Below are 230,686 nucleotides of genomic sequence, written 5' to 3'. Positions count from 1 at the left end.
CATAGAATGTCTTAAAGAAATCAGGGCTAACGAGCGCCTGAAAAAAATATCGGTAGCAATATACTCTACATCTTCATCTGAACAGGATATCGAGGATACTTTTGTATCAGGAGCTAATGTATATATCAAAAAGCCAAATGACTTTAATATGCTTAAAAAGATATTGAGTGATGTGGTTCATATCAACTGGCAATATATTACAGATGGGCTGAATAAAGACAGTTTTATATTGAGTCTTTAAGTTTATCTGGTTAATAAAACAAAAAAAGGTACCTGCCCCCCAGCTTGGTACCTTTTTTTTAAAAATCAAAAAATAGAATACTATCATTTGATACTACAAATTTAATAAACGCATTGAAACAGATTTTTACATAATTATACAAATCACGTTATAGTTTAAAACTAAAACTTATCAACTTAAAACAAATACATAAATATTGCAATAATTTTCATAAATTCATTAATATTGGTTTTTTAAATACCTATATTTGTTTATCACCTTCACTCATTTTTTAATTTAAAAACTGAATTATGAAAAGCGATTTCACCATATTTTATACAGATGATGATGAAGATGATTTGGAATTTTTTACTGAAATCGTAGATTCCATTAATATTAACTATACTGTTGTAACACAAAAAAACGGCCAACAGCTTTTGGATGCACTTAACAATCCACCTCCTACCCCATATATGATTTTTCTTGATATAAATATGCCCGGCCTTAATGGTTTGGAAACACTTAAGAAAATCAGGGAATCTAATAATGATATTCCGGTAATAATGCTTTCAACATCCGGTGACAGCGAGATAATAGAACAAAGCAGGGAATTAGGAGCAAATTTTTATGTTGCAAAATCTGGTATGTTTAGTGAGTTAAAAAAATCCATAGAAGATACCATAAAAATAAACTGGAGTAATTTTAAGCCCTCCCCAAATAATTTTGTCTATTCTTTCTTTTAAAATTTATGAATACCCTCGAAAATTCAACTATTTTTCTTGAGAATTTGCGAAAAGCAACCTCACAATCACACACAAACCTTGAAGCTTTACCTATATCTTCATCCATAATGAACCCAAAGGTAACAAATGCTGAATATGCATTATACCTTGATTTGATGCATGATGTTGTAAAAGATGCTGAGGAAAATATATTCCCCGCTCTTAAAGATATTGTTACCGATTTAGATGAAAGGAATAAAACACATTTACTCGAAGAGGATCTAAAAACGCTTGGGTTAACTAAAAAAGATGTAGCAAATCCTCTAAGCGATTCGCTTACAAACCCTTCTAAAGCTTTTGCAATGGGTGTTTTTTATGTAATTGAAGGCTCATCACTAGGCGGAAGGGTTATCCTTAAAAATATTAGTGCTGCTCTTGGACACGATATAGAAAATGGGGCTGCATACTTTGGTGGATATGGAGGACAAACCGGCAGCTATTGGAAAAACTTTTTAGCGCAACTAACCCAATATGAATCACAGAGCAATTCCTCCGAAGAAATTATCGCCGGAGCGGATTATGCCTTTAATGCTATAAGCAATCACTTTAATAAAAGTGTTTAGTTATAATTTATGAAGATAAAGGATATTGTAAACCGTGATATCGTAAACCTTACCAATTGTGAACAGGAACCTATCCATATTCCGGGTAGCATCCAGCCTCACGGCTTTTTAATTGGTCTTAAGGAAGATACTTTCACCATTGACTTTTGCAGCGCCAATTGTGAAGAATATATAGGCATACCCTATAAAGAACTATTGGATAAAAAGTTTGAGGACTTTTTTGGTACAGATTCTTTAAACAGCCTAAAAGATTATATTAGTAAGGACCAGATGCTTTCATCTACTTTGCATAGGCTTACTATAGAACACAAGACTTTTCAGTGTACAGTACATAAAAGCGGAAGTATATATATTATAGAAGCAGAACCGGTAAATACTCAGGATCGTAATATTAGTGAGGTATATGACCAGACATCCCAGTTCCTGCTTTACATGCACGATACCCATACGCTTAAAGAACTTTGCCAGCTAGTAGCTAACGGTACCCGTGAAATTACCGGCTATGACAGGGTAATGATATATCGCTTTGATAAAGATTATAATGGAGAAGTATTTGCCGAAAGCGTAAGAGATGATCTTGAACCCTTTTTAGGATTGCATTATCCTCATACGGATATTCCGCCTCAGGCAAGGGAACTGTATATGAAGAACCTATTAAGACTCATCGCAGACATCAACTATACTCCTGTACCGATATATACAATTGATGATACTCGGGATAAGAATCTCGACCTTAGTCTTTCAATCCTTCGAAGCACTTCACCCATACATGTTCAGTACCTACACAATATGGGGGTTGGCGCAACATTAACAATATCTCTTATATATAAAAAGAAATTATGGGGCCTGATTGCCTGCCATCATTACTCTCCCAAGAACCTCACTCCTGAGATTAGACTGGCAGCACAGTTGCAAGGCCATTTTATTACTTCTCAGATTGACCTTAGACAGTCTAATGAAGAATATGAGGTATCACGGAAGACTAACGAAGAGCTAAAGAAAATAAACACCTTTTCCCTTACAGGTAAAGATGAGGGTAAATTTAATGATCTTGTAAAAAAAGATGGCATACTTCAGCTTTGCAATGCAGCTGGTGTAGCTATTGTATTTAATGGTGGTATTTATAAAAATGGAATTACACCAACCGATGATGAAATACAGGATATGGCCAATTGGCTTGCCACATACACTAATAACGGTTCATTTTATACCGATAAACTTGTAGATTACCTGCCAAACAAGCTTGATATGTGTGGACAGACATCCGGACTTATTTACCATTCACTGGATATGGACAGCAATAACTGCATTCTATGGTTCAGACCTGAAACTAAAACAGAAGTAAACTGGGCCGGAGATCCAAACAAAGCTATTGTAAAAGATAAAAACGGACTTTCACCTCGTAACTCCTTTAAGCTCTGGAAAGAAACCGTAAGCTGTACAAGCAAACCCTGGTTACAACCCGAAATCGTGACGGCCGCTACCTATGCTAACAGTCTTCAGCGACAAATTAATCTACTTATAATTAGTCAGGAAGAAGAAAAATACCGTAAACTGAGCGAGCTTCTGAAAGAAACGAATTCGGAGTTGGAAAACATTAACTGGATTAGCACACACGATCTTCAGGAACCGTTAAGAAAAATACAGATCATTTCTTCCAGAATACTAAGCAAAGAAACTGAAATACCGGAAAATGTTCATGACGCTATATTAAGAATGAATGCTTCTGCAGGAAGAATGCAAACGCTACTTATAGACATCCTGAAATATACGAGACTAAAACATTCTGATGATGCTTTTGAAGAAGTTGATCTCAACAGGATTGTTAAGGAGCTTAAAGAAGAAATGAGTGAAACGATAAACGAAAAGTCTACAGTTATTAATTATGAAGAGCTTCCTGTAGTTAAAGGAATACCTTTCCTTATAAAACAGCTGTTTTCGAATCTCATAAGTAATTCCGTAAAATATACTGCAGAAGACAGAAATCCTGAGATAAACATTACTGCAAGTCCTGTTCCAATGACATATAACGGTAAAGACACAGGATTTTACAATGTAATTCACTTTAGTGATAATGGTATTGGCTTTGAGCCCCAGTTTTCAGAGTCTATCTTTAATATTTTTACCAAGCTGCATGCTGCATCAGAATATAAGGGTTCCGGAGTTGGGCTTGCTCTTTGCAAAAAGATAATGCAGAACCACCATGGATACATAACAGCTGTGAGTACCTTAGGAGAAGGAACTACCATAAGCATGTATTTCCCTGCAAATAATTAGAAAACATAGCTCAAATAAAAACGCCCTGATTATATAATCAGGGCGTTTTTATATTGGAAAAAAATAAGGATTACTCTTTATCTTTTTTCTGAGCATTTCTTTCTTTAACAAGTTCAATAGCACCACCTGTTACCCAGTAAAGTACAAAAGGAACAAGGAACATCATTAACCAAAAACCGATTGAGATGATAGTAAGAAAAGCTAAGAAACCTAAATATTGTGTAAATTCCATTTTTCTGATTGTTTGAATTCAGCCCCAAATATAGGGCGAATATTTATTTTAACCAACAACTGTAAGCTAAAATCAATATAAATTATTTGGAAAATCATTTTTTAAACCTGCTTATAATGCTTATTTTTGGCAGGCTTTATAATTGCCATTCACATATACACACAATTAGAAGGCTTTTACCTAACAACGAACAAATACAACAATAAAACATTCTGAAAATGGAATACAGGATTGAAAAAGACACCATGGGTGAAGTAAAGGTACCTGCAGATAAATACTGGGGTGCTCAAACTGAACGTTCAAGAAACAATTTTAAAATAGGACCTTCAGGTTCTATGCCAAAAGAAATTATACAAGGTTTTGCTTACCTTAAAAAAGCGGCTGCTTATGCTAACCACGACCTTGGCGTACTTTCCGCTGAAAAGCGTGATGCTATCGGACAGGTTTGCGACGAGATTCTTGCCGGTAAACTAGACAGTGAGTTTCCTCTTGTAATATGGCAAACAGGTTCAGGAACGCAAAGTAACATGAATCTTAACGAAGTTATCGCTAACAGAGCTCAGGTTCTTGCCGGAGGTAAAATTGGTGAAGGCGAGCCTGTACTAAAAGCTAACGACGATGTGAACAAATCGCAGTCTTCTAACGATACCTACCCAACAGGTATGCACATTGCGGCTTACAAAGCTGTTGTAGAAGTTACTATCCCGGGAGTTGAAAAACTACGTGATACACTTAAGGCTAAATCACAGGAATATATGAATGTGGTAAAAATTGGCCGTACACACTTAATGGATGCTACTCCCCTAACTCTTGGGCAGGAACTTTCAGGTTATGTGGCACAACTTAACTACGGACTTAAATCTGTTAAAAATACCCTTGCTCACCTTGCCGAAGTTGCTCTTGGTGGTACTGCTGTAGGCACAGGACTTAACACTCCTGATGGATATGATGTAAAAGTAGCTGAGTACATCGCTAAATTTACAGGGCATCCATTTGTAACAGCTGAAAACAAATTTGAGGCACTTGCAGCTCACGATGCTATTGTTGAAACTCACGGAGCACTTAAGCAACTTGCTGTTTCCCTAAATAAAATTGCTAACGATATCCGTATGCTGGCTTCAGGTCCGCGTTCAGGAATTGGAGAGATCCTTATCCCTGAAAATGAGCCGGGATCGTCTATCATGCCAGGTAAAGTGAACCCTACACAGTGTGAAGCACTTACAATGGTATGTGCTCAGGTAATGGGTAACGACGTGGCTATTACTATCGGTGGTACGCAAGGTCACTATGAGCTAAACGTATTTAAACCGTTAATGGCAGCTAACTTCCTTCAGTCGGCTACACTTCTTGGTGATGCATGTGTATCTTTCGACGAGCACTGCGCACAAGGTATCGAGCCAAATTACAAACGTATCAAAGAATTGGTTGACAACTCTTTGATGCTTGTTACTGCACTTAATACTAAGATTGGTTACTACAAAGCTGCTGAGATCGCTCAGACAGCGCACAAAAACGGAACTACCCTGAAAGATGAGGCGGTACGTTTAGGTTATGTAACCCCTGAAGATTTTGATGCCTGGGTTAAACCGGAAGACATGGTAGGGTCACTGAAATAAGATCCTTCACTATTATACAAAGGCCGTTCGCTAAAAGTGAATGGCCTTTTTTATTTGATGTCATTTCAACCGAAGTGCAACGGAGTGGAGAAATCCCCAAAAAGCATATAATAAATCTTTATATTTGAAAATGAAAACAATTACCCGCCCTGCCGAAACAAAAGACCTTCCTGCCATACTGGAAATCGTAAACCATAACATACTGCATAGTACTGCGGTATATGATTACGAACCTAAATCAATGGATGATATGCAGGTTTGGTTTACTGAAAGACAACAGGACGGGTTTAAAGTAATTGTCGCTGAGTATGACGATAAAGTTGCCGGCTATGCCGCTTACGGAATCTTTAAGCCTAAAAAAGGTTATCAGTTTACTGTAGAACATTCCGTATATGTTTCCGATAATTTTCAGGGAAAGGGTATCGGTAAAATCTTAATGGCCGATTTAATTGCTATTGCAAAAACAGAAGGCATTCACTCCATGATAGGAGTTATTGATGCCGATAATAAATCGAGTATCGAATTTCATAAGCAATTCGGGTTTAAGGAAACAGGATTCCTTAAGGAAGCAGGATTCAAATTTGGCCGCTGGCTTGATGTTACTTTTATGCAGCTGATACTGGAGTAAACTACTTCTTCTCTACCCTCGCTAAAATATCATTCATCATATCGATTTGTATTTGCTGTATCTCAATAAGCGACTGCTCCTGATGCATTATCAGGTGGTCTATTTTTTCGTGCAACATACGTATCTCAAGCTCCGACTTCAGGTTTACCATATAATCATTCTGTGCTTTTTCGCGGTCTTTTTCGTTTTGGCGGTTCTGGCTCATCATAATAACAGGAGCCTGTAATGCAGCTACACACGAAAGAATAAGATTAAGCAAAATGAACGGATAAGGATCAAAGCCTTTATTAAGCAGTATAAAAACATTCAGGCCTATCCACCCCAACAGGAAACCAACAAACAGCATAATAAAAGTCCAGCTTCCTCCAAAGGAAGCTACTTTATCGGCAACATGCTGACCAAAAGTAATATTACTATCACTATCATCCGGATTATCAGACAATAACTTATCATTTTTAAGCGAGTCTATCACCCTTGTTTCCATTTCTGAGAGCTCGCCTACTTCTTTCCTGAGAAAATCGGCTATATATCTGGACCGGTACTGATTAAGCTCTCCTATTGACAGACTGCAGCTATCATCAAAGTTTGGCGCATCTTTTTTTATTTCATCAAGTATAGGCTGACGTACAAGTTTTGCAGGTACTTTTTCTTTGTTAGGAAATTCTTTTCCGGATATATCGCTTATAAATTTCATATTAAAACCAGTCTTTCCTTTTAAAATAAATAACCATGCAAATAGTAGTAAATACCATTATACCCCATACCCAAAAATATCCGTTTTCCGTACGTAATTCAGGCATATTGTCAAAGTTCATACCATATACCCCAACTATAAAGGTGAGAGGCATAAAGATAACCGAGAATATGGTAAGCGTCTTCATGATCTGGTTCATTCGTTGGCTTTGTGCCGAAAAATGAAAGTTTGAGGCACTATCAAGAGAAGTTAGGTCATAATCGATTTGATCCAGCATCTCAAGGCATTTTTGATGCAGACGTGCAAAAAACACATGTGTAGACTTCCTTATGGTTTCATACTCATCATCTTCGTCTTTAGCGCTTTTGAGGTTATACAAAGCGTCACGTAAAGGATTGATAGATCTTTTAATATAATTGAGTTCATCTCGGCTTTTTTCAATCCCAGTAATAAAATTTTCTCCTCCGCTTATCTTTCCGTCATGTAGTGCCTCTACCTTATCTTCAAAACGCTCGATTGTCACGAAGAAATTTTCCATAATCGCATCCAGCATGAGATATAATAAGTAATCATTCTTCTTTTTCCTGACTAATCCGCTTCCAGTCCTTATACGCTCTCTGATATGAGAGAAATAATCATTTTTCTTTTCCTGGAATGAAACGATTACATTGTCTTTCAGCAAAAAGCTTATCTGTTCGGTTTTTATTGCTCCGTTATCTTCTTCAGGTAAAACCGATTTAACGCTAAAGAACAGAACATCGCCAAATTCTTCAATACGGGTACGTCGTGATGTATTGATGATATCTCCCACAACATAGGGCTCTACATTAAAAAAACTCGTAATTTTCTGAATAAGCTCTACATCATGTAAACCATGTACATTAAGCCACTTTGTATCATTTATCTGAAGTTCATCCTTACATTCTGAAAAAACCCGTTCCAGCCCTACATTTTTATATTCTTCATATCCTTCTTCATCAAAAACAAAAAGCTGCATCTCTACCGGGTCGGTAGTATGCTCGCCAGTGTATTCAAAATTATAGGGTTGCACCCTGCGTACTTTACTATATTTTATTCTCTTCACAATATTGCATTTCTTATTATAAATATAGGAGTTTTTTAAAATCCATTCTATTTTTACAAAAAGTTTAATTGATGAAGACCCTTATTACAAATATCAAAGAATTACTTCAGGTTCGTGAGGCAGGAATAGCAAAAATATCAGGAAAAGAAATGGCTGGCCTACCGTTACTTAACAATGCCTGGCTTGCTATTGAAAACAATCTGATAACAGGTTACGGGACAATGGAAAACTGTCCGGATATTTCAGGTTATAATGTGATAGATGCCGAAGGAAAAGCAGTTTTGCCAGCCTGGTGCGACAGCCATACCCATATAGTGTATGCAGGGAACCGTGTTCTAGAGTTTGTAGACCGTATTAATGGTCTTAGCTATGAAGAAATTTTCAATCGTGGCGGAGGAATATTAAACTCAGCAAAAAAACTGAACGAAACCAGCGAAGATGATATTTATGAGCAGTCGAAACACCGTCTGGAGGAAGTAATAAAACAGGGAACCGGTGCTGTTGAGATAAAATCAGGTTACGGACTTACCGTTGAAGGTGAACTGAAAATGCTTCGCGTTATAAAACGACTAAAGAAAGAATATCCTGTAGCCATAAAAGCTACTTTTTTAGGGGCGCATGCTTTCCCTGCCGAATATAAAGAAAACCATAGTGGCTATATTGATCTTATAGTAAATGAAATGCTACCAAGAATAGCAGAGGAAAAACTTGCAGATTATATTGACGCTTTTCTTGAAACAGGATATTTCTCAATAGAAGAAACTGAACACATTATGGAAGCAGGTAAAAAATATGGTATGCCTGCCAAGATTCATGTAAACCAGTTTACAGCCATAAACGGAATTAAAGCCTGTGTAAAGCATGATGCACTAAGTGTAGATCATCTTGAAATTGTTACTGACGAAGATATTGAAGTCCTGAAAAATAGTAATACCATGCCGGTAGCGCTGCCTACCTGTTCATTCTTCATCAGTATTCCATACACTCCTGCCCGTAAAATGCTTGAAGCAGGATTACCATTGGCACTGGCGACAGATTTTAATCCGGGCACTACGCCATCAGGTAATATGAACCTTGTTGTAGCTACAGCTTGTATTAAAATGAAAATGACTCCTGAAGAAGCTATTAATGCCGCTACAATCAATGGAGCCTACGCAATGGGATTAAGCGATACACATGGTAGTATTACCATTGGTAAAAGAGCTAATCTTATCATTACAAAACCGGTAACTTCTTATTATCAGTTACCGTATGCCTTTGGGAGTAACCTTATTGAAACCGTAATCATAGAAGGTAAAACAATATAATCCCTATAATCCTTAACAATCCTGTTAAGGCAAATAAACGAAGGGCTTACTCAAAATGAGTAAGCCCTTGTTCTTTATAAAAGTGTGTAGTTTATGTAATACTTTTTTCCTGCACCAATTCTCTTGTAAGCCATCCACTTCGTCCCATAGTAGCAATGGCATAAGGTGTTATCCAAAACAAACAAAACGTGTAAAGTATACTATAAGAATATGCCCAAAAAGCGCCTTTAACAGTGTGTTTTTTGGAATAAAAAAGTACCGAAAAGCTTGAGAACACCAAAATACCTACTAAAGTAGAACTCAAGAAAAGTAAAGGATGTGTAGCAACAAATAAGAGCATTAGCAATATCAGCGGATAGGCCATTATGATTCTTATAAGTTGATTGATGAATAAAAGTCTTGCTCCAATCCTGCTTCCCTCGCGAAACTTAGCAAATATGAATTTTGACATCATTATGTTCTCCCTAATGTTACTCCTTCCCCATCGTATAAACATTTTAGATAATCCGTTAAGTTTTTCAGGAACATTCGTAAATACAACAGCATTTTTCTGGAATACTACATGATGTCCCTGTTTAAGTATCATATTGGTCATTGCGCGATCTTCACCTATGTTTGATGGTTGTCCCATAAAACTCTGATCTATCCATTCTTCAAGACAGTTAAACACAGCATCTCTTCTGTAGGCGGCCAGTGCGCCCGGCGTACACATTACTGATCCCAAAGCACTTTCGGCAGATCGCATAAACTCAAAGCTCATAGCAAAACTAACATTAAGCATTTTAGGGATAATGGCTTTCTTATTATTCAGTACACGAACGTTTCCTGCAACTGCGCCACAATTCTTATTAGCAACAAAAGGACTCACCAAATTGCGCAGGGTGTCGTGCATTACTACAGAATCGCTATCTACCGTCACAAAAACATCACCCCTTCCCGATTGAAAACCACGGTACAATGCGTGACGTTTACCTCTATTTTCCGGTTGTTGACAAATCGATATCCTGTCTCCCAGTTCCGCTTTGGCACGTTGCATCCATTGCCAAGTATCATCTTTACTGCCATCATCTATAGCCATTATTTCAAGCTTAGCCTCAGGGTAATTGCTTTTGGCAAGGCTAACCAAAGTATCGAAAACCAATCTGCCCTCATTATAAGCTGGCACAATTACAGTACATACCGGCAACAGGTCGTCAGAAACCGATTTAATGAGCTTATATCTAAAATAGAGTATTATATTATAAATGAAAAAGCAAGCTTGAAACAGGAATAATACACCGGTAAGTAATAATAAGGCTAAACCCCAATTTGTTGATAATCTGTCCAGATTTAATTGTTCGAATTCATCTTTCAGAAAAAAGACAGCTATAATAGCTCCTGTCAGTAGGAAAAATGTTCCGGACATTACAAATCTTTGTTTACGGCGTTGTGCCTTCAACTGTTTTATGATATTTATTTTCTGCGATTTTCCAGCAGGTTCTTTTTTCTTCATTTCCGTTTGAGGAAGTGAAGCAGTAGTTTGTGTGTAGTTTAACATTATAGGCATTTTTGGGGATGAATATACGGGTAAGTATACCCTGCTATCACAATTTTTAATAATCCAATACCAAAGATTATACCCTACAAAAAAAACACCTGTAAATCAACATATTAATAAAAAAAATACTTATTAATTTGTTCGTTTTTTCTACACTTTCCACACTTTTCTACACTTTTCGAACTGGGATTCAACAACACATCTAAACTGGGCATAAAAAAAGAGCCGCCCTTTTGAGGCAGCTCTTTCAATGCGTATTTTTTACCCTATTATCTAAGGTTGAATGTCGTGTTACCAACCAACTGGCCTTTATCGAATACATTTACAGTATAAAGTCCTTTAGCAAAGTCTTTTCCTGAAATTGTTTCTTTAACTTCCATAGTTTTGTTTTCATAAACAGCATTAGTAATAAAGCTGTAAGTAAGTGACTGGTCACCAAAAGCTTCAGTAGCTTTTTCACCAATTACATTGTTTTTAGGATCGATTACCTGTACATAGTATACTTTGTTACCTGCCTGAGCCACTTCGTTTGCAGCAATTGTAAAGCTAACCCTTATTACATCAACTCTACTTGCTTTATCCGTCTGAACCAGTTTACCTGAGCTTCTTTCTTTGTAAGGCTGAATGTGCAGGTTAAGAAGCTGAAGCTTCGCTGCTTTTTCAACCGTTCTAGAAAGTTTTTCGTTTTGTCCTACAAGTGTATCATTGTACCTTTTAGACTCTCCAAGCGCAGTTGCAGTACTATCACGCTGAGTAGTTAATGTAGCATTCTGATCTTTTAATGAATTGTTTTCAGCAATCAGAGCATCATAATCACGTTTAAGTTTGATGTACTGATTTTTGTAACGTGCTAAAGAAGCAGCATCTCCTTTAGACTTTTTAACTTCAGCAAGAAGTTCTTCAATTTTGGCACGTTCTGCCTCAAGATCTCCTTTTAATGAAGAGTTTTCTGCGATAGCAGCATCATAACTTGCCTTCTTTTCTTCAAGGTCATGAATAAGCTGTTCTTTTTCAGATAATAATGTTTTTTCTGTAGTCTCGCTGTCCGTACTCATTTTGTACATGTAAGCAAGACTTCCCACTAGTAATATTGCCAATATTACTATAATTGCCTTTAAGCTTGAATTACTTTTTTGATTTTCCATTGTTAAAATATTTTTTCCAAATTTATATTAATTTTAATTTGCCACTATGATTTTAACGAAAAATTAGCGGAATATAGTATTTTTGAATCCAACAAAAACATCATGGAAAACATAATAAGATTCACTGTTAACGACCTTACAAAATACACAGCACACCGAAGCGGAGAGATTAAATTCGGCGAAAGGATAATTACTGTTCCTAACGGAATAAGCATAACTGAATTTCTTAAATCGATTGAAGCTGAGTATGTTATGATAGGTATTCCTGAAGATGTAGGGGTACGTGCTAACTTTGGGCGTCCGGGTACTGCTTCAGCTTGGGAATCGGCTATCAAAAGTATTGTAAACCTTCAGCATAATAAATATGCCAAAGGAAGTAATCTTATCATATTAGGAAAAATTGATGTTTCCGCAATTATGGAAGAAGCAGCATCAATAGATGCTACCAGTGCAGAGGGGCGTAAAAAGCTATCTGAACTGGTAGATAAAATTGATAAGGATGTTGCCCATATAGTTTGCCAGATCATAGCAGCAGGTAAGATTCCGATTATAATTGGTGGAGGTCACAACAATGCCTATGGTAATATTAAAGGAACAGCTCTGGCCAAAGGTAAACCCGTAAGTGCCATTAACTTTGATGCCCACACCGATTTCAGACAACTTGAAGGACGCCATAGCGGTAATGGTTTTTCCTATGCTTTTGAAGAAGGTTTCCTTAAAAAATATTTCATTTTCGGGTTACATGAGAACTACACCTCTAAAGCTGTAATGGAAAACATAAAGAAACATTACGACCGTATTAAATTCAATACCTATGAGCAAATAAGCGTGCGAAAAGAAAAAAGCTTTTCAGAGGAAATGGCCCATGCACTTGGCTTTATAGAAGATGATCCGTATGGTATTGAGATCGACCTGGATTCGTTACCAAACATTGCCAGCAGCGCTATTACCCCGAGCGGATTCAGCGTAGAAAAAGTACGCCAGTTTATTCATTATTTCGGACAGCATAAAAATGCAACCTACCTGCATTTGTGCGAAGGCGCACCCGATCTTGACAACGAAAAGAATAACCACCTTACCGGAAAGCTTATCGCCTATTTGGTAACTGATTTTATGAAAGCGAAAAACGATTTTTAGATTGTTGGAATGTTGGATGATTCGACTGTTAGATTCTTAGATATTTCGATAATTATAAAAAATAAATAATTGACACTAAATGCATCGGTTTAAAGATTTAGAGATTTGGAAGTATAGCAGGGAATTTTGTACCCAAATATATTCAGTTACTTCATCTTTTGCTGAGTCAGAAAAATTCGGGTTGACAAATCAATTAAGAAGAGCATCAGTTTCTATAGCTGCTAATATAGCTGAAGGTTGTTCCAGAAGTTCTAATAAAGACTTTTCAAGATTTCTTGAAATAGCAATTGGTTCAGCCTATGAAGTTGAAACACATCTGCTAATATCTTCTGATTTAAATTTTTTAAATCAAGAAGATACTCACATACTCATCACTAAATTAGACAGAATCGTTAAAATGACATCTAAATTTCGCTCAACACTTAAATAAGTTGCTAAGCAGATTAGAATCCAAATCATCCAAAATCGAACTATCCAATCATCCAAAAATCAAGCTATCTAAAAATCAATCATGATGCCCATCAGGTTCAATATGAATCATGATTTCTATGAATTGTGGCAGAGTATGTTGTATATGATCTTTAACAGCATGCGAAATAGTATGTCCTTCAGTTACTGATAGTTCTCCATCAACCCATATATGTAAATCGGCGTGGTTAAGTACGCCCATCTTACGGGTATGGCATTTTTGTACATGGGTAACACCTTCAACTTCTGAAGCCAGCTCCCTAACTCTTTCATTCAAAGAAGGATCTAAATCTTCGTCGAGCAACTCTCCTATTGCCGGCCTTGCTATCTGATAGACATTGATAAGAATTATTACCCCAGCAAACAAAGCTGCATAATCATCTGCCGCTTCGTAGCCTTTACCTCCAATCAGCGAAATACTGATCCCTATAAAAGCAGCAAGTGAGGTAATAGCATCACTTCTGTGGTGAAAAGCATCTGCCTTAACAGCCTCACTGTTTATACCAATACCTACTTTTTTTACATAACGGTAAAGAATCTCCTTTGTGGCAATAACAATCAGTAAAATAATAAGTGTATAGGCTTTAGGTGATTTATGAGGTGTCATTATATTATGTACACTCTCCTTCCCTATTACAAAAGCTGCTATAGTAAGTGCTAAAGCTATACCAATAGCGATAAGAGCTTCTGCCTTACCGTGACCGTAAGGATGATCTTCATCGGCAGGTTTTGAGGCCCATTTAAGTCCGAGCCACAGCATTGTAGAAGTAAATATATCAGCGGTAGATTCTATAGCGTCTGCAATAAGAGCATAGGAATTACCGAAAATACCGCCCAAAGCTTTTAAAATTGCCAGTATTCCACTGACTATTATCCCAATAAATGTAGATTTGAGTGCTTTATTTTCAGTTTTTGCCATAACTGCGGTATATGATAGAGGGTAAATTTGAGATTGTAAAATTACGGCTTTATATGCCGCTATACCCTAAACATACGCTAATTTTTTTTAACCTATCTTTGCAACGTCTTCGCAGTTTCTGCAAAGAACTAAACATCATATACATGACATTCGACGAACTAAATTTAATTCGAAATATACAACAGGCCCTGGCAGAAGAAGGTTATAAAAATCCTACTCCTATCCAGGAACAAGCCATTCCTATTATTCTTGAAGGCACTGACCTTGTAGGCTGTGCACAAACTGGTACCGGAAAAACAGCGGCTTTTGCTATACCTATCATCAATGCAATACACCCTATTGTAGGTTCGATTAAGAAGGTAAAACATATCCGTGCCCTGATAATTACGCCTACCCGTGAGCTTGCAATACAAATAGGTGAAAGCTTTGATACCTACGGAAAATATACAAACATCCGCCAGCTTACCATTTTTGGAGGCGTTAACCAGATATCGCAAACTGATCAGCTTAAAAAAGGGGTTGATGTTCTTATAGCTACTCCTGGAAGATTGTTAGATCTTCATAAACAAGGGTTTGTAAATCTTGACCACCTACACACATTGGTGCTTGACGAAGCAGATCAGATGCTGGACATGGGCTTTATCAATGATGTGAAGAAAATTATCAAGCTTACGCCTGATAACAGACAGACATTATTATTCTCGGCAACCATGCCATTGGCAATTCGTGAGCTGGCAGACAGTTTCCTGACAAATCCCAAATATGTTTCGGTAACTCCGGTGTCATCTACAGCCGAGAGGGTTAAACAGCAAATATATTTTGTAGATAAAGGTGACAAACGTAAGTTGCTTTACCACCTTATCCGTAATGAGAACCTAAGCAACGTATTGGTATTTACCCGTACCAAGCACGGTGCTGACAATGTGGTGAAAGCCCTGAAAAAGAACGGAGTTGAAGGAGGTGCCATTCACGGGGATAAATCACAAAGTGCAAGACAACGAATACTGGATGCTTTTAAAAACAAGGAAATTCCGGTTCTTGTCGCTACCGATATTGCTGCCCGTGGTATTGATATTGAGAGTCTTCCGTATGTAATTAACTTTGATCTTCCTAATATTCCTGAAACCTATGTACACCGTATAGGACGTACGGGCAGAGCCGGAAATGAAGGCCTTGCCATATCTTTCTGCGGTAAAGACGAGCTTCCTTATCTCAAGGATATCGAAAAGCTTATCCGAATCAAGCTTAAAGTAATTGAAGGACATCCTTATCCTTATGCGGAGGAAACCAAATCGGACACTCCTAAAAAGCCTGATCTGCGAAACAAAAACAAGCAACAGGGAGGACAAAATAAATCAAGGAAGTCTGAGGCTTCTAAAAAAAATAAAAGACGCTGGTATTAATTCCAGCGTTTTTGCGTTATTAGTTTAGTTATATTCGCAGCAGAAAAAAGATAACCATGAAATACCTTATCATAGCTTTTATACTTATTGCGAGCCCTGGCTTTGCTCAGAAAAAAAAGCCCGTAGCAAAACCGGCTGCAACAAAATCTGCACCTGTCAAAAAAACAACTGAATGGGATGAGCTTGATAAAACCTTTGTAGCTTTTATAAAAGCATTGGAGAACAAAGATAAAATGACTTTTGATAGTATAGCGCTGGTAAAGTTAGACTGTGCTGAATGTCCGGGTAGTGACGAACAGGGAGATATTACGCATTATGTTCCTTCAGATGTATTTTATATTACTGTTGCCGAAGATTTTAAACTATCACCGGTTTATAAGGCACTAACCAGCAGAGGATATGCTTTCAATAGTATGATTTTAAAAGGATTCAAACCATCCTTTATTAAAGACGGTTCTGACTCTAAAGACCTTAAGGTATATGAAGTATGGGTTCCAACATATAAACCAAACGAATTATCAAAGGGCCATCCGGGATCAAGCCACGCTTTCCAGTTCGTAAAAGTTCACGGAGAGTTCAGGTTCTTCGGACTCACCTCACAAACTCTATAATTAACATGCCGGTTAGTCCGGCATTTTTTATACCTCATAATTTTACAGGTAAAACTTACGTTTATTAAGAATGTAATTGTACATTGGTAAAATGAAACACCCGAACACAAAGGCTTTTTGGCTCTATTACCGCATCACATCAATAACAAATCTTGCTTTCAGCGCCATATTTGCTGCCATTAAATTAGATTTTATCTGGCTGTTTTTGATTTATGGTACTTTCGGAACAGGTGTTGGTATACTCTTCTTTAATTATTATTATAAGAACCAATATTACTTTTACCACAACCTGGGTTACACACGAAGAAAATTGGCACAAAATACTTTTTTGGTCAACATCCCTATACTTATTATTGGTTTAACACTATTTCTAATTGGCTAATTATGCACACACTAATCATTAGCGAATTAGCAAAGAATTTTAAAAGCAAATCAGTTCTAGACTATATTGCTTTTGAATGCAAAACCGGAGATATAATTGGTATTCTTGGCCGTAATGGCACAGGAAAATCAACTTTGTTAAAAATACTGTTCGGTACATTGAAAGCTGATAAGATACGAGTATCAATAGATGGCAAAAATATATCACCGGAAGAAATTATCCCTCAACAGAAAATCGCTTACCTCCCTCAGGAATCATTTCTTCCAAAAAGTCTTAACGTAAGGGAGATTGTTCCTTTATATTTTAAAGAAGGTGACATGCAGGATAAAATATTGTATGATCCTCTTATAGCCCACATAGCCAATACTAAAGCCGGTAATCTATCAATGGGTGAACTGCGTTATTTTGAACTGATGCTTGTCAGTACACTCCCCAATCCTTTCCTTATCCTTGATGAACCCTTCTCCATGGTTGAAACATTATATAGGGAAAAAATCAAAGAGAAATTAATAAACCTGAAAACTACTAAAGGCATTATAATGACCGATCATTATTATCATGATATCCTTGAAACTGCGAACAGTTGTCTTTTACTGCGAAACGGACGTCTAATTACTGTTAATTCTATTGATGACCTTATCGGAAATGGTTATCTTCCCGCTTCAAATTATTAAGCCATGAAAAAACTTTTCATACTCTCTTTAATCTTGTTAACTTTTACCAATATAAATGCTCAGGATATCACGGTCATGTCCTATAACATCCGTCTTGATGTTGCCAGTGATGGCGAAAACCGCTGGGATAACCGTAAAGAAATGCTCGCCAGTCAGGTGCTGCAAAAGAATCCCGACTTTATGGGGGTTCAGGAGGCTTTACCGCAACAGATGGATTATCTTAATAAAAACCTTAAAAACTATAAATATATTGGTGTAGGCAGGGATGATGGCAAACGTGAAGGTGAATTTTCAGCGATATTTTATAATATCTCAAAGTACAAGGTTATTGAACAATCTACCATTTGGTTATCTCCCACACCTGATAGAGTCTCAATAGGTTGGGATGCTGCTTATAAGAGAGTATGTACTTATGGATTGTTTGAAAACCTGAAAACAAAACAGAAAATATGGATATTCAACACTCATTTTGATCATATAGGGAATATTGCTCGCCAAAAGAGTGCTGAGCTTATTCTCGATAAGATTAAAGCCGTGAATACAAATAACTTTCCATTTGTACTTACAGGAGATTTTAACCTCGAACCCGACAGTGAGCCCATTAAGCTAATAACAACACAATTGAATGACAGCAGGATTGTAGCAGAAGAAACCTCGGGTTCGGTAGCTACATTTAATGGCTTTAATATAAAAGAAAAACCTAAAGTCCGAATTGACTATGTATTCATTCCTAAAACCATTACTGTCAATAAATATGAGACTTTAGTAGACGTTAAGTACAACCGCTATCCTTCAGATCATTTTCCTGTGTATGTGGAACTGACAGTAAAATAAATATAAAAGCCCTTAATCAGATGATTAAGGGCTTTGTTTTTTATTGAGTTTAAATTTTATTACTCTACCACTACCTTATCAGTCTTAGCGACTACTACTATACAATATGGTGCTGTAAGCGCCATAGTAGCCATACCTTCCGGTTTGGTCTCTATAGTATTTATAATTGCGGTATTATCTTCAATCGTTACTTTACGTACACTAACACTGTATCCTCCTGTATTCTTTTGCCCCATGAAGATAGCTACCACATTGTTTTGGGAGAAATCCACAGTTGGCACATTAGACCAGCCCAGTTCTTTATAAAGTGCCGCAAGCTGCTCGCGCGATTTTACAACCACATTCGATTTGGCATCACGACCGCCATAAGCATCCTGCTTAAGTATTTCGAAAGCAACAGCCGCGTCGACCTGAATATTATTTACAATTTTAAAACTGCAGCTTGAAAGCAGCATAAGCATTAGGCAAAACGTAATTACTTTTTTCATAAGATTTGATTTAATGATTTATTACACCATTACATTTTTTATGCCATTTTTAATAATGTGAGTTTTTCTTACTTGGCATGCATCTTCAAAGCTTTGCGGTAAACTTTTTCATACATTGGTACAATCTGCTGTACATCAAACTCCTGTGAAACTTTAAGCGCGTTCGATTTGAACTCAAATAATTTTGCATCATCAGAAAGTATCTCGATGGCTTTTTCGGCCATATAGTCAACGTCGCCAACATTCCCAAGATAACCGGAAACCCCCTCTTTATTAACTTCAGGAAGACCTCCTGTATTACTTGATATTACAGGAACCCCACTAGCCATTGCTTCAAGTGCGGCAAGTCCAAAACTCTCTGTTTCTGATGGTAACAGGAATAAATCCGAAAAGCACAATATCTTGCTAATCTCGTGGCTGTTCCCAAAGAAAATAACCTTGTCGCTTATACCTAATTCTTCACAAAGCGCTTCAGCAGGAGCCTTTTCAGGACCATCACCTACCATCATTAGTTTGGCCGGCATTTTTTTTTGTATCTCATTAAATATTTTAATTACATCCGGAATGCGCTTTACCTTTCTGAAGTTACTGATATGTGTAACGATCTTCTGGGTTTCTGTAGCCATAAGCGAACGATGGCATTCTGACGTAGTATCTATACGATTCTTATCTATTTCAATAAAGTTAGGAATAACTTCTATTTCCCTTTTAATATCAAATAGTCTGTAAGTATCATCTTTAAGATCCTGCGATACTGAAGTTACTATGTCCGAATGGTTGATACTGAAGCTTACAGCAGGCTTATAAAATGGGTGATTTCCAACAAGCGTAATATCCGTACCGTGAAGCGTTGTTACCATTGGAATTTTAATTCCTTGTTCTTTCAGCATCTTTTTAGCCATATAGCCTGCATAGGCATGAGGAATGGCATAATGCACATGCAAAAGTTCTATACCATACAATTTAACCATATCTACCAGCTTACTGGACAATGCTAGTTCATAAGGCTGATAATGGAAAAGAGGATATTCAGGAACGTGTACTTCGTGGTAATGGATATTAGGATTTAAAAGTGCCAGCCTTACGGGTTGACTATACGTTATAAAGTGTATTTCGTGTCCCCTGCGGGCGAGTTCCAGGCCAAGCTCAGTGGCTACAACACCGCTACCGCCAAACGTGGGATAACATACTATTGCGATTTTCATAAAGTGTCTAATAAAGAGACGAATTTAAACAAAAAAACAGGGCAAAGCCCCGTTTTCTATGGAAATTAACGTAATCGTTATCTGTCAAAAAATTAACGCTTTAAATTCTTTTCATAAAGCTCAATCCATTGCTGTGGTGTCATTTTACCAACCAATTCAGCAATTAATTCAAAAGGGATTGCATCTGGCTTTTTAAAGCGAATACAACTTTTGCCCATATCCAGCTTGTATTTACTGTGTTTGGGAAATTCAGCCACAAACCAGTCATGTAGTTCTTTATCAGCATAAATTCCCATATGATAAAAAGCAATAAAACTCTTTTGAGATGCTATTGCCAAAAAAGGAAGTGCCTGTTTAGGATCGCAATGGTAACCCGCGGGATATAAAGAATGAGGAACAGCCCATCCTAACATACCATAAGAAACGCCTTCACTAAATCCCTGTGGCAGATTATCAGTAATAGCCTTGCGAAGCTTCATCATTGGTGCTTTCCTGTCTTCAGGTATAGCGTCCATGTATTGGTCAGCGGTATCAACAAAGTATTGCATAACTTATATTTTTGTTTGTTTGATAAACTTACTCAATAATTGCATCCTGAATAGCTTTCTGTATATCCTCCCTAATGTTCTCTTTAGAAAGCCTGTTTTCACCTGCGTCCGGATAGGTGCGATTAGAAAGGAAAACATAAACGATCTCAGTCTCAGGATCGGCCCATGTCATAGTACCTGTAAATCCGGTATGCCCAAAGCTTGCTTTAGAAACACATCCGCATGTAGGCCCTGATTTCTCTAGCTGTGGCTTATCAAAGCCAAGCCCTCTCCTGTTACCTTCCTTACAGTTATAACATGTATTAAAGGTATCAAAAGTATGAGCAGAAAAATACTGTTTACCTCCATAATTTCCTTTCTGAAGATACATCTGCATAATCTTGGCAACATCCATCGAATTAGAAAATAATCCTGCATGTCCAGCAACTCCGTCTTCCATCGCCGCTGCCATATCATGAACATACCCCTGAATCTCTGTGTAACGGAAGTAGTTGTCAATTTCAGTTGGCGGAATATTACACATATCCCATCTACGCAATGGATTGTATGAAGTTGAAGCAGCTCCAAGCGGCTTATAAAAGTTTTTATACGCTAAATCATCCAAAGACTTACCTGTTTTACGCTCCAGATATTCTTTTAAAAGAATGAATGAAAAATCACTGTACTTATATTCCTTTTTCTTCAATAGCTTACTATCGGCAATTCGCTTAACAATAGTATCCTGATAACCTTTTATCAGGAACAGGTTTTCTGTAACCTGATTGGGAAATTCGGGGCTGTAAAAGTTTCTGTAAAGCAACGAATCGGGTTTCTTATTACTATCAAGTGTCTGCTGATAAAATGGCATCCATGGCTGAAAACGTGCCTGATGCAACAGCATGTCTTTTAATGTGATATGCTTTTTATCCGTATCCGCAAAAACAGGCAGCATATCACCTAACTGGGTATCAAGTTTGACCTTTCCTGTATCATACAACTGCATGACGTTAGGTAGTGTTGCCAATATTTTGGTTAATGAAGCAACGTCATAAATGTCAGAGTTTTTTACTTTTATATCATTTGCATAGGTATGATAACCAAAAGATTTCTGATAGATAACCTTACCCTTTCGGGCAACCAGAACCTGAAGGCCCGGCGTCATTTTCTCATTGATGGCACGTTGTGCTATCATATCAATTTTACTCAGTTTAGCCGAACTCATCGCTACGTTTTCAGGTGTGGTAAAACCAAGTCTGTTGGTAGTTTTGGTAAACACACCATCATTTAGCTTAAATGTTGAAGCTATGCTTACAGGGATTTTCCCTTTAGAACCTAATGCGCCAAACACAATTTCTGCAGCAACAGTCTGTGCAATGGCATTGTTTTGATAAGCCAGTATAACTGTTTTAATATTCTTAAAGCTCTTAATTGGGGTTAGTGAATAGGGTTTGGCAAAATGGGTAAATATTACACGCTTGTTCTTTGCAATGGTATCAAGCCAGGTAAGTTCTTTGGCTGAAAGATCGTGTTTTTTCCAGGCACCATCAGCTTTATGATAGCCAACAATAACTGTAGTAAAATCTTTTAGTTTAGCGCTAAGCAAATGGAGACTATCTTCCTGAACTTCGGTAACTTCAGCATATTTCTGAAGTGTTGTCAGATAATTCGAACCGTCGTCATCACCTAACTTAACATAAGCAATTTTCTCATTCTCAAGAGCCATTACCGGCACTGTCTCTTCTTCATTCTTTAGAACTGTAACCGCATTTTCGTACAGTTGATAGTTCAGATCATCGTATTCGTGCCCATTCAGGTCATTATACAAATTCGTCAGATCGATTGGCTTATAATGATTAAGACCTCCTCTGTATTTATATGCCAATATTTTTTTTACCGATAATTGTAGGCGCTCCTCTGATAGTACGCTATCAGCATAAGCCTGACGGAACTTTTCAATCGCAACAGGAACATTTTCGGCAAAAAGCAAAACATCATTCCCTGCCAAAAATGCTTCAAGATCAATATCACCCGGTTGCATATAACTACTGGCTCCTTTCATATTAAGCGCATCTGTAAAAATCAGTCCTTTAAAGCCAAGTTCACCCTGAACAATGTTAGTAACCACGTTATAGGATAACGAAGTAGGATAATTAGGCATAGGTTCAATACTAGGCACATTCAGGTGAGCAACCATTATACTCGAAAGACCTTCACTAAATAAACGTTTGTACGGGTAAAATTCTACATCATCCAAACGTTCTTTAGTAAAATTAAGAAAAGGCAAAGCGTGATGTGAGTCGGTAGCCGTGTCACCATGCCCCGGAAAGTGTTTTCCCGTAGCAAATACACCTTCACTTTGAATACCTTTCATAAGAGCTGATGCTCTCTCCGTAACCATAAACTTATCTTCACCAAAAGAACGGTTACCAATTATGGGGTTTGATGGATTTGTATTAATATCCAGAACAGGAGCAAAATTAAAATGGATACCCATTCTTTTTGCCTGTTTTGCCATTTGCTGCCCCATTTTTTCAATCAGTTTCATATCCTGAACACCGCCAAGAGTCATGTTCCATGGATAGCGATAGGTTGAATCAAGTCTCATACTCAATCCCCATTCTCCATCTATACCTATGAACAATGGTACTTTGGATTTTTCCTGATAGCGGTTTGTTAGCCTTGCCTGTCTTACAGGACCTCCCTGAAAAAAGATTAGTCCACCAATTTTGTAATCAGTAATCAGCTTTTCTACACCTCTTTCATGAGATGCGTCTTTATTAGAATAAGCAGCAACCATGAAAAGCTGTCCAACCCTTTCTTCAAAAGACATACGTGTATAAATGCTGTCCACCCATTTTCTTTCAGCATCAGAGCTGTAATCACTAAAAACTTTCGAGTTCTGTGCAGATACCAATTGAATGGCAAACAAGAAAACTATTACAAAAAGCCTCATTAAATAATTGTGTTTTTTAAAATAACAAATCATCATTACCAATAGTTAATGATGATTTATATATAGTATTATGGTGTATTTGATCTTAAAAAAAGCGGCTATGCCAACTCTCTCCCGCAGGAACCTCCCAAAAATCCTGCCATTCTCCAACAGTATTTACAAGATTATTGAAAACTATTGTGTTAGCAGATACTGCTTTTTCTTTAGCCATTTTCTTAAAATCGATAAGTGGCTTATAAGCAATATGTTCGCCTAGCTTAAATGTTACATTCATCTTATCTAACAGGTCAACGCCATACTTCTGTTCTAAAGCCTGGATAAATTGTACCGAAGCATCGATAGAACAACCTGTAGCAGCTTGTGTACTCTGATTTATGGCAATAATAATAAACCTGTTGTATTTAACTTGATAAGAAGCCTCAAGACCTGCACCATGTGCAGTCCAGCTTTCAAGGAATTCCTTGAGTGATACTTCTATTTCAGCAATTTCCTCATCAGAGAATTTTCTGTTAGACTGATATATCCATATTCTTGATTCTTCAGGCAGGGTTTCAAACGGAACGTACATAATCTCTTATCTTATAAATCTTTTGCATTGGCAATCAATTCTGCCACATCCATCACTTTAATATCATGCTCCCTGTTCTTAGCTTTTACACCATCGGTAAGCATCGTGTTACAAAACGGGCAACCTGCTGCAATAATATCCGGCTGTGTTTCAAGAGCATCTTCTGTTCTCTCAACGTTTACGTCTTTATTACCTTTTTCTGGCTCTTTAAACATCTGTGCACCACCGGCACCACAGCAAAGACCGTTAAGCTTAGAACGTTTCATCTCTACTAATTCAGCATCCAGCTTTTCCATAAGGTCACGGGGTGCTTCATAAATATTATTGGCACGTCCCAGATAACAAGGATCGTGAAACGTAATCTTTTTACCTTTAAACTGGCCACCTTCAATGGTAAGCCTGCCATCATCCAATAATGATTTCAGGAATTCTGTATGGTGAACCACTTCATAAGTACCCCCAAGTTCAGGATACTCATTTTTTATGGTATTAAAGCAGTGCGGACAAGCAGTAACAATCTTCTTAACATCATAAGCATTAAGAACCTCGATATTTGCCATTGCCTGCATCTGGAATAAAAACTCGTTTCCTGCTCTTTTAGCAGGATCTCCCGTACAGCTTTCTTCAGTTCCTAAAACAGCAAAAGGTACTTTGGCACTGTTAAGAATCTTAACAAATGCTTTAGTTATTTTTTTTGCCCTGTCGTCAAAGCTTCCCGAACAACCTACCCAAAATAAAACTTCAGGTTGCTGGCCGCTGGCCATCATGTCGGCCATAGTCGGTACTGTAAAATTATCCTCAGTCATACTATTATTTATTCGTCTTTGCCATCGTCAAAGACCTGAATTGTAACTTCTTTATCTATAAGGTCGGTAAACTTACCTCTGTAACGTGTCGCTTTTACAAGATGATTGTCTATCCAGTGGTAGTTTCCTCCTCTTGGTTTACCCATTACCATACCATGGTATTTAAAACCATGTTCTTTAAGCCATGTTTCGGTTACTTCCCTGTGAGCTTCAGTACGCGATGTAAAGAAAAAGATTATATGACCTTCATCATACCATCTGTTAAGGGTTTCAAGCGCATCCGGATATACCTGAGCTGTAACCATTCTTTCAGGCTCCTCATTAGGTATATCATCACAAATAGTACCATCGATATCAATAAGGTAATTTTTGATATCCGGAGGAAGAACAGGGCTAAGATGTTCCCCGTTTTCAGTAATCTGCTGTAAATTTTTGTCGATGTCTTCTGCTTTCATTACGCTTCGTCTTTCCAGTTTAACCTATCCATCTGGCTATACTGCCATGGAGCTCCATTGTTCTCAATATTGGTCATCATCCCGTTAAGTTCTACCGGAGCAGCACTTTGTTCCATAACCAGATACCTTCTCATATCCATAATAATAGATAGCGGATCGATGTTTACAGGACAGGCTTCAACACAACCATTGCAAGTTGTACATGCCCATAGCTCTTCAGGGGTAATATAGTCATTAAGCAACGATTTGCCATCATCAACAAACGTTCCTTTATTTTTATCAATGTTCTTTCCTACTTCCTCTAGCCTATCACGCGTTTTCATCATGATATTACGAGGTGAAAGTTTTTTACCTGTAATATTCGCAGGACAAGATTCTGTACAACGACCACATTCAGTACATGTGTAAGCATTCATTAACTGAACCCAGTTTAGATCCTGAACATCACTTGCTCCAAATTTCTCGGGAACAGCCCCCTCTTCAGCAGGAGGTGCCGCTGCAAACGGATCAGCATTCGGATCCATCATCAATTTAACTTCTGCCGTAACAGATTCCAGGTTTACAAACTTACCTTTAGGCTTAAGGTTAGCAAAATAAGTATTAGGGAAAGCCAGTAATATATGCAGGTGTTTAGAATAATACAAGTAGTTCATGAAAACTAAAATTCCAACTATATGCATCCACCATGCCGCTCTTTCAATAAGAATCACTGTTCCTTCAGACATTCCTTCAAACAAAGGCGAAATGAAACCTGATATAGGGAAAGATCCTGCCTGAACATAATGATGCGCGCCCGCCGCCTGAAGGTGTCCATCGGCAGCATTCATAGTAAGGAACAATATCATCAGAACAGTTTCGAAATACAGAATATAGTTAGCATCGTTTTTAGGCCAGCCTTTAAGATCGCTATGGATGAATCTTTTTAACTTAATGATATTCCTTCTGATCCAAAATATGGCTACAGATACAATAACACCAAAAGCCAAAAGCTCAAACGTACCGATAAGAAAACTGTAAAAGCCTCCCATAAAAGAGAAAACTCTGTGAGTACCCGCAATACCATCAACAATTATTTCAAGCAGTTCAATATTGATAAGTATAAAACCAACATATACTATAATATGTAATATACCCATTACAGGCTTCCTTACCATTTTAGACTGCCCAAGAGCAATCATTGCCATATTATTCCAACGTTCTCCCGGATTATCAAAGCGATCTACGTTTCGACCAAGCTTAATATTGCGGATTAGTTTTTTTACATTAATAGCAAAGTAACCAAATCCTGCTGCAAGGATTAAAACAAATAGTATATTATCTAAGTAACTCATATAGTAAAGTGATTGCTATAAAATCAATACGCTTATTTTTTTTCTTCCTTAACTAGCGTTTCGGTATAAGGAGTTCCTTTTTTACCAAAAACAGAGAAGTGAACATAACGTTTAGGATTCTGTTTGAAATCTGCTAAAAGCTCCTTTAGTTCTTTAGATGCCCCATTAAGATTATTATACATTGCATCATCTTTCATAAGCTTACCTAAAGTCCCTTTTCCTGAATTCACATCATTCATAAGGTTATCCACCTTAGCAAGCGAACCTTCAAGATTTCTCACAGTTTGTGCCAGATTAGCTGCATCGATTGAATCTGATAATTTTGAGAAATTAGCAGTTGTATGATTCAGGTTTTTCAACGTAGCATCTATGTTATTTTTATTACCTGCTAACATCGCATTAAGAGTACGTGCAGAACCACTGAACTCCTTCATTGTAGCACTCATTTCAGCAATAGCTATGCGAAGATTCTCCTGAGTCTTAACATCCATCACATTTTTAAAACCATGTAAAAGACTGTCAGCTGTTACAATTGTTGACTCAACTTTTGCCTGTAGCGGAGACAACCTATCGCCAACCTCAGATAGCATATCGGGTTTTTCACCGCTTTTAAGTTCGGCTCCATCCTCTGCAAGAGTAGTGTTTTTCATATCAGGAATGATAGCAATCTGCTTACCTCCTATAATACTTGGTTTATAAAGAACTGCCTGGCTGGTTGTAGAAATAGGAAAATTAGTCTTTACCTGCATTTCTATCCTTAGCTTTCCGCTGGTTTGATCGATAAAAGATATATCATTAATCTTACCAACTACCAATCCGTTTAGCGTTACCGGAGCCGACGGAGACAACTCCTCTACGTTATCATATATAACGTAATATGTTTTGTATGAATTAAATAAATCGGTACCTCTTAAAAAATAAAATCCCCATATAAACAATAATACGGATGATATAACTAATACCGCGGTCTTAACTTCTCTTGATACTTTCAAAATGGAATAATTTTTTAACAAATGTAGGACAATAATTTTATAAAAATGTGAATAATACTCTAAAGGTTTATTACTAATTTTTCTTTAGAGCTTCCTCAATTTTTATTCTCTTTCCGTCCTTAAAAGGAACTATAAATGCCGACGTATACCCTTTAGCCTTAGCTTCAGCTAATAGTGTTTTCGCCTCATTATAACTTGTAGTCTCGCCATAGTAATATTTAATTACTGATGAAGAAGCATCTTTCGATAAATTTTTAAGCCCGTTAAAGTTAGACGGAATTAGCTCAAGTGTTTTTCCACTCGCAGCAATTTGTACCTTAAATATAGGTTCGTTTGAAGATTCTGCAGCTACCGGAGTATTCTTAACCGGCTTATCTTCAGTCTTAGGTTTAGGCTCATTTTTTTCAGGTTTTTCAGCAGGTTCTTTGTAGTTATTATCCGCTACACTTCCACCAAAGTATTCTCGCTTGTAACTAATAATAGCCTTAGCGATAGCCTCGGCAAGTTCATCCTGTCCCGCATCAGAATTCAGATACTCACCCTCCGGCTTGTATGATAAAAACCCTAACTCAATAAGTATACTTGGCATTGCTGTTTTGTGAAGCACCCAAAACGGAGCCCTTTTTACTCCTCTCTTCTTTCTTTTAAGATCATCAGTAAAATTCTCTTCAATTCGGCTGGCGAGATCTATACTCTGATCCCTGTATGCTTCCTGCTGAATTGTAATACCTACAATAGATTCAGGAGAATCAGGATTAAAACCGGCATATTTTACTTTGTGATCTTTTTCAAGATTAATTACCTCATTCTCTTTTTTAGCAACCTCTAAGTTGGAAGCACTTTTTGTACTATCGAAAATGAATGTTTCTGTACCAAAAGCCACTTTTTTTGCTTCACCATTACAGTGAATCGACACAAACACATTGGCTTTTGCTTTATTGGCTATTTCCGGCCTTTCAGCAAGTTCGATAAAAACATCGGTTTTACGGGTAAAAACAACATCCACAGACTGGTCTTTTTCTAATATCTTACCCACTTTTAACGCTACGTTCAGCGCAATGTTCTTTTCGATAAAATCATGATATATAGCACCAAAATCCTTACCGCCGTGCCCCGGATCAAGAACTACCTTAAATTTAGAGCCGTTTTGTGCTAAAGCTAAGCTGCAAAAAGCAATAAATGTAAAAAAAGTAAGTTTTAATTTCGCGTCCCCTCTCATTGTCATATAGATATTATGCTAGTATTGTTATAATTATATTTAGTGGTTAATTTTGCTAAATTTATCGTAAGTTTGACACTTCAAAAATAAGCCACATTTTTACAAAAATAGTATTAAAAGCGTTGCGTACAAACTTATTTCATATCGTTTTATTATCAATTTTCCTAACAATAGGAAGCTTGAAACTATCAGCACAGGAAACCGGCACAAAAAGTATTCCGGTACCTGCTGAAAAACAGAAGACTACCCTTCCTCCTGCTAAAAAAGAGCTGGATACCGTAGTTCGAATTGATGAAGTTAAAGTTACTGTTAACGACACCAATAAAAAAAAGAAAAGCGGCCTTGATGCTATAATCAAACGATATGCCGAAGACTACGAAAAGGTAGACCAGGTAAAAAAAGAACTCGAACTTTATAACAAAGCTGAACTTCATTATAAAGATATTGAACTCAAATCGGGCAAAATTATTATGAAATATGATACCGATGAAATTTTTGCCGGAAGAATAAAAGACTCTTTGGGAAATTACAGCCAGTATCCTTATTTTAAACAGGGGAACAATATTGTTGAAGCTGACTCAATTCATTTTAACACTAAAACCAAAAAAGCCAGAATATGGAACTCCCGTTCCGATCAGGGCGAATTCAGGATAAAAGGAGAAATCACAAAAAGGGAAAACGATTCGGTTTACTATATTAAAGGTGCGCGATTTACCACTTCTAAAAACATAGAAGATCCAGAATACTACTTTTATACGAACAAGATCAAATTTGTTCCGGGCAAAAAAGTCGTTGTTGGTTTTACGAATATGTATATTGCAGACGTTCCTACACCACTGGCACTTCCGTTTGCTTTTTTTCCAATGAGCGACAAGGCAACATCAGGTCTTTTAATCCCAACATTTGGTAATAACAATAATCAGGGATATTTCCTTCAGAATGGTGGATATTACTTTGCACTCAGTGATTATTACGATTTAGCGGTTACAGGTGATTATTACACCAACGGCAGTTATGGCCTTCGTTTTCAGTCCAGTTATTCCAACAGGTACAAGTACAGCGGTAATGTATATATTCGTTATGAAAACATCATAAACGGAGAAAGAGGCCTACCTAATTACCAACGTGCTAAAAACTACAACATCCAGTGGTCGCACACCCAGGATGCAAAAGCAAACCCTAATTCAAGATTCGCAGCAAGTGTAAATTTAGGCTCGAGTAAGTATTACCAAAACTCCCTGAGTATGGACAATATAGGCTCACGACTAAACAACACCCTGAGTTCATCTGTCTCTTACTCCAAAACATTCCAAACTGTACCACAGGTCAATTTTGCCCTAATGGCTACACATAACCAGAACACCAACACTCAGGTAATCAATATGACATTACCTACGCTTCAGGCGAGCGTAGACAGGATATACCCTTTTGCTCCCGGAGACGGACCAAAGAAAGGAATCATTAAAAACATCAACATTCAGTATAATGTAAAAGGAGAAAACAGAATTGCAACTACCGATACGCTTTTCTTTAAAAAAGAAATGTTTGAAAATGCTAAACTGGGAATGCAACACAATATACCTATCAGTACCAACTTTAAGGTATTCAAGCATTTCAGTGTTTCCGCCAGCACTAACTACCAGGAAACATGGGTAGGAAACACCATCAGAAAAGAATATAATTCAGATATTAAAAAAGACACCATCATTAACCTTAAAGGTTTTGATTCATTCAGAACATACAACTTTGCTTCAAGCATAGGTACAACCATTTATGGTACCTACAGTTTTGGTGAAAATAAAAAAATACAGGCCATTCGCCATGTAATGCGTCCAAATATCTCTTACACCTACACTCCAAGTTTTGAGAAATATTATGACACTTATGATAGTGATGCGACAGGTAAGATGCAAAAAGAGTATTCAAGGTTTGAAAGCGGTATGTACAGCGCTCCTGGCAGGAACTACTCCAATCTTATAGGCATTGGTGTTAACAACACCATCGAAGCCAAGGTAAGAAATGATGACGAAAACGATCCTGATGCTGAACCTAAAAAAGTGATGCTGCTAAACAACCTTAGCTTTAATACAAGCTACGATATGGCAGCCGATTCATTAAAATGGGCACCTATGAGAGTCTCTACCGGAACCACTCTTTTAAAAGAGAAAATGAATATCAATGTTGCTGCTACCTTTGACCCCTATGCAATAAATAACGAAGGACGGAGAATTGACGTGTTCAACATTGATAACGGCGGTAGTCTTTTCAGAATGACAAGCGCCAACGTTACACTAAACTATGCGATTACCAGCGAGGATAATAAAGCGGGAAACAAAAACAAAGACAGCCAGACATCACGTAACGGAGGCCGCGAAGACGACCTTTTTGGGCGTGCCACAAATCTTAACGACAGTCGTACCAGTTTATTCGACGAAGATGAGGAAGATCTATCTAAAGAAGATGATAAAACCAAAGGAGGCTTTTTTAACGCAAAACTCCCTTGGGATCTAAGGATTGCCTACTCATTGACCTATCAGAACAATAACAGGGAAAACAAAATATCCGGTAATTCCATAATGCTATCTGGTAATTTTGATATCACCCCAAGATGGAAAATGGGATTCTCTTCCGGTTATGACTTCGTACAAAAAGGTGTAACCTTTACGCAGCTTCGCTTTGAAAGAGACCTTTTAAGCTGGAGAATGGACTTTAACTGGGTACCTACCGGAACAAATACCTATTGGGGCTTTTTCATAGGCATCAAGTCATCAGTACTTAGCGACATTAAGTGGGATAAACGCCAGTTACCAGACAGACAGTTACAGTAAAAACAATTCAATATATCATGAAAAAAATAATCTTTACCGATAAAGCTCCGGCCCCTATCGGTCCATACAGCCAGGCTGTAGTTGCAGGCAACATGCTTTATACTTCAGGGCAAATCGCACTTCACCCGGAAACAGGTGAACTTGTAACAGGTGATATCGAAACCGAAACAAAGCAGGTAATGGAAAACATGAAAGCGGTACTTGATGCTGCGGGTACAACATTTGAAAATGTAATCAAGACTACTATCTTCATCAGCAACATGGATGATTTCACGAAAATAAACGGTGTATACGGCGCTTATTTTAACGAAAAAACCGCTCCTGCAAGAGAAACGGTTCAGGTGGCAAAACTGCCTAAAAACGTTAATGTGGAAATTTCTATGATTGTTGCATTATAGCAATCAAAAATAACTCAGCTGAGGCAGGGTTTGTGGCGATAGGCACACTGTGCACATCACAAACCCTGATCAGCATATTAATATCTGCTTCATGAGCATGGCTTGATAATGGGTCTTTAAAAAAAAACACCATTTTAGTCTTTCCTTCTGCTACTCTTGCAGCAATCTGCGCATCACCTCCCAATGGTCCCGAAAGCATTTTCTTTACTTTAAAACCGGCCTTTTCAGCTTTACTTCCGGTTGTTCCAGTAGCTATAAGCTTAATATTCTCGCTTACAAGTATATCCTTATGCTTGTTCAGGAACTGAACCATCTCGGCTTTCATGCCGTCATGGGCGATAATAGCAATCTCCATTATATATTATTTATTTTGTTCGTGGTATTCAATAAGACCATCAATAGGCCTTCTTAATACGTTACCAAGTTTAAGTCCGTTTTTTGATAATACTTCGTTTAGTTCTGCTTTCAGATAAAAGGCTATAGAACCTATAAAGTGCACAGGCACTTCTTTAGCATCATCAAACTGAAGAATATAGTTATCTACAAATACCTGCATAGCATCTACAATAAGTGCTTTTATAAAAACATCATCTTTATGCTGTATAAGGAACTTTGCAAATGTAGCCAGATATGCATTTGGGTTTGGTTCTTTATAAAGGTTATGCTTAATTACATCCGGATCAAGGTTATATTCTGATTCGAATTGTTTTGCCAGGTTTGCCGGCATCTTATTAAAATAATAAGCACGTATAAGATCGCGTCCAAAACGGTTACCGCTACAGTCATCCATAGCAATATAACCTAGTGACTGAACTTTTTGAATAAGCTCTTCACCATCAAAATAACTACAGTTAGAACCTGTTCCAAGAATACATACGATAGCTTTTTCGTTTTTAGGATTTGTTGCATACGCAGCAGCATAAGTATCTTCTTTTACCGTGATGTCCGCATTAGGAAAAAACTCCTGAAAGATATCTTTCATAAAAACCTTCATTCTGTCAGTACCACAGCCGGCTCCATAAAAATAAAGAGCTGTTACTTCATTCCTGTTATTATAAATATCAAAACGGGCTTCTAGACGCTCTAAAGCCTCTTCCCTATTTATGACTTCAGGGCTAAGGCCAAGTGTTTGGGTGTTAAAAAGCTTATTCCCCTCTTCATCAAGTGCAATCCAATCTGCTTTTGTAGCACCACTGTCTACTAATAATTTCATTTCTTTTGGGTAAGTTTGAGTTAAGTTTTTGTCTTGTTTGTTTAGCAAACAACCCGTCAGTGTTATATTTGGGTTAATTTGACCATAAGTTGTTGCCTATAAAAAACAAAGCCCCGCTTTACTTAAAAAGCGGGACAAAGTTATAAAATATTATAGAGATGCAATATGCACCGCTAAATCGATAAGCTTGCTTGAATAGCCATACTCATTATCATACCAGGAAACAATCTTAAAGAAAGTAGAGTTAAGTCCTATACCGGCTTTAGCATCAATAATACTTGTTCTTGAGTCTGAAACGAAATCCTGAGAAACTACATCGTCTTCAGTAAATCCAAGGATACCTTTAAGGCTACCTTCAGACTCTCTCTTAAGAACAGCCATGATCTCTTCATAAGACGTTTCTTTAGCCACTTTTACTGTAAGATCAACTACCGATACGTCAACCGTAGGAACACGGAACGACATACCTGTAAGTTTTCCATTAAGAGCAGGAATTACTTTTCCTACTGCTTTTGCAGCCCCTGTTGATGATGGGATAATATTTACGCTTGCAGCACGTCCGCCTCTCCAGTCTTTTCTTGAAGGACCATCAGCAGTCATCTGTGTAGATGTTGTAGCGTGAACTGTAGTCATTAATCCTTCTACGATACCAAAGTTATCATTGATTACTTTAGCAAGCGGTGCAAGACAGTTAGTAGTACAAGATGCATTAGAAACCACATTGTCAGCAGCTGTAGCTGTTTCATGGTTAACTCCCATTACAAACATAGGAGCATCTGCTGATGGTGCAGAAATGATTACTTTTTTAGCACCACCTGTAATATGCTGCTGAGCTGTTTCAACTGTAGTAAATATACCTGTACACTCTGCAACTACATCAACACCAACCTCATCCCATTTAAGGGTTTTAGGATCTTTTTCAGCAGTTACCCTGATGTGTTTTCCGTTTACATAAAGCTGATTGTCTTTAACCTCAACAGTTCCTGCAAAACGTCCGTGTACTGAATCATATTTTAAAAGGTAGGCTAGGTGGTCTACATCAAGAAGGTCATTGATTGCAACTACTTCAACATTGTCCCTGTTGAAGGTTTCACGGAATACGATACGACCTATACGACCGAAACCGTTAATTCCTAATTTAACTTTTGTCATTTGTGAATAGATGTTTTTTGTTGTGAATAGTTTTTTGTTGTTGTGAATTATATAGATACGATGTCAGACACACGTATTAATTCTTTGTCAATTTGAGACTTGCCCTTTACAGCCTGCTCAAGCGGCGTAAGAGTAACCTCATCTTTAATAAGTCCTACCATGTAGTTAGACTGGCCTTCAAGCAATGTTTCTACCGCTTTAACACCAAGTCTGCTGGCAAGAACCCTGTCAAAACATGAAGGCGAACCTCCACGTTGCATATGGCCTAATATAGATACACGCACGTCATATTCAGGCATGTTCTCATCTACATATTCTTTAAGCTCAAATGCATTTTTACCAATCCTGTCCCCTTCAGCGATAACTACAATACTTGATGATTTACCTGAAGCTTTACTCTTACGTAACGAATCGATAAGTCTGTCAAGTCCCATATCCTCTTCAGGAATAAGTATCTCTTCAGCACCGGCACCTATACCTGCATTAAGAGCAATATGGCCGGCATCACGTCCCATAACCTCGATGAAGAAAAGACGGTTATGCGAACTCGCAGTATCCCTGATCTTATCGATAACTTCTACCACTGTATTAAGAGCAGTATCATAACCTAACGTATGGCTAGTACCATAAATATCATTATCGATAGTTCCCGGGATTCCTATTACAGGAAAATTGAATTCACTATTGAATAAAAGTGCTCCGGTAAAACTACCGTTACCACCTATTACAACAAGTGCATCAATTCCGTTATTCTTTAAGTTTTCGTGAGCTTTTTTACGGCCTTCCGGAGTCATAAACTCCATTGATCTTGCCGATTTAAGGATAGTTCCTCCTTTGTTGATTATATTATTAACACTACGGGCACCCATTTCTTTGAAGTCTCCTTCAATCATTCCCTGATAACCTCTGTAAATACCTGCACATTCTATATTATGAAAGGCACATGTACGAACCACAGCCCTGATGGCGGCATTCATTCCCGGAGAATCTCCTCCAGATGTTAGCACACCTATTTTTTTTATATTAACTGACATTTTTTAGTATTTGATTGTAAAATTAATAATTTTATATGGATAATTTATTTGAATTTACATTCCATTATTAAATCTGCAAGATTTCAAACGTTTTCGTTAATAAGTTTTTCTTAAATATCTCTTAAATAAACTTAAAAAGCAGGTGATTTCTCGTTGAAATACCTGCTTTTTTTTATAAAGTAAAATTTTATACCGTTAAAATTATCAATTATTCGGTTTCCGGAATCCTTTCGGGCTCTTTTTCATCGGTATTCTTTTTTTTCTTATTTCTGGTTTCCATAAATTTCAGATATTCAGGAGATAAATCGGAATCAGGAAGCTGATCGCTATTTACATTCTGATCTTTATCCTGTTCGCCCGCAAAAATCTTTCTCCATAGCTCCTGCAATGTATCAAAATCAAGCTCATAAGTAAGTCCGATACCCTGAGTATAGTTAATACCCTCTCCAAGGAAGTTTATATCGTTCTCACGATTAAATACCCTTCCTTTAAATGTATTGTCATCATTAAGCCTTATCTGCGCCTCAACGTTACCAACAATCTGCGATTCATTTACTCCCCCGATAGGTACCCCCACCTGACCGTTTACACTAATCCTGTCATTGATCTGTGATGAAAGCGTTAATCCAACCTGTGAGTTAGTCTCTACATACGGATTCTTTCCTCCATTGGTATAGTTAAAGCCTATCTTAAGTTTATCATCGGCTCCATCTTCAGAGAAAACATCAGTCAAAAGACTACTTGCGCGTTCAAATAAGTTTCCTGCTACTGCCGAACCGGCATCCATGCTGTTTGGGCTCACAAAACTTCCTGTAGAAAGTAATGACAAGGCCTGGTTTTGCCTTGCGGTCATATCACTTAGCTTATACTCCAAATCTGATTTAAGCACCGAACTAACACCCGGGAAATTGATTAAGAAATCAGGCTCCGGATTTGTAAGGTTACCGGTAAGTATAATTACAACCTCAACAGGAATATTCCTGTTGAAAGACGAAGACTCCAACAACACCGCAGGATTTGCACGGGTGGCGTATACCGCTTCAAGGTTCAGGCGGGCACGCATAGGATCTCCTTCCCAGTTGATGGTTCCCCCACGTTTAACGTCAAACTTCTTATCTAATACGCCGCCGTATTTAAAATTATAGGTTCCTTTACGTACAATATAGTCACCTGTCATATTAAACTTACCAAGTGTATTAATCTCCAACAGTAAACTACCATCACCTGTCGAGGTGAGACTGTGTCCCGTATTTTTATCAATAATAACTTCCAGTTTTGCCTCTGGAGTGATATCCAGATCAAATTTCATCTCCAGCCCCTTAAAGGTTTTAGTTTTATCTTCTACAACTATACCCTTTTTGCGGTTTTGCTCCTCCTTAGGACTGAGGAAATCAATAAATGCTGCGCTATTGCCTGTAGCTCCCGCATTATTTATTGGAATCTTGATATCTGTCCCTTCTTCCGATTTTGCATCAACTTTAATATATAGAGCATTTATAGGACCATCAATACTTGCTTTTCCTTTAATGAATGCTGTACCATAATATAAGGCATCGTCAGAATCCTGAGTATCCAACACCAGTATCCTTTGAGATTCTACACTGATGTCATCTAACTCCCAGTCTTTAAACATCTTATGCTTAATATCACCTCTCAGGATACCTTTAGTACCGTATTTAGTATCGGTAAGTTCGATATTTGCAAGAGATATTTTCTTCTCGGAAAGTGTTACCATCGCACCATCAGCAAAGTTGTAATCGGTATTTAGGTAACCTACATTAAGTCCTGCCTTTTTAAGGTAAAGTATTCCGTTTATCTCGGGATTTTTTACATTACCAACTATAGCAGCCCTACCCGATGCCTTACCTCTAATCTCTTTAAATACCGACTTAAGGAAAACCTGTAACGGACTTATATCAAAATCAACGAAATTAGCATCGAGCGACAACAGGGTTTGCTTGTCTACTATCTCAACAGCACCATGTACATTAAAGTTTTCGTCTCCGTTCCTGCTTATGTTAGAGTTGACATTAAACTTCCTGAACGATTTATCACCTGTTACCTGAAGCTTCATATCTCCTAGATCAAACTTATTAACTTTAAGTGTATCAATAGTAACCGATGCCGCAGGCTGGAATTCCTGTTTGTTTTGTTTCAGGCTAACCTCACCGTTAAGCCTCCCTCCAAAACTAAGGCTATCCAGCGAAGGGGTTATCTTATTAAGATCTACATCATTAAAAACAAGCTTAAGATCCTTATAGTCTTTCCCTTTCAGCATACCTTCCAGTTCAACTTTTTGGTCGTTATGAGATAGCGTCAATTTGTCTATGGTAAAATCAGTAAGCTTTTTATTGAAAACAATTTTATTCTGTTCAGTGTCATTTTCATTTATATACCATACATAATCCTTAACCCCAATCTCTGATTTTTTAAATCCAACAACTGATTTATTGTCCTTATCAATAGTGTGGTACAGGTTAAGGTTGAAATAATCTTTGGCTTTGCTTCCTCCCTTAAACTCAGAGCGCAGGTAAAGAGTATCGTTCTTGGTTACGTTAACCGCTTTAAAATCGGATATTTTATAATTCTTCATCCGTACCGTATCCATACTCACATAAGCATTATACAACGGATTTCTGTTGTTTACATCTATCTCTATTTTTTCAAACTGGTTATTAAAGGCCGTAATTATCGGAGAATCGAAAGACATTATAAATTCTCCTTTATCAGCATTAATACGTCCCTTCAGCACCGTATTATCACCTACTATTATATCAGGATTAATAACTTCAACAATCTTATTATAAATCGTGAAATTAAAATCCAGGTACTGCCCTTTCTTGACTTTATAAGGAGAATAATTAGTATAAAGGCTTCCTAAAGCATTTTCAACCAGTTTGGGTACTTCTTTAATATCATAAAGCCCCGAAACCCTTCCTTCAATAATATCTTTTGAATCAAGGGTAACTGTTCTCACATTATTCTCATCATAAGAAGCATCAACGGTAAAATCTTCAAAGAAATAGCTGTCCTTGCTATTTTGGTAGGAAAGATTGTTAACATGAAGCCTACCCGCAAGTGTGTTAAGGCTATTACCACTGGCATTAGCCACAACATTACCTTTAAAGATAGATAATGTGTCTTTTTTCATGAAGTTCAGCAAGTGAAGATCGGCATAGTCCACCTGCATATCAAAATCGTAATTGTTACGATTTTTACTCATATCTACCAAGCCGTCAAAAGACATCCTCAGGTTAGGATCATTACTATTTACAGTTCCATTAAAATACGGCCACTTAAATTTACCATCAATATCAATATCCCTGTAATTGTATTTATTGATAACAAACTGGGTAATATCGCCCTTAACAGCAGTATTTAATGATTGTTTATTGAATCCCTGACCATCTACATCCAAATGAAGTGTTGCCAGGCCAAACATTTTATTATCAATAACACCTCCTACATTAAAACCTTCAAGATCTATAGTCCCCAGGTAAGTGGCTATATCGGGCTTATTATAATCTTTAACCGAAACATTTGCTGTGGCCTCTCCAAGTTCCGACATAACATACATATTTGTCGAAAGATCTTTTTTAGTAAGAACAACATCACCTACCAAATCAATTCGTCCAAATTTTTCAAGAATAACAGGTAAGCTTTTACCCAGTATCCTCGGCATTATGTTTTTAAGGTTATTATAATTAGAAGAAACCCTGTCAAAATTACCATTCATGTAAAATCCGGGACCTTCCTTATCAAAAAGATGCCTGAAATTTACCGAACCGATAATTTCTGAATTATTTTTATCTAATAATTTAAGATCATGAAGTACAAAATTGTTTAATGGTCCCTTAAGTCTTGTTGAAAGATAAAATTTTTGATTCTTGCCAAACTCATTATAAAAATAATTCAGCTCATTGGAAGACACTGTAGCCCTGTCAATCAAAAAATCAAAATCGACACGATTGATAAAATCTTTCATGTCTTCTCTGGTATAAGTAAGCTTAACCGCCCCCTTTAGCGCTGACTCTGATGTAGCCAGTTCCAGGTCATCAAGTTTTATATTTGTTTTGGTATAGCTGAATTTTGCCTTAAGATTTTCAACAAAAAGCTTTCTGTGGTCAAGCAGTGATAGTTTTTTTATATCTGCAGACACATCGCTCCCTTTAATATAGAAATCGCCAAGTTCACCGTTAAGCTTTTTAAAATCAAGCACACGGGGTGTAACAGCATTTTCATTAGTCAGCCTGAACCTTCCGTTAGTCACATAAAGTTCATCTGTCCTCAGCCTGAATTTACCGCTACCCGGCTTACCATTATCAAAGGATTTTACAAATACATCAAGGTTTGATACCTTTTCACCTTTGTAGGTCTTCATGTGGAAGTTTAACCTGTCCGATCGGATAACACCAAATCGCAGCTTACTGTCCAGAACCCCTCTTACATTTAATATATTCGTCTGGATCCTGTTAGCTGAAACAAGTGTATCTTTGTGATGATCAAGAATAAGTACGCCTTTTAACTTAACGCCACCAAAAACAGAGATGGCAATCTTTTCGACACTTATGTTTGTACCAAAGTCTTTGTTTAGCTTATCGGTAGCATAATGACCGATAGCTGTTTGTACAAATGGCAAAGACAGCATGATACCCAACAGCAGTATAAATACGATAATCCCGATTATCGTTCTGATAAGTATTTTTTTAAATTTTTTGATACTGCTATTTGTTTTAAATTTGTACGCTGGCTACCATGGCTAATAAGCAACAAAAATAGAAATTTTTAACGTTGTTAAATTCGCTTTAAGCCTTTTTTATAATACCAAATTTTGTGCCTCAAATTATGCCGCAAAAACCTACATATATTTTATCGATAGAAAGCTCGTGTGACGACACGGCTGCTGCTGTTCTTGAAAACGCAAAAGTACTCTCTAATGTTGTTGCACGTCAGGCAATTCATGAGGAATACGGAGGTGTTGTTCCGGAGCTTGCCTCACGTGCCCACCAGCAAAATATTGTACCTGTAATTGATGTTGCCCTGAAAAAAGCTAACATTAGCCGCGATCAACTTAGTGCTGTAGCCTTTACACAAGGTCCCGGACTTATGGGGTCACTACTTGTAGGCACATCGTTTGCAAAATCTATGGCACTGGCACTTGACATTCCGCTTATTGCTGTAAACCATATGCAGGCGCATATACTGGCGCATTTTATTGATGAAGAAGGCTTTGATAAACCCGACTTCCCATTTTTGGCCATGACCATTAGCGGTGGGCATACACAAATTGTAAAGGTAAACAGCTTTTTCGACATGGAAGTCATTGGCGAAACTACCGATGATGCCGTAGGCGAAGCTTACGACAAAAGTGCTAAAATATTAGGACTCCCTTATCCTGGCGGGCCATTGGTTGACAAATATGCACAACAGGGTAATCCAAAAGCGTATGCATTTACAAAACCAAAAGTACCGGGACTCGATTTTAGTTTTAGCGGACTAAAAACCCAGATACTTTACTTTGTTCAAAAAAATGTAGCTGAAAATTCTGATTTCATAAAGGATAATATGAACGACATCTGTGCCTCAATCCAGTATACCATAATCAATATACTAATGGATAAGCTAAAACTGGCTGTTAATGAAACAGGTATAAAACAGGTTGCTATTGGCGGAGGGGTTTCGGCTAACAGTGGTATTCGTGCCACACTTAAGGAAGCCGAGAAAAAATACGGATGGAAAACCTTTATCCCTAAGTTTGAATACACTACCGACAATGCCGCAATGATAGGCATTGTGGGATATCATAAATACCTGGAACATCAGTTCAATGATGCTTCGGTCACCTCTAAAGCAAGAATTGAATTATAATATGCAGCTATTCTTCAATCCCGACATACAACCCGGAACCGCAAGCTTTACTTTTGATAAGGAAGAAAGCAGGCATATTGTAAAAGTGCTTCGTAAAAAAGAAGGCGATAAAATCCACATCTCAAATGGTAAAGGTTATCTTTTCACTTCTGAGGTTGTTTTTGCCAATGAGAAAAAATGTGAGGTAAAGATCATTGCTGAAGAATTCCATGAACCTGCACCCTACTCGTTACATCTGGCTGTTGCGCCAACCAAAATGAACGATCGTTATGAATGGTTTCTGGAAAAAGCAACCGAAATAGGTATTACCAAAATAACTCCTATCATTTGCGAACATAGTGAGAGAACGGTGTTTAAAGGCGACCGTTTTGAGAAGATAATTCAGAGTGCTATGAAACAATCGTTACAGTATTATATGCCGATACTTAATGAACCTGTCGCTTTTAATGCATTTGTTAACACCCATCAGAAAGGACAACTATTCATCGCACATTGCGAGGAAACCGAAAAACGCCTTTTGAAAAATGCGCTTGAGCCTAAAAAAGAAGTAACAATACTCATAGGTCCTGAAGGTGATTTCTCAACTAAAGAGATCAATCTTGCGCTACAAAGTAATTATATTCCCGTATCTTTAGGCAACACTCGCTTACGCACCGAAACCGCTGCTGTTGTATCAGCACACAGTGTAGCTTTTGTGAACGAGGAATAGTTTCCAGTCACAGTTGTCGACATGCTAAATGACACCTGAGTGAAGTTTTGGCATTAGACTCCGTGGCGTTAAGAAAATTATGAATGAGGCGTTAAGAACCATCCGCTGTTTGAGCCGAAGGTGAGTTCGGATGGTTTAGCTGAATGAAATAATTTTTAGCCTAAGGAGTCAGAGCCTTGAATTTTTGTTTCTTTTGTTTCAAGACAAAAGAAAAATAAACTGATAAATTATGACCGACAAAAATTACGAAAAAATCCTAAAAATGTCCTTTGCTAGTGTATACCCGCATTACATTACCAAAGCAGAGAAAAAAGGACGCACCAAAGCCGAAGTAGACGAAATTATTTTTTGGCTGACAGGCTATGACGCAAAGGCATTACAGGAAATTCTTAACAATAAAACCAATTTTGAGGATTTCTACACTAATGCCCCAAAAATAAACCCCAATGCCTCAAAAATTACCGGGGTAATTTGCGGCTACCGCGTTGAAGATATTGAAGACCCTCTGATGCAGCAAATTCGTTATTTAGATAAATTGATTGATGAACTTGCGAATGGAAAAGCCATGGAGAAGATTTTAAGGGAGTAAATCAGTGTTCAATCTCAGTTTTCAGTTACTATTACTTCCGAGTGAAGCTAAGGCATTAGGCTCCGTGGCGTTAAGAAAATTATGAGTGAGGCGTTAAGAAGCATCCGCTGTTTGAGCCAAAGGCGAGTTCGGATGGTTTAGCCAAATGAAATAATTTTTAGCCTAAGGAGTCAGAGCCTTGAATTTTTGTTTCTTTTGTTTCAAGACAAAAGAAAAACTATATTTACACCACAATCATTATTCATGAAAAAATTGCTTTATACATTACTGCTCGCTCCTGCCCTGCTTAGTGCACAGGAAATCGCAGTACTTAAATACTCCGGTGGTGGTGACTGGTATGGCAATCCTACTTCATTGCCTAACCTTGCTAAATTCTGCAACCAGAACATCCGTACCAAAATAAACCCAAAGACCGCAACGGTAGACCCTTCGAGTGCCGATATATTCTCTTATCCTTTCATCCACATGACGGGGCACGGAAACGTGGTTTTTAGTGACAGTGATGTAATCAATCTAAGGAACTATCTTACTTCGGGCGGTTTCCTGCATATTGACGACAACTACGGTATGGATAAGTATATCCGAAAGGAACTGGTAAAGGTATTTCCAGACAAAGAACTGGTAGCTGTACCCGCCAGCCACGAAATCTTCAAGGGTCCTTTCTCTTTTCCGCAGGGTATACCCAAGATACATGAGCACGACAATAAGCCACCACAAGCCTGGGGAATTTTTGTTGAAGGGAGACTTGTAGTACTCTATACCGTTGAAACCGATCTTGGTGATGGTTGGGAAGACCCGGAAGTACATAACGACCCAAAAGATGTACGCGAAAAAGCCCTTAGAATGGGTGCTAACATAGTAAACTATGCCTTTAATAACTAAAGGCATTTTTTATGCAGTAAACTCTTAATTAAACTATCTTGCTTTGTTTTTTTTCTTAAATTCGATAGCACAAAACAAACCAACATGCTGACATCTAAAACTATCGCTAACGGAATACTTCGCGCACTCGCTGTTATTGTAGGCTGTTGCCTTTTATTGTATTTCCTATACCAGGTACAAACAGTAATTTTATACCTTTTTATAGCATTAATTGTTAGCACAGTTGCTACTCCTATCGTCGATTTTCTTAAAAAAAGATGCAAATTCAGCCATACACCTGCAGTTATAACCACATTGATTTTCATGATAGCGCTACTTATAGGCTTTATTATGTTGTTTGTTCCGCTTATCATAGCTCAGGGACAGAATTTATCTTTACTTGATACTCATAAATTGGAGCAGGATTTCAGTGACATGGTGCTTCATATAAAAAACTACCTTGCCGGCTTTAATATAGACACAGATAAATTAATTAAACACACGGATTTAACATCAAAACTTAATCTTAATTTCATTCCTAATTTTATCAATATCCTGATTAATATCGTTAGTGGATTTGGAATTGGGCTTGCTTCGGTAACTTTTATCACTTTCTTTTTCCTTAAGGATAAAGAACTGTTCAAGAAATCAGTAAAAAAATTACTGCCTGATGCACACGAGGAGAAAATCATTAATTCTTTCAGAAAAACCAACGAAATGTTGAGTCGTTACTTTATTGGATTAATGGTCCAGATGTCATGCCTGTTTATATGTTACCTGATAGTGTTGCTTATTTTTGGCGTAGAAAATGCATTCATTATTGCTTTTATTACTGCATTACTTAACATTATCCCATACATTGGGCCGCTTATTTCATCAATTCTAGTTATTATACTTACCTTATTAGGAAACATCGGACCAGAATCTCAAGGCGAAATGCTTTCAACAACATTATATGTTTTCATTGGTTATTGCGTTGCTCAGTTTATAGATAACAACATTACGTCACCCCTTATATTTTCGAACAGTGTAAATTCGCATCCGCTTGAAATATTTATAGTAATTTTGGCCAGCGGATTTCTGTTTGGCATACTCGGAATGATAATAGCTATTCCTGCATACACTACTATTAAAGTCGTTGCCAAAGAGTTTTTCCCCGAGAATCAGGTTGTCAGAATACTTACCAAAGACTTATAGTTTTGCTTTTACACAAATTATTACAACAAGACATTCAGCAGTTTATAAAAGACAATACCGGCAAACCTGTTACTGCACTTGCCCTGCAAAAAAATCCGTTTCCGGATACAGACTGGACCGAAATAATTGGGCAGGTTGCTGCCCGTGAAAAAGCAAAAGACAAACTTCCTACCTGGTTTGAAGCTGGCAACATTATTTATCCTTCAAAAATATCGGTAGAACAAACCTCATCAGAAGCTACTGCCAGATACAAGTCGGGACTTGTTTCGGGTGAAAGCCTCATTGATCTGACCGGTGGTTTTGGTGTAGACGATTACTACTTTTCTAAAAGAGTAAAACAAGTTATGCACTGCGAACTGGACATCCATCTTTCGTCAATTGCAAAACATAATTTTGAAATCCTTAAGGCTGATAATATCGAATGTATGCCGGGCAACAGTACCCAAACATTAGATATAGAACACAAACACTGGGACTGGATATACATTGACCCTTCCCGACGTAATGATGCCAAAGGCAAAGTTTTTATGCTGAAAGACTGCCTGCCTAATGTGCCTGATCTGCTCGAAAAATACCTTAAATACACTCACAACATACTTATCAAAACTGCACCAATATTAGATATAAGTGCGGGTTTAAGTGAATTGCATTCGGTAAAGGAAATACACATTGTCGCAGTAAACAACGAAGTAAAAGAACTGTTGTGGGTTCTTGAAAAAGGATTCAGAAGCACTCCGACACTAATAGCCGTCAATCTGGTAAAAGATGGCGAAGATATTTTCAGGACATCATACGAGCCTGCTGATGAAGCTCCATACTCGGTACCTAAAAAATACCTTTACGAGCCTAATGCTGCCATAATGAAATCCGGGGCGTTTGATGCAGTGGCACATCATTATAACATTACCAAATTGCACAGGCACACCCAACTATATACCTCCGACCAACTCATTAGCTTTGAAGGCAGACGATTTGTTATTGACGAGATCATTCCTTACCAAAAAGCAGAAATGAAACCTTTAGAAGGCAAAAAAATGAATATTACCACACGTAATTTCCCTCTTTCGGTTGAAGATATTCGTAAAAAATGGAAAATCAAAGACGGCGGTGACACTTATGCTTTCTTCACCACAAACAATCAGAACGAGAAATTGGTTTTAGTGTGTTCTAAAGCTTAATTTACAGGCACCAACCTGAACACTGAACCCTTTTTATCTTCGACAGCTACATAAATATAACCATCGGGCCCCATGCGGACATCACGAAGGCGCCCAATGTTTTTAAGTAGTTTTTCCTGTCCTGTGATTTTGTATCCATCAAGATAACAAAGGTTAAGGTATTTAAAACGTAACGATCCTACCAGTAAGGCTCCTTTCCATGGTTTATAACGGTCTCCAGTAACAAAAGCTGTACCTGAAGGCGCTATAGAAGGCAGCCAGTATAACAATGGTTCTTCTATACCCGGTGCGGTAATCTTATCGGTAATTGTAGTTCCGTTATAATTTATACCATAACTTGTAACCGGCCAGCCATAATTAGCAGACGGTTTTATTATGTTTATCTCATCTCCTCCTCTCGGACCGTGTTCTGTTTCCCATAATTCGCCTGTAGACGGATTTAGCGTCATTCCCTGCGGATTACGGTTACCATAACAATACAACGACGTAGGTTTGCCTGACTTATCCTTAAAAGGATTATCTGCAGGAATTGAACCGTCAGCCTTTATTCTGTGAATCTTGCCAAGTGAATTTTCAAGACTTTGAGGATTTTCCTTTTCATTTCCTCTTTCCCCTACTGATATGAACAGGTAGCCTTTACTATCAAAAACCAGACGGCTTCCATAATGATGATGCGTAGAGGCATAAGGCAGTGCTTCAAAAATCACCTTTTGACCAGTAAGCCTGTTCCCTTCAAGCTTCGCCTGCATTACGGCAGTAGTTGCAAGATTACCTTTTGGTTTTGAATATGAAAAATATATCAATCGGTTTTTTACAAACTCAGGATCGAGTACAATATCGAGTAATCCTCCCTGCCCCTTGGCAAGAACTTCGGGAACACCTTTGATTTCTAAATTCTTTCTGTCTTTTACCTGATAAAGTTTACCCCCTCTTTCAGTAACCAGCAGGCTTCCTTCGGGCAGGAAAGCCATCCCCCACGGAACAGCAAGTCCTGTAGCCACCGTATCAAGTTTAACCGTTAGTTTTTCGCTTTCAAAAATTCCTGTTTTAGGAACTGTTTCAAAATCGTAAGCAGCCCTGTTTTTAATACCGTTCAGTATATAATCGGCAAGCTCTTCTATCTCTGTCTTGCTGAATGTTTTTTCAAAAGCAGGCATACCCTCATCTTCATAGCCTTTTGTAATCGCCTTTACAAGATCATTAAGTGTATTACCATGTTTCCATCCACGGTCTACAAAAGCATCCATTTTTTCGCCATGGCAACCGCTGCAATAGTTCTGGTAATTTTCCTGAGGTGTTCTTTCAGTAGTAATTGCAGTAACAGGAGTATATTCTTTTTTCTCTTTGGTACAGAAATAAAGCGCTCCCGAAAGAAGCAATACCGGAAACACAAATAATGTTTTGGTCATAAGGCAATTTTTAGATTTAGATGATGGAATATCAAAGCTATTACATTTTTAAATGAGATGACAATCCTTTAAGCAAAAAGTAACAACCACTCTCATTTTGATTATATTTGGCCTCCAATTACATTCAAATCAAAATGAAGAAACTCTTATTAATGGCTTTATTGGGTTTTGGCCTAGCTGCAACGGCACAAAACAAAGACTGCGAATTTACCATTATTAGTAACGGCGATGGTAAAGAACTAAAATCAACAAAAGATTACCTTATGTATGAAAAAGTATTTGCAGGTACATCTCAGTTTATGTTCTTTTCAATGTCAAACAATGAAGGCGTACCGGTACTAAACTTTCAGTTACTGGCAAAAAGTAAGGAATTCCCAAAAGTATTTTGCATAGACAAGACATCTAAAATATATATCCAGCTTACCAACGGAAAGATAATAACACTTATCAGTGCCACAGAGGAGCAGTGCTCGGGCCTTATTTATGACAATAACGAAAAGAATAATATAAGAGTACTGACAGGAAGTTTCCTTTTTACAAAAGGTTCTCTTGAAGAACTTGAAAAAAATTCGATCTCATTTATCAGGGTAAAATATGCAACTGAAACCGTAGACTACCCGGTAAAATCAGAATTGAACAGTGAAAACATGAAAGAAAAATATAGCCCGGACACCTATTTCATCAACAACCTGAAGTGTATCCGATAATTTTTTCAAAAAAAATACTTTCACTATAGTCCTGACTGTTAAAGACTTTAAGTAAACGTTACAAAAAAATCAAAAAAACCTTTAAAAATAGTTGCAGATAATAGAATCATCTACTACATTTGCAACCGCAAAAAGGGTAAAACTTTTGAGCTTTTTTGAAAGAGGAGAGGTGCCGGAGTGGTAACGGAGCAGATTGCTAATCTGTCGGCGTGCAAACGTCGCCAGGGTTCGAATCCCTGTCTCTCCGCTTCTTTCGGGGTGTAGCGTAGCCCGGTCATCGCGCCTGGTTTGGGACCAGGAGGTCGCAGGTTCGAATCCTGCCACCCCGACAAAAAAACAATGAGAATTCAGAAGGATTCGGGTTGCGTAGCTCAGCTGGATAGAGCACCTGCCTTCTAAGCAGGCGGTCACAGGTTCGAATCCTGTCGCAATCACAAACAGAAAACCACTCAATCGAGTGGTTTTTTTTTATACCCTTAACCATTATCAAAACTAAATAGAGCATCGCGCTAAAGCGGGACGGTCACAATCCCGAATCCTGTTGCAATCGCATATCACAACTAAATAGAGCACCGCGCCAAAGCGGACGGTCACAGGTTCGAATCCTGTCGCAATCGCATACAGAAAACCACTCAATCGAGTGTTTTTTTTTGTTTCACAGCCATGCCGTTCAAATATTTTCTTTTACTTTTACCTAAGGGGGATTTGACTTATATTATTTCTTCGGATTGTTATGACCACAAACAGTAGTTCAAAATTCACCAAAAGACTTTTAAGATTTATTGCCATTATTTTCATTTTAATGAATGTAATTGCGTTCTTCCACTCTTATAAGCTCACTCATTTCTCTGATAAAGTCACCAAAAAGACAGATGCAAACTCACTTACTGCTGCACAAAAGGCAAGAGTCTTATTTTTAGGGATAGATAATCCACGCCCGGTTAATAGGGCTAAACCAACACAACCCTACAAAACCATAAGAATAAAAAGCAACAAGGAAATAGAATGCTGGAGCATAACTAAGCCAAATACTAAAGGAACCGTAATACTTTTTCATGGCTATGGTGGCGACAAATCGCAACTGATCGATAAATCTGATAAATTTATCGCCATGGGCTACAACACACTTCTTGTAGACTTTATGGGATCAGGGGGATCTGAAGGAAATACCACCACCATTGGCTATTTTGAAGCACAGCAGGTAAAATCATGTTATGACTATATACTTAAAACAGGTGAAAAGAACATTCACCTCTTTGGCACTTCAATGGGAGCTGCCGCTATTTTAAAAGCATTAAATGACTATACTATTTCTCCTGCATCAATACTTATTGAATGTCCTTTTGGCTCGATGTATAAAACGGTGTGCGCCCGTTTTAAAGCTATGAAAGCACCTACATTCCCAATGGCAGGGATGTTGGTATTTTGGGGAGGAGTCCAAAATGGTTTCTGGGCTTTTAATCTCAATCCCGAAGAGTATGCTAAAAAGGTCTATTGCCCTGTATTACTGATGTATGGTGAAAAAGATAATCGCGTTAGCCGTGAAGAAACAGATATCATTTTCGGAAACATAAAAGGTAAAAAACAATTAGTTACTTTCCCTTTAGCCGGACATGAAAATTATCTTACCCGCTACAACCAGCAGTGGACAACAGCTGTAAGCAGCTTTTTGGAAAAATTATAAAAACCCTGCTGTTTTATTGATAAAATAAGGAGAGTCATTCCAGCGTATTTTCCTGTAAACATGATTTTCTTTTATTGATTCAGGCAGACAATCCCAAATAGCATGACTCATTTTTTCAAGCAATAACTTACGTGAAAAAATATCAGAAGTCACAAGGCTAATTTCCCTTGCCGGCACAGGCTCTTTAAATGGTTTAAACAAAGTATTCTCTCTCTCGTTCACAACAGAGAGCTGCGGTATAATTGCAAAACCCAGTTCAGCGCGCACAAGATTCTTAAGGGTTTCAATAGAATTTATATCATAATTAAACTGACCGTCTATTTTCCTCTTATCATCGGTCATGTCACAAATATCGAGCATCTGGGCATTGTAACAATATTCATGTTCCAGCAAAAGAAGATTTGGCTTATCCGTCATATTCAGCTCATAGTATTCCTCCCCTGCTAATGGATGCCCTGCATTTAAAAAAGCTATAAAAGGTTCATCAAAAACCGGATACTCTTTTAAACCCGGCATTCCGGTAGGTGTAGCCATCAAAGCAATATCGATCTCACCATTCTGAAGTCCATGAATTAACTGCCCGGTTCCCGCCTCTTTTATATTAAAATGCATATCAGGCACTATCTCTTTCATTGCTTTAATAAACTGCGGAATAAGATAAGGCGATAGCGTACTGATCACTCCAAGTGTTACTGCCCCTTCCAGATCATTTTTTTGGTTCACTACAAAATTCCGGATTGCATCAGCCTCATTCAGCACACGCTTAGCCCTGTTTATAATCTCATTACCAAGCAATGTTGGTTTTAGAGGTACCTTAGTCCTGTCAAAGATTTTTATACCTATCTCCTCTTCCAGATTCTTTAGCTGTATTGTAAGTCCGGGTTGTGTCACCATACATTCCTCTGCTGCTTTGGCAAAATGACGATGCTCATCAAGGGCAATAATGTAACGTAGTTGTTGTATAGTCATAATTATAAATTTATTTTATAAAAGTAAAAAATTATTAATTTGTTTTATATACCATACCTGAAATATCTTTGTCCTATCAAAATGAAACAATAACCCCAAATTATTATACAATGAAAAATTTAATCGTATCAGCAATAGCATTACTTGGATTAACTGCCGCCACAGCACAAACAGATCCATCTATAGCAGGAAGCTATAGCATCGAAAAAAACACAAGAGAATTTCTTAAAGCAGTTCATAGCAGTACAGGTCCGCAACTATATGAACTTTCTATTCAGGACGCAAGAAACGTACTTGTCAATGCACAAACCGGAAACTATGAAAAACTACCCGCAGATATTGAAGACCACACAATTACTCAGGATGGCAGAGCAGTTTCAATTCGAATCATAAAACCAAAAGGAGTAAAAGAAAAATTACCTGCTCTTGTGTACTTTCACGGTGGCGGATGGATACTTGGAGATTCTTTTACCCATGACAGATTAGTAAGAGAACTTGCAATACGAGCTAAAATAGCAGTAGTATTCGTTAACTACACCCCTACTCCCGAAGCCCGTTATCCTCAGGCTAACGAAGAAGCTTATGCAGCAACCAAATGGATAAAAGAAAATGGTGCATCAATAGGCCTGAACACAAATAAACTTGCCGTAAGTGGTGACAGCGTAGGTGGAAACATGGCAATTGCAGTAACCCTGATGGCAAAAGAGCGCAAAGGCCCTCAAATTGACTTCCAATTACTATTCTACCCCGTTACTGATGCAGGATTCGATACAGCATCTTACCAGCAATTTGCCAACGGACACTTTTTAACCCTTAATGCTATGGTCTGGTTCTGGAACCAGTATGCTCCAAACAAAGCAGACCGCGCTCAAATAACAGCATCTCCTCTGCGTGCCGACATCGAACAACTGAAAGGACTTCCTGAAGCTTTGATAATCACTGCCGAAAATGATGTACTTCGTGATGAGGGCGAAGCATATGCAAAAAAACTAAATGCAGCAGGCGTTAAAGTTACCGCTACACGATACATAGGAACAATACACGATTTTGTAATGCTTAACCCTATTACAAATACTCCGGCACCAAGAGCTGCAATTAAACAGGCTACTGATGCTTTAACCGAAAAATTGAAATAACTTTATCACAATTCAAAAAATAATTTAAAAAACTTTTAAAAACTAATATCATGAAATTTACAAGAAAAGCAAACGCAAACTGGAAAGGTACAGGAATGGAAGGTACAGGTAAAATCTCTACCGAAAGCACAACTCTTAATAACGCACAATTATCATTCAAAACCCGCTTTGCAGACGGTGTAGGTACAAACCCTGAAGAACTTATTGCTGCAGCGCATTCAGGCTGCTACACCATGCAATTAAGCTTCCTTTTAAACGAAGCAGGTTTTACAGCCGACAACCTTGATACTGAAGCTCAGGTTACTTTTGAAGACGGAACTATCACTAAAATACACCTGAAACTGGAAGCAAGTGTTCCCGGTATAACAGAACAGGATTTTCAGACAGCAGCTCAAAAAGCAAAAGAAATTTGTCCTGTATCTAAATTATTAAAAGCTGAAATTACATTATCAGCTGCCTTAGTAGGCTAATTAAAAATAAATACAACTTAAACAAGTCCTGCCTTTCGCAGGACTTATTCATTTATAACAATCACAAAATCAACCAATAAAAATCTATTGGCACACCATTTGTATTATAGTTAATAACAAAAAGCCATAATAATGATATAAAAGATACGATTATAGTACTGCATAGTATTTTATTTATATATTTACACCGGTTGTTAAAAAATTAACATTTTAGAATATGTTTTTTTAAACAATCTTCAAACAAACAATTATATCTATACATTATGAAATCGTATTCTGTTAAAGAAATTAGCGAATTGCTGAATGGAGAATTAGTGGGCTCTACCAGCAATCAGATTTTATCACCAGAGCAGCTTGAGCTTGCACAAGAGCATCAGATTTCCTTCATTGGAAACAAAAAATATGAAAAACTATGGACCGATTCTAAAGCATCGGTTGCCGTAGTAAACTCAGATATAGCTATAGAACCCGGAGACAACAGGGCTTTTATAAAAGTTAATAACGCCGACTTAGCGATGTCTAAAGTTTTAGAACTTTTTGCACCTCCACATCCAGCTTTTGAAGTAGAGATACATCCTACCGCTGTAATACACAAAACAGCGGTTATAGGAGAAGGAACAAAAATTGGTGCCGGATGTTATGTAGGTCCAAATGTAAAAATCGGAAACCATACTATACTTTACCCTAATGTTACGGTACTGGATGAATGTACCATTGGCAACAAAACCGTATTGTGGTCGGGGGCTGTTGTAAGAGAGCGTTGCCACATAGGTTCACACACCATAATTCACCCCAATGCAACGATTGGTGCCGATGGTTTCGGTTTCAGGCCGTGCCCACAGCAAGGATTGGCAAAAATTCCTCAGATAGGCAATGTAATTATTGGTAACGCCGTAGAGATTGGCGCCAATGCTTGTGTTGACCGTGGTAAATTCAGCTCTACTATTGTAGGTGATGGTTGCAAAATTGATAATCTTGTACAAATAGGGCACAACAGCGTACTTGGAAAATTCTGTATTATGGCCGGAAACAGCGGCCTTGCCGGATCTGTAACGCTTGGTGATGGTGTAATCATTGGCGGAAGCGCATCTATTAAAGACCATTCAACAATTGGCAGCGGAGCAACCATTGGAGCCGGATCTGGTGTAACCGGCGATGTGGATCCTGGAAAAGTAATGCTCGGTTACCCCGCAGTTGAAGCAAGGACAGCCTTAAAACAATGGGCAATACTAAAACGAATGGCTGAAGCAAAATAAAAATTTTAAATAACAAAACCCTGCCAAGTGCAGGGTTTTATTATTGAATCAACTATATTCAACAAACACCTCTTTTTTACAACAATTTTTAAACACTTTGTTTTTATCTGAGCAATAATTCATTAAATTCGCAACTTCAACAAACAAAAGAGTATACATCATGAATAAAAAAGTAGTAATCGTTTCGGCTGTACGTACACCAATAGGTAGCTTCATGGGAGCATTATCAACCGTTACGGCTTCTCAGCTTGGAGCTGCTGCCATTAAAGGAGCTCTTGATAAGATTAATTTAGACCCTAAACACGTAGACGAAGTAATAATGGGTAACGTGGTTCAGGCAGGTGTCGGACAGGCTCCGGCAAGACAAGCCTCACGTTTTGCAGGTCTTCCTGATTCAGTTATCGCTACTACAGTAAATAAAGTTTGTGCATCAGGTATGAAAGCTGTTATGCAGGCTGCTCAGGCAATCCAGCTTGGGGATGCAGATGTAATTGTCGCAGGTGGTATGGAAAACATGAGTCTTATACCTCATTATGTTCAAATGAGAACAGGCGCTAAATTTGGTCCTGCTACTATGATTGACGGAATGCAGAAAGACGGTCTTACTGATGTTTACGACAATGTTGCAATGGGTGTTTGCGCCGATGCTACTGCTACTGAATATAAAATTACACGTGAAGAGCAGGATGCTTTCGCTATTGAATCATATACACGTTCTGCTAATGCTTGGAACGAAGGTAAATTTGACAACGAAGTTGTTCCTGTAGCTGTACCTCAACGTAAAGGTGACCCTATCATGGTTACTAAAGATGAGGAGTATTCTAACGTGAAACTTGACAGAATCCCTACACTTAACGCTGCTTTCACTAAAGAAGGTACTGTTACAGCTGCTAACGCTTCTACAATCAACGACGGTGCTGCTGCACTTGTTATTATGAGTGAAGACAAAGCTAACGAGCTTGGACTTAAACCTCTTGCCTACATTAAAGGTTATGCTGATGCTGAACAGGAACCAAAATGGTTTACTACTGCTCCGGCGAAAGCTCTTCCTAAAGCACTTGACAAAGCAGGTATATCTAAAGATGATGTTGATTTCTTTGAATTCAACGAGGCATTCTCTGTAGTAGGTATCGCAAACTCAAAAATACTTGGTCTTGATGCTGATAAAGTAAACGTAAATGGTGGTGCTGTATCGCTTGGTCATCCTCTTGGATGTTCAGGTGCGAGAATTATCGTTACACTTATAAATGTACTAGAGCAAAACAACGCTAAAACAGGAGCTGCTGCTATCTGTAATGGTGGTGGTGGTGCTTCAGCTATTGTTATCGAAAGAGTATAATCATTTATTGATTTTATATAGTAAAGGCAGCTTAGGCTGCCTTTTTTTTGTTCTGTTGTCTTAAAACCAAAGAAATATACACCTATAAAGAGAATGTTCAAAACTCTGTAAAAAAGCTTCAGAATTAACTACTATATTTGTAAACTCAAGTGAGACCCCGATTAGCAATAATCAATAATAATTAAAAAACAGTCAAATAAGAAGGATGTTCGGTATATGTAATCTTGCCATTGTGCCCCTACGTTTAGAACCAAGCGACAGAAGCGAATTAACAACACAAGTGTTGTTTGGCGAGCATTTTAAAATACTGGAACAGACTGAAAAATGGTCACGCATTGAACTTGCATACGACGGCTATAATGGCTGGATTGATAATAAGCAGTACCGTCTTATAAGCCAGGCCGATTATGATGCCCTGAGCAATAGCCCGGCAGTACTAAACGGTGACCTGATTGAATACCTTACTACTCCCAACAATCAACTGCTATCGATACCTATGGGTGCGTCGCTGACTTTTCTTGAACACCCATCTATAAATACCGAAAACTATATGTTTGAAGGGCTTAAAGTATCGGGAGTGACAAGCAAACAACATTTGTTGCAAACCGCATTTATGTACCTAAATGCTCCGTATTTATGGGGTGGAAAGACACCTTTTGGCTTAGATTGTTCTGGTTTTACGCAGATGGTATACAAACTGAATGGATACTCATTATTACGTGATGCCTCTCAACAGGCGACTCAGGGAGAAGCTTTAAGTTTTATAGAAGAAAGTGAACCGGGCGACCTGGCATTTTTTGACAATGAGGAAGGAAGAATCATTCACGTAGGTATCATTATGGAAGACAACCACATAATACACGCACACGGAAAAGTACGTATTGACCGTTTGGATCACTTAGGTATATACAATACTGATACTAAAAGGCATTCACATAAGCTTAGGGTAATAAAAAAGATTATTTAACAGGCATTAAAGCCTGTTTTTATTTACATTAATCTTAAAGGAGAAAAAAAGCTTTACCATATCTATAAACTTGAGTTTGTTAGGCAAAATACCTAAAGGTATGGCCTCCTTTATTTCTTCATAATTACTGTATCGTAATCCTACAATTTTAAAAGTTACTCTCCCCTTGTTATTCACGAAATGAATTACCTTATAAGATCTAGATTTTACTTGTCCATATGCTATCACTATACCTTTAAAATTTTTAAAGTATAACCTTTTGCCAAAAGGACAAAGCAAAGAAAAACAAATAAGACGGTCTGACTTTACGATAATATATTTGATTTGTCTTATGATAAGTAGAAGTATTACAATTAACATAAATAGTAAAAGACCTATAATACTATTTACTATAGGGTAAAACACAAACGCTTCTATACATTTAACGAACATAGCTATATTCAAAGCAAGATTTAATAACATAATAAATCCAACAAAAAAAGTATCTTCGCTAAACTTACTCCTAACCCTAGTCATATAATTTTATTTATTACCTGCAAAAATAAAGTAAATGAAGTAATAAGAGGTAAAACTTATCTTACCTGAATGCTAATAAGGAAATTAAAAGCTTTTATTTATATTTACTCAATGCCTAAAACAATCCAAATATCGATACCTACCCCATGCCATGAAAATTGGGATGCCATGACTACTGCCGATAAAGATCGTTTTTGTACTTCGTGCCAAAAGACAGTATTTGACTTCACGAATTCATCGGACAGGGAAATTGCTTCTGTATTGAAAAACACCGATAATGCCTGTGGAAGGTTCAGGGTAACACAACTGAACAGGGATTTGGTAGTACCAAAAGAAAAATCATCGTTATGGATGGCAGCCAGTGCTGCTGTTGTGAGTTTCCTGACGATTGGAAACCATACTATTTCTGCTCAAACACCTGTAAATACTGAGCAACATATTTCTGAAACTGATGAGATAGTTGGAAAGGTTGCTCCAACTTCCGCCCCAGAAAGAAACTTAATTTCAGGAGTTGTTTCCGAAAAAAATGAAGGAGTACTTCCCGGAGCAAATATTCAAAATGCCAATACTCTGTCAGAAACGCAAACCGATATAAATGGAAACTTTTCAATAAAGGCCGCTATAGGTGATAGACTAATCGTTACCTATGTTGGAATTACAAGTAAAGAAATAATTGTTACTTCAGGCAGTCCTAAAATTATTGTAGAAATGGAATTCATGGGATTAATATATACTAAACGCAGTTTCTTTGGTCGCGTCTTTCATTCCATAGGTAATATATTCAGATAAGCCCTTCCCTACTTTTTGTTATCTTTAGCGTTCCAAAACAACAAACATTCAAAATTCAAACGCTAATGAGAAACAAACTCACTTCTCTCCTGCTGGTGTTAACATTATGCATGGCAGGAACAAATGCATTCGCCCAGAAAAAAGGTAAAATCGTAAAGACCCAGGGTAAAGAAATCTTAGACTCTAACGGTAAACCAATCCTCCTTAAAGGAACTAATCTTGGCAACTGGCTGGTTCCCGAGGGCTATATGTTCAAGACCGGTAAAGTCGCAGCTCCAAAGCAAATCGACCAGCTATTCCAGGAAATGATCGGTCCAGACAGCACCGCTGCATTCTGGGACAAATATCTTGACAGCTACATCACACAAGACGATATCAAATACCTGAAACGCACCGGATCAAACCACGTTCGCCTACCGTTTCATTATAAATTATTTACCAATGACCTGTACATGGGTAAACGTAATGCCGGCTTTGAGTATTTTGACCGTGTGATTGAGTGGTGTCGAAAAGAGAATCTGTATGTACTTCTTGATATGCATTGCGCTCCGGGCGGACAAATCGGCGACAATATCGATGATAGTAATGGTTACCCGTGGCTATATTTTAGCAAAACAGCTCAGGACGAAATGAGTGCTATCTGGATGAAGATAGCCAAACGCTACAAAGACGACCCGATCATCTTAGGCTATGACGTAATTAACGAACCTTTTGCGCATTATTTTGCTAAAGAGATACCTGATTATAACGACAGGCTTTTTATGGTTTATGAGCGTATGGTAAAAGATATCCGTTCAGTTGACAAAAAACACTCCATTTACCTGAATGGTTCTATGTGGGCGGGAGATTTTGGCGTATTCGAACGCATACTGGATGATAACGTGGTATATGAATTCCACAAATACTGGTTTGACATCAATCAGGAATCGGTTCAGAAATACCTTGATTTTAGTACTAAACACAATGTTCCTATCTACATTGGCGAAACCGGAGAGAACACCGACGAATGGGTTATGGAATTTCGCAAGCTTCTTGATGCTAACAAAATCAACTGGGCATTTTGGCCATACAAAAAAATGGATAACACCAAAGGTATCATGAACTTTGAACAGCCGGAAGATTACGCTCTTATCACTAAATATGCTGAAAGTGACCGTAGTTCGTTTGAAAAGATCAGAGAAAACATGCCGGACAGGGTTAAAGTTCAGAAAGCACTTAACAATTACCTGAAAAACTGTCTTTACAAAAACAATTTCCAGAATAAAGGGTATATACAGGGATTAGGGTTTACGGTTGAATAATTCCTTTTCTTTTGTCTTGAAACAAAAGAAACAAAAATTCAAGGCTATATCTTTTTAAGCTACAAATTATCTCGCTCGGCTAAACCATCCGAACTCGCCTTCGGCTCAAACAGCGGATGTTTTTTAACGCCTCTCTCCATAATTTGCTTTACGCAAAAAAGATGAGGCCGCCCTAAACTTCACTCAAAATCATATATATAAAACAAAAAACGCCGCAGAATGTGCGGCGTTTTCTATTATCAATACTCAAATACTGAAACTCAGTACTAAATAATTATTTCACTTCTTCGAAGTCTACATCCTGAACGTTGTCGCCTTCAGCTTGTGCAGCTTCCGGTTGTCCTTGTGCAGCACCACCTTCCTGAGCTTTGTACATTTCTTCAGAAGCATTTTTCCATGCTTCGTTGATTTTGTCAAGAGCCGGCTGAATAGTATCAACATCTTTGCTTTCGTAAGCTACCTTAAGTTCGTTAAGAGCGCCTTCGATGTTTTGTTTGTTACCATCAGAAAGTTTATCACCAAACTCAGTAAGTTGCTTCTCAGTCTGGAAGATCATAGCGTCAGCCTCGTTCAGTTTCTCAACACGCTCTTTTGCGATTTTGTCAGCATCAGCATTAGCTTCAGCTTCTTTACGCATTCTGTCGATTTCTTCCTGAGTTAATCCTGAAGAAGCTTCGATACGGATATCATGTGATTTACCTGTTCCTTTATCAGTAGCAGATACTTTAATGATACCATTCGCATCAATATCGAAAGTAACTTCGATTTGAGGTACACCTCTTTGTGCTGGTGGGATACCATCTAAGTGGAAACGACCGATAGTTTTATTATCTGTAGCCATTGGTCTCTCACCCTGAAGTACGTGAATCTCAACAGATGGCTGGTTGTCAGCAGCAGTAGAGAACACCTGAGATTTTTTAGTAGGGATAGTAGTGTTGGCGTCGATAAGTTTAGTCATTACACCACCCATAGTCTCAATACCAAGTGAAAGCGGAGTTACGTCAAGAAGTAGTACGTCTTTAACGTCTCCTGTAAGTACACCTCCCTGGATAGCTGCTCCGATAGCAACAACCTCATCCGGGTTAACACCTTTTGAAGGTTTTTTACCGAAGAATTTCTCAACTTCTTCCTGGATACGTGGTATACGAGTAGAACCACCTACAAGGATAACCTCATCGATATCAGATGTAGAAAGACCTGCATCTTTAAGCGCTTTAGCTACCGGTTGCATAGAACGTTGTACAAGACTGTCAGCAAGTTGCTCAAATTTAGCTCTTGTAAGCGTTTTTACTAAGTGTTTAGGTCCTGAAGCCGTTGCAGTAACGTATGGCAGGTTTATTTCAGTTTGTGCAGAAGCAGAAAGCTCAATTTTAGCTTTTTCAGCAGCTTCTTTAAGACGCTGAAGTGCCATTGGGTCTTTACGTAAATCTACTCCTTCTTCGCTGTTGAATTCATTTGCTAACCAATCGATGATTACCTGATCGAAGTCATCACCACCAAGGTGAGTATCACCATTAGTAGAAAGTACTTCAAATACACCGTCACCTAACTCAAGGATAGAGATATCAAATGTACCACCACCAAGGTCATATACAGCAATCTTTTGATCTTTACCTGCTTTGTCAAGCCCGTAAGCAAGAGCAGCCGCAGTAGGCTCGTTGATGATCCTTCTAACTTTAAGACCGGCAATTTCACCAGCCTCTTTAGTAGCCTGACGCTGAGCGTCGTTAAAGTATGCAGGAACAGTAATAACCGCTTCGGTTACTGTTTGACCAAGATAGTCTTCAGCAGTTTTTTTCATTTTTTGTAGTGTCATAGCAGACAACTCCTGTGGAGTGTAAAGACGACCGTCGATATCTACACGTGGTGTATCGTTGTCTCCTTTTACTACGCTGTATGGTACATTGCTTGCTTCTTTTGAACTTTCAGAGTATTTATTACCCATGAAACGTTTGATAGAAGCGATGGTTTTTGTGGGATTGGTCACTGCCTGTCTTTTAGCAGGATCTCCAACCTTGATCTCTCCGCCTTCAACAAATGCAATTACTGACGGGGTTGTTCTTTTTCCTTCAGCATTAGGAATAACTACCGGTTCGTTACCTTCCATTACGGAAACACATGAGTTGGTTGTTCCTAAGTCAATTCCGATTATTTTACTCATCTTCTTTTCGTTTTATTATTTTGTTTTTGATTCTTATTATTTAAGTGGACGCTTTCATATAGTCAATCTTTGTGCCAATAAAATATTATGCATTCCTATATGACAAGTTGACACCAGAACCAAAATTAAAATTCTGCTCCTAAAGAATATATGACAGTTTTATGCCAACTTTTAACTGACATCACTATCGCTCAAAATATTCAAAAGCATCGATAATATCTAAATATGCTCCATCAAATCCTGCTAATATTATTTTATTGAGATAAGAATCGTTATTCCTGTAAATGATTCCCTGCCAGTCGGCATTCCAGTATTTTACTTTATAGTTACCTGGCCAGTCCGGGTTTTCGGCAGCAATCCAGTCATGCTTATTGCTATTCCATGAAGCCTGCCAGTAGTATCTGTAATCCTCAGCCTCTCCTATTGACATGTAACAAATAACCAAACGTTTGCCTCCGTTAGCTTTGTTTCTCAGCTGGCTTATCTCTGCAGCAGTAAAAGCTTCATCGTTAAGGAATAAATCCATTATAACAGCATCATAATTGGTGGAAGTCACTGCATTGATAAAAGCTGTCTTAGAATTGAAGTTCTCAGGATTGATAAGGTACAGGAAATTTTTTGCCTGTGAGAGTGCTGTAATGTTATCGGCATTTACATTAACAGGCGCTGATGCAGGAATTACATTAAGACTACGTTCAGGCGCTGCAAAAGGCAAATAACCAAAAGCATTGTTGGCATCGTATGAATGAGATACTTTTGAAGGTGTAAAGCAGTAGTCTATTGCTAATATAGCATTCCCGGCATTTTTAGATATATCAAGGAAACTTTTAAGATATGAGGTCACGCTTGCAGGCGTGGTTTCATCATCATTATCATAACCATACAGAAAATCTTCCTGACCGTTACCATCTATAGCGTCGAGATATTCTGTTGCAGGACTGCCCGAAGCATCTCCTGTTGCAGTAACCAACTCAATACCATTTTGCGGAATGACTACAAACCCGGGACTAAAACTCTTGGCTTTCTGGCTAATTCCTATAACCAGATCACGCATATCCTGTTTGTAATCTCGGTTTTCATTATTATTACTTTCCGAATCAGAATCGTTGCTGTCACAACCTGTGAACAGTGCCATCATAGCCAAAAAAAATAATGCTCTCATAAAAATGCCTTTTAATTATAAACCCTAAATAAGCACTTTTATTTTACATTAACTCTATGAATGTGTAAATGGATCTTTAATGATAATATCCATTGCTATGTAGCTTGCATCAACCGTGTCATGACCGTTACCTATCAGGTCGTTCATATAACCGACATCAAAAGTAACCGGCATACTTTCGGGCGAGTAAGAATAATAAACACAAAAACGCGCTTCCTTATATTCAGGGCTGTCCCATCCTTCATTATGGTCATTGGCAACTGCAAACAAGGCCTCTGCACTCCCAATAAGGCCATTATGAGAATCATGATCTAACGGAACAAATAACTGTGTTTTAAGACGGGCACGCAGTTGCAGGCTATTTTCTACCTGAGCAAAATCATCAGAATAGAATTTACGAATCTCCTGCCTTACCGTTGTCGACCATTTCAGACTACCTGTATGAGTTGTATAGCTAAATCTGCCATACGCCCTGAATTCCTGCCTAACGTCTACTTCCTCCGGCTTATCAAATTGTTCATCATATTCATGTTGCCTGCGATAGCTTAATGCATAACTATACTGCCATTTCGAATTTAGCTTATGATAAAATTCCTGGTTTAGCACCATTATAGAAGGTGCATTAAATGGATCTTCTGACTCTGTCCCGCTTATGTAGCCAGTACCAAAATAAGTTTTGGAACTATTCTTTTCATTCAGCTTTTGCGACACTCCAATTGCCGACCAAAAGGCGGTATTAGTCTCACCAAGTCCGGGAGGAGTAAGCTGGGCAAAAGCCGTTATAGTAAATAGAAAACAAAATATCAGGGCTAAAAATCGGGTGTTCATCATCATCACATTTATGTTTTGCACTACAAATATGAAATATGAATCTGGAAAGAATTGGGAAATTTCCGGTTTTAAACTTAATCTACTAAAAACAATGCATTGCTAAACAACAGATTCCCGTTTTCCCAGAAACCACGGAACAAGGGATTATCAACCATATAAATTACACTTCCTCTGCCCTTTTGCTCTACGGCAAATGTTACAGTATTTTCAAGTTTTTTTTTCAGGCTCCTGCCAATAAAACCAAAGTTTTTATATCCGGCAGGAACATAAGCAACATTCCATGCATTCTTAAGCAATTGATAACGGCTATCGCTTGTTTTTAAGCTGAAATACTTATCACCAAGACCAAATGAAAGCGGATGGCTTTTATCTATTACGTTTTCAACAATAGCACCAGGAACAGATGCAGATAATGCACGCCTTTCTGCATTTTGATAATCATTATAACGGGCTTTAAGTATCTCTTCGTCGTGTTCGGTAGTTTCCTGTTCTTTTGCAGCAGCAGAAGCAAATTTGGTCAGGCTGTAACCCGGCCTGTCTTCAAAAATATTCAGTGCACCTGCAATGGCTATTACCTTACCGCCATCAATAATAAAATCGTCTATTTTGTTTTTGTGGTTATCCGAAAGATCATACCAGCCATCAGTCAATACCAGCGTATTGAATTCATTCATGTTTACACGCCCAAAATTCTGGACATCAATAATACTTACAGGATAATTGATAATCTCGTCCATATAAAACCAGGCCTGCCCAAAATCGGTAGCACTCACTCCGTTACCCGACAACAGCAACACTCTTGGTGTCTCAAGAAGCGGATAATTCTCTCCTCCAAGATCACCGCCGTTAAGTGAATATCCACTCTCAATCACTTCATAATCCGCCTTTTTGTCTACAAAAGCATCCATCATGTTCTTGAAATCGACAAGTTGCGGATTATCCCCTTTCAGGATTACCAAATCGCCGGGGCTTACTTTTATTCCCCTGAATGCCGATGCCTTTCTTGACGAACGCACCTTTACGCCACTATTTAGCAATAAACCTAAAACTTTAGCAGATTCCCTTCCGTTCCACGGCACATAATACGCATAAACGCCTTCATATTCAAACTTTCCTTTGCGTGTAATTTCGGCTTTGGTATCTATGGAAAGATTACCCTTAAGTGCGTAACTGTCTACACCATACGCATGCGGCAGCGCCCATGCTGTAATATCATACGAAAGGCTGTCTGTAAGTCGTTGTGACGGCTCAAACAATACCTGGGTAAGCACGGCTTTAGGCTGATCTGCCTTTACGATAAGATCGTTAGGCTCAATAGTAAAATCTTTATCCTTATCACTTTGATAATGATAACCCGACGTCTTTTTAGACTCAGCGGCATACGAATACTGAATGTTATTGCGCTTCAGCAATTTTGCCAACTGTTCTGTCTTACCTGAGTTCTTAACTACATATGTTTTATATTTCCCTTTAAGGTTTTCACGACTGTCTTTAAAATATGCCCTGAAATCCTTAACGAGTTTATCTTTTTTCCATGAAGCCGTCTCTACAGCAGTTAGCACTGCGGCAGTATGATGATCGATCCTGTCCTGTAACGTTAAAACATTTCCGTTAGTCATCATCACGGCACGTCCTGCACCTATACCTCCCTGCTCATAGGTCATACCTACAGCTCCGTTAAAACTTGGGTAGGTGTCGCCATAGCTGGGATAAAAAAGGTCGAAACGCTCACGGGTATAGTAATTCCAGCCTTTGATATCAAATTTTTTAGCGGTCATCTCACCAACGGTATTATGGAAATCACGCTGTGCTTTGGTAATGAAATCGTGCATCGGTTCAGCTGCCGGTGGAAAGAAATAAGGCTCATTGAATCCCATTTCGTGTACGTCAACATGCACCATTGGCATCCATTCGTTATAAAGCGCCATACGCTGACGTGTTTCTATCTGCGTTTGCCACGCCCAGTCACGGTTCAGGTCATAATCATAGTGATTTTGCCTCCCTCCCGGCCACGGTTCCATATGCTCTCTGTCATAAATACCCGGATGCGTATTTTTTCCTGAAACATCCCTAAGCCAGTTACCATAACGTGAAAAACCGTCGGGATTAAGGCATGGATCCAAAATAACAAGAGTATTTGCCAGCCATTCTTTGGCTTCTTTATTATCAGGATTCAAAAGTTGATAGGCCACTGACATCGCACTTTCGGTAGCAGCAGGTTCATTGCCATGTACATTAAAGCTAAGCCAAACGATAGCCTTATCATTTATGTTACTGATCTTAGCATCACTCATCCCAATCTGGCTAAGGTTACTCACCCTGATATTCTCGATATTCCTAAGGTTTTCGGCTGATGAAATATAGTATACATTAAGATTACGCTCCTGAGTCGTCTGACCATAATTCTTTTTCATTATCATATCAGAATTTTGGGTCAGGTGTTCAAAATAATCTTCTACCTGATGGTAATAGGTTACGTTCCTACCATAATTCGGTAAAAACTCCGAAGGACTTTTAATCTGGGAGTTTATAGACAAGCTTAGCAATAGTGCTAAAGCGGTTATAATGTATTTCATGGAGACAATATTTCGAAAATCAAATGTAAGGAATTTATGAGTGTTTGATTAACAAACTTAATTGTAGCATTTACATTATAATTAAAATTTATTTTGCTTTAAATTCAGCGCAAATTGTATCAGGGTTTTTACCTAACAATCATTATCTTTGCATGCTTTTAAAATAAACTACAATGCGTATATCCTATAACTGGTTAAAACAATTCATAAAATTAGACTGGAAATCTGAAGAAACGGCTGCCCTGCTTACCGACCTTGGTCTTGAAGTGGAAGGCGTTGACAAATTTGAGTCGCTTAAAGGCGGACTTGAAGGTGTTGTGGTAGGTCATGTACTTACCTGCGTTCAGCATCCTAATGCTGACAGATTAAGAATTACCACTGTAGATTTGGGCGACGGCATACCTGTACAGATAGTATGCGGTGCACCAAACGTGGCTGTAGGTCAAAAAGTTCCTGTAGCTACAATAGGAACTACACTGTATGATAAAGAGGGGAATGCCTTCCAGATTAAAAAAGGTAAAATACGCGGCGAAGAAAGCCACGGTATGATATGTGCCGAAGACGAGCTTGGTCTTGGCGAAGGACATGACGGTATACTTGTACTACATGAAGACCTTAAGCCGGGAACTCCTGCTTCTAAAATATTCAACATAGAAAGTGATGAAGTTTTTGAAATAGGACTTACGCCTAATCGTGCCGATGCAATGAGCCACTGGGGTGTTGCCCGTGACCTGCGTGCAGGACTTTCTCAAAAAAATGTACATACCGAACTTATAACACCATCTGTAAGTAACTTCAGGGTAGACAAACGTACCCTTAAAATGGATGTTAAAGTTGAAGATAATAAGCTTGCTCCAAGATACTGTGGTGTTACCATTACAGGTATTACGGTAAAACCTTCTCCTGCCTGGCTTCAAAACAGGCTTAAAGCTATTGGCCTTACACCTAAAAACAATATCGTTGACGTTACAAACTATGTACTTCACGAATTAGGGCAACCATTACACGCTTTTGATGCTGCTAAAATAAAGGGTAACAAGGTTATCGTTAAAACAGTTACTGCCGGAACAAAATTCACTACTCTTGATGATGTAGAAAGAACACTGCATGAAGAAGACCTGATGATTTGCGATGAGGCAGGTCCAATGTGTATTGCAGGTGTATTTGGCGGTAAAAATTCTGGCGTAACTGAAGGCACTTCTTCAATATTCCTTGAGAGTGCTTACTTTAACCCGGTATCTATCAGAAAAACGGCTAAACGCCACGGCCTTAGTACAGATGCTTCTTTTCGTTTTGAAAGAGGTATAGATCCTACTATTACAGAATATGCCCTTAAAAGAGCTGCACTGCTTATACAGGAAACTGCCGGTGGAGAGATAACTTCTGACATCACAGATATCTACCCTAAAAAGATTGAAGACAATCAGGTCGTTGTAAACTTTGCCAATGTAACACGTGTTATAGGTCAGGAGCTTTCGAAAGAAACTATCAAAAAAATACTGGTATCACTGGATATCAAAATCAATACGATGTCTGACGCAGGTTTAGGACTTGTAGTTCCTGCTTACCGTGTTGATGTAACACGTGAAATTGACGTTATTGAAGAAATCCTGAGAGTATACGGATACAATAACATATCTTTTACTCAAAAGCTTAACGCTTCTATATCTAACTCTGCGCGCAATGAAGACTACAAACTTCAGAACATTATAGGTGCACAGATGGTGTCACTTGGCTTTAACGAAATGATGGCCAACTCACTTACTACACCTGATTATATAAAACTATCAGAAAATCTGAAAGAAGAGTTTAACGTAATGATGCTTAACCCATTGAGCAGTGACCTTTCTGCCATGAGACAATCATTGCTTTTCAGTGCGCTTGAGACAGTATCATTCAACATAAACCGTAAGAGAGCAGATCTTAAATTATTCGAATTCGGTAAAACATACCACAAACTACCTTCAGGTTATGATGAAAACAAACATCTTACCCTTACGGTAACAGGAAGCCGTTTAGCTGAAAGTTGGTCTTATGCTCAAAAGCCTGTTGATTTCTTTATGTTTAAAGGTTATATTAACCTTGTACTGACAAGACTTGGCATAAACAAAACACAAACACAACCTATAGCTAATGACGTTTTTGCTGAAGGCATAGCAATTGCGGTAGGAAATGAAACTATCGTTGAGTTTGGCACCATCAAAAAATCGATCCTGAAACATTTTGACATTAAACAGGATGTTTTCTTTGCCGACTTTAACTGGGGCGCCATCATTAAACTGGTTACAGGTAAAATCAAGTATGTAGAAATATCTAAATTCCCTGAAGTAAGAAGAGATTTAGCTCTTCTAGTCGATCAGGAAGTTTCTTTTGAATCTGTATACAGCATCGCTAAACAAACTGAAAAAACATTACTTAAAGACGTAAGCCTTTTTGACGTATACGAAGGTCAAAACCTTCCGGAAGGTAAAAAATCATATGCTGTAAGCTTTACACTTCAGGATAGCTCTAAAACGCTTACCGACGAGCAAATTGACAAGATAATGACCAAGATAAGACAGAATCTTGAAAAAGAAACAGGAGCCCAATTGAGATAATTCCCTTTCTTTATAAGCATAAAAAAATCCCGCCAATGGCGGGATTTTTAATTTATAGCAATATTAAAACTACTATTTAAGCTTAGCTTTCATTGCTTTATAATCGTTTGTACGCTCTAATGCCTGGTAAATAGACGCAAGCATAGAAATCACCTCCTGATTTGAAGGATCTATTTTGTGTGCTTTTTCAAAATAAGGAAGGGCTTTGTTAAAAGAAGCTGTACGCTGCATTTTAAGCGCATCATATTTTTTGTTATCAGCGGCACTAGTTCCAAGACTGTTCATCTGGTTCACGATTTTCTGATCATCTTTCAACATCAATGATCCCATAGCCATGTTAGCCTGTAAGTGGTCAGGTTTAATTTCAAGCGCTTTATTAAAATACTTAGCGGCTTCATCTGCACTGGTATCAGTAGTAGTTACACCAAGATTAAAATACAAATCCGCATCGTTAGGATTCTTGGCAATTGCTTCAGAAATTAACTCTTTGTACTTGGTCATATTATTAGCCTTGTAGTACAGGTTAGCTTCAGAAATAATCAGCGTTATATCATCCGGGTTAGCTTTTCTCGCATTTACAAATGCCTCTTTAGCTTTTTCAGATTCACCTTTATTATCATAGATAAGAGCAATGTTACGCACTATATCAGCTCTAACAGAAGGAGTTTTTTCAACACTTGGTGTATCATACTGTCCTGTTTTAACAGCTATATCCCTTGTGTTTTTATCCGGGAATGCCTGTACCTGACCTGTTGCTTTATCCTTAGCTAAATAAGTAGTAGTCTCCCCTGTAAAGCCCGTTTTGTCCAGTTCAAGGTAATACTCAAGAGCTCTGTCATAATCCTGCGCATTAATTGATGAAGCAGCAGCATTATAAAGATTAAAACCATCTTTGGTGTCAAGTCTGTAAGCGGCAGCATAGTACAACGCTGCTTCCTTAAACATTTTAGCTTTACTTAATTCCTGAGCACCTTTAAGCGCAACATTTTTCATGCTGGGAAAAATTTGCTGCTGTATAGTAGAAGTATATTTCTTCTTACCATTTTTCTCAAGCTCTATAACCTTATTAAAGTTTTCAAGAGTACTCTCAAAAACAGCTTGCGACTTATTGCTGCTAGCCATTAGCTGAGCTACACCATACATTCCTTTATAATAATTATAGTCAACTTGCTGCTCAGGTGTGGCAGCACTCATTTTTGACTCAACCTGAGACAAAAGATTTGCCATTTCCTGAACATCTGCAGGAGCAGGCTGTTGTTTATCAGTTAGCTTTTTTAGAGCTTTAAGCTCATCTTTTTGAGCAAACGCGCCTACTGAAAGTAAAAGCGACGCAGCAATTGCATACTGGATTTTCATAGTAGTTATTTTTATTATTCTTCAGTTTGTTCTTCCGGACCGTCAGTATCAGGTTCAATGTAACCCTCTACTCCGTTTTCAGCTCCTTCCACCATTCCTTCAAGGCTTTCTTCAGCCTCTTCTTCACGCATAACTTTCGTTACGGCAGCAATAGAGTCGTTTCCTTTAATATTAATAAGTCTAACTCCCTGCGTAGCACGCCCCATAACCCTAAGGTCTGAAACCATCATACGTATAGTAAGTCCTGATTTATTGATAATCATAAGATCATCGGCATCAGTAACGCTATTAATAGACACAAGCTTACCTGTTTTATCAGTAATATTAAGCGTTTTCACACCTTTACCTCCACGGTTTGTAATCCTGTAATCTTCAAGGCTTGAACGTTTACCGTATCCGTTCTCAGACACCACAAGTATTTCACTGTTCATGTCGTTTACAGATACCATTCCGATTACCTCATCCTGCTCATCCTGTAGTGTGATACCACGAACCCCGGAAGCACTACGGCCCATAGGACGTGTTTTACCCTCTTCAAAACGAACCAGTTTACCCGACTTCACAGCGATAAGCACCTGGCTCTCACCTGTAGTCAGTTTAGCTTCTAACAGCTCATCATCCTCACGAATTGTAATCGCGGCAATACCATTAAGTCTTGGACGTGAGTATTGCTCAAGAAGGGTTTTCTTAACGATACCTTTCTTGGTAGCCATGATTACATAATGATTGTTGATATACTCTTCATTCTTAAGATCCTGAGTACAGATAAATGCTTTTACCTTGTCATCATTCTCTATATTGATAAGATTTTGAATTGCACGTCCTTTACTTGTTTTATTTCCTTCCGGAATTTCGTAAACACGCATCCAGAAACACTTACCTTTTTGGGTAAAGAACAACATATAGTTGTGATTTGTAGCCACGAACAGGTGCTCAAGGAAATCCTGATCGCGTGTAGCCACACCTTTCTGTCCTACACCTCCCCTGTTTTGCGTTTTGTATTCGCTAAGCGGTGTACGTTTAATATAACCTGCATGAGAAATAGTAATAACTACATTCTCATCAGCAATAAGGTCTTCAATGCTTACATCACCACCAGAGTATTCTATTCTGGAACGTCTTTCGTCACCATACTTATCTCTGATTTCGATAAGTTCAGTTTTGATAAGCTCCATTCTCAGTTCTTTGCTTTCCAAAAGAGCTTTTAATTCTGCTATCAACTTCATGATATCTTCATATTCTGCACGAAGTTTATCCTGCTCCAGACCGGTTAACTGTCTCAGACGCATCTCAACGATAGCACGCGCCTGAATTTCTGACAGGCTGAAACGCTCCATTAATTTACCACGCGCTTCTTCACCGTCCTTAGAGCCACGGATAATTGCAATTACCTCATCAATATTATCAGAAGCAATGATAAGACCTTCTAATATATGTGCACGTTCTTCGGCTTTACGAAGTTCATACTGAGTTCTTCTTACAACAACCTCATGCCTGTGCTCCACGAAATAGTGGATAAGCTCCTTCAGGTTTAGCAATTGTGGTCTTCCGTTTACAAGCGCAATGTTGTTTACACTGAAAGACGACTGAAGCTGTGTATATTTAAATAAGGTATTAAGCACCACATTTGGCACAGCGTCACGTTTAAGGATATAAACGATACGCATACCATTTCTATCCGACTCATCTCGGATGTTAGCAATACCATCAATTTTCTTTTCATTAACCAGGTCAGCAGTCTTTTTGATCATGTCTGCCTTATTTACCTGATAAGGGATTTCAGTTACAATAATGCACTCACGTCCTTCTACTTCTTCAAAGCTGGTCTTAGCACGCATTACGATACGGCCACGGCCTGTTTTGAATGCCTCACGCACGCCTTCATAGCCATAAATTGTACCTCCTGTAGGGAAATCCGGTGCCTTAATATATGTTACAAGCTCATCGATTTCAATATCATTGTTATCTATATAAGCAAGCGTACCGTCGATAACCTCAGTGAGGTTGTGTGGTGCCATGTTAGTAGCCATACCTACGGCAATACCCGATGCACCATTCACTAAAAGTGTAGGTACCCTTGTAGGCATTACAGTTGGCTCTTCCAAAGTATCATCGAAGTTAAGCTGGAAATCTACTGTTTCTTTATCAAGATCGGCCATGATCTCTTCAGAGATCTTACGCATCCTTGCCTCTGTATAACGCATCGCTGCCGGGCTGTCACCATCTACCGATCCGAAGTTACCCTGACCATCTACTAAAAGATAACGAAGACTCCACTCCTGTGCCATACGTACCATGGCATCATATACTGATGAGTCACCATGCGGGTGATACTTACCAAGTACCTCTCCTACGATCCTCGCTGATTTTTTATGTGCTCTGTTTGATAGTACCCCTAATTCATACATTCCAAAAAGTACTCTTCGGTGTACGGGTTTCAAGCCATCTCTAACATCAGGAAGCGCCCTTGACACAATAACCGACATTGAATAATCAATGTAGGCTGACTTCATTTCGTCTTCTATGTTAATAGGAATTAACTTTTCTCCTTCAGACATAAGTAGTTATATTAAAAAATTATAATTGTTACAAAACGTGCCAATATACGTATTTTTATCAGGATTGAAAACCAATAAATCTAATTATTTAAACGTTTTATTAACACATAAAAAATAGCCAAAAGTTAATAAACATTTATGCTTTTGCTTTTATTTTCGGCTTTTTTTTCGTCAATTAGCATAACCGGCATTGTCAGTAATGTCAGTATAATTTATTAGGTATAGTTTTTGTAAAATCTTTTATAAATACTTAAATTTACAAGTATCAAAGAATAACATTATGGATGATAATTTTTCACCAAGAGTCAAAGATGTGATAACCTACAGTAAAGAAGAGGCTTTACGATTAGGACACGACTTTATTGGTACAGAGCACTTAATGTTAGGGATTTTGAGAGACGGCAACGGAAAAGCCATTTCCATTTTAAATAACATATCTGTTGACCTGGATCATTTACGCAGAAAAGTAGAGATATTAAGCCCGGCTAACCCCAATGCCGACCGCAATAATGAGAAGAAAAACCTTCATTTAACGCGTCAGGCAGAACGTGCTTTAAGGACTACGTTCCTTGAGGCAAAGGTTTTCCAGAGTACTTCTATAAGTACAGCCCATTTATTGTTATGTATTTTGCGCAATGAAAACGATCCTACCACAAAATTGCTTAACAAACTAAAAATTGATTACGAAACCGTTAAAGAACAATTTATCAATATGACATCAAACGAAGAAGAATACCTAGAAAACCTTCCTAAAGCAGAGTCATATAATGACGATGCAGGACAAGATGACAGTATGCGTGAAAGCAACTTCAACAACCCTTCTTCCGGTGCCAAAGCCAACAAGAAGTCAAAAACGCCTGTTCTTGACAATTTTGGACGTGATTTGACCGAGCTTGCCGAAGAGGGCAAACTTGACCCCGTAGTGGGCCGTGAAAAGGAAATTGAACGTGTATCACAAATATTAAGCCGTAGAAAGAAAAACAATCCGCTGCTTATCGGTGAGCCGGGTGTGGGTAAATCAGCCATTGCTGAAGGTCTTGCATTACGCATCATCCAGAAAAAAGTATCACGCATCCTTTTCAATAAACGTGTTGTAACCCTTGACCTTGCCAGCTTAGTAGCAGGTACAAAATACCGTGGACAGTTTGAGGAGCGTATGAAAGCGGTTATGAACGAACTTGAAAAGAATGACGACATCATACTTTTCATTGACGAGATACATACTATTGTAGGTGCCGGTGGTGCTACAGGTTCACTGGACGCCAGCAACATGTTCAAACCTGCTCTTGCAAGGGGTGAAATCCAATGTATTGGCGCTACTACCCTTGACGAGTACAGACAGTATATAGAAAAAGACGGTGCCCTTGAACGTCGTTTCCAGAAAGTGATTGTTGACCCTACAAGCGTACCGGAAACTATTACTATCCTGAACAACATCAAGAACAAATACGAAGATCACCATAACGTAATTTACACACAGGAAGCTATTGAAGCCTGCGTTAAGCTTACTGACAGGTACATGAGCGAGCGTTTCCTTCCGGACAAGGCTATTGATGCCCTTGACGAAGCAGGATCACGCGTTCACATCACCAACATTGATGTCCCTAAACAGATTCTTGATCTTGAAAGACAGCTTGAAGAGGTTCGTGAACTTAAAAATTCTGTTGTCAAAAAACAGAAATATGAGGAAGCTGCCAAACTTCGTGACGACGAGAAACGTATAGAGAAAGACCTTGCTATTGCTCAGGAGCAATGGGAAGAAGATTCTAAAAACAACCGCGTTACCGTTACAGAAGACAATGTTGCCGATGTAGTATCGATGATGACAGGCATTCCTGTAAACCGTATTGCCCAAACCGAAAGTAACAAGCTTGCTAAATTACCTGAACTTATTAAAGGTAAGGTTATCGGTCAGGATGAGGCTGTTGCAAAAATTGCCAAATCAATACAACGTAACCGTGCAGGTCTTAAAGACCCTAACAAACCAATAGGCTCATTCATTTTCCTTGGACAGACCGGTGTTGGTAAAACACAGTTGGCCAAAGTAATCGCTAAAGAGCTTTTTGACTCTGAAGATGCGCTGGTACGTATTGACATGAGCGAATACATGGAGAAATTTGCCATCTCAAGACTTGTAGGTGCACCTCCGGGATATGTTGGTTATGAAGAAGGTGGTCAGCTTACCGAGAAAGTGAGAAGAAAACCTTACTGTGTGGTACTTCTTGACGAGATCGAGAAAGCACACCCTGACGTATTCAACATGTTGCTTCAGGTACTTGACGACGGTTACCTTACTGACAGCTTAGGCCGTAAGATCGACTTTAAAAACACTATCATTATTATGACATCTAACGTTGGTGCACGCCAGCTGAAAGATTTCGGACAGGGTGTTGGTTTCGGAACGGCTGCCAAAAAGGCACAAGCCGACGAGCATACTAAAGGTGTTATTGAAGCGGCACTTAAGAAAACTTTCGCCCCTGAATTCATCAACAGGATAGATGATATTATCGTGTTTAACCCTCTTGAAAAAGAGCATATCGACCTTATCATCGACATCGAGCTTGACAAACTTTATGCAAGAATTAAAGACCTTGGTTACAATATTTCACTGTCTGAAAAAGCCAAAGACTTTATTGCCGAGAAAGGCTTCGACAAGCAGTATGGAGCAAGGCCACTTAAACGTGCCATCCAGAAATATGTTGAAGATACGCTTGCAGAAGAGATCATTACCAACAAAATAGCTGGGGGTGATGAGATCTTTATGGATCTTGATGATAACGGAACAGAACTTGCCGTAACCATCAGAAAAGCTGAGAATCCGGCAAGCTAAAAAAAAATTCTTTCATTTTAAATAGCATCCCCGAAGGTCATTGATTTTCGGGGATATTTTTTTTATTTAGACAATAGATGATAGATTTGAGATGATAGACATTTAATAAAGTATAATTGGTATATTCAATTTATAAACATTATCATGAATCAAGATATAATAAATCTATACGAAATAACTTTCAATAATAAACTGATAAGTATATCTGGAGGCCCCTCGTTCTTCACTAAAGTTATTTCAACAAATAACCTCTATTTAACAGATTTTTTGATGGAATGGAATTCGGAAGAAATAACCCAATATCTAATACCTGAAATCAATAAAGTTATAAATGGAATTGAGCCTGAATTTGAAACAGGATCAGAAACTGTAAGCATAACCATAGGGTCAATAAATACAATATTTTTTATTGATAATGTAGACACCAACTACCCTCGAATACCTACCGTGGATCTAAAAGAAATTATTATTGGCTGGAAAAACTACTTGGATAACTAACAGAAACAAATCAAATAGTTACTACGAACATAAAAGACATCTTAAATTTATACTCAATCTAAAAAACACCTAACCTTCTCAATATAAAAAACATAACCTCAACTTACAATTTTTTGACATTACGATATCATTAAATTTGACTAAAATCGAAACCAGGACTTCTTACAATAAAAAAAAGTAGTAATTTAGATTACAAATCGTATTAAAATGCTGGACAAAGTAATTGTAGGTAGTGAAGAGTGGTGTGCATTCCCCGAACTTGGTATACCTACCATAAAAGCCCGTGTAGACTCGGGTGCCAAAACCTCTGCGCTTCACGCCATTAACATCGCCCCTTTCCAAAAAGATGGCGACAATTGGGTAAAATTTGACATAAACCCGATACAGAACAATTCAAAAACCATTATACATTGCCAGGCTCCGCTTGTAGACAAACGTGTGGTAAAAAGCTCCAGCGGTTACCGCGAACAGCGTTATGTTATCAAAACCGGCATTAAAGTAGGCGAAACCAACTGGGAAGTTGAAGTTACACTTACTAATCGTGACTCTATGGGTTTCCGTATGCTTTTAGGACGTGAAGCCATGAGCGGACGCATATTGGTCGACCCGGAACAAAAATACCTTTTAGGCCAGCCTACACAGGAAAAATTAAAAGAATATTATAACAACAGTAACGAAGAGAAAAAAGGGCTTCGAATAGGACTTCTTGCAAGTAATCCTGAATTATACAGCAACCGCCGTATAATGGAAGCAGGTGAAATGCGTGGTCACGAAATGCATTTCCTGAACCTGAAGTACTGTTATATGAAACTGGATGCGCATACGCCTGAAATCCATTACCGTGGAGGAAGAATATTAAACGATTTTGATGCCGTTATTCCGCGTATACGTCCGAGTATGACATTTTATGGCTGTGCCATAACACGTCATTTTGAAGCACTCAAAGTTTTCTCACTGAATTCATCATCAGCAATTACACAGTCGAGGGATAAACTGTTCTCACTTCAGCTGTTGCTTAACAGTGGTGTTGATATTCCTACTACAGGTTTTGCCAACTCCCCTCTTGACACCAATGACCTCATCCAGATGGTAGGCGGCCCGCCGCTTATCGTAAAACTGCTTGAAGGTACTCAGGGTAAAGGCGTTGTATTAGCCGAAACCAAAAAGGCTGCAGAGAGTGTTATCAATGCTTTCAAAAGTCTTAACGCGAATATATTAGTACAGGAATTCATTAAAGAGGCTAATGGTAAAGACCTTCGCCTTTTTGTGATTGACGGCAAAGTGGTAGCGGCCATTCAGCGTGAGGCACTTCCGGGGGAATTCAGGGCAAATATTCACCTCGGTGGAACAGCTTCTGTTATCAAGCCAACTGCTGAAGAAAAGCGTATCGCTATAAAAGCTGCCAAAGCCATGAACCTTAAGGTAGCCGGTGTGGATATTATCCGTTCAACCAAAGGTCCGTTATTGCTTGAAGTAAACTCATCGCCTGGACTCGAAGGTATAGAAGGCGCTACAAGCAAAGATATTGCCGGAGAGATGATTCGTGCCATCGAGAAAAGTTTCAAACTTTAAAACCAATATCTATGCATATAGCTGCCAAGATTATCATTGCGTTTGTAGCCCTGATACATATTTACATACTTTGGCTGGAAATGTTTGTATGGCTCACCAAAGCCCGTAAAGTATTCAGGACACTGCCACAGGAATTGTTTGTCCAAACCAAATCTATGGCTGCCAATCAGGGATTGTATAACGGATTTTTAGCCGCAGGGCTTATCTGGTCGCTATTAATATGCAATGCTGAGTGGGCTGCTCATGTTGCTACCTTCTTTTTAGGCTGCGTATTGGTTGCAGGATTATATGGTGCAGCTACGGTACAAAAGAAAATCTTCTATGTTCAGGGCGTTCCTGCTATACTTGGATTATTAGCTATTTTCTTACTATAAAGTTAAAACACATGAAATACTTACATATACTTGTTATATTTATTCTGGCTACGGCTCTTACGGTTATTGGCGCTCTTTTTAAACTGATGCACTGGCCGGGAGCTTCCCTGATGCTAATTATTAGTATGGGTGGGCAATTCATCTCATTAGTACTGCTGGCAGCCAAAGTCATATCTGAACGGAAAAACAACGACTTTTTAAATAAATAAGTTATGAAACGCAAAATCATACTATCCGCCACTACACTATTACTGTCTTTTATTGGCTATAGCCAGGAATGTGGAAAATTCAAAAACGGGACATTTAAGTTTACCGACCCTAAAAGCAAGGAGGTTTGTATAATAACCCGTAAAGACAACATTCAGACGGAAAGAATGGAGAAAAGTGATGAAACCTATGATTTTGAAATTGTATGGATTGACGACTGTACCTATACCGTAACTCCTACCCCTGCTACAGCACAGCGAAAACCGGATGTAACAAAACCGGGAGTAATGACAGTAAAGATCACGAAGACCAAAAAAGATTCATACACCCAAAAGGTTACGATAGCTACTGATCCAAAATTCTCACGAGTTGACGAGGTATTTGTTGCCGAGGAGAAAAAGTAGTACCATTGGAATTTAAAGAACTCTATACCGAAAGACTCCGCCTAAGATTGTATACCCCTGAGGTAGCGAAGTATGTATTTACCACAAAGACAGATGATGAGATGATAGCTTTCTTAGGACTCGAATCTGCTGAAGCGCTTGCAAGGGAAAAAGAGAAGTTCAGTCTTGGACTGTCTACCTATAACAGGTCGTTTGCTAATTTTCATATGATAGATAAAGAAACTGGTGAACATATCGGCGGATGCGGTTTCCATACCTGGGCTCCCGAACACAGGAGAGCTGAAATTGGTTATGCATTACACAGTGATGAATACAAGCAAAAAGGCCTGATGACCGAAGCCTTGCTTGCAATCTTAAAATATGGTTTTGAAGAAATGAACCTGAACCGTATTGAAGCATTGGTAGCCGAGTGGAATACTGCCTCCGTAAAACTGCTTACGAAATTTGGTTTTCAGAAAGAAGGTGTATTGCGACAGCATTATGTTGTAAATGGTAGTCCCGAAGATTCCGTTCCTTATTCATTATTGAAACCTGAATTTAAATTCTAATGACAAAACTCACACCTACAGAACAAGTCACCCAATTCATTAAAGAATCAAAACATCCGCTCGCAGATGTTATGCAGTCGCTACGGGAAATAATTTCAGAAACATCGTCAGAAATCAGCGAACACATCAAATGGAATGCCCCTGCCTTTTACTACAATGGCACAATGGACGACTTTGATGCAAAAGAATATAAAAGGGATCTTGTTGTGTATCACATACGTAAACAAGACAGTATATTACTCATCTTCCCTACTGGAGCAGTAATACAAGACAAAGCGGCAATTCTTGAAGGCAATTATTCGGATGGCCGCCGTATGGTAACTATTAAAAGTATGGAGGACCTCAACACTAAAAAAGAAGGCCTTCAGGCCGCCATTAAAGACTGGTTGAGTAAAATTGAAAAGTAATGACCATAGAAGAACTACAACATATCTGCAAACAATTCCCCGGAATGTTAGAAGATATTAAATGGGACAATCACCTGTGTTTTAATGTTGGCGGTAAGATGTTCATCGTTACAGCACCTGATTCGGTTCCTGTGAGCGCTTCTATTAAAGCTACCGATGAAGATTTTGAAACCCTTACGCAACACGAGGGTTTTATCCCTGCTCCATACATGGCACGCTACAAATGGGTTCACATTGACAACATCAGTCGCCTGAGCAAAAAGGAATGGGAATACTATGCTAAAACTGCTTATCAGTTTATACATGATAAACTTCCTGCTAAAGTTAGGAAAGAGATAGCTGCTTTGTAGAAGTGAGATGATGATAATTGAATAATACTACTTAATAATAATAAAAAAGCTCCCGATGGGAGCTTTTTTATTATTCAAATACAGTTTCGTCTAGCTGTAAATTATGAAGGAACGCTATAGTGTTCTCAATATCATAGTGTAATATCCTATCCTCGGTTACTAACGGTACTTCTTCACGGTACGATTTCACGAAAGCCTCAAGGAATTCACTCGATTTAAGTGGTCTCCTGAACTCAATAGCCTGAGACGCATTCATAAGCTCAATAGCAAGGATACGCTCAAGGTTATCAACAATCCTAAGTGCTTTAGTTGCAGCATTAGATCCCATACTTACGTGGTCTTCCTGTCCGTTTGATGATACGATGCTATCAGCACTCGCAGGCGTACACAATTGCTTGTTCTGGCTGGCAATACTTGCAGCAGTGTACTGCGGAATCATAAAGCCAGAGTTAAGTCCCGGATTGCTTACAAGGAATGGTGGCAATCCGCGAAGCCCTGAGATAAGTTGGTATGTTCTTCTTTCGGAAATACTGCCAAGTTCAGAAAGCGCTATTCCTAAAAAGTCAAGTGTAAGTGCCAGCGGCTGTCCGTGGAAGTTTCCACCTGAAATTATCTGGTCACTTTCTATAAAGATATTCGGATTATCGGTAACCGAGTTGATCTCGGTACGGAATACCTTCTTAACGTAATCTATAGTGTCTTTTGTAGCTCCGTGTACCTGAGGAATACAACGGAATGAATATGGATCCTGTACGTGTTGTTTTGCCTGAGTAATGATCTCACTGTCTTCAAGTAGTTCGTTAAAACGTTTTGCAGTAACAATCTGCCCTTTATGAGGGCGAACCATGTGTATCAATTCATTGAAAGGCTCTATACGGCCATCAAAACCTTCCAGGGATACCGCTGCAATAACATCAGCAAGGTAAGACAGCTTAACTGACTTTAGCAATACATATACACCATAAGCACTCATAAACTGCGTACCGTTAAGCAATGCAAGCCCTTCTTTAGATTTCAGCACGATAGGCTTCCACCCCATTTTATCAAGAACTTTTGTTGCAGGCTGACGGAAACCGTCCATATAAACCTCTCCTTCTCCCAATAAAGGAAGTGACAGGTGTGCTAACGGAGCAAGATCGCCCGAAGCACCAAGCGAACCCTGATTGTATATTACAGGAAATATGTCGTTGTTATAAAAATCGATAAGCCTTTCTACAGTTTCAAGCTGTACACCTGAATGTCCATAACTTAACGACTGGATTTTTAAAAGCAGCATGATCTTAACGATCGTCTCAGGCACTTCCTCGCCTGTACCGCAAGCATGCGATTTCACAAGATTTTCCTGAAGTTGCGAAAGGTTCTCATTAGATATTTTTACATTATAAAGCGAACCAAAACCTGTATTGATACCGTAAATCGGGTCGCTATGAGATTTCATCTTCTCATCAAGGTAAGTACGGCATTTTTCTATGTTTACCCTTGCCTCTTCAGAAAGTGCCAGTTTTTTATCCTGACTAATGATATCGTTTACGATTTCAAGCGATAAAAGGTCGCTGCTTATATAATGTATTGTTTCCATCGTTATGGTTTATTTGAGATGCCAAAATTCACTAAACCATAATTAAAAAACAAGATTTTTGATAACTTTTCATTTTGATGATCTGTTTTCTTCGATTTCAAGATAAGCCTTTCCAAGGTACGTCAGAATATCTGACGCTATAAATGCCTGCATGGAAGTTTCTTTTACACCAATATCTGCTGAGAGTCCATGCAGATATACCCCAAATATGGCTGCATCTACTGCTTTGTAGCCCTGGGCAAGCAGTCCGGTAATTATACCTGTAAGAACATCGCCACTACCCCCTGTTGCCAGTCCTGCGTTTCCTGTAGAATTTACGTATACTTTATCATTATGTACAATCATTGTATTAGCATCTTTAGATACAAGGATAACATCATTCGCTTTAGAAAAAGCATTCATCTTTTCGAGCTTATCAAAATCATCATCCCAACTACCCATAAGTCTTTCGAGTTCTTTAGGATGTGGGGTAAGTATGGTATTTTCAGGAAGTAGCTTAAGCCATTCCTTATTCTGTGAAAGGATATTAAGCGCATCAGCATCAATAACCAGAGGTATCTTGTTTTTACTCAGAAAATCTCCTATTTCTTTTTGTGTATAGGCATGCTGACCTAATCCGGGACCTAAACCAATCGCACGGGGTTCAAATTCAAAATGAATGGTATCAATATGCTCTAGTCCACTGGTAAGTACCATCGCTTCGGGAAATGAAGACTGCAGGATATCATAACCGCACTGAGGAATATATGCCGTTATGAGTCCGCAACCGCTTTTAAGAGCCGCTTTAGCCGAAAGGCAAACTGCGCCTATCTTGCCATAGCTACCTCCAATAATAACGGCATGCCCCTGTATACCCTTATGGGCGTGAGGTAGCATCGGCTTGTAGTAATCCTGAATAGCATTGGCATCTATATAATGGTGGTTAACCTCCGTAGCATTAATGAATTCGCTATCCAGCCCTATATCCAGTACTTTAAAAGAGTTTACAAAGTCTTTGTTCCCGGCCATAAAAAAAGGCAGCTTCGGCGACTGGAAAGTGAGCACTACATCTGCCTTAACAGCAAATTCTGTTTTCCTGTCCATAAACATCCCTGATGGCACATCAATAGAAATTACAGTAGCTTCTTTAGTATTTATGGTCCTGATTGCCTGTCTAACCTCATCACTCAGCTCGCGGTTAAGTCCTATACCAAAAAGCGCATCTATAATAACCAGACCACCAACATTATTACCATTAATCTTTTCAAAGGAAATACCTGCCAGCTCCATTCTCTGTTTATTGATAGAAAAATCCTTAGTGGGACTACCCGTATTTTCAACAATCTCAATTTTTATACTATTGTAGCCTTCATGTAAAAGCAAACGGGCAATAGCAAGTCCGTCACCGCCATTGTTACCCTGTCCACAATAGATATAAAAAGGAGTAGCCTTATCAGGAAATCTGGTTCTAATCCATTCAAAAGCTTTACCGGCAGCACGTTCCATAAGTTCTGTTGAAGTGATATTCTGACTCAAAATTGTGGTTTGGTCAGCCTGTTTTATCTGAGGCGCGCTAAAAATTTTCATGGGCTTTGTAATAATCAGATGGATTACGTAAATTTATTACAAAAAGGGCAAGTAATTACGTAACACATCCTAATATTTGTAGACATATAACAAGTTGATAACTGAAAGTTGTGAATGAAATAATAATTATTAAAAATATCAGTACCAAAATGTATAAATTTCAATAATTTTGCGGCTTCAATCCATTTACAACAAACAAAATGAAAAATACAGCGCTTACGCACGTTCACGAAGGACTTGGAGCCAAAATGGTACCTTTTGCAGGTTATAACATGCCTGTTCAGTATGAAGGAGTAAATATAGAGCACGAAACCGTAAGGAACGGTGTAGGTGTTTTTGACGTTTCGCACATGGGTGAATTTTTTATCACCGGACCTAACGCTCTTGCACTTATCCAGAAAGTAACTACCAACGATGCTTCTACCCTTACTATAGGGAGAGCGCAGTACTCTTGCCTTCCTAACGATAATGGAGGTATTGTAGACGACCTTATCGTTTATAAAATGGGCGAAGAAAAATACCTTTTAGTGGTAAATGCTTCTAACATTGAAAAAGACTGGAATTGGATCTCTTCAAAAAATGATGTTGGTGCAGAAATGTACAATGCTTCTGAAGAATATTCACTTCTTGCAATACAAGGCCCTAAAGCAATGGAAGCTATGCAATCGCTTACTTCTGTTGACCTTTCCGCTATAAAATACTACCACTTTGAAGTGGGTGAATTTGCAGGTGTTAGTGATGTTATCATCTCTGCAACCGGTTATACAGGTAGCGGTGGATTTGAGATCTACGTTAAAAACGACCAGGTTGAAGCACTTTGGAACAAAGTATTCGAAGCAGGAGCTGCTTTTGGTATTAAGCCAATTGGTCTTGCTGCACGCGATACGCTTCGTTTAGAAATGGGCTTCTGCCTTTACGGAAACGATATTAACGATACTACGTCTCCACTTGAAGCAGGCCTTGGCTGGATTACTAAGTTCACTAAAGAGTTTACTAACTCTGAGGCGCTTAAAAAGCAAAAAGAAGAAGGTGTTACCCGTAAACTTGTAGGTTTTGAACTTACAGAAAGAGGTATACCAAGACATGATTATGAAATAACAGACAAAGACGGAAACGTTATTGGTATCGTAACTTCTGGTACTATGGCACCGTCGCTTAACAAAGGCATCGGTCTTGGTTATGTTCCTGCTGAGTATGCAGCTGAGGGCAGCCAGATCTTCATCCGTATCAGGAAAAATGACATTCCTGCGCAAGTGGTGAAGCTGCCTTTCTACAAAAAATAATAGCTTATGAAGAAAATACTGGCACTGGCACTTTTGATAACCTGTACATTACAGGCACAACGACATGATAAAGCGTGTACAGTTTTTTCTAAAATAAACGATGTCCTCCAGGCGAGGCACTATAAACCTAAACCGGTAGACGATAGTCTGTCGGTTTATGTTTTTAATACTGTAATGGAAGAGCTTGATGACAGCAAAACACTTTTCCTGCAACAGGAATATGATAAGCTGGCAGTACACAGGCTTATGATAGACGATTATGTACTGAACAAGAACTGTTCGTTTTTCAGTGATTTTATATCATCATATAAAACAGCCCTGAAACGCAACAGGGATTATGTAGAGCAAATCCGTAAGGAACCGCTTTCTTACAACACTAAAGACACTATTTTCTATTCCAAGAAAACTTTCCCTTATCATACAGACCCCGATAAGATAAAAAAGTTCCTTCGTAAGAAGATAACATACGATATACTTGAGGACATAGCTAAACTAAGTAAAAACAAAGACTCGCTTAAGCAAAACCTTGACAAGCTTGGAGAAGTTGCCCGAAACAAAGTATTTGAAAGCTACCTGTGCAGGCTTGACAACCTGCTTTCTCCGCCCGAAGGCTTTGACCATAGCATTTACAACAAGTTCTTTTCGGCTTTTTGCGGTTATTTCGACCCACATTCTACCTATTTCAATTACAGCGAAAAATCGTCGTTCGTATCATCTATTTCATCCGAAAACTATTCGTTAGGCATGTACGTTAGCCTGAACGATGATGATGAAATTATTGTAGATGAACTTATACCCGGAGGACCGGCCTATAAAACCCAAAAGATAGACAAAGGCGACCAGATCGTAAAACTGATGGTAAACAAAACGGAATACTCGGTTACCTGTACCTCACTACAGACTATTACCGATATTGTATATTCTGACAGCTACAAAAAAGTACAGATGACACTCCGAAAAAAAGACGGTACTGTATATACTGTAAATCTGGAAAAAACAGTTATGAAGGCCGATGACCATAGTGTATATAGCTTTATTTTGGGTGATGAACGCCCTGTAGGTTATATCAAAGTACCTAGTTTTTATTCTGCCTTTGACAATGATAACAATCAGGGTTGTGCCGATGATGTTGCCAAAGAGATCGTAAAACTTAAACAGGAAAATATACAGGGACTTATCATAGACCTTCAATACAACGGCGGAGGCTCTATGGATGAGGTAATCCGTATGGCGGGTATGTTTATAAACTTTGGACCTATAGCCATCGTTACCGATAAGGACAGGAGCTATAATGTGGTAAAAGACTACAACAGAGGCATGCTGTATACTGGGCCTATGGTAATTTTGGTAAATGGCCTATCGGCATCAGCCAGTGAATTCTTTGCCGGTGTTATGCAGGATTATAACCGCGCTCTTATTGTAGGCAGCACTACCCTTGGCAAAGCGACCATGCAAACAATACTTCCTCTTGAAGATAGCGACAAAGCCGAAGATTTTATAAAAGTAACCTTAGATAAGTTTTACAGGGTAACAGGAAAAAGCAGCCAATATATTGGCATAGTTCCGGACGTACCGCTGCCTACTTTCTTTGATGATCTTTTACCGCGCGAAAGCAGTATGCCAACAGCCATTAAAAATGACAGCATTGACCTGAATATTTCTTTTGCAAGGCTTCCTGAAAAATATAAAGAAGAAGTGATTGCCCATAGCAGGACAAGGGTTGAAGAAAATGATGATTTCAGACTTATAAATGCTGTAAATACCCGCGTAAACTGGCTTTATGAGGGTAATAAAGCTCCGGTTCCCGTTACTTTCGATTCAGTTTTTGCAGATGTTCACAGCATGGATGATATCTGGAAAGATATTAAGGAGGCATCAGAAAAAGAACAGGATTTTAAAGTGAGTAATACCAAATACGCTTCAGATGTAATGAGTTTTGATGAATACATGAAAAGTGCTAACGACTTTAAGATAAAAACAGCAAAAACAGACGTTTACATAAAAGAAGCCATTAACATATTAACCGATATGAACAAATTTAATAACCAGTAAACTGAAACAAATTTATAAGGGAAAAAAGTTTTTTTTATAAATTAAGACATTAGTGTAATTCATACTCAAAAAGCATAACCGATATAAACCTTAATTTGTTTTTGCAAAAACAGGGAATAAGTTTATTTTTGTGCTGCAAACAAATAAATTATGGGAAGAGCGTTTGAATTTAGGAAAGCCAGAAAAATGAAACGTTGGTCGGCAATGGCCAAAACGTTTACAAGAATTGGTAAAGACATAGTAATGGCCGTTAAAGAAGGCGGACCAAACCCTGAAACCAACTCGCGTCTTAGAGCTGTTATACAAAATGCCAAAGCGGCAAACATGCCTAAAGACAACGTTGAAAGGGCTATCAAAAAAGCATCTGATAAAGATACAGCAAACTTTAAAGAGGTATTGTTTGAAGGCTATGCGCCTCACGGTATTGCCATACTTATAGAAACCGCTACTGATAACAATAACCGTACTGTGGCTAACATCCGTAGCTACTTTAATAAATGTAACGGTACCATGGGTACACAGGGTTCAGTTGAATTTATGTTCGACCACACCTGTAACTTCCGCATACCTGCTGAGGGACGCGATGTTGAAGAACTTGAGCTTGAAATGATTGACTTTGGTGTTGAGGAAATCTTCGCTGATGAGGACGGAATCGTTATGTATGCACCATTCGAAAGCTTTGGAGCCATCCAGAAAGAGCTTGAGAACAGAGGTATCGAGATACTTTCTTCAGGTTTTGAAAGAATACCGCAAATTACAAAAGAGCTAACCGAAGATCAGGTGGCAGACGTTGAGAAACTTCTTGAAAAAATTGAAGAAGATGACGACGTTATGAACGTATACCATACTATGCAGGAGTAATCTTTGCATATATTATATAAAACTTAAGCACCTTTCGGGGTGCTTTTTTTATTAGCTCAAACCTCAATATTTTCAAGGCTTTACAGAGATAATCGCTACATTAGTATATTTATACATTAAAAATAATTCTACAAAAGTGTAACAATACAGTAACACCCAAAGTCATTATATAAAATCATCAATCAACCAATTGGCAAACGCAAACCAGGATATCGATTCATTACTTGAACAGTGCAAAACGGGCAGCCGTAACGCACAGTTCGAGGTTTATAACAGGTATTATAAGCCCATGTACAATACTGCCTTACGGATAGTAAAGGATAGCCATTGGGCCGAAGATATTATGCAGGAATCGTTTTTAAAGGCCTTTACAAAACTGGATTCGTTTAAAGGAGAAGTGACCTTTGGAGCATGGCTAAAAAAGATTGTAGTGAACCATAGTATTGACAACTACAAAAAAATAAACAAAAGTAGCCTTGACCCGATTGACAATGTGCTGTATAAGGTGGCTGATGATGACGGCAGCAACGAAGAAGCCGCAATAGACTTCCGGGAAGTTAAGGTACAGCAGGTGGCCACTGCTATAAACTCCCTCAAGGAAAATTACAGGATAGCGCTGACCCTGTTATACATTGAGGGCTACGACCAGGAAGAGATTAGTGAAATTATGGGCATTACCGCCGGAAATACCCGTACAACCATAAGCAGGGCGAAGGAAAGCCTGCTCAAAAAACTGAAAGGATAATGAAGACAGAAGAAAACAAAATGGACGAGATGTTTAGCCGCTTTGATAGCCAATGGGATATGGAAGAACCTGCCGCAGGGCATGAAGACCGTTTCCTTGACAGGCTTGACAAGCACAACAGGAAAAAACCAAAAGGAAAAGGACTTATTTACTGGTTAGCTGTGCCGGCAGCGGCTGCTATTGCTATACTGCTTACAATGCTGTTTACCTTCTCCCCTGATGGCAATGACAAAACAATGGCTAAACTATCGCCTAAAACAGAAAAAACACAGATGTACTTTGCTTCTATAATCAATCAGGAGCTGGAAAAGGTACAAAAAGAGAATACCCCGGAAACAAAAACGCTTGTGGCTGATGCCATGAAACACATGCAGCAGCTTGAAGCCGATTATGACAAAATAACCCATGATCTGGCGAAAAAAGGCGAAAACAAACAATTAATCCACGCTATGATAACCAATCTGCAGACAAGGATATCATTTTTGGAAGACGTGCTTGTAAAAATTGAAAACATCAAAAAGATTAAAGAAAACTACCATGAAGACAATAATGCATAAACTTACACTACTCCTTTTAATGCTGCCATGTCTTGCATTGGCCGGAAATGGTGTTAAAGGAGGAAAATACACCAAAGAGAAAAGAATCGCTAAGGCTTACATTGTGAATGCTGATTGTGGATTACAGGTAAACAATCAGTTTGGAAACATTTATGTAACCACCTGGGATGAAAACAAAACACAGATAGAGGTTGTCATTAAAGTTAGCGGCAATAATGAAGAAAGAGTAATCAGGAGGATAGAGAGCATCAATATAGACCTCAATGCTACAGTAGCCCTTGTAAAAGCGAGCACAAGCATTGGAAATATGAGCGGAGGAAATAACCTTTCTATGGAAATCAACTACACTATCAAAATCCCAAAAAGAGGCGGAATTAACCTTAGCAACCAATATGGAGGTATCACTACCGGAAAAATAAACGGAAAGGCTAACATTGACTGCCAATATGGAAAAGTAACCGTAGATGAACTTAATGCTGACTCCAATAAGATTACGATACAATATTGTGACAGCAGCAAGCTGAATTACATCAAAAGCGGGAATGTTAATGCTCAATATTCATCATTAAACATTGTAAAGACAGACAATATTAAGCTTGTAGGCCAATATAGTGACATGAGAGTAAGCGAAGTAAACATGCTTAATTACAGAACTGAATATGGCGACCTGAGTGTTAATACTGTAGATACTGCCGTAGGAACCGGAGAATATTCTGCACTTCGATTTGGTTTGGTTTCCGGTGACTTCAACTGCACAACCGGTTATGGTGACATCAAAATAGGTGCATTGGGCAAAGACTCCAAAAATGTCACCATAAATGCTGCTTATAGCAATGTTAGCCTGAACTATACTGAGAGCGTACCCTTCGACTTTGAGTTTAGTGTAGAATATGCCGGAGTAAGAGGAGCATCAGGACTTAAATTTACCGAAAAGAGAGAAGGTGATTATAGTGCCCGCTACAAAGGCTACAACAAAGCTCAGGGTGTAAACCGTATGTATATAAAATCAGAGTACGGCGATATAAATCTCGGAAAAAATTAAAAAAGTTTTAGAGGCATGCAACCATTTATTGGTTGCTGTCGTCTATATATAAAAAGCCCAACTGCTCATCACAGAAAGGCACACTGCCCTAATCAGGCAGGAGTTCAATCATCAACTTGTCTCGCCATTGGCGGATCAAAAAACCAATCGCCGTCATCAGGCAGCCTGCTCATCACAGGTTTTAAAACAGTTATTAAACCCTGCTGCCGGGCAGGAATATCAATCATCAAAAATCAATCATTCCACGTCTGTGGAAATCAAAAAACGAATCACCATGAAAAAAGCCGCATTACTTGTAGCAGGACTATTTTTTGCCCTTACACTAACTGCACAGGAAAATAAGATTACTGTAGTAGGGAATGGAAAAATAGTTAAACAGAAACGCGATATCAGCGATTTTTCGAAGATATCGGTAACAGGATCATTCCAGGTATCCCTCACTTCGGGAGATACCGGAAAAATAAGCCTTGAAGGCGATGAAAATATACTTCAGATTATCGACACCCAAGTAAATAATGGCACGCTCATTATCGCAACACATAGTAACAAGACCATAAAACCGAGCCGTAATAACAAAGTGACAATAAAGGTACCTTATAAATTACTGGATAATATAGCACTGAACGGTTGTGGCACGATTACTTCGAAAGGTACGCTTAAAGGACACAAACTTAAAGTAATGCTTGACGGACCGGGGCACATAGACATTACAACAGATCAAAACGAACTCATTGCCTGGGTATTGGGCTCGGGAGACATAAAAATTGATGGTACGGCCAAACAATTTGAATGCAAAATTGTAGGAGCCGGCACGGTAAACGCATACGACCTATCGGCAAGACAGGTAACGGCAGCAATCTCAGGATCGGGAGATGCTAAAGTAAACAGCTCTTATGCCCTTAAAGGCAGAATAGCGGGCAATGGAACAATTGCTTTTGCCGGCCAGCCGCAAGAAACCGACCTGAAGTACATGGGCAATGGGAGCTTCAGTTGGGAATGAATTGGTTTAGGTTGTTAATTTTGGGTAAAACCTCCGCCGGGCAGCGGAGGTTTTTTTTATATCAAAATCCCCATTTATAGGTATTGCTTCTGTAAAACTGTGAATCTAACTTTGTAAAGTCTTCACATAATTTGAGTTAGTTCAAAACAAAACGAGTCCCGGAGCTACAAGCCGGGACTTTTTTTATTTAAATCATTTAAGCCTTGGGTTATAAAATTCAAAATTTGGGTTGTCAAAATTTGAGATTTCTCCACTCCGCTACGCTATTGTCGAAATGACAGAACGCACTGTATAAACAAAAAACCTCTCCGTTATGGAGAGGTTTTTTATTTATAATAATCTTTGGATTATTTAATGAATTCTATTTTTTGCGCTTCCTCAGCGTTAACGCTGTCAAAGAAGCCCTGCTCGTTCATCCATTCATCGCTGAATACTTTACTCATGTAACGAGATCCGTGGTCAGGGAAGATAAGAACGATGTTGCTGTTCTCGTCAAACTCTCCTGCCTCATCATATTGTTTTGCTGCCTGGAAAGTAGCTCCGCTGGTGTATCCTACAAAAAGACCTTCTGTTTTGGCGATATGCCTTGCTGAATGCGCACTGTCTTCGTCTGATACTTTTATAAACTTATCGATAACATCAAAATCGGTAGCCGTTGGTATAAGGTTCTTACCAAGTCCTTCTATTCTGTATGGATAGATTTCCTCGCTGTCGAACTCTCTTGTTTCATGGTATTTTTTAAGTACCGAACCGTAAGCGTCCACGCCTAATATCTTGATGTTTGGATTTTTTTCTTTTAGGAAACGTGCTGCACCTGATATGGTACCTCCTGTTCCGCTGCAAGCGATAAGGTGAGTTATCTTACCGTTTGTCTGTTCCCATATTTCAGGGCCTGTAGTTTTGTAATGTGCATCTACATTAAGGTCGTTGAAATACTGGTTGATATATACCGAACCTTTTATTTCTTCGTGAAGCCTTTTTGCTACGCTATAGTATGAACGTGCATCATCGGCAGATACGTTTGCAGGACAAACATATACTTTTGCGCCCATTGCACGAAGCATATCGATTTTATCTTTTGATGATTTAGAACTTACTGCCAGTATACAGTCATATCCTTTAATAATGCTTACCATTGCCAGACTGAAGCCTGTATTTCCCGAAGTAGTTTCGATTATGGTATCTCCCGGTTTAAGGATACCTTTTCGTTCTGCTTCCTCGATGATGTATAGTGCAATCCTGTCTTTTGTGGAATGGCCCGGATTAAAAGCTTCTACTTTGGCGTAAAAATTTCCTTGTAATCCTTCAGTAACTTTGTTGAGTTTAATTAGTGGTGTGTTCCCAATCAATTCCAACACATTATTATAGGCTTTTATCTCGTCTTTCATAAAAATTAAGTTAGTAAGGTAAACTGCTACAAAGTTTATTGACCTCAAAACCTTGCAAATCTAACAAAAAAAATTTAATTACTTTTTAATTCCTTCTAAATCTAGTAAAAAACTGTATTCTTTGGCAACCTCTTTAAGTGCCTCAAATCTTCCGGAAGCCCCACCGTGACCGGCTTCCATGTTGGTATCCAGATACAAAAGGTTGTTTCCTGTTTTGGTAACCCTTAGTTTCGCTACCCACTTAGCCGGTTCCCAGTATTGCACCTGAGAATCGTGAAGACCTGTAGTTACAAGCATATTCGGGTAGTTTTGGGCTGTGATATTATCGTAAGGAGAGTATGATTTCATGTAATCGTAGTACTCTTTATCGTTAGGGTTACCCCATTCGTCATATTCACCTGTTGTAAGCGGAATACTATCATCAAGCATAGTGGTTACCACATCTACAAAAGGCACCTGGGCAATAACACCGTGATACAGTTGTGGCGCCATGTTTATGATAGCCCCCATAAGCAATCCTCCGGCAGAACCACCTTCGGCATACAAATGCGCTTCAGATGTATATTTCTGGTCAATTACATATTTAGAGCAGTCTACAAAATCAGTAAACGTATTCTTTTTCTTAAGTAGTTTTCCATCTTCATACCACTCTCGACCAAGATCTTCCCCACCCCTTATATGAGCGATTGCATAAATAAAACCGCGGTCTAAAAGACTAAGCCTTATTGAAGAGAAATACGGATCCATAGAAGAACCATACGAACCGTAAGCATAAAGCAACAATGGGTTTTTCCCATCTTTTACAATCCCCTTGCGGTATACCATAGAGATAGGCACTTTAGTACCATCGGCAGCCGTAGCCCATACCCTTTCTTCGGTATAATTATTTTTATCGAATTTACCGCCAAGAACCGCCTGCTCTTTAAGCACGGTTTTCTCTTTGGTCTTCATGTTAAAGTCAATAACAGAAGAAGGCGTAGCCATAGACTGGTAGCTATAACGAACTATATCAGTATCAAAATCAGGATTGGTTGAGATACCTGCAGTGTAGGTTTCGCTGTTGAACGGTAGGTAGTACTCCCCTTTTCCATCCCACGGACGGATTCTGATGGTATTCAGTCCATTTTCGCGCTCCCCAATAACCAGGAAGTTTTTAAATATCTCAATATCTTCAAGAAGCACGTCTTTGCGGTGTGGTATAAGGTCTTTCCAGTTCTCTTTACCAGTTTTGCCTTCCGGCGTAGTCATCAGCTTAAAGTTGGTTGCCTTATCTTTATTGGTAACAATATACCATTTGTCTCCGTAATGCGAAATGCTGTACTCCAGCTCACGCGTTCTTTTCTGGAAGATTACAAATTCGCCATCAGGCCTTTTGGCATCCAGCGTGCGGTATTCGGTTGTAAGCGTGCTGCTCGAACCTATAACAAGGTATTTTTTAGATTTTTCTTTGTAGATGAATGTACTGTAGGTGTCATCTTTTTCGTGATACACGAGTACATCGTCATTTACATCTCCGTTAAGTTTGCGCTTATAAATCTTATCTGAACGAAGCGTTGTAGGGTCTTTTCTGGTATAGAAAAGCGTATTGTTATCGCCGGCCCATGTAGAACCGCCTGTAGTATTCTCAATTTTAAATGGAAGTATCTCGTTCGTTACAAGATTCTTCACCTGAATGGTATACTGCCTTCTCGAAACAGTATCTACACCAAAGGCTACCCATTTGTTATCCTCACTAATATTAAGTCCGCCCAACTGAAAGTAAGAATGTCCTTTAGCCATTTCATTACAGTCAAAAAGCAGTTCTTCCTTAGCCTCAAGACTACCTTTCTTGCGGGTATAAATAGGATAATCTTTTCCTTTTTCGTAACGGGTGATGTAGTAATAGCCGTTATAGAAATAAGGTACTGATGAATCGTCTTCTTTAATCCTGCCTTTCATTTCCTCAAACAAATCCTTCTGGAACTGTTTCTGATCGGCGGTCATTGCATTATAATAGGCATTCTCTTTATTCAGATAATCTATCACTTCCGGGTTTTCCCTTTCATTAAGCCAGTAATAGTTATCAGTTCTTACATCCCCATGCTTTTCAAGTGTCTTCGGTTTAACAGCTGCCAAAGGGGGAGAAATGGTCTCAGTCATTTTAGTTTTATTAGATTGCGCATTTGCTGCAAAAGTAAGACAAACACAACTTATAAGTAAGTGTTTTTTCATTTGATTTTTTGGTTAGCATATAACTCTGCAATTTAATACTTTTGCAATATAATCATATAATAAAATTCACAAAAATGTTTGGAGATATCATGGGAATGATGGGTAAACTTAAAGAAACCCAGCAAAAAATTGAAGAGACTAAAAAAAGGCTTGATACGGTTCTTATCGACGAACAAAGCAACGACGGACTATTAAAAGTGACTATGACGGCTAACCGTACGCTTAAATCGGTTACGATTGACGATTCGCTTTTAGAAGACAAAGAACAGCTTGAAGATTACCTTATATTGGTCATGAACAAAGCCATTGCAAAAGCCACTAACGTAAACGAAGCTGAACTTGGTGCTGTTGCCAAAGACGGCATGCCAAATATCCCTGGACTTGACGGGATGTTTAAATAGTTTTAGTTGAAAGTTGTAAAGTCGAAAGTTTATAAAGTTATTTAGGCACGGATATAGTCCGTGCTTTTTTTATTTTTAAAAAAAAAGCACCTACTTGCCATCACTTAGACCATGACCTGAAAAGAAACATCTGAAACAATATAAAACAGCATATGAAAATGAGCAAATAAAGAAATTTATTTATATCGCTTGCTGATCTTCCTTCTTTAAGAATGAGTTTACTAAACCCTTTTGATAGCAATGAAAGAACGGCCATAAAAAGAATTCCCCACACTGCAGCTATAGCTCCAACACCTAATATTGTCCCTTTGCCATCAGATGTCACAAATCTTACAACATCTAAAAGCAATAACATATTCCATACCACTATAATTCCAATCGCAACGGATTTTTTAATTGGGAAACCACCTTTTTGCTGTTGCTCAATAACAGATGGCTCGTCAATCAAATTATCATCATAGGACTTATCCAAAAATCCAACCTGCATTATTTGGTTTATAACAACTAAAGGGTCTTTAAATGTCCAAAAGATAACATTTTGATTATAACTATCAACACGATGATTTATTTTTATTCCCTGTCCAATCAAAGGTAGTACCGTGTAAGGCTTTATTGAAACAACATCGTTTGGCCCGAATACAAGATTTCCAACAATTGAGGCGTTTACTTCAAGCTTTTCCTTACTAACTTTCAATGTAGCAAAAGGCCATGAAGCATTTGCGATTCCAATCCTTGCACCGCCCGTTATTTCGAATCTCTCCATAATTATTTATCTTCCTAACTTTATGACTTTCTGCTCACGACTTAAAAAGTCAATTTCTGCAAGGTCTCTATCACGTAGTTATGCATTACCTCCTTATAATCAAGGTGTGTAACAATGCGAAGTTTCCCTTTTCCTAACGAGCTTATGAATATGCTTTTCTGCTTAAGTTTTTCCATAAGGGCAGCTTCGCTATATTGTGGTTTAAGAGAAAAGATCAGTATATTGGTTTCAACAGGTTCTACTTTGTCTACCCATGGTAGCTGCTGAAGGAAATTCCCCAGCTGTCGTGCCCTCCGGTGATCTTCTTCAAGACGGCTTACGTTGTTTTGAAGCGCATACAGTCCTGCTGCTGCAAGATATCCCGCCTGGCGCATTCCGCCTCCAAATACTTTTCGTATACGTATCGCTTTATTGATATGCTCCTGCTTACCTAAAAGTAGCGAACCCACCGGCGCACCTAATCCTTTAGACAAACAAACCGATATGGTATCAAACATACTTCCAAATTGTTTCGGATGCTGTTTTTTGGCTACCAAAGCATTCCACAAACGGGCACCATCAAGGTGATAACCCAATTTATTGGTTTTACAAACCTCGCTAATTTCCATAAGCGTTTGCAGGTCATAACAGGCACCTCCGCCTTTGTTGGTTGTATTTTCAATACACACAAGACTTGTAAGCGGACTGTGGTAAAAATCAGGCGGATTGATAGCATCAAGTACCTGATTCGCAGTGATCATGCCCCTGTCGCCATCTATAAGCTGACTCGAAACGCCACTATTAAAGGCTATACCCCCACCTTCGTAATTAAAAACGTGCGACCACTTATCACAGATAAGTTCATCGCCCGGGTTTGTATGTAGTTTTATTGCTGTCTGATTAGCCATGGTGCCCGAAGGAAAGAACAATGCAGCCTCCATACCAAAAAGGTCGGCTACGGTTTCCTCAAGCTGTACAACGGTAGGATCCTGCTTATAAACATCATCGCCCACTTTTGCCCTGAACATATGCTGAAGCATTTCATGTCCCGGACGGGTTACCGTGTCACTTACTAAATTTATTTCCATATTATTGAAAAGGATAGCTTATTTTTGCTTAATACAAAACTACATTATTTATGACAAATACCGAACAAATTAAAGGTATTATAGAGCGCCTTGGTGCGCTGAGGAGGTATCTTTGACATCGACAGGAAGTTAATTGAGATAACCAACGAAGAAGAGAAGACCTTTGCCCCTGATTTTTGGAACAACGCCAAAGAAGCCGAAATCATTGTAAAAAACCTGCGTTCTAAGAAAAAGTGGGTAGAAGACTACGAAAAAGGCAATGCCATGGCCGAAGAACTTCAGATTATCTACGAATTTTTTAAGGATGGCGATGCCACCGAGGAAGAACTCGATAACCAGTATGCGCTTACCCTTACCCATATAGAGAACCTTGAGTTCAAGAACATGCTTTCTGATGAAGGTGATGCCCTGAGTGCCGTAGTACAGATTACCGCCGGTGCCGGTGGTACCGAAAGCTGTGACTGGGCCTCAATGCTTATGCGTATGTATATTATGTGGGGCGAAAAAGAAGGCTACAAGGTTAAGGAGCTTAACTACCAGGAAGGTGAGGTTGCCGGTATCAAAACCGTAACACTTGAGTTTGAAGGCGACTATTCCTTTGGTTACCTGAAAGGCGAAAACGGTGTTCACCGACTGGTACGTATCTCTCCTTTTGACAGTAATGCCAAACGTCACACCTCATTCGCATCGGTATATGTATATCCGCTTGCCGATGATACTATCGAGATAGAGATAAGTCCGTCAGACATTTCGTGGGAAACCATGCGTTCCAGCGGTGCGGGAGGACAAAATGTAAACAAGGTAGAAACCGCAGTACGACTGCGCCACCACCCTACCGGAATTATTATTGAGAACTCCGAAACGCGTTCGCAGCTGGATAACAAAACCAAAGCCATGCAGCTCTTAAAGTCTCAGCTTTACGAAATCGAACTTAAAAAACGCCAGGCTGTGCGTGATGAGATCGAAGCCAACAAGATGAAAATTGAATGGGGTTCGCAGATACGTAACTACGTAATGCACCCATACAAACTGGTTAAAGACGTACGTACACAGTTCGAAACCAGCGATGTAGAAGGCGTAATGAATGGTAACATAGACCAGTTCCTGAAAGCCTACCTTATGATGATGGGCCAGAAAGAAGAGAAAAGCTAAAGAATTTCAGTGTTCAGTGCTCAAAATTAAAACTTTGTGACTTTGAAACTTTGTCACTTTAAAACTTTTAACACACAAACCCTTGATATAATATCAGGGGTTTTTCTTTTTAGTACGCTTTGAGTTTATGAAATAGTGCAGGATTTGTTACAACATTAGCCTTTAACACTTTATTAGGAAGATTAAGTTGTAATTTCACAGGACCAAAAAAAGAACAATCTAACTAAACTTTTGGTTACGCACACCTATGAGCTTTAAAAAGCCTGTTTACTATATTCCAAACACCGAAGACCTTAGGCTAGAAAAGCTTAGGGATTATCAGATAATGGATACACATTCCGAAGATACTTTCGATAAGATATCCCTTATGGCTTCTCAGGTTTTTAGTTGTCCCAACGCTTTTATCACCTTTATAGATGACAGGAGGGCATTTCTTAAATCTAACCTAAGCTCACTGGATGTAAATGAGGTTCCAAAAGAAGGCACCCTAACCAACGTTACGTTATTAAACGACTGTGTAACAGTTTTTAATGACACTCACAAACATCCGGAATTAGCAAACAGTCCATTTGTAAATGTAGAGAACGGAATTCGTTTTTATGCAGGAGCACCTATAAAATCACCTGAAGGTTATACAGTTGGAGTTATTGCGGTAACCGACGAAGTCCCGCGAGAAGCGACAAGCTTACAACTAGACATGCTTAAAACATTATCTAAACTGATTGTTGATAAACTTGAAAACAGGCTTCGCTACCGAAAATCAATTGAATCGCAAATCAACCTGATGAACATTGCGCTTCACGAGATTAAAAATCCTCTGGCGTCCATTAATCTTGCTAATGATATTATCCGAAAGGATATAAACAGTGCGGGCCGCATGACCGATATGATAAAATCATCGGTTTCAATGATGCAAAAAAGGCTTGCCAACCTACTTACACAATCAGAGTTAGAAGAAAAAGACCTTGTACTTAATATTGAAGAAATCAATATTAAGGAAATGTTTGTACGATTGCTTAACAATTTTGAGCTTTTAGCTAATCGTAAAAGACAAGTTATTGAACTCAACTGTGACGAAAACCTGATTGTGGAAGGCGACCGATCTAAAATGTCGGATGTACTGCACAACCTGCTGAGTAATGCTATCAAATATTCTTATTACGATACCACTATAAGGGTATCTGCCCGAGAAGCAGGAAACTATTTACATATAGAGGTAAAAGACGAAGGTCAGGGTCTTAATTTTGAAGATATCCAAAAACTATTTACCAAGTTTGCCAAATTGAGCTCTAAGCCTACAGGAAGGGAAACATCAAACGGTTTAGGGTTATCTATTACAAAATCCTTTATCGAACTGCACAAAGGAAACATTTATGCCATGAGTCCGGGTAAAGACAAAGGAACTACATTTATCGTATCCATTCCTCTTAAATACCGTACCGTAACCGACATTGAAGCCGTAGCAGAATTAAACTCCTAAAATTTCGTCAAATCATTTTATATCCGTAATTTAAGGGCTACTTAAGAATACCGGATATGAATAACCGCAGGACATTGCTTCAGATACCGTCTTTAACTGTTGAAAAATCACTAAAGACCCTTGTAGAGAACAGAACCGTATATTCGCTTGAAAATTGCGAACTAAACTTGTTTGAAACCTATCAGGAATCATTATTGGTACCTTTAAAGTTCAACGATCTTGTAGTTACCAGCATGCTTAGAGGTAAAAAAGTAATGCACTTATTCGATAATCCGGGGTTTGACTATCTTCCAGGTGAAACGGTAATTGTTCCCGGCAATGTAGAGATGAAAATTGATTTTCCTGAAGCATCAACAGCCAATCCTACACAATGCCTGGCTCTTGCCATAGACCATCACAAAATAAGCAATACACTTGATTTCCTAAACGAACGATACCCTAAAGAAGATGAGTTATGGAAGCTTAACCATGAAAATTATTTCTTTTATAATAATACCGAACTCGCCACAACCATAAACAAGCTTATCCGCGAGTGCATGAGCTTTTCGGTGACTAAAGATGCGCTTGCCGACCTTGCTCTTCAGGAATTGCTTATCCGCATTATCCAGACGCAAACCGCACAGCGTATTGACAGCCCAACCACAATTGACACCGATAGTGCCATTTATGCCATTACCGATTATATCCGTAAGAACATAACCTCTAATATCAGCCTTAAAGAACTAAGCGAAAAGGCTTGTATGAGCACAACTAGTTTTTACCGTTATTTTAAAAGGGAACTGGGCATGAGCCCAATAGAATTCATATTGAATGAAAAAATTAAGCAGACTAAGAAACTGCTTAAAAATCCGGGCATCCAGATTAACGAGGTATGTTATATGGCAGGCTTTGATGACTGCAACTATTTTATCCGATTGTTTAAGAAATACGAGGGTATTACACCTAAACAATACCAGCTGTTACAGGTAGGCTAATCTTCTAGATATTTCAAAGGCTCAAGGTCTTTTGCTTCTACTTCTGTAAAAAGTCTTGATTCTATTATAAATCTTTTCCCTAAAGGTATTTCAAGCGAAAAGCTGGCGCCTCTGCCTTCAACAGCATTTAACGTTAAATGTGTATGTTTCCAGTATTCAAACTGGTCTTTACTCATCCAGAACTCACAATCTTCAATCATACCAAGACAAACATCGCTATATCCAAGCTTAAAATCCCCTATCTCAAAACACATAGGCTGTGAGCCATCACAACAACCACCACTCTGATGAAACATAAGCTCACCATAACGTTCTTTTAGTTCTGCAATAAGCATTGCTGCCTGAGGCGTACAATTAATTCTTTTATACATAGCTTAAAAAATATAAATGCAGGAAACATGAAAATGTTTCCTGCACAAGTAAAATTATCCTTTAGCGATTTCCAGAACCATACGCCCTTCAATCTGTCCTTTTTTCATTTTATCAAAAACGTCGTTTACATCTTCAAGCTTTGCCGACGTAACGTTAGCTTTTACTTTCCCCTCAGCAGCAAATTCTATAGCTTCCTGAAGGTCTTTTCTTGTTCCGACTATAGAGCCTCTAATAGTAATTCGGTTCAGTACTGTATCAAAAATAGAAAGATCAAAATTACCTGGCGGCAGTCCATTTAATGCCATAGTTCCTTTACGGCGTAACGTTTCCAGTCCCTGTTTAAAAGCAGTTGGCGAAACTGCTGTTATTAAAGCTCCATGCATTCCGCCCGTTTCTTTTTTTAGGTATTCACCCGGATTGGTATTCTTTGCATTTACTACAAGGTCGGCACCTAATCGTTTTGCAAGATCTAATTTATCATCTGCCACATCAATAGCAGCCACATGCATTCCCATAGCCTTAGCATACTGAACCGCTACGTGTCCCAACCCTCCAATACCTGATATAGCAACCCATTCTCCCGGTTTTGTTTCAGTTTCCTTTAATCCTTTATACACAGTAACACCAGCACATAATATCGGAGCCATTTCCATAAAATTAGGATTGTTAGGCAGTTTGCCAATATATCTTGCGTCTGCAATAACATACTCTGCAAAACCGCCATCTACACTGTAGCCACCATTTTGTTGGGTTTCACAAAGGGTTTCCCACCCGGTAATACAATGTTCACAACCTCCACAGGCACTATATAACCAAGGCACACCAACAGGGTCACCTTCTTTAACATTATTTACATCCTGTCCTACAGCCACTACATAGCCCACACCTTCATGCCCGGGTATCAATGGCATCTTTGGTTTTACCGGCCAATCGCCATCCACAGCGTGTAAATCCGTATGGCAAACACCACTAGCAATAACTTTTACCAGAATTTGATTTCTTCCTGGTCTTTTAACCTCAACCTCCTCTATTTGCAGAGGCTTTCCAAACTCACGGACAACAGCAGCTTTCATGGTATTGGGTATCATAATATATGTTTTGATTAGTTAATAATGAATTAGCTTACAATAATCAGGGCTGCTATGTGGCAGCCCTGCACCAAACAATTTAAATTCTAAAAGAAGCCTAACTTATTTTTATCATAAGAGATAAGCATGTTTTTGGTTTGTCTGTAATGCTCCAGCATCATTTTGTGGTTCTCACGGCCAAAGCCCGATTTTTTATAACCTCCAAATGGAGCATGTGCCGGATAAGCATGATAATTATTTACCCATACCCTACCTGCTTTAATCGCTCTTGGCACCTGATATAATTCGTGTGCATCACGTGTCCATACCCCTGCACCAAGTCCGTAAAGAGTATCGTTAGCGATTTCAAGAGCTTCTTCGGTCGTTTTAAAGGTTGTAACACATACCACAGGACCAAATATTTCTTCCTGAAAAATCCTCATTTTGTTATGACCTTTAAAGATCGTTGGCTGAATATAGAAACCACCTTCAAGCTCACCTGCAAGATTGTTTACATCTCCTCCGGTTAGTACTTCGGCACCTTCTTCTTTACCAATCTTCAGGTATGATCTAATTTTTTCATACTGGTCATTAGAAGCCTGTGCTCCCATAGCTACAGTCTTATCAAGCGGATTACCTGTTTTAATAGCTTTTGTACGCTCTATCACACGGGCAATGAACTTATCGTAAATATCTTCATGCACAAGCATACGAGAAGGGCAGGTACACACTTCACCCTGATTCAGGGCAAACATAACCGCCCCTTCTACTGCTTTATCAAAAAAGGCATCGTCGGCATCGCCAACCGACTTAAAGAAAATGTTTGGAGACTTACCACCAAGCTCCATTGTTGAGGGAATAATATTTTCGGCAGCATACTGCATAATTAATCGGCCAGTTGTGGTTTCGCCTGTAAATGATACTTTAGAAATTCTTGGTGAAGTCGCAAGCGGTTTACCTGCTTCTACCCCAAAACCATTTACAATGTTTATTACTCCTGCAGGTACTACATCTTTAAGCAATTCCATTAGTACAATAATAGACACCGGAGTTTGTTCGGCAGCTTTAACAACAGTACAGTTACCTGCAGCTATAGCCGGCGCAATTTTCCAGGTAGCCATTAATAATGGAAAATTCCACGGAATAATTTGCCCTACCACGCCTATAGGCTCATGAAGCACTATACTCACTGTGTTTTCATCGTGTTCAGCGATCGTACCTTCTTCCGCACGGATAACACCTGCAAAGTAGCGGAAGTGATCTATACATAGCGGTAAATCAGCTGCAAGCGTTTCCCGTATCGCCTTACCGTTATCAATAGCCTCAACTGTAGCAAGATATTCCAGATTAGCCTCCATAACATCAGCAATCTTATTTAAAACATTGCTTCTGTACGCTGGAGATGTTTTACCCCAGGTTTCAAATGCTTCGTGGGCAGCATCAAGAGCCAGTTCGACATCTTCTTTGGTAGAACGTGCCGCTTTAGCGAACACTTTACCATCAATTGGTGATACGTTGTCAAAATACTCACCTTTAACAGGAGGCACAAATTTACCCCCGATAAAATTGTCATATTTGTCCTTAAATTCAGGACGTTTTGCTATACTCATAGTGTTTCGTTTATTTGTTGTATTTCAAAATTAACTCACTAAAACGTTAGAGTATAGCATAAATCAACCAATCGATAGCACAAAAATGACAGATTGCTATTTTTAAAAACCAAAAATTAAAGAGTCATCAAAAACAGATTTGTAATTATATGAATATCATAATTATACACAAAAAGGGCGGGCATAGATTACTCTATGCCCGCCCTTTTTTTATCTGTAAATCGTTGCTATTATGTAAAAAGCGAAACGATATAATATACAATTGCAGCAAGTACAGCCGATACAGGTATGGTTAGTATCCATGCCCAAAGAAGACTGATGGTTACACCCCAACGTACTGCAGACACCCTTTTAGTTACACCTACCCCGATGATAGATCCTGTAATAGTGTGTGTCGTTGATACAGGAATCCCTAAATGCTCGGCAGTATATAGTGTAATAGCTCCGGCAGTTTCGGCAGCAACACCTTCCAGTGAATTTACTTTAGTAATTTTAGACCCCATGGTCTTAACAATTTTCCAACCACCACTCATAGTACCAAGACCTATCATTAAGAAACTCGTTAGCGGTACCCACTCATAGTGAGAAACAAAATATTTGAAAGGATCTTCAGCCGTAAGATATGCCGTTTCTATATCAATTTTAGTATGATAATAAATTACCGCAGCACCAATGATACCCATAACCTTTTGTGCATCGTTTGCACCATGTCCAAGGCTGAATAATGCTGATGATACCAATTGTAACCTCTTGAACCATTTCTCTGCTTTAGATGGTACAGCTTTACGGCATATATTGAGGATAATGATAGTCAGAAGATAAGCTACCAGCATACCAATAAGTGGTGCAGCAAATATGAAAAGGATAATAGGAATAACTTTAGCGTAGTTTACTACAGTATTCATATCAGCTCCCGGTACAGTAAAAGCGTGCGCTAGTGCAGCACCCATAAATCCTCCGATAAGCGTATGCGAAGAAGACGATGGAATACCAAGTTTCCATGTTAGAAGGTTCCAGGTAATAGCCGCTATAAGTCCTGCAAGGATAACCTCAAGTGTGATAAAATCAACACTAACGGTTTTAGCGATCGTATTACCAATTTTAAACTCTCCTACCCAATACCTTGAAATAAAGTAAGCCAGGAAGTTAAAGAAAGCTGCCCAAAGTACGGCCTGAAAAGGTGTAAGCACCTTAGTAGCAACGATGGTAGCTATTGAGTTTGCGGCATCGTGAAATCCGTTGATATAATCAAAGACCAATGCCAGTATTATAATTACTATAAGTAATACCATTTTTAGAAATGCTTTTAAGTGGTTAGCTTATGAATGCTTAACAACGATAGACTCCAACACATTCGCTACTCCTTTACATTTGTCTGAAGCAGACTCAAGGGCAGAAAGCACTTCTTTATATTTAATGATGTTTTTAGCATCAGTTTCGTTCTCAAAAATATCGGCAACGGCTTTATCAAATACGTTATCCGACTTATTCTCAAGCTTATTTATTCTTTTACAAGCATCAGAAATACCTTTAAGGTTTTTCATATCCTTAAGATCAGCAACAGCAGCATGTATTAGCTGAGAACCCTCAAGGGTAATCTCGGTCATTTTACGGATAGACTTGGTAATCTTATCAACCTGATACAATCTCATTCTGTTAGCAGCACCATAAAGGTAGTCAGCCACATTGTCAATTGCACTGATTAGCGCATGGATATCTTCCCTGTCAAAAGGAGTGATAAAGTTACGGCTAAGTTCAAGGTTAGTCTGGTGAGCGATTTCTTCAATAATTGCTTCAAGTTCTTCAATTTTCCTGAAATAAGTTTCTCTTTGCTCTTTTGGAGCGTTAACAGCTTCATGAAGCGTCTCAGCAAGAATTACTAGGTTTGATGTTGCCTGCTCAAAAAGCGGGAAAAATTTCTTATCTTTTGGTACAAGAAATTGAAAGATACTGTTTAAAGATGCCATATCGTGTTTTTTTTCTGGTGCAAATGTACTTTTCCAATGTTAAGAAATCGTTAAGCCATTATGAACATGAGATTATTAATCTTAAGAATCTATTAACATATAGAATTAAACAGATTCTCAATAATTCCTTGTAATATCAAACGTTTTCGTATTTTAGCACCTCAAAAATAACAAACAACGCACAAATATACATATTACTATGGATATTAACTTCAATAAGAACGAAGACCACAATAAACTTCTTTTATCAGAATTCAAACAGAAGCTTGCCAAAGTAAAACTTGGAGGCGGTGAGAAACGAATCGCAAAACTACACAGTGAAGGCAAAATGACTGCCCGCGAGCGAATTGAATACCTTTTAGACAAAGATAGTAAAAGCATAGAGATAGGTGCATTTGTAGGCGACGGCATGTATGAAGAACATGGCGGATGTCCATCCGGCGGTGTCGTAATAAAGATTGGCTACATCCGTGGAAAACAATGTATCGTAGTAGCCAATGACGCTACCGTTAAAGCGGGGGCGTGGTTTCCTATTACAGGAAAGAAAAACCTTCGTGCCCAGGAAATTGCCATGGAGAACCGCCTGCCAATCATCTACCTTGTAGACAGTGCCGGGGTATACTTGCCAATGCAGGATGAGATCTTTCCTGACAAAGAACATTTCGGCCGAATTTTCCGTAACAATGCTATAATGAGCAGTATGGGAATTACACAGATAGCTGCCGTTATGGGAAGCTGTGTTGCGGGCGGTGCCTACCTTCCGATAATGAGTGATGAAGCCCTTATTGTTGACAAGACAGGAAGCATTTTCCTTGCAGGAAGCTACCTTGTTAAGGCCGCCATTGGCGAAAGCATAGACAATGAAACCCTTGGAGGAGCTACTACACATTGCGAAATATCAGGTGTTACCGACTATAAAGCCAAAGATGATAAAGACGCTCTTGATACTATCAAGAACATTGTTGACAAAATTGGTGATTATGACAAAGCTGGCTATAACCGTATAAAAGCGGAAAAACCTGCATTAGAAGAAAAAGAAATCTATGGAGTACTACCTAAACTACGTTCGGAGCAGTACGATATGATGGAAATTATTAAACGCCTTGTTGACAACAGTGAGTTCGAAGAATATAAGGCCGGATACGGTCAAACCATCATTACCGGTTATGCTCGCATAGATGGCTGGGCCGTAGGTATTGTTGCCAACCAGCGTAAGGTAGTTAAATCGAAAAAAGGCGAAATGCAATTTGGCGGCGTTATCTATTCCGACAGTGCTGATAAGGCTACCCGTTTTATTGCCAATTGTAACCAGAAGAAAATTCCGCTAGTATTCCTTCAGGATGTTACCGGATTTATGGTAGGCTCTAAATCAGAGCATGGCGGTATCATTAAAGATGGTGCCAAAATGGTAAATGCAGTAAGTAATTCGGTAGTACCTAAGTTTACCGTAGTTGTAGGTAACTCTTACGGTGCCGGAAACTACGCCATGTGCGGTAAAGCTTATGACCCAAGACTTATTTTTGCATGGCCAAGTGCTGAACTTGCCGTAATGGGTGGAACTCAGGCAGCAAAAGTATTACTTCAGATAGAGGCTTCATCACTTAAAGCAAGAGGTGAAGAAATAACTCCTGAAAAAGAATCTGAACTTTTTGACAAAATCAAAGCAAAATATGATGCTCAGGTATCACCATACTATGCTGCATCAAGACTTTGGACTGACGCCATAATCGACCCGCTTGATACCCGAAAATGGATCTCAATGGGTATTGAAGCTGCTAACCACGCGCCTATCGAAAAACCATTTAACCTTGGTGTGATACAGGTTTAATCTGTTATAATTTTAGTTTTCAGGCATTAGTCTGTTATAAATACATAATCCCGGTTATAAATTAATCTTTATGACCGGGATTTATTTTATATTTAGGGTCTTAAACTAAACTACTAAATGAAAGCTTTACTAACTAAACTGCTGCTTATGCTTGCGGTCATTAGCTGTTGGTCCCAACCCAAAGGAAAAATAGTTAAGATTGACGGCTTTAAGTCAAAATTTGTGCAGTCCAGAAACATAGAGATCTGGCTTCCTAATGGCTATGACACCAATACCAAAACAAGTTATCCTGTGCTTTACATGCAGGACGGACAAAATGTATTTAATCCCGAGACATCTATTCATAGGACCGCATGGGAAGCCGATGCTATTGCCGAAAGACTTACTGCCATCCATCAGATTCAACCCGTAATTATTGTAGCCATCTGGAATACAGACAACCGCTATATGGAGTATTTCCCCGAAAAGGCTTCTCTTAATTTTGTTCAGAATGACCAGGCTGTATTTCCTAAGGCAACAAAAGACGTAAACCCTAATGGTGTTGATTTTTTAGGCGACGAATACCTGAAATTCATTACTCAGGAGTTAAAACCTTACATAGACAAGCAATACAGAACAAAAACTGAAGCCGAAAGCACAGCAATTTGCGGAAGTTCTATGGGTGCTCTTATCTCATTATATGCCATTTGCGAATACCCTGAAATTTTTGGCCAGGCAGCCTGCCTTTCCACCCATTGGACACTGTTACCCGATGCTCCGCGTTCACAAATGTCTGAAGCATTCAAAAAATACTTATACGAGCACCTGCCCTCACCTGAAAACCATCGAATTTATTTTGACTATGGTACAAAAACGCTTGACCAGTACTATGGTGTGCATCAGCGAGGTGTAGACAACATGATGAAAAACAAAGGTTATACTACTGACAACTGGACGACCAAAAAATTTGAAGGTGAAGCCCATGTCGAAAAGGCATGGCAGAAACGTTTTGACCAGGTATTGTTTTTCTTATTCAAATCAGATAACAAAAAGGCAAAAACAGTTACCAAGGAAAAGACATCTAAAAAGAGTTAATACAAAGAGCCGGACAATTGTCCGGCTCTTTATTTACATGAGGTTATAATTTGTATTTTAGTGCTATGAAATTATCTGAAACTGAATTACAGGAACTCGCCCGCCAGCTACGTTGCCCCGATGGCAACAACGGACTGAAAGTAGCCGAAATGATGAACTTTACCAACAGTAACATTATCCATAAGGCGATTGACAGCCTTTCTCTTAATAACAATGATACAATTTTAGAAATTGGCCCCGGGAATGGTATTCATGTGAAAGACATACTTAATGTTGCTTCGAATTTAGACTACTATGGGATAGACATCTCTGAAACCATGATTACCGAAGCTTCTAAGCTTAATGCAGATTTTGAAAATGTATCCTTCAGCCTGACTGATGGCGATCATATTCCTTTTAGCGAAAGCCAGTTTGATAAAATATTTACCTGCAATACTATCTATTTCTGGAAAAACCCTCAGCAATACGCCAACGAGATAGCAAGAGTGCTTAAACCAAATGGATTAGTTACAATTGGATTTATCCCCGAAAGCACCATGCGAAAGATTCCGTTTGCTAAATATGGCTTTACCCTTTACACTATTGAAACCGTTACTGACATTATGGAATCTGCCGGTCTAAATGTTATTTATGCTAATACTGATACCGAAATGGTTATGAGCAACAGCGGAGAACAGATTGAAAGAGAATATGTGATACTGACAGCTAAAAAGTCTGTTTAGAGCTGTAACATTTCTTACATTCCGACACTAATAGTTCAACCAACCACTATTACTATGAAAAAAGCCTTTATTACTGCAATACTACTATCAGGCATCTATACTGCCACTGCACAAACCTACACCAGGCGTGACAGCCTGCAGGGCGGACTTCGCCCGGAGCGTACTAATTTTGATGTGCAGCGTTATGACCTGAATATTACGATTGACCCCGATAAAAAATTCATCTCCGGATACAACGATATCACCTTTAAGGTTGTTGAGAATACATCCAAAATTCAATTGGATCTTTTCGAAAACATGAAGATTGACAGTATTGTGGTAAAAGGAAACAAAACAACTTACAAAAGGGATAATGATGCAGTATTCATAAGTTTTGGGAAACCATTAAAGAAAGGCTATGAAGAAAAACTTCGTTTTTATTATTCAGGAAATCCAACTGTAGCAAAAAATGCCCCATGGGATGGCGGCTTTGTATTTAAAAAAGATGCCGCGGGCAAACCGTGGATAGGTGTTGCAGTTCAGGGGACAGGTTCAAGCCTTTGGTATCCGGTAAAAGATCACCAAACGGACGAACCGGACAAAGGAGCTACCATAAAAGTAGCAGTACCAAACGGACTGATGAACGTTTCTAACGGACGCTTTATGGGAAGCCAGGATCTAAAGAACGGATACACGCGTTGGGACTGGGAAGTAAAAAACCCTATTAACAATTACGATATTACAGTTAACGTCGCCGATTACGTGCATATTCATGATAAACTCAATACCCTGGATCTTGACTATTATGTATTGAGAGATAACGAACAGAAAGCCCGTAAACAGTTTGAACAGGTAAAACCAATGCTGGAATGCTTCCAATCGAAGTTTGGCAAATATCCGTTTGAAGAAGATGGTTATAAACTGGTGGAAACACCTTACCTGGGGATGGAACACCAGAGTGCAGTGGCTTACGGCAACAAATATACCAGAGGTTACATGGGCTACGACATGACCGGCACTGGTGTAGGTATGCTGTTTGATTACATAATCATCCACGAAACAGGGCATGAATGGTTTGGCAACAGCATCACTTCTAAAGATATTGCCGATATGTGGATTCATGAAGGTTTTACCACCTATAGTGAAACCGTATATGTAGAATGCCTGTATGGATATGACAAAGCCATGCAATACATAGGCGGGCAGCAAAAGAATTCTGAGAACAAAAAACCTGTAATAGGTGTTTTTGGCGTAAACAAAGAAGGTTCAGGCGATATGTATTATAAAGGTGCCGCTATGCTAAACACCTTACGTCATGTTGTAAACGATGACAAAAAATGGTGGGAGATCATTTATAATTATTCTGAAACGCATAAAAAAGGTATTATCGATACTGAAACGGTGGTAAATTACTTTAACAAGCAAACCGGCATGAACCTCACTCCTGTTTTTGACCAGTACCTGCGCTATAAAAATATTCCCAAACTGGAAATAAAACTCGATAAGAAGTCATTGCAGTTTCGTTGGGTAACGGATGTGCAACACTTTGCTATGCCTGTAGGAATTACGATTAACGGTATACCTGCCCGACTAAATGCGACCAATGAATGGCAAACTGTAAAGGTTGAAGCCACAGATATAAATGCCATAGAGCTAGAGAAGAATAAGTACTATGTAAAACTTGAGAAAATATAAAATGAATTTGAAACAACTAATTTCCTTAAAGTTTATCCTTACTATCATCGCAGTTATTACAACTGGTATTTTCTACAACAGCAATTATAATAGTCTAACAGAATTTCTAATCTTTTTCATTTCGTTTGGCATCTTTTATATGTTGAATGTTAAAATTGAAGAAGTCAAGAAAAACAGTAATGATCAGGGAGAAATGTTATAAAAAAGACAGCTTAAAAGCTGTCTTTTTTGATTTATATCCCGTCATTGTGAGGAGGCACGACGAAGCAATCTAATTGAGATTGCCACGCTCCATTGCATTACGCTCGCAATGACAAAGCGTATGCGTAGATTACATAAAATACTTATGCCTCTTCGAGTGTTTTATCCCTTATAATTTTACCTGATACTGTTTCTGCGAATTTAGGCACGAACAGTATTTCTTTAGGTTTTTCGAACTTGTTTAGTTTTTTGAACACCTCTTCATCAATTGTAATAGGTTCACCCTCTATAACAAGTACGAGTTTTTCGCCCAATTCTTCATCGGGAACACCCTTTACAAAGAAACGCTGACTGATCTTAGAAGACAATTTCTCCTCTATCTGTTCGGGGAAGAGCTTTACTCCTCCGCTGTTTATTACATTATCATAACGCCCTAACCAGATGAAATGAGTTTCATCAAGTACCTTTACTACGTCGTTAGTCACTACAGGTTCATCACATATCACATAAGGATCGATTACAAGACAATGCCTGTCATCTTCGCTTATCCTTACGTTTGGCAAAACAGTAAAAGCCTCCTCACCTACACGTTTGGCAGCGATATGCGTTATGGTTTCGGTCATGCCGTAGGTTTCATATATTTTGGTAGGCAATGCCTGCAATTGTTCAGACAACGCCTGGCTTACCTTTGCACCTCCTAAAATCACTTTTTTAACCTGATGCAGTCTTTCCAGCGAATGCTGCGCCTGAAGCGGAACCATAGCCGCAAAATCATAGTTTTGGTCAGAGGGTATAGGTGTAGATGTTGGTGCTACTAAATCCATATCCCATCCAAGGATTAAGGCGCGTACCAACATCATTTTACCGGCTACAAACTGTGTAGGAAGGCAATGCAATACCCTGATCCCTGCAGGCAGGTCAAAAAATTCGCCTGTAGCCATCGCAGAGTGTATCATTGCCTGTTTATCAACCCTTATAAGTTTTGGCACACCGGTTGTTCCTGAAGTCTGCATCTCGATATAATCCTTCTGATCAAACCAGTCCAGCAGGAAATCGCCCACAGCTTTTTCAAAAGGAAGATCGCCCTCTTTAATAAAGCTGTAAGCAATACGGTTAAGATCATCTTCATTAAGATGAAATCCATTCAGTTTAAATGCAGGGTGTACAAAGTGGTAGTCGATATTATTCATGGCCCTCTCCTATTTGGTTGATTGTTATTTCGTTTAGGGGCTGCAAATGTACTTCCCCGGTCAGTTTTTCTTTCCAGTTCGTCCATTTGTATATTCTACTAAAAATAAGCAAAAGAATTGGATAAATGATGATAAGTGGCAACAAAATGTCGAAACCGGCACTTGGTTCAGATTTATCTTTCAAAATCGAATCGGTTTGTAATGCCGTCCAGTCTGAAGTTACTAATAGGGCCGCTATCAGATTATTAGCTGCATGAAAACCAAGAGCAAGCTCCATACCTTCGTCCATTAAAGTTATTATTCCTAAAAGCAATCCCGTGCCTATATAATACAGTAACAATATATACCCCATCTTCTCAATTTCCGGATTGGCAATATGCATAAGTCCAAACATAAGCGAAGTGACTATTAATGCCGTTAGCTTACTGCGTGTTGCAATGCCTATGCCCTGCATAAGGTATCCCCTGAACAGGTATTCCTCAAAACTGGTTTGCATCGGTATCATTATTATGGAAATACAAGCCAGAATAGCAAACGGTACCGGCCTGAAATTAATCTCATAACTCTCAGGAGTAGAAAAATAAGCCATTGTCGTAGTTGCAACACTAAAAACTCCCCAGATGCCAAAAGCCGTAAAAATACGTTTCCAATCTACTTTTGCCCTTGCCGTTGTAAGACTTCGTATACTTTGTTTATTGACGAATTTCACCCATAACAAAAGTATTACAAGGAATATCGCTAAAGGCAACAGGCTCTCGAACAACACTTCGTTAGCTCCTTTAAGCGCAATTTGTTGCTGCATGAGCGTATCTACATCAATATCCATTACTACTATGGCAACATAGTTTAATAACATAAGAAACAGAAACACAATAGGAATAGGAAGGTATTTTATAATATCAAACTTTTTAGTGTAGGCCTGTTCAATAAACATAATAAATTAAGGTTTTGTTTGCACTAAGGTACTTCAAAATTTGGTTTATAATAACGACCTTTGCAAAAAGAATAAAATGATAACCATATACCATAATCCGCGATGCAGCAAGTCTCGCGAAGGCCTTCAGCTGTTAGAGCTTGAAGGAAAACCTTTTACCACTGTAAAATACCTTAATGAGCCTCTGACCAAAGAGGAACTTACTGAGATAATCAACAAGTTGAATATAAAGCCAATAGATCTTGTAAGGCAAAAGGAAGACATTTGGATTAAAAATTATAAAGACAAAGATCTTAGTGATGGCAAGGTTATTGATATAATGGTGGAACATCCGAACCTAATTGAGCGTCCGATAGTTGTAAATGGGAATAAAGCTGTTATAGCGCGCCCTGCAGAGAGGATAAAAGAAATACTTTAACCAAAAAAACATCACTATTAAGCTGCTTTAGGGCGGCATTTCTAATTTTTGCTATGAAAAAACTTCAATCATCGCTGTTACTGTTATTCTTATTTTTTGCAGTCACGGCATTTGCCCAAAGACCCGAAGGCCAGGGTGGAAAACCCGGAGGTCAGGGAGGCCCAAAAGTAAAAGTAACAGGGAAACTTATTGAACAGGATACTAAACAACCTCTTGAATTTGCCAACATAATTATCCAGACAACATCGAACGTAACCGTAAACGGAGGACTGACAGATGCCAAAGGTGAATTTAGCCTTGAAGTTCCGGCAGGAACTTATAATATCAAATACGACTTCATCTCTTTTAAAACTGTTGTCATTTCAAACAAAATCATAACTGAAGATACAAATCTTGGTACTACCGCAATGGCTTCTGATGCTACTCAGCTAAGCGAGATAGCCATAACTGCAGAACGCTCTACAGTAGAAATTAAACTTGATAAAAGGGTTTATACTGTAGGTAACGATATGATGGTTAAGGGAGGTACAGTAAGCGACGTTTTAGACAACGTACCTTCTGTATCAGTTGACGCCGAAGGAAATGTGGCCCTGAGAGGAAACCAGAGCGTGACCATATTAATAGACGGAAGACCATCTACGATGGCTGGAAGCAATGTAGCAGAAGTATTAAGACTATTGCCTGCCGATTCTGTTGATAAAGTTGAGGTTATCACTAACCCATCGGCGCGTTATGATGCTGAAGGTGGAGGCGGTATCATTAATATCGTTCTTAAAAAAGGTAAAGCTGATGGCTTTAATGGCTCTGTAGTAGCTACAACGGGTGACCCTGCCAATCATGGTGTATCAACCAACCTGAACTTCAGAAGCGAGAACTTTAATATTTTTTCAAATATTGGTTACAATTACAGGAAAAATCCGGGTAATTCAATGAACAATACAAAATACCTGAACGAAGACAATAGCGCTAAAAGCTATACGGATGAGAAAAGGGAAAATGTTCGTGAGCGCGAAGGATATAATGCCAGCTTTGGACTTGAATATTTCCTGACTAAAAAAACAACCTGGACAAACTCGGTTAACATCAGAAGAAATACAGGAGGCAACGATACTGATACCTACTATCAAAACTATGATGCCGATCATGTATTTACAAGCACACGTTACCGTAATAACAACGAAGATACAAACGAAACAAACGTTAATTACTCTACTAACCTTATCCATAAATTCAATGATAAGGGACATGAACTAAAAATTGATGGTTCGATATCGATGAGTAAGGACGACAATCTTTCAGGAATAAGCAATACAACCTTAGGAAGCGATACAACAACATACCAAAGAACCCTTAATAATCAGGAAGAAAACAGATCGCTGCTACAAGCTGACTATGTTTTACCAATAGGACAAAACAGTAAGTTTGAAGCAGGATATAGAGGTAGTTTCTCTACTCTTGATAATGATGCAAGAGCTGAAAACCTGGTTGACGGAAACTGGGCAAACGACCCTAACTACTCTAACTACCTTGAGTACAAAGAAAAGGTAAACGCGCTTTATACCCAGTTTGGATCTAAAGCAGGTAAATTCTCTTATTTATTAGGACTTCGTTGGGAAGACTCAAACATTGATGTAAACCTTCTTAGTACGGGTGAGTATAACAATAAGAATTACAACAACTTCTTCCCTAGTGCTTTCCTGACTTATGAGTTTAACCAAAACACTAATGCAAGTATTAACTATAGCCGAAGAATTAATCGTCCGAGAGGACGTTTCCTTAATCCTTTTTCAGGATTAGAAAGTAACATTAACATCTTTAAAGGTAATCCGGATCTAAATCCATCATACACTAACGCGATTGACCTGGGCTTCCTAAAAAAATGGTCGCAACTTACACTAAGCTCTTCTGCTTATGTTAACCTTACGGATGCTCCATTCCAGTTTATCAGAAGATTAAATGGCCTTTATGTAGAAGACACTCCGGTAATAATCACTTCTCCTACCAACATAGGAAAAGAGTTCCGTTTCGGGTTTGAATTCAACGTAAACTACAATCCTTTCAAATGGTGGAGAATAAACAGTAACTTTAATTTCTACAGAAACCAGACTGATGGCGATTACAGCTATAGCTATTTTGATCAGAAAACACAGCAAACGGTAAATGCTTACCTTGACCTGAACAGCTCAGGTGCATCATGGACAACGAGAATAAACTCTAAGATTTCGCTTCCATACAAAATAGACTGGCAGCTTAATGGTAACTATGAAGCTCCGCAAAACACATCACAGGGACGCAGAGTTGGTGTGGCAAGCGCAAATACATCATTCAGCAAAGACGTACTGAAAGACAAAGGAACAATAGGCCTTAGCATTCAGGATATCTTCAACTCAAGAAAAATGAAATTTGAAACGTTTATAAATGGCGAATCAAGCTCTTATAGCGAAATGCAATGGAGACAACGCCAGGTAACATTATCGTTCACTTATCGTTTCAACATGAACAAAAATGATAAGCAACAGCAGCAAAGACAGCAGCAAGACGGTGGTGGAGAAGAATACATGGGAGGATAAAAACACAAAGCGGGCTTAAAGCCCGCTTTTTTATTTCTTAACTGAATAATCTTTTTCTGAGGTAAACAACGACATGAGGTTTTTCAATCCTCCGATAACATCCTGATTCCCGGAAAAGTTATACGTATGTATATTAGTTGGCATTTCCATTATATAAGTGGAATTACGCTGATAATAGAAATTACCTCCATAACCTACATAAACATTCCTTGGTGAAACATTATTAGCATTATTTGTAAAATTGAATTCCCCAAAAACCTTATCGTAGTTTTTAGCATAATAAGAAAAATCAACTTTTAACGGCAACTGACTATCGGGTGTCGCAAACTGAGCCCTATAATTCAGCGGCTGAACAGACTGCCCATAGGCTACTGAACAAATAATAAATGCTGAAGTTATAAATATGCTTTTCATACTAATGGAGTTTTATTTCGAACCCGGCACCTTATCAGGTAGTGCATACATTTTTTCGTTACGGTAAAAATTATCTACTGCAAGATTGCTATGGTGCTGTTGCAATGTAATAGGCACATAAGTATTAGAATACAGCCTGTCGTTATCAACATACAGCATATTCATACGCCTGTCCAGAATATCCGATGTTAGATTACTTTGCCTGAACAAACTACTAAAATTTCTGTTATAAAAAGTAAAATCCGGCGTAGTTGGCCTATAGATATCCCATCCCTGCGCTTCTTTAACAGCAAGTGTAAACACAGTAGATATTTTATTATCTTTTTCCTGACTATATCCTGTCAGGGAAGACAGTATTGCTAGGCAAAAACATATTTGTTTCATAGGTATTAAGCTACATTTCAATCAAATATAATGATAATAAACGACAAAAGGCACCCTAAGGTGCCTTTTTATAATAATTGGTTCTACCCTATTAAGGGAAAATACCTCTTTGTTTGTATGCCATTTCGATTCTTGTAAGCGCAACGATATAAGCAGCTGTTCTCCAGTCAGTTTTATACTGAACAGAAGAAGTGATTACTTTACCGAAAGCCTCTTCAAGTTTCTTTCTCAATTTAATGATAACATCATCCATTGTCCATATCTCACCATTACGGTTTTGAAGCCACTCGAAGTAGCTACCGATAACACCACCTGAATTACAAAGAATATCCGGGATAATATCTACACCATTAGCAAGAAGTATAGCCTCAGCATCTGTATCTGTTGGTCCATTAGCGCCTTCAGCAATAACTTTAGCTTTGATTGAAGCTGCATTTTCATCGGTAATCTGATTACCAAGAGCGGCAGGGATAATAATATCACATTCGATACCAAAGAACTCGTCAGACTTATAGTTCTGAGTTCCTTTGTATCCTGTTATAGTTGCATTATCAGACTGGTATCTTAACAATGCCTCCGGATCAATCCCTTCCGGATTGTAAATAGTGCCTGTGGCATCCTGAACACCAACAAGTATTGCACCATTTTTGTTCATAAAATGAGCAGCCCAGTAACCTACGTTACCAAAGCCCTGAACAATATATTTCTTTCCTTCAAGTGAAGTGCCTTTTATTTTAGCCCAAGATTCAAGCGTTACAACAACACCAAAACCTGTAGCACGGTCACGTCCTTCAAGACCACCAGAACCTACCGGCTTACCGGTAACAACGTGTTGGTTTTTAGAACGCTCAGCCGGAGATTTTGTAGACATGTATGTATCTGCAATCCAAGCCATCATCTGAGCATTTGTGTTAACATCCGGTGCAGGAATATCGTGTTCAGGACCAATGTTATCACCTAATGCAAATGTAAAACGACGCGTAATTCTTTCAAGTTCGCCCTGAGAATACTTTTTAGGATCGATTTGAATACCACCTTTACCACCTCCATATGGAAGTCCGGCAAGTGATGTTTTCCAGGTCATCCAGGTAGCAAGAGCTCTTGCAGCATCAATATCAACTGTTGGGTGATATCTTAGACCTCCTTTGTATGGGCCCAATGCATTGTTATGCTGCACCCTGTATCCTGTAAACACTTCTACAGAACCATTGTCCATTTTCACAGGAAAATGCACTACGATCTCATTATTAGTAATAGATAAGATCTTTTTAACGCTTTCATCCAGTCCCATAACGGCAGCCGCCTTCTCGAACTGATTCTTTACGTTTTCATACATGCCCACTCGGGGCTTTATTGCTGTTGCCATAAATTTTAACTTACAACTATTATATTATAACTAAGCTTTTCAAAAAGCATCACAAATATATATGAAGTTTGTGATAACTTAAACGTTTGAATTAATAATTTTACAAAAATTAAATCGTAAAATTGCATTTGTTTAGAATTAAGCTATCAAAAAGCCTACCAAACTGAACATATCATAAATATTAATTTGAAAATAAAGCTTCAAACCACTAAAAACCAAACAAATACAAAAACTCTGCCATCCGGACAGGTAATTTAAACATCTGTTGCAGGCTAAAAAATTAAAATGGAGTCAGTTACAGAATTTACAGGTGCTTTCATAATCGGTTTAATATTGGGCATTATGGGCGGAGGCGGCTCTATCCTCACTGTTCCGTTTTTGGTATATATTTTTGGTATTAATCCCCTTATCGCAACAGCCTATTCACTGTTTATAGTAGGTACTACTGCTGTCTTTGGCAGCGCTCAGCATTATGTCAAAAAAAGCATCGCTGTAAAAACAGGACTTATAATTGCAATTCCATCATTTATCGGAGTATACACAACCAGAAGCTTCATACTACCTGACCTACCCGACGTTATATATAGCATAGGTAACTTTTATGTTACAAAAGAAGGCTTTATCATGACAGTATTTGGCATAATAATGCTTTTAGCATCACTTTCTATGCTTACAAGAAAAGTAAGCAACGATGAAAACAAAGTAAAAACATTAAATTACGCCGTTTTACTTCCTGTTGTAGGACTGATAGGCCTTTTAATGGGACTCGTAGGTGCCGGAGGCGGTTTCCTTATCATCCCAATGCTTGTATTCTTTGGCGGGCTACCGATGAAAAAAGCGGTTGGTACTTCTTTGCTAATCATTGCCATAAATTCACTTATTGGGTTCCTTGGTGACGTACAAACTACAGATATTAACTGGCAATTTTTATTATCCTTTACCATCGTATCTGTTTTTGGTATATTTGCAGGAACTTATCTGCAAAAGTTTGTAAACGAAAAACAGCTAAGACATGGATTTGGCTGGTTTATATTGGTTATGGCGGCTTTTATCCTTTCAAAAGAAATCATTGGCTGGTAACTTTTCGCTGTTTAATTCACTGCAGTAAGCTTTAACAACTTAATTATGAAAATAGAACAGATATATACAGGCTGTATTGCACAGGCAGCTTACTATTTAGAAAGCAATGGCGAAGCCGCTATCTTTGATCCGCTAAGAGAAGTTCAGCCTTATATAGACAAGGCTACAAAAGATAACGCTTCTATTAAATACATTTTTGAAACCCATTTCCATGCCGATTTCGTTTCAGGGCATCTAGACCTTGCTAAGAAAACGGGAGCACAAATTGTGTATGGACCAACAGCCGCCCCTAAGTTTGATGCTCTTATAGCAACCGACGGACAGGAGTTTAAAGTTGGCAGTTATACTATTAAAGCCATTCACACTCCTGGACACACACTGGAGAGCACCTGCTACCTTCTTATTGAAGAAGACGGAAGCATACACGGAATTATTACCGGAGATACATTATTCATTGGCGACGTGGGACGACCTGATCTTGCTCAGGCGCTTACAGAAGAATTAACCCAGAATGTTCTTGCTTCGCATTTATATGATTCTTTACGTAACAAAATCATGCCTTTACCGGACAATATCACGGTATATCCTAGCCACGGTGCCGGAAGTGCCTGCGGAAAGAACATGAGTAAAGAAACCACTGATACACTGGGTAACCAAAAGAAAGTAAATTATGCTTTGAGAGCCGACATGACAAAAGAAGAATTCATCAAAGAACTTCTTGACGGTCTTGGAGCACCTCCTGCATATTTCCCACAAAATGTTATGCTTAACATTCAGGGATATGAAAGTTTAGATGCGGTTCTTTCAAAAGGGCAAACTGCTCTTTCTCCTGAAGAATTCAAAACAAAAGCTAACGAAACAGAAGCCATCATACTTGACGTAAGACACGAGAATGATTTTGTAAAAGAGCATATTCCCGGTTCTATATTTATTGGGCTTCATGGCGGTTTTGCCCCTTGGGTAGGCGCACTTATAAGAGATGTAAACCAGCCACTGCTACTTGTAACCCCTGAAGGCAAAGAAACCGAAACCATTACAAGGCTTGCCCGTGTAGGTTTTGACGCAACACTTGGCTACCTTAAAGGTGGTATGGATGCATGGAAAGCGGCCGGGTTTGAAACAGATAGTGTTGTTTCAATATCTCCTGAAGCTTTTGCAGAAGGCCTTGCAGCCACACCAAAGATTGTAGTGGATTCAAGAAAACCGGGAGAATTTGCCGGTGGACATGTTACAGATGCTATAAACATCCCTCTTGACTTTGTAAATGAACAGCTTACAGAAGTACCAAAAGACGAGGATTTTTATCTTCATTGCGCCGGAGGTTACCGATCGGTAATCATGGCATCCATACTAAAAGCCAGAGGCTACCATAACATGATAAATGTAGAAAAAGGTTTTGGCGGTATTAAGAATACATCAGTATGCACTACCATTGGCGAACCGACAGCCTGCTCAAAAAGCTAACATTAAAATAAATTATTAGGGTGCTCATTGATGCACCCTTTTTTTAAATACTTTTACACTTTATAAAACCCGGATACAAATATGAAAAAAATTCTTTTAGTGCTTGCAGCTTCAGCTTTCGTGATGTCTTGCAAAAACCTGGCAGAGAACGAATTTGAAATTACAGGTACTGTAGACCCTTCAATGAACGGTAAAATGCTTTTCCTTGAAAAACCAGACCCTACAATAGGATTTAAAGCAGTTGATACTGCTAAAGTAGAGAATGGCAAATTTGAATTTAAAGGAACTGCCAAAGAACCTGAAGTATATTTTATTGGAATAAAGGATGACCCAAGTCCTGCAAAAAAATTACAATTTATCCTTGAAGAAGGTTCAATAGAACTGGAAATGGATAAAGACAGTGCCGTAAAATCAAAAAGATCGGGTACTTATAACAATGATATGTTCTCTAAATATCTTGAAAGCACCAAGAAAATAGATAAAGAAGATAAAAATTTCAGAGAAAAAAACAGAGATGTATACATGGCTGCTTACCAAAAACAGGATCAGGCGGCAATGGATAAGCTTAATGATGAGTACAAAAAAATAAAAGAAAAAAGAGAGAAGATCGATAATGACTTTATAAAAGAAAATCCTAAAGCATATATCAACATCTTCTTAATTGGACAAAAGGCCAGCGCTAAAGCTCAGGAACCAATTCCTACAGCCCGAGAGGAAGCAAAAGCAATAGTAAACGGACTTCATCCTGATCTTAAAAAGACAGAAAAAGGTAAAGAGCTTATAAAAGCCTTTTCTGACACTCCAGCTGCCCCTGTAATGCCTACAGAGCAAGCCGCTGCGCCGGGAAAGAGTAATGCTGAAGTAGGTAGCACGGCCCCTGCATTCAGCGCTAACACTCCTGCCGGAAAATCGCTTTCATTAAAAGAAGCTATGGGTAAAGTTACAATTATTGATTTTTGGGCATCGTGGTGTAAACCATGTCGTATGGAAAACCCTAACGTAGTTGCTTTATACAATGAATACCACTCTAAAGGACTTAACATAATAGGTGTATCTTTAGATAAAGAAGCTACAAGCTGGAAAAAAGCCATAGCTGACGACAAGCTTACATGGAATCATGTTTCTAACCTTAAATTTTGGGATGAGCCTATCGCAAAACAGTATGGTGTAGAGTCTATTCCTGCTACTTTTATTCTTGATGCTAATGGAAAAATCGTTGCTAAAGACCTTAGAGGTGCTGAACTAAAAGCCAAAGTTGCCGAACTTCTTAAATAAGGTTTCAAATCATACAAAAAATCTCCTTCGGGAGATTTTTTTATTTATAGCATCACATATCCTTAGCTTTGTTTTATGACCAGAGAATATACCTACTCTCCTGACGAAAAGGAAATATACATATATCATTACGATAATTACCACGACACAACAATTGTCTTTCTTCACGATTCGCTGGGATGCGTTGCGCTATGGCGCGATTTTCCGGAAAAGCTTGGGCAGCTTACCCAATGCAATATACTGATATATGACAGATTGGGTTATGGCAAGTCTGATGCCATGCCCGATGAGCCCCGTCCTATTAATTACATGGAAGCAGAAGCAGATACACTAATAAATATGCTAGACGGTCTTTTTATTGTAAATCCCATTCTGTTTGGACATAGTGACGGAGCCTCTATTGCGCTCCTTACAGCCGCTAAATATCCTGAAAAGATAAAAGCCGTAATTGCCGAAGCTGCACATATATTTGTAGAAGAAATTACACTAAATGGCATCAACGAAGCCATGGAGGCCTACAAAACCACGAACCTAAAAGAAAGACTGGAAAAATACCACGGAGATAATACTGATATTCTTTTCAGGGCATGGACAGAAACCTGGACCAGACCTGACTTCAGAAACTGGAACATTGAAGATTATCTGCCTCAAATCACCTGTCCTCTCCTGACAATACAGGGACTTAATGATGAATTTGGCAGCTTTAAGCAGGTGGAAGGAATTTTATATGGTGTTTCCAGATCAAAAAAAGTATTAATTGACGATTGCGGACACACTCCACACAAGGAAAAACCCGAAGAAACATTGAATGCAGCAGCTAATTTTATAAATTCATTATAAAAATCACATTTTATATAATTAACTTCCAGTGCTTTAAAAAATAGTTATTAAAATACCAGCAAATATGTTTGTTTACTACAAAAACAGTACTATATTTGCACCGCAATGGCAGAGAACTTAAATGTGATCTGAACGCATGGGGAGATACTCAAGCGGCCAACGAGGACGGACTGTAAATCCGTTGGGAAACCTTCGCAGGTTCGAATCCTGCTCTCCCCACGAAATGGGTTAAAATAAGGAAAATGAAGCTTTTCCAAATTTTTCAAAAACCCGAAAAAAACGTGTAAAACCTGCAAAATCAATGATTTGCAGGTTTTTTTTATTTCCTTGCACTTCGTCAGAATTTATAAAACGGCACAAAAGTTTTGTGGCAAAATCGTGGCAAAATTCAGTGCTGAAAAATTTTGCCACAGATTACATATAAACACCTGTATATCAATAGTTAAAACAGGCTAACGACTTGATTTTAAGACGCTGTATTTTTACATTTATTAATCTAAAAAGTAGAATTATGTCAGAGAACAGTTTTGGGATGGCTTTTTCCTGAAAAGCCCCCACAAGGACAGCAAAACAAGAACAGTGTATCTTAGGATAACCGTTAACGGAATTCCTAAAGAGACATCAACAAAAAGCAAATGGGAAGCAAGCCGCTGGGACCAAAAAAAACCTAGCGGGCTATAGGAAATAAAGAAAATGCTAAGGCCCTAAACTTTTTCCTGGACTCGTTGATGATGAAAGTGAATGAGTGCAAGACCGAACTGCTGTATAGCGGAAAGCCTGTAACTTCGGAGAATGGATTATATACTTGGTAGGCTTACACCCCGTGTTAAGGTCCTCGAAGAGTTCGAATCTCATAACCGGGAAATGGCTGCCCTGATAGGCACAGGGTATGCAGAAGGCACCCTGGACCGATTTACAATTACGATAAACCACTTAAGGGAGTTCATCAAAATAAAGTTCAACCGTGTTGATATGGAATTCGCTGATCTTGACCTTGCCTTCATTAAAGATTTTGAATTTTATCTACGGACAGGGCGCAATAATAAAAAGGCGAATAAGATGTCTAAAGCCGATATTGCTATACTGGGCAAACTCGAGAAAGAGATACAGCTAATAAAAGAGAAGTATAATATACGGACAGCATAGTACCACTATAGCAAAAACAAAAAAACAACCTTATCTACAAGGTTGTTTTTTTATATCCAGTTCACTGCGTTCGCCCGGATGATAGGAGGGCCGATACACGATATAGCCTAGCTGCTGGAGGCTTTTAAAATACTTATGATAGCTCGGAAGGGTAGTGATATGGGCCAGGCGCATAATCTGGCTGCGACTGACCTTAACTGCCTCTGCTCTGCCCTGCCGATACGTTTCGCAGGCAAAAAAAAGCCTTATCCAAAAGCAATACGCTCTTTGCAGAGCAGCTGCTGAGCGGCTGCCTGCCCTGTTTACCATCGACTGCATCACAAGGCAGGTGGCTGCCCTGCAGCCCCTGCTCAAGAATACCGTTACGGGCTGTGTGTACGTTTACTGTTTGACCATTATACCGCCCTGTCCTGAGAGGGGTAGCTTTCGGGACGCATACCCCCTATTAGTAACGTAAAACCTATTGTTATGCAATAACCATTTTTTTCAGCCAGATAGCCGCCCTTGATGTGCAGGGCTGCCTGGGAAATTGTTAAACTCTAAACCGTGTATCGCATGTCAATAAACTGAAAAGACAAGTATCCGGTTAAACAAAAGTTAATTATTTACCTTTTAAATGTTAACATATCTAAAAAAAATATTTTGTTTAACTAATTTTAAAAAATGTTTAAACAAAAAAAATAGATAGCCATGAAAAAAATTACGACATTTATTACAGTTATTTTTCTCTTAGCATTTCACTGTGCCACAGCACAGACCGCCCGTGTACAGGTAATTCATAATTGTGCAGATCTTGCCGCACAAACCGTTGATGTATACCTGAATGGTATGATACTTCTTGATGACTTTGCTTTCAGGACCGCAACACCTTTTGTTGATGCACCGGCAGGTGAAGCAATATCCATCGTGGTGGCGCCTGGCGACAGCTCTTCTGCTGCTGATGGTATTTATACACTAAACACTACACTGACAGAAAACGAAACGTACATCCTGGTGGCTAATGGTATAGTCAGTAGTACCGGCTACAGTCCAAACCAGCCTTTTGAACTTTCTGTTTTCAGCGGTGCCCGTGAAACGGCGCTCTCTGCAGGAACCGATATACTGATAAATCACGGGGCTACGGATGCTCCTGCTGTTGATGCAGTAGAAACCAGCATTCCGGCCGGTACTGTCGTTAATGATCTCTCCTATCCTTCATTTACCTCCGATTATCTGGAACTGACAACCCAGGACTACATACTGGATATAACAGACCAGACAGGTATGACTGTTGTAGCGTCTTATCAGGTGCCTTTAGCAAGCCTAAATCTTGAGGGTACAGCACTCACTGTTTTGGCCAGTGGTTTTCTTGATCCTTCCACAAACAGTGACGGTCCTTCATTTGGACTATGGGTAGCTACTGCTGAAGGCGGGGACCTGATTGAACTTCCTCTTGCCAATCAGACAGCTCGGGTACAGGTACTTCACAATGCTGGCGACCTTGCCGCTCAAATCGTAGATGTTTATCTTAACGAAACACTCCTGCTGGATGATTTTGCATTCAGGACAGCATCTCCTTTTGTTGATGCACCGGCAGGTGAAGCAATAACTTTAAGTATTGCTCCCTCAACTAGTAGTTCGGTTGAAGACAATATTTACTCGGTTAACGTAACCCTTGAACCCGGCGGAAAATATATCGTAGTAGCCAACGGGATTATAAGCGATTCAGGATACAGCCCTTCTCAACCTTTCGGCCTTTTTGTCTACCCTATGGCAAGGGAGATGGCATCAATCGAAACAAATACCGATGTATTGGTATTCCACGGAGCAACCGATGCCCCTACTGTTGATGTGCAGGCTGTTGGTGCAGGTACCATTGTGGATGATTTGGAGTATAGCAACTTTAATGATTATTTAGAGCTGCCTACAGCCGATTACATAATTAGCATAGCAACAGCAGACGGGGAAACAGTTGTGGCCTCCTATCAGGCGCCATTAAGCACCTTGACCCTGCAAGGACAATCCCTGACGGTATTGGCAAGTGGTTTTTTAGACCCATCGGCCAACAGTGATGGTCCGGCTTTTGGCTTATGGGCAGTCACCAGTGCAGGAGGAGCTATGCTTGAGTTACCACTGACAACTTTAAATACTAATGAGTTTGAGGCAAAAAGATTCAGTGTATATCCTAACCCTGCTGCAGACAAAATTACCATAACAGGATATGACTTGACTGCAAACCTTACTCACCACCTATACGACGCTTTTGGAAGACAGGTAGTAAACACAACAGGTAACACTATAGACGTATCAGGGCTTTCTGAAGGTATTTATATAGTTAAGTCAACAAACGGAAGCACAACAAGTGAACAAAAAATAATAGTTAAAAGGTAGTACGCTTTAATTCTGAACCTTGAGTACCGTACTTCTAAAAGTACGGTACTCTTTTTACAGCTATGATGGTATTCTCCCAAAAATATAACGAAATAGTAAATCGAATAGCTGCAATAAATCCTGTAGTATATTCACAAACAAGAAATTATACTACCGGCGCTGTTTCACTACTCTCGCCCTATATTTCGCGCGGTGTGGTAAGCACAAAATTTATTTATTCAGTCATTCGGAATAAATATAGTGCTAAGGAATCCGAAACATTTTTAAAAGAACTCTTGTGGAGGGAATACTTTCAAAGATTATTACAAAATAATAAAGACATTTTCAACCCTTTATACCTCCCGTCAAACTCAGCGCAGGTACTGCCTAACGCATTACTGCAGGCATCAACCGGAATAATTGCAATAGATTTTAGTATTGCAGAACTTTACAAAACAGGTTATATGCACAATCATGTACGGATGTATACGGCTGCTATTTGCAACATGGCGGGTTATTATTACGACGCACCGGCACAGTGGATGTACTATTACCTGCTGGACGGGGATGTGGCAAGTAATTATTACAGCTGGCAATGGGTTTACGGTTTGCGCAACGGAAAAAAATACATCGCTAACCAGGAAAATATTAACCGGTTTTGCGGAACATCGCAAAAAGATACTTTTTTAGATTACTCGTATCAGGAGCTTGAAAAGGTAAACAGGATAATAGCACTCTCTGAAAGCAGCAATGTAAGCTTTACTACCCTACTCCCTGAAAATCAGGATTTAAAAATTAACAGTACCCCTATACTCCTGTACAACTCTTATAACCTGGATCTGACTTGGCATTCCGATAAAGAGGTAAACCGCATTCTACTGCTGGAACCTTCGCATTTTAAAAAATACCCGGTAAGTGAAAAAGTACTGGACTTTATCTTACAGCTCTCCGGCAACATAAAAAACATACAGGTCTATGTTGGCGAATATAGCCAGCTGAAAGAAAAGTACAACAACACATTTATCACAAAAGAGCATCCCTTATTTAATTACAAAGATGCCGTTACAGAACAAAGGGAATGGTTGGCTGATGAGGTGACAGAAAGCTTTAGTTCCTACTCAAAATACCTCAAAACAGTAAAAAACAATTATAATGAATACTTCAGTTAACACCTATATAGTCGCGGGCGCCAGCAGTGGTATTGGTTTAGAGCTTGCTAAGATACTGGTAAAAGACAGTATAGTATACGGATTAAGCCGTACAGCAGGAGCGCTTAATGGCAATACAAATTACAGGCATTTGCCTTTTGACTTTTTATCGGACGAAAAATTACCGGAAATCTCCGGAAAAGCCAATGCCCTTATATATTGCCCCGGAAGTATTACCCTCAAACCTATTGAAAGACTCTCAGCCTCTGATATTGAGAGGGATTTTGCTATAAATGCCAAAAGCGCATTTGGTTTTATAAAGAGTTATATAAACAACATAAAAAACACTCCAAACGCAGGAATATTGCTACTTAGTAGTGTCGCAGTACAAACTGGACTACCCTATCATGCCAGTATAGCTATGTCTAAAGGTGCTATAGAAGGGCTGACACGCGCTCTGGCAGCTGAGTTGTCTCCAAATGTCAGGGTAAATGCCATAGCTCCTTCCCTTACCGATACTCCAATGGCGCAGGCATTACTGAACAACGAATCAAAAGTCGAAGCTAATAAACAAAGGCATCCGCTAAAAAATATAGGCTCACCACAGGAGATCGCCCTCTTTGCAAATCATCTCCTTACACAGTCTACCTGGATAACAGGGCAGGTTTTCGGGATTAACGGAGGAATGGGAACCATTATAAAATAAAACAAGTAAAGGGATTAATAAGAATGAAAAACAAATTTTCAGAAGAGGATACCGACAGAATAATAGAGATGGCCTGGGAAGACCGAACGCCTTTTGAGGCGATTTACCATCAGTTCGGCCTTAGGGAAGATGACGTGAAAAACTTTATGAAAACCCAGCTGAAGTTCTCCAGCTACAGGCTATGGCGAAAGAGGGTTGAAAACTGCAAAACCAAGCATGCGGTAAAACGCAGCAGCGGTATTAACCGTTTTAAATGTACCCGACAAAGGTTGACCGGCAACAAAATTTCAAAGCGTTGAAAAAAGTAAAAAAACAGAATCTGCCCGTTAAAATATGTACGGTTTGCAACCGTCCTTTTACCTGGAGAAAAAAATGGAAAAAGAACTGGGACGAGGTGAAGTATTGCAGTAAGAGGTGCAGCAAAAAACAAATGATGTGCTGCTCGCTTCGATAATCGAAAGGGTCTCCGGTAAAAATATGGCGATTATCTCGCCATACGATTTTCAGGCTTTTAAAAATAAACAATACATTCGTGTATAACAGGCGTAAAACCCTTCAAAAGTCGCTAATTACCCCATCGGATAACTTTAATCGACACAATATAAAATGCATTACAAGGGATTTACTAATAATATTGCAAATTGCAAAATCCATTTAGACTTCGAATGTTAGTATTGAGAATTTGCTTGCACGAATGCCCGTACTATGAATTTTAAGTGTCACAGAAAAATTTTTCGTGGGTGCAAAATCTCATTTGTATTATCCATAGCAGAGCCTGCCGATTTCAAATATGGCAACGAGAAAGTCAATGCTGCTGTTAGTCAGTATATTCCATAGGGAACGAACAAGCCTCCTAAGTTTAAGCACCCAAAAAAGCAGATGGGCACCTAAATCATTAACGATCTGACAATAAATAATTTACAATTTACGAGGTGATGTATCCACAATTTTTTAACTATCGTTAGCTGCAACATTTAGCCGGACCGATCGCCGAAGTTTTCCATGTTATGAAAACCCGCTTTTCTAATGGACTAAAGTTTTCTTAAACCTTCATGCCAATAACGGTATTCTTTGTAATTTGAATTGTACTTATACAAAGTACCTCGTCGCCCTGTTAAGGGCAGACATACGGTACCATCGAGAAGCTGTACGACAAAATATATCTTTAAAAAAAGTACCAGACCATGGAAAATCTAACCGGTGAAACGCCACAGGTGCATCGCAAATTATATGGCTACCAGCACAACGATATAGAGTTGCTTTTTTCAAAAATTGAATTTTCGCAACCCGGAGTAAAGCTATTGTACCAGCTGCCAACCGGTGGTGGCAAAACTGTTATATTTTCGGAAATTGCTAAAAAATATATCCAAAAGAATGATAAGCAGGTTGTGGTCCTCACCCACCGGGTTGAGTTGTGCCGCCAAACCTCAGCCGTTTTAAAAAGGAATGGAATAAATGCGCTTGCTTACACAAGCAACGTAAAGAAAAGGCCCAGAGTAAAGCCACATTGTGTCGTTGCTATGATCGAGACTCTTAAGAACAGGATAAGATCGAAGGAATTTGACACAGATGCCGTGGGACTGGTAGTTATTGATGAGGCACACCATAACTCTTTCCACAAGCTTTTAGGAAGATTTAAAAATGCAATTGTAATCGGTGTAACCGCCACTCCACTCAGCTCCGATAGTACCATGCCATTAAACAAGAGCTACAGTGAGCTTATAGTGGGACAGGACATCCAGTCACTTATCGGGAAGGGCCATTTAGCCAAACCCCGAACGTTCAAATACAATGTCGAACTCCACTCATTGGTAACTGCACCGCATGGCGATTACACAGTCGCCAGCTCCGATGTATTGTACGGGTCAGACGCTATGCTAATGATGCTGATGGATGCCTATAAAGAACATTGTACCGGAAAGAAAACCTTGATTTTCAATAATGGGATATTTACTTCAAAAAGGGTACATCAGCTCTTTGCCGAAGCGGGTTATGCCATCCGACACCTGGACAACAAAACTCCAAAAGACGAGCGTATTGCCGTTCTTAAGTGGTTTAAGGAAACCAAAGGTGCAATATTAACTTCTGTTTCGCTGCTTACCACAGGTTTTGACGAACCTTCTGTCCAGGCTGTTGTACTTTATAGGGCAACCAATTCGCTCACGCTATACCACCAGATGATTGGACGAGGGGCCAGGAGGATGAGTAATAAGAGGACATTTTCAATTGTTGATCTTGGCAATAATACCGAACGCTTTGGTGAATGGGATGCGCCAATGGACTGGAAGTATATTTTTGAGAATCCTGAAAATTATAGCAGCAAAAGGGCTAAAAGTTCTGACTATGAATCTCACAGTATCAGCACTGGCCTTCGTGCCATGTTTCCGAAGACCCGGGAATTGTCGTTTGACATCGAATCGGCTTACCTTTTAGCTTTAGAGCGCAATGAGAAAACTAAGATAGTCCTGCGCGATTCAATACGGCAGCATGCGATCATGTGCATCGAAAATGCTGAAACAATAACAGCGGCGTTACATTTAGCCGATGAATTGGATGCGGAGATCAAATGGAGGGTAAAGCAATATTGCAAGTGTATGGAAAACGCCACCAGGAACTACGTGAGCTGGCTAGAGGAGGATTATAGGTCCAGGCTGAAAAAAATGATCCAAAAACTAATGCATCGGCTGAATGTTGATTAGTATACATTGCTAATGCGCCGCTTGACATTTTTTCAGTATGAAATCTGAAAAAATGTCATTTTCTTAGAATGGCACAATTTTGGTTTTTTTGCAATTATCACCGAGATGGTGGACGTTCAAAATTTAATGTCTAACAATTTTAAAGTTAACCGTTATGAATCTAATTAAAAGAAACGGAAGCCAATTACCGGGCTTTCAGCGTTTGTTTTTTGATGACATCTTTGGCCGTGAGCTTTTCAATTGGGAAAACAATAACTTCTCATCCACAAGCACAACACTGCCATCGGTAAACATCAAAGAGACTGCAGACAGCTACGAAGTGGAAGTAGCCGCGCCAGGAATGGAGAAAAGTGATTTTAATATCACTTTAGATGGTAACCTATTAACAATTTCATCTGTCAGGGAGCATAAGCAGACTACACAGCAGGAAAACTTCACCCGCAGGGAATTCAGCTACCAATCGTTCCAGCGAAGCTTTGAATTACCTAAGGATGTGGTAGACGAAGAACACATCACTGCCAGTTATGAAAACGGGCTGCTACTTCTCACCGTTCCTAAGAAAGAAGAAGCAAAACAGAAGCCTCCGAGGATGATTGAAATTTCATAATCCGATTTATTTTATCTCAATGAAATAGCTGTCCACACGGGCAGCTATTCACTTATTAAAAACGTATACCCATGTCATCGCAATTGTTTTCAGGGATGGCAGTGCTGTCCTTCGTCGTTTTATTATTAATCCTTCTTTTGCGCAAATTAAAGCAACCTTACTTTATTGCATACATTTTATCGGGGCTGCTCCTGGGGCCGGCTTTCCTGAATATTATTCATGAACCGAAAGTAGTTTCGGAACTCGGTGAACTAGGAATAGTCATGCTCATGTTTACAATTGGCACCGATATCGACTTGCGCGCTCTTGGTCAAAACCTTTACAAACCATTGCTGATAGCCTTGGTGCAGCTAGCACTCAGCTTTGCCTGTATGTTCCTTGTTGGAGATAAGGCCGGGTGGAGTACCGAAATAATTATTCTTACATCCTTTATCATTAGCTTAAGCAGTTCGGCCATTGTATTTCAATATCTGAAAAGAACTGGGGAAATCAACAGTCAATTGGGTATAATTACCTGCGGAGTTCTGCTGATACAGGATATTTTAGTGGTGCCAATGATCCTGACATTGAATATGATGTCCGGCAGTAATGCCTCGCCTTTTGAGATCGTTAAGGTTTGTATAGGCGGGATACTTATTTTGCTTTTTTTGAATGCGGCCATTAAACACAAACTGTTCAGTATTCCCATGGGCAGGGAAATCCTGGCGGATCACGACTTTCAGGTATTTGTCGGCTTTTGTATCTGCTTCGGAATGGCTTGGTTCAGCGCCTGGTTTGGGCTTTCACCAGCTTTAGGTGCTTTCGCGGCAGGTATAGTAATAAGTCAGGATAAGGCTACCCGATGGCTCGAAAAATCGATACTACCATTTCGGGTTTTCTTTATGGCTTTTTTCTTTCTGGCGATTGGGCTACAGCTTGATATTGTTTTTTTCGCAAACAACGCCGGGACGATTTTTTTGGTGACAGTTTCTGTGCTTCTAATCAATAGCCTAATAAATACGGTGCTCTTTAGGGCTACAGGCAACAATTGGCGGGACAGCCTCTACGGTGGCGCACTGTTATCGCAGATTGGCGAGTTTAGCTTTGTGCTTGTTACAATGGCCTTGTCATTAGGCTTGGTCGGGAAATCTACCTACCAGATAACGTTATCGGTAATTACCTGCACAATGCTTTTCACTTCTATATGGCTCAACATTATACAAAAGTTAATTTATCGATTGTCACCTATTGAAAATAATTCTATTTAAGTAATAATATAAAAATTGAAATTATGGATAATTTATATTATATATCACTCAATATCAAAACGCTTACTGGCTTTGATTCGTATGCCACATATAGTCTTGGGAAAAACAAGGAAAAAGTGACAGCACTATTTGGCCAGCTTACGGGCTCTCCCAATCTGTCGGACAGTACTGTGCTCACGATGGATCTCACTGAAATGAGCGACGGGATTTCTTTTCCACTTGCAATGCTTGAGTGCACCTTTCAGGATGTTATTCACAATACGAAGATCATCACCCGGGAAATATTTAAAGACCTTAACTTTGAAACGGATTGATTTTGGCTGACAAACAAACAAGTGAATAGTTAAAGTGGCTTTTATTGGAAGTTGAAAAACCAAGCATCGTTAGTTGGAAGTCGCAATAGCCAACAGTGTGTGATGCGCAGCTGTGAAATCGAATATCATAGAATAGCATTAGCCAGGTATCCTTCCCAAACTCGAAAGACACGAGGATTTTAATCAATTGTGTAATACATTGCTTGCGGAGCTTTCGACGCCTGATGCAATACTTAAAATCAGCTTGGCTCCTTTGAACTGCCATAATGTTCCTGTAATACCGTTTTTAAACCGTTTTCAAAATCATTAAAATCACTGTTTTTGAAAACGCAGCCTGTCACACTTGATTTAATAATGTCTGAGGTATGCCCGAACATAAAAGGCGTCGTGTAAATATAAACAGGAATATCTTTGGTCCTGCCTTCCTTTTTAAGCTCAATAATAAATTCTTCACCTGACATCAGATGCATATCGAGATCCGTAAAGATGATGTCTGGTAGTTTGTCTGTAGTTTTGAGATAGTCAAATGCATCCTTGCCATTTGAAAATTCTATACATTCAATAGCAGAAGGCATTTCGTGGACAATAAGACAAAATAGCTCCCTGTCATCACTATCATCTTCTACAAGGATAATAGATTTCGAGTACATATTAAATATATCATTAGGGTAATTACTGCGAAAATAATTACTAGTGATCAAGTTATTTTATAGCATTTTACATAAATAGTTATAGTCAATAATTAATTCACCCCATTGCAATAACCAGCAAATCAATGAGTACCATTGTAATGATACACATTGATTTGTTTAAGACTAGTTTTTTAATTTAAATTTGTCAGCTTACATCGGCGGAAGGAGTACTTTGTTTATAACATGCACAACGCCGTTTGAAGCCTGTACATCCGTTGCGGTTATGGTTGATACCCTGCCATTTGCATCCGTTATGGAAGCCCCGCCTTCTAGGTTAACTGTAAAGCTACCACCCTGGAACGTGTTTACCGTCATGTTGTCCATTAATGAGGCAGCCAATACGTTCTGTCCCGCTACCACATGATATTTAAGTGTATTTTCCAAAGTAGCCTGGGGAATCTGCGCTAATCCTGAAAGGTTAAGTTCTGTCAGTAAACTTGCAAATGCAGTATTGGTTGGTGCAAATACCGTAAAAGGTGAGTTTTGGGTTCCGGAAAGTATCCCCGCGAAATCAGGCTGGTCATCCCTTGTCAATGCCTGAACCAGTATAGAGAAGTCAGGATTGGCAATTGCATGGCTGGCTACCGTTGGTAAATCGATTACATTGCCAACAATATGCACCACACCATTGCTTGCCATTACATCAGCAGTGGTCACGGCCGCACCTCCGTTAGAAGCACCTCCATTAATTACGACACCGTTAGCTGTATTGATATACATGCTTAGCGTATTGGAGCTTGATGCGCTTCCCTTTGCCATGGTCTTTACATATCCGGTAGTAAGCGATGAGGAGGTTACCTTACCTGAAACGACGTGATTGAGAAGTATCTCTTTAAGTATGGGTACCGGAACAGCTTCAAGATTAGCAAACCCTTTCTGCTGTAAAAAAGCAGTAAATGCTTGGTTAGTCGGTGCAAATACAGTATAGCTGCCATTCCCGTCCAGGGTAGCAGTCAGGCCTGCCCTGTCAAGTGCATCCACAAGCACTGAAAGATTTGCATTTGACGAAGCTACATCCGCTATCGTATTGTTCTGCTGCATCGTGTCGCTGTCATCATCACTACACGATACCAAGGGAATGAAGGATAGTGCCAATATTGCCACTCCCTTCCTAAAAAAATCTCTTTTCATATATTTTATTTTTAGGTTTGTATCCCAAAATTAAAATGAAAAATTTTGTTTACATAATTGACGTAAATAATTAAACAAAAAATTAGAATTTGTTTAAGTAGTACTTCGGAAAAGCCGGTACATATATATCAGGAATCTAGATTTTATGCGGTCAGATGATCTTTCCGATTCTAATATCCGGGAATTAGGCTCAACAAAATATAATTAAACAATTCATTCCACAACGAATAAACCATTATCGACCGGTAAGAATCTATGATAATTTTGATACTATATCGTGCAGAGCGTTAAACCTTTTCAAATTTTCCTGCTCGCCGATTAGTAATTCAGAAGCCCTGCGCCCCACAATCCAAAGTTCCGACTCGTTTCCCCTCACCATTGACAGAAGGGTCTCGACATACATATCTAACGGTTTTTCTTCCGGTATTACGGTCATATAGGTAATGAATGTTATATTCCTAAATAGCCGCATCAGTTCTGAAAGGCTGTCGAGCGGGATATTGCTACCCAGATATACACAACCCTCACCACGGGCAGTAATCAAGTATTGCAAAAAAATAAGGCCGAGTTCATGGATTTCACCAAAGGGCAGGAACAGAACATATTTTGCAGCAATACCTTTTCTGACCTTTTTGCTGCTTAAAGCAATCTGTTGCATGATTACCATACGAATCAGGCAGCTGATAAAATGCTCATGTGCAGGCTCAATAGTCCCCGCCTGCCACATTATTCCGATTTCTTCGAGAAAAGGCATGTAGTAGTTCAAAAATATCTTTTCAAATGGCATCTTTGCCAGCAGGTGATCCGTAGCATCAAGAAAAAGTGGCTGATCAAAGGTCATCATAGCCAGCTTAAAAAGATGTATAGCATGATTAACATCCTGTCTTCCAACGCGGATCTCACCGACCATCATCTCAATCTCCGATGTACCCATCTTCGCGACTTTAGATATCTTTACCCCGTAATCCGTCAGCAAAACGACATTAAGGAGCTTGCGAAGTTCCTCAAGGCCGTACCAACGAAGATTGTTACTGCCTCGCTCTGGTGACAACAACCCATATCGTTTTTCCCATATCCTGATCGTATGTGCCTTTACTCCCGAAAGCTTTTCCAGATCACCTATTGAAAATATCGTTTTAATGTTATTCATGTTCTGGGGTAAATTAAAAACATATGAAATTGTTAACCATAACAAGTAATAAAATTAAACAAAATTTAATAATTTTATAGGTAAAAGAACGCCTAACTCTCTAATGCATGAAAATACTGTTGACAGGTGCAACCGGTTATATAGCACAGCGCCTTCTTCCCGCTCTTCTGGAAAATGGGCATGAAGTGATATGCCTGGTCAGGGATGCCTCACGTTTAGACACGTCAAAATACGGCTATAAGAAACGGTTAAGCGTTATGGAAGCGGACCTTTTGGATTCATCCAGCCTTAATTTTGCTGATGACATTGACGCAGCCTACTATCTGGTCCATTCCATGAGTTCAGGCGGAGAATTCAGTGAGATGGAAGAACGCTCTGCCAGGAATTTTGTCGATGCTATAAATAAGACAGCAACAAAGCAGGTAATTTACCTTACAGGCATAGTGAACGAGCAGGAATTATCAATGCACCTCGCCTCACGCAAAAATGTGGAAACGATACTGGCCTCTTCAGCTATTCCCCTGACCGCGCTAAGAGCAGGTATTATTGTGGGATCCGGCAGCGCCTCCTTCGAGATCATCCGTGACCTTATCGAAAAGCTTCCTGTCATGATTGCACCAAAATGGCTGCATACAAAATGCCAGCCTATCGCAGTTCGTAATGTCATACAGTTCCTTTCCGGTGTCCTGCTAAAGGAATCCACTTTCGGTAAACATTTTGATATCTATGGGCCGGATATACTTACCTATAAGGAAATGCTTTTACAGTTTGCAAAGGAAAGGGGCCTCAAAAGGCATATTTTTACCCTGCCCGTCATGACACCACGCCTCTCCTCCTACTGGCTTTATTTTGTCACCTCCACGTCTTATTCTCTCGCAGCTAATCTCGTGGAGAGCATGAAGGTAGACGTTGTAGCCAATCGCAATAAATTAGCTGAACAGCTTTGCATTACACTGATTCCGTACCGTCAGGCTATTCGTATTGCTTTTGATAAGATAGAACAGAACATGGTGTTATCCAGCTGGAAAGATGCTATGGGAAATCTGCAGGCAGGTAAAAAACTCTCAAAGCTGATACAGGTACCTGAATTCGGTGTATTCACAGACCGCAAGACAGCAACTACTAAAGATCCTGAGCAGGCAGCCGAGCGCATTTTTGCCATTGGGGGATATTCAGGATGGTATTATGCCGACTGGCTCTGGAGTTTTAGGGGATTTCTTGATAAGCTGTTTGGTGGTGTAGGCCTCAAAAGGGGGCGGAGGAATATATCATCTGTAAATGCAGGCGATACTTTGGATTTTTGGCGGGTTATTTATACAGATCCCAAAGAGAAAAGGCTTTTGCTGTATGCCGAGATGAAACTGCCGGGAGAAGCATGGCTGGAATTTAGAATTAAAGGAAACACTGTATACCAAACAGCTACATTTCGCCCACTTGGCCTGGCAGGAAGGATGTATTGGTATTTAGTGCTTCCATTTCACTATTTTATATTTAATGGTATGATCAGTAAAATCGCTAAATAAGGTTCTGTCGCATCTGTTTGTTAAAATCCAAGAAATTCAAGCACTTTAAAAAATTATGCTGCCAGTTTGCAGAATGATTTGAACGTGGTAAACGTGGACAAATTAACTGATTTTACTTTACATATATATCACCTCAAATATGTCAAAATGAAATAGGATATCTGATTTTGAAAATTTAAAGCGCATTACATGCGTAATTCTAAAATGGCTACTTTATTATATAAAACAAGAAACTCTCAGTAATGATTAGAGTTCTATAATTTAATCAAGACGTTTTAAAATGAGCGATCGTAAACGTTCTTCATGTTCATCCCCCCAATTCCCGATAAATCTTTACTCCTCACAAATCCTTCAAACTTTTACCTTTTATCTTTTCATACAACAAATACTTAACACCTACTCGATTCTGAGAACTATATATTCCTGTATATCCTGAAAAAAGATAAGCCACAAAACAGGCCAACGCTATATAAACACCTGCCTCTATGCCAAAAAGTTCGATACCCATTATTGTACAGGCGATAGGAGTATTAGTTGCACCTGAAAAAACAGCTACAAATCCTATTCCTGCCAAAAACGCCATTGGTAAAGGTAAAATCAGGAACAAGGCATTTCCTAAAGTGGCCCCAATAAAAAACAGAGGTGTTACTTCCCCCCCTTTAAAACCGGCTCCGATAGTAAAAGTGGTTAAGAGCAATTTTATCATAAAAGCATAAACCGGCAAATTCTCTCCAAACGATCTTACTATTACGGGAACACCCAACCCTATATATTCGGTAGTACTCATCAAGTAAACTGATAATGCTATAAAAACACCGCCAATTAAAGGCCTTAATGGAGGATAACTAATTTTATGCCTGAAAACTTTAGTAAAAAAATATACTGCCTTTGAAAAAAGCATAGCAGCAAGCCCAAACAAAATTCCTGCTATAATCGTCCATAATAGAGTATCGGGAGCTAATCCAGGCACGACATCAATAGCATAATGTGTATGTTTTACATGCCACGCTGTACAGGTATAATCTGCGATAAGAGCGACTATTAGGCTTGGTAGCAAAGCATCATACTTTATACGGTTTAGCACCATAACTTCTAATGCAAAAACAGCCCCTGCGAGCGGTGTTCCAAAAACGGACGCAAACCCTGCACTGATACCCATTATAAGAATTATACCCCTATCCTCCTGTCTAAGCTTAAAAAAATGGGTAAACTGGTCTGCAATAGCACCTCCCATCTGAACTGCCGTCCCTTCTCTGCCTGCCGATCCTCCAAAAAGGTGCGTTAACAATGTTCCAAGTAGCACCAACGGTGCCATCCTGAAAGGAATTATCTGCTTAGGAGAATGAAATTCCTCTAAAAGCAAGTTATTTCCCTTTACTACACTGTTACCCCAATAATGATACATTAAACCAATTGCCAGCCCTCCCAATGGCAGAAGCGCAATGATCCATACATGGCTTTCACGCCAGTTGGTTACCCAGTTCAAGGAGACAAGAAAAAAAGCAGAGGCCGAACCAATTGACAGTCCAATAACAATCGACAGCAGCAGCCATTTGATGATATATAATAAATAAAAACTTTGAGAGATACGGGCAATGTAATTTTTGAAGTTGTAAATTTTCATACCTTGAATTAATTAAATACATCTATACTGGCATTAGCCATTAACAGACGTCATCAGCTTCAAATTGATTTGTAAGCAGTTCAAGGCAGACATCATTGCCATATATGCTGCAAATATACTTTGAAATGAAATAACAGACAATTTTTTGTTTTTATATTTGCTTCCCCTTTTATCTTACCTGCCTATTTATGAATATCTTCCCTACTCAATACTCTGTATTAAAAGCATCTGCCGTTGGCGATCATATTGCCGTTCAATATAATTTAAAGGTTATTTCCTGCAAATTACTCATACATAATGTAAGCGACACCTATGTAGTTGAAACGGAAAACAGTAAGTATATTTTCAAAATATATCGCAGCAGCCATCGCTCTGAAGAAGAAATAAAAGGCGAAGCTCAACTGCTGAACCTTCTAAAAGAAAGTGATGTAAGCGTATCTCATACCATCCCTGACTCAAAAGGAAATATGCTTACCCCTTTTACCGCAGCAGAAGGAGAACGTTTTGGTATGCTTTTTACCTATGCCGAAGGCGAACCGGAATATAATCTTACCGACAGCCAACTGGAAACTCTTGGGACAGAAATGGCAAAGTTTCATAATGTATCAGCAACAATACAATTAGATTATAGCCGGGCTGAATTTAATATAGACACGACACTAAGACACCCTCTGGCTGTAGTAAAACCGGCTTTCAAAAATATGCCGGAAGAATATATCGTGTTAACAGAACTGGCAAATAAGGCAATAACCGAACTTGAAAAACTACCATTAGATAAATTACCAACAGGCTATTGCCAGTTTGATTTTTTACCTAAAAATTTTCATTTTTTTGGAGATAAACTAACTTTTTTTGATTTTGATTTTGCAGGAAAAGGCTATCTCATCTATGATATAACCACCTTTTATATCCATTACTTTTTTGATGTTTCGCTGGGAAAAAGAACCCGTGAAGATGCCGACAGATGCTTTAGCATATTTCTTAATGCCTACAAAACAATCAGACCCGTAAGCGATCTTGAAATAAACAACATGAAATGGTTTGGTTTTGGATTCTGGATGTTTTATTTTGGCTTTCAGCATGAGAATTTTGACGATTGGTCCAATACTTTCTACACTGACCGTTTTGTAAAAGAACGTGTAAACATACTCAGGAAATGGATTGAATATAAACCCTTTACAGCCTTAACAGATTAAACAACAAAAGCCCGGCGCAATGCACCGGGCTTTTTCAATTTAAATATACTAAGATTAATTCAACTCAAAACTTATGTTTACGTTAGCCGTAACGGTTATCTCTCCTATAGCCAGTGTTTCTTTTGGCATATCTGCACTTTCAGCATCGTTAAATTTCATTGCTGCCATCATTCTTGGATAATAGGTTTGCGTATTATCGGTTACAGTAACCGCCTTCCCTATTTTCTGATTCAGCGCTCCGGCATAATCAGCTGCTTTTTGTTTGGCTGCCGCTACAGCTTTAACGCGGGCTTCCGACTCATATTGTGCCTGTTTGGAAGTTTTAAACTCCACCCCCTGAATATTGTTTACTCCGGCATCTACAAGCCCCATCATCATACTGTCGTATTTAGAAAGGTCTTTTAGGTGTATGGTAATGGTTTGAGAAGCTGTATAGCTGTATTTCTTTTTGTTGTAATCGTAATTCCTGTAAAGGTTTACCCTTTGTGTCTGATAATCTTCAGCAGGAAGCTTAATGCTTTTCAGGTATTTAATCACAGCATCAATAGTGGCATCATTCTTTTTCTTGACATCGTTGGCATCTGCACCAACATTTTCCACACCTACGGTAATATCAGCTCTGTCCGGCGTTACCATGATCTTTCCTTCTCCTGAAACATTAATAAGCGGTTGTTGATTCTGTTGTGTTACCTGAGCCCCCGCTAATGACGTAACAAATAATAGTACTAATGCAATTCTTTTCATAATGATTGATTTATTTTTCTTTTAGATTTTCAAATTACGTGCCAGTTTTGGTGACATCACAGTTTTCCTGCTTTCGCCATGATCAACATAATCACTACCGGAACAGCTAACAAAATCACTACCATGGTGTTATGAAAAAGAATATCCGGTATACGAATAAGCGTAATTATAAATCCGCCAATAGCACCGCCAAAGTGGGCAGTGTGGCCTATGTTACCCGCTCTTGTTTTCATACCATAAATAGTAAATAACAGGTAAACTATACCAAAAATATAACCCGGCATAAAATTAACCTGCATATCAGGATAGATTAGTATTGAAGAAAATAACACTCCCATAACAGCACCTGAAGCACCTATCGCTCGGTACGAAGGTTCGTTTTTATGAAAACTCAGTGTAAGCAGACTGCCACAAATAAGGCTCGCAAAATAAACCAGCAGAAAACCCAGGGTTCCAATATTGTATATTACCACCGGAGCAAAAAAGTAAAGCGTAAGCATATTAAAACCAAGGTGCATCCAGTCGGCATGCAGAAAAGCCGATGTAAACATACGGTACTGCTCTCCAGCCCTGATGCTTCCTATATGAAATTCATATTTTCTGAAAAAAGAGATATCATTAAAGCCTTTATAGCTCACAATAGCGTTTATCACAATCATTGCGATAAGAACAAGGGGCAAATTCATAAGTATAAGTTTTATGTGTAAATTTAGTCAATCCTGATTCTATAGGAAACACCTTAACAAACTTATATCGTATATTTGTAAAAAAATAAGAATGCAGCTTCTCGCCTACTTACTGCTATATCCATTCATCTGGTTTATTTCTATATTACCATTCAGGATTTTATACTTTTTTTCGGATATCGTTTGTTTCATCATATACCGTATCATAGGCTATCGTAAAAAAACCGTCCGTGAAAACCTTCGCCTTACACTGGGTCATTTAAGCCCCAAAGAGCTCAAAGCAATTGAGAAAAGGTTTTACAGCCATTTTACCGACAGTTTCTTTGAGATGGCAAAAACCCTTACCATTAGCGATAAAGAGTTGCAAAAACGCTATGTTTTTGAGAATTATGAGGTAATCGAAGATCTTGAAGCTAAGGGTAAAAGCATAATTCTTTTATTAGGACATTATGCAAGCTACGAATGGCTTATTATCATGAACAGACGCCTTACCACTTACAAAGGCTATGGTGTATATAAAGTAATAAAGAACAAGTATTTTGATAGTCTTGTCCGTAAAATTCGTGGCAAATTCAATACTGAGCTTATAGGAACAAGAGAAACAATTCCTGTAATACGCCAAAACGAACGCAAGGGAGTAAAGGGTATCTATGGCTTTGTAGCCGATCAATCTCCTAAACTTGGCAAAGCACTGCACTGGGCTATGTTTTTTGGCATGGAAGTTCCTGTTTTTACAGGAGGTGAAATGCTTGCCAAAAAACAGGATATGAATATGGCTTACGCCAAAGTGAGCAAGGTTTCAAGAGGACATTATTCCGCTGCTTTTGTGGCTGTTGAAAACATAAAGGAAATTCCCGATTATAAAGTTACCGATGGATTTCTAAGGATGCTTGAGCAGCAGATACTCGAAGCTCCTGAATATTACCTGTGGACACACAAACGTTTTAAACACCGAAAAAACGATCCGGCTTAATCACTTTAATTTATTAGCTCCGGAGGAGCGATATATTTATAGAAAGTAAAAAACCTAACAAAAGAGCTCCGGAGGAGCGGCATATTTTTATACCGCTCCTCCGGAGCTCTTTATCATCGGAATAAAATTTTTCTATAAATATGACGTCCCTCCGGGACTAAATTCAGAATATCCTTTAAAACTACTAAAGCGTAAACCACTCTTTTATCCTGTCGTTTTCAGAATTAGAAGCGTTAATATGGCTAAATTCATTGCTTGACCTGTTGTAATTGTAATCCTTAGACCACTCACCAAAATTCTCGGCAACAGCCTTAATGCTTTCACAAACGTATTGTATCTCGGCATTGGTAGTTGTTGGGTGGATAGACATCCTTATCCATCCCGGTTTTTGTATCAGATCACCCGAAGTGATTTTCTCCGTAAGATAATTTGACTGCTCCTGGTCTACGTGAAGCAGGTAATGTCCGTAAGTACCTGCGCAACTGCATCCGCCACGTGTTTGTATACCAAAACGATCGTTAAGCAATTTTACACCCAGATTAAAGTGTAGTCCGTCGATATAGAACGAAATTACACCCAGCCTGTTTTTATGCTGAGGCGCAAGAATATTAAGATTAGGAATGTTACCAAGATAATCGAAAACGTAATCAACGATCTCCTCTTCTCTCTTAAGGATATTATCAACTCCCATCTGCTCTTTAAGCTTAACAGCCAAAGCTGTTTTTATAACCTGAAGGAAGCCCGGCGTACCACCATCTTCACGCTCCTCAATATTATCAAGGTATTTGTGCTCACCCCAAGGGTTAGTCCAGCTTACTGTCCCTCCACCCGGATGATCAGGCACCATGTTTTTGTATAGCTTTTTGTTGAATATCAGCACCCCTGATGTACCAGGGCCGCCAAGGAATTTGTGCGGAGAAAAGAATATAGCATCAAGGTAAGCTTCGCTGTCAGCAGGGTGCATATCAATTTTAACGTAAGGTGCTGAACAGGCAAAGTCTACAAAACACACACCATTGTACTGGTGTACCAGTTTAGCAATTTCGTGATAAGGTGTTTTAATCCCTGTTACGTTAGAACAAGCCGTTACCGACGCTATCTTTAATGTATGATCTTTGTGCTCTTCAAGCAATTGTTTAAAACTGTCAAGACAAATAAGCCCTTCAGGACAAGCAGGGATAAGCACAACTTTAGCAATAGTCTCCAGCCATGAAGTCTGGTTAGAGTGGTGCTCCATGTGAGAAACGAAAACCACGGGCTTTTTCTCTTCAGGAACATTAGTAAATGCTTTCAGATTCTCAGGTACTTTAAGCCCTAATATTCTCTGGAATTTATTTACCACACCTGTCATACCACTACCATCGGTAATAAGCACATCGTCTTCACTCGCGTTAACGTGGTGCTTAATGATGTGGCGTGCCTCGTGGTACGCATTGGTCATAGCCGTACCTGAAACAGTAGTTTCAGTATGGGTATTAGCCACGAACGGACCAAAGTCGTTCAATAGTTTTTCTTCAATAGGGCGATACAGCCTTCCGCTGGCAGTCCAGTCGGTATAAACGATTTCTTTTTTGCCAAATGGCGAAACGAATTCCTGCCCTATACCTACAATATTATTCCTGAATTTCTGGAAATATTGCTCTAATGTTCCCGTAAGGGTATTTTCGGCTGTCTGTAACATATTGAATTAACTATTAAACATTGCAAATTTATTAAAATTAAAACGATATAAGTGGATATTTTTCATCGCAACTACTCTATACCGCCTTATTAACAAAAAATCCTGCCGAAGCAGGATTTTGTAACTTGAATATTAACTCACTTTACTTTTTCAAGAATAAATAAACACGGAGTTTCTTCAAAATTAAAACTTAGATGGAGTCTGTTATCAAATAATTTGTATTGCATTTCCTCATCAACAATTTCATTCAGGCTATTTTTATCTTGTATAACAATGACATCACGTTTTACGTCATTGTTATATTTTGACTCTATTATCATTCCTGATTGAAATTCCATCTTTAAAACGTCCTTCTTAAATTCAAAATTTGCATTACCATACAATCTTTTCATAAGTTGTTTTAAAACATCAACTTTTGATTCATCATCATACATTTCCTTTAAATCATCAGATAAAATTGAAATAGAATCTTTTTTGAAATCATAATAGACTTCTCCATTATTAATAGCAACAGCTTTCCAATTACCAATTAAGGAGTTGGCTTGAGAGTACCCTAATCCGGTTAATAGCAAAAAGAATACTATAAAAACATATCTTATCATAATCCGCATTTAAAATGCTAAAATAGACAAGTTAACTCAATGTCTAAATACCCGTCAATGGGTATTTTACATAACAAAACCGTCCCGCAATGCGGGACGGTTTTATTATACTATATATCAAATACTATATACCTATTTCTACCTGGAAACGTACGTAGAAATTATGTTTTGAAGAATTATCAAAATAGTTTAGTTCATCATAGGTAAACTCCAGCTGCGCTTTAAAAGCGTGCTCCCATACATATTTGGTAAGACCTATTGTATACTGATTAGCGTCCGGAGCTATGGCAGCGATATCTTTATGTGCCTTTTGTGTTGAAAAACGACCAATAATCTGGTAGTGGGAAGGGAAAACGTAACTTAGCTCATAGTCATAACCATGACCTGTATAAATGAAACGAGTATCAGTTGCATCATCAGGATTCACCGTAATTGGGTCATTGGCCATACGTTGCATATAAGCTGTCATAAAAGCCCATCCGTTGTATTTAAACATACCGTCTAAAAGTAATGTCTGCATATCTCTTTTTTCAAAAAGATCCAAGCCAAGCTGTCCGCCTGTTCTTCTTGCAAGGTCATTGTACTGATACGCGCCCGAAACCATGAATTTAGGCTTAGGTTCTCTCTTGATATCCCCTTCAAAGAAAGCACCATCTTTAGTAAAAGCTCCTAACGGATATAATTCTAATTTACCTGTATAGGCAAGTCCGTTATCCGGTTTGTCTGTTGAGTTTCTTCCTTCACCGGTGGTTATTGCCCCCCTTGCTGCATAAGAAAATTTATCCATTTCCTCACGCTGATTGTGCACTTGGAAACCAAAGTCCCTGTCTATGGTAAATCTTGCATTATTAATACTTCTGTCAGTAAGCTCAAGACCACCCGATGAGTTTACACGCTGGCGGTTACCCGGAAGTTTCGTCTGTCCGAAACCAAAACTCCAGTGTTTGTTAGGCCTATAAAACACAATCGCATCACGAATTATATTAATATTTTCTCCATCCTGTGCCGGCCCTACATCGCCCGGAGCAAAAGATAACTGGATCGCATAAATGAATTTAGGGTTACCTACGTAACCATCAAAACGTAGCCTTAAACGACGTATCTCTGCTGAAATTGCTCCATCTTCATCTTCATTTTGTATATACGTAGCACGGTTCTGCATCCTGAAACGGATGTTGAACTGAAAGATACTATCCGGTGAGGTAAGCCCCACTCCTTTTCCATAATTATAATATGGAAGCGCAGATAGTTTAAGGTCATTATCGGTAGTGGTCTTCTTAATGATAGGATCCTGTGCCATTGCACTAAAACCAATAAGGATAATTAATAACGTAAAAATGTTTTTCATTTAAGAGTGTTTCAAAAAATTATATGTTATTTCGTGTTTACTTTTCATTGTTCCCGAGTCGATTTTAGTAAGACTTTCTTCTCATACGGAGGCACTGTAAAGTTTGCGCAAACTTAATATTAATTATTACTACGCAATGTTACCTAAATGTTACCTTTGCGGAAAATTAAAGTTATGTCAAACATATATATTGGATACCATTTTACGGTAGAACCCAAAGAGTTAGGCTCTGAAATATTGATTGCCGAGTTAGGCGAAACACCTTTTGAAAGTTTCATTGAGACTGAAAATGGGCTTTCGGCTTACATACAAAAACAGTTCTGGAACGAAAATATTCTGGAAGATATTTTCATTTTAAGCTCTCCCGATTTTAAAATCGAATATACTTTTGAAGAAATCGAACAGGTTAACTGGAATGAAGAATGGGAAAAGAATTTTGAACCGATTGATGTAGATGACACCTGCCGCGTGCGTGCGCCTTTTCACGAAAAGACAAACGCTAAGTATGATATCGTGATCGAGCCTAAAATGAGCTTCGGTACCGGGCATCACGAAACTACCTTCATGATGATTCAGCACCTGCTTGAAACAGAACTTGAAGGCAAAAAGACCCTGGATATGGGTTGTGGCACTGCTATTCTTGCTATTCTTGCCGAAATGCGTGGCGCCCAGCCTATTGATGCTATAGATATTGATAACTGGTGTTACCTGAACTCTATAGAAAATGCCGAGCGCAATAATTGTCACCATATTAGTGTATATGAAGGTGATGCCGCCTTGTTAGAAGGCAAACAGTATGACGTTATTATTGCTAACATCAACCGTAACATATTATTAAACGATATGCAGCAGTATGTTGACTGCCTGAACAAAGGTGGTATTTTACTGTTAAGCGGCTTTTATGAAGAAGACATTCCGGCAATTGATGCTTCGTGTACAGAAAAAGGGCTTACCTTTGCAAAAAAATTCAGCAGGAACAATTGGGTTTCGCTAAAATATGTAAATTAGCATTTTAGATTAAGTATTTGAAGATGAGCACAAGAGAAAAAGTATTAGAAGAGGTACTCGTTGAAGAAGCAGTTGGCAATAATAACGAGATAGTGTTGTATAATGATGATGTAAATACTTTTGACCATGTTATCGACACCTTAATGAGAGTATGCAAGCATACGGCAGAACAGGCCGAACAATGCTCTCTTATAGTGCATTACAATGGAAAATGCACTGTTAAGACCGGCGAATTAAAGGATTTAAAGCCTCAGTGTACTTTGTTGCTGGAAGCTGGCCTTAGTGCTGAGATCATATAAAAAACGGATGCTAAAGCATCCGTTTTTTTTCATAGCAATTGTTTAGCAATTATTTTTTGTAAACATACTCGGTTGCTCCCGGTACAAGTACGGCCGCACCTTCGTCATTCCTGTCTGGGTATGTAGACAATATAGTATTATCAGACCAACTAAGCTCTGTACCAATTTTAGTAAACTGGCGTGTTGCTGTCTGTCCGTTATCGTCATAAGTTAACGTAATTAGTGCATTGTTTGGATCAGCTGCCGGTTGCGAAGTATATACACCGGTTACTGTTTTTGTTTCTGCACAACCTGCTTCACCACCACTTACCAGAATACCGGTAATTTTATATTCAAATGTATTGTCTGAATTTAAAACGATTCTTCCGTTGTTGTAGCAATCTGATTCTTCCATCTGATTGATATGAGAATCGTTATCCTGGTCGAAATCAGTTTCAGCAGCTGTATTTACCTCTTTTAGGTTATACGTTCCTTCAATCTTTACATTTTCGCTAGTGCTGTTGTTATCATCATCACTACACGATGTAAATCCTAAGCCCGCAACTGCAAGCATGCTCACAAATAAATTGATCTTTTTCATGTCTTTTAAAATTAAATTAAGTGAATGTTAGTGAGACAAATCTATCCCTGAACATTCTTAATAATATTTTAAAAACCATTATTTAAACTTACTTTAACTTACTCATTACTCCAAAAACAAGCGTAATTCTTTACCCTACAAGTGTTTTGCTGTTTTTTCAAAAAAAAGCCTTAAACAGACTTTAACATTAAAATTTAACTAGATTTTTAACAACATCCCACACAATAAGCCACCAAAAACAATAATTAGCGTATGATTCCATCGAAAAAACAATGAATCTACATCAGTTTATTTCTTACCACTTCCAATTCTTTAGTAGTAATTGTATATTCGTATAAGTATTATAAAAACCTTCAGCCTTGATCAAAAAATTACTTTCGCTATATATTATCCTTCTTGCATTGTTTACAAATGCTCAGGAGCTGCCACCTATCGTAAAATTCAGTGCATCGAATTATAATGCAGGAAATCAAAACTGGATGATATCCCAGGATAAAAGCCGCTTTATGTATTTTGCCAATAACGAAGGCCTTTTGGAATATAACGGTACTGAATGGACCTTGTATCCATCACCCAATGAAACTATAGTGCGTTCGGTGAAGGTAATTGAAAAAAGGATATACACGGGCTGTTATATGGAATTTGGTTATTGGGAAAGACAACAGGACGGAAAATTAAAATACTTCTCATTAAGCCAATCGATAAAAAATAAAATACTTGACGATGAACAATTCTGGAACATTACCCAGTACGATCATTGGGTTATTTTTCAATCGTTAAGCCAGATATTTATTTATGACTCAAAAAACAAATCTTTTAATATCATAAAGCCCGAAACCGGAGTAAACAAGATTTTTAGTGTTAACAACAAAATACTTTATCAAACCTTTGGCACCGGATTATATGAAATTGAAAACGGAAAAAGCAAACTTGTCTCGGCTAATCCGGTCATAACCGGCAATAAGATTGTCAGTATTTATGACCGTAATGAAGCACTTCTGATCCAAACGCAGCTTAACGGATTTTACGAACTAAAGAACAATAGCGTAACTAAGTGGACTACAGAGGCCGATGGAGAATTGCAAAACAGCAGTATATACAGTGGCCAGATGCTTAGCAACGGCAGCTTAGCTCTGGGGTCGGTATCTAACGGTATATATATTCTGAATCCTGCAGGTAAGATAAAATACCACATTACCCAAAATAAGGGACTTAGCAATAACACCGCGCTGTCTCTATATGAAGATCGCGACCGGAATTTATGGATTGGCCTTGATAATGGTATAAACTGTATCAATTTACAGTCGGCGGTGCGAAGTTTTGTTGATGATACCGGTTTTTTAGGAACGGTATATACCTCAATCCTTCACAATGGGCTGTTGTATATAGGAACGAATCAGGGATTATTTTACAGGAACTACACAGCCAACGAAGATTTTAAATTTATTCCCGGCACTAAAGGCCAGGTATGGTCTTTACACACTTACGATAATACTCTTTTTTGCGGACATGATTCAGGAACATATATAATTAATTCAAGTAAAGCCACAAGAATATTTGATAAATCCGGAACATGGAAGTTCGAAAAACACCCCTCGAATCCTAATATGCTGCTTCAGGGGAATTATCACGGTATATCAGTGTTAGAAAAAATCAGTGGCGGATGGAAATTCAGGAACTGGATAAAAGGCTTCGACTATTCGAGTCGCTATTTTGAAACACTGGGTAAAAATGATATTTATATCAGCCACGAATATAAGGGAGTATTCAGAATAGTAACAGACAAAGATTATACAAAAGTAGTACAGTCAGTCGCCTATAAATCTCCAGCAAAAGGTAAAAATGCCAGCCTTAGCAAATTTAATAATGATGTTTATTATGCTTCTAAGGATGGTTTTTTTAAAGTAGAGCCTAAAACAAAAACTTTTGTAAAACAACAACAGCTTTCTAAGGTATTTACGAAAGATGAATACACCTCAGGAAAACTAACCCCTGACAATTCAGCTAAGCTATGGTTCTTTACCAGAGACTATATTAATTATTTTTCGGCAGGTAAGCTCAATGCTGAACTAAAACACAATATAATACCTATCCCCTCTTCGCTTACCAACTCGATGTTGGGATTTGAAAACATTACACAAATAAGTCCAAGTACGTATCTTATTGGTACCACTGATGGCTATTACACTATAAACATAAACGACCTTAATTTTAATACTTATAATGTAAGTATTACCAATGTTACTTCAAACAGGCTTAACCAAAGCGGAATACTTCATAGTATTAACAATGAAGGAAGTTTTAAATACAAAGAAAACAACCTTACTTTTTCCTATACAGTTCCTGAATATGGTAAATATGTAAATGCACAGTTCCAGTATATGCTTGAGGGCATGCAGGACGAATGGAGCGAATGGAGTGGCAAACCCTCCGCAAACTTCAAAAACCTACCTTCAGGGCATTATGTATTCAGGATAAGGGCAAAAACCGGCAACTCCATATCGGGTAACATTGCAGAATATGAATTTACCATATTTAAACCGTGGTATGCAACAAATTTTGCTTTGTTTATCTACCTCATATTCATAATTATCGCAGCCTATATGATAAACCGCACCTACAAGAATTATTACCAGAGGCAAAGAGAAAAGCTTATTGAAGAAAATAACAGGCTTCTTGAGATAAAAGAACTTGAAAATGAGCAGGAACTTATGAAAATAAAGAACCAACAGCTTGAACAGGACTTTGAAAGCAAAAACAGGGAACTTGCCGTATCGACCATGAACCTCATCAAAAAGAATGAGCTGTTATCCATGATTAAAGACGACCTTAAAAAAAATGCCGAGGGTGGCGAAAGAAATGTCAAATCGGTAATAAGCACAATCAACAAGAACATAAATGAAGATGATACCTGGGATATGTTTAAAGAGGCTTTTAATAATGCCGACAAAGACTTCCTTAAAAAAGTGAAAAATACTCATCCTTCGCTTACCCCTAACGATCTTAGATTATGTGCTTATCTGAGACTAAATCTTTCTTCGAAAGAAATCGCTCCATTGCTTAACATTTCAGTAAGGAGTGTTGAGATTAAACGATATCGTTTGCGAAAAAAAATGGAATTATCTCATGAATTAGGGCTTGTTGAGTATATTCTTTCAATATAGTTAACCACAACATAAAGCAAAATTACCTATACATCACCTATACAAAGTGGGTATTTACAAGGTTTTCGTAGAAATCCAAATTCATTTTACAATTAGTTAAAACGCTGTTAATAGTGACTTTAAGGCATAATTGTGTTAGAAAACTAAATTAATTTCGAAATGTATATTTTTTGTAGGGGTTAATTTTATTCTTTCTAATTAATTGTGATATAATTTTAGATAATCACAAAAAACAATTTTATATGAAGTCAAAACTATTCTTGATTGCTTTTTTGCTGATTTCAACATTTGGCTTTGCCCAAAACATGGAAGTTAGCGGAAAAGTAAACGAAGTGGCAACCGGATTGCCTATGCCCGGTGTTAATGTCACTGTAAAAAATTCAACAGTAGGAACGGTTACTGACATGGATGGTAATTATACCATTTCAGCCCCTAAGGGAGCTGTCCTTGTCTTCAGCTTTGTGGGCTTTAAAAGTCTCGAAGCAACTGTTACAGGCCCAAATGTAACAGTAAGCCTTCAGGAAGATGCCAAAACTCTTGAAGAGGTAGTTGTTATTGGTTATGGTACCCAAAAGAAGAAAGAGGTTACCGGAGCCGTGGGTTTTGTAGACAGCAAGACAATTGATCAATTAAAGCCGGTAAAAGTTGAGCAGGCTTTACAGGGAACGGTTTCGGGTGTAAACGTTACCACAACGTCAGGAGCACCGGGTGCAAATCTTTCAATCCGTATCAGGGGTATCGGTACAAACGGCAATAATGACCCTGCTGTAATCATTGATGGATACCTGGGTGACATCAACCTGCTAAACCCTAATGATATTGAGAGTATCACTGTATTAAAAGATGCGCAGGCTGCCATATATGGTACTATTGCGGCAAACGGTATAATACTGGTAACTACCAAAAAAGGTAGAAAAAACAGTAAAACCACATTCTCTTTTAATACTTACACAGGTTTCCAGGAGACCTCTAAAAAAATGAACCTTCTTAATGCTACTGAGTATGCTTTGTTGCAAAACGAAAGATATGCTAACGGAGGTAAAGCATTGCCTTTCCCTGATGTTTCGGGCATTGGCGTAGGTACAGATTGGCAGGATGAAGTATTTAACAAAGGGGTGCCTTTAGTTAATCATGATCTTACTATTTCAGGTGGTGGTGAAAAAATAACCTATAGCGTTAGCGGTTCACACCTTGACCAGGAAGGTATTATTGGTGGTAATAAATCAAGCTTTGAAAGAAATACTGGGCGTCTTTCGTTAACGGCTGATCTTACCGATAAGTTAAAGCTAAATACAAATGCTACATATACTTCATTTGACAGGAAAAACCTTAACGAAAATGTACTTGGCTCTGTATTGTTCAACGCGATTAATACACCATCAATCTACACTCCTTACGATTCGAACGGCGATTTAACCGTACTGCCTTCCGGAGGAGCTGCACCGGGTAGCAATCTGGGAATTGAGATCATCAATCCGCTTGCACAGATTGAAAACACCTACAATTATTACAATCTTAAAAAACTGAACGGTACTATTGGTCTTGATTATGAACTTATCAAAGATCTTGTTGTTACCGGCCGTGTAGGTTTCAATACACAAAATGCAAGACAAAAAGTATTCAATAAAATGGTCAGCTACGGTGGTAAAGTGTTCGATAACCCGAGAAGCAGTGTAAACCAAAATGCATTCCAGGATAACAACTATAGCTTTGACCTTTATGCTAACTATAAAAAATCGTTTGCTGAGGCTCATAACTTTACCTTTACCCTTGGTATGACAGCGTATAAAGAATGGGGAGAAGGTTTATATGCAACTGGGTTCGACGTACCTAACAATGATATACGTAACGCTGACATCAGTCTTACAACAGGATTTTCAGAATCTAAAACTGCAAGTTCTTACAAGTATGACAACAGAAGGTTGTCACATTTTGCACGTTTACAGTATGATTATAAAGGACGATACCTGCTTTCCGGTATGATAAGAAGGGATTTATCAACCCGATTTGGCCCCGGAAATCAAGTAGCCTATTTTCCGTCAGTAACAGGTGGGTGGATACTTTCTAACGAATCATTTTATAAACAATCTAAAGCCGTGAGCTTTGCAAAATTAAGAGCCAGCTATGGTTCTCTTGGTAATGATGTTGGATTTGGTGATAACAAATATATTGGTTTATTAGATGGAGAGGCTAGCTATATATTTGATGGACAACTGGTACAGGGTACTGCTATCGGAGGTCTTGCAAACCCTAACATTAAATGGGAAGAAGCTCGTAAATTTGACGTAGGTGCCGATTTACGATTTATCAATGATAAATTAGAGTTTACTGCTGATTACTTTATAGATACCCGAAAAGACCTTATTATTCCCGGAATCCCTGTTTCAGGTATTATAGGCACTTATGGTCCTGGAGGACAGAATCCTGCTATCAATGCAGGTAAGGTAGAGAACAAAGGTCTGGAACTTGCATTAACTTATAGCGACAAAATTGGCGATGACTTTAGTTTCCGTACCAGCTATAATGTAACTTTCCTTAAAAACGAGGTACTAGAGGTAAATAACGGTACCGGTTATCTTGAAGGTGGTGGTTTTGGTGTAGGCCAGCCGGCAATGACAAGAATGGAAGTAGGTATGCCGTTAGGTTACTTCTACGGTTACAAAACAGCTGGTATCTTCCAAAACCAGGCTGAAGTTGATGCACATGCAGACCAGACCGGAGTTAACGGTTCAGCACCTGCACCTGGTGATATCAGATTTGTAGATATGAATGGTGACGGTATTGTAGATGTTAGGGACAAAACTAAAGTAGGCGATCCTATTCCTGATGCTACAATGGGCTTTAATATTCAGCTTAACTACAAAGGCTTTGACTTTGCCGCCTATGCATTTGCTTCTTTGGGTAATGATATGGTAAGAAATTACGAAAGAGATGCGGCTGATGTTAACCGTTCAAACTACTTATTAGGAAGATGGCATGGCGAAGGAACAAGTAATTCTGTTCCTAGAGTTACTACAGGTAACACTGCTAATAATGTATTCTCAGACTATTTCGTTGAAGATGCATCATATTGCAGAATTCAGAATATTCAGCTTGGCTATACTATAAATAACAATTTCACTCAAAAATCAGGTATTACTAAACTTAGATTGTACGTGGGAGCTAACAACCTGTATACTTTCACTAAATATAGAGGTTATGACCCGGGAGCAAGTAGTGGTGCTCCACTATCATCAGGAATCGATTTTGGTTTCTACCCTGTACCGAGAACTTACCTTTTAGGTTTAAATCTAAACTTCTAAAAAATGAAAAGAAAAATAATAACAGCCATACTGGCTTTTAGCCTTATAACTATAGTATCTGTATCGTGTACTGACGACTTTGTTGATAGAGAGATTCCTTATTCAATAGGTTCTGATAATTACTTTAACTCTGAAGAGGAATACAATAAGGCTTTAATTGCAGCTTATGATATACTGCAATCTACCTATGTAAACGTTATTCTTGGCGAGATAGCTTCTGACAATACTTTTGCAGGAGGAGCTGATGCTAATGACGTTGTGGGTTGGCAACAGGTTGATGATATGACACATAACTCTGTAAATTCAAATATCAGAGATGTTTGGAACTGGATGTTTTCAGGAGTTAACCGTGCAAGCTACATTCTTGAGTTCAAGGATAAAACCGAATTTGAAGGTAAAGCACAAATAATTGCTGAAGCACGCTTTTTACGTGCTTATTACCAGTTTGAACTTGTAAAATGGTTTGGTGGTATTCCAATGAAAGGCGATGCTCGATTTACGCTTGGTGATGAACTTGTAATTCCGCGTTCAACAGCCGAAGAAGTATATGAAGCAATTGAAAATGACTTATTGTTAGCTATTCCTGATCTTAATGTAAACGCACCACAGGTAGGAAGAGTAACAAAGGGTGCAGCGCAGGCATTGCTTGGTAAGGTTTATTTATATCATGCAACCGTTGGCCAGGGACATTCAGAAAAATATGCTGAAGCTGCCTCAATGTTCGAGCAAGTAATAGGCAGTGGTAAATTCTCCTTAAAGCAGGGCGCTGATTATTTAAACCTGTTTGAAGAAGCTCAGGAAAACAGTTCTGAATCAGTATTTGAAGTACAATATACCGATGTTGAAGGAGCAGGTTTTGGTTGTCTTCAATGTAGTGAAGGAAATGTAGCAGTTGGTTTCAGTGGCCCTAGAAGCTATGAAGGCCCATTATTTACTTCCGGATTCAGCTTTAACATTCCTGTTCCCGAAGCAGCAGGATTATTTGAAGAAGGTGATAATCGCCTTGCAGTAACTATCCTTGACATGTCTGACTGTGGTTGTAGCTATGCACCTGCTCATGAGGATACAGGTTTCTTTAATAGAAAATACATACCGAGAACTAGAAGAACTGAAGCTGCCGGGGATAAAAACCTTACTAACCCTAACAACTACCGCGCTATACGCTATGCCGATGTACTGTTAATGGCCGCTGAGGCTTATAGCCATACCGGAAATACAGCTAAAGCACAGCAGTATGTAAATGAAGTGGTAAGAAGAGCTTATGGTAATCAGGATCACGATATTACATCAAGCGGTACTGCTCTTACTCAGGATATCCTGAAAGAAAGGAGAAAAGAACTATTTGGAGAAGGACACCGTTTCTTCGACCTTGTAAGAACAGGACAAGGTAGCCTTATACCTGGCTTTAGCACTGGTAAGAATGAGCTATTCCCTATTCCAAATGAAGAAATCCGTTTTTCTAATAACCTCTGGACGCAAAATCCGGGATATACAAACTAATATATCATGAAAAATATAAAGATACTTATGTTGTTTATGCTGACGGCTTTTGCAATTAGCTGTTCAGACGACGAAACCAGCCTGGGCAGCGTAACAAACGCTAATCCGGCAGGTAATATTTCTGCACTTTTTACTATTACACAGGACAATACTGGATTGGTAACCATTACACCTAACGCTGAAGGAGCTGTTCGCTTTGAAGTGTATGACGGTGATGGCGCTACAGAACCTGTAGAACTGCTTCCGGGACAAAACATGCAACACATTTATGCTGAAGGTGTTTATCCTGTAAAAATCGTAGCTTACGACATTACAGGCAAAAGCAGTGAAGCTACTCAGGAACTTACTGTAACCTTTAGAGCTCCTGAAAATATTGAGATTATAGCTACACCCGTAGCCGGAAACTCTTTTGGTATCGATGTTACTGCAAAAGCCGATTATGAAACTTTCTTTGAGGTTACTTTTGGTGAGGCAGGAGAAACTCCAATTCCATTTAATGAAGGCCAGACTGTAAACCATGTTTATAGTGCAATTGGTACTTATACCATAACGGTGGTGGCATATAGTGGTGGTGTGGCTACGAGTACAGCTACTAAAGAAGTTACTATTCTTGACCCGCTTAAACTGCCTCTTGACTTTGAGAGTGCTACCCTAACCTATTCGTTTATCGATTTTGGAGGTTGCGCTACAAGCCTTGCTGACAATCCGGATGCTACAGGTGTTAATACAAGTACTAAAGTAGCCCACATGGTTAAAAATGCTGGCGAAGTATGGGCAGGAACTGCAATTCAACTTGAAGAAGTTATCGACTTTACTACTTACAAAGCCGTAAAAATGAAAGTTTGGTCGCCAACTGCTGGTATTCCTGTAACGCTAAAAGTTGAAAATGCTGCTGATTCTGGAATCAACTTCGAAAACCAGCAATTTACAACTGTAGCTAATGCCTGGGAAACGCTAGTTTTTGATTATAGCGCAATAGATGCATCACAAGAATTCTCAAAACTGGTTATTTTCTTTAACCTTGGTACTAGTGGTTCTGGCGAATCATATTACTTTGATGATATAGAGCAAACTGTAAGTCCGCTTTCTATAACTTTTGAAAGCGCTGTAAATATGTCTAGCTTTGGTAACGCGATTACAACCGTAGAAGTTAATCCTGATCAGACAGGTATTAATACCAGCGCAGGCGTAGGTAAGTTTGAAAAACCTAACGGCGCTGAAACATGGGCAGGTGTTGCTTTCCCTCAAAACCTTCCACTTGATTTTAGCGTTATGAAGAAAGTTAAAATAAAAGTATGGTCACCTCAGGCAGGAATACCTGTACTTCTAAAATTTGAAAAAGGAGACGACAATCAGGTTTTCATAGAGAAAACACAAAATACTACCGTAGCCAATGCCTGGGAAGAACTTACATATGACTATTCAGATGTTATTGATAGTTCTGTTCCTTATCAGACGCCAGTGGTATTTTTCAACTTCGGTGCAACCGGCGATGGTAGCATCTATTATTTTGATGATATAAAACAATCGAACTAAGATTATGAAAAAGACTTTAAATAACTTTATAAAATTCCTGTTTGTACTTATACTGGTAAGCAGCTGTCAGGAAGACGATTTAAGCTTTGGTGACATTGCAGCACCAACCGAGCTTGAGGTAACTGCCGAAATTGTGGGGGTAACTCCTGAAACTCCTAATGGCGATGGTACAGGAATTGTAAATATTACTGCCACCGCAAAAGGAGCTATGACATATCAGTTTAAATTTAGCGATGGTACGCAAAGCGAAGCTACTCCGTCAGGTAAGCTTAAAAAACAATTTACATCTCCTGGTGTTCACACTTACGTGATAACAGCAATAGCTTATGGTAGTGGTGGATCACCTACAACTAAATCTATTGATGTTACGGTATACAGTAGCTTCTCTGATCCTGAAACACTACAAAAACTAACGGATGGAGCAAGCAAAACATGGTATTGGTTTGCAGCTAAGCAAGGACATCTTGGTGTAGGTCCTAATGATACAACACCTAATGGCTTTATACCTCAATATTACGCCGCCCCTCCATTTGATAAATCTTCGGGTGCAGCTGCTTGTTTCTATCAGGAATCACTTGTATTTACTAAAACAGGTGAAAATGAGCTGAAATACAAGCTTAACACTAATGGTAGTATATTTTTCAATGCTACTTTCAATGGTGTAGGTGGTAGCACGGCTCCGGATGATCAGTGTCTTGCATATGATACGTCACAGGAATACAATGTAAACCTTATGCCTACAAACTCTAATGTACCGGCTGACCAGACTACAGGTACATCGATGAGTCTTAACGGTGGAACCATGGGATATTACATAGGAACAACAATGGTATATGAAATTATGAAAATCACTGATACCGAGCTTTATGTGAGAGCCGTTATGGAAGGTAATCCTGCCTTGGCATGGTATCACATCTTTACAACTAAAACTATTGCCGAACAGCAAAACACAGGCGGTGGAGATGACGATTTTACCGATCTTGTTTGGTCAGACGAATTTGATACCGATGGTGCTCCAGATGCCAGCAAATGGACATATGACCTAGGAACAGGTGATAATGGATGGGGTAACAACGAACAGCAATATTACAAAGCTGAAAATGCTGTAGTAGAAGGCGGTTCGCTTAAAATTACTGCAAAAGCTGAAAGTTTTGGTGGTAAAGATTATACATCTGCCCGTCTTAAAACCGAAGGTTTATACGATTTTAAATACGGAAGAGTTGAGATACGAGCCAAACTGCCTAGCGGAAGCGGAACATGGCCTGCGCTATGGATGCTTGGTGCAAATTATCAGACCAATGCATGGCCTGCGTGCGGTGAAATCGACATAATGGAGCATGTAGGAAACAATCAGGATCATGTACTGGGTACATTACACCTACCTGGAAATTCAGGTGGTGATGGGATTAGTGCAGGAACAACAGTAACCGGTGCTTCAACAGAATTCCACGTATACGAACTTACATGGAGTGCTACAAAAATCACATGGAAAGTTGATGGCGTAGAGTTCCATTCATACAACAACACCGCTTCTACTCCGTTCAATGCAGATTTCTTCATGATCATGAACGTTGCAATGGGTGGTAACCTTGGCGGACCGATCGCACCGGGTTTTGTATCGTCAACAATGGAGGTTGACTATATAAAAGTCTTCCAATAAAAAATATTCTATCTATTCTATATTCACAGTTACCCAATAGTAAAGAGCCCTGCAAAGGCAGGGTTCTCTTCTATTGGCTTTTAAAAAATTATAATGAAATATAATTTACCAAAATTCATCTTGCCTGCTTTGCTGGCACTGGCACTTGGCTGCAGTTCTGCAAAACAGGATGTTGCACAATCTCCAAAAAACAAATCATCCATTGACCGAAAAGTCGATTCGTTAATGAACCTTATGACCCTCGAAGAGAAAGTGGGTCAGATGAATCAGTACAACGGTTTCTGGAATGTAACCGGTCCGGCTCCAAAAGATGGCTCGGCCGCAAAAAAATATGAACACCTTAAAAAAGGCTGGGTAGGTTCCATGCTAAATGTAAAAGGTGTAAAAGACGTTAAGGCACTGCAAAAAATTGCCGTTGAAGAAACACGTCTTGGCATACCCGTTATCTTTGGTTACGACGTTATCCACGGATACAAAACCATCAGCCCGATTCCTCTTGCTGAAGCTGCAAGCTGGGATATGGATGCTATTCAAAAATCGGCTGAGATTGCCGCTGCAGAATCGGCAGCATCAGGTCTGAACTGGACATTTGCCCCAATGGTAGATGTTTCGCGCGATGCCCGCTGGGGCCGCGTAATGGAAGGTGCAGGAGAAGATCCGTACCTTAACAGTGTTATTGCCGTGGCACGCGTAAAAGGCTTTCAGGGTAACCTGGGCGAATTTAATCTTGCTGCCTGCGTAAAACACTTTGCAGGCTATTCATTTGCAGAAGCAGGTAAAGATTATAACACAGTAGATGTGAACCGTAATACGCTTCACAATGTTATTCTCCCTCCTTTTAAGGCAGCCGCCGATGCCGGTGCGCTTACTTTTATGAACTCATTTAATGATATAGATGGCATACCTGCTACAGGAAACGCCTACCTACAGAGAGAAATTCTTAAAAAAGACTGGAACTTTCAGGGCTTTGTAGTGAGCGATTGGGGCTCTATGGGCGAAATGGTTGCCCATGGCTACGCTAAAGACCTTAAGCAGGCTGCCGAACAGGCTGCAAACGCAGGAAGCGACATGGACATGGAATCATCCGGCTATGTTGAGCATCTTGCTGCTTTGGTTCGCGAAGGCAAAGTATCTGAAGACAAAATAAACGATGCGGTAAGACGTATCCTTAGAGTAAAATTTCAATTAGGGTTATTTGACAACCCTTACAAATACTGCGACGAAGCCCGTGAGGCAGCTACAGTTGGCAAAAAAGAGTTCCATGACGGAGTGCTTGATGTAGCCAAAAAATCGATTGTATTACTTAAGAACGAAAAGAACCTGCTTCCATTAAAGAAACAGGGACAGAAGATTGCAGTTATTGGGGCTTTAGCAAATGATAAAACCAGCCCTCTTGGCAGCTGGAGAATTGGTGCTGATGACGGTACTGCGGTATCAGTACTTGAAGGACTTGCTAAATATACCGGCAACACTGTTAAGTATGCCAAAGGTGCCGATGTGGCTTTAGGCAATCCACAGTTTGTGGTTGAAACCAAAATAAACATGACCAACAAAAGCGGTTTTGATGAGGCTGTAGCTACTGCCAAAGGTGCCGATGTAGTTATTATGGTATTGGGTGAGCACGGACTACAGACAGGTGAAGGCCGTAGCCGCGCCGAGCTTGGACTTCCCGGAGTTCAGCAGGAACTATTAGAAACTATTTACAAAGCAAACCCTAACATTGTTTTAGTACTTACCAATGGGAGACCGTTAACCATCCCCTGGGCAGCTCAAAACATCCCTGCCATTGTGGAAGCATGGCATCTGGGTACTGAAAACGGCCACGCAATTGCTCAGGTTCTGTATGGTGATTATAACCCAAGTGGTAAACTACCTATGAGTTTCCCTAAAGCAGTAGGGCAATTACCGCTTTACTACAATCATAAGTCTACCGGAAGACCTGGTGGTGATGAACCTACAGAAAGCGTATTCTGGTCGCATTATGGCGATATGCAAAACGCTCCGGTTTATCCTTTTGGACATGGTTTGAGCTACTCGACATTTGAATATTCGAACCTGAAATTAAGTGCTAATTCATTTGGACAAAATGGACATATCACAGTGAGCGTAGACGTTAAGAACTCAAGCAATATAGACGGTAAAGAAGTAGTACAGTTGTACATTAGGGACATGGTAGGTTCAGTAACACGACCTGTAAAAGAATTGAAAGGTTTTGAAATGACTGAAATTAAAGCCGGTCAGACCAAAACCGTAACATTTACCATTGACGAAAAGACTATTGAATTCTATACTGCAAATGGAAAATGGGAAGCGGAAGCTGGCGATTTTAAAGTATTTGTAGGCGGAAGTTCTGTAACAAAGCTTCAGGCTCCGTTTAGCTATTCAAAATAAGACAGACTATGAAAAAAATATCACTTATACTGCTTTTGGCCGGTACAGTAGCTTCAGCTCAGGTAAAAAAAGGAAAATTGGTATGGGAAGAAACCTTTAACGGCAAAACCCTGAACGAAAAAGTATGGAACTTTGAGCTTGGCGACGGATGCCCCAACGTATGCGGATGGGGTAACAACGAGCGCCAGATATATACCAAAACCAATCACAGGCTGGAAGACGGTAAACTTGTCATCACAACAAAAAAAGAGGGTGATAAATATACCTCAACCCGCATTACCACTGCAGGCAAAAAAGAGTTTAAATACGGCTATATGGAGGCAAGAGCTAAACTTCCTGTTGGACACGGCATCTGGCCGGCATTCTGGATGCTTGGCTCTAATATTTCTAAAGTAGGATGGCCATTAGCCGGAGAAATTGACATTTTAGAATATATAGGCCGTGAGCCTCATACTGCATACACTACCCTGCATACACAGGCACATCATGGTGATAAGGCAAGCTCTAAAAAAACAGCTATAGCTGATATCGAGAAGGGATTCCATACCTATGGTGTGAAATGGACACCGGAACAAATGGAGTTTTTTATTGATGACAAATCAGTTTATACTTATGTACCGGAGAATAAAAGCGAGGAGGTATGGCCTTATGACCAGCCCTTCTATTTTATACTAAATACAGCCGTTGGAGGCAACTTTGGCGGTCCGGATGTAGATGACAGCATATTCCCCCAGGAATACATTATAGATTATGTAAGAGTATACGCGAATTGATCATTCTCGTTGTTGGGTTAGTTCATAAAAGAGGGTTTTGCAAGGACCCTCTTTTTTATATAATAATCCTAAATAATTTGAACACGGATGACGCGGATTTTTGGCAGATCTCCACAGATTTTGCTTACCATACCCAACTTATTTAAGCATCATCCCATACAGAACATAAAAAATCCCATCCGGAAAGGCGAATGGGATTTTTTTATGTAATCTTTATTAGACTGCCAAGCTTCGTTACTCTACGCTCACAATGACAAACATACTGAAAACTGATACTTGCGACTTTAAACTTAAAAACTAGTATGTTTCTGCTTTATCGTCACCGGTTATTTGCCCTTCGAGTATTTCTGCTCCTGCATACTGCAATTGCCCATTTTTCTTGAGACTATACTTCTTTTGAAGTTCCAGAGACCATTCACCCCCTTTATAAGGCGTACCCTCTTTCTCTCTTTCAAGCATTACTGAATCAGTAACGTCCGGAAGGAATAATTCTGCCCTGTCACCATCATCTTCAAAAACTACAAAAGCACTTTTGTTCATGCTTTCGCCTTTTAGTTCATCAATACGATTCAGGCGATACCCTTCTTCAAAAACCCTGATGCATTCTTCTCTTAACTTAGACCAACTGTAGCCTGCCGAATGTACACAACCGTGTTTGTCCTTATCGGTGCCTAAAACAACATTTTTATCAGTAATAGTCCCTGTGTCGTCCTTGCTACGGTCTTTTAGTATGCCGTCACACGAAAAAATAAGAAAAGCCAATGCCGGAAGCATTATCAGTTTTTTCATAATCGATTTTTTAAAGGGTAACTAATGTACAAAAAAATATTAATACGGCTTGAATTCGTAAAGCGTATTGTCTATCCTTTCAAAAGTCACAGTACCATCTTCTTCAACAAAATACTTTATAAGCACTTCTCCCCAACGGAGTCCGTTATAGAAATCAGCAATAATCCATCTGTGGTTAAGCACTTTAATTTTTGCAATAGTAAATGGCTTACCTCCATCCATTGGAGGATAACCAATTAAAGGGTTACCATTAGGATTGGTATTTTGTTTGAAAATAGCATCTGTTATAGCCATAACAATAGCTTTAGGATCCTGACCTTTAAAATATTCCTGAGCATTAGTATTATTTTCAAGAGAGAAGTAGTTTTCCGCAGCTAATTTTTCTTTTTCAGCATCAACTTGTTTTTGCGAAGCCTTAACATCGGCCTTCATTTTTTCTATACGTTCGTTTTCAAATTTCTGCTGGCTTGTAAAATACATGTAGGTAAATACATTGATAAGCAATGCGAAGATGAACAGGTATAAGAAAAGGTTCTTTTTCATGGTATTGGTTTAAATGTCTATTTGTAAATTATCGTAAGCCAAAAATACGTTTTCCGGCAATTTTTCCTGTACTTCAGCATGAAATCCCATAAGACTGCTGATATGAGTTAAATAGGTACGTTCCGGCTTTACTTTATCAATAAAATCGAGAGCTTCCTGAAGGTTAAAATGTGTTTCATGGGGTGCTTCACGCAATGCACTAACAACCAGTACTTTTATCCCTTTGAGTTTTTCAATTTCTTCAGAAGCAACCGTTTTAACATCAGTCAGATAAGCAAAATCACCTATTCTGTAACCTAAAATCGGGAGGTTGCCGTGCATTACCCTAATAGGCACAACCCTTTTTCCTGCCAGTGAGAATGAAGTATTATGATTAATCTCATGAATAGCAACCGAAGGTGCACCAGGATAACGATTTTCTTCCTCAAATATGTATTCAAAACGTTTTTTCAGGCTTTCTATTATACGGTCTTCGGCATAAATTGGCATATCACCCTGCATAAACACAAAAGGCCTGATATCATCTATACCAGCAGTGTGATCGGAATGTTCGTGGGTAAAGAGTATGCCATCCAGCTTAACACATTTGCTGGTAAGCATCTGCTGGCGAAAGTCGGGGCCGCAGTCAATCACATACGAGGCATCATCCCACTGCATCCAAACGGACACACGGAGGCGTTTATCGCGGGGGTCGCTGCTCAGGCAAACCGGATGGTTACTTCCTATAACCGGTATGCCCTGCGATGTTCCGGTACCTAAAAACCAAACTTTCAAAATAGGGTTATTTTTTCACAAAAGTAGCATATTTGTTTTATAACACGTAGTGTTTTCCTAACTTTGCCATATATCATTTTTCTGCTATGAAATTAACGGATGAAGACATAACCCTGAAAGGCGACAGGGTAATTGCACACGTACCTTCAATAAAGGATAAAGCACTTCGCATCAATCTTAACGAACATATTTACGGAACCTTTTCTGAAATTGGCGCCGGTCAGGAAACTGTCCGCCATTTTTTCCGATCAGGAGGTTCTTCAGGAACTATTGCAAAAGCGATGTCGGCTTATGACAAAGACTTTAGCGACGCTATTTATGGTGTTGAGGAAGATGGCCGTTATGTTACCGAAAGCCGCCTTAAAAAAATGCTTAGCCATGAGGTTAAGATCATTGAAAGCAGACTAAAACGCGACAAACACCCTAACAAGGTTTTCTTCAGTTATGCCAATACGGTTGCTACTATTGACTTCGCTAAACAATTTAAAGGTCATGGCTGGGTAGGTATTAAATACCAGGTAGAACCGGACGAAGATTATAACGAAATCACACTGCACATCCGCTTTAAGGAAACCGATGCCAGACTTCAACAGGAAACACTCGGAATTTTGGGCGTTAACCTTATTTATGGTGCATTTTATAAATACAATGACCCTAAAAAACTGCTTCGTTACCTGTACGATCACTTAGACAAAGATCAGCTTGAGATTGACACCATCAACTTCTCAGGGCCACGCTTTGCCGATGTAGATAACAGGCTAATGAGCCTTCAGCTGGTTAAAAACGGCATGACCGATGCGGTAATGTTCGATCCTAACGGACATAATGTATTGCCTGCTGCCGTGTTATACAAAAAGAACATTCTTGCGCTTCGCGGAAGTTTCCGACCTGTAACCAAAGTAAACATGGACATGTATGAGAAATCATACAAGATGTTCCTTGAAGAGAATAAAGTTGATAAAGATAAAACCCTTGTAGTTTTCGAGATTACGCTTTCGAATCTTCGTTCTGAAGGGGAAATTGATGAACGTGACTTTATGGACCGTGCCGAGTTGCTTTGCTCACTTGGGCAAACGGTAATGATATCGAACTTTCAGGAGTATTACAAAGTGGTTGAATACTTCTCTTCTTACACCAAAGCCCGTATGGGACTTGCCATGGGTGTGAGCAATCTTGTAGATATCTTTGATGAGAAATACTACCGTCACCTGAGTGGAGGTATATTAGAGGCTTTCGGTAAATTATTCTATCGTGACCTTAAGGTATTCTTATACCCTATGAAAGATGAGGATGGTAACGTTATTGACTCTGAAACCCTTAAAGTTCACCCACGAATGAAAGAACTCTTCAAGTTCTTTAAATTCAATGGAAAAGTAATTGATATTGCCAATGTAGATCCAGATAATCTGGATATCTTCTCGAGAGAGGTACTTAAGATGATCAACAAAGGTAAAACGGGATGGGAAGATATGCTGCCTCCTGGTATTGCAGAACTTATCAAAAAGAACCACCTGTTTGGTTATGATCCTAAGAAACTGCTGTCGGAACAAAATAATACAACTAACAGTACTACAGTATAAAAGAAGAGCAGTTTAAAACTGCTCTTCTTTATTTAAACTATGCAAGCTTCGGAGAAGCGGCATATTTATAGAAGATTGTGAGTTTTACCTGATCATGAGTTCCAGAGGAACGGCATAACTATTTCGCTCCTCCGGAGCTTTATAACTCAATCAACAAACTTTCGCTATAAATATATCACCCCTCCGGGGTTATTGAAATTGAATTGATTCTAATACATATTAAAAAAGACGTAGCGATTCTACGTCTCTACAAAACGATATAATTAATACCTACAAGGTTTTGAAAACCTTGCAGGAAATAAAGAATTATCTGTTATATATCGCTGCCAGTTCTTTGGCAAACGGAGCAAATTTCCTGTTTCCAAAGTTATTGGCTTTATCAGCAAGATAAGGTTCCCATATAGCTCCCTCACCTATTGCCCTACCCATTTCTGCAAAGTTTTCAGCCATATGCGCAGAAAAACCTCCCTGCATGATTCCCTGTTTTAACTGATCATCAGTCATAACAATCCAGGGAAGTTCGGGTTTGCCAAAAGCTTCGCCAAGCGTTGCGGCAAGTTCGCCCCCTGTAAGTTCATCGCTGATAACATACTGAACCTGTTTTCCACTAAAAGAAATTGTATCAAAAGCTTCAGCAGCAGCATCGGCAATATCATGTGGGTGCGACATCATAATGATAGTATCGGCACTGAAATTATTTCCCATAAAGCCCATACGTTGTATCATACCTACACTTCCATGATGATTGGTATAGAACATTCCCGGACGAAGGTGCAGCACATTTACTCCTTCAAGCTGATTTAGCCTGCCTTCAGAGAAATAAAATGCACTCGAAGGTCCGTTACCCTCCGGACTCTGGGCACCTACCCCACTCAGGTTAGCAACATATTTCACACCTGTAGCTTCTATAGCTTTGGCATATTTATCTGAAAGGTTTTTCATAGTCTCTTTCAGGTTTTCTGCCTGAGCGTTTGGCGGAATCATTACGTATACAGCATCGGCGCCTGTAAAAGCCTCTTTCAGGAATGCTTCATCCTCTACTGAACCAATGGCAGGCTTTGCACCAAGCGTCTCTATGGCTGAAGCTTTATCGGCATCATGACTTATTACGGTAACATCATGCCCTTTGTCTACTAATTGTTCAGTAAGTCTTTTACTTATGTTCCCAAGGGAACCTGTAACAGTTATTTTCATTTGTTTAATTTTTAATTAATGATGGAACAAATGTATATTTGTACTTACTTTTATACAAGTACTTACCCTGAAGTATGTATCTATGACACAGATTAAAGAAAGCTCGACCATACAGGAAAACAAACGTTTTGCCCATCAGGAATGCCCTGTAACCTATGTTATGGAAAAGATAGGCGGGTATTGGAAACCTATCATTTTGTACCATCTTCTTACCGGGGCGAAAAGATACGGAGAATTGCGCAAGGCCATTCCGCATATAACCGAAAAAATGCTGATACAGCACCTGAAACAACTGGAGACCGATGACCTTGTGCTGCGTACCGCATTACCCGTTGTACCTCCGCATGTAACCTATACGCTTACCGAAATGGGACAGGCATTAGGCCCTGTATTATACGCAATGGGTGAATGGGCAATTAAGGACAGTACGTTTCACAACAAACCATTCTTTAAAGATTTAAAGGATTTTCCGGTTTAACTGTAATAAACTGGCTTAGGTTTAATAGAATTATCTTATATTTTGTAGTATTGCATACCAACAAACCCTTATAGTATGGAATTGAATGAATTTGAAGAATACACACAAAATGCAGAAATCGAAGAAAATCTTTTCAAAAAGATCATAACAGCACCAAAGGAAGCCTTCAGATTTATAGCAGACCATCAATATGAAAAGCATATGGTACAGCTCTTAGTTCTTGCCGGGATGACCAGCGGACTTGATAAAGCAGTTGAAAAAACCATGGCTGGTGACTCAGGCATCATATCTGCATTAATCTATACAATTATTGGAGGGCTTTTCGGTTGGATCGGTTATTATATATTCTCTGGAATTCTAAGTCTTACCGGTCGTTGGCTTGGAGGCGAAGGAAGAACTGATACTATATTACCTGTAATATCCTATGCTGCCATACCTACAATAGCAACAATACCTCTATTAATAGTGAGATACGCTATAGGTTTTGAACCAATAGTTTTTGATATAAAATTTGTGGTATATTACGTTGTATTGTTTATTGAAATAGCATTGTCTTTTTGGGCACTTGCATTGTTGGTTATTGGATTAGCCCAGGTACAGCGTTTTTCTATTGGTAAAGCAATACTCAATATTTTGTTGCCTATTTTAATAATTTTTGTTCCTATTCTAATCTATTTTTTTGCAACCTCTACAACATCATAACCTACACCCACCCATTATTGTAAGCTATTCCCAATATCTCTGAGGTAGATTTGGCATTGGTTTTTTGCAGCATGTTCTTGCGGTGGGAATCGACAGTATGCTTGCTTATACAAAATGCCTCGCTTATCTCTACGCTGTTCATGCCTTTGGCAAGGGCGCGTAATATGTCTTTTTCCCTGTTAGTAAAGAAAGGTTTCGTTGGTTTAAAGATATTCTGAACATCTACATTATAATAAGAGGGCTCCCCTTCCATTCCTATAAATGACAGTAAAGGTTTGGTTTCTTTCTTAAGATGTGAAATATCAGTGTTGATAACAAAAGTGCGTACATTTTCTTCGTCGTGTTCTATTATTACAAACTGATTCAGTAAACGAATATACTCACCATTCGCTTTTTTTAATCTAAAGTCATACTGTACCTTATACCTAAAGAGCTTCGCCCCTGACATACCATTAAAAAAGTTAGTGATCGCTACCTCAAAATTCAGGAAATATGGCAAGTCATCGGGATGCATGATACTTCCTAAAAAGGCAAGTGTGATCTTTTCTGAAGGATACCCAAGCACCTTTTCAACTTCCGAACTAACATTCTCCATAAGGGATTTACGAACATTCATTGTAAAATAGTAGTAATCCCCAACATGAAAAACATCAAGAATTTTCTTTTGCAACTGCAAATCAAAATCTTCATTCTTAGCATTCTCATCAATAGGTATGGTCCCCCATATCTTTTGCAGTTCATTGTACATATCCAGTTCCATAATTCAGGTTAGTTAAGTTGGTTAAAATTAAATAATTCTTGTTAAAATTTAAAATATAATTTTAACATTTCATCGATAAAACAATGATTAAATTCGACGAAACAAATTTAAAATCCGTCTAAATACATATCAATGGGAAAATCCCTATTTATGGGGATGTTTTACCTACTGCTTTTTTTTGTACATTAGAGAATAAGAAATATTAACATATGTTGAACCTTTAAAACAGGTATTTTTACCTGCTATCAGCACTCACTATTTTCAGATATTTGTAATATTTAATACCATACCCCCCATGGGCATTACAAGACAATACGGCACAATGAAGAATGGCAGCTTTAGATTTGGACCTGCCAATCCAACGATTGATTTATCTACAGTCTCTTCAAAAGGTGAATTCTCCCTTTCGATTACTGTAAATGTAAGAGACGCCAAAGGATCAGTCGCTCAGGGTGAAGAGATTATTTTCACCGTTGACAGACACCCGGAATGGTTATCCATCCCGGCAGTAACGGCTATTACCAACAATTCGGGCAATGCTGTCCTGACCATTCATGGCAGAGTGGGCAGTGCCGCCGAAAGCGGTTATGTAGCCTTTAAAGTCACCAACAAGAACAACCAGGAGCAAAATGGCTCAGGAATGATTGCCTTTACCGGCAAACACGGCGGACGAATGAAGCGTTTGTTCTTCTTTTAATCTTTAAACCAGTAAAACACGAAAAAATAAAGGGAAGCATTGCTTCCCTTTTTGTATTTAATCTGTTTTGTCATTTCGAGCGAAACGTAGTGTAGCCGAGAAATCTCAATAATAAAAACACACCCCTAACCCCTCTCAAGAGGGGAAAAGCTTCACTCATACCCTAAATTTAGCATATATTGTTACTTCAATATCTGCCCAGCGTGTTCTTTAGTCTTCACTGCTGTTATTACCTCATCAATAATTCCATTTTCATCAATTACAAAAGTGGTACGGTTAATACCGTCAAACAGCCTGCCCATAAACTTTTTAGGCCCCCAAACACCAAACGCATTGATAACGCTCTTGTCCTCATCAGCAAGTAATGGGAATGGCAGCTGGTATTTATCCTGAAAGCTTTTTTGTCTTTTGGCGCTGTCAGCGCTTACGCCCAGTAGTTCGTAATTCTGCGCCTGAAAGCGATGGTAATTATCGCGAAGGTCACAGGCCTCGGCAGTACAGCCGGGTGTGCTTGCTTTAGGGTAAAAGAAAACTACGAGTTTCTTTCCTTTATAATCGGCTAATGTATGTGTTTTGCCATCCTGGTCAACGCCCGAAAAATCAGGCGCTTTATCTCCTTTTGTAAGTGTTGTCATAAGTATATATTTTAAACCTTAATAGCTTTATAATTTATTGTTGATTCCTTTTAAATAATAATATCAGAGCCCAAACCTGAAATGCAGATACTATTAAACTTATTGTCCCATTTATCGGACTTAACTGAAAATCTTGCTTTATGAAAGGTAAATTAAATAATGCCAAAATAATACTAACTAGCATAAAATATTTTATCCATTGAACTCCAATTCTAACAAGAACACCAATTACTATCACTATTGCAAGCGATATAACACTAATTAATAATAGTGAATCATTAGATCGTATATCAGGAGAAAGTAAAAGATTAACGAATCCTAAAAGTGCTGATAAAAAAATAAGGTTTGATGATTTATTACTCTGATTAGTTGTTTTTGTATGCATATCAAAATTTGATTCTTTTCAAAATGTATATTTGTAACACAAAACTACATCAAAAATGACCAAAGCGCAAAAGGTACAGTTCGTAATGGACACCCTTGACGAAATATACCCAACGATTCCCATTCCGTTAGACCATAAAGACCCTTATACCCTGCTTATCGCGGTACTGATGAGTGCACAGAGCACTGACGTTCGTGTAAATCAGATTACGCCATTATTGTTTGCCAAAGCTGACAATCCATATGATATGGTAAAGTTAACGGTAGATGAGATAAGAGAAATAATAAAACCTGTTGGGCTTTCGCCAATGAAGGCCAAAGGCATACATGGTTTATCTGAAATACTGATTGCAAAACATAATGGTGAAGTGCCACAAAGCTTTGAAGCACTGGAAGAACTGCCTGCCGTAGGCCACAAGACAGCAAGCGTTGTCATGAGTCAGGCGTTTAACGTACCCGCTTTTCCTGTAGACACTCATATACACCGACTAATGTACCGCTGGGGATTCACTAACGGTAAAAACGTGGTACAGACCGAGAAAGATGCCAAACGTCTTTTCCCGGAAGAAAAATGGAATGAACTTCACCTGCAGATCATCTGGTACGGACGTGAATATTCACCGGCACGTGGCTGGGACCTGAAGAAAGACATTATTACGGCAACCATAGGCCGCAAGTCGGTTTTAGAAGAATACGAAGCCGCCAAAAACAAAAAAACCTCCCGTTAATCAGCGGGAGGTTTTTCTTAATTAGCGATATTCTCGTATGTACCGTTTGACGTCTTAACTACTTTTAAAGCCTTTGAATAATTAAGTATAAAATCGATCGTTTCTTGTTTAGGTAACATTTTTGGAGCTTCCGCTAATTTCTTTTTAGAGTAAAGTTTTGCCATGTATAGGTTGTTATGTTTCCCTATAGAACGCAAAGAAGCTCTTTATATTGTTTAATTGGTTAAAATTATTTTATTTTTTTCGATAACCTTTCTTAAGTTCATAAGCGCATACCTCATCCTTCCAAGGGCAGTATTGATGCTAACCCCAGTTAAATCAGCTATTTCCTTAAAACTTAAGTCCTGGTAAATACGCATTTGAAGCACTTCTTTCTGATCGTCAGGAAGTTCCTCGATAAGGCGCTGAAGGTCGTTTTCCACCTGTTCTGTAATAATCCTGTTCTCGATGTTAGGACTATTATCTGTCATAATAGAGAAAATAGAGAACTCTTCTGTTTCACGGAACATTGGCATTTTTTTGTTCCTCCTGAAATGGTCAACGATAAGGTTGTGCGAAATACGCATTACCCACGGCAGGAATTTACCCTCCTCATTATACGAGTTAGATTTCAGTGTCTTGATTACCTTGATAAAAGTATCCTGAAAGATATCATCAGCAATATCCCTGTCAGTTACCTTAGAATAGATAAAACCGTAAATTTTTGATTGGTGTCTGCTGATTAGTGTAGCAAGAGCGTTTTCGTCTCCATCTACATAGTTTTTAACCAGAACAGCGTCGGGGATTACAACATTAGCCATAGCAAATACTTTTTAATTGTTTTTTTGAATTTGGTTTCGGTAAAACAGAACTGGGTTCTTTAAAAAGTAATTTTTTGTATAGGCAGTGTTAATTTTGAATTAATTATAAGCCAAATATAATATAAATAAAATTTAAAATGCAAGAGTTATTGCAAATTTTAACATAATTAGCACAATAATTTTCAAAACACAACAGATAATTCAGTGTTTTAGACTTAGAGCAAAACAATTGTTAAATTATTCGTTCCCTGCGTTTTAGCTTAAAAATTGTTTTAACAATCCTTTCCTTAACAGTTTCCTCACGCTTTGCAGAAAAAATCCATTTTATGCACATACGCTGTTCCCATTTTCTGTATCCTTTAAAGATTTCGAATACACCTTCTTCCATTAATCGTTGCTTAAAATCTTCGGGAATCTGAAAAACACCCGTGTCCCTGTATAAAGTAATATGAACTGTATCGCCTTCCTCCTTGTCTATTGCTTTACGAATCTCTGCTTTAACCGCCATCATAAGCACACCCTGAAACGACATCAGCGTTACATCACTTACTTCATAATTATCAATAGTACCCTTTACTTTTACGACTCCAAAAGCAGCCTCGGGGTCTTTGGGTATCTCCGGCAGCAAAACATACGTCCACCCTCCCTTTCCGGGAAAGCGTTCGAGTTGGTATTTCTTATCGGTTAAAAGTGTTTCCATGCAATTATTTCAGATGTATCTAACCACTAAGCACACAAAGAATTACACTAGGTTCACAAAGCTTTGTGTTCTTTGTGTTTCTTCGCTTTGTGGCCTTTGTGGTTAAAAAATTAGATAAACTCGTAATTAACAGTAGCTCCGCTATTCTTAATCCTAATATTTCTTCCCAAAATAATTGCCCTGTTGTCGCTGATATGACCGGATGGGAAGCCGAAGTATACCGGACAATCGAAATGTTCCAGTGTGATTTGCCTATCATTCCTGCCAAAAGGCAAGGTAGCCTCTTTGATGTCGACCATACTGCCAACGATCACAGCCTTAAGACCTGACAGCTTCCCTGCTCTTTTCAGAGAAAGAAGCATGCGTTCGTAATGATACAGGTATTCGTCGATCTCTTCTATAAAAAGGATTTTATCTGTCGTATCAATATCGGTAACAGAACCCAACACAGAATACAACATCGACAGATTACCCCCAACTAGCGTACCTTCAATTATATCTCCGCTATTGTTTTCTGGCAATGCAGGGATTTCATAGCTAAGGCTTTCGCCAAAGAGTGCCTTTCGGATACTTTCGGATGATTCCGGCGTACTCCCGGGCATGCCCTGTAGCATTACCGCATGTAGTGTCTGAATCCCAAAGTTATGTACATGGGAATGCAGCATCGTAATATCGCTATACCCTACAAGCCATTTCGGGTTGGCTTTAAAAGCCGTCCAGTCGATGCTATCGATGATACGAAGTGTACCGTAGCCGCCTTTGGTAAAGAAAACAGCCTTTATCTCCGTGTCGTCCAGCATCTGCTGAAGGTCATACAGGCGTTCTTCATCCGTACCGGCAAGATAGCCATCAGATGAGAACGCATTACGCCCAATTACAGGCACTAGTCCCCAGTTGTTCAGTACGCCAAGGGCATCATTTATTTCGTGTGGTTCACAACGTTTTGCGGTACTCACTATCCCGACCTTATTGCCGGATTTTAGGTATGGTGGTGTTGTCATTTTATTTTTATAATTGAACGCGGATGACGCAGATTTGGGCGGGATAGTCACGGATTCATTTCCGCTATGCTGAGAAATCCGCGTTAATCAGTCAGATCCGCGTCATCTGCGTTTCATATTATCAGATTAAAAAATATTTATTTTATTCTAAGTCAATCCCTGCCTGCCTCAAATGATGCTCCATGTGCACAACATAATCAGCAATAAGCCATTGTAAAGTTATATTATTTTCTCCGCCGTTGTTGCATTCACGCAGCATATCGGCCTCGGGGATGCGTTTTACGACCTCGATAAGGTGCTGGTTATAATTCGCCCAGAAACTTATCACGTGTTCCTTATCCATATCCTGGTAACAGCTTGCGTTATTCCAGTTGTTCTGAGCGTAAGTTATCTTAGGCACGTCTTCAAACTGCGCCCTCACAAATCGGTGGTGGTTATTGGTCGCGCTGTCTATCAGGTGACCGATAATCTCTTTTTTGCTCCATTTTTCAGGTGCGGGCTTATTGCTAAAATCAGCATCAGGAATCGTCCTGAGCTTATCAGGAATGGTATTTATGAGGTATTGCAGGCGGTTGAGCATGAATTATTAATATTTAAACGAAAGTATGAAACGATTCTGACTATTAGGGTTGAGTAAAGCTAGCCCTCCTCAGCCTTTAAAAAGACAATCCATTCATTAAGAAGCTCTTTCATATCCTCAATCCTGATTTGAAGTAAATCATTTATAATTATAAATGGCGGATGGATTTCAATAGAATTATCATCTATAGCATCTGAAGAAAATATTTTTTCAAAGTATTCATTATTTAACACTCTATCAATTTGATCAATAAGTGATTTGCTCAACGTAATATTGAATCTGTTTAAAACCTGAAGTTCACTATATTCATCAACAATTTCTCTTCTGCAAATTTTTACAATTGTTTTATCCTCATTCTCCCAATTCAGGAAGCTCAGTCCATATTGTTCTTTCTTAGTCATATCCAAATATAAGAAATCTCTCTCTTCATAAATAAAAATCCCTTTCATTTCCCTTAACAAAAATCTGCCTGTAAATCCGTATCTTTGCCTATTCAATTTTTGCCATGATAAAGACCGATTTTTCTAAATTAGAACCTAAGAAAAACATACTTATAAAAGGTGCGCAGCTGCACAACCTTAAGAACATAGACGTTGCCATACCCCGTAACAAGCTGGTGGTGGTAACAGGCCTGTCGGGTTCGGGTAAATCGAGCCTCGCGTTCGATACCCTTTATGCCGAAGGCCAACGCCGCTACGTGGAGAGTTTGTCGTCGTACGCGCGCCAGTTCCTTGGCCGTCTCGACAAGCCAAAGGTGGAATACATCAAGGGTATTGCACCTGCAATCGCCATTGAGCAGAAGGTAAACACCACCAATGCCCGTTCTACCGTAGGGACAAGCACTGAGATCTACGATTACATGAAGCTGCTTTTTGCCCGTATCGGGCGTACCTTCTCGCCGGTTTCAGGGCGTGAAGTAAAAAAGCATACCGTTACCGACGTAATGGACGAGGTTAAGGCTTTCGAAGCCGACAGCCGTTGGTTACTGCTTTCTCCCGTGCATATCGAGAAAGGCCGTACGCTTGACGAAAAGCTTGGCGTATTGCTGCAACAGGGTTTTGCCCGTGTGCTCGTAGATAACGAAACCAAACGTCTTGACGAACTTCCGGGGGCCGATTTAGCAAACAAAGAAGTATTATTGATTGTCGACCGTTTAGTTGTGAAAGACGAAGAGGAATTTTACAACCGACTTGCTGATGCGGTTCAGACGGCTTTTTATGAAGGTAAGGGCGAACTGTATCTTCAGGATGTGGCAACCGGCAACCGACTTTCATTCAGCAATAATTTCGAACTGGATGGCATAACCTTCCCTGAGCCTAACGTACACCTGTTCAGCTTTAATAATCCATATGGAGCGTGCCCTGCCTGTGAAGGTTACGGCAGCATCATAGGTATTGATGAGGAATTGGTTGTGCCAAACACCGCGCTTTCGGTATATGAGAATGCTATTTACCCTTGGCGTGGCGAGAGCATGGGCTGGTATCGTGACGAACTCGTTAAGAACAGCCATAAATTTGACTTCCCTATCCACAAGCCGTATTTCCAGTTGTCGGAAAGCGACAGGCAACTGATTTGGACAGGTAACAAATACTTTACCGGACTGAACGATTTCTTTGCCGAACTGGAAGAGAAAAACTATAAGATACAAAACCGCGTGATGCTGTCACGCTACCGCGGAAAGACCAAATGTCCTACCTGTAAAGGCAAACGCCTGAGACCGGAGGCAAACTATATTAAAGTAGGCAACCACACTATTTCTGACCTGGTTGACCTGCCTATCAAAAACCTGGCGGATTTCTTCCTTGCTTTGGAACTGACCGATTTTGAGCAGAAAGTTGCAAAACGCCTTTTGATAGAGATCAACAACCGCGTGAAATTCCTTCAGGAGGTTGGACTGGATTACCTGACACTGAACCGTCGTTCGGCGACGCTTTCGGGTGGTGAGTCGCAGCGTATAAACCTTGCGACTTCTATGGGTAGCAGCCTTGTGGGTTCGATGTATATACTTGATGAACCGAGTATCGGGCTTCACCCTAAAGATACCGAAAGACTTATCAAAGTATTGGAAGGACTTCGTAATCTGGGTAATACCGTTATTGTGGTTGAACACGATGAGGACATCATGAAAATGGCCGACATGATCATTGATATTGGTCCTGAAGCAGGTACGTATGGTGGTGAACTGGTAGCCCAGGGTACGTATGACGAGATCCTGAAATCAGACTCGCTAACCGCCAAATACCTGAACGGTGAGCTTGAGATCAGCGTTCCGAAGACACGCCGCAAGTTCAAGAACCATGTGGATGTTATTGGCGCACGCGAAAACAACCTGAAGAACATCGACGTAACATTCCCGCTGGACTGCCTTACCGTGATTACGGGAGTTTCGGGCAGTGGCAAAAGTACGCTCGTAAAAAAGATATTATTCCCTGCCATGCAGAAACAGCTTGAGGGTGTGGGCGAAAAGGCAGGGCAATTTACCGAACTGCAGGGCAGCTATGGACACATCAAGCATATTGAGTACGTAGACCAGAATCCAATCGGGCGCAGTTCACGTTCAAATCCGGTGACGTATATTAAGGCGTATGATGACATCCGTGACCTGTTTGCGAAGCAAAAGCTATCGTCGATTCGTGGTTACCAAAGCAAGCATTTCTCGTTTAACGTAGACGGCGGGCGTTGCGAAACCTGTAAAGGCGAGGGCGAAGTAACCATAGAGATGCAATTTATGGCCGATGTGCATTTGGAATGCGAAACCTGTAACGGTAAACGCTTCAAAAAAGAGGTGCTTGAAGTGACTTTTGAGGGCAAAAACATCGATGATATACTGACCATGACCATTGACGATGCCGTGGCATTCTTCAGTGAACATAAGCAAACGAAAATCATGACCAAACTACAGCCGCTACAGGATGTTGGTTTGGGTTATGTACAATTGGGGCAGTCCTCTTCTACACTTTCCGGTGGTGAGGCGCAACGTATCAAGCTGGCGTCGTTCCTTGTTAAAGGAGCTACTAAAGAAAAAGCCCTTTTCGTATTTGATGAGCCAACTACCGGTCTGCATTTCCACGATATTAAAAAGCTACTGGCTTCGTTTGAAGCATTACTGGACAAAGGTCATTCGATAATTGTTATCGAGCACAACCTTGACCTTATCAAGTGCGCTGACTACATCATCGACATAGGTCCCGAAGGTGGTGAAAATGGCGGTCACTTAGTGGCTTTCGGTACGCCGGAGGAAGTCGTTAAGAATCCTAAATCGATTACGGGAGAATATCTTCGAACCAAGTTATAGAGTTTAGGGTTCCGAGTTCCGAGTGGCTTACTCTTACGTTTTGTCATTGCGAGCGTAGTGTAACGAAGCGTGGCAATCTGACGCTGAAGCAGAATGGACGAGGTAATCTCTTTTAGATTGCTTTGTCGTACCTCCCTGCCTATACCGGCAGGCAGGCTCGCAATGACGAAAAACTTCTTATAAACACATACAAGCCCTGTTCTTAACCGAATGGGGGTATTAAATAAAACAAAATCAATGAACCCAAACAACACAAAACTTTTAGATTTAATAAATACCTACTACAAGCAGGAAGGCAAAGGCAACAGTTACCAAAATGTAATCCTGGAGCTTATGAATGGTAGCTCAATGCTGTTGCTGCCTTCTGCCAATGATACGCCGGAAGAACGAAAAGCCCTTACGGAAGCCGGACATACCAAGACACTAAAGCTAAGTAGTGTATTTAATCACGACGGCATTCGTACACTATGCGTGTTTACAGATGAAGAAACTTTATCTGACTGGGCTAAGAAACCAATGCCTTATAAAATGCTCGCTTCAAAAGACGTGCTTCAGCTATGTGAAATGAGTTCGATACACAGGATCGTAATCAACACCGGAACACCCACCATATTTGTTTTAGAGCAAAGCAAAAAGTAAAATATATAAATCCCCATTCTGAACCAATGGGGATTTTTTTTGTTTGTAAGAGAACTATTAAATCATTTAATTTGAAAAACATTAAGGAAGCAGGATATTATTAAAGTTTAATCAATATGAGCATAAATGAAGATTTAGAATTACAGGAAAAATTGCTTAAAGACGAAATAGCATCATTACCTAAGCAAAAATGGAAAATCTTAAAATTTATCACTATAGGTATTATTTCCCCTTTCATTCTTCCTTTTATGCCAATGAGACGCTCAAAAATCAACATGGCTTCTGAAGAGAATTATTGGAGCGCATTTATGATTTTTGGTGTCGCTTCAGCAATTTTGACGCCTATAGGATGTTATCTTTACATCAAAGACATAAACTACAAGATATACAGTGCAGAATTTGATTTGGAACAAATCAGAAAAAAAATGAACGAAAAATGAAATTAGAGCTAAAGCAGAGATGGCTATTTACCAAATACAATTTAACCATATTCGATTCTAAAGTCTTATATCAATCTTCAAAATTCGGAAATAAAACAGAAGTCTATATCCCTTATGAAGAATTGACAAACTTTAAAGAATCGCATTATTTTAATAATACACCATCTATCATAGGTATGTGCTTAGGTATTTTTGGTGCGCTGGTTTGCCTAATACCAACAGATGAACCGGCAGATCCTTCCGCTTCTTTATTTTATGGTATCATATTCCTTATTGCACTGTGCGTGTATTTTATTACCAAAGAAAAAGTATGGAAGATTCGTTTACAAAATGGAACTTATATATTTCTTTTCAAAAACATTCCTAATGAAAAACAGGTAGATCAATTTATAGATACTCTTTTTGAAACGAGAAAAAAATATTTAAAAGACACCTATCTCTTCATTGAAAAAAATATGCCTTATGAAAGCCTACTGAACAATTTCATCTGGCTAAAAAAGATTGAAGCGATAGACAATGAAGAATTTGAATTCAATAAGACTGAACTCAATAAAGCTTTTAATGTCGAAAAAAGGAAAATAGGTTTTTAAAACAACTGAACAGTAAACATAAATCCCCCATTCTTAACCGAATGGGGATTTTTTTATGTTAAAAATTTGCGCAAGTAAATACTTGCATATATATTTGCAAACAAATACTTGCATATGGAATTACGACGCGACCCTTTTCACGCAATAGCCGACCCTACACGTAGGCAGATCATTGGTATGCTGGCACAAAAGCCACAGAACCTTAACAGCCTTGCTGAACAGTTCGACATGAGCCGTCAGGCTATATCACTTCATGTGAAGATACTTAATGAATGCGGCATCATTACCATAAACCAGATTGGCAGGGAGCGTATATGCCATGCAAAGCTCGAAAAACTCGAAGAGGTATCTGCCTGGGTAAGCCAGTATAAAGAATTCTGGACAGAACGCTTTGCAGCATTGGAAAAACATTTGGAAACAATCAAATCAAAATCGAAATAGTTATGAATGCAACAACAGAACAAGTGTACATCACTTACGAATTCAACGCTCCTGTGAAAATGGTATTTGATGCCTGGACACAACCCGAACAGCTACTGCAATGGTTTGCCCCAACCGGCTGCGACCTTAAATTTGAGAGCATAGACGTTCGCAAAGGAGGTTCTTTTCACTCGTGTATCAGCAATCCGGAATTTGGCGATTGCTGGTGTAAGGGCACCTACCTTGACATTGATTACCCTAACAGGCTTGTCTTTACTATGGAAGTTGCCGATGCCTCAGGCAAAAGCATTTCAGCCATAGATGCCGGTATGGATGCCGAATGGCCTGACAGCACCACCGTTGATGTAACCTTTACCGAAAACAACGGAAAAACAACAATAGAGCTGAGACAAACGGTATCGGAAGCTTTGGCTAAAAAGACCGGTGCCCACCCAAGCTGGATACTGATGCTGGACAGGCTTCAGGAACTTTTAAAATAATCATCATTATCATCAATCAAAAAGCGAAAAGCCTCATCGTATGGATGGGGCTTTTTTTGTAAAAGAAATTCTGCGTTACTTTGTCAATACAAATCAATTAAAAAATGCAAAGACAACTAACAATTTTTCTATTTCTTATAGCACAATTAGTTTTAGGACAGGATAATCAATATGTAAAAATTCCAGGAACCGCATATAGCCTAATACCTCCTGATGGATTTAAACTTTCGTCCAACTTTGCAGGTTTTGAAAATCTTAGAAACGGAGCATCTATAATGGTAAATGATCTTCCTGCGCCTTATCAGCAAATTGTCAATGCATGGACTCCTGAGGCTTTAAAAACAAAAGGAATGGATTTAACGAGTAAAGAGATTGTTGACATCAACAATTCAAAAGTAACTTTATTCCATGTTACCCAGCCTGCCAATGGAACTCAGTATTTAAAACAGATACTTGTTTTTGGTAATGAAAATAAAACAGTTATAGTTAATGGAATCTACCCTGAATCAAGTAAGGATATAGAAGCGTCTGTAAAGAAAAGTATACTTACTATTAAACAAGAGGCAACATTAAATAGTAATCCTGAAGAGAGTGTAAAATTTACTATCGATGTATCAGGTACAGGATTTACATTTACAAAAAATATGTCAGGAACATTGCTTTACACTATGGATAGTCTAATGCCGTCAGATAGGCCTACTTTACTAGCCGGAAATTCGTTTGGAAATATTATTACTGAGAATAAACAAGATTATGCGGAAGAACGCTTAAAAAAAATACCAGGAGCAGTAAATATTGAAATAAAATCTTCAACTAGAATAACTATTGATAATCTTCAAGGCTATGAAATCATAGCTGAAGATCAAATAGGAAGTGATTCTATTTTACTTTATGAAATAATATTATTTGACAATACAGAATATTATATTATTATTGGTAAGGCTAAACAAAAATCCAACTTACTGGAAATCTACAAAAAAACAGCTAAGACATTTAAACGTAAATAAAGCTCCATATGGAGTGGATTTACAATCCGTACTTAAAAAACCCTGTCAAAATGCTTGACATAGGTAATCTGTAAGTTTACCGAGGTAAGACTAAAACTGTCGGAGATGTAATATACCAGCTTGTTATTTACGATAAATGACATACCAATACCCCAACTGTCTTTATGGTATCCGGCACCGCCACGGGCAAAGGCTGTGGGGTACAATTTTATCTTGCCATCTTCGAGTACGTTAACCTCATTTCCGGCATTGACCCCTACAGTCGCCATACCGGATAACAGCCAGTGTTTGTCAATTACCCAGGAATGGCCATAACCGGCATTAACACCCAACTGAAAATTGTTTACGCTATTTTTTGTTGCTCCAAAGGTATCTTCAAGGCGTAATTTATAATGATAGGCACCACCTCCTATCAGAAAACTCCCGGCAGACTTCAGTTGCTTTTCTGTTTGCTCCAAAGCTGCCTTTGTGGAAAAGCGGTCGTGGTTAAAAACGTAGGTGAGCTCTCCCCCTATCAGTTGTACCGAGGTATCAGGGTATAACGTTACATTGTCATTATCATCGTCGTTATAAAAGCCTTTGTATTGTTGATAGAACAGGTCAACAAGGAATTTCCGTCCGTAATTATGGATCTGGAAATCAACCGACTTTGTTTTCCCTAAATCTTTTTCGACAGGAAACACCCCAAAACTCGAACTCAGGTTTATAACGGTATTCTTTACGGAAAATCCAACGCCCAAACGGGTAGGATTATTGGGAGAATAGCCTTTTTTGTTATGCTCTATCTCTATCCCGCTTTGGGAAACAAAAGCCTTTACCATCATCTTTTGAGGGTATTGCGCTATGTAGGCTGTATCAACAGTTGACTGACCAAATGTATTTTGGCAAACAATAAATGTAATAAGTAAAGTGGTAATCCTGAAAAGCATTGTAAGTAAGGAATGTGATAGGATAACGGGGGATTTAGAGGTTTGTTGTAAGATTAGCGTGAATTCAATATATAATGATATATGGAACACACACCCCTATCCCCTCTCAAGGGTAACTATATACCAGGTTACAGTAAATGATTAATAAAAATAAGCCTCGATATTTGAGGCTTATTTTTATTAGTGTTTATAGACTGAGAATTTGTTATCAATAAAAATTACATGGCATATAAATCTATCTCTATGGATTAAGAATGGCTTTTTGCCTTGAAATCTTAATGATAAAAGATAATTTACATCGTCAGTAATAAATTCAGGACATTTTACCTTTAAACTATTCACCTCAATTTTTTCACTTCCCATTCCATGTCTATGAGTCCTTTCAATTTCATCCCAAGTCATCTGACTTAGCCTAACTATTTGTTCTAAAAGACTAACTTTTTCATCAGCAGTGCATTCATTTAAATTATGGTCAGGATGGACATGTTTAAAACAAAAAACTGGATGTTTATGGTCAGGCATAGAAATCCTGTTTTCTGTTGGTGGAGTATGGTTAAACCCCTTCTGCGCCTGTTGAATATGGTTAAATCTGGCTTTCCCTTTATTCTTCGCCATCTTCTTTAATCACAATTGTCTTAAAGTACTCTAACAATAAATCATCTGTTATTTCTTCGCTCATTTCTACTGAATTCCAAGGGGATTCATTATGTGTAAAATTCATTAGAGCTATGGCAGAAAATTGGCCGAAATAATCATAAACCATTTTGATTACATCTTTCTCATTGTCGTTTAAACCAGATGTATCAATAAGTTGGTCAAAATTAATTGTTTGGTTACCCCTGTCTTTAAATGCATGGTAAACATCTGGGACAACGGGTCCGTATTGCCATTTTTTTATCCCCTGTTCAAACATTCTTGAACCATGTAAAGCTAAGTACGTTCCTTGTACATAGTAAAGAAGCTTTTGAAGCTTCATATTGGTCATGTCATTATTATCAGGATTCTGTGAAGCCAAATCTATAAGACAATCTGCAATATATAAAGCGTTATGCATATAAGATAGTTTGTTCAAATATAATCTTTTACAAAGATATGTAAATTATTAGATGTAATCTATTACATAAATATCCTATTAAACTTTAATTGCAGTAATAAAATAAAAATTAGTTCTTTTTTACAGTAAATAATTTGCTTAACTGTAAATAAGTTCTATATTTGTACTGTAAATAACCAGGCAATGAAAATTTTTAACGACAACATCAAATCAGTTATTCAACTTATACAGGCATTCCCAACTGAACAATCATGTATTGAACATCTTGAAGCAATCAGATGGAATGGAAATGTTGTAAGCCCTTTTGATAAAACTTCAAAAATTTACAAGTGCAAGAATAACCGATACCATTGTAAGTCTACTGGTAAATATTTCAACGTGAAAACCAACACGATTTTTGATAACACAAAGATTGAATTACAAAAATGGTTTTTAGCTATCTGGATAGCAACTTCACACAAAAAAGGAATCTCATCTCTTCAATTAAGCCGTGATTTGAATATTACCCAAAAATCAGCTTGGTTTATGCTTCAAAGAATTAGGAACTGTTTTGATATCAATGGCGACGATATGGCTGATAATTTAGTTGAAGTTGATGAAACTTATGTTGGCGGTGAGAACAAGAATAAGTCATTATCAAAAAGAAAAGAACTTCATAAAAATGGTATGCAAACTGGTGGCAATCACAAACAACCTGTATTAGGAATATTAGAACGTGGTGGCTCTGTAAAAGGATTTGTAATTGATAAAGCAGTTGGGAACATTATTAAGCCAATAATGTACAATAACATAAAAGAATCGGCATATATAGTTACGGATGGTTTTGGGGCATATAAGGATATACATAAACACTTTCATGGACACATGAAGGTAATGCATGATAAGAAAGAATATGTTAGATATGAACATTTCCATACAAATACTATTGAAGGATTCTGGAGTTTATTAAAACGTGGTATTATCGGTATTTATCATTTTGTATCAAGGAAACACCTGCAGAAGTATGTTAATGAATTTTCATTCAGGTATAATACCAGAAAACAAACCGATTGTTTACGATTTAATTTATTACTTTCGAATATTGAAAACCGTATAACATATAAACAGCTTATCAATGGGTAGTGGTGTAATAAATATTGATGTCCTAGTTGAGCTAGTAAAGGCTTCAAACAGTTGGGATGATTTTAAAAATAATGTTGAGAATTGGAGCAAGCTATCAAGTTTGACTGTTATAAACGAAGAACCAAAAGAGGAAGAATTATCCGATTTTAATAAGAAATTGAAGCAGGGACTTGAATGGAATCCTAAAGAACATAAAAAGAAAAAATAATAAAAAGACCTCCGGTGATCGGAGGTCTTTTTATTTACAGAATAATAACTTTTAATACTGAATTTTTATTCTGTAAGACATATTTAATTATATGAATACTATTAATCAATATATAATAAAACTACGTAATAAAATCGATTTAAAGCTCCGCGAGCTTAATTATGAAAAGGATATCCATAGAAGGCAAAGACTTCAAAAAGAATTACAGGCTCTAAAGCTCAAAAAGGAAATTGCGGAGATAAGGAAAAAAATAAAGCAACTAGAGCAATGAAAATTATTTTAATTTAGATTTGTCCAGTTTCACTAAAAAACAGTCTCTAATTTGATGAAAAGGAACTCCTTGGTTTCTTAAAATGTTCATTCTGAAAGTTACTGTAGTGTCTAGTTTATAATTTGTAAAAGAATCTAAGTTTGTAGGATTTAAATCTTCTTCATTAAAAAGTCCAGAAGTACTAGGTCTATTTCTTTGTCCGACTTGATTATATATCATCGCCCTAAGTTCAATTACCTCTTGCCCTGCTAGTTGATTTTCTAATTCGGCAATTATTGAATTTTTTTGTTCCTCTGTAATTTCCGTTATACCTGAGGCTAACAACATCAAGTTGTTTTGAATCAAATCTTTTTGTATCTGATTCATTAAGCTCTCGGCATGAGACCTTTCTCTCATACAGGCAAAAACGGGTAAAACAAATTCGTTCTCGTTATCATCCGTTTTTATATTTATTGAGAAATGGTACCAGTGTGCGAACTGCTGTTCAAAAGCATCTAGAATATTGAATACAAACATCCTGAATTTATGTTTTAGATTTCTAAAAATTTGTTTTAACTCATATAGAATTTTCATAGTTTTTTACTTAAAATAAACTATGAAGTACAAGAAGTAAAGATAGATTTATATTTTATATAATTCAGATGCTTCGACACCTAGGGCTTTTGCTATTAGGATAAATTTATCAATACCCATAATCTGCTTTCCTGCCATATATCTCCTTAAAGCTTCGATGTCTAAATCGGCATCATGAGCTACGTGCCTAACCTTTAGATTCTTCTCTTTTATAATAGCTTTAATATTAGCTCCAACATCTTTGACAGATTGAGGAATCTCCTTCTTTCTCATCACTTACCATTTAATTATGAAAAATAGAAGTAAGTAGTCATAAAAATAGTAACGTATAAATCCAGTCATATTAATCTGTTTTTTATACATTTGCTCATCAAACTTAAAATCTACTTATTATGAAAAGAGCTCTACTGTATTTGTTTATGGTCACAGGCTTAATAGCTTGTAGTGATGACACAAGTGAACCGACTAACACAAATACTCCATCTACTAACAAAGCCATATATGTGAAGGTGTTATATAATTTACCTGAAAATCATATTTGGATTGAAAAGAAATCTGATTCAAACGGATGGAATCGTCTTGGAGATGATAACAGCCCTCACGGTTTAGTTAAATCTGGTGATTTAATTCGAGTGAGATATACTTTAGGTGGTGATGCTGTAAATAATGGAACAAATACGGATGAAAACGTTTGTATGCAATATAGGATTGAGAGTTATGGTAATCAAGGCCAATGGAGTGATGTCGAATGTAAGAAGACGGTAACAGCAAATGAAATAATCCTTGATAATATACTTATACCATGAAAGATAATGTCGGTAAATTAATCCCTATAATCTGTGTAGGGCTTTTGCTTTTATATTTAGGCTCTTTATATATTAAAGCAACAAATAATGCTGAGATTCCACTGCAGGAACAACAGATGCAAACTAGTAGTTCTGAATCATACGATAGTACCAGTCAATCTTATGAAAAGAGTAAAACTTGTTCATGGTGTTCAACGCAATTTACGGGTGTACATTATACTCATTTAGGTAGGATGTCGGATTGTACCAGTACTTATGATGATAATTCTATTGGTAAATATTGTTCGTTAAAATGCTGCAATGATTCGAGAAAAAAGTCTTGCCCTACATGCCCATAGTATTTTATCAACCAACTAAAAATCAGGTATTTTTACGTATATACAACAAATCCGTTATTTGTATTTTTGAGGAATAACCCCCTAATCTAGATTTAAGATGCCAATGTTTTTTATTAGTTACGATTTACGTAAACAACGAAATTATCAAACGCTATATGATGAATTAGAAAGGTATGATGGCGTAAGAGTTTTGGAATCCGTATGGTGTATTAAAGTAAATGCTGAATACGAAAAAGTAAGAGATTATTTTAGACAATATATAGATGTAGATGACGGAATACTTGTTATAGAAGCTACTGCATGGGCAACATATAATACAGATAATTTGCCTTTGGATTTTTAATGATACTTAGGTTTAAAGGTTAATCATAAAATAACATACAATGAGTGCAAAAAAATCATCACCTCCAGTAACAAAAATAGCATCTAGTGTTTTAAAGGACCCTAATTCTTCTCATATAGCTAAGCAATTGGCTGGCTCAGTTTTATCACAGGCAAACACAAATAACCAAACAAGTGAGCAAATGGAAAGAATAGCATCAAAAGCTCTACAAAGTGATAAATATAGTGAGACTACAAAAACTTTGGCTGGCTCAGTGCTTTCACAATCAAATGGTAAAGAATAAAGATATGGATATTAAAAAATCGTTTATAATTCCTAATTCTATAACTACAGAGACATATTACCAAGGTAGAAAAATTGACACTGAATATTTTAACAATAATGAAGAGCTATTTAAAAATTATCCTTCTAAAGAAGAAGTACATAATCAAATAGATAAAATAAAATCGGAGATGGAAGATGGAGAAACTTATATCCTAAAAATATCAGAAAAAGGTATTGAAATTATAAAAAAGTAATATCCTTTTCCCTCTACTTGCCATTCATCTTTTTGCAAGTTACATTTTCATCCTTTAAATACCCATTAATGGGTATTTTTTCTTATTATATATTTCTTAATTTTAATATTTATCCCCCTATATATGAGAATAGAAATAATAACTACAGCCCCAATAGCTTTAAAAAAGGCTATTATTAAAAATGTCGAGGACGGTGAGTTCAGGACATGGAAGATTGAAGTAGATAATGACAAAAACAAACTACTCAATCATACTGCTGCACAGTACATTGATAAAGTATTAATTGACCTTACCTCAGTTGCTGGTAAATTAATAGCTGAAACTACGTTTTGGGATTATATGGGAGAACCAGATGATGCTGTTAAAGCGGTAATCATGGGGAACTTTACAGGACTTCTTTTAACTTATTTTACAGATGATTTTTCCCATCTTGAAACGTTCCACTCATAATCAAATAACACAATTACTATGAGATTAGCAATTTTAATAATCGGAGTTCAAAACTCTGGTAAGACATCTACAATTAAAAAATTAATTAATCAATATGGAGATGGTGTAGGGAAAATTATGCGTTCGAGTTGGAGGAATATCTATATGGATTTAAGATTCAAATCCCTTAGATTAACCGCATATTGTATTCCTGCATCCCCAACTGAAAAAAATCTTGATTTGGTAGATAGATTTATAGATTGGGACAATCTTCCTCAAACTATAATTCTTGCAGAACAACTGAATGGTAATAAATATGCAAATACAATAAGTTTTTTAACTTCTAATGGTTATCATATAATATCTTATAATCTTTCAAATTCTATAGGGACAGGCATTTGGGATAGATTTGATAGTGTTTCGGAAAGAATAAAACTTAACGGAAGGGCCGATGAAATATTAGATGATATTAAAAAGTATATTAATTCTAATGGTGTAATTTAATTCTATAAAACTATAAAAGATGGAAAAATTTAAAATTGGTGATGTTGTGGTTTTAAAATCAGGAGGGCCTAAAATGACCGTAGCTAAAGATTATAATAATGGTAATTATCATACTAATTGGTTTACTAGTGGTACATTAAAATGGAATGATTTTGAAGGTCAAACTTTAACTAAAGTATATCAAGACGACAAAATTGAGATTGATATACATAATTCTTAATTCATGAAAGTATTTAAAATTCCTAAGCCGAGAAATCTTGATACTGAAAAAGAGTTAAGTGATTTTAAACTTAAACTTGCTGAGTACGCAGATAAAATATCATATGACGACAGTGGTATCCAATTTATAAAAATTGAACTTGAATTGTCAGATGGGATAGATGAAGAAGAATTCGATAAATTTTTCAACTCATATCCATATATCGGACATTTTTAAAATATTACCAACAACTCAACTTTTTAATTATGGAAAAAATTCAAGCAATTAAACCTGGTCCAAAACCTAAAAAAGAAGATGGCACACCAGACAGAAGAAGACGTGTAGACCCCCCAAATAAAGAAAAGCATCCCGATTTAAAACCACATAAACATAAAAAAGGTGATTAACATGCGACATTATATACATGAGGTGAATGTAATAATTGATGGTGAACTTTCGGAAATTGTTAGAGTGGGAAGTGCGGGTGATTTTAATCTTAATATGATTAAAGATATGGCAATTAAAATTGCTAGGGAAAATCATCCTAACGCCAAGTTAGCACCAGTGCTTCTAAACCAAAGAGAAGTTTCCATAGAGGAATATAGGCAGATAATGGGGGCTAATCCTCCTTGGCTTAATAATATTGAATAGAATGTAAAATGTTAATAAGCAATTTAATAAACATATTTACTACTCATTGTATTATTGAAGAATATTCTCTAAAATTGCCAATCCATTAAATTTAACATGTGTAATGACAATGAGTAGGAATCCACTAAACGCTAAAACAGAACAATACAAAAGACTACTGAAAGCATTTTCTGTAAATGCTCTAAAAACAGTTTTCAATTTACAAGAACATAAGGAGCGACAACCTGAACTTATAAATAGAGTTATAGAAGGGAATACATTAGATATTATTCTTAAAACTGTATTTGATAATTTCTCATTGTTAAAGCAACATGTGTACATATATGATTTCCGTGGTACTGTTGCTCCTAATTTACTCTCTGGTCATCCATATTTTATATCAACTGAAACCAGTGGAGGACAACAAATATTTAACTTGCTTTTTCCTATTGTTGTCGAATTTTACAATAAAGATTCAAAAGCAGAGGAAGCAGTAGATTTTCTGGTTCCAGTTCAGATTCGACGAAAAGGCACCCGATTTATAGTTGCCATAAATATTTTGGAAAGAGACATTGCTGCTTTAATAGACAATAAAATTGTTGGAGCAAAAAGAAATATGGAAGACAACGATATTCTGAATAGTTTTGCAGAATCTGTAAGACCGATTCAACTCTCTCCTTGTGATTTGAATAAAGGAATTAAAGATTTATGGGACAAGGAAGAAATTGATGCTTCAAAAGCAAAAGTTACGATGGCAAAATCCGTAAGGACTGAAACTTTACACGGTGATTTTTTATTAAAGAGGGATTTACCTGCGGAATATTTAAAAATTATTAAAGACCCGATAGGAAGGACTACCTTTGAGGTTTTAAAACAAAACCATAGTGTTGATGCTTTTGTAGCCGACCCGACAAAAGGTATAGTTTATTTTGCTATATTTCCTAAACAGCATATGGCAACAACAGATTTAATAGATTTGATATTATCTAAAAACTAGTATGTTTAATCGATTTCTAAAGCGCAAGGCCGCAATTGTAGAAAACACTGACCCCGATAGGATTTTTGTTGAGAATGTGAGAAGCTTTTTCAATATTCCTACTCGTTGGGCAAGGTTTTTATGCGATATGGCAGTTCGGCAAGGTATCCTTAGAAAAAAATATAGTATTGAATGTGGAAATGAAGAGTGTGGCAGAATTATAAAAAGTTATGACCGAAAAAGTGATATTCCTGAAAAAATTGTTTGTAGAACATGTGAATTAGAAGGTTATCCCAAATTTGAGTTTGAAACCGACAAGTTAAATATTGTGGAATATTACCAATACATTGAAAATGGCAAGTAGAACTCAAAAATCGGTTAATTTGTTCAGGGATTTGGCAGATGTTTGGTTAAAGATTATGGTTACTGCCGTTCTTTTACTTGTCTATGCGGGAGCTATTGTTGCCCTCATTATAAAGGTAGTTCAAGAATCACCATGGCAAAACAATATTATTCTAGGAGCTGTAGACTTAATGTTGTCGTACTCCATACCGACTATGGTACGTCATTTTTTCCCTAAAAGAGATTCACAGGATTAATATATTACTTCTAGAAGAAAGATAAAAAGGTCGTGCATGGTTATTGCACGACCTTTTTAATTAATAATTTACTGTAACCTGGTATATAGTTACCCTCTCAAGAGGGGAACTAGCTTCACTCAACCGTCAAAACAAGCCCCACACCTATGACAGCATACCCCAACTTCGGACAACCCGAAACCCGAAACTCAATAACCCGATAACCCATTTATTCCTTACATTTACAGTCCGAACGATTGCTTACATGAAGAACCACTATCAAATACTGGGTGTTGCATCCAACTGTTCACAGGCTGACATAAAAAAGGCATATCGGCAGCTGGCTTTACAGCACCACCCTGACAAGAATAGTGGTAACAGCAATAGTGAGGAACTCTTTAAAGAGATACTGGAATCGTATATCGTACTCAGCGATACCGATACCCGCGCCGAATATGACTATATAAGGGGCGCAAAACCGGGTTTCAGGCATAAAACCGACAATGGCAAGCCTACACCTATAAAATACCTTATACACTCTAAGAAAATCAAGGATGCCGTGCTGAATACCAACGGCCACATGAGTAAAAGGGCGCTTTTTAAAGTGCTGGATGAGCTGCTTACCAGCGAGAATATCAACTTCCTGCTTTATGAAAGGGACATAGCCGTAAACAGCCTTATCATGGACGAGCTTATTACCTGCTGCATTTTCCTCACACAGGACGACAAAACTGCCATACAGCCCAAACTGAAAAAGCTGGCAGACGGTAATACCCGTATGCTCAGCAGGATTGAAACCCTGAATACCAATGAAAATCACGATATCCCAAAAGCCTCAAAAACTACCGTACACGATAATGAAGAGATGCCGCCACTCACAACCATACTGCTTTTTGTTTTGATCCTTATGCTGTTTGCTATCGCTATTTATTCTACTTACAGCAAATAAAGGTTTGTTTCATAATATTTTATATATTTAGGTAATCCAAATCCAAACCACCATGTTGTTAACATTATTACTTCCGTGGCTAATATTCTTTTTCTTCTATGTCAACTGGCTCAGGAAGAAAAGACCCTACAAAAAACTAATAAGACCATGAACCACAACGCCAAATCCATACGCCCTTTTATAGGTGCAAAACACTTTGAAACATCACGAAGCTTTTATCGTGACCTGGGCTTTGAAGAAACTGTTTTAACTACAAATATGTCGGTTTTTAAATCGGGAAAAATGGCTTTCTATTTGCAGGACGCCTATGTAAAGGATTGGGTAGACAATACCATGATCTTTATGGAAGTAGATGATACTGTCCGTTTTTGGAATGAGCTTACTGCCTTAAACCTTACTGATAAATATCCTTCTGTAAAACTTGTACCGGTCCGTACGCTCGACTGGGGAAAGGAATGTTTTGTACACGATCCTTCAGGCATATTATGGCATTTCGGGGAGTTTAATAAGTAGTACATGAACGCTCCAACACAAATAGCAAAGCACTTTCGTGAAGTTATCTTTGGCGGGAACTGGTGTACCGTAAACCTAAAAGACACTTTACAGGATATAACCTGGGAACAGGCCAATACTCAGGTATCTACATTTAATACCATTACAGCCCTAACCTATCATATTGGGTATTATGTGACTGCAGTGCTTAAAGTACTGGAAGGTGGCTCACTGGATGCCCACGATAAATTCAGTTTTGATCATCCGGTTGTTACTTCAGAGGCAGACTGGCAGCAATTTCAGGGAAAAATATGGACAGAAGCAGAAAAATTTGCAACTCTGATCGAAAAACTACCCGAGGAAATTATATATCAGGACTTTATAGATGGCAAATATGATATCTATTTTAGGAATCTTGTTGGAATTATTGAACATACCCATTACCACCTGGGGCAGATAGCTCTTCTTAAAAAGATGATTCTCAGCACCTAATTATATAGAATCAATACAAATTACATTTTTTCATATTCGGAATTAAGCTGTATTAATATGCACGCATAGTGCGTATTTATTGACTTTGACATACTATTAATGAAATTCTTTCAAAGAAAATTGTAACCAACTGACATAAAAAAAATTACAATATATTTTTAGTTTGGCACATTAATTGTATCTTTGTCATTATAAATCTCACAATCATAAGATTTGAGGTTTGTTAATAATTGGTTGGTTGGTTTGTTAAGTCCCGTCATTCTTACAAGAATGGCGGGATTTACTTTTTAGGGCAAATTGAAAAATTTAAAGATTGGAAAATTTAAAAATCAGCTAACAAAAAACACCTTTTTTTGAAAAACCAAAAGTGCAATATAATATTTTAGATTACTCAATATCAAATTATTAGACAGTGCTAATATTACGCACAAAAATGACGTTTTGAGAGCAAAAAGCGTAATATTATTTTCGTAAAATACTGGCTAACTGAGAAGTAAGGTTTTTGCGAGAAAACTGCTGTAAACCTATAGCATATGACTTCAAATTACCTTCTTTATATTGGTTAAAATAACTAAGAATTGTCTTTTTAATTAATTCTTTATCAGAATATAACGAAAAGACTCCCGTATTTGTAGTTTTAATTATTGATGCAAAATCGGCTCCATCGGGACCGATTGCTAAAATTGGCCTTTCGGAGACCATATATTCAAATAACTTGCCCGGAATTATGCATTTTGTATATTCCGAATCGATCTCAATTAAGAGTAACACCTGAGACTTTCGCTGTTCTGCTACGGCAACGCTGTGAGGAACGTACCCAAGACTGTTTACATAACCCGAAAGCCCTGCTGTATCAATAGATTTTAGCACTTCAGCACTAACAGCACCTATCAGTTTCAGTTCAAAATAAGTGTGGAAATCGGGTATTTCGGCTAGTAATTCCACAAGCGCATTCCACAGCATTTGCGGATTACGCTCTGAAAGGAATGAACCAATGTGTGCCAATGTAAACTTCTCATCCATAGGCTGTTTGGCTACTATTTCTGTATCGTAGCCATTCGTAATAACATCAATTGGTTTATTGGTAAGTAACTGGAATTCAGCTTTAGTGGTTGGACTCGTAACCAAAATACTATCAGCACCTGTAAGCACTTTCCTTTCAAGGTCTTTGTGCTTCTTTTCGGCAGAAGCACTAAGTTTCAATTCTTTATGGTAGCCAATTGTTGTCCAGGGGTCACGGAAATCAGCAAACCATTTTATAGAATGCAACTCCTTTAATCTCATACCTATAAGATGCAGGCTGTGAGGAGGCCCGGTGGTAATAACCGTATCGATACCATTCTCCTTTATGTACTTTGAAAGGTAATTTACTGAAGGCTTTACCCACAATACCCTTGCATCAGGAATGAAGAGGTTACCCCTCACCCACAACATGATACGCTGTAAAAACGATTGCTTTTTCTTGTTAGGGATAATACCGGAACTTATCTTTTTAGTACTGCTCTTCGAAAATGCCGAAGCCCACGCATAAGGTTCGGTAATCTTCTGTTTGAGGATAGTGACATTAGGATTGACTTCCGACAACAGCCCTTCATCAATAAGAGGATATGTAGGATTTTCAGGAATATAAACTATGGGTTCTACACCAAAATCAGGAAGGTACTTAACAAACTTAAGCCAGCGTTGTACACCGGGACCACCGGCAGGCGGCCAATAATAAGTTATGATAAGTACCTTCATTTTAGAATTTTATATTAATTAACTGTAGTTTCCGATTTCTTTTTTCTCTCTGTATAAATACCAAAGCCAATAAGCCCAAGCATCAATATAAAGCTTACTAAAGAAATTGTACTACCGGTTTTAATAACCTGAGGTTCAAACTTAAATTCAACAGTATGTTTTCCGGCAGGAACTTTTAAGCCCCTAAGCGCATAATCAGCTTCAAAATGAGGTGTAAGCTTGCCATCTATATAAGCATTCCATCCTTCAGCATAATACATTTCAGAGAATATTGCCAGACCTTCGTTGGTGTTATTCGAAATGTATTTCAGATAGTTAGGCTCATAAGCCGTAAGTTTTATAGTAGCTGTGCTGTCAACCACAAAAGAAGTTTTGGTAACCGCATCAGGAAATTTAGATTTGTTCACTACCGCGGTAGTTTTAGAATCCATTCTGGTAAGTGCTCTCATTTCCTCATCCGGAGTATTTACAATTCGTAAGTTACTCACAAACCATGCATTACCATTCGCCTGGTTATTTAGCGTAGGTACTTCTTTTCCCTCTTCATCTGTCTGGATCACATACTTAACATTAAGCATATTCAACACGCTCATATTATTTTTTGCCAGTTGGTATTCAACCAATTGCTGTAATTTTCTTGGTTTGGCAGCGTGATAACCTCCTAATGATTTATGGAAGTAAGAAGCACGTGCACTATTCAGGCTTCCGTCAATATCAAAAACCCTGTAATAACTGGTATCCTGCATAATCTGAAGATCGGCAGTTGTAGGCTGGAAAGGTATATCAATCTTCGATGCTGCCTGGAAGTTATCTCCATCAACATAGCGTTTATCTACAAAGAAAAGGTCACCTACCATGAATAAGCCTATAAGTATTACAGCTGTAGTCTGAGAAAGACGCTGTTTTGTAAAGAACCATAATGTTGCAGCAGTAATAAGTATAAAGAAGCCTGTACGAAGTAAATCGGCACTATACATGGTTTTTCTGTCCATTCGCAGCGCATCCATAAATTCCTGTCCGTAAGCTTCTGTAATTGCACCGTCGTTAAGACCTGCAAAACTGAACATTCCTTTACATACAAATAGCAATGCTACAACACCCAATGTTATGGCAGAAGTTTTCCAAAGTGCATTCCATTGCTTTTCTTTATCAAGAGTAAAGAACGAATATAACCCCATTACGGCAAGCACAGGAATACATACTTCAAGCAATACCTGTATTGATGCTACTGCCCTGAACTTATTGTACATAGGGAAGTAATCAATAAAGAAGTTGGTTAGCAGTGGGAAATATTTACCCCATGATAATAATAGTGAAAGGATTGCACCAACTAAAAATGCCCATTTGATCTTTCTTGGTTCAGCAAAAAGTGCAAGAACGAAAAGAAAGAATACCACAGCACCAATATAGGCCGGTGCTGCCACACTGTACTGGTCTCCCCAGTATGTCGGGATTCCTGAACCGGCAATCTGTAGCGCCTGTTCTTTAGTGATGTACTGGCCTTCGGCAACCTGCTGCTGCTGTAAGAACTCAACCAAATGCCAGTCATCCTGCGGATCTTCATGACCTGACGAACCTCCGAACAAACGGGGTGATATAAGGTCTAAACTTTCAGCAATACCATAACTATAATCGGTAATATACTCATAAGTCATGGCATTTTTACTTGCTTTTGGTTTACCATCCGGCTCAAAAGTAAGCTCACTGTCGTTACGGGTACTGTATTTTGCATATTGCGAAGTAGCCATAAGATTGGTAGCATTTGTACCCAAAGCCACTAATCCTGCCACTACAAAAATACCAAGCGAAATCGCCAGGTGTTTATACTCTTTGTTCTTTATGATACCTACAAGGAACCATATTCCCATTGCCAGAAGCAACAGGAACAGATAGTAGGTCATCTGTATGTGGTTGGCGCTTAGCTCAAGTGCCGTAGCAAGCATCATGAGCAAACCTCCTTTTACATATTTCTTTTGCATTACCATTACAAAACCGGCAATAACAAGCGGCATATAGGCAATAGCGTGGGCTTTGGCATTGTGCCCAACTCCTAATATTACAATCAGATAGGTAGAAAAACCAAAGGCCAGTGCGCCAAAAAAGGCTTTGAGCGGATCGGTTTTAAGGGTCGCCAGCAGTATATAAAATCCTAAAAAATAAAGGAAAAGATAATCTGCAGGACGAGGCAGGAAGCGGATTGCTTCATCAATGCTTTTTACGTAATTATGAGGATATTTTGCACCCAACTGATAGGTAGGCATACCACCAAAAGCACTGTTGGTCCAATATGGCTCTTCGCCTGTCTCTTTTCTGAAATCATTCTGCTCTTTAGCCATTCCCGTATATTGGGCAATATCAGACTGGTATATTTTTTTCCCTTGTAATACCGGATAAAAATAGATAAGCGAAATGATTACAAATCCTAAAATAGCTAATAAATGCGGGTAGAACCTGTTGAGATTTTTCATAAATACTTTTTGTAAAAAACGCCGTGAAGATACTTAATTTTCTACAAAAACACCCTTAAATCAGCTCAATTAATAAATGTAATTTAACTGTATAAGATTATAAAATCTTTGACATTTGAATTTTAAAGTCTTTTTCAAATGCAAGAAGATTAAAATCTTTAAATTTATATTTTGCTATTATAAGCGGAACTTCAGATATGAGTTTATCTACAACTATTTCTTCTCTTTCTTTCTGAGCAATTTTCATAAATTGATCCAAATCAAGCATAATATCCATATAAAGTGTTTTTTCCTTTTTTGAAAATCTAATTCTTTGTTTAAAATTCAAATAAGAATCGCGACACATCATTATAATAACCAAATTATTGATTGATGAACCGTAATCCTGTTCATCAAAAAAATTTCTGTATCCAGCATCAGACAAAGCGTGTGTCACCCAATCAACTCTGGATTCCCAATATATATCACAAAGTATATTTACCCTCATAAACAAAAAATCCCTCAATAAGAGGGATAACAGTTGATTCTATTCTATTTCTTCGAAGTCAATATATTCACCAACTTTTTTCTTTTCATGTGGTTTATCCTGCTTTGGTGCTTCATAAGCCTGTTGTTGCTGTTGGTATTGTTCCTGATATTGTTGTTGCTGTTGCTGGAATTGCTGCTGAAAATGTTCTCCTGCCTTTTTGGCTGCTGCCTGAAATATCATGGGAGCAAAAAGTTTCATAAAGAACTTTAGTGCATAATAAATTAGTACAATCCAAAGAAGAGTTCGTATAACACTAGAGAATGATGCTATATCCATAATCATTAATTTTTTTCAAAAATACGTAATTGGTTATTTAAAAATAAATCGTCTCCCCTAAATTAATAATAAATTGTACTATTTTTGGAAAACAATCATTGTACAACCAATAAACGAGCCAAACATGACCGGTTTCAAAAAAATATTTTCGCTCACCTTACTATTTTGCTCCGCCCTTACTCAGGCACAATATACCGATCAGATAAACACTAACCGCCCAAGTATGTCTATGGGAGCGTTTGCTGTAGGTAAATCAGTAATGCAGTTGGAAAGCGGGTTGTATGGCATAAAAGAAAAGCACGATGTGCTTAACAATAAGACCAAAGGTATGGGGGTCGATCTTACACTTCGTTACGGCGCCTTTCTGGAGCAGCTTGAATTTATAGTTGATATGCAGTATCAGTTCGACCAGTTTGAAGATGCCATATATGTAACTAACCGCAACGATTTCAAGCAGTTCCTTATCGGAGCCAAATACCTTATCTATGACCCGAACAAGAACTATCATCCGGAAGTAAACATATACAGCTGGAAAGCCAACCATAAATTCAAATGGCGTAATCTTTTGCCATCTGTATCGGTATATGCCGGAGCTAATCTTATAGGCGGAAAGAATCCTTACACCTTCCCTGAAGACCAGGTTAGCCCTAAGGTAATGGCAATTACCCAAAACCGTTTTAATGGTGTAATATGGACTAACAACATCATAGCTGACAAAATTACTACTGACTATATGAGCATTGGCTGGATATCGACAGTAACACGATCGTTTGCTGCCAAATGGTCAGGTTTCGTTGAATTACAGGTGTTTGACAGTGACTACTATTCAGATATCGCTGCTCGTGTAGGTGCTGCATACCTATTGAACGACAACCTGCAGCTTGATGCGTACATCAATAAAAACTTTAAAGATACTCCTGCCATACTCTATGGCGGTGCCGGACTGTCCTGGCGTTTTGATGCCGATTACCGCGATATTTTACTTCCTGGCAAATCGGATGCTGAAAAAAGCCAGAGCGAGATGGATAAAAAAATGCAGAAACAAAAAGAAAAACAAGAGAAAGAAAGACTTGACAATGTCCTTCCGGAAGGAGAATAACACACCACATGATTACAATTAAAGAAGCAAAGACAAAAAAAGAACTTACAGATTTTATCAAGTTCTCTTTTGAACTTTACAAAAACAACCCTTACTGGGTACCGCCGCTTATAAACGATGAGCTTGAAGGTTTTGACAAAGACAAAAATCCGGCTTTTGAGAACGCAGAGGCTAAATTTTATCTGGCATACCGCGATGGCAAAATAGTAGGTAAAACTGCCGCTATAATCAACTGGCAGGAAGTAAACCAGCAAGGCAAGAAAAAAGTTCGATTTGGCTGGTTCGATGTTATAGACGATATTGAAGTAACTAAAGCATTACTGGAAAAAGTATACGAATACGGACGTGAAAAAGGCATGGATCATGCCGAGGGCCCTATGGGATTCTCAAATCTTGATAAGGTAGGCGTACTTACCGAAGGTTTTGACCAGATAGGTACCATGATTACCTGGTATAACTACCCGTACTACAAAGAACACTTTGAAAAATTAGGAATGACCATCGAAAAAGAATACCACGAAAGTGTATTTTCATTCTTTGATGTAGATCCCGCTCCTTTTCAAAAGGCAAGCACCCTAATCAAAAAACGTTACAACCTGCGGGCGGTTAGCTTCTCTTCTTCAAAAGAAGTAATGCCGTATGTAGACAAGATGTTTGACCTTTTCAACAAAACTTACGAAAAACTATCTTCGTTTGTCGCGATTTCCAACATACAAAAGGAATACTTCAAAAAGAAATACGTTGGACTCATCAATCCTGAGTACATAAAGTTTGTTGAAGACGAAAAGGGCAATATAATAGCCTTTACTATAGTTATGCCTTCGTTTTCTGAAGCACTGATCAAAGCTAAAGGAAGACTGTTCCCATTTGGCTTCATTCATCTTTTAAAAGCCAGAAAAAACAGCAAAGAAGTGGTTTTTTACCTTATAGGCATAGACCCCGAATACCAAAACAAAGGTGTTACGGCTATTATCTTTGACGAATATTATAAGGTATTCATAAAGAACAATGTTCAGACCTGTATCAGAACACCGGAACTTGAAGATAACTATGCTATGCATAACCTTTGGAAGAACTTTAATCCAAAGATCCATAAACGAAGAAAAACCTATAAAAAAGAGCTGTAATTTATATTGCTCTTATTATTTACTATATAGCTCCGAAGCCAATGGTTTCGGAGTTTTTATTAACTATTATTTATGCGCATCACAATTTGCAGTTTAATAATCTTAAGTATTATCATAATGTTAGTACTAATGGAATATGTCATCAGGCAGAAAAAGAAAATATACTACAATTATATTGATTCTTCTTCAAAAAAAGCCTACAATTCTTACTCCAGATATGACGGACAATGGTTTTCGAAAGATATTGCACTTGTCAACTTAATGCAAAAAAATCCGGAAGATAGCTGGCTGCAAAAAACAGGAAAAAACATAAAACGCTGTCAGGTACTTTTCTTCTGCCTATTAGGAGTACTAATCATAATTGGAGTACTAAGTAAAATATACGGATGGATGTAAGTAATAAAAAAGCCCACGCAATGCGTGGGCTTCTCTCATATAAATTGTATGCTTATTCAGCGGAAACATCAACTGTAGTCTGGGCAGCGATAGCTTTGTAAGTACCGTTTACCAGTTTCTCACGGATAGCCTCATACGCAGCAAGGGTCTCATCAATATCTGCTTTAGTGTGCGTAGCCGTAGGGATCATCCTTAAAAGGATAATTCCTTTAGGTATTACCGGATAAACCACGATAGAAAGGAAGATACTATAGTTCTCTCTCAGGTCGTTTACCATTACCATAGCTTCCGGAATACTACCTTCAAGGTATACAGGAGTTACACAAGTATTTGTATCACCAATATTGAATCCTTTTTCTTTAAGTCCGTTTTGCAGGTAGTTTACATTTTCCCAAAGCTTATCTTTAAGCTCCGGCATAGTTCTTAGCATTTCAAGACGCTTAAGTGCACCTTTTACCAATAGCATTGGAAGTGCTTTAGCAAACATCTGTGAACGAAGGTTATATTTAAGGAAATCGATAACGTCTTTATCTGCCGCAACGAATGCACCTATACTTGCCATAGATTTAGCGAAAGTAGAGAAGTACACATCAATACCATCCTGGCATTCCTGCTCCTCACCTGCTCCGGCACCTGTTTTACCAAGCGTACCAAAACCATGAGCATCGTCAACAAGAAGTCTGAAGTTATATTTCTTTTTAAGCTCTACGATCTCTTTAAGTTTACCCTGCTGGCCTCTCATACCAAAAACACCTTCGGTGATCACAAGGATACCACCTCCTGTAGTTTCTGCCATATTTGTAGCACGCTCAAGGTTTTTCTCAAGACTCTCTACATCATTATGTTTATAGGTAAAACGTTTACCCATGTGAAGACGCACACCATCAATAATACAAGCGTGAGAATCGACATCGTAAACAATAACGTCATTTTTAGACACAAGGGCATCAATAGTAGAAACCATCCCCTGGTAACCGAAGTTTAACAGGTAAGCAGATTCTTTTCCAACAAAAGAAGCAAGTTCCTGCTCCAGTTTCTCGTGCCATGAAGTGTGTCCGCTCATCATCCTTGCTCCCATTGGGTATGCAGAACCATACTCAGCAGCAGCCTCAGCATCTACTTTGCGCACCTCAGGGTGGTTAGCAAGACCAAGGTAATCGTTTATACTCCAGTTGATAACCTCTTTCCCGTGAAATTGCATCCTGTTAGACAGTGGTCCTTCAAGTTTAGGAAAAACAAAATATCCCTCAGCCTGTGAAGCCCACTTGCCAAGAGGGCCTTTATTCTTCTGTATTCTTTCAAAAAGATCTTTTACCATAATTCTAGTTTTGTGCTTTAAAAAACGCACCAAAAGTAACTATTAAATTGGTCACATCAAATAATTTTCGATTTTCATTGTAATAAAACGGGGAGTTTTTCGTCTAACAGGAAAGAAGGGTTACTAACAGTGCCTTTCAGCAACTAAAAAGTATCGGATTAAACCGACAGCGATTAAAAAAATGAGCGAAAACCATTACGCTTTTAAAAAAAATTATAGTTTTACGAAATTAATAACCAAAAACAATCAATTACGATGGACTCACAGAAAGTAGACATGTACTTAATGTCAAATGCAAAGTTTTTTCAACCTTCTCAATTAGCATATGTTCGTGAAAGGCTTCTTGCCGCTGACGAATCAAAATGGATGTATATTCAGTCAGCCGACCTGAAAGACCCAACAACTATCCTTATCGTTTCTATCCTTGCAGGTAACATCGGTATCGACCGTTTCCTTGTTGGCGACACTGGACTTGGCGTTGCTAAACTATTAACTTGTGGAGGATTTGGTATCTGGGCTATCATTGACTGGTTTCTTATCATGGACATTACGCGCCAGAAAAATCTGGAAAAACTACAGGCTTACCTATAATATAACATGACAAGAAACAGGCTATACCTGCTGCTGTCTCTGGGCCTTTTGGCCGGTTACGGCTGGCTGATATGGGCATCGTGGCAAACTACGCATTATAGCGATTTTACACCTTGCTTTTTTAAAAATGCAACCGGTATAGCCTGCCCTTCTTGTGGTGTTACACGCTCTGTACTTCAGGTATCCCACGGACATATTACAGAAGCAATACTACTTAATCCTCTTGGCCTGATTATGGCCGCAATAATGATTACAGCTCCTTTTTGGCTACTATATGATGTCATCCTCAAAAAAGACACTCTTTATACAAGCTATAAAAAAACAGAGCAGCTCATTCGAATAAAATGGGTAGCCATTATACTTATTATTTTAATCTTAATCAACTGGGTATGGAACATACAGAAGGGACTATAGAAACTACTCCGGTAAAAGAAACAAAGCCATTTGTACATCCTTATGAATACGAATTAGCTTCTAACAGTTATATGATGGCTGTAGTATCGGTTATTGCAGGCTTGCCATTGCCGGTTATTAACCTTATTGCCACTGTAGGCTATTACCTTGCTCACAGAAAATCATCCTATCTTGTACGCTGGCATTGCATACAGGCCTCTTTAGGACAAATTGCACTTATTCCATTTAACAGCATCGCTCTTGCATGGACATTAGGTATACTGTTTGGCGGCAGGGGCTTTTTAGGATTATATGATATCCCAAGGCGTTATTATGCTGACGACGTAACTCTTTTTGAAGATTATACAGGCACTACCCTTTTATACTGGCTTTATATTACCTTTGTCATAATTCTGAACATTACCGAATTTATTATTGTTATCGCTACAGCTTCTAAAGTTAGAAAAGGCCATAACGTTCGCTGGTGGGGAATTGCCCCCCTAGCCGATAAATTAACCAGTACAGAAGACAGAAACCCATATAAAACAGCATAATGAAACTGGTATTTGCCTCGAACAATAAGAATAAATTACAGGAAATAAGACATCAACTACCTCAGGACATCGAACTGCTTAGCCTTGAAGACATAGGCTGTCATGAAGATATCCCTGAAACTGCCGATACCATTGAAGGCAACGCCATACTGAAAGCCGATTATGTAACCAAAAACTACGGTTACGACTGTTTCGCCGATGATACCGGACTTGAAGTTGATGCATTAAACGGTGCTCCGGGAGTATATTCCGCACGTTATGCCGGCGAACAGAAAGACGCTAACGATAATATGGATAAGCTTTTACAGGAGCTTAAAGGCAACACTAACCGCAAAGCACATTTTAAAACCGTAATAGCACTTAATAGGAACGGACAACAACACCTTTTTACAGGAATTGTAAATGGTGTAATCACTACCGAAAAAGCAGGAAAAGAGGGTTTTGGCTACGATCCGGTATTTAAACCGGAGGATTTAGACCTCACTTTTGCGCAAATTTCTCTCGCCGAAAAGGCACTCTTAAGCCATCGTGGACGTGCTGTAGCGCAGCTTATCGCTTTTCTGAAATCATAACATTCTGATTTTCAAATATTTTTATTAAAATAAAACTGCAAATCTCATTAGTATATGTCGCTAATTAGCAGTACCTTTGCACCTATTTTAAAAATATATATGAATAAATTTGAACAATTAGGATTGAATGAATCGCTGCTGAGGGCGATAACCGATCTAGGATTTGAGAATCCGTCAGAAGTGCAGGAGAAAGCGATTCCCCTATTATTGGAAAAAGATACAGATATAGTAGCGTTAGCCCAGACGGGTACAGGGAAAACCGCTGCTTTCGGTTTTCCGCTTATCCAGAAGATAGATCCTGAGAACAGGAACACACAGGCGCTGATTTTGTCGCCTACTCGTGAGCTTTGCTTACAGATAACAAACGAGATCAAACTTTACGCTAAATACATAAAAGGCCTTCATACTGTTGCAGTATACGGAGGCGCAAGCATTACAGAACAGGCAAGAGAAGTAAAACGTGGCGCACAAATTATTGTTGCAACACCGGGAAGGATGCAGGACATGATTAATCGTGGTCTTGTTGATGTTTCAAAAATTGATTACTGTATTCTTGATGAGGCTGATGAAATGCTTAACATGGGATTCTATGATGATATCGTAAACATCCTTTCTACATCACCTGATGATAAGAGCACATGGCTTTTCTCGGCTACTATGCCACAGGAAGTTGCCCGTATCGCTAAAGAATTCATGAGAAAGCCACTTGAAATTACAGTAGGCCACAAAAACTCAGGTTCTTCTACGGTATCTCACGAGTTTTACCTTGTAAATGCACGTGACCGTTATGAAGCTCTTAAGCGTCTTGCCGATGCTAACCCGGATATCTTCTCGGTTGTTTTCTGCCGTACTAAAAGAGATACTCAGGCTGTTGCCGAAAAACTTATTGAAGACGGATACAATGCAGCAGCACTTCATGGTGACCTTTCTCAGGCACAACGTGACTCTGTAATGAAATCATTCCGTAACAGACAGATACAAATGCTTGTTGCTACCGACGTTGCTGCAAGGGGTATTGACGTTGATAACGTTACTCATGTAATTAACTATCAGCTACCTGACGAGGTTGAAACGTACAACCACCGAAGTGGCCGTACAGGACGTGCCGGTAAACTTGGTACATCTATCGTTATTATCACTAAAAGTGAGCTTCGTAAAATATCGGCTATCGAAAGGATCATCAAACAGAAGTTTGAAGAAAAAACAATCCCTTCAGGGATGGAAATCTGCGAAATACAGCTATTCCACCTTGCTAACAGGATTAAAGATGTAGAGGTTGACCACGAGATAGATTCTTATCTTCCTGCTATTTATGAGGTAATGAAAGACCTTTCTAAAGAAGAACTTATCAAGAAAATGGTATCGGTAGAATTTAACCGATTCATCAACTACTATAAAAAGAACCGTGACCTTTCTGCTCAATCAGCAGGTGAAAGAGGCGAAAGAGGTGCTGCAAGGCCAAACGACAGCGGCGCTGTTCGTTACTTCATTAACATTGGATCGAGAGATAATTACGACTGGATGAGCCTTAAAGACTTCCTTCGTGATACATTAGGTCTTGGACGTGACGACGTGTTTAAAGTGGATGTAAAAGAAGGTTTCTCTTTCTTTAATACTGATGCAGAGCACAGCGAAAAAGTACTTGATATTCTGAACAGTTTCCAGATGGATGGACGCAGGATTAATGTTGAGATCTCTAAAAACGACGGTCGCGACAATAATAGCGGAAGAAGAGACCACAACAACCGTGGTGGTGGCTTTAAACGTGGTGGAAGCGACAGAGGTTTTGAGCGCGGAAACAGAAACAGTGGCGAAAGAAGAGGCGGAAGCTCTTACGGAGAAGGAAGAAGCAGTACAAGAAATTCAAGCCCGGGCGGACGTCCTCCAAGAAGAGGCGATTCTGCCGCTCCAAGAGACAGAAAACCAAGAAGAAGCTAAAAAAGCAAATCATATTTTCAGGAAGAGACGCAACATTGTTGCGTCTCTTTTTCATTTATAACGCACTTGTTTTCATTTCCACTAAAAAAAATTAAACAAGTTCATATACTAACTTCAAAATATCCCGTTAGTTTATTACTTTTACGACACATAAACATTCAATGAGATATTTTGTAGTTTTTTTATTTGCATTACTTTCTTTCAGCGCTTTTGCACAGAACACTTCTGCACCCGAAAAAGTTTCAGGTATTATACTTAACGAAGCTACGCTTCAGCCGGTTTCGGGAGCAAGTATCATCAACATCAATCGTGTAAAGGGAGTAACAGGTGACGATCGTGGTAATTTTACCATTGAGGCCTCTGTAAACGATACGCTCCATATATCTTTTGTAGGATATCAGTCGGTAAGGGTACGCGTAACCAATGACTGGATCAAATTTAAAAATGTGACAAAAATTTTGCTTCAGGAAAAAGCATACACACTTGAGGAAGTAATCATCAGCAAATACAACCTTACCGGTTACCTGCAGATTGACTCTAAGCTGGCACCTGTTCGCGAAAACTACCGCTACAGCATTTCAGGACTTAATATAGGATATGAAGGTGGCGACAATTCTCCAAACTCTTTCAAGAAAATTGTAAGCTCGATGTTCAATCCGGCAGACTTACTGCATAACATCTTTGGTAAAAAACCACAGGAAATGCGCAGGCTGAAGGAAATGAAAAAAGACGACACTGTGCGTAACGCGCTTGCCGAAAAATATGACCGCGAAACCCTTGCTGCCCTTTTAGGTGTAAGCAAAGATGATATAGCCGACATACTAGAGCGTTGTAATTATTCGGAGGAGTTTATAAAATCTGCCAACGACCTGCAGATTATGGACGCTATAAGCGGTTGTTATGAAGAATATAAAGCACTGAACAGGAGTAATTAAATAATTTACAGTGAGCAGCTTACAGATACATAACTCTATTAATCTGCTTTAAAAATCCCGAAAACTAACTGTTAACTGAAAACTGTAAACCGTTAACTGAAAAGATACCTCTCTGTAATAAAATCAATATCTTTTATTGATTTACGTGCCCAGTCAATGCGTTTTTCAAGCAATTCTTCTTCGTTTAACTGCCATTGAATATCAGAATTACGCAAACGCGTACTCAGGCTATGGATGATTATCGCTGCCGATGAAGACACATTGATACTTTCGGTAAAGCCATACATGGGTATTTTAAGGAAACCATCCGCCTGCTCCATTACCTCTTCAGACAATCCTAACTTTTCAGTACCGAAGAACAAAGCTGCCGGAGTACTGATATCAAAATCCTCAAGGTAGCAGGAATCTTTATGCGGTGTTGTGGCAATAATGCGATAACCTCTTTCTTTAAGATTTTTTAAGCAATCTACCGTCGTACCAAAACGATTTATATCAACCCATTTCTCAGCGCCAAGAGCAATCTCCTTATCAATGGTCTTACCGTACTTTTCCTCTATGACATTAAGTTCCTGAATACCGAATATTTCACAGGTACGCATTACTGCACTTGTATTATGCATCTGGTAAACATCTTCCATAGCAATGGTAAAGTGCTTTGTACGTCGTGAAAGTATATCTATAAACCTGTTTTTTCTTTCTTCTGTTATAATAGTTTCAAGATAATTGAGATAGTTTACGTCTGATATATTTTTCATTATATGCAAGTTTGCCATTTAATTTTTATTATATTCGGGTCTACAAAACCAACTAACTTGATTGTATGACACAGGAAGAATTACTCGCACAAATCTACAAAAAAGACAGCAATGCATTCAACACGCTGTATAACATGTACTCTAAGAGCCTATATGGTGTAATATTCAATCTATTAAAAAATAAAGAGGAAGCCGAAGACGTTCTTCAGGAAGTATTCGTAAAAATTTGGAAAAATGTTGACTCCTATAACGAAAGTAAAGGACGTTTTTTCACCTGGATCCTCAACATAGCCAGGAATGCAGCCATAGACAGGCTGCGATCTAAAGACCATACTAAAAATTTAAAAAACCTCTCGGTTGATAATTTCGTACATATCCTTGACCACAATGCCACAGTCGTTAACAGAATAGACGCTATTGGTATACGTGAATTTGTAAAAAAGTTAAAGCCTGTATGCGTGCGCATTATCGAGCTATTATTTTTCAAGGGCTATACCCAACAGGAAGCCTCAGACGAACTGGCAATGCCTCTTGGCACGGTTAAGACACAAAACAGGACTTGTATTAAAGATTTAAGAAACATATTAGAGGTATAATGGAAGAATTTATCAACTCAGGGATTTTAGAACTTTATATCTTTGGTGTAACCACTGAAGAAGAAAACAGGGAAGTTCAGGAAATGGCCGGCAAGCATGCCGAGGTCAGAGCCGAGATATTATCTATAGAAAAAGCGATTATCGATCTTTCTTATAGCGTATCACCACAATTATCACCGGAAGTATACCACAGGATTCGCAGAGAACTCATCGACAAGCATGGAACTGAAGGTGTTGTACAACTACAACCCCGCAGGAGTGCTTCTTCTTACATTGGATGGGCAGCAGCTATCGTATTACTGGGCTGCTTAGGCGTACAATATTTTATGTATGATCAGGAGGTAGAGAAAAAAGAAGCTGTTACTAAAGAAAGGGACAAATATGAACAACTATTTGCGAGCACCACTAAAGATAATGAACAAAAAGAAAAGGCATTACGTGTTATCCGTGCTAAAAACAGTGCTATAGTAAACCTTGGCGGTCAGCAAGTGTCTCCAGACTCGTATGCAAAAGTCTACATGAACGATGCAGACAATGAAGTGTTTGTGGATATCGCAGGTTTGCCGGAAGCACCGGAAGGAAAAGAGTATCAGGTATGGGCATTGACGCTTAACCCGCTTACACCAACCAGTATAGGGGTACTTGACAAGAATAAAGTTGCCGATAGCCAGGGAATCATTCAGGTGGATAACTTTGAAGGCGTACAAGCCTTTGGTATCACTCTTGAGCCTACAGGCGGTAGCGCAACACCTACTATGGAACAACTATATACTTTAGGAGAAGTAAAAAGCTAATAAGCTGAAAAAATCAATAATTTAAAAGTGCGCTTTGTGAAAACTCAGCGCACTTTTTTATTTGAATATCCTCCCGAATTATTAAACCCCAGAGAACACAAGGAATCACAAAGCTTTGTGAACATAGTGAAAAAACTTGTGCACTTTGTGGTAAAATATAATAGTGATAAACCAAATTTCTGATTTATTTTTGACAGTACAGACGTAGCAATGCTACGTCTCTGCAATAAAACATTTACATTATTCAATATAAAAATGAAAAAACTGGTAATACTTTCAGGAGCAGGAATGAGTGCGGAAAGCGGCATCAAGACCTTTCGCGATGCAGGAGGGCTATGGGAAGGCCATGACGTGATGGAAGTAGCCTCTCCCGAAGGCTGGCGCAAGAACCAGGCGCTGGTGCTCGATTTTTACAACCAACGCAGAAGACAGCTATTTGAGGTAAATCCGAATCAGGGGCACATCATTGTTGCCGAACTTGAAAAAGACTTCGAAGTACACATCATTACCCAAAACGTAGACGACCTGCACGAGCGTGCCGGAAGCACTAATGTTTTGCATCTGCATGGCGAGCTCCTTAAAGCACGAAGCGTTCATAATGAAAATGATATTGTAGAATGGAAAACCGACATCAATGTTGGCGACCTCCATACCGATGGTTACCAGCTGCGACCGCATATTGTGTGGTTTGGTGAAATGGTTCCGGCAATTGCCGATGCTATGGATATCGTAAAAGAAGCCGATTACATCATCATTATCGGAACATCAATGCAGGTATATCCTGCGGCAGGGCTGGTAGATTATGTAAAACCAACCGCACCTATATTTTACATCGACCCTAATCCTGCCAGTATTCCATACTTAAGCAACTCTATTGATGTTGTACCAATGACGGCAAGTGAGGGTATGGCGGTTGTCAGGGAGAGGTTGAGAAAATCATAATCATATTGGAAAGGCAAGAATAAAAATTTTTAAAGCAAACAATGAACAAATATCTTTTGATTTTGGCATATATGCTTTATTGATGTATTATGCAAAGCAGATAGATCCTCTTAAAACTAAAGAACTTTTTTACGCAACACAATCAAAATACTATAATTGGCAATATGAACATTGGAATCTACCTAATGATCAATGGCTTTTTTTAGAAAAAAATCCATATAATGAGGAAGATGATACTGCACATTTTGATCCACATACATTAAAAAATATTATGTTATTCTTAGAAAATGAAGTTATACCTTCTTTAGAAAATGAAGTTAGATTTTCCCTTGAAGTAGAAAATATGGATTTAATAGAAAACTATGGAGGAGTGTTAGGTTTTATAAAATTGTTCAATACAAATCCGGGCTATCTTGAACATATTGGAATTTATGAAAACGATATTTTTGAAGGCAGCGGCCCACAAATGGCATTTACCTTAAACAGATTTAAAAATTTTCTCGAATATTGCCTATCAGCAGACCAGCCATATAAAGTTTACATAGAATAAGTTTGTGCAGCTGGTTTTAGACCTTCATATTTTTTTATATTCCCCTCAAAATCCTTACCTTCGCGGCTTCTAATTTTGACACTTAAACACATGCAAAATTTATCTGAACTGAATGCCATATCGCCTATAGACGGCCGTTACAGAAACAAAACCGCACCTTTAGCTGCCTATTTCTCGGAAGAAGCACTAATAAAATACCGCGTGCTTGTAGAGATCGAGTACTTTATCGCCCTTTGCGAACTGCCATTGCCGCAGCTTGCCGGTGTAGACAAAAGCACTTTCGGTCCGCTTCGCAACCTTTACAAGAACTTCTCAAGCGAAGATGCACTTCAGATAAAAGAAATCGAGAAAACAACAAACCACGACGTTAAAGCCGTGGAATACTTTATAAAAGCTGCTTTCGACAAACTTGGCCTTGAGGCTCACAAAGAGTTCATCCACTTTGGATTGACTTCTCAGGACATCAACAACACTGCTATTCCGCTTTCTACAAAAGAAGCGTTCGAAAACGTATACATGCCATCGCTAATTAGTGTTATTGCTAAACTGAAAGAACTGGCTGTTGAATGGAAAGACATACCGATGCTTGCCCGTACCCACGGACAACCGGCCTCTCCTACCCGTCTTGGCAAAGAGATACATGTATTTGTTGAGCGTTTGGAAGAGCAGATGCGTTTGCTTTTCAACGTGCCGTTCGCTGCTAAATTTGGTGGTGCTACAGGTAACTTCAATGCACACTTCATTGCATATCCGCAGAATGACTGGAGAAAGTTCGGTAATGACTTCGTAGAAGGCACCCTTGGACTTAAACACTCATTCCCCACAACGCAAATTGAGCATTACGATCACTTCGCTGCGTTCTTTGATGCATTAAAGCGTATCAACACTATCCTTATCGACCTTGACAGGGATATCTGGACATACGTTTCTATGGATTACTTCAAACAGAAGATCAAAGCCGGTGAGATCGGTTCTTCGGCTATGCCACATAAAGTTAACCCTATCGACTTTGAAAACTCTGAAGGTAACCTTGGTATCGCTAACGCCATTTTTGAGCATCTTTCGGCTAAACTGCCAATCTCAAGACTACAGCGTGACCTTACTGACAGTACAGTACTTCGTAATGTAGGCGTACCAATGGGGCACACTATCATATCTTTCGAAGCAACACTTAAAGGATTAAACAAACTACTTCTTAACGAAGAGAAATTCCACGAAGATCTTGAGAAAAACTGGGCTGTAGTAGCTGAGGCTATTCAGACGATACTTCGTCGTGAGGCCTACCCTAACCCTTATGAGGCCCTTAAAGACCTTACAAGAACGAATACGGTTATCAATAAAGAGTCAATGCACGCATTCATCAATAACCTTAATGTAAGCGACGAAATAAAAGCTGAGTTGTTAAAAATAACTCCTGCAAACTATTTGGGTATTAATGCTTAATTAGTTTTCAGTTTCAGTCACGGTTAACAGTGATTGTTTATAAAATCGAAAAAAAGACGTAGCTAGTGCTGCGTCTTTTTTTATGCAGCAATTGAAAACTGCGACTGTGACTGAAAACTTCTATAAAAAATGGTCAAAAATCCTTATATTGCATTACAACCGCGTTTAGCATAATCAAACAGGTTCATATATGCCAAATAAGATTTTAATACTCTTCGCGCATCCGCTGTTCGAGAAATCGAACGCCAACAATGCGCTTGTAAGCCATATCCCAAACTCCCCTAACATTACCTTTCACGACCTGTATCAGGAATATCCTGAATTCGATATTGACATGAAACGTGAGCAGGAACTCCTCATGTTGCATGACATTATTATCTGGCACCATCCCATGTATTGGTATAACTGCCCTCCCCTGCTCAAGCAATGGATAGATATTGTACTGGAACACGGTTGGGCTTACGGCAAAGAAGGCTTTGCACTTAAAGACAAAAAACTATTACAGGTGATTACCACAGGCGGACGAAAAGAAAACTATAGTCCGCTGGGGCGTGACCGTTTTACCATACCTCAGCTTTTGGAACCTTTTAACCAGACAGCAAAGGTTTGTAATATGATATATCTACCGCCTTTTGTTGTACACGGCACACATTCTATGGATGAGGACGGTTATGAAAAGAACGCAAAACTGTACGGACAGGTTCTCGAATATTTAGAGAATATAGACCTTAACATAAAAGAAGTTTCAGAGTACCACTATTTTAACGACTGGATAAAAACAAAATTAGGATAATATGCAGGACAGTTTTTTCTTTCAGGCCATAATATACCTTGTCGCAGCCGTGGTATGTGTCCCTATTGCCAAAAAAATAGGACTTAGCTCAATATTAGGTTATTTATTTGCCGGAATCATCATTGGTCCTTATGTACTGGGCTTTATTGGCCAGGAAGGTCAGGACATTATGCATTTTGCCGAATTCGGAGTTGTAATGATGCTATTCCTCATCGGATTGGAGCTTGATCCACAGAAATTCTGGCGAATGCGGAAATTCATAATTGGTATGGGCACCCTTCAGGTAGTGGGTACAGCTGCTGTATTATTTATAGCCTGTTCGTTTGTACTCCGCTGGGAATGGCGTGCTACACTGGTTATTTCGTTAGCACTTACCCTTTCTTCAACTGCTATCGTAATGCAGACCCTAAAAGAAAAAGGACTTACCAATACCTCTATGGGGCGTTCTTCTTTTGCTATACTACTGTTTCAGGATATTGCCGTAATCCCAATCATGGCAATATTACCCTTATTGGCCGAAACTGACGGAGCAGTAAATCTCGAGCACGTAAATCAGTCACTTATTTCCGACTTTGAACCCTGGCTGCAAACGCTTATCGTTTTTGGAGCCATAGGAATGGTTTATGTAGGCGGACGTTTTATAATTGTTCCTTTATTGCACGTAGTGGCCAGAACAAGGCTTCAGGAACTGTTTACAGCTTCAGCACTATTATTGGTAATGGGTGTATCATTTATGATGCAACTGGTAGGATTAAGCCCTGCGTTAGGCGCTTTTCTTGCAGGACTGGTATTAGCCAACAGCGAATTCAGACATGAATTGGAAGGCGATATTGCCCCTTTTAAAGGACTGCTTTTAGGCTTGTTCTTTATTGGTGTTGGTGCTTCCATCAATTTTTCACTTATTATGGCCGATCCGGCATTCATTATCATATTTACTACCATATTCAACAGTATCAAGTTTTTTGTATTGCTGATTGTTGGAAATATATACAAGAAAAGCTCGGATCAAAATCTATTATTCTCTTTTGCGTTAAGCCAGGCCGGAGAATTTGGATTTGTAATACTCGGATTTGCATTGCAGCTTAATCTTATGCCGGAAGAGTTATCCAATCAAATGATGGCGGTAATTGCCATTAGTATGGTAGGAACACCTTTCTTATTACTAATAAATGAAAAGCTCATAGACCCCTATTTTGGTGTGAAGGAAAAACAGCCAAAAGACAAATACGATTCTATCGATGAACATAATGATGTAGTTATTGCCGGTTTTGGAAACTTTGGAAGTACCATCGTGCGTTTGCTAAAAACAAATGGCATTAAGGCAACCGTACTCGACATGGACTCCGATAGGGTTGATTCTCTTCGAAAAATGGGATTTACGGTTTACTATGGAGATGCCTCCAGGCTTGAACTTCTTAAAGCAGCAGGTTGTGACAATGCGAAATTGTTTATTGCCGCCATTGATAACCCAAGGGTAAACCTCGAGGTAGTGGAAATGATAAAGAAACACTTCCCACATTTAAAAGTACTGGCTCGTGCCCGTAACCGCAGTGATGCTTTTGAGCTACTGGATATGGGAGTAAAGGATTTTTACAGGGAAAATATGTATAGTGCTGTTCATTTGGGTGTAGATGCGTTGGTAGAGCTTGGCCACAGGCGTTATACCGCTACACGACAAGGTCAGCGCTTTATGAAGTACGACGAGCAATCTATAGCAAGATTAGCTGAAAAACGTCACGACAAAAAAGCCTTCCTGATGACCGCTAAAGAAGAAATTGAAATGCAGGAGCAACTTCTTCGCAATGATCTATACGCACAGCTTGGTGCCAATGATCATGCCTGGGAAAGTGATGATATAAGTAAAGAACGTAGGGAAGAACTTGACAGCACTACGGATTAGACTATAGTTGTAATATCAAAAGTTCTACACAAAAAAAAGATTACAAAATTAAAAATCAAAAAAGGCACAGAGAAGAAGTTTTACAACTGCTAATCCATGCCTTTTCATGTAATATTATCTTCGGACTTTACGTCTTTAGACCTTATAACTTTAGTCTTTCGACTTAAAAATTATCTTGAATAATTCGGAGCTTCTTTAGTGATCGTTACGTTATGAGGGTGGCTCTCTGCGATACCACTTGATGTTAAACGTACAAAACGGCTGTTTTCCTGTAGTGTAGGAATGTCTTTAGCACCACAGTAACCCATACCTGCGCGAAGACCTCCAATGAACTGAAGCATGCTTTCGAAAAGCTCTCCTTTATAAGGAACGCGCCCTACGATACCTTCCGGAACCAGTTTTTTCACATCGTCCTCAACATCCTGGAAATAACGGTCTTTAGAACCTTCTTTCATAGCCTCTACAGAACCCATACCACGGTATGATTTGAATTTTCTTCCTTCGAAGATGATTGTCTCACCCGGAGATTCTTTAGTCCCTGCAAGAAGCGATCCAAGCATTACACAGTCCGCACCCGCAGCAAGCGCTTTAGGAATATCACCTGTATACCGGATACCACCATCAGCAATAACAGGAACACCTGTAGCTCTAAGAGCAGCTGCCACTTCAAGAACTGCAGAGAACTGAGGGAAACCAACACCTGCAACTACACGTGTAGTACAGATTGAACCCGGACCGATACCTACTTTTACAGCATCAGCACCGTTTTCTGCAAGGTAAAGCGCAGCCTCTGGAGTAGCAATGTTACCAACAACTACATCAAGCTGAGGGAATTTAGCTTTTACTTCTTTAAGAACCGTTACCACACCTTTAGTGTGACCGTGAGCCGTATCGATGATAACAGCATCAACACCTGCGTTTACAAGAGCTTCAGCACGCTGAACAGCATCGGCAGTAACCCCAAGGGCAGCCGCAACGCGAAGGCGTCCGAACTTATCCTTGTTAGCGATAGGTTTTTGGGTAAGTTTAGTGATATCCCTGAATGTGATAAGGCCAACAAGTTTGTTGTCAGCATTTACAACAGGAAGTTTCTCGATCTTATTTTTTTGAAGAATACCTTCTGCTTCCTGAAGCGTAGTACCTTCAGCAGCAGTAACAAGGTTTTCAGACGTCATTACCTCAGTAATTTCACGTGAATTATTTTTTTCGAAACGAAGGTCACGATTTGTAACGATACCTTTAAGGATTCCGTTAGCATCAACTACAGGAATACCACCAATACCATACTCACGCATTGCGTTTTTAGCATCACCTACGTTTGATGTAAGAGGAAGCGTAACAGGATCGATGATCATTCCCGACTCCGCTCTTTTTACTTTACGAACTTCAGTTGCCTGCTGCTCGATCGTCATGTTTTTATGAAGAACGCCTATACCACCTTCACGAGCCATAGCAATTGCCATTGCACTTTCGGTTACAGTATCCATCGCAGCAGATACGATAGGAACATTTAGCGTTATGTTTTTAGAGAATTTAGACTGTATGCTAACTTCGCGCGGTAATATTTCAGAGTAATTTGGAACCAGCAGAACATCATCGTAAGTAAGGCCTTCACCGATGATTTTAGAAGTGTGTGCTTTCATTATGCAATTGTAGTTAAATTGCATGCAAATATACATCTTTTTCTGCGAATGCAAAATATAGAGTATGATAATATATTTTTATGGTGGGATAGAATAATATTATCTTAGATGCTCAATAACAAATTTTCGTAAAATGATTAGACCGTCGGATTTAATTAATGTCCATCTAAAAGAGGTTGAGGCAGTAATTGCACAATCAGGTTTGCTTCTTCAAAAAAAAGAAAATGGGCAATCCGGTGAATTAAAAAGCTCTGGTGACCTCGTTGAAACTTATATAAGAAACTTTCTTAGACAAATCTCACCAGAAGGTATTCGTATAACCTCTGGATACATTGTTAATTCGCTTACATTTAAAAGCAAACAAAATCTTTCACAACACGATATAATTTTATCAAATAAAAATACTCCTCCTCTATTTTCAATAATTGAAAATAAAATCGCCATAGTTCCTGTTGAATCCATGGTTGGCATTATTGAAATAAAACGAAATCTAACAAAAGAAAGTATTAAACAAGCTCAATCGCACATTAAAAAAACATATGAAGAAGTAATCAAAGATTACAAAACAAAAGATTTAGATAATAATACATTTGGCATAACCACCATGCCGAGTACATTATCACCAATGTTTGGGATTATTGGATTAACATCTGAATTATCACATGAAGACATTAAAGAATTAATTGATCCAGACATAATTGACTTCGTTTGGGCGTTTCAGCATGACGAATCTTTTGTTGTTGGTGATTTTAATGGTAAATGCACAGGAACTATTTCTAGGAAAGATATAAATCAACCTAGAATGTTAAGTATCAAAGGAGAAAATACTGTTGTATTTTCTAAAGTTAAAGGGATAATAAGATTTTGGTTATCAAGCCTAGCGTCACAATGGATGAAAGCAGATTCAATTAATGGATACTATATTGATATTTGGGACAACATAGAGAAAACTAATGAGATTCCTCCTTCGTCGGAATGACAGAGTACATAGACTGTAAATTTACAACCGTAAACTGTAAACTCTTAATGAAACTCTCCAAACAACTTTGTTGCTTCATTATAAGCACTCTCAAAGCTCATGGGCTGCATATTGGTATCAGCTTTTACAGTGGTGAAATACGATAACATACGCTCTGTAGGCATATTTCCGGTAAGGTCGTCTTTTGCCATTGGGCATCCGCCAAAGCCTTGTATTGCGCCATCAAAACGCTTACAGCCGGCTCTATAGGCTGCATCTATCTTTTCGAACCATTTATCAGGTGTAGTGTGTAAATGCGCCCCAAATTCTATCTGAGGGTATTTAGGTATAAGATTCGAAAACAGGTAATCTATCACATCAGGCGTAGAACTACCTACAGTATCACTAAGCGAAAGTATCTTAACGCCCATTGCTGCAAGTTTTTCGGTCCACTCCCCTACGATCTCAACATTCCACGGGTCACCATACGGATTCCCGAAGCCCATAGACAGGTATGCCACTACTTCTTTGTTAGAAGCATCGGCAATGTTCAATATTTCCTGAAGGGTAATTATTGATTCGGCTATGGTTTTGTGCGTGTTACGCATCTGGAAGTTCTCTGAGATCGAGAACGGATAGCCTAAGTATTGTATTTCTTTATGTTCAGACGCCATTTGAGCCCCCTGCGTATTGGCAATGATAGCCAGCAGCTTGCTTTGCGTCTTAGAAAGGTCAAGCCCTGCCAGCACCTCAGCCGTATCCACCATTTGCGGAATAGCCTTTGGCGAAACAAAACTTCCAAAATCTATAGTATCATAACCAATCCTTAACAGGGACTGTATGTAGCTTATTTTCCTTTCGGTAGGAATGAACGCCTTGATGCCTTGCATGGCATCGCGGGGGCATTCGATAATTTTAATCTTTTCCATAAAGGCTCAAAGATAATAGATTTAGCACATTTACGAAAACGTTTTCTCTTTTACGAGTTTTGGATTATTCGATTTTTGGATCGTTCGAAAAATCCAACAATCAAAATATCGAATCATCGAACTATCTAAGAATTCAATAATTTTTTATTGATATCCTTAATAAGTGCCGGACCTTCATAAATAAAACCTGTATACAGCTGTATAAGGCTTGCTCCTGCTTCCAGTTTCTCTATAGCGTCATCGGCAGTATGAATACCTCCTACTCCAATGATAGGGAATGCTTTGTTGCTTTTCTCAGAAAGGAATCGGATAACTTCCGTCGAACGTTTGGTAAGAGGTTTACCGCTTAGTCCTCCTGTCTCCTGTTTGTTTTCAGACACCAGTCCTTCTCTTGAAATAGTGGTATTAGTAGCTATTACACCGGCAATCTTAGTTGTTTTTACAATATCGATAATATCCAGAAGTTGTTCGTCCGTCAAATCCGGAGCTATCTTAAGCAATATTGGCTTCTGTACCGGTTTTGCAGCATTCTTATCCTGAAGCGTTTGCAACAAGTTCGTTAATGGCTCTTTATCCTGAAGCTCTCTCAGGTTAGGTGTATTTGGCGAACTCACATTCACCACAAAGTAATCTACGTAATCATATAAAGCATCAAAGCAGATTTCGTAATCGCTTACCGCATCTTCATTCGGTGTTACCTTGTTCTTCCCAATATTTCCACCTATAAGCACGTGGCCTTTCCCTTTAGGATTCTTTTTCAGGCGTTCTACAGCTTCCTGCACCCCGCCATTGTTAAAGCCCATACGGTTAATAAGCCCACCATCTTCCCTTAAGCGGAACAACCTCTTTTTAGGGTTTCCATCCTGAGGTTTTGGTGTCAGGGTTCCGATTTCTATAAAGCCGAAACCCATATTAGCCAACTCTTTGTACAGTTTGGCATCCTTATCAAGACCAGCTGCAAGGCCAACCGGATTTTTGAACTTCAAACCAAATACCTCACGTTCCAAACGGGGGTCGTTTACTTCATACATTGATTTAAGCAGTGACGGTATTCCCGGTATGCTGTTTAAGAAACGTATTGATGAAAATGTAAAATGGTGAATTTTCTCCGGATCGAAGCGGAACAGTATAGGCCTTATTAAGGATTTGTACATATCGTTTTGTTTGGTGTGCAAATTTATGAATAACAAGCCATATTAAAAATTAAAGTGTAAAAGTTATTACATTTGATGATTCAACCCATACAAACACACCATGCTCAAAGGAGTTTTTACAAGCCTTGTAAATAAATATACCCGTGAAAAATCCCTAATTGAGACACTATGGGATGACATTGAGAAACATTACACCTCTCAAAAACGCCATTATCATAACCTGCAGCATTTAGAGAATATGCTTGTTCAGCTTGAAACCTGCAGAGAACAAATTACCGACTGGGACACCCTATTGTTTTCTCTTTTTTACCATGACATTATTTATAAGGTAACTTCTAAAGAAAACGAAGATAAGAGTGCCTTGGTAGCAATCAAAGCCCTTAGCAGCATTGGTTATCCTAAAGAAAAGGTAAAACTTTGTGCAGAACAGATACTTGCCACAAAAAATCATGAATTAAGCACTGACAATGACACCAATTTATTTACGGACGCCGACCTGTCTATTTTAGGCAGTGAATGGGAAATTTACCTTGAATACAGCCGGCAGGTAGGGAAAGAATATGCCATCTATCCTGACTTTATGTACAACCCGGGCAGGAAAAAAGCTTTACAACACTTTTTAGGCATGGAATACATTTTTAAAACGCAGTTTTTCAGGGAAAAATTTGAAGACCAGGCCAAGCAAAATATACACACCGAAATAACACTTCTTTCTAAAGAATAATACATAGAAAATTTATCTAAAATCAATACAGAAATACGTAAAATCGTAAATTTGCACTTCATTAATAAATAAAATTCAAAAATGCAGCATATCATAGACCGTTTCATTAGCTATGTGACCATTGACACAGAATCTGACGCAAACTCTCCAACTACACCAAGTACCGCTAAACAATGGGATCTTGCCAATAAACTTGCCGAAGAGCTTAAAGCTATAGGTATGGAAGATGTTACTATTGATGAGCATTCATACGTAATGGCTACATTACCTTCTAATGTAGACCATGAAGTTCCGGTTATAGGTTTTGTTTCTCACTTTGACACAACACCTGATTTTACAGGAGCTAATGTTAAACCGCAGATTGTTCCAAATTATGACGGTGGCGATATCATCCTGAATAAAGAGCTTAATATCGTATTATCTCCGTCTTACTTTAAAGACATGCTGCAATACAAAGGGCAGACACTTATCACTACTGATGGTACCACCCTTCTTGGCGCTGATGACAAAGCAGGTATTACTGAAATTGTAACTGCTATGGAATACATGATCCAGCATCCTGAGATTAAACACGGAAAAATCCGTATCTGTTTTACTCCAGATGAGGAAATCGGACGTGGTGCAGACCTTTTTGATGTAGAGAAATTTGGTGCTGAATGGGCGTATACTATGGATGGAAGTCAGATTGGTGAGCTTGAATATGAAAACTTCAATGCAGCCGGTGCAAAAATTACTTTTAAAGGTATCAGTGTTCACCCGGGTTATGCTAAAGGTAAAATGATCAACTCTATGCTTTTAGCTAACAACTTCATTAGTCAGCTGCCTGCTAATGAAGTTCCTGAAAAAACAAAAGGTTATGAAGGTTTCTTCCACGTTGTAGGTATCAGCGGAAGTATCGAAGAAACAACCGTTCAGCTTATCATCCGTGACCATGATAAAGTAAAATTTGAGGAGCGTAAAGTGATGATCCAGACCATTACTGACAACATAAACGCTGAATACCAAAAGCAATTTGGCGGTGATGTGGTTATCCCTGAAGTAAGGGATTACTACTACAACATGAAAGAAAAGGTTGAGCCGGTTATGCACATTGTAGAAATTGCCGAAAAAGCAATGAGAGAACTGGGTATCGAACCACTTATCAAACCTATTCGTGGCGGAACTGATGGCTCCAGACTTTCATACATGGGCCTACCATGCCCTAATATCTTTGCGGGCGGACATAACTTCCACGGAAAATATGAATATGTTCCTGTAGAGAGCATGCAGAAAGCTGTAGAGGTTATCGTTAAAATCGCTGAGCTTACTGCTGAAAAGAAATAATAGATTAAAACATACTTTTTGCCACGAATTACACAGATCACCACAAATTAGCTTTTGTGTTATTTATGTAATTCGTGGCTTATTTTTTACCCCTCCTGAAATTATTACCAAACAGAATATTCTTTATTTTTAAGCTTATAAAAATAAATCCCTGCCCTATGGAAACCAAAGAGAAATATGACTGGAACAAGAACGGTCAGTGGCCTGAAGAACTTGAGGTACTGAAAAGTATCATCAACAAAACAGAACTGGTTGAAACCACCAAGTGGGGAGGCATTGTGTATACCATCAATAACAAGAATGTTTTAGGCATTGGAGGCTTCAAAGATTTTTTCACCATTTGGTTCTTTAAAGGTGTATTCTTAAAAGATGAAGCCGGTATACTTGTAAACGCTAATGAAGGTGTAACCAAATCGTTGCGACAGTGGCGTTTCACTTCAAAAGACCAGATAAACGAAAAGATGGTCCTTCAATACATTCATGAAGCTATTGCTGTAGAAAAGGCCGGTTTGGGTATTAAGCCCGAAAGAAAAGAAGCCGTAATACCCGAACGCCTTCAGAAAGAACTGGATGCTTCAACCGAGTTAGCTGAAGCTTTCGCAAAATTCTCACCTTACAAACAAAAAGAATTCATCGAACAGATAGCAACCGCAAAACAGGAAAAAACTGTTTTAGCACGCCTTGAAAAGATAAAACCGCTAATTCTTCAGGGTATTGGACTGAATGATAAATATAGGAAATAATAACAGTAGTGATCAGTCGTAATTTACAATTACAGTCTGTCATTGCGAGGAGGTACGACGAAGCAATCTCTGAGATTGCCGCGCTCCATTACATTCCGCTCGCAATGACATAAGCACCATAAAAAAATCCCAATCTTTCGATTGGGATTTTATTTTATTATTTAACTTCTTTAGGGTTGTTTAATTTCTGGCTTAGTTCAAGTGATATAGCCGAACGCTCCATTTTAAGCTTTCCTGCCATAGTCTCTATAACTAATGAATCTTCAGCTATTTCAGCAATCCTTCCGTGGATGCCGCTTTTAGTGATGATCTTATCACCTACTTTAAGATTCTGCTCAAACTCTTTTTCAAGTTTTTGCCTTTTTTGTTGGGGACGTAGCATTAAAAAATATACTACTACGAACATTAGTATAATTGGTGCAAATGATGTTATCTGTTCCATATATTAGTGTGCTGCCGGCGCAACACCAATACCTCCTGCAGGAGCTTCAATGTTAGCCTTAAATTTAAGAACTTCTGAAGCTTTTTCAGTGTTCATGTTTACTGTAACTGTTTTTTCCTGTTGTCCGCTTTTTCCTGTAGAATCAAAAATTACTTTGATATCTCCTGATTCACCCGGTTTGATAGGTGTTTTAGTAAACTCAGGAACAGTACATCCGCAGCTTGGTTTAGCATCACTGATAACAAGATCAGCAGTACCTTTATTTGTTACTTTAAATGTGTGCTCTACTTTGTCTCCCTGTTTGATTTTTCCGAAATCAAACTCCATACTGTCAAATTCTGACACCGGAAGGTTTCCTGACTGCGCGTGAGCAATTTCAGCATCTTTAGCTGTTTTGTCGTCTATGCGTAATGCTGCGTTTTCTTTCTTGCATGCTGTAAGCACTAAAGATGCTACAAACAACATAGCGGCTGTTTTTTTCAACATAACTTAAAAATTTATAACTTGTTTTACATTAAACCTCTGCCGGTTTTGATTAATTTATTACTTGCCTGGTAATCTTTGATAAGATTATCAAGGATTCCGTTGATAAAAATACTGCTTTTTGGCGTAGAATACTCCTTTGCAATCTCAAGATATTCATTTATGGTTACTTTAACAGGTATCGACGGGAATTTTAAGAACTCACAAATTGCCATTTTAAGAATAATAGCATCTATTTCAGCTATACGCTCTGTATCCCAGTTAGGCGTTTTATCTATAAATTCTTTAGCCAGCTCCTGGTTATTAAGTACTGTTTTACGGAAAAGATCTTTCACAAAATCTTTATCGTCAATATCTTTATAAAGCCTTGGTACCTTAAAAGTTTCTTTATCTTCCTGAGCAGGCGTCATTAGCCCAAGTTGTTTCGCTATAAGCGTATTCACAACAGGAATATCATCAACCCATGTAAGCTTATGATCCTCAAGGTATTCATATAATTTTTCATTAGGAGCAACAACTTCAGTAAAAAGATTCGTTACAAAGTCACGATCTTCTTCAAAGCTATTGGTTTTGCTTTCCATGTAATTTTTATAAACTTCACTTTTCTTAACATCATCAAGCAGAAGAAGGATATAATCATCATTATTCTTCCAATTGTTAATATTCCTGTCAGCCATAGCAATGCTAAGCGAATTGCTTTCTGCCAACATATTAAGAACTTGGTTGTTGATGAATTTTTTGTTTGGATTGCGCTCTTCGGCAGTAGCAAGGTGTTTTTTTGATGATTTTTCTATAAAATCTTCCTCACTGTTCCTAATCTCTACCAATGCAGACAGCATGATAAGATATAAGTCACGAATGTTTTCAATACTATTAAAAAGGAACTTTTCTTCCTTTTCAAGATTGTCTGAATCATTTTGATGCATAGCATATATTGACTGCATCACTTTAACCCGAATATGTCTTCTGTTTAACATCCGCCTATAAGAACTTTAAAAATTAAGAGAGCGAAAGAGAATACCCCTTTCGCTCTGCAAAATTAAGAATAATATTTTTGTAAGCTAATTATTTAGCCGTTTCTTTTTTTCTGTCATCAATACGCTTCTGAGCGATTGCCATTGCAGCCTGTTGCGTAGTAATACCCTGAGCCTCAGCAAGAGCAAATATCTCAAGTGTAGTATTGTAGATATTTTCAGTTCTTCTCATAGCCTCAGCTGAATCATAACCTACAATCTCTGCATAAACATTGATAATACCACCTGCATTGATCAGGAAGTCAGGAGCATAAAGTATACCTTTTTCCTGAAGTATTTTTCCGTGAACAAGCTCATTAGCCAACTGGTTATTAGCAGCACCGGCAATAACTTTAGCTTTTAGTTTATCGATAGTCGCATCATTGATGGTAGCACCAAGAGCACATGGAGCGTAAATATCTACATCAGCAGCATAAACATCCTCGCCTGTATAGATTGTAGCACCATATTTAGCTGACACCTCTTGCATTCTTGCTTCATTGATATCGGAGATCTGAACAAGAGCGCCTTCTTTAGTAAGGTAATCAATAAGGGTTTCACCTACGTGACCTGTACCCTGTACCAATACTTTCTTACCGTCAAGCTTGTCGCTTCCAAATTGATGAAGCGCAGCAGCTTTCATACCCATGTAAACACCATAAGCTGTTACAGGAGAAGGGTTACCTGAACCTCCACGTTCTACAGAGATACCTGTAACGTGAGGCGTCACATCACGGATAAGATCCATATCAGCAGTAGTAGTTCCTACATCTTCAGCAGTAATATATTTTCCGCTTAGTGTGTGAACGAACTGACCAAATCTTGTGATCATTTCCGGAGTTTTATCCAGTTTAGAATCACCTATGATAACAGCTTTACCACCACCAAGGTTAAGACCAGAGATAGCCGATTTATAAGTCATCCCTCTTGAAAGCCTTAAAACGTCGTTTAGAGCCTCCCATTCGTTAGCATATTTCCACATTCTGGTACCACCAAGCGCAGGACCTAAAACTGTGTTATGTATACCTATAATTGCTTTTAAACCTGTATCTTTGTCATGGCAAAAAACGATCTGCTCATGGTCATTGAATGAAGCCTGTCCAAATACAGGATCAACTTTACTAAGCTCGTTAGCCTTAATAACTTCTGTTATCATAATAATATTTTTTAAATTTGAATTTTATTCAAAAACAGAAGACAAAATTATACATTTAATTAAAATAAAGGAAATTAAAAGTCCTTTTTTATCGATTCTATAATAAACAACGGTTATTTTTAATTGCTTAATCACGTCGTTTTCGACACTTTTTTAACAATTAATTAATATATAAAATTGCATTTGAAAAAATAACATGAAAGAACTTCAGTATTTAAATAAATATTTTGCAAAATATAAATTTCAATTTCTTCTAGGAATCTTTATAACGATAGTAGCCCAAATCTTCTCTTTATTCACTCCGGAGCTAATAAAGGACTCTATCAACTCTGTACTTTCTACAGCTCAGAATGGCAGCATACACCCTGAAAAAGTGAAAGGGATGCTCACTAACAACCTGTTACTGATATTAGCAACAACACTTATAGGTGGTGTTTTGACATTTTTTATGCGTCAGACACTTATAGTTATGTCCCGTCACGTAGAATTTGATCTTAAGAATGAGGTATTCCGCCAATACGAGAACCTTTCACCCAGTTTCTACAAAAAGAACCGTACCGGCGACCTTATGAACCGTATTAGTGAAGACGTGGGACGTGTACGTCAATACGTAGGCCCGGCAATCATGTATGCTCTCAACACCGTGATAAGTTTTGCCGTGATAACCACTCACATGTTCACGATTTCACCAAAACTAACCTTTTACACCCTACTGCCGTTACCTATATTAGCATATAGCATATTCTGGATCAGCCAGCAAATCAACAAGAGAAGCACTTTATACCAGCAAAATCTTTCAAAACTTTCTTCATTCACACAGGAAATGTTTTCAGGTATACGTATTGTAAAAGCCTACTCCCTTGAAAAGCAAAAACAGGACGATTTTACAGAACTTTCACGAGACAGTGTTGCTAAAAACCTGAGCCTTGCCAAAGTAAACGCTTTGTTCGGACCATTTATGATATTACTTATAGGTATAAGCAACCTGGTAGTTATATATGTAGGCGGCATGATGTACATAAACGGAAATATTGCCGAAATAGGTATCATCGCACAGTTTGTAATATACATTAACCGACTGACATGGCCTGTAGCCTCTTTAGGCTGGATATCATCAATGGTACAGGAAGCAGAAGCTTCACAAAAAAGGATTAATGAATTCCTTAAGATACAGCCTGACATTCAAAACAACAACCCTAGCCATACACCGGTTCTTGGTCAGATTGCTTTTGACAATGTTACCTTTACTTATGAAGACACAAATATTACAGCATTAAAAAACGTATCGTTTACAGTTAATAAAGGAGAAACTCTTGCCATATTAGGAAGGACAGGTTCAGGAAAATCAACAATACTATCTCTTATCAGCCGATTATATGATGTAGATAAAGGAAAAATTACCGTTGATAACGAGAATGTAGAAGACCTCAATCTTTACGACCTACGCAACAGCATTGGCTTTGTTCCTCAGGATGCGTTCCTGTTCTCCGATACCATCAGCAACAATATCAAGTTCGGTAAAGAAGAAGCTTCTCACGATGAAATTGTTGCCGTAGCGCAAAAATCCATGGTACACAATAACATTATAGGATTTAACAAGCAGTACGAAACAATTCTGGGAGAACGAGGCATCACGCTTTCAGGCGGTCAAAAACAGCGTGTATCTATAGCCCGCGCCATGATAAAAGACGCTCCTATATTATTATTAGATGACTGTCTTTCGGCTGTAGATACTGAAACAGAAGAAGCTATCCTTAACAACCTTTTGGAGTTCTGCAAAGACAAAACCACAATCATTGTAAGCCACAGGGTATCATCTGCGAAAAATGCTGATAAAATAATAATCCTGGAAGATGGTGAAATACTGCAACAAGGAACTCACAATCAATTAATAAACCAACAAGGATATTACAAAGAATTGTATCTAAAGCAACTTTCTGAAAAAGAATTGCAATAAATTGTTGGTTTATTTAGATTTTTTTTAGATTTTTGGTTTCCACATAAACCAAATTAAAAGAACCAAGGATTATGAGAGAAAATGACATGCTTGAAAAGGAAGAGATCTTTTCTAAAGTATTGAGAGCAGGCAGAAGGACATATTTCTTTGATGTAAGAGCTACTAAGGCTGATGATTATTATATTACCATTACCGAAAGTAAAAAGTTTACAGAAGAAGACGGGTCTTTCCATTTCAAAAAACACAAAATCTATCTTTACAAAGAAGATTTTAACGCCTTCAGAGACATACTTGACGAAATGACATCTTATGTACTTAACAACAAAGGTGAGGAAGTAATCTCTGAAAGACATCAAAAAGACTTTAGAAGGCTGTTTGGTGAAAAAGGCGAAGAAGCTGTAACCAGCGAGAGCTTTACCGACGTAAATTTTGACGACATTTAAACCAACAATAACCGTCAAAAAACTATGAATGATGAAGTCCGGAATCCGTGAGGTTTTTGGACTTTTTTTATTAGAGGTTGTTTCACAAAGAAATCACGAAGATTCGCAAAGTTTTTAGGTCTATTCATTTACGTTTTACCTCAGAATCAGTATTAATCGGTCATTATGAGGAGGAACGACGAAGCAATCTTTAACAGTATTCATAATTAAAAAACCTTTTTTAGATTGCTACACTCCTCTATGATGCTTTCGCAATGACGCCTCCTAAATATATAAAGACTACCCTATTCTCAACCTATCCTCAACCCATTCTCCACTCTAAAATCAGGAGCAAGGAGTACAACATCACCCTCCTGCTCTACGGCACCAAGTACCAGGCATTCGCTCATGAATTTACCGATCTGCTTTTTAGGGAAGTTTACCACTGCCACAATCTGGCGATTAACTAAATCTTCTTTAGCATAACGCTTTGTAATCTGCGCAGATGATTTTCGGATACCAATTTCAGCACCAAAATCAATAGTTAACTGATATGCAGGTTTTCGCGCCTCCGGAAAATCATTTACATCAATGATGGTACCCACACGCATTTCGGTTTTTTCAAATTCTTCCCAGCTTAACATAATTTATTTAATTTTTCAATGTAGCAATATAACAATTACCAATCAGCAAGCCCAATTGATACATTGAAGAATTAATACATTGTTACATTACTCCAGCTCAAGAACAATATCCACCGGCTTATTCATTTTACGCCCGAATTTTACGGCAGCCTGCTCGCTTTCATTAGAACACAATATATACATATTATAACTGTATAACGGCAGAATAATAGTTTTAAATTTTCCTCCATTTTCTTTTCCGTCAACATCTTCTATCTTTACAGAAAAATTATCAGCAGGGAATGTATTTGCGACACTAAGAAGATAATTATCCTTTGCGAACGGAAAGAAATAACGTTCTTTTTTAGCGATTTCTCCCGATTGTAGTCTTTGATTATTATCACCAATCAGATAATTCATTGTAAAAGCCATAGGCTGGTTCGCATTCTTAAAACTATAGCGATTACCAATATTAATAATATCTCTGCCTGTACTATCTACAACTGTAATTTTCAGATTTTTAATATTCTCCTTTTTACCCGATTCATGCACATCAAGCACTATGTATGACGTAAAATCGTAACCGCAGTGCATAGTATTACCACCAGGCAATTGCGCTTTTGCAGTAAGCCCAAAAAGAGAAACCATTATTAGTAAGGCGTATTTCATAAGTAATTGAATTGCTGCAAAAATAGGATTATACCTTGTTACTTTCAAAAAGTATTCCATATTAGTTTACAGTTGACAGTTTTAAGTTTACAGTATGCGCAAAAAATAAGGCCATTCTTTCGAACAGCCTTATATATCTCAATACTAAAATCAAATATTTCAATACTATTTTACATCCATTAGCTCAACGTCAAAGATAAGCGTTGCATCCGGCGGAATAACGCCTCCTGCACCACGCGAACCATAACCTAAGTGAGAAGGGATAACAAAACGGGCTTTATCACCTACCTGAAGTAGCGCAATACCTTCGTCCCATCCTTCGATAACATGCCCCATCCCAAGAGGGAAATCAATTGGTTGCTTTCTTTTGTACGAAGAATCGAATTCCATACCGTTCTCAAGAGCTCCTTTGTAGTGAACAGAAACAGTTTTACCTTTTTCAGCCTGTTTCCCGTTACCTTTCTGGATAATTTTATAACGAAGTCCGCTTTCAGTTTTGTCAAAACCTGCAGCAAGTTTCTCCATAGACTCTTCAGCTTGTTTTTTAGCTTCAGCAAGACGTTTTTCACGAGAACCTTCAAAAGTTCTGAACGCTTCGATAGCATTCCATTTTTGAGCCTCTTCACCAACACGGATGATTTCAACGCTTTCAAGAGCATCATTACCCTGAACAGCATCAACTACATCCTGACCTTCAACTACTTTACCAAACACAGTATGTTTATCATCTAACCAAGGCGTTGGAACGTGAGTAATAAAGAACTGAGAACCATTTGTACCAGGACCTGCATTAGCCATTGAAAGCACACCCGGAGCATCATGACGAAGTGACGGATGGAACTCATCATCAAATTGATAACCCGGTCCACCTGTACCTTTTCCAAGCGGGCATCCACCCTGAATCATGAAATCAGCGATAACACGGTGAAATTTAAGTCCGTCATAATATGGTTTGCCCTGAGGCTTAGCGTCGTTTTCAAGGTTTCCTTCTGCAAGGCCAACGAAGTTTCCAACTGTACCTGGCGTAAGATCGTATGTAAGTTTCACAAGGATAGAACCTTTAGAAGTATTGAATTTTGCGTAAATTCCGTTTTCCATTATGTTGTTGTTTATTTTGAAAGATGCAAATTTACGAATTAATTCACTATTTCCAGTAACAGCTTATCATAACAAAAGTTTAAATTTGAAAAGCTGAAAACCAATCCTATACAAAAATGAAAAAAGAAGATAATTATCTCGACATAAACCGAAAGGCATGGAACGATAAAACCGAAGTGCATGTAAACTCTGAATTTTATGATACGCCATCATTTCTTGCAGGGAAGAATACATTAAATGATATTGAACTACCTTTACTCGGTAACATAAAAGGTAAAAAGATACTACACCTGCAATGCCATTTTGGGCAAGATACCATCTCGTTCACCCGCATGGGAGCCGAGGCAACAGGAGTCGACCTATCCGATAAAGCAATCGAAAAAGCCCGCGAATTATCAGTTCAAACAGAAGCGCATACGCGTTTTATCTGCTCTGATGTTTACAGCCTGCAAGAAGTACTGAACGAGCAATTTGACATTGTTTTCACAAGCTATGGAACAATCGGATGGCTGCCGGATCTTGAAAAATGGGCAGCAACGGTATCGCGTTTCCTGAAACCGGGAGGACAATTCGTTTTCGCTGAATTCCACCCCGTAGTATGGATGTTCGATTCTAATTTTGAAAAAGTAGCCTATCGTTATTTTAAGACCGAAGCCATTATTGAAACCGAACTTGGCACCTACGCTGATATGACAACCCCGGCTGAATATGAAATGATAACATGGAATCACAGCATCAGCGAGGTAGTAAACAATCTTATTAATGCAGGCCTCGAAATAAATCTTTTGAACGAATATGACTACTCCCCTTATAACTGCTTCCGTGGTACTGAGGAGTTTGAATCCGGAAAATTCCGCATAGCTCATTTAAGAAATGACATACCCATGGTATATGCGATAAAAGCCACAAAAAAGTAAAAAGAAATATTATTAATTTTGGGAAAACTATCAAAAAACGAAATGGAGAGCATATACAACCCAAAAGACAACCAGGACATAATAAATCGTATAGAGTCACTAACACCTATTACACTTTCCCAATGGGGTAAGATGACCGTTAGCCAAATGCTGCTGCATTGCCAGCAACCTATAAAATTAGCTTACGGCACGCTACAGGTTAAACCACAACCTTTATTAAGCTTTCTGTTTGGTAAAGCAGCAAAAAAGAAACTTACAAGTAAACAGCCATTTGGCAAAGGTTCACCAACAGCAAAGGAATTCATTATCAAACATGAGCCCGATTTCGAAAAATCCAAAAAGGAATTAATCGAGCTGGTAAGAGTTTTTGCTAAAGAAGGCCATGCAGCCATAAAAATAGAAAAACATCCCTTCTTTGGACACATGACACCTCAGGACTGGGATGCAATGCAGTGGAAACACCTTGACCACCACCTGAAACAGTTTGGTGCTTAAATAATGTAGCAATTCATCAATTTTTCAATGTAACGATGTATCAATTTAGCTATAACCTACTGAATTAATTGTAGAACAACAATTGCAAACAGGAAGCTCAATTGACACATCGTTACATTAAAGAATTAGTACATTTGCACATTCAACAATTAGAACATGAGAATAGACATCAT

227 protein-coding genes, 4 tRNA genes and 1 riboswitch (2 of these 232 cut by a window edge) are annotated in these 230,686 nt (G+C 38.5%); of the genes, 143 read left to right on the top strand and 88 right to left on the bottom strand.

Annotated elements, in window-relative coordinates; translation table 11 throughout:
- From DEU42_RS05385 to DEU42_RS05370, 4 genes are all read left to right on the top strand, one after another.
- On the top strand, nucleotides 1-241 hold the 3' portion of the coding sequence (locus DEU42_RS05385; protein ID WP_114757261.1) for a response regulator. It extends 206 nt beyond the left edge of the window; only the last 241 of its 447 coding nucleotides appear in the window; its start codon lies off the left edge, out of view; it ends in the stop codon at nucleotides 239-241.
- Nucleotides 242-531: 290 nt separating this feature from the next.
- Complete coding sequence (locus tag DEU42_RS05380) at nucleotides 532-963, top strand: response regulator (protein ID WP_114757260.1); 432 nt, start codon at nucleotides 532-534, stop codon at nucleotides 961-963.
- A 5-nt stretch (nucleotides 964-968) separates the two neighbouring features.
- Nucleotides 969-1,565: a biliverdin-producing heme oxygenase gene (locus tag DEU42_RS05375; protein ID WP_114757259.1), complete on the top strand. Its 597-nt coding sequence runs from the start codon at nucleotides 969-971 to the stop codon at nucleotides 1,563-1,565.
- Nucleotides 1,566-1,574: 9 nt separating this feature from the next.
- The gene (locus tag DEU42_RS05370; protein WP_114757258.1) at nucleotides 1,575-3,842 is read left to right on the top strand and encodes an ATP-binding protein; all 2,268 of its coding nucleotides are present in this window, start codon (nucleotides 1,575-1,577) and stop codon (nucleotides 3,840-3,842) included.
- Nucleotides 3,843-3,912: 70 nt separating this feature from the next.
- Here DEU42_RS05370 and DEU42_RS17515 read toward each other — a convergent pair whose 3' ends face one another.
- A complete protein-coding gene (locus tag DEU42_RS17515; protein ID WP_199509052.1) occupies nucleotides 3,913-4,074 on the bottom strand; it encodes a hypothetical protein in 162 nt (53 codons plus the stop codon).
- Between the two features lie 218 nt (nucleotides 4,075-4,292).
- Between DEU42_RS17515 and fumC the strand changes: the two genes are divergently transcribed.
- Together fumC and DEU42_RS05360 are read left to right on the top strand one after the other, a co-directional pair.
- Nucleotides 4,293-5,690 carry a class II fumarate hydratase gene (fumC, locus tag DEU42_RS05365; protein ID WP_114757257.1) on the top strand — a complete coding sequence of 466 codons (1,398 nt, stop codon included), beginning with the start codon at nucleotides 4,293-4,295 and terminating at the stop codon, nucleotides 5,688-5,690.
- A 130-nt stretch (nucleotides 5,691-5,820) separates the two neighbouring features.
- Entirely contained in the window at nucleotides 5,821-6,318 is a 498-nt protein-coding gene (locus DEU42_RS05360; protein WP_114757256.1) for a GNAT family N-acetyltransferase, read from the top strand.
- 1 nt (nucleotide 6,319) lies between these two features.
- Here DEU42_RS05360 and DEU42_RS05355 read toward each other — a convergent pair whose 3' ends face one another.
- Together DEU42_RS05355 and corA are read right to left on the bottom strand one after the other, a co-directional pair.
- Entirely contained in the window at nucleotides 6,320-7,012 is a 693-nt protein-coding gene (locus DEU42_RS05355; protein WP_114757255.1) for a DUF1003 domain-containing protein, read from the bottom strand.
- Nucleotide 7,013: 1 nt separating this feature from the next.
- Nucleotides 7,014-8,096 (bottom strand): magnesium/cobalt transporter CorA, encoded by a 1,083-nt coding sequence (gene corA / locus DEU42_RS05350; protein WP_114757254.1) that lies wholly within the window; start codon nucleotides 8,094-8,096, stop codon nucleotides 7,014-7,016.
- Between the two features lie 71 nt (nucleotides 8,097-8,167).
- Here corA and hutI point away from each other — a divergent pair, with 71 nt between their 5' ends.
- The gene (gene hutI, locus DEU42_RS05345) at nucleotides 8,168-9,403 is read left to right on the top strand and encodes an imidazolonepropionase (protein WP_114757253.1); all 1,236 of its coding nucleotides are present in this window, start codon (nucleotides 8,168-8,170) and stop codon (nucleotides 9,401-9,403) included.
- Nucleotides 9,404-9,494: 91 nt separating this feature from the next.
- Here hutI and DEU42_RS05340 read toward each other — a convergent pair whose 3' ends face one another.
- Nucleotides 9,495-10,940, bottom strand: coding sequence for a glycosyltransferase (locus tag DEU42_RS05340; protein WP_233506622.1), 1,446 nt, complete (start codon nucleotides 10,938-10,940; stop codon nucleotides 9,495-9,497).
- Between the two features lie 269 nt (nucleotides 10,941-11,209).
- Entirely contained in the window at nucleotides 11,210-12,085 is an 876-nt protein-coding gene (locus DEU42_RS05335; protein ID WP_114757252.1) for a hypothetical protein, read from the bottom strand.
- Nucleotides 12,086-12,187: 102 nt separating this feature from the next.
- Here DEU42_RS05335 and DEU42_RS05330 point away from each other — a divergent pair, with 102 nt between their 5' ends.
- Together DEU42_RS05330 and DEU42_RS05325 are read left to right on the top strand one after the other, a co-directional pair.
- The gene (locus tag DEU42_RS05330) at nucleotides 12,188-13,222 is read left to right on the top strand and encodes a formimidoylglutamase (RefSeq protein WP_114757251.1); all 1,035 of its coding nucleotides are present in this window, start codon (nucleotides 12,188-12,190) and stop codon (nucleotides 13,220-13,222) included.
- Between the two features lie 79 nt (nucleotides 13,223-13,301).
- Entirely contained in the window at nucleotides 13,302-13,652 is a 351-nt protein-coding gene (locus DEU42_RS05325; RefSeq protein WP_114757250.1) for a four helix bundle protein, read from the top strand.
- A 75-nt stretch (nucleotides 13,653-13,727) separates the two neighbouring features.
- On the opposite strand, the gene DEU42_RS05320 is transcribed toward DEU42_RS05325, so the two are convergent.
- The gene (locus DEU42_RS05320; RefSeq protein ID WP_114757249.1) at nucleotides 13,728-14,609 is read right to left on the bottom strand and encodes a cation diffusion facilitator family transporter; all 882 of its coding nucleotides are present in this window, start codon (nucleotides 14,607-14,609) and stop codon (nucleotides 13,728-13,730) included.
- A 143-nt stretch (nucleotides 14,610-14,752) separates the two neighbouring features.
- Here DEU42_RS05320 and DEU42_RS05315 point away from each other — a divergent pair, with 143 nt between their 5' ends.
- The 5 genes from DEU42_RS05315 (at nucleotide 14,753) to DEU42_RS05295 (ending at nucleotide 18,513) form a co-directional block, all read left to right on the top strand.
- A complete protein-coding gene (locus DEU42_RS05315; RefSeq protein ID WP_114757307.1) occupies nucleotides 14,753-16,012 on the top strand; it encodes a DEAD/DEAH box helicase in 1,260 nt (419 codons plus the stop codon).
- Nucleotides 16,013-16,068: 56 nt separating this feature from the next.
- A complete protein-coding gene (locus tag DEU42_RS05310) occupies nucleotides 16,069-16,623 on the top strand; it encodes a hypothetical protein (RefSeq protein ID WP_114757248.1) in 555 nt (184 codons plus the stop codon).
- Nucleotides 16,624-16,714: 91 nt separating this feature from the next.
- On the top strand, nucleotides 16,715-17,005 hold the full coding sequence (locus tag DEU42_RS05305) for a hypothetical protein (protein ID WP_114757247.1): 291 nt from the start codon (nucleotides 16,715-16,717) through the stop codon (nucleotides 17,003-17,005).
- 2 nt (nucleotides 17,006-17,007) lie between these two features.
- Nucleotides 17,008-17,679: an ATP-binding cassette domain-containing protein gene (locus DEU42_RS05300; RefSeq protein ID WP_114757246.1), complete on the top strand. Its 672-nt coding sequence runs from the start codon at nucleotides 17,008-17,010 to the stop codon at nucleotides 17,677-17,679.
- A gap of 3 nt (nucleotides 17,680-17,682) precedes the next feature.
- Complete coding sequence (locus DEU42_RS05295; protein WP_114757245.1) at nucleotides 17,683-18,513, top strand: endonuclease/exonuclease/phosphatase family protein; 831 nt, start codon at nucleotides 17,683-17,685, stop codon at nucleotides 18,511-18,513.
- 59 nt (nucleotides 18,514-18,572) lie between these two features.
- Here the strand turns inward: DEU42_RS05295 and DEU42_RS05290 are convergent, their stop codons facing one another.
- From DEU42_RS05290 to DEU42_RS05245, 10 genes are all read right to left on the bottom strand, one after another.
- Nucleotides 18,573-19,001, bottom strand: coding sequence for a protease complex subunit PrcB family protein (locus tag DEU42_RS05290; RefSeq protein WP_114757244.1), 429 nt, complete (start codon nucleotides 18,999-19,001; stop codon nucleotides 18,573-18,575).
- Nucleotides 19,002-19,069: 68 nt separating this feature from the next.
- Nucleotides 19,070-20,206, bottom strand: a complete 1,137-nt coding sequence (gene bshA, locus DEU42_RS05285) for an N-acetyl-alpha-D-glucosaminyl L-malate synthase BshA (RefSeq protein ID WP_114757243.1) — start codon at nucleotides 20,204-20,206, stop codon at nucleotides 19,070-19,072.
- 92 nt (nucleotides 20,207-20,298) lie between these two features.
- The gene (locus DEU42_RS05280; protein ID WP_114757242.1) at nucleotides 20,299-20,754 is read right to left on the bottom strand and encodes a DUF1801 domain-containing protein; all 456 of its coding nucleotides are present in this window, start codon (nucleotides 20,752-20,754) and stop codon (nucleotides 20,299-20,301) included.
- A 28-nt stretch (nucleotides 20,755-20,782) separates the two neighbouring features.
- Nucleotides 20,783-23,686, bottom strand: coding sequence for a glycoside hydrolase family 3 N-terminal domain-containing protein (locus tag DEU42_RS05275; RefSeq protein WP_114757241.1), 2,904 nt, complete (start codon nucleotides 23,684-23,686; stop codon nucleotides 20,783-20,785).
- An 85-nt stretch (nucleotides 23,687-23,771) separates the two neighbouring features.
- On the bottom strand, nucleotides 23,772-24,254 hold the full coding sequence (locus tag DEU42_RS05270) for an ABC transporter ATPase (RefSeq protein ID WP_114757240.1): 483 nt from the start codon (nucleotides 24,252-24,254) through the stop codon (nucleotides 23,772-23,774).
- 11 nt (nucleotides 24,255-24,265) lie between these two features.
- Nucleotides 24,266-25,060 (bottom strand): (Fe-S)-binding protein, encoded by a 795-nt coding sequence (locus DEU42_RS05265; protein ID WP_114757239.1) that lies wholly within the window; start codon nucleotides 25,058-25,060, stop codon nucleotides 24,266-24,268.
- A gap of 8 nt (nucleotides 25,061-25,068) precedes the next feature.
- Entirely contained in the window at nucleotides 25,069-25,515 is a 447-nt protein-coding gene (locus DEU42_RS05260; protein ID WP_114757238.1) for a phosphoheptose isomerase, read from the bottom strand.
- Nucleotides 25,515-26,846, bottom strand: a complete 1,332-nt coding sequence (locus DEU42_RS05255; RefSeq protein ID WP_114757237.1) for a (Fe-S)-binding protein — start codon at nucleotides 26,844-26,846, stop codon at nucleotides 25,515-25,517. The genes DEU42_RS05260 and DEU42_RS05255 overlap by 1 nt, the downstream gene beginning before the upstream one ends.
- 32 nt (nucleotides 26,847-26,878) lie before the next feature.
- Nucleotides 26,879-27,838, bottom strand: coding sequence for an MlaD family protein (locus DEU42_RS05250; RefSeq protein ID WP_114757236.1), 960 nt, complete (start codon nucleotides 27,836-27,838; stop codon nucleotides 26,879-26,881).
- A 73-nt stretch (nucleotides 27,839-27,911) separates the two neighbouring features.
- The gene (locus DEU42_RS05245; RefSeq protein WP_114757235.1) at nucleotides 27,912-29,063 is read right to left on the bottom strand and encodes an N-acetylmuramoyl-L-alanine amidase; all 1,152 of its coding nucleotides are present in this window, start codon (nucleotides 29,061-29,063) and stop codon (nucleotides 27,912-27,914) included.
- Between the two features lie 116 nt (nucleotides 29,064-29,179).
- Between DEU42_RS05245 and DEU42_RS05240 the strand changes: the two genes are divergently transcribed.
- Both DEU42_RS05240 and DEU42_RS05235 read left to right on the top strand, forming a co-directional pair.
- Nucleotides 29,180-31,885 carry a putative LPS assembly protein LptD gene (locus DEU42_RS05240; RefSeq protein WP_114757234.1) on the top strand — a complete coding sequence of 902 codons (2,706 nt, stop codon included), beginning with the start codon at nucleotides 29,180-29,182 and terminating at the stop codon, nucleotides 31,883-31,885.
- Between the two features lie 17 nt (nucleotides 31,886-31,902).
- Nucleotides 31,903-32,283: a RidA family protein gene (locus DEU42_RS05235; RefSeq protein WP_114757233.1), complete on the top strand. Its 381-nt coding sequence runs from the start codon at nucleotides 31,903-31,905 to the stop codon at nucleotides 32,281-32,283.
- On the opposite strand, the gene DEU42_RS05230 is transcribed toward DEU42_RS05235, so the two are convergent.
- The 5 genes from DEU42_RS05230 to DEU42_RS05210 form a co-directional block, all read right to left on the bottom strand.
- On the bottom strand, nucleotides 32,264-32,638 hold the full coding sequence (locus tag DEU42_RS05230; protein ID WP_114757232.1) for a methylglyoxal synthase: 375 nt from the start codon (nucleotides 32,636-32,638) through the stop codon (nucleotides 32,264-32,266). The two genes, DEU42_RS05235 and DEU42_RS05230, sit on opposite strands and share 20 nt — an antisense overlap.
- A 6-nt stretch (nucleotides 32,639-32,644) precedes the next feature.
- Entirely contained in the window at nucleotides 32,645-33,496 is an 852-nt protein-coding gene (locus DEU42_RS05225; protein WP_114757231.1) for an N-acetylglucosamine kinase, read from the bottom strand.
- A 150-nt stretch (nucleotides 33,497-33,646) separates the two neighbouring features.
- Entirely contained in the window at nucleotides 33,647-34,648 is a 1,002-nt protein-coding gene (gap, locus tag DEU42_RS05220) for a type I glyceraldehyde-3-phosphate dehydrogenase (protein WP_114757230.1), read from the bottom strand.
- Nucleotides 34,649-34,695: 47 nt separating this feature from the next.
- The gene (gene pfkA / locus DEU42_RS05215; RefSeq protein ID WP_114757229.1) at nucleotides 34,696-35,682 is read right to left on the bottom strand and encodes a 6-phosphofructokinase; all 987 of its coding nucleotides are present in this window, start codon (nucleotides 35,680-35,682) and stop codon (nucleotides 34,696-34,698) included.
- A gap of 208 nt (nucleotides 35,683-35,890) precedes the next feature.
- Nucleotides 35,891-40,330: a translocation/assembly module TamB domain-containing protein gene (locus DEU42_RS05210; RefSeq protein ID WP_233506621.1), complete on the bottom strand. Its 4,440-nt coding sequence runs from the start codon at nucleotides 40,328-40,330 to the stop codon at nucleotides 35,891-35,893.
- A 197-nt stretch (nucleotides 40,331-40,527) separates the two neighbouring features.
- Here DEU42_RS05210 and tsaD point away from each other — a divergent pair, with 197 nt between their 5' ends.
- From tsaD to DEU42_RS05180, 6 genes are all read left to right on the top strand, one after another.
- Entirely contained in the window at nucleotides 40,528-41,550 is a 1,023-nt protein-coding gene (gene tsaD / locus DEU42_RS05205) for a tRNA (adenosine(37)-N6)-threonylcarbamoyltransferase complex transferase subunit TsaD (protein ID WP_114757227.1), read from the top strand.
- A gap of 1 nt (nucleotide 41,551) precedes the next feature.
- Entirely contained in the window at nucleotides 41,552-42,259 is a 708-nt protein-coding gene (locus tag DEU42_RS05200) for a 16S rRNA (uracil(1498)-N(3))-methyltransferase (RefSeq protein ID WP_114757226.1), read from the top strand.
- 229 nt (nucleotides 42,260-42,488) lie between these two features.
- Nucleotides 42,489-42,848, top strand: coding sequence for a DUF2200 domain-containing protein (locus DEU42_RS05195; protein ID WP_114757225.1), 360 nt, complete (start codon nucleotides 42,489-42,491; stop codon nucleotides 42,846-42,848).
- A 243-nt stretch (nucleotides 42,849-43,091) separates the two neighbouring features.
- Nucleotides 43,092-43,730 carry a DUF4159 domain-containing protein gene (locus tag DEU42_RS05190; protein WP_114757224.1) on the top strand — a complete coding sequence of 213 codons (639 nt, stop codon included), beginning with the start codon at nucleotides 43,092-43,094 and terminating at the stop codon, nucleotides 43,728-43,730.
- An 84-nt stretch (nucleotides 43,731-43,814) separates the two neighbouring features.
- Entirely contained in the window at nucleotides 43,815-44,906 is a 1,092-nt protein-coding gene (locus DEU42_RS05185) for an AI-2E family transporter (RefSeq protein WP_114757223.1), read from the top strand.
- A 2-nt stretch (nucleotides 44,907-44,908) separates the two neighbouring features.
- Nucleotides 44,909-46,084, top strand: coding sequence for a THUMP-like domain-containing protein (locus DEU42_RS05180; protein WP_114757222.1), 1,176 nt, complete (start codon nucleotides 44,909-44,911; stop codon nucleotides 46,082-46,084).
- Here DEU42_RS05180 and DEU42_RS05175 read toward each other — a convergent pair.
- Nucleotides 46,081-47,493 carry a PQQ-dependent sugar dehydrogenase gene (locus tag DEU42_RS05175; protein ID WP_114757221.1) on the bottom strand — a complete coding sequence of 471 codons (1,413 nt, stop codon included), beginning with the start codon at nucleotides 47,491-47,493 and terminating at the stop codon, nucleotides 46,081-46,083. The two genes, DEU42_RS05180 and DEU42_RS05175, sit on opposite strands and share 4 nt — an antisense overlap.
- 134 nt (nucleotides 47,494-47,627) lie before the next feature.
- Between DEU42_RS05175 and DEU42_RS05170 the strand changes: the two genes are divergently transcribed.
- The 5 genes from DEU42_RS05170 (at nucleotide 47,628) to DEU42_RS05150 (ending at nucleotide 49,884) form a co-directional block, all read left to right on the top strand.
- Complete coding sequence (locus DEU42_RS05170) at nucleotides 47,628-48,200, top strand: hypothetical protein (protein ID WP_114757220.1); 573 nt, start codon at nucleotides 47,628-47,630, stop codon at nucleotides 48,198-48,200.
- Nucleotides 48,201-48,363: 163 nt separating this feature from the next.
- A tRNA-Ser gene (locus DEU42_RS05165) sits at nucleotides 48,364-48,447 on the top strand.
- A gap of 7 nt (nucleotides 48,448-48,454) precedes the next feature.
- A tRNA-Pro gene (locus DEU42_RS05160) sits at nucleotides 48,455-48,529 on the top strand.
- A 31-nt stretch (nucleotides 48,530-48,560) separates the two neighbouring features.
- A tRNA-Arg gene (locus DEU42_RS05155) sits at nucleotides 48,561-48,634 on the top strand.
- A 368-nt stretch (nucleotides 48,635-49,002) separates the two neighbouring features.
- Entirely contained in the window at nucleotides 49,003-49,884 is an 882-nt protein-coding gene (locus DEU42_RS05150; protein ID WP_233506620.1) for an alpha/beta hydrolase, read from the top strand.
- Here DEU42_RS05150 and DEU42_RS05145 read toward each other — a convergent pair.
- Nucleotides 49,879-50,853, bottom strand: coding sequence for a hydrogen peroxide-inducible genes activator (locus DEU42_RS05145; protein ID WP_114757218.1), 975 nt, complete (start codon nucleotides 50,851-50,853; stop codon nucleotides 49,879-49,881). The genes DEU42_RS05150 and DEU42_RS05145 overlap by 6 nt on opposite strands.
- Before the next feature lie 110 nt (nucleotides 50,854-50,963).
- Here DEU42_RS05145 and DEU42_RS05140 point away from each other — a divergent pair, with 110 nt between their 5' ends.
- The 7 genes from DEU42_RS05140 to DEU42_RS05105 all read left to right on the top strand — a co-directional run bounded on the left by DEU42_RS05140 (nucleotide 50,964) and on the right by DEU42_RS05105 (nucleotide 58,627).
- Nucleotides 50,964-51,989, top strand: a complete 1,026-nt coding sequence (locus DEU42_RS05140) for an alpha/beta hydrolase (protein ID WP_114757306.1) — start codon at nucleotides 50,964-50,966, stop codon at nucleotides 51,987-51,989.
- A 50-nt stretch (nucleotides 51,990-52,039) separates the two neighbouring features.
- Nucleotides 52,040-52,459, top strand: coding sequence for an OsmC family protein (locus DEU42_RS05135; RefSeq protein WP_114757217.1), 420 nt, complete (start codon nucleotides 52,040-52,042; stop codon nucleotides 52,457-52,459).
- 263 nt (nucleotides 52,460-52,722) lie between these two features.
- Nucleotides 52,723-53,715, top strand: a complete 993-nt coding sequence (gene lpxD, locus DEU42_RS05130; RefSeq protein WP_114757216.1) for a UDP-3-O-(3-hydroxymyristoyl)glucosamine N-acyltransferase — start codon at nucleotides 52,723-52,725, stop codon at nucleotides 53,713-53,715.
- Between the two features lie 160 nt (nucleotides 53,716-53,875).
- Nucleotides 53,876-55,054: an acetyl-CoA C-acyltransferase gene (locus DEU42_RS05125; RefSeq protein ID WP_114757215.1), complete on the top strand. Its 1,179-nt coding sequence runs from the start codon at nucleotides 53,876-53,878 to the stop codon at nucleotides 55,052-55,054.
- Nucleotides 55,055-55,259: 205 nt separating this feature from the next.
- On the top strand, nucleotides 55,260-56,021 hold the full coding sequence (locus tag DEU42_RS05120) for a C40 family peptidase (protein WP_114757214.1): 762 nt from the start codon (nucleotides 55,260-55,262) through the stop codon (nucleotides 56,019-56,021).
- 627 nt (nucleotides 56,022-56,648) lie between these two features.
- On the top strand, nucleotides 56,649-57,326 hold the full coding sequence (locus DEU42_RS05110; protein WP_158537853.1) for a carboxypeptidase-like regulatory domain-containing protein: 678 nt from the start codon (nucleotides 56,649-56,651) through the stop codon (nucleotides 57,324-57,326).
- A gap of 65 nt (nucleotides 57,327-57,391) precedes the next feature.
- A complete protein-coding gene (locus tag DEU42_RS05105) occupies nucleotides 57,392-58,627 on the top strand; it encodes a glycoside hydrolase family 5 protein (protein WP_114757211.1) in 1,236 nt (411 codons plus the stop codon).
- 274 nt (nucleotides 58,628-58,901) lie between these two features.
- Here the strand turns inward: DEU42_RS05105 and dnaK are convergent, their stop codons facing one another.
- The 4 genes from dnaK to DEU42_RS05085 all read right to left on the bottom strand — a co-directional run bounded on the left by dnaK (nucleotide 58,902) and on the right by DEU42_RS05085 (nucleotide 65,357).
- On the bottom strand, nucleotides 58,902-60,788 hold the full coding sequence (dnaK, locus tag DEU42_RS05100) for a molecular chaperone DnaK (RefSeq protein ID WP_114757210.1): 1,887 nt from the start codon (nucleotides 60,786-60,788) through the stop codon (nucleotides 58,902-58,904).
- A 184-nt stretch (nucleotides 60,789-60,972) separates the two neighbouring features.
- Entirely contained in the window at nucleotides 60,973-61,950 is a 978-nt protein-coding gene (locus DEU42_RS05095) for an endo alpha-1,4 polygalactosaminidase (RefSeq protein ID WP_114757209.1), read from the bottom strand.
- Nucleotides 61,951-62,004: 54 nt separating this feature from the next.
- Nucleotides 62,005-62,784: a DUF2490 domain-containing protein gene (locus DEU42_RS05090; protein WP_114757208.1), complete on the bottom strand. Its 780-nt coding sequence runs from the start codon at nucleotides 62,782-62,784 to the stop codon at nucleotides 62,005-62,007.
- A 71-nt stretch (nucleotides 62,785-62,855) separates the two neighbouring features.
- Complete coding sequence (locus tag DEU42_RS05085) at nucleotides 62,856-65,357, bottom strand: M14 family zinc carboxypeptidase (RefSeq protein ID WP_114757207.1); 2,502 nt, start codon at nucleotides 65,355-65,357, stop codon at nucleotides 62,856-62,858.
- A 173-nt stretch (nucleotides 65,358-65,530) separates the two neighbouring features.
- On the opposite strand from DEU42_RS05085, the gene pheT reads away from it, so the two are divergent.
- A complete protein-coding gene (gene pheT, locus DEU42_RS05080; RefSeq protein ID WP_114757206.1) occupies nucleotides 65,531-67,954 on the top strand; it encodes a phenylalanine--tRNA ligase subunit beta in 2,424 nt (807 codons plus the stop codon).
- A 72-nt stretch (nucleotides 67,955-68,026) separates the two neighbouring features.
- On the opposite strand, the gene DEU42_RS05075 is transcribed toward pheT, so the two are convergent.
- Nucleotides 68,027-69,310, bottom strand: a complete 1,284-nt coding sequence (locus DEU42_RS05075) for a tetratricopeptide repeat protein (RefSeq protein ID WP_114757205.1) — start codon at nucleotides 69,308-69,310, stop codon at nucleotides 68,027-68,029.
- Between the two features lie 14 nt (nucleotides 69,311-69,324).
- Nucleotides 69,325-71,868 (bottom strand): DNA gyrase subunit A, encoded by a 2,544-nt coding sequence (gene gyrA / locus DEU42_RS05070; RefSeq protein WP_114757204.1) that lies wholly within the window; start codon nucleotides 71,866-71,868, stop codon nucleotides 69,325-69,327.
- A 280-nt stretch (nucleotides 71,869-72,148) separates the two neighbouring features.
- On the opposite strand from gyrA, the gene DEU42_RS05065 reads away from it, so the two are divergent.
- The 9 genes from DEU42_RS05065 (at nucleotide 72,149) to DEU42_RS05025 (ending at nucleotide 79,058) form a co-directional block, all read left to right on the top strand.
- Nucleotides 72,149-74,698 carry an ATP-dependent Clp protease ATP-binding subunit gene (locus tag DEU42_RS05065; RefSeq protein ID WP_114757203.1) on the top strand — a complete coding sequence of 850 codons (2,550 nt, stop codon included), beginning with the start codon at nucleotides 72,149-72,151 and terminating at the stop codon, nucleotides 74,696-74,698.
- Between the two features lie 144 nt (nucleotides 74,699-74,842).
- On the top strand, nucleotides 74,843-75,196 hold the full coding sequence (locus DEU42_RS05060; protein ID WP_114757202.1) for a hypothetical protein: 354 nt from the start codon (nucleotides 74,843-74,845) through the stop codon (nucleotides 75,194-75,196).
- 207 nt (nucleotides 75,197-75,403) lie between these two features.
- Nucleotides 75,404-76,768 carry a 30S ribosomal protein S6--L-glutamate ligase gene (gene rimK, locus DEU42_RS05055; RefSeq protein ID WP_114757201.1) on the top strand — a complete coding sequence of 455 codons (1,365 nt, stop codon included), beginning with the start codon at nucleotides 75,404-75,406 and terminating at the stop codon, nucleotides 76,766-76,768.
- An 11-nt stretch (nucleotides 76,769-76,779) separates the two neighbouring features.
- The gene (locus tag DEU42_RS05050; protein WP_114757200.1) at nucleotides 76,780-77,142 is read left to right on the top strand and encodes a DUF1304 domain-containing protein; all 363 of its coding nucleotides are present in this window, start codon (nucleotides 76,780-76,782) and stop codon (nucleotides 77,140-77,142) included.
- 11 nt (nucleotides 77,143-77,153) lie between these two features.
- Nucleotides 77,154-77,351 (top strand): GldL-related protein, encoded by a 198-nt coding sequence (locus DEU42_RS05045; RefSeq protein ID WP_114757199.1) that lies wholly within the window; start codon nucleotides 77,154-77,156, stop codon nucleotides 77,349-77,351.
- A gap of 3 nt (nucleotides 77,352-77,354) precedes the next feature.
- Entirely contained in the window at nucleotides 77,355-77,753 is a 399-nt protein-coding gene (locus DEU42_RS05040; protein WP_114757198.1) for a hypothetical protein, read from the top strand.
- Nucleotides 77,754-77,758: 5 nt separating this feature from the next.
- Complete coding sequence (locus DEU42_RS05035) at nucleotides 77,759-78,301, top strand: GNAT family N-acetyltransferase (RefSeq protein ID WP_114757197.1); 543 nt, start codon at nucleotides 77,759-77,761, stop codon at nucleotides 78,299-78,301.
- On the top strand, nucleotides 78,301-78,708 hold the full coding sequence (locus tag DEU42_RS05030) for a DUF1801 domain-containing protein (protein WP_114757196.1): 408 nt from the start codon (nucleotides 78,301-78,303) through the stop codon (nucleotides 78,706-78,708). The genes DEU42_RS05035 and DEU42_RS05030 overlap by 1 nt, the downstream gene beginning before the upstream one ends.
- Nucleotides 78,708-79,058, top strand: coding sequence for an MmcQ/YjbR family DNA-binding protein (locus DEU42_RS05025; RefSeq protein WP_114757195.1), 351 nt, complete (start codon nucleotides 78,708-78,710; stop codon nucleotides 79,056-79,058). Before DEU42_RS05030 ends, DEU42_RS05025 begins: the two co-directional genes overlap by 1 nt.
- Nucleotides 79,059-79,128: 70 nt before the next feature.
- Here DEU42_RS05025 and hutH read toward each other — a convergent pair whose 3' ends face one another.
- Complete coding sequence (hutH, locus tag DEU42_RS05020) at nucleotides 79,129-80,637, bottom strand: histidine ammonia-lyase (RefSeq protein ID WP_114757194.1); 1,509 nt, start codon at nucleotides 80,635-80,637, stop codon at nucleotides 79,129-79,131.
- A gap of 69 nt (nucleotides 80,638-80,706) precedes the next feature.
- A complete protein-coding gene (locus tag DEU42_RS05015) occupies nucleotides 80,707-82,203 on the bottom strand; it encodes an NAD(P)H-hydrate dehydratase (RefSeq protein WP_114757193.1) in 1,497 nt (498 codons plus the stop codon).
- A 200-nt stretch (nucleotides 82,204-82,403) separates the two neighbouring features.
- Between DEU42_RS05015 and gcvT the strand changes: the two genes are divergently transcribed.
- The 7 genes from gcvT to DEU42_RS04980 all read left to right on the top strand — a co-directional run bounded on the left by gcvT (nucleotide 82,404) and on the right by DEU42_RS04980 (nucleotide 89,743).
- Nucleotides 82,404-83,486 carry a glycine cleavage system aminomethyltransferase GcvT gene (gene gcvT / locus DEU42_RS05010; RefSeq protein WP_114757192.1) on the top strand — a complete coding sequence of 361 codons (1,083 nt, stop codon included), beginning with the start codon at nucleotides 82,404-82,406 and terminating at the stop codon, nucleotides 83,484-83,486.
- A gap of 6 nt (nucleotides 83,487-83,492) precedes the next feature.
- Nucleotides 83,493-85,538 (top strand): S41 family peptidase, encoded by a 2,046-nt coding sequence (locus DEU42_RS05005; RefSeq protein ID WP_114757191.1) that lies wholly within the window; start codon nucleotides 83,493-83,495, stop codon nucleotides 85,536-85,538.
- A 150-nt stretch (nucleotides 85,539-85,688) separates the two neighbouring features.
- A complete protein-coding gene (locus tag DEU42_RS05000) occupies nucleotides 85,689-86,399 on the top strand; it encodes a YebC/PmpR family DNA-binding transcriptional regulator (protein WP_114757190.1) in 711 nt (236 codons plus the stop codon).
- Between the two features lie 190 nt (nucleotides 86,400-86,589).
- A complete protein-coding gene (locus tag DEU42_RS04995; RefSeq protein ID WP_114757189.1) occupies nucleotides 86,590-87,144 on the top strand; it encodes an RNA polymerase sigma factor in 555 nt (184 codons plus the stop codon).
- Nucleotides 87,144-87,701, top strand: a complete 558-nt coding sequence (locus tag DEU42_RS04990; RefSeq protein WP_114757188.1) for a hypothetical protein — start codon at nucleotides 87,144-87,146, stop codon at nucleotides 87,699-87,701. Before DEU42_RS04995 ends, DEU42_RS04990 begins: the two co-directional genes overlap by 1 nt.
- Entirely contained in the window at nucleotides 87,682-88,743 is a 1,062-nt protein-coding gene (locus DEU42_RS04985; RefSeq protein WP_114757187.1) for a DUF4097 family beta strand repeat protein, read from the top strand. The genes DEU42_RS04990 and DEU42_RS04985 overlap by 20 nt, the downstream gene beginning before the upstream one ends.
- Before the next feature lie 274 nt (nucleotides 88,744-89,017).
- The gene (locus DEU42_RS04980; RefSeq protein ID WP_114757186.1) at nucleotides 89,018-89,743 is read left to right on the top strand and encodes a head GIN domain-containing protein; all 726 of its coding nucleotides are present in this window, start codon (nucleotides 89,018-89,020) and stop codon (nucleotides 89,741-89,743) included.
- A gap of 347 nt (nucleotides 89,744-90,090) precedes the next feature.
- Here DEU42_RS04980 and DEU42_RS04975 read toward each other — a convergent pair whose 3' ends face one another.
- The gene (locus DEU42_RS04975) at nucleotides 90,091-91,131 is read right to left on the bottom strand and encodes a PLP-dependent cysteine synthase family protein (protein ID WP_114757185.1); all 1,041 of its coding nucleotides are present in this window, start codon (nucleotides 91,129-91,131) and stop codon (nucleotides 90,091-90,093) included.
- A 78-nt stretch (nucleotides 91,132-91,209) separates the two neighbouring features.
- Nucleotides 91,210-93,342: a S9 family peptidase gene (locus DEU42_RS04970; protein WP_114757184.1), complete on the bottom strand. Its 2,133-nt coding sequence runs from the start codon at nucleotides 93,340-93,342 to the stop codon at nucleotides 91,210-91,212.
- Nucleotides 93,343-93,416: 74 nt separating this feature from the next.
- Between DEU42_RS04970 and DEU42_RS04965 the strand changes: the two genes are divergently transcribed.
- On the top strand, nucleotides 93,417-93,743 hold the full coding sequence (locus DEU42_RS04965; RefSeq protein WP_114757183.1) for a YbaB/EbfC family nucleoid-associated protein: 327 nt from the start codon (nucleotides 93,417-93,419) through the stop codon (nucleotides 93,741-93,743).
- Nucleotides 93,744-93,843: 100 nt separating this feature from the next.
- Here the strand turns inward: DEU42_RS04965 and DEU42_RS04960 are convergent, their stop codons facing one another.
- Nucleotides 93,844-94,506 (bottom strand): hypothetical protein, encoded by a 663-nt coding sequence (locus tag DEU42_RS04960; RefSeq protein WP_114757182.1) that lies wholly within the window; start codon nucleotides 94,504-94,506, stop codon nucleotides 93,844-93,846.
- 41 nt (nucleotides 94,507-94,547) lie between these two features.
- Nucleotides 94,548-95,573: a threonine aldolase family protein gene (locus DEU42_RS04955; protein ID WP_114757181.1), complete on the bottom strand. Its 1,026-nt coding sequence runs from the start codon at nucleotides 95,571-95,573 to the stop codon at nucleotides 94,548-94,550.
- A gap of 50 nt (nucleotides 95,574-95,623) precedes the next feature.
- Between DEU42_RS04955 and prfB the strand changes: the two genes are divergently transcribed.
- The 3 genes from prfB (at nucleotide 95,624) to DEU42_RS04940 (ending at nucleotide 99,179) form a co-directional block, all read left to right on the top strand.
- Nucleotides 95,624-96,725, top strand: a protein-coding gene (prfB, locus tag DEU42_RS04950; RefSeq protein ID WP_114757180.1) for a peptide chain release factor 2 whose coding sequence is annotated in 2 segments (ribosomal slippage) — nucleotides 95,624-95,686 and nucleotides 95,688-96,725 — 1,101 coding nt in all. Because the reading frame shifts where the segments join, the coding sequence is not laid out codon by codon here.
- 247 nt (nucleotides 96,726-96,972) lie between these two features.
- Entirely contained in the window at nucleotides 96,973-98,205 is a 1,233-nt protein-coding gene (locus DEU42_RS04945; protein ID WP_114757179.1) for a GAF domain-containing sensor histidine kinase, read from the top strand.
- A 56-nt stretch (nucleotides 98,206-98,261) separates the two neighbouring features.
- Entirely contained in the window at nucleotides 98,262-99,179 is a 918-nt protein-coding gene (locus tag DEU42_RS04940; protein ID WP_114757178.1) for an AraC family transcriptional regulator, read from the top strand.
- Here the strand turns inward: DEU42_RS04940 and DEU42_RS04935 are convergent.
- The 5 genes from DEU42_RS04935 to DEU42_RS04915 form a co-directional block, all read right to left on the bottom strand.
- Nucleotides 99,176-99,550, bottom strand: coding sequence for a DUF779 domain-containing protein (locus tag DEU42_RS04935; RefSeq protein WP_114757177.1), 375 nt, complete (start codon nucleotides 99,548-99,550; stop codon nucleotides 99,176-99,178). The genes DEU42_RS04940 and DEU42_RS04935 overlap by 4 nt on opposite strands.
- A gap of 54 nt (nucleotides 99,551-99,604) precedes the next feature.
- Nucleotides 99,605-100,639 carry an alcohol dehydrogenase AdhP gene (gene adhP / locus DEU42_RS04930; protein WP_114757176.1) on the bottom strand — a complete coding sequence of 345 codons (1,035 nt, stop codon included), beginning with the start codon at nucleotides 100,637-100,639 and terminating at the stop codon, nucleotides 99,605-99,607.
- An 86-nt stretch (nucleotides 100,640-100,725) separates the two neighbouring features.
- On the bottom strand, nucleotides 100,726-102,228 hold the full coding sequence (locus DEU42_RS04925) for an aldehyde dehydrogenase family protein (RefSeq protein WP_114757175.1): 1,503 nt from the start codon (nucleotides 102,226-102,228) through the stop codon (nucleotides 100,726-100,728).
- Between the two features lie 230 nt (nucleotides 102,229-102,458).
- The gene (locus tag DEU42_RS04920) at nucleotides 102,459-103,520 is read right to left on the bottom strand and encodes an inorganic phosphate transporter (protein ID WP_114757174.1); all 1,062 of its coding nucleotides are present in this window, start codon (nucleotides 103,518-103,520) and stop codon (nucleotides 102,459-102,461) included.
- Nucleotides 103,521-103,547: 27 nt separating this feature from the next.
- Entirely contained in the window at nucleotides 103,548-104,195 is a 648-nt protein-coding gene (locus DEU42_RS04915) for a DUF47 domain-containing protein (RefSeq protein WP_114757173.1), read from the bottom strand.
- Between the two features lie 199 nt (nucleotides 104,196-104,394).
- On the opposite strand from DEU42_RS04915, the gene DEU42_RS04910 reads away from it, so the two are divergent.
- The 4 genes from DEU42_RS04910 (at nucleotide 104,395) to DEU42_RS04895 (ending at nucleotide 109,493) form a co-directional block, all read left to right on the top strand.
- Entirely contained in the window at nucleotides 104,395-106,023 is a 1,629-nt protein-coding gene (locus DEU42_RS04910) for an acyl-CoA carboxylase subunit beta (protein ID WP_114757172.1), read from the top strand.
- 117 nt (nucleotides 106,024-106,140) lie between these two features.
- A complete protein-coding gene (locus tag DEU42_RS04905; RefSeq protein ID WP_114757171.1) occupies nucleotides 106,141-107,097 on the top strand; it encodes an alpha/beta hydrolase in 957 nt (318 codons plus the stop codon).
- A 65-nt stretch (nucleotides 107,098-107,162) separates the two neighbouring features.
- The gene (locus DEU42_RS04900; protein WP_114757170.1) at nucleotides 107,163-107,819 is read left to right on the top strand and encodes a class I SAM-dependent methyltransferase; all 657 of its coding nucleotides are present in this window, start codon (nucleotides 107,163-107,165) and stop codon (nucleotides 107,817-107,819) included.
- 54 nt (nucleotides 107,820-107,873) lie between these two features.
- Nucleotides 107,874-109,493: a M1 family metallopeptidase gene (locus DEU42_RS04895; RefSeq protein WP_114757169.1), complete on the top strand. Its 1,620-nt coding sequence runs from the start codon at nucleotides 107,874-107,876 to the stop codon at nucleotides 109,491-109,493.
- Between the two features lie 344 nt (nucleotides 109,494-109,837).
- On the opposite strand, the gene DEU42_RS04885 is transcribed toward DEU42_RS04895, so the two are convergent.
- Nucleotides 109,838-110,884, bottom strand: coding sequence for an AMP-binding protein (locus DEU42_RS04885; protein ID WP_114757167.1), 1,047 nt, complete (start codon nucleotides 110,882-110,884; stop codon nucleotides 109,838-109,840).
- On the bottom strand, nucleotides 110,877-111,818 hold the full coding sequence (locus DEU42_RS04880; RefSeq protein WP_114757166.1) for a CPBP family intramembrane glutamic endopeptidase: 942 nt from the start codon (nucleotides 111,816-111,818) through the stop codon (nucleotides 110,877-110,879). Before DEU42_RS04880 ends, DEU42_RS04885 begins: the two co-directional genes overlap by 8 nt.
- A gap of 76 nt (nucleotides 111,819-111,894) precedes the next feature.
- Here DEU42_RS04880 and arsC point away from each other — a divergent pair, with 76 nt between their 5' ends.
- Complete coding sequence (gene arsC, locus DEU42_RS04875) at nucleotides 111,895-112,236, top strand: arsenate reductase (glutaredoxin) (protein ID WP_114757165.1); 342 nt, start codon at nucleotides 111,895-111,897, stop codon at nucleotides 112,234-112,236.
- A gap of 53 nt (nucleotides 112,237-112,289) precedes the next feature.
- Nucleotides 112,290-114,806: a TonB-dependent receptor domain-containing protein gene (locus tag DEU42_RS04870; protein WP_114757164.1), complete on the top strand. Its 2,517-nt coding sequence runs from the start codon at nucleotides 112,290-112,292 to the stop codon at nucleotides 114,804-114,806.
- A 30-nt stretch (nucleotides 114,807-114,836) separates the two neighbouring features.
- Here the strand turns inward: DEU42_RS04870 and DEU42_RS04865 are convergent, their stop codons facing one another.
- The 3 genes from DEU42_RS04865 to DEU42_RS04855 form a co-directional block, all read right to left on the bottom strand.
- Complete coding sequence (locus DEU42_RS04865) at nucleotides 114,837-115,220, bottom strand: hypothetical protein (RefSeq protein WP_114757163.1); 384 nt, start codon at nucleotides 115,218-115,220, stop codon at nucleotides 114,837-114,839.
- 12 nt (nucleotides 115,221-115,232) lie between these two features.
- A complete protein-coding gene (locus DEU42_RS04860) occupies nucleotides 115,233-115,604 on the bottom strand; it encodes a hypothetical protein (RefSeq protein ID WP_114757162.1) in 372 nt (123 codons plus the stop codon).
- Between the two features lie 91 nt (nucleotides 115,605-115,695).
- Nucleotides 115,696-116,970: a Glu/Leu/Phe/Val family dehydrogenase gene (locus tag DEU42_RS04855; protein WP_114757161.1), complete on the bottom strand. Its 1,275-nt coding sequence runs from the start codon at nucleotides 116,968-116,970 to the stop codon at nucleotides 115,696-115,698.
- Between the two features lie 285 nt (nucleotides 116,971-117,255).
- Between DEU42_RS04855 and DEU42_RS04850 the strand changes: the two genes are divergently transcribed.
- The 15 genes from DEU42_RS04850 (at nucleotide 117,256) to DEU42_RS04775 (ending at nucleotide 131,845) form a co-directional block, all read left to right on the top strand.
- Nucleotides 117,256-118,050, top strand: coding sequence for a sulfite exporter TauE/SafE family protein (locus DEU42_RS04850; protein ID WP_317047564.1), 795 nt, complete (start codon nucleotides 117,256-117,258; stop codon nucleotides 118,048-118,050).
- A 45-nt stretch (nucleotides 118,051-118,095) separates the two neighbouring features.
- Nucleotides 118,096-119,514, top strand: coding sequence for an MBL fold metallo-hydrolase (locus tag DEU42_RS04845; RefSeq protein WP_114757159.1), 1,419 nt, complete (start codon nucleotides 118,096-118,098; stop codon nucleotides 119,512-119,514).
- An 81-nt stretch (nucleotides 119,515-119,595) separates the two neighbouring features.
- The gene (locus DEU42_RS04840) at nucleotides 119,596-120,789 is read left to right on the top strand and encodes a TlpA disulfide reductase family protein (protein WP_233506619.1); all 1,194 of its coding nucleotides are present in this window, start codon (nucleotides 119,596-119,598) and stop codon (nucleotides 120,787-120,789) included.
- 75 nt (nucleotides 120,790-120,864) lie between these two features.
- Nucleotides 120,865-121,629: an alpha/beta fold hydrolase gene (locus tag DEU42_RS04835; RefSeq protein WP_114757158.1), complete on the top strand. Its 765-nt coding sequence runs from the start codon at nucleotides 120,865-120,867 to the stop codon at nucleotides 121,627-121,629.
- Nucleotides 121,630-121,767: 138 nt separating this feature from the next.
- Nucleotides 121,768-121,848 (top strand) — tRNA-Tyr (locus DEU42_RS04830).
- A 645-nt stretch (nucleotides 121,849-122,493) separates the two neighbouring features.
- A complete protein-coding gene (locus DEU42_RS17575; RefSeq protein ID WP_233506618.1) occupies nucleotides 122,494-122,775 on the top strand; it encodes a phage integrase SAM-like domain-containing protein in 282 nt (93 codons plus the stop codon).
- A 690-nt stretch (nucleotides 122,776-123,465) separates the two neighbouring features.
- Nucleotides 123,466-125,145: a DUF4397 domain-containing protein gene (locus DEU42_RS04815; RefSeq protein WP_114757156.1), complete on the top strand. Its 1,680-nt coding sequence runs from the start codon at nucleotides 123,466-123,468 to the stop codon at nucleotides 125,143-125,145.
- Between the two features lie 62 nt (nucleotides 125,146-125,207).
- Nucleotides 125,208-126,293 (top strand): FAD-binding domain-containing protein, encoded by a 1,086-nt coding sequence (locus DEU42_RS04810; protein ID WP_114757155.1) that lies wholly within the window; start codon nucleotides 125,208-125,210, stop codon nucleotides 126,291-126,293.
- Nucleotides 126,277-126,978 carry an SDR family NAD(P)-dependent oxidoreductase gene (locus tag DEU42_RS04805; RefSeq protein ID WP_114757154.1) on the top strand — a complete coding sequence of 234 codons (702 nt, stop codon included), beginning with the start codon at nucleotides 126,277-126,279 and terminating at the stop codon, nucleotides 126,976-126,978. Before DEU42_RS04810 ends, DEU42_RS04805 begins: the two co-directional genes overlap by 17 nt.
- A 23-nt stretch (nucleotides 126,979-127,001) precedes the next feature.
- Nucleotides 127,002-127,277: a TIGR03643 family protein gene (locus DEU42_RS04800; protein ID WP_114757153.1), complete on the top strand. Its 276-nt coding sequence runs from the start codon at nucleotides 127,002-127,004 to the stop codon at nucleotides 127,275-127,277.
- Nucleotides 127,232-127,432, top strand: a complete 201-nt coding sequence (locus DEU42_RS04795) for a DUF2256 domain-containing protein (RefSeq protein WP_114757152.1) — start codon at nucleotides 127,232-127,234, stop codon at nucleotides 127,430-127,432. Before DEU42_RS04800 ends, DEU42_RS04795 begins: the two co-directional genes overlap by 46 nt.
- A gap of 730 nt (nucleotides 127,433-128,162) precedes the next feature.
- Nucleotides 128,163-129,677: a DEAD/DEAH box helicase gene (locus DEU42_RS04790; RefSeq protein WP_114757151.1), complete on the top strand. Its 1,515-nt coding sequence runs from the start codon at nucleotides 128,163-128,165 to the stop codon at nucleotides 129,675-129,677.
- A gap of 154 nt (nucleotides 129,678-129,831) precedes the next feature.
- Nucleotides 129,832-130,284: an Hsp20/alpha crystallin family protein gene (locus tag DEU42_RS04785; protein WP_114757150.1), complete on the top strand. Its 453-nt coding sequence runs from the start codon at nucleotides 129,832-129,834 to the stop codon at nucleotides 130,282-130,284.
- Nucleotides 130,285-130,355: 71 nt separating this feature from the next.
- On the top strand, nucleotides 130,356-131,531 hold the full coding sequence (locus tag DEU42_RS04780; protein ID WP_114757149.1) for a cation:proton antiporter: 1,176 nt from the start codon (nucleotides 130,356-130,358) through the stop codon (nucleotides 131,529-131,531).
- A 23-nt stretch (nucleotides 131,532-131,554) separates the two neighbouring features.
- Nucleotides 131,555-131,845, top strand: coding sequence for a hypothetical protein (locus DEU42_RS04775; protein WP_114757148.1), 291 nt, complete (start codon nucleotides 131,555-131,557; stop codon nucleotides 131,843-131,845).
- A 239-nt stretch (nucleotides 131,846-132,084) separates the two neighbouring features.
- Here the strand turns inward: DEU42_RS04775 and DEU42_RS04770 are convergent, their stop codons facing one another.
- The 3 genes from DEU42_RS04770 to DEU42_RS04760 all read right to left on the bottom strand — a co-directional run bounded on the left by DEU42_RS04770 (nucleotide 132,085) and on the right by DEU42_RS04760 (nucleotide 134,818).
- Nucleotides 132,085-132,495, bottom strand: coding sequence for a response regulator (locus tag DEU42_RS04770; RefSeq protein ID WP_114757147.1), 411 nt, complete (start codon nucleotides 132,493-132,495; stop codon nucleotides 132,085-132,087).
- Nucleotides 132,496-132,687: 192 nt separating this feature from the next.
- Nucleotides 132,688-133,668: a fasciclin domain-containing protein gene (locus DEU42_RS04765; protein WP_114757146.1), complete on the bottom strand. Its 981-nt coding sequence runs from the start codon at nucleotides 133,666-133,668 to the stop codon at nucleotides 132,688-132,690.
- Between the two features lie 253 nt (nucleotides 133,669-133,921).
- Complete coding sequence (locus tag DEU42_RS04760) at nucleotides 133,922-134,818, bottom strand: MerR family transcriptional regulator (RefSeq protein ID WP_114757145.1); 897 nt, start codon at nucleotides 134,816-134,818, stop codon at nucleotides 133,922-133,924.
- A gap of 107 nt (nucleotides 134,819-134,925) precedes the next feature.
- Here DEU42_RS04760 and DEU42_RS04755 point away from each other — a divergent pair, with 107 nt between their 5' ends.
- Complete coding sequence (locus DEU42_RS04755) at nucleotides 134,926-136,341, top strand: SDR family oxidoreductase (protein WP_114757144.1); 1,416 nt, start codon at nucleotides 134,926-134,928, stop codon at nucleotides 136,339-136,341.
- A gap of 340 nt (nucleotides 136,342-136,681) precedes the next feature.
- Here the strand turns inward: DEU42_RS04755 and DEU42_RS04750 are convergent, their stop codons facing one another.
- Nucleotides 136,682-137,965: a voltage-gated chloride channel family protein gene (locus tag DEU42_RS04750; protein WP_114757143.1), complete on the bottom strand. Its 1,284-nt coding sequence runs from the start codon at nucleotides 137,963-137,965 to the stop codon at nucleotides 136,682-136,684.
- A gap of 37 nt (nucleotides 137,966-138,002) precedes the next feature.
- A riboswitch (Fluoride riboswitch) is annotated at nucleotides 138,003-138,074 on the bottom strand.
- Nucleotides 138,075-138,153: 79 nt separating this feature from the next.
- Between DEU42_RS04750 and DEU42_RS04745 the strand changes: the two genes are divergently transcribed.
- The gene (locus tag DEU42_RS04745) at nucleotides 138,154-139,161 is read left to right on the top strand and encodes a phosphotransferase (protein WP_114757142.1); all 1,008 of its coding nucleotides are present in this window, start codon (nucleotides 138,154-138,156) and stop codon (nucleotides 139,159-139,161) included.
- Nucleotides 139,162-139,215: 54 nt separating this feature from the next.
- On the opposite strand, the gene DEU42_RS04740 is transcribed toward DEU42_RS04745, so the two are convergent.
- Nucleotides 139,216-139,905, bottom strand: coding sequence for an SIMPL domain-containing protein (locus DEU42_RS04740; RefSeq protein WP_114757141.1), 690 nt, complete (start codon nucleotides 139,903-139,905; stop codon nucleotides 139,216-139,218).
- A gap of 56 nt (nucleotides 139,906-139,961) precedes the next feature.
- A complete protein-coding gene (locus DEU42_RS04735; protein WP_114757140.1) occupies nucleotides 139,962-140,591 on the bottom strand; it encodes a rhomboid family intramembrane serine protease in 630 nt (209 codons plus the stop codon).
- A gap of 91 nt (nucleotides 140,592-140,682) precedes the next feature.
- Between DEU42_RS04735 and DEU42_RS04730 the strand changes: the two genes are divergently transcribed.
- A complete protein-coding gene (locus DEU42_RS04730) occupies nucleotides 140,683-141,564 on the top strand; it encodes a lysophospholipid acyltransferase family protein (protein WP_114757139.1) in 882 nt (293 codons plus the stop codon).
- 184 nt (nucleotides 141,565-141,748) lie between these two features.
- Here the strand turns inward: DEU42_RS04730 and DEU42_RS04725 are convergent, their stop codons facing one another.
- The 3 genes from DEU42_RS04725 to DEU42_RS04715 form a co-directional block, all read right to left on the bottom strand.
- Nucleotides 141,749-143,245: an aminotransferase class V-fold PLP-dependent enzyme gene (locus DEU42_RS04725; protein WP_114757138.1), complete on the bottom strand. Its 1,497-nt coding sequence runs from the start codon at nucleotides 143,243-143,245 to the stop codon at nucleotides 141,749-141,751.
- Between the two features lie 137 nt (nucleotides 143,246-143,382).
- Nucleotides 143,383-143,847, bottom strand: coding sequence for a hypothetical protein (locus DEU42_RS04720; protein ID WP_147278063.1), 465 nt, complete (start codon nucleotides 143,845-143,847; stop codon nucleotides 143,383-143,385).
- Between the two features lie 124 nt (nucleotides 143,848-143,971).
- Nucleotides 143,972-145,195, bottom strand: a complete 1,224-nt coding sequence (locus DEU42_RS04715; protein WP_114757136.1) for a porin — start codon at nucleotides 145,193-145,195, stop codon at nucleotides 143,972-143,974.
- 174 nt (nucleotides 145,196-145,369) lie between these two features.
- Between DEU42_RS04715 and prmA the strand changes: the two genes are divergently transcribed.
- Nucleotides 145,370-146,203: a 50S ribosomal protein L11 methyltransferase gene (gene prmA, locus DEU42_RS04710; RefSeq protein ID WP_114757135.1), complete on the top strand. Its 834-nt coding sequence runs from the start codon at nucleotides 145,370-145,372 to the stop codon at nucleotides 146,201-146,203.
- Between the two features lie 23 nt (nucleotides 146,204-146,226).
- Nucleotides 146,227-146,502 carry an ATP-dependent Clp protease adaptor ClpS gene (locus tag DEU42_RS04705; RefSeq protein ID WP_114757134.1) on the top strand — a complete coding sequence of 92 codons (276 nt, stop codon included), beginning with the start codon at nucleotides 146,227-146,229 and terminating at the stop codon, nucleotides 146,500-146,502.
- 49 nt (nucleotides 146,503-146,551) lie between these two features.
- Here DEU42_RS04705 and DEU42_RS04700 read toward each other — a convergent pair whose 3' ends face one another.
- On the bottom strand, nucleotides 146,552-147,082 hold the full coding sequence (locus DEU42_RS04700; RefSeq protein ID WP_114757133.1) for a hypothetical protein: 531 nt from the start codon (nucleotides 147,080-147,082) through the stop codon (nucleotides 146,552-146,554).
- 359 nt (nucleotides 147,083-147,441) lie between these two features.
- On the opposite strand from DEU42_RS04700, the gene DEU42_RS04695 reads away from it, so the two are divergent.
- The 7 genes from DEU42_RS04695 to DEU42_RS04665 all read left to right on the top strand — a co-directional run bounded on the left by DEU42_RS04695 (nucleotide 147,442) and on the right by DEU42_RS04665 (nucleotide 161,408).
- On the top strand, nucleotides 147,442-150,246 hold the full coding sequence (locus DEU42_RS04695; protein WP_317047562.1) for a triple tyrosine motif-containing protein: 2,805 nt from the start codon (nucleotides 147,442-147,444) through the stop codon (nucleotides 150,244-150,246).
- 242 nt (nucleotides 150,247-150,488) lie between these two features.
- Nucleotides 150,489-153,548 carry a SusC/RagA family TonB-linked outer membrane protein gene (locus tag DEU42_RS04690; protein ID WP_114757132.1) on the top strand — a complete coding sequence of 1,020 codons (3,060 nt, stop codon included), beginning with the start codon at nucleotides 150,489-150,491 and terminating at the stop codon, nucleotides 153,546-153,548.
- 3 nt (nucleotides 153,549-153,551) lie between these two features.
- Complete coding sequence (locus DEU42_RS04685; RefSeq protein ID WP_114757131.1) at nucleotides 153,552-155,048, top strand: RagB/SusD family nutrient uptake outer membrane protein; 1,497 nt, start codon at nucleotides 153,552-153,554, stop codon at nucleotides 155,046-155,048.
- A 6-nt stretch (nucleotides 155,049-155,054) separates the two neighbouring features.
- The gene (locus DEU42_RS04680) at nucleotides 155,055-156,584 is read left to right on the top strand and encodes a PKD domain-containing protein (RefSeq protein ID WP_114757130.1); all 1,530 of its coding nucleotides are present in this window, start codon (nucleotides 155,055-155,057) and stop codon (nucleotides 156,582-156,584) included.
- Between the two features lie 4 nt (nucleotides 156,585-156,588).
- Complete coding sequence (locus tag DEU42_RS04675) at nucleotides 156,589-158,244, top strand: family 16 glycosylhydrolase (RefSeq protein WP_114757129.1); 1,656 nt, start codon at nucleotides 156,589-156,591, stop codon at nucleotides 158,242-158,244.
- 93 nt (nucleotides 158,245-158,337) lie between these two features.
- Entirely contained in the window at nucleotides 158,338-160,635 is a 2,298-nt protein-coding gene (gene bglX / locus DEU42_RS04670) for a beta-glucosidase BglX (protein ID WP_114757128.1), read from the top strand.
- A gap of 8 nt (nucleotides 160,636-160,643) precedes the next feature.
- Nucleotides 160,644-161,408, top strand: a complete 765-nt coding sequence (locus DEU42_RS04665; RefSeq protein WP_114757127.1) for a family 16 glycosylhydrolase — start codon at nucleotides 160,644-160,646, stop codon at nucleotides 161,406-161,408.
- A 297-nt stretch (nucleotides 161,409-161,705) separates the two neighbouring features.
- On the opposite strand, the gene DEU42_RS04660 is transcribed toward DEU42_RS04665, so the two are convergent.
- From DEU42_RS04660 to DEU42_RS04650, 3 genes are read right to left on the bottom strand one after another with little or no spacing between them, the layout of a single operon-like run.
- Entirely contained in the window at nucleotides 161,706-162,197 is a 492-nt protein-coding gene (locus DEU42_RS04660; RefSeq protein ID WP_114757126.1) for a hypothetical protein, read from the bottom strand.
- Between the two features lie 39 nt (nucleotides 162,198-162,236).
- Entirely contained in the window at nucleotides 162,237-162,740 is a 504-nt protein-coding gene (locus DEU42_RS04655; RefSeq protein WP_114757125.1) for a hypothetical protein, read from the bottom strand.
- Between the two features lie 9 nt (nucleotides 162,741-162,749).
- Complete coding sequence (locus DEU42_RS04650) at nucleotides 162,750-163,514, bottom strand: MBL fold metallo-hydrolase (RefSeq protein ID WP_114757124.1); 765 nt, start codon at nucleotides 163,512-163,514, stop codon at nucleotides 162,750-162,752.
- Nucleotides 163,515-163,600: 86 nt separating this feature from the next.
- Between DEU42_RS04650 and DEU42_RS04645 the strand changes: the two genes are divergently transcribed.
- Nucleotides 163,601-165,094, top strand: coding sequence for a TonB-dependent receptor (locus DEU42_RS04645; RefSeq protein WP_114757123.1), 1,494 nt, complete (start codon nucleotides 163,601-163,603; stop codon nucleotides 165,092-165,094).
- Nucleotides 165,095-165,400: 306 nt separating this feature from the next.
- Here DEU42_RS04645 and DEU42_RS04640 read toward each other — a convergent pair whose 3' ends face one another.
- The gene (locus tag DEU42_RS04640; RefSeq protein WP_114757122.1) at nucleotides 165,401-166,288 is read right to left on the bottom strand and encodes an NAD(P)H-binding protein; all 888 of its coding nucleotides are present in this window, start codon (nucleotides 166,286-166,288) and stop codon (nucleotides 165,401-165,403) included.
- A gap of 82 nt (nucleotides 166,289-166,370) precedes the next feature.
- On the opposite strand from DEU42_RS04640, the gene DEU42_RS04635 reads away from it, so the two are divergent.
- On the top strand, nucleotides 166,371-166,766 hold the full coding sequence (locus DEU42_RS04635; RefSeq protein WP_114757121.1) for a winged helix-turn-helix transcriptional regulator: 396 nt from the start codon (nucleotides 166,371-166,373) through the stop codon (nucleotides 166,764-166,766).
- Between the two features lie 75 nt (nucleotides 166,767-166,841).
- The gene (locus DEU42_RS04630; protein WP_114757120.1) at nucleotides 166,842-167,468 is read left to right on the top strand and encodes a Yip1 family protein; all 627 of its coding nucleotides are present in this window, start codon (nucleotides 166,842-166,844) and stop codon (nucleotides 167,466-167,468) included.
- A 1-nt stretch (nucleotide 167,469) separates the two neighbouring features.
- Here the strand turns inward: DEU42_RS04630 and DEU42_RS04625 are convergent, their stop codons facing one another.
- Entirely contained in the window at nucleotides 167,470-168,228 is a 759-nt protein-coding gene (locus DEU42_RS04625; protein WP_114757119.1) for a LuxR C-terminal-related transcriptional regulator, read from the bottom strand.
- A 295-nt stretch (nucleotides 168,229-168,523) separates the two neighbouring features.
- Here DEU42_RS04625 and DEU42_RS04620 point away from each other — a divergent pair, with 295 nt between their 5' ends.
- A complete protein-coding gene (locus tag DEU42_RS04620) occupies nucleotides 168,524-168,925 on the top strand; it encodes a hypothetical protein (RefSeq protein WP_114757118.1) in 402 nt (133 codons plus the stop codon).
- A 182-nt stretch (nucleotides 168,926-169,107) separates the two neighbouring features.
- Here DEU42_RS04620 and bcp read toward each other — a convergent pair whose 3' ends face one another.
- Complete coding sequence (gene bcp / locus DEU42_RS04615) at nucleotides 169,108-169,560, bottom strand: thioredoxin-dependent thiol peroxidase (protein WP_114757117.1); 453 nt, start codon at nucleotides 169,558-169,560, stop codon at nucleotides 169,108-169,110.
- Nucleotides 169,561-170,000: 440 nt separating this feature from the next.
- Here bcp and DEU42_RS04605 point away from each other — a divergent pair, with 440 nt between their 5' ends.
- Nucleotides 170,001-170,672: an endonuclease III domain-containing protein gene (locus DEU42_RS04605; protein WP_114757115.1), complete on the top strand. Its 672-nt coding sequence runs from the start codon at nucleotides 170,001-170,003 to the stop codon at nucleotides 170,670-170,672.
- A gap of 17 nt (nucleotides 170,673-170,689) precedes the next feature.
- On the opposite strand, the gene DEU42_RS17510 is transcribed toward DEU42_RS04605, so the two are convergent.
- From DEU42_RS17510 to DEU42_RS04580, 6 genes are all read right to left on the bottom strand, one after another.
- On the bottom strand, nucleotides 170,690-170,836 hold the full coding sequence (locus DEU42_RS17510) for a hypothetical protein (RefSeq protein WP_169520437.1): 147 nt from the start codon (nucleotides 170,834-170,836) through the stop codon (nucleotides 170,690-170,692).
- A gap of 51 nt (nucleotides 170,837-170,887) precedes the next feature.
- Nucleotides 170,888-171,472, bottom strand: coding sequence for an RNA polymerase sigma factor (locus DEU42_RS04600; RefSeq protein WP_114757114.1), 585 nt, complete (start codon nucleotides 171,470-171,472; stop codon nucleotides 170,888-170,890).
- A 232-nt stretch (nucleotides 171,473-171,704) separates the two neighbouring features.
- Complete coding sequence (locus DEU42_RS04595; RefSeq protein WP_114757113.1) at nucleotides 171,705-172,172, bottom strand: DUF1905 domain-containing protein; 468 nt, start codon at nucleotides 172,170-172,172, stop codon at nucleotides 171,705-171,707.
- A 110-nt stretch (nucleotides 172,173-172,282) separates the two neighbouring features.
- A complete protein-coding gene (locus DEU42_RS04590; protein ID WP_114757112.1) occupies nucleotides 172,283-173,173 on the bottom strand; it encodes an LD-carboxypeptidase in 891 nt (296 codons plus the stop codon).
- A gap of 142 nt (nucleotides 173,174-173,315) precedes the next feature.
- Entirely contained in the window at nucleotides 173,316-173,753 is a 438-nt protein-coding gene (locus DEU42_RS04585) for a DinB family protein (protein WP_114757111.1), read from the bottom strand.
- Between the two features lie 59 nt (nucleotides 173,754-173,812).
- The gene (locus tag DEU42_RS04580) at nucleotides 173,813-174,250 is read right to left on the bottom strand and encodes a hypothetical protein (protein WP_147278062.1); all 438 of its coding nucleotides are present in this window, start codon (nucleotides 174,248-174,250) and stop codon (nucleotides 173,813-173,815) included.
- A gap of 8 nt (nucleotides 174,251-174,258) precedes the next feature.
- On the opposite strand from DEU42_RS04580, the gene uvrA reads away from it, so the two are divergent.
- The 7 genes from uvrA (at nucleotide 174,259) to DEU42_RS04545 (ending at nucleotide 180,644) form a co-directional block, all read left to right on the top strand.
- Nucleotides 174,259-177,048: an excinuclease ABC subunit UvrA gene (gene uvrA, locus DEU42_RS04575; RefSeq protein ID WP_114757109.1), complete on the top strand. Its 2,790-nt coding sequence runs from the start codon at nucleotides 174,259-174,261 to the stop codon at nucleotides 177,046-177,048.
- 237 nt (nucleotides 177,049-177,285) lie between these two features.
- On the top strand, nucleotides 177,286-177,687 hold the full coding sequence (locus DEU42_RS04570) for an SseB family protein (RefSeq protein ID WP_158537852.1): 402 nt from the start codon (nucleotides 177,286-177,288) through the stop codon (nucleotides 177,685-177,687).
- A 116-nt stretch (nucleotides 177,688-177,803) separates the two neighbouring features.
- Entirely contained in the window at nucleotides 177,804-178,127 is a 324-nt protein-coding gene (locus tag DEU42_RS04565; protein WP_114757107.1) for a hypothetical protein, read from the top strand.
- Nucleotides 178,124-178,717: a hypothetical protein gene (locus DEU42_RS04560; RefSeq protein ID WP_114757106.1), complete on the top strand. Its 594-nt coding sequence runs from the start codon at nucleotides 178,124-178,126 to the stop codon at nucleotides 178,715-178,717. The genes DEU42_RS04565 and DEU42_RS04560 overlap by 4 nt, the downstream gene beginning before the upstream one ends.
- A gap of 114 nt (nucleotides 178,718-178,831) precedes the next feature.
- Nucleotides 178,832-179,158: an ArsR/SmtB family transcription factor gene (locus DEU42_RS04555; protein ID WP_114757105.1), complete on the top strand. Its 327-nt coding sequence runs from the start codon at nucleotides 178,832-178,834 to the stop codon at nucleotides 179,156-179,158.
- A 2-nt stretch (nucleotides 179,159-179,160) separates the two neighbouring features.
- Nucleotides 179,161-179,637 carry an SRPBCC family protein gene (locus tag DEU42_RS04550; RefSeq protein ID WP_114757104.1) on the top strand — a complete coding sequence of 159 codons (477 nt, stop codon included), beginning with the start codon at nucleotides 179,161-179,163 and terminating at the stop codon, nucleotides 179,635-179,637.
- Between the two features lie 104 nt (nucleotides 179,638-179,741).
- On the top strand, nucleotides 179,742-180,644 hold the full coding sequence (locus DEU42_RS04545) for a hypothetical protein (protein WP_114757103.1): 903 nt from the start codon (nucleotides 179,742-179,744) through the stop codon (nucleotides 180,642-180,644).
- 32 nt (nucleotides 180,645-180,676) lie between these two features.
- On the opposite strand, the gene DEU42_RS04540 is transcribed toward DEU42_RS04545, so the two are convergent.
- The 3 genes from DEU42_RS04540 to DEU42_RS04530 all read right to left on the bottom strand — a co-directional run bounded on the left by DEU42_RS04540 (nucleotide 180,677) and on the right by DEU42_RS04530 (nucleotide 182,627).
- A complete protein-coding gene (locus tag DEU42_RS04540; protein WP_114757102.1) occupies nucleotides 180,677-181,573 on the bottom strand; it encodes a DUF4421 family protein in 897 nt (298 codons plus the stop codon).
- A gap of 180 nt (nucleotides 181,574-181,753) precedes the next feature.
- Nucleotides 181,754-182,188 (bottom strand): hypothetical protein, encoded by a 435-nt coding sequence (locus DEU42_RS04535; RefSeq protein WP_114757101.1) that lies wholly within the window; start codon nucleotides 182,186-182,188, stop codon nucleotides 181,754-181,756.
- The gene (locus tag DEU42_RS04530) at nucleotides 182,175-182,627 is read right to left on the bottom strand and encodes a Panacea domain-containing protein (protein WP_114757100.1); all 453 of its coding nucleotides are present in this window, start codon (nucleotides 182,625-182,627) and stop codon (nucleotides 182,175-182,177) included. Before DEU42_RS04530 ends, DEU42_RS04535 begins: the two co-directional genes overlap by 14 nt.
- 183 nt (nucleotides 182,628-182,810) lie before the next feature.
- Between DEU42_RS04530 and DEU42_RS04525 the strand changes: the two genes are divergently transcribed.
- Together DEU42_RS04525 and DEU42_RS04520 are read left to right on the top strand one after the other, a co-directional pair.
- Entirely contained in the window at nucleotides 182,811-183,749 is a 939-nt protein-coding gene (locus DEU42_RS04525) for an IS1595 family transposase (RefSeq protein WP_114757099.1), read from the top strand.
- Complete coding sequence (locus tag DEU42_RS04520; RefSeq protein WP_114757098.1) at nucleotides 183,742-183,957, top strand: hypothetical protein; 216 nt, start codon at nucleotides 183,742-183,744, stop codon at nucleotides 183,955-183,957. Before DEU42_RS04525 ends, DEU42_RS04520 begins: the two co-directional genes overlap by 8 nt.
- A gap of 274 nt (nucleotides 183,958-184,231) precedes the next feature.
- Here DEU42_RS04520 and DEU42_RS04510 read toward each other — a convergent pair whose 3' ends face one another.
- On the bottom strand, nucleotides 184,232-184,801 hold the full coding sequence (locus DEU42_RS04510; RefSeq protein WP_114757096.1) for a hypothetical protein: 570 nt from the start codon (nucleotides 184,799-184,801) through the stop codon (nucleotides 184,232-184,234).
- A 48-nt stretch (nucleotides 184,802-184,849) separates the two neighbouring features.
- Nucleotides 184,850-185,074: a helix-turn-helix domain-containing protein gene (locus tag DEU42_RS04505; protein ID WP_114757095.1), complete on the bottom strand. Its 225-nt coding sequence runs from the start codon at nucleotides 185,072-185,074 to the stop codon at nucleotides 184,850-184,852.
- A gap of 119 nt (nucleotides 185,075-185,193) precedes the next feature.
- Here DEU42_RS04505 and DEU42_RS04500 point away from each other — a divergent pair, with 119 nt between their 5' ends.
- The 16 genes from DEU42_RS04500 to DEU42_RS04430 all read left to right on the top strand — a co-directional run bounded on the left by DEU42_RS04500 (nucleotide 185,194) and on the right by DEU42_RS04430 (nucleotide 192,055).
- A complete protein-coding gene (locus tag DEU42_RS04500) occupies nucleotides 185,194-185,607 on the top strand; it encodes a hypothetical protein (protein ID WP_114757094.1) in 414 nt (137 codons plus the stop codon).
- Between the two features lie 435 nt (nucleotides 185,608-186,042).
- On the top strand, nucleotides 186,043-186,288 hold the full coding sequence (locus DEU42_RS04495; RefSeq protein ID WP_114757093.1) for a CRISPR-associated endonuclease Cas2: 246 nt from the start codon (nucleotides 186,043-186,045) through the stop codon (nucleotides 186,286-186,288).
- Between the two features lie 40 nt (nucleotides 186,289-186,328).
- Nucleotides 186,329-186,571 (top strand): hypothetical protein, encoded by a 243-nt coding sequence (locus tag DEU42_RS04490; protein ID WP_114757092.1) that lies wholly within the window; start codon nucleotides 186,329-186,331, stop codon nucleotides 186,569-186,571.
- Nucleotides 186,572-186,575: 4 nt separating this feature from the next.
- Nucleotides 186,576-186,806: a hypothetical protein gene (locus DEU42_RS04485; protein ID WP_147278061.1), complete on the top strand. Its 231-nt coding sequence runs from the start codon at nucleotides 186,576-186,578 to the stop codon at nucleotides 186,804-186,806.
- Between the two features lie 123 nt (nucleotides 186,807-186,929).
- A complete protein-coding gene (locus DEU42_RS04480) occupies nucleotides 186,930-187,256 on the top strand; it encodes a hypothetical protein (RefSeq protein ID WP_114757090.1) in 327 nt (108 codons plus the stop codon).
- An 18-nt stretch (nucleotides 187,257-187,274) separates the two neighbouring features.
- Complete coding sequence (locus tag DEU42_RS04475; protein ID WP_114757089.1) at nucleotides 187,275-187,739, top strand: hypothetical protein; 465 nt, start codon at nucleotides 187,275-187,277, stop codon at nucleotides 187,737-187,739.
- Nucleotides 187,740-187,758: 19 nt separating this feature from the next.
- The gene (locus tag DEU42_RS04470) at nucleotides 187,759-187,959 is read left to right on the top strand and encodes a YodC family protein (protein WP_114757088.1); all 201 of its coding nucleotides are present in this window, start codon (nucleotides 187,759-187,761) and stop codon (nucleotides 187,957-187,959) included.
- 3 nt (nucleotides 187,960-187,962) lie between these two features.
- Nucleotides 187,963-188,175 carry a hypothetical protein gene (locus DEU42_RS04465; RefSeq protein WP_114757087.1) on the top strand — a complete coding sequence of 71 codons (213 nt, stop codon included), beginning with the start codon at nucleotides 187,963-187,965 and terminating at the stop codon, nucleotides 188,173-188,175.
- A 29-nt stretch (nucleotides 188,176-188,204) separates the two neighbouring features.
- A complete protein-coding gene (locus tag DEU42_RS17505) occupies nucleotides 188,205-188,345 on the top strand; it encodes a hypothetical protein (protein ID WP_199509051.1) in 141 nt (46 codons plus the stop codon).
- A 1-nt stretch (nucleotide 188,346) separates the two neighbouring features.
- A complete protein-coding gene (locus DEU42_RS04460) occupies nucleotides 188,347-188,589 on the top strand; it encodes a hypothetical protein (protein ID WP_114757086.1) in 243 nt (80 codons plus the stop codon).
- Nucleotides 188,590-188,698: 109 nt separating this feature from the next.
- Complete coding sequence (locus DEU42_RS04455; protein ID WP_147278060.1) at nucleotides 188,699-189,565, top strand: hypothetical protein; 867 nt, start codon at nucleotides 188,699-188,701, stop codon at nucleotides 189,563-189,565.
- 1 nt (nucleotide 189,566) lies between these two features.
- Nucleotides 189,567-189,908, top strand: a complete 342-nt coding sequence (locus DEU42_RS04450; protein ID WP_114757084.1) for a hypothetical protein — start codon at nucleotides 189,567-189,569, stop codon at nucleotides 189,906-189,908.
- A complete protein-coding gene (locus tag DEU42_RS04445) occupies nucleotides 189,898-190,143 on the top strand; it encodes a hypothetical protein (protein ID WP_114757083.1) in 246 nt (81 codons plus the stop codon). The genes DEU42_RS04450 and DEU42_RS04445 overlap by 11 nt, the downstream gene beginning before the upstream one ends.
- A 244-nt stretch (nucleotides 190,144-190,387) precedes the next feature.
- Complete coding sequence (locus tag DEU42_RS04440; RefSeq protein WP_114757082.1) at nucleotides 190,388-191,071, top strand: J domain-containing protein; 684 nt, start codon at nucleotides 190,388-190,390, stop codon at nucleotides 191,069-191,071.
- Between the two features lie 147 nt (nucleotides 191,072-191,218).
- On the top strand, nucleotides 191,219-191,584 hold the full coding sequence (locus DEU42_RS04435) for a glyoxalase (protein ID WP_114757303.1): 366 nt from the start codon (nucleotides 191,219-191,221) through the stop codon (nucleotides 191,582-191,584).
- A 3-nt stretch (nucleotides 191,585-191,587) separates the two neighbouring features.
- Nucleotides 191,588-192,055: a DUF1572 domain-containing protein gene (locus DEU42_RS04430; protein ID WP_114757081.1), complete on the top strand. Its 468-nt coding sequence runs from the start codon at nucleotides 191,588-191,590 to the stop codon at nucleotides 192,053-192,055.
- Nucleotides 192,056-192,517: 462 nt separating this feature from the next.
- Here DEU42_RS04430 and DEU42_RS04425 read toward each other — a convergent pair whose 3' ends face one another.
- From DEU42_RS04425 to DEU42_RS04410, 4 genes are all read right to left on the bottom strand, one after another.
- On the bottom strand, nucleotides 192,518-193,795 hold the full coding sequence (locus tag DEU42_RS04425; RefSeq protein ID WP_114757080.1) for a glycosyltransferase family 4 protein: 1,278 nt from the start codon (nucleotides 193,793-193,795) through the stop codon (nucleotides 192,518-192,520).
- A 14-nt stretch (nucleotides 193,796-193,809) separates the two neighbouring features.
- Nucleotides 193,810-196,263, bottom strand: coding sequence for a YfhO family protein (locus tag DEU42_RS04420; protein ID WP_114757079.1), 2,454 nt, complete (start codon nucleotides 196,261-196,263; stop codon nucleotides 193,810-193,812).
- Between the two features lie 97 nt (nucleotides 196,264-196,360).
- Nucleotides 196,361-196,750: a hypothetical protein gene (locus tag DEU42_RS04415; protein WP_114757078.1), complete on the bottom strand. Its 390-nt coding sequence runs from the start codon at nucleotides 196,748-196,750 to the stop codon at nucleotides 196,361-196,363.
- 39 nt (nucleotides 196,751-196,789) lie between these two features.
- Nucleotides 196,790-197,068 (bottom strand): DUF4834 family protein, encoded by a 279-nt coding sequence (locus DEU42_RS04410; RefSeq protein ID WP_114757077.1) that lies wholly within the window; start codon nucleotides 197,066-197,068, stop codon nucleotides 196,790-196,792.
- 124 nt (nucleotides 197,069-197,192) lie between these two features.
- Here DEU42_RS04410 and DEU42_RS04405 point away from each other — a divergent pair, with 124 nt between their 5' ends.
- The 3 genes from DEU42_RS04405 (at nucleotide 197,193) to DEU42_RS04395 (ending at nucleotide 199,690) form a co-directional block, all read left to right on the top strand.
- Nucleotides 197,193-198,167 (top strand): transporter, encoded by a 975-nt coding sequence (locus DEU42_RS04405; RefSeq protein ID WP_114757076.1) that lies wholly within the window; start codon nucleotides 197,193-197,195, stop codon nucleotides 198,165-198,167.
- Nucleotides 198,168-198,175: 8 nt separating this feature from the next.
- A complete protein-coding gene (locus DEU42_RS04400) occupies nucleotides 198,176-199,294 on the top strand; it encodes a GTP cyclohydrolase (protein WP_114757075.1) in 1,119 nt (372 codons plus the stop codon).
- A gap of 117 nt (nucleotides 199,295-199,411) precedes the next feature.
- Nucleotides 199,412-199,690: a hypothetical protein gene (locus DEU42_RS04395; protein ID WP_114757074.1), complete on the top strand. Its 279-nt coding sequence runs from the start codon at nucleotides 199,412-199,414 to the stop codon at nucleotides 199,688-199,690.
- A gap of 52 nt (nucleotides 199,691-199,742) precedes the next feature.
- Here DEU42_RS04395 and DEU42_RS04390 read toward each other — a convergent pair whose 3' ends face one another.
- Nucleotides 199,743-201,008 (bottom strand): aminotransferase class I/II-fold pyridoxal phosphate-dependent enzyme, encoded by a 1,266-nt coding sequence (locus tag DEU42_RS04390; protein WP_114757073.1) that lies wholly within the window; start codon nucleotides 201,006-201,008, stop codon nucleotides 199,743-199,745.
- 255 nt (nucleotides 201,009-201,263) lie between these two features.
- On the opposite strand from DEU42_RS04390, the gene DEU42_RS04385 reads away from it, so the two are divergent.
- The 6 genes from DEU42_RS04385 to DEU42_RS04360 all read left to right on the top strand — a co-directional run bounded on the left by DEU42_RS04385 (nucleotide 201,264) and on the right by DEU42_RS04360 (nucleotide 205,991).
- Entirely contained in the window at nucleotides 201,264-201,599 is a 336-nt protein-coding gene (locus DEU42_RS04385; protein ID WP_114757072.1) for a TM2 domain-containing protein, read from the top strand.
- Nucleotides 201,600-201,605: 6 nt separating this feature from the next.
- Nucleotides 201,606-202,013 carry a DUF2752 domain-containing protein gene (locus DEU42_RS04380; protein WP_114757071.1) on the top strand — a complete coding sequence of 136 codons (408 nt, stop codon included), beginning with the start codon at nucleotides 201,606-201,608 and terminating at the stop codon, nucleotides 202,011-202,013.
- Nucleotides 201,989-202,546, top strand: a complete 558-nt coding sequence (locus tag DEU42_RS04375; protein WP_114757070.1) for a hypothetical protein — start codon at nucleotides 201,989-201,991, stop codon at nucleotides 202,544-202,546. The genes DEU42_RS04380 and DEU42_RS04375 overlap by 25 nt, the downstream gene beginning before the upstream one ends.
- Nucleotides 202,546-203,118, top strand: coding sequence for a non-canonical purine NTP diphosphatase (locus tag DEU42_RS04370; RefSeq protein ID WP_114757069.1), 573 nt, complete (start codon nucleotides 202,546-202,548; stop codon nucleotides 203,116-203,118). The genes DEU42_RS04375 and DEU42_RS04370 overlap by 1 nt, the downstream gene beginning before the upstream one ends.
- Before the next feature lie 99 nt (nucleotides 203,119-203,217).
- Complete coding sequence (locus DEU42_RS04365; protein WP_114757068.1) at nucleotides 203,218-205,056, top strand: DEAD/DEAH box helicase; 1,839 nt, start codon at nucleotides 203,218-203,220, stop codon at nucleotides 205,054-205,056.
- Nucleotides 205,057-205,217: 161 nt separating this feature from the next.
- Complete coding sequence (locus DEU42_RS04360) at nucleotides 205,218-205,991, top strand: carboxypeptidase-like regulatory domain-containing protein (protein WP_114757067.1); 774 nt, start codon at nucleotides 205,218-205,220, stop codon at nucleotides 205,989-205,991.
- A gap of 92 nt (nucleotides 205,992-206,083) precedes the next feature.
- On the opposite strand, the gene DEU42_RS04355 is transcribed toward DEU42_RS04360, so the two are convergent.
- Nucleotides 206,084-206,746 carry a TrmH family RNA methyltransferase gene (locus tag DEU42_RS04355; RefSeq protein WP_199509050.1) on the bottom strand — a complete coding sequence of 221 codons (663 nt, stop codon included), beginning with the start codon at nucleotides 206,744-206,746 and terminating at the stop codon, nucleotides 206,084-206,086.
- A gap of 65 nt (nucleotides 206,747-206,811) precedes the next feature.
- On the opposite strand from DEU42_RS04355, the gene DEU42_RS04350 reads away from it, so the two are divergent.
- The 7 genes from DEU42_RS04350 (at nucleotide 206,812) to DEU42_RS04320 (ending at nucleotide 213,764) form a co-directional block, all read left to right on the top strand.
- Nucleotides 206,812-207,342: an RNA polymerase sigma factor gene (locus tag DEU42_RS04350; RefSeq protein ID WP_114757066.1), complete on the top strand. Its 531-nt coding sequence runs from the start codon at nucleotides 206,812-206,814 to the stop codon at nucleotides 207,340-207,342.
- Entirely contained in the window at nucleotides 207,342-208,136 is a 795-nt protein-coding gene (locus tag DEU42_RS04345; protein WP_114757065.1) for an anti-sigma factor domain-containing protein, read from the top strand. Before DEU42_RS04350 ends, DEU42_RS04345 begins: the two co-directional genes overlap by 1 nt.
- A 255-nt stretch (nucleotides 208,137-208,391) precedes the next feature.
- Nucleotides 208,392-209,078, top strand: coding sequence for an SIR2 family NAD-dependent protein deacylase (locus tag DEU42_RS04340; protein WP_114757064.1), 687 nt, complete (start codon nucleotides 208,392-208,394; stop codon nucleotides 209,076-209,078).
- 82 nt (nucleotides 209,079-209,160) lie between these two features.
- Complete coding sequence (locus tag DEU42_RS04335) at nucleotides 209,161-209,628, top strand: hypothetical protein (RefSeq protein WP_114757063.1); 468 nt, start codon at nucleotides 209,161-209,163, stop codon at nucleotides 209,626-209,628.
- Nucleotides 209,629-209,718: 90 nt separating this feature from the next.
- Complete coding sequence (gene purB / locus DEU42_RS04330) at nucleotides 209,719-211,071, top strand: adenylosuccinate lyase (protein ID WP_114757062.1); 1,353 nt, start codon at nucleotides 209,719-209,721, stop codon at nucleotides 211,069-211,071.
- 190 nt (nucleotides 211,072-211,261) lie between these two features.
- Complete coding sequence (locus tag DEU42_RS04325) at nucleotides 211,262-211,864, top strand: NAD(P)H-dependent oxidoreductase (protein WP_114757061.1); 603 nt, start codon at nucleotides 211,262-211,264, stop codon at nucleotides 211,862-211,864.
- Between the two features lies 1 nt (nucleotide 211,865).
- Nucleotides 211,866-213,764 (top strand): monovalent cation:proton antiporter-2 (CPA2) family protein, encoded by a 1,899-nt coding sequence (locus tag DEU42_RS04320; RefSeq protein WP_114757060.1) that lies wholly within the window; start codon nucleotides 211,866-211,868, stop codon nucleotides 213,762-213,764.
- Between the two features lie 170 nt (nucleotides 213,765-213,934).
- Here DEU42_RS04320 and guaB read toward each other — a convergent pair whose 3' ends face one another.
- Nucleotides 213,935-215,407, bottom strand: coding sequence for an IMP dehydrogenase (gene guaB, locus DEU42_RS04315; RefSeq protein ID WP_114757059.1), 1,473 nt, complete (start codon nucleotides 215,405-215,407; stop codon nucleotides 213,935-213,937).
- A 133-nt stretch (nucleotides 215,408-215,540) separates the two neighbouring features.
- Here guaB and DEU42_RS04310 point away from each other — a divergent pair, with 133 nt between their 5' ends.
- Nucleotides 215,541-216,386: a DUF6602 domain-containing protein gene (locus DEU42_RS04310; protein WP_114757058.1), complete on the top strand. Its 846-nt coding sequence runs from the start codon at nucleotides 215,541-215,543 to the stop codon at nucleotides 216,384-216,386.
- 44 nt (nucleotides 216,387-216,430) lie between these two features.
- On the opposite strand, the gene DEU42_RS04305 is transcribed toward DEU42_RS04310, so the two are convergent.
- The gene (locus DEU42_RS04305; RefSeq protein WP_114757057.1) at nucleotides 216,431-217,294 is read right to left on the bottom strand and encodes a hydroxymethylglutaryl-CoA lyase; all 864 of its coding nucleotides are present in this window, start codon (nucleotides 217,292-217,294) and stop codon (nucleotides 216,431-216,433) included.
- 125 nt (nucleotides 217,295-217,419) lie between these two features.
- Complete coding sequence (locus tag DEU42_RS04300; protein ID WP_114757056.1) at nucleotides 217,420-218,448, bottom strand: quinone-dependent dihydroorotate dehydrogenase; 1,029 nt, start codon at nucleotides 218,446-218,448, stop codon at nucleotides 217,420-217,422.
- Between the two features lie 100 nt (nucleotides 218,449-218,548).
- Between DEU42_RS04300 and DEU42_RS04295 the strand changes: the two genes are divergently transcribed.
- The 3 genes from DEU42_RS04295 to DEU42_RS04285 all read left to right on the top strand — a co-directional run bounded on the left by DEU42_RS04295 (nucleotide 218,549) and on the right by DEU42_RS04285 (nucleotide 221,238).
- A complete protein-coding gene (locus DEU42_RS04295; RefSeq protein ID WP_114757055.1) occupies nucleotides 218,549-219,172 on the top strand; it encodes a hypothetical protein in 624 nt (207 codons plus the stop codon).
- Nucleotides 219,173-219,253: 81 nt separating this feature from the next.
- A complete protein-coding gene (pepT, locus tag DEU42_RS04290) occupies nucleotides 219,254-220,495 on the top strand; it encodes a peptidase T (RefSeq protein WP_114757054.1) in 1,242 nt (413 codons plus the stop codon).
- A gap of 158 nt (nucleotides 220,496-220,653) precedes the next feature.
- A complete protein-coding gene (locus DEU42_RS04285; protein WP_114757053.1) occupies nucleotides 220,654-221,238 on the top strand; it encodes a YdeI/OmpD-associated family protein in 585 nt (194 codons plus the stop codon).
- A 157-nt stretch (nucleotides 221,239-221,395) separates the two neighbouring features.
- On the opposite strand, the gene yajC is transcribed toward DEU42_RS04285, so the two are convergent.
- From yajC to DEU42_RS04265, 4 genes are all read right to left on the bottom strand, one after another.
- Nucleotides 221,396-221,680: a preprotein translocase subunit YajC gene (gene yajC / locus DEU42_RS04280; protein ID WP_114757052.1), complete on the bottom strand. Its 285-nt coding sequence runs from the start codon at nucleotides 221,678-221,680 to the stop codon at nucleotides 221,396-221,398.
- Between the two features lie 3 nt (nucleotides 221,681-221,683).
- A complete protein-coding gene (locus DEU42_RS04275) occupies nucleotides 221,684-222,166 on the bottom strand; it encodes a DUF1573 domain-containing protein (protein ID WP_114757051.1) in 483 nt (160 codons plus the stop codon).
- Between the two features lie 23 nt (nucleotides 222,167-222,189).
- A complete protein-coding gene (nusB, locus tag DEU42_RS04270) occupies nucleotides 222,190-223,107 on the bottom strand; it encodes a transcription antitermination factor NusB (RefSeq protein WP_114757301.1) in 918 nt (305 codons plus the stop codon).
- A gap of 121 nt (nucleotides 223,108-223,228) precedes the next feature.
- Complete coding sequence (locus DEU42_RS04265; RefSeq protein WP_114757050.1) at nucleotides 223,229-224,332, bottom strand: Glu/Leu/Phe/Val dehydrogenase dimerization domain-containing protein; 1,104 nt, start codon at nucleotides 224,330-224,332, stop codon at nucleotides 223,229-223,231.
- A gap of 196 nt (nucleotides 224,333-224,528) precedes the next feature.
- Between DEU42_RS04265 and DEU42_RS04260 the strand changes: the two genes are divergently transcribed.
- Together DEU42_RS04260 and DEU42_RS04255 are read left to right on the top strand one after the other, a co-directional pair.
- Nucleotides 224,529-226,289, top strand: coding sequence for an ABC transporter ATP-binding protein (locus DEU42_RS04260; RefSeq protein WP_114757049.1), 1,761 nt, complete (start codon nucleotides 224,529-224,531; stop codon nucleotides 226,287-226,289).
- 71 nt (nucleotides 226,290-226,360) lie between these two features.
- The gene (locus DEU42_RS04255; protein WP_114757048.1) at nucleotides 226,361-226,732 is read left to right on the top strand and encodes a PUR family DNA/RNA-binding protein; all 372 of its coding nucleotides are present in this window, start codon (nucleotides 226,361-226,363) and stop codon (nucleotides 226,730-226,732) included.
- A gap of 290 nt (nucleotides 226,733-227,022) precedes the next feature.
- Here DEU42_RS04255 and DEU42_RS04250 read toward each other — a convergent pair whose 3' ends face one another.
- The 3 genes from DEU42_RS04250 to DEU42_RS04240 all read right to left on the bottom strand — a co-directional run bounded on the left by DEU42_RS04250 (nucleotide 227,023) and on the right by DEU42_RS04240 (nucleotide 229,101).
- Nucleotides 227,023-227,358 carry a tRNA-binding protein gene (locus tag DEU42_RS04250; protein ID WP_114757047.1) on the bottom strand — a complete coding sequence of 112 codons (336 nt, stop codon included), beginning with the start codon at nucleotides 227,356-227,358 and terminating at the stop codon, nucleotides 227,023-227,025.
- Nucleotides 227,359-227,442: 84 nt separating this feature from the next.
- On the bottom strand, nucleotides 227,443-228,003 hold the full coding sequence (locus tag DEU42_RS04245; protein ID WP_114757046.1) for a hypothetical protein: 561 nt from the start codon (nucleotides 228,001-228,003) through the stop codon (nucleotides 227,443-227,445).
- A 165-nt stretch (nucleotides 228,004-228,168) separates the two neighbouring features.
- Nucleotides 228,169-229,101, bottom strand: coding sequence for a peptidylprolyl isomerase (locus tag DEU42_RS04240; RefSeq protein ID WP_114757045.1), 933 nt, complete (start codon nucleotides 229,099-229,101; stop codon nucleotides 228,169-228,171).
- Nucleotides 229,102-229,217: 116 nt separating this feature from the next.
- Here DEU42_RS04240 and DEU42_RS04235 point away from each other — a divergent pair, with 116 nt between their 5' ends.
- The 3 genes from DEU42_RS04235 to trmD all read left to right on the top strand — a co-directional run.
- Complete coding sequence (locus tag DEU42_RS04235) at nucleotides 229,218-230,018, top strand: class I SAM-dependent methyltransferase (RefSeq protein ID WP_114757044.1); 801 nt, start codon at nucleotides 229,218-229,220, stop codon at nucleotides 230,016-230,018.
- A gap of 42 nt (nucleotides 230,019-230,060) precedes the next feature.
- Nucleotides 230,061-230,513 (top strand): DUF1569 domain-containing protein, encoded by a 453-nt coding sequence (locus DEU42_RS04230; RefSeq protein WP_114757043.1) that lies wholly within the window; start codon nucleotides 230,061-230,063, stop codon nucleotides 230,511-230,513.
- Nucleotides 230,514-230,669: 156 nt separating this feature from the next.
- Nucleotides 230,670-230,686, top strand: the 5' end (the start) of a protein-coding gene (trmD, locus tag DEU42_RS04225) for a tRNA (guanosine(37)-N1)-methyltransferase TrmD (RefSeq protein ID WP_114757042.1). The gene runs 658 nt beyond the window's last position; the window shows 17 of its 675 coding nt (coding positions 1-17); the start codon lies at nucleotides 230,670-230,672; its stop codon lies off the right edge, out of view.

Origin of the sequence: Flavobacterium sp. AG291 (assembly GCF_003350375.1) — a bacterium.
Lineage (GTDB): Bacteria > Bacteroidota > Bacteroidia > Flavobacteriales > Flavobacteriaceae > Flavobacterium > Flavobacterium suzhouense.
Note: the sequence above shows the minus strand (reverse complement) of the source record. Positions and strands in the feature narration are given on the sequence as shown.

Coding starts and splice junctions, on each gene's coding strand:
- DEU42_RS05230 (WP_114757232.1), bottom strand. CDS start 32,638: ATGGAGATTGCTATTATCGCCCATGACGGCATGAAAGCCGAGATGGTT.
- DEU42_RS04945 (WP_114757179.1), top strand. CDS start 96,973: ATGAGCTTTAAAAAGCCTGTTTACTATATTCCAAACACCGAAGACCTT.
- guaB (WP_114757059.1), bottom strand. CDS start 215,407: ATGAAAGCACACACTTCTAAAATCATCGGTGAAGGCCTTACTTACGAT.
- DEU42_RS05060 (WP_114757202.1), top strand. CDS start 74,843: ATGAATCAAGATATAATAAATCTATACGAAATAACTTTCAATAATAAA.
- DEU42_RS04790 (WP_114757151.1), top strand. CDS start 128,163: ATGGAAAATCTAACCGGTGAAACGCCACAGGTGCATCGCAAATTATAT.
- DEU42_RS04700 (WP_114757133.1), bottom strand. CDS start 147,082: ATGAAAAAGATCAATTTATTTGTGAGCATGCTTGCAGTTGCGGGCTTA.
- gcvT (WP_114757192.1), top strand. CDS start 82,404: ATGAAAAATACAGCGCTTACGCACGTTCACGAAGGACTTGGAGCCAAA.
- uvrA (WP_114757109.1), top strand. CDS start 174,259: ATGATAAAGACCGATTTTTCTAAATTAGAACCTAAGAAAAACATACTT.
- DEU42_RS05085 (WP_114757207.1), bottom strand. CDS start 65,357: ATGAAATACATTATAACCGCTTTAGCACTATTGCTAAGCTTGTCTATA.
- DEU42_RS05260 (WP_114757238.1), bottom strand. CDS start 25,515: ATGAAAGCAGAAGACATCGACAAAAATTTACAGCAGATTACTGAAAAC.
- DEU42_RS05290 (WP_114757244.1), bottom strand. CDS start 19,001: ATGAAAAAAGTAATTACGTTTTGCCTAATGCTTATGCTGCTTTCAAGC.
- DEU42_RS04410 (WP_114757077.1), bottom strand. CDS start 197,068: ATGGATATAGCATCATTCTCTAGTGTTATACGAACTCTTCTTTGGATT.
- DEU42_RS04635 (WP_114757121.1), top strand. CDS start 166,371: ATGACACAGATTAAAGAAAGCTCGACCATACAGGAAAACAAACGTTTT.
- DEU42_RS04855 (WP_114757161.1), bottom strand. CDS start 116,970: ATGGCAACAGCAATAAAGCCCCGAGTGGGCATGTATGAAAACGTAAAG.
- DEU42_RS04960 (WP_114757182.1), bottom strand. CDS start 94,506: ATGGAGAGATTCGAAATAACGGGCGGTGCAAGGATTGGAATCGCAAAT.
- DEU42_RS04740 (WP_114757141.1), bottom strand. CDS start 139,905: ATGAAAAGAATTGCATTAGTACTATTATTTGTTACGTCATTAGCGGGG.
- bcp (WP_114757117.1), bottom strand. CDS start 169,560: ATGACAACACTTACAAAAGGAGATAAAGCGCCTGATTTTTCGGGCGTT.
- DEU42_RS05015 (WP_114757193.1), bottom strand. CDS start 82,203: ATGAAAATTTTTAGCGCGCCTCAGATAAAACAGGCTGACCAAACCACA.
- DEU42_RS04395 (WP_114757074.1), top strand. CDS start 199,412: ATGTTAGTACTAATGGAATATGTCATCAGGCAGAAAAAGAAAATATAC.
- DEU42_RS04955 (WP_114757181.1), bottom strand. CDS start 95,573: ATGGAAATAAATTTAGTAAGTGACACGGTAACCCGTCCGGGACATGAA.
- DEU42_RS04795 (WP_114757152.1), top strand. CDS start 127,232: ATGTACCCGACAAAGGTTGACCGGCAACAAAATTTCAAAGCGTTGAAA.
- DEU42_RS04645 (WP_114757123.1), top strand. CDS start 163,601: ATGAAATTAACGGATGAAGACATAACCCTGAAAGGCGACAGGGTAATT.
- DEU42_RS04555 (WP_114757105.1), top strand. CDS start 178,832: ATGGAATTACGACGCGACCCTTTTCACGCAATAGCCGACCCTACACGT.
- DEU42_RS05255 (WP_114757237.1), bottom strand. CDS start 26,846: ATGAGTTACTTAGATAATATACTATTTGTTTTAATCCTTGCAGCAGGA.
- DEU42_RS05030 (WP_114757196.1), top strand. CDS start 78,301: ATGACAAAACTCACACCTACAGAACAAGTCACCCAATTCATTAAAGAA.
- DEU42_RS04265 (WP_114757050.1), bottom strand. CDS start 224,332: ATGATAACAGAAGTTATTAAGGCTAACGAGCTTAGTAAAGTTGATCCT.
- DEU42_RS04600 (WP_114757114.1), bottom strand. CDS start 171,472: ATGGCTAATGTTGTAATCCCCGACGCTGTTCTGGTTAAAAACTATGTA.
- DEU42_RS04730 (WP_114757139.1), top strand. CDS start 140,683: ATGCAGCTTCTCGCCTACTTACTGCTATATCCATTCATCTGGTTTATT.
- DEU42_RS05210 (WP_233506621.1), bottom strand. CDS start 40,330: ATGCTGTCTTTGCCATTTGTACAAACAGCTATCGGTCATTATGCTACC.
- DEU42_RS05065 (WP_114757203.1), top strand. CDS start 72,149: ATGGATGATAATTTTTCACCAAGAGTCAAAGATGTGATAACCTACAGT.
- DEU42_RS05335 (WP_114757252.1), bottom strand. CDS start 12,085: ATGGAAAATCAAAAAAGTAATTCAAGCTTAAAGGCAATTATAGTAATA.
- DEU42_RS05045 (WP_114757199.1), top strand. CDS start 77,154: ATGAAATACTTACATATACTTGTTATATTTATTCTGGCTACGGCTCTT.
- DEU42_RS04245 (WP_114757046.1), bottom strand. CDS start 228,003: ATGAAATACGCCTTACTAATAATGGTTTCTCTTTTTGGGCTTACTGCA.
- DEU42_RS04470 (WP_114757088.1), top strand. CDS start 187,759: ATGGAAAAATTTAAAATTGGTGATGTTGTGGTTTTAAAATCAGGAGGG.
- DEU42_RS04985 (WP_114757187.1), top strand. CDS start 87,682: ATGAAGACAATAATGCATAAACTTACACTACTCCTTTTAATGCTGCCA.
- DEU42_RS04425 (WP_114757080.1), bottom strand. CDS start 193,795: ATGAAGGTACTTATCATAACTTATTATTGGCCGCCTGCCGGTGGTCCC.
- DEU42_RS04480 (WP_114757090.1), top strand. CDS start 186,930: ATGAGAATAGAAATAATAACTACAGCCCCAATAGCTTTAAAAAAGGCT.
- DEU42_RS05200 (WP_114757226.1), top strand. CDS start 41,552: ATGCAGCTATTCTTCAATCCCGACATACAACCCGGAACCGCAAGCTTT.
- DEU42_RS04690 (WP_114757132.1), top strand. CDS start 150,489: ATGAAGTCAAAACTATTCTTGATTGCTTTTTTGCTGATTTCAACATTT.
- DEU42_RS05195 (WP_114757225.1), top strand. CDS start 42,489: ATGACCGACAAAAATTACGAAAAAATCCTAAAAATGTCCTTTGCTAGT.
- DEU42_RS04525 (WP_114757099.1), top strand. CDS start 182,811: ATGAAAATTTTTAACGACAACATCAAATCAGTTATTCAACTTATACAG.
- DEU42_RS05105 (WP_114757211.1), top strand. CDS start 57,392: ATGAGAAACAAACTCACTTCTCTCCTGCTGGTGTTAACATTATGCATG.
- DEU42_RS04765 (WP_114757146.1), bottom strand. CDS start 133,668: ATGAAAAGAGATTTTTTTAGGAAGGGAGTGGCAATATTGGCACTATCC.
- DEU42_RS04405 (WP_114757076.1), top strand. CDS start 197,193: ATGACCGGTTTCAAAAAAATATTTTCGCTCACCTTACTATTTTGCTCC.
- DEU42_RS04905 (WP_114757171.1), top strand. CDS start 106,141: ATGAAAGCTTTACTAACTAAACTGCTGCTTATGCTTGCGGTCATTAGC.
- DEU42_RS04965 (WP_114757183.1), top strand. CDS start 93,417: ATGTTTGGAGATATCATGGGAATGATGGGTAAACTTAAAGAAACCCAG.
- DEU42_RS04295 (WP_114757055.1), top strand. CDS start 218,549: ATGCTCAAAGGAGTTTTTACAAGCCTTGTAAATAAATATACCCGTGAA.
- DEU42_RS04550 (WP_114757104.1), top strand. CDS start 179,161: ATGAATGCAACAACAGAACAAGTGTACATCACTTACGAATTCAACGCT.
- DEU42_RS05050 (WP_114757200.1), top strand. CDS start 76,780: ATGCATATAGCTGCCAAGATTATCATTGCGTTTGTAGCCCTGATACAT.
- DEU42_RS05145 (WP_114757218.1), bottom strand. CDS start 50,853: ATGACTATACAACAACTACGTTACATTATTGCCCTTGATGAGCATCGT.
- DEU42_RS04675 (WP_114757129.1), top strand. CDS start 156,589: ATGAAAAAGACTTTAAATAACTTTATAAAATTCCTGTTTGTACTTATA.
- DEU42_RS04380 (WP_114757071.1), top strand. CDS start 201,606: ATGACAAGAAACAGGCTATACCTGCTGCTGTCTCTGGGCCTTTTGGCC.
- DEU42_RS05305 (WP_114757247.1), top strand. CDS start 16,715: ATGAAACACCCGAACACAAAGGCTTTTTGGCTCTATTACCGCATCACA.
- DEU42_RS04465 (WP_114757087.1), top strand. CDS start 187,963: ATGAAAGTATTTAAAATTCCTAAGCCGAGAAATCTTGATACTGAAAAA.
- DEU42_RS17515 (WP_199509052.1), bottom strand. CDS start 4,074: ATGGAATTTACACAATATTTAGGTTTCTTAGCTTTTCTTACTATCATC.
- DEU42_RS04745 (WP_114757142.1), top strand. CDS start 138,154: ATGAATATCTTCCCTACTCAATACTCTGTATTAAAAGCATCTGCCGTT.
- DEU42_RS04625 (WP_114757119.1), bottom strand. CDS start 168,228: ATGGAACTGGATATGTACAATGAACTGCAAAAGATATGGGGGACCATA.
- DEU42_RS04665 (WP_114757127.1), top strand. CDS start 160,644: ATGAAAAAAATATCACTTATACTGCTTTTGGCCGGTACAGTAGCTTCA.
- DEU42_RS05275 (WP_114757241.1), bottom strand. CDS start 23,686: ATGAGGCTTTTTGTAATAGTTTTCTTGTTTGCCATTCAATTGGTATCT.
- DEU42_RS04865 (WP_114757163.1), bottom strand. CDS start 115,220: ATGAAAAGCATATTTATAACTTCAGCATTTATTATTTGTTCAGTAGCC.
- DEU42_RS04385 (WP_114757072.1), top strand. CDS start 201,264: ATGGACTCACAGAAAGTAGACATGTACTTAATGTCAAATGCAAAGTTT.
- DEU42_RS05225 (WP_114757231.1), bottom strand. CDS start 33,496: ATGAAATTATTAGTAGACAGTGGTGCTACAAAAGCAGATTGGATTGCA.
- DEU42_RS04630 (WP_114757120.1), top strand. CDS start 166,842: ATGGAATTGAATGAATTTGAAGAATACACACAAAATGCAGAAATCGAA.
- DEU42_RS04435 (WP_114757303.1), top strand. CDS start 191,219: ATGAACCACAACGCCAAATCCATACGCCCTTTTATAGGTGCAAAACAC.
- DEU42_RS04430 (WP_114757081.1), top strand. CDS start 191,588: ATGAACGCTCCAACACAAATAGCAAAGCACTTTCGTGAAGTTATCTTT.
- DEU42_RS04595 (WP_114757113.1), bottom strand. CDS start 172,172: ATGGAAACACTTTTAACCGATAAGAAATACCAACTCGAACGCTTTCCC.
- DEU42_RS04510 (WP_114757096.1), bottom strand. CDS start 184,801: ATGAAAATTCTATATGAGTTAAAACAAATTTTTAGAAATCTAAAACAT.
- DEU42_RS05120 (WP_114757214.1), top strand. CDS start 55,260: ATGTTCGGTATATGTAATCTTGCCATTGTGCCCCTACGTTTAGAACCA.
- DEU42_RS04920 (WP_114757174.1), bottom strand. CDS start 103,520: ATGGTATTACTTATAGTAATTATAATACTGGCATTGGTCTTTGATTAT.
- DEU42_RS04755 (WP_114757144.1), top strand. CDS start 134,926: ATGAAAATACTGTTGACAGGTGCAACCGGTTATATAGCACAGCGCCTT.
- DEU42_RS04620 (WP_114757118.1), top strand. CDS start 168,524: ATGGGCATTACAAGACAATACGGCACAATGAAGAATGGCAGCTTTAGA.
- purB (WP_114757062.1), top strand. CDS start 209,719: ATGCAAAATTTATCTGAACTGAATGCCATATCGCCTATAGACGGCCGT.
- hutH (WP_114757194.1), bottom strand. CDS start 80,637: ATGGAAACAATACATTATATAAGCAGCGACCTTTTATCGCTTGAAATC.
- DEU42_RS04390 (WP_114757073.1), bottom strand. CDS start 201,008: ATGGTAAAAGATCTTTTTGAAAGAATACAGAAGAATAAAGGCCCTCTT.
- DEU42_RS04640 (WP_114757122.1), bottom strand. CDS start 166,288: ATGAAAATAACTGTTACAGGTTCCCTTGGGAACATAAGTAAAAGACTT.
- DEU42_RS05295 (WP_114757245.1), top strand. CDS start 17,683: ATGAAAAAACTTTTCATACTCTCTTTAATCTTGTTAACTTTTACCAAT.
- DEU42_RS05340 (WP_233506622.1), bottom strand. CDS start 10,940: ATGTTAAACTACACACAAACTACTGCTTCACTTCCTCAAACGGAAATG.
- DEU42_RS04240 (WP_114757045.1), bottom strand. CDS start 229,101: ATGGAAAACGGAATTTACGCAAAATTCAATACTTCTAAAGGTTCTATC.
- DEU42_RS04980 (WP_114757186.1), top strand. CDS start 89,018: ATGAAAAAAGCCGCATTACTTGTAGCAGGACTATTTTTTGCCCTTACA.
- DEU42_RS04285 (WP_114757053.1), top strand. CDS start 220,654: ATGGAAACCAAAGAGAAATATGACTGGAACAAGAACGGTCAGTGGCCT.
- DEU42_RS04535 (WP_114757101.1), bottom strand. CDS start 182,188: ATGGCGAAGAATAAAGGGAAAGCCAGATTTAACCATATTCAACAGGCG.
- DEU42_RS05000 (WP_114757190.1), top strand. CDS start 85,689: ATGGGAAGAGCGTTTGAATTTAGGAAAGCCAGAAAAATGAAACGTTGG.
- DEU42_RS05265 (WP_114757239.1), bottom strand. CDS start 25,060: ATGACTGAGGATAATTTTACAGTACCGACTATGGCCGACATGATGGCC.
- DEU42_RS04970 (WP_114757184.1), bottom strand. CDS start 93,342: ATGAAAAAACACTTACTTATAAGTTGTGTTTGTCTTACTTTTGCAGCA.
- DEU42_RS04715 (WP_114757136.1), bottom strand. CDS start 145,195: ATGAAAAACATTTTTACGTTATTAATTATCCTTATTGGTTTTAGTGCA.
- DEU42_RS04500 (WP_114757094.1), top strand. CDS start 185,194: ATGAAAAGAGCTCTACTGTATTTGTTTATGGTCACAGGCTTAATAGCT.
- DEU42_RS04455 (WP_147278060.1), top strand. CDS start 188,699: ATGAGTAGGAATCCACTAAACGCTAAAACAGAACAATACAAAAGACTA.
- DEU42_RS04760 (WP_114757145.1), bottom strand. CDS start 134,818: ATGAATAACATTAAAACGATATTTTCAATAGGTGATCTGGAAAAGCTT.
- DEU42_RS17510 (WP_169520437.1), bottom strand. CDS start 170,836: ATGGCAAAACTTTACTCTAAAAAGAAATTAGCGGAAGCTCCAAAAATG.
- DEU42_RS04845 (WP_114757159.1), top strand. CDS start 118,096: ATGAAAATAGAACAGATATATACAGGCTGTATTGCACAGGCAGCTTAC.
- DEU42_RS04475 (WP_114757089.1), top strand. CDS start 187,275: ATGAGATTAGCAATTTTAATAATCGGAGTTCAAAACTCTGGTAAGACA.
- DEU42_RS04420 (WP_114757079.1), bottom strand. CDS start 196,263: ATGAAAAATCTCAACAGGTTCTACCCGCATTTATTAGCTATTTTAGGA.
- DEU42_RS04450 (WP_114757084.1), top strand. CDS start 189,567: ATGTTTAATCGATTTCTAAAGCGCAAGGCCGCAATTGTAGAAAACACT.
- DEU42_RS05140 (WP_114757306.1), top strand. CDS start 50,964: ATGAAAAATTTAATCGTATCAGCAATAGCATTACTTGGATTAACTGCC.
- DEU42_RS04415 (WP_114757078.1), bottom strand. CDS start 196,750: ATGAGGGTAAATATACTTTGTGATATATATTGGGAATCCAGAGTTGAT.
- DEU42_RS05310 (WP_114757248.1), top strand. CDS start 16,069: ATGAAATACCTTATCATAGCTTTTATACTTATTGCGAGCCCTGGCTTT.
- DEU42_RS04720 (WP_147278063.1), bottom strand. CDS start 143,847: ATGATAAGATATGTTTTTATAGTATTCTTTTTGCTATTAACCGGATTA.
- nusB (WP_114757301.1), bottom strand. CDS start 223,107: ATGCAGTCAATATATGCTATGCATCAAAATGATTCAGACAATCTTGAA.
- DEU42_RS04805 (WP_114757154.1), top strand. CDS start 126,277: ATGAATACTTCAGTTAACACCTATATAGTCGCGGGCGCCAGCAGTGGT.
- DEU42_RS05320 (WP_114757249.1), bottom strand. CDS start 14,609: ATGGCAAAAACTGAAAATAAAGCACTCAAATCTACATTTATTGGGATA.
- DEU42_RS04785 (WP_114757150.1), top strand. CDS start 129,832: ATGAATCTAATTAAAAGAAACGGAAGCCAATTACCGGGCTTTCAGCGT.
- gyrA (WP_114757204.1), bottom strand. CDS start 71,868: ATGTCTGAAGGAGAAAAGTTAATTCCTATTAACATAGAAGACGAAATG.
- DEU42_RS04345 (WP_114757065.1), top strand. CDS start 207,342: ATGGAAGAATTTATCAACTCAGGGATTTTAGAACTTTATATCTTTGGT.
- DEU42_RS04900 (WP_114757170.1), top strand. CDS start 107,163: ATGAAATTATCTGAAACTGAATTACAGGAACTCGCCCGCCAGCTACGT.
- DEU42_RS04590 (WP_114757112.1), bottom strand. CDS start 173,173: ATGACAACACCACCATACCTAAAATCCGGCAATAAGGTCGGGATAGTG.
- DEU42_RS04910 (WP_114757172.1), top strand. CDS start 104,395: ATGGATATTAACTTCAATAAGAACGAAGACCACAATAAACTTCTTTTA.
- pfkA (WP_114757229.1), bottom strand. CDS start 35,682: ATGTCAGTTAATATAAAAAAAATAGGTGTGCTAACATCTGGAGGAGAT.
- DEU42_RS04335 (WP_114757063.1), top strand. CDS start 209,161: ATGTATTATGCAAAGCAGATAGATCCTCTTAAAACTAAAGAACTTTTT.
- DEU42_RS05110 (WP_158537853.1), top strand. CDS start 56,649: ATGCCTAAAACAATCCAAATATCGATACCTACCCCATGCCATGAAAAT.
- pheT (WP_114757206.1), top strand. CDS start 65,531: ATGCGTATATCCTATAACTGGTTAAAACAATTCATAAAATTAGACTGG.
- DEU42_RS04940 (WP_114757178.1), top strand. CDS start 98,262: ATGAATAACCGCAGGACATTGCTTCAGATACCGTCTTTAACTGTTGAA.
- DEU42_RS05380 (WP_114757260.1), top strand. CDS start 532: ATGAAAAGCGATTTCACCATATTTTATACAGATGATGATGAAGATGAT.
- DEU42_RS04495 (WP_114757093.1), top strand. CDS start 186,043: ATGCCAATGTTTTTTATTAGTTACGATTTACGTAAACAACGAAATTAT.
- DEU42_RS04275 (WP_114757051.1), bottom strand. CDS start 222,166: ATGTTGAAAAAAACAGCCGCTATGTTGTTTGTAGCATCTTTAGTGCTT.
- DEU42_RS04680 (WP_114757130.1), top strand. CDS start 155,055: ATGAAAAATATAAAGATACTTATGTTGTTTATGCTGACGGCTTTTGCA.
- adhP (WP_114757176.1), bottom strand. CDS start 100,639: ATGATACCCAATACCATGAAAGCTGCTGTTGTCCGTGAGTTTGGAAAG.
- DEU42_RS05090 (WP_114757208.1), bottom strand. CDS start 62,784: ATGATGATGAACACCCGATTTTTAGCCCTGATATTTTGTTTTCTATTT.
- prmA (WP_114757135.1), top strand. CDS start 145,370: ATGTCAAACATATATATTGGATACCATTTTACGGTAGAACCCAAAGAG.
- DEU42_RS05235 (WP_114757233.1), top strand. CDS start 31,903: ATGAAAAAAATAATCTTTACCGATAAAGCTCCGGCCCCTATCGGTCCA.
- DEU42_RS04310 (WP_114757058.1), top strand. CDS start 215,541: ATGATTAGACCGTCGGATTTAATTAATGTCCATCTAAAAGAGGTTGAG.
- DEU42_RS04375 (WP_114757070.1), top strand. CDS start 201,989: ATGGAACATACAGAAGGGACTATAGAAACTACTCCGGTAAAAGAAACA.
- DEU42_RS04400 (WP_114757075.1), top strand. CDS start 198,176: ATGATTACAATTAAAGAAGCAAAGACAAAAAAAGAACTTACAGATTTT.
- DEU42_RS04350 (WP_114757066.1), top strand. CDS start 206,812: ATGACACAGGAAGAATTACTCGCACAAATCTACAAAAAAGACAGCAAT.
- yajC (WP_114757052.1), bottom strand. CDS start 221,680: ATGGAACAGATAACATCATTTGCACCAATTATACTAATGTTCGTAGTA.
- DEU42_RS04885 (WP_114757167.1), bottom strand. CDS start 110,884: ATGAATAATATCGACTACCACTTTGTACACCCTGCATTTAAACTGAAT.
- DEU42_RS04800 (WP_114757153.1), top strand. CDS start 127,002: ATGAAAAACAAATTTTCAGAAGAGGATACCGACAGAATAATAGAGATG.
- DEU42_RS04530 (WP_114757100.1), bottom strand. CDS start 182,627: ATGCATAACGCTTTATATATTGCAGATTGTCTTATAGATTTGGCTTCA.
- DEU42_RS05005 (WP_114757191.1), top strand. CDS start 83,493: ATGAAGAAAATACTGGCACTGGCACTTTTGATAACCTGTACATTACAG.
- DEU42_RS04305 (WP_114757057.1), bottom strand. CDS start 217,294: ATGGAAAAGATTAAAATTATCGAATGCCCCCGCGATGCCATGCAAGGC.
- DEU42_RS04915 (WP_114757173.1), bottom strand. CDS start 104,195: ATGGCATCTTTAAACAGTATCTTTCAATTTCTTGTACCAAAAGATAAG.
- DEU42_RS04850 (WP_317047564.1), top strand. CDS start 117,256: ATGGAGTCAGTTACAGAATTTACAGGTGCTTTCATAATCGGTTTAATA.
- DEU42_RS05270 (WP_114757240.1), bottom strand. CDS start 24,254: ATGTACGTTCCGTTTGAAACCCTGCCTGAAGAATCAAGAATATGGATA.
- gap (WP_114757230.1), bottom strand. CDS start 34,648: ATGACAAAAGTTAAATTAGGAATTAACGGTTTCGGTCGTATAGGTCGT.
- DEU42_RS04975 (WP_114757185.1), bottom strand. CDS start 91,131: ATGAAAGACGAGATAAAAGCCTATAATAATGTGTTGGAATTGATTGGG.
- DEU42_RS05245 (WP_114757235.1), bottom strand. CDS start 29,063: ATGACAATGAGAGGGGACGCGAAATTAAAACTTACTTTTTTTACATTT.
- DEU42_RS04810 (WP_114757155.1), top strand. CDS start 125,208: ATGATGGTATTCTCCCAAAAATATAACGAAATAGTAAATCGAATAGCT.
- DEU42_RS04685 (WP_114757131.1), top strand. CDS start 153,552: ATGAAAAGAAAAATAATAACAGCCATACTGGCTTTTAGCCTTATAACT.
- DEU42_RS04835 (WP_114757158.1), top strand. CDS start 120,865: ATGACCAGAGAATATACCTACTCTCCTGACGAAAAGGAAATATACATA.
- DEU42_RS05190 (WP_114757224.1), top strand. CDS start 43,092: ATGAAAAAATTGCTTTATACATTACTGCTCGCTCCTGCCCTGCTTAGT.
- DEU42_RS05075 (WP_114757205.1), bottom strand. CDS start 69,310: ATGAAAATCCAGTATGCAATTGCTGCGTCGCTTTTACTTTCAGTAGGC.
- dnaK (WP_114757210.1), bottom strand. CDS start 60,788: ATGAGTAAAATAATCGGAATTGACTTAGGAACAACCAACTCATGTGTT.
- DEU42_RS04485 (WP_147278061.1), top strand. CDS start 186,576: ATGGATATTAAAAAATCGTTTATAATTCCTAATTCTATAACTACAGAG.
- DEU42_RS05355 (WP_114757255.1), bottom strand. CDS start 7,012: ATGAAATTTATAAGCGATATATCCGGAAAAGAATTTCCTAACAAAGAA.
- bshA (WP_114757243.1), bottom strand. CDS start 20,206: ATGAAAATCGCAATAGTATGTTATCCCACGTTTGGCGGTAGCGGTGTT.
- DEU42_RS04770 (WP_114757147.1), bottom strand. CDS start 132,495: ATGTACTCGAAATCTATTATCCTTGTAGAAGATGATAGTGATGACAGG.
- DEU42_RS04440 (WP_114757082.1), top strand. CDS start 190,388: ATGAAGAACCACTATCAAATACTGGGTGTTGCATCCAACTGTTCACAG.
- DEU42_RS04895 (WP_114757169.1), top strand. CDS start 107,874: ATGAAAAAAGCCTTTATTACTGCAATACTACTATCAGGCATCTATACT.
- DEU42_RS04370 (WP_114757069.1), top strand. CDS start 202,546: ATGAAACTGGTATTTGCCTCGAACAATAAGAATAAATTACAGGAAATA.
- DEU42_RS04735 (WP_114757140.1), bottom strand. CDS start 140,591: ATGAATTTGCCCCTTGTTCTTATCGCAATGATTGTGATAAACGCTATT.
- DEU42_RS05170 (WP_114757220.1), top strand. CDS start 47,628: ATGAAGAAACTCTTATTAATGGCTTTATTGGGTTTTGGCCTAGCTGCA.
- DEU42_RS04230 (WP_114757043.1), top strand. CDS start 230,061: ATGGAGAGCATATACAACCCAAAAGACAACCAGGACATAATAAATCGT.
- DEU42_RS04870 (WP_114757164.1), top strand. CDS start 112,290: ATGAAAAAACTTCAATCATCGCTGTTACTGTTATTCTTATTTTTTGCA.
- DEU42_RS04260 (WP_114757049.1), top strand. CDS start 224,529: ATGAAAGAACTTCAGTATTTAAATAAATATTTTGCAAAATATAAATTT.
- DEU42_RS05375 (WP_114757259.1), top strand. CDS start 969: ATGAATACCCTCGAAAATTCAACTATTTTTCTTGAGAATTTGCGAAAA.
- DEU42_RS05025 (WP_114757195.1), top strand. CDS start 78,708: ATGACCATAGAAGAACTACAACATATCTGCAAACAATTCCCCGGAATG.
- DEU42_RS04605 (WP_114757115.1), top strand. CDS start 170,001: ATGACCAAAGCGCAAAAGGTACAGTTCGTAATGGACACCCTTGACGAA.
- DEU42_RS04780 (WP_114757149.1), top strand. CDS start 130,356: ATGTCATCGCAATTGTTTTCAGGGATGGCAGTGCTGTCCTTCGTCGTT.
- DEU42_RS04935 (WP_114757177.1), bottom strand. CDS start 99,550: ATGTATAAAAGAATTAATTGTACGCCTCAGGCAGCAATGCTTATTGCA.
- DEU42_RS04660 (WP_114757126.1), bottom strand. CDS start 162,197: ATGAAAAAACTGATAATGCTTCCGGCATTGGCTTTTCTTATTTTTTCG.
- DEU42_RS04655 (WP_114757125.1), bottom strand. CDS start 162,740: ATGAAAAAGAACCTTTTCTTATACCTGTTCATCTTCGCATTGCTTATC.
- DEU42_RS04750 (WP_114757143.1), bottom strand. CDS start 137,965: ATGAAAATTTACAACTTCAAAAATTACATTGCCCGTATCTCTCAAAGT.
- DEU42_RS05135 (WP_114757217.1), top strand. CDS start 52,040: ATGAAATTTACAAGAAAAGCAAACGCAAACTGGAAAGGTACAGGAATG.
- DEU42_RS05360 (WP_114757256.1), top strand. CDS start 5,821: ATGAAAACAATTACCCGCCCTGCCGAAACAAAAGACCTTCCTGCCATA.
- DEU42_RS04565 (WP_114757107.1), top strand. CDS start 177,804: ATGAGCATAAATGAAGATTTAGAATTACAGGAAAAATTGCTTAAAGAC.
- lpxD (WP_114757216.1), top strand. CDS start 52,723: ATGAAATCGTATTCTGTTAAAGAAATTAGCGAATTGCTGAATGGAGAA.
- DEU42_RS04355 (WP_199509050.1), bottom strand. CDS start 206,746: ATGAAAAATATATCAGACGTAAACTATCTCAATTATCTTGAAACTATT.
- DEU42_RS04585 (WP_114757111.1), bottom strand. CDS start 173,753: ATGCTCAACCGCCTGCAATACCTCATAAATACCATTCCTGATAAGCTC.
- DEU42_RS04925 (WP_114757175.1), bottom strand. CDS start 102,228: ATGAGTATAGCAAAACGTCCTGAATTTAAGGACAAATATGACAATTTT.
- rimK (WP_114757201.1), top strand. CDS start 75,404: ATGCTGGACAAAGTAATTGTAGGTAGTGAAGAGTGGTGTGCATTCCCC.
- DEU42_RS05040 (WP_114757198.1), top strand. CDS start 77,355: ATGAAACGCAAAATCATACTATCCGCCACTACACTATTACTGTCTTTT.
- DEU42_RS04880 (WP_114757166.1), bottom strand. CDS start 111,818: ATGTTTATTGAACAGGCCTACACTAAAAAGTTTGATATTATAAAATAC.
- DEU42_RS04360 (WP_114757067.1), top strand. CDS start 205,218: ATGAGATATTTTGTAGTTTTTTTATTTGCATTACTTTCTTTCAGCGCT.
- DEU42_RS04540 (WP_114757102.1), bottom strand. CDS start 181,573: ATGCTTTTCAGGATTACCACTTTACTTATTACATTTATTGTTTGCCAA.
- DEU42_RS04325 (WP_114757061.1), top strand. CDS start 211,262: ATGCCAAATAAGATTTTAATACTCTTCGCGCATCCGCTGTTCGAGAAA.
- DEU42_RS05175 (WP_114757221.1), bottom strand. CDS start 47,493: ATGACCAAAACATTATTTGTGTTTCCGGTATTGCTTCTTTCGGGAGCG.
- DEU42_RS04545 (WP_114757103.1), top strand. CDS start 179,742: ATGCAAAGACAACTAACAATTTTTCTATTTCTTATAGCACAATTAGTT.
- DEU42_RS04815 (WP_114757156.1), top strand. CDS start 123,466: ATGAAAAAAATTACGACATTTATTACAGTTATTTTTCTCTTAGCATTT.
- DEU42_RS04705 (WP_114757134.1), top strand. CDS start 146,227: ATGAGCACAAGAGAAAAAGTATTAGAAGAGGTACTCGTTGAAGAAGCA.
- bglX (WP_114757128.1), top strand. CDS start 158,338: ATGAAATATAATTTACCAAAATTCATCTTGCCTGCTTTGCTGGCACTG.
- DEU42_RS17575 (WP_233506618.1), top strand. CDS start 122,494: ATGGCTGCCCTGATAGGCACAGGGTATGCAGAAGGCACCCTGGACCGA.
- tsaD (WP_114757227.1), top strand. CDS start 40,528: ATGCCGCAAAAACCTACATATATTTTATCGATAGAAAGCTCGTGTGAC.
- DEU42_RS17505 (WP_199509051.1), top strand. CDS start 188,205: ATGGAAAAAATTCAAGCAATTAAACCTGGTCCAAAACCTAAAAAAGAA.
- DEU42_RS04445 (WP_114757083.1), top strand. CDS start 189,898: ATGGCAAGTAGAACTCAAAAATCGGTTAATTTGTTCAGGGATTTGGCA.
- DEU42_RS05370 (WP_114757258.1), top strand. CDS start 1,575: ATGAAGATAAAGGATATTGTAAACCGTGATATCGTAAACCTTACCAAT.
- arsC (WP_114757165.1), top strand. CDS start 111,895: ATGATAACCATATACCATAATCCGCGATGCAGCAAGTCTCGCGAAGGC.
- DEU42_RS04365 (WP_114757068.1), top strand. CDS start 203,218: ATGAATAAATTTGAACAATTAGGATTGAATGAATCGCTGCTGAGGGCG.
- DEU42_RS04560 (WP_114757106.1), top strand. CDS start 178,124: ATGAAATTAGAGCTAAAGCAGAGATGGCTATTTACCAAATACAATTTA.
- DEU42_RS04990 (WP_114757188.1), top strand. CDS start 87,144: ATGAAGACAGAAGAAAACAAAATGGACGAGATGTTTAGCCGCTTTGAT.
- DEU42_RS05325 (WP_114757250.1), top strand. CDS start 13,302: ATGCATCGGTTTAAAGATTTAGAGATTTGGAAGTATAGCAGGGAATTT.
- DEU42_RS04235 (WP_114757044.1), top strand. CDS start 229,218: ATGAAAAAAGAAGATAATTATCTCGACATAAACCGAAAGGCATGGAAC.
- DEU42_RS04300 (WP_114757056.1), bottom strand. CDS start 218,448: ATGTACAAATCCTTAATAAGGCCTATACTGTTCCGCTTCGATCCGGAG.
- DEU42_RS05185 (WP_114757223.1), top strand. CDS start 43,815: ATGCTGACATCTAAAACTATCGCTAACGGAATACTTCGCGCACTCGCT.
- hutI (WP_114757253.1), top strand. CDS start 8,168: ATGAAGACCCTTATTACAAATATCAAAGAATTACTTCAGGTTCGTGAG.
- DEU42_RS04460 (WP_114757086.1), top strand. CDS start 188,347: ATGCGACATTATATACATGAGGTGAATGTAATAATTGATGGTGAACTT.
- DEU42_RS04490 (WP_114757092.1), top strand. CDS start 186,329: ATGAGTGCAAAAAAATCATCACCTCCAGTAACAAAAATAGCATCTAGT.
- DEU42_RS05330 (WP_114757251.1), top strand. CDS start 12,188: ATGGAAAACATAATAAGATTCACTGTTAACGACCTTACAAAATACACA.
- DEU42_RS04840 (WP_233506619.1), top strand. CDS start 119,596: ATGAAAAAAATTCTTTTAGTGCTTGCAGCTTCAGCTTTCGTGATGTCT.
- DEU42_RS05300 (WP_114757246.1), top strand. CDS start 17,008: ATGCACACACTAATCATTAGCGAATTAGCAAAGAATTTTAAAAGCAAA.
- DEU42_RS05280 (WP_114757242.1), bottom strand. CDS start 20,754: ATGCAATACTTTGTTGATACCGCTGACCAATACATGGACGCTATACCT.
- DEU42_RS04505 (WP_114757095.1), bottom strand. CDS start 185,074: ATGAGAAAGAAGGAGATTCCTCAATCTGTCAAAGATGTTGGAGCTAAT.
- DEU42_RS05125 (WP_114757215.1), top strand. CDS start 53,876: ATGAATAAAAAAGTAGTAATCGTTTCGGCTGTACGTACACCAATAGGT.
- DEU42_RS04775 (WP_114757148.1), top strand. CDS start 131,555: ATGGATAATTTATATTATATATCACTCAATATCAAAACGCTTACTGGC.
- DEU42_RS04255 (WP_114757048.1), top strand. CDS start 226,361: ATGAGAGAAAATGACATGCTTGAAAAGGAAGAGATCTTTTCTAAAGTA.
- DEU42_RS04340 (WP_114757064.1), top strand. CDS start 208,392: ATGAAAAAACTGGTAATACTTTCAGGAGCAGGAATGAGTGCGGAAAGC.
- DEU42_RS04570 (WP_158537852.1), top strand. CDS start 177,286: ATGAACCCAAACAACACAAAACTTTTAGATTTAATAAATACCTACTAC.
- DEU42_RS04520 (WP_114757098.1), top strand. CDS start 183,742: ATGGGTAGTGGTGTAATAAATATTGATGTCCTAGTTGAGCTAGTAAAG.
- DEU42_RS04860 (WP_114757162.1), bottom strand. CDS start 115,604: ATGAAACAAATATGTTTTTGCCTAGCAATACTGTCTTCCCTGACAGGA.
- DEU42_RS05095 (WP_114757209.1), bottom strand. CDS start 61,950: ATGAGAGCATTATTTTTTTTGGCTATGATGGCACTGTTCACAGGTTGT.
- DEU42_RS05150 (WP_233506620.1), top strand. CDS start 49,003: ATGAATGTAATTGCGTTCTTCCACTCTTATAAGCTCACTCATTTCTCT.
- DEU42_RS05315 (WP_114757307.1), top strand. CDS start 14,753: ATGACATTCGACGAACTAAATTTAATTCGAAATATACAACAGGCCCTG.
- DEU42_RS04725 (WP_114757138.1), bottom strand. CDS start 143,245: ATGTTACAGACAGCCGAAAATACCCTTACGGGAACATTAGAGCAATAT.
- fumC (WP_114757257.1), top strand. CDS start 4,293: ATGGAATACAGGATTGAAAAAGACACCATGGGTGAAGTAAAGGTACCT.
- pepT (WP_114757054.1), top strand. CDS start 219,254: ATGCAGCATATCATAGACCGTTTCATTAGCTATGTGACCATTGACACA.
- DEU42_RS04320 (WP_114757060.1), top strand. CDS start 211,866: ATGCAGGACAGTTTTTTCTTTCAGGCCATAATATACCTTGTCGCAGCC.